General features: G+C 71.7%; 200 protein-coding genes, 1 tRNA gene, 2 pseudogenes and 1 riboswitch (2 of these 204 cut by a window edge). Of the genes and pseudogenes, 125 read left to right on the top strand and 78 right to left on the bottom strand.

The genetic code is table 11. The annotated features are described in order from the left end of the window. A protein-coding gene (locus tag HS041_RS18780) for a TetR family transcriptional regulator (RefSeq protein WP_196441947.1) crosses the window boundary here: on the bottom strand, window positions 1-170 show its 5' end (the start). It extends 478 nt beyond the left edge of the window; the window shows 170 of its 648 coding nt (coding positions 1-170); it begins with the start codon at window positions 168-170; its stop codon lies off the left edge, out of view. Between the two features lie 150 nt (window positions 171-320). On the opposite strand from HS041_RS18780, the gene HS041_RS18775 reads away from it, so the two are divergent. Genes HS041_RS18775 through HS041_RS40080 form a run of 4 tightly spaced genes read left to right on the top strand, consistent with a single transcriptional unit; the run spans window position 321 to window position 5,850 of the window. After that, a complete protein-coding gene (locus tag HS041_RS18775) occupies window positions 321-1,952 on the top strand; it encodes an ABC transporter substrate-binding protein (RefSeq protein ID WP_196441946.1) in 1,632 nt (543 codons plus the stop codon). Beyond that, window positions 1,934-2,884, top strand: coding sequence for an ABC transporter permease (locus tag HS041_RS18770; protein WP_307845360.1), 951 nt, complete (start codon window positions 1,934-1,936; stop codon window positions 2,882-2,884). The genes HS041_RS18775 and HS041_RS18770 overlap by 19 nt, the downstream gene beginning before the upstream one ends. Then, a complete protein-coding gene (locus HS041_RS18765) occupies window positions 2,877-4,844 on the top strand; it encodes a dipeptide/oligopeptide/nickel ABC transporter permease/ATP-binding protein (RefSeq protein ID WP_307845359.1) in 1,968 nt (655 codons plus the stop codon). Before HS041_RS18770 ends, HS041_RS18765 begins: the two co-directional genes overlap by 8 nt. Beyond that, window positions 4,834-5,850 carry an ABC transporter ATP-binding protein gene (locus HS041_RS40080; protein WP_196441945.1) on the top strand — a complete coding sequence of 339 codons (1,017 nt, stop codon included), beginning with the start codon at window positions 4,834-4,836 and terminating at the stop codon, window positions 5,848-5,850. Before HS041_RS18765 ends, HS041_RS40080 begins: the two co-directional genes overlap by 11 nt. A 40-nt stretch (window positions 5,851-5,890) precedes the next feature. Here the strand turns inward: HS041_RS40080 and HS041_RS18755 are convergent, their stop codons facing one another. Continuing rightward, window positions 5,891-6,478 (bottom strand): peptidoglycan recognition protein family protein, encoded by a 588-nt coding sequence (locus HS041_RS18755; protein ID WP_230879124.1) that lies wholly within the window; start codon window positions 6,476-6,478, stop codon window positions 5,891-5,893. 378 nt (window positions 6,479-6,856) lie between these two features. Between HS041_RS18755 and HS041_RS18750 the strand changes: the two genes are divergently transcribed. From HS041_RS18750 to HS041_RS18735, 4 genes are all read left to right on the top strand, one after another. Continuing rightward, on the top strand, window positions 6,857-8,341 hold the full coding sequence (locus HS041_RS18750) for a serine/threonine-protein kinase (protein ID WP_196441943.1): 1,485 nt from the start codon (window positions 6,857-6,859) through the stop codon (window positions 8,339-8,341). A 148-nt stretch (window positions 8,342-8,489) separates the two neighbouring features. Then, window positions 8,490-9,599, top strand: a complete 1,110-nt coding sequence (locus HS041_RS18745; protein ID WP_230879123.1) for a DUF5925 domain-containing protein — start codon at window positions 8,490-8,492, stop codon at window positions 9,597-9,599. A gap of 623 nt (window positions 9,600-10,222) precedes the next feature. Next, window positions 10,223-10,675, top strand: a complete 453-nt coding sequence (locus HS041_RS39780; protein WP_196441941.1) for a PASTA domain-containing protein — start codon at window positions 10,223-10,225, stop codon at window positions 10,673-10,675. Between the two features lie 91 nt (window positions 10,676-10,766). Then, on the top strand, window positions 10,767-12,047 hold the full coding sequence (locus HS041_RS18735) for a M20/M25/M40 family metallo-hydrolase (protein WP_196441940.1): 1,281 nt from the start codon (window positions 10,767-10,769) through the stop codon (window positions 12,045-12,047). A 28-nt stretch (window positions 12,048-12,075) separates the two neighbouring features. On the opposite strand, the gene HS041_RS18730 is transcribed toward HS041_RS18735, so the two are convergent. The 12 genes from HS041_RS18730 to HS041_RS18675 all read right to left on the bottom strand — a co-directional run bounded on the left by HS041_RS18730 (window position 12,076) and on the right by HS041_RS18675 (window position 25,807). Further along, the gene (locus HS041_RS18730; RefSeq protein ID WP_196441939.1) at window positions 12,076-12,531 is read right to left on the bottom strand and encodes an ATP-binding protein; all 456 of its coding nucleotides are present in this window, start codon (window positions 12,529-12,531) and stop codon (window positions 12,076-12,078) included. Between the two features lie 164 nt (window positions 12,532-12,695). After that, window positions 12,696-13,508 (bottom strand): DUF1206 domain-containing protein, encoded by an 813-nt coding sequence (locus tag HS041_RS18725; RefSeq protein ID WP_196441938.1) that lies wholly within the window; start codon window positions 13,506-13,508, stop codon window positions 12,696-12,698. A gap of 84 nt (window positions 13,509-13,592) precedes the next feature. After that, window positions 13,593-14,522: a Ppx/GppA family phosphatase gene (locus HS041_RS18720; protein ID WP_196441937.1), complete on the bottom strand. Its 930-nt coding sequence runs from the start codon at window positions 14,520-14,522 to the stop codon at window positions 13,593-13,595. Window positions 14,523-14,593: 71 nt separating this feature from the next. Then, window positions 14,594-15,829 (bottom strand): cation:proton antiporter, encoded by a 1,236-nt coding sequence (locus HS041_RS18715; protein ID WP_307845358.1) that lies wholly within the window; start codon window positions 15,827-15,829, stop codon window positions 14,594-14,596. A gap of 210 nt (window positions 15,830-16,039) precedes the next feature. Next, window positions 16,040-17,536, bottom strand: coding sequence for an L-arabinose isomerase (araA, locus tag HS041_RS18710; RefSeq protein WP_196441935.1), 1,497 nt, complete (start codon window positions 17,534-17,536; stop codon window positions 16,040-16,042). Further along, window positions 17,533-18,201 carry an L-ribulose-5-phosphate 4-epimerase gene (locus HS041_RS18705; RefSeq protein ID WP_196441934.1) on the bottom strand — a complete coding sequence of 223 codons (669 nt, stop codon included), beginning with the start codon at window positions 18,199-18,201 and terminating at the stop codon, window positions 17,533-17,535. The genes araA and HS041_RS18705 overlap by 4 nt, the downstream gene beginning before the upstream one ends. Beyond that, entirely contained in the window at window positions 18,198-19,895 is a 1,698-nt protein-coding gene (araB, locus tag HS041_RS18700; protein ID WP_307845357.1) for a ribulokinase, read from the bottom strand. Before araB ends, HS041_RS18705 begins: the two co-directional genes overlap by 4 nt. Window positions 19,896-19,971: 76 nt before the next feature. Then, complete coding sequence (yjfF, locus tag HS041_RS18695; RefSeq protein ID WP_230879122.1) at window positions 19,972-21,009, bottom strand: galactofuranose ABC transporter, permease protein YjfF; 1,038 nt, start codon at window positions 21,007-21,009, stop codon at window positions 19,972-19,974. Then, on the bottom strand, window positions 21,006-22,118 hold the full coding sequence (locus HS041_RS18690) for an ABC transporter permease (protein WP_196441933.1): 1,113 nt from the start codon (window positions 22,116-22,118) through the stop codon (window positions 21,006-21,008). Before HS041_RS18690 ends, yjfF begins: the two co-directional genes overlap by 4 nt. After that, window positions 22,115-23,638 (bottom strand): sugar ABC transporter ATP-binding protein, encoded by a 1,524-nt coding sequence (locus HS041_RS18685; protein WP_196441932.1) that lies wholly within the window; start codon window positions 23,636-23,638, stop codon window positions 22,115-22,117. Before HS041_RS18685 ends, HS041_RS18690 begins: the two co-directional genes overlap by 4 nt. Before the next feature lie 75 nt (window positions 23,639-23,713). Further along, window positions 23,714-24,700, bottom strand: coding sequence for an ABC transporter substrate-binding protein (locus HS041_RS18680; protein WP_196441931.1), 987 nt, complete (start codon window positions 24,698-24,700; stop codon window positions 23,714-23,716). 117 nt (window positions 24,701-24,817) lie between these two features. Continuing rightward, window positions 24,818-25,807, bottom strand: a complete 990-nt coding sequence (locus HS041_RS18675; protein WP_196442582.1) for a LacI family DNA-binding transcriptional regulator — start codon at window positions 25,805-25,807, stop codon at window positions 24,818-24,820. 411 nt (window positions 25,808-26,218) lie between these two features. On the opposite strand from HS041_RS18675, the gene chvE reads away from it, so the two are divergent. From chvE to mmsB, 3 genes are all read left to right on the top strand, one after another. Then, complete coding sequence (gene chvE / locus HS041_RS18670; protein ID WP_230879121.1) at window positions 26,219-27,346, top strand: multiple monosaccharide ABC transporter substrate-binding protein; 1,128 nt, start codon at window positions 26,219-26,221, stop codon at window positions 27,344-27,346. An 81-nt stretch (window positions 27,347-27,427) separates the two neighbouring features. Next, window positions 27,428-28,969 (top strand): multiple monosaccharide ABC transporter ATP-binding protein, encoded by a 1,542-nt coding sequence (gene mmsA / locus HS041_RS18665; RefSeq protein ID WP_374058856.1) that lies wholly within the window; start codon window positions 27,428-27,430, stop codon window positions 28,967-28,969. After that, entirely contained in the window at window positions 28,966-30,237 is a 1,272-nt protein-coding gene (gene mmsB / locus HS041_RS18660; protein ID WP_230879120.1) for a multiple monosaccharide ABC transporter permease, read from the top strand. The genes mmsA and mmsB overlap by 4 nt, the downstream gene beginning before the upstream one ends. A gap of 144 nt (window positions 30,238-30,381) precedes the next feature. Here the strand turns inward: mmsB and HS041_RS18655 are convergent, their stop codons facing one another. Beyond that, window positions 30,382-30,798 carry a hypothetical protein gene (locus HS041_RS18655; RefSeq protein ID WP_196441930.1) on the bottom strand — a complete coding sequence of 139 codons (417 nt, stop codon included), beginning with the start codon at window positions 30,796-30,798 and terminating at the stop codon, window positions 30,382-30,384. A gap of 222 nt (window positions 30,799-31,020) precedes the next feature. Here HS041_RS18655 and HS041_RS18650 point away from each other — a divergent pair, with 222 nt between their 5' ends. The 11 genes from HS041_RS18650 (at window position 31,021) to HS041_RS18600 (ending at window position 43,763) form a co-directional block, all read left to right on the top strand. Further along, window positions 31,021-33,447 (top strand): ATP-binding protein, encoded by a 2,427-nt coding sequence (locus tag HS041_RS18650; protein WP_196441929.1) that lies wholly within the window; start codon window positions 31,021-31,023, stop codon window positions 33,445-33,447. Between the two features lie 2 nt (window positions 33,448-33,449). Beyond that, a complete protein-coding gene (locus HS041_RS18645) occupies window positions 33,450-34,439 on the top strand; it encodes an aminoglycoside phosphotransferase family protein (RefSeq protein WP_196441928.1) in 990 nt (329 codons plus the stop codon). Further along, the gene (locus tag HS041_RS18640) at window positions 34,436-35,206 is read left to right on the top strand and encodes a class I SAM-dependent methyltransferase (RefSeq protein ID WP_196441927.1); all 771 of its coding nucleotides are present in this window, start codon (window positions 34,436-34,438) and stop codon (window positions 35,204-35,206) included. Before HS041_RS18645 ends, HS041_RS18640 begins: the two co-directional genes overlap by 4 nt. Window positions 35,207-35,456: 250 nt before the next feature. Further along, window positions 35,457-36,158 carry a hypothetical protein gene (locus HS041_RS18635; RefSeq protein WP_196441926.1) on the top strand — a complete coding sequence of 234 codons (702 nt, stop codon included), beginning with the start codon at window positions 35,457-35,459 and terminating at the stop codon, window positions 36,156-36,158. Beyond that, on the top strand, window positions 36,158-37,249 hold the full coding sequence (locus HS041_RS18630) for a TOMM precursor leader peptide-binding protein (RefSeq protein WP_196441925.1): 1,092 nt from the start codon (window positions 36,158-36,160) through the stop codon (window positions 37,247-37,249). Before HS041_RS18635 ends, HS041_RS18630 begins: the two co-directional genes overlap by 1 nt. After that, entirely contained in the window at window positions 37,233-38,552 is a 1,320-nt protein-coding gene (locus HS041_RS18625; protein ID WP_196441924.1) for a YcaO-like family protein, read from the top strand. Before HS041_RS18630 ends, HS041_RS18625 begins: the two co-directional genes overlap by 17 nt. Window positions 38,553-38,576: 24 nt before the next feature. Continuing rightward, window positions 38,577-39,365, top strand: a complete 789-nt coding sequence (locus tag HS041_RS18620; RefSeq protein WP_196441923.1) for a SagB/ThcOx family dehydrogenase — start codon at window positions 38,577-38,579, stop codon at window positions 39,363-39,365. A 365-nt stretch (window positions 39,366-39,730) separates the two neighbouring features. Then, complete coding sequence (locus tag HS041_RS18615) at window positions 39,731-40,537, top strand: hypothetical protein (protein WP_196441922.1); 807 nt, start codon at window positions 39,731-39,733, stop codon at window positions 40,535-40,537. Further along, window positions 40,534-41,580 carry a FecCD family ABC transporter permease gene (locus HS041_RS18610; protein ID WP_307845356.1) on the top strand — a complete coding sequence of 349 codons (1,047 nt, stop codon included), beginning with the start codon at window positions 40,534-40,536 and terminating at the stop codon, window positions 41,578-41,580. Before HS041_RS18615 ends, HS041_RS18610 begins: the two co-directional genes overlap by 4 nt. Beyond that, on the top strand, window positions 41,577-42,644 hold the full coding sequence (locus HS041_RS18605; protein WP_230879119.1) for a FecCD family ABC transporter permease: 1,068 nt from the start codon (window positions 41,577-41,579) through the stop codon (window positions 42,642-42,644). The genes HS041_RS18610 and HS041_RS18605 overlap by 4 nt, the downstream gene beginning before the upstream one ends. A 75-nt stretch (window positions 42,645-42,719) precedes the next feature. Continuing rightward, window positions 42,720-43,763 (top strand): ABC transporter substrate-binding protein, encoded by a 1,044-nt coding sequence (locus HS041_RS18600; protein ID WP_196441921.1) that lies wholly within the window; start codon window positions 42,720-42,722, stop codon window positions 43,761-43,763. 136 nt (window positions 43,764-43,899) lie between these two features. On the opposite strand, the gene HS041_RS18595 is transcribed toward HS041_RS18600, so the two are convergent. Beyond that, window positions 43,900-44,781, bottom strand: a complete 882-nt coding sequence (locus HS041_RS18595) for an endonuclease/exonuclease/phosphatase family protein (RefSeq protein WP_196441920.1) — start codon at window positions 44,779-44,781, stop codon at window positions 43,900-43,902. Window positions 44,782-44,991: 210 nt separating this feature from the next. On the opposite strand from HS041_RS18595, the gene HS041_RS18590 reads away from it, so the two are divergent. Together HS041_RS18590 and HS041_RS18585 are read left to right on the top strand one after the other, a co-directional pair. Further along, the gene (locus HS041_RS18590) at window positions 44,992-47,295 is read left to right on the top strand and encodes a WD40 repeat domain-containing protein (protein ID WP_196441919.1); all 2,304 of its coding nucleotides are present in this window, start codon (window positions 44,992-44,994) and stop codon (window positions 47,293-47,295) included. Beyond that, a complete protein-coding gene (locus HS041_RS18585) occupies window positions 47,292-47,774 on the top strand; it encodes a hypothetical protein (protein WP_196441918.1) in 483 nt (160 codons plus the stop codon). Before HS041_RS18590 ends, HS041_RS18585 begins: the two co-directional genes overlap by 4 nt. A gap of 158 nt (window positions 47,775-47,932) precedes the next feature. Here the strand turns inward: HS041_RS18585 and HS041_RS18580 are convergent, their stop codons facing one another. Further along, complete coding sequence (locus HS041_RS18580; RefSeq protein WP_196441917.1) at window positions 47,933-49,522, bottom strand: acyl-CoA synthetase; 1,590 nt, start codon at window positions 49,520-49,522, stop codon at window positions 47,933-47,935. Between the two features lie 4 nt (window positions 49,523-49,526). Further along, window positions 49,527-50,354: an SDR family oxidoreductase gene (locus HS041_RS18575; protein ID WP_196441916.1), complete on the bottom strand. Its 828-nt coding sequence runs from the start codon at window positions 50,352-50,354 to the stop codon at window positions 49,527-49,529. Between the two features lie 319 nt (window positions 50,355-50,673). Between HS041_RS18575 and HS041_RS18570 the strand changes: the two genes are divergently transcribed. The 10 genes from HS041_RS18570 to HS041_RS18525 all read left to right on the top strand — a co-directional run bounded on the left by HS041_RS18570 (window position 50,674) and on the right by HS041_RS18525 (window position 68,939). Beyond that, on the top strand, window positions 50,674-51,273 hold the full coding sequence (locus HS041_RS18570; protein WP_196441915.1) for a TetR/AcrR family transcriptional regulator: 600 nt from the start codon (window positions 50,674-50,676) through the stop codon (window positions 51,271-51,273). Between the two features lie 486 nt (window positions 51,274-51,759). After that, entirely contained in the window at window positions 51,760-57,420 is a 5,661-nt protein-coding gene (locus HS041_RS18565) for a non-ribosomal peptide synthetase/MFS transporter (protein WP_196441914.1), read from the top strand. Continuing rightward, window positions 57,417-58,928, top strand: a complete 1,512-nt coding sequence (locus tag HS041_RS18560; RefSeq protein WP_196441913.1) for a class I adenylate-forming enzyme family protein — start codon at window positions 57,417-57,419, stop codon at window positions 58,926-58,928. Before HS041_RS18565 ends, HS041_RS18560 begins: the two co-directional genes overlap by 4 nt. Before the next feature lie 4 nt (window positions 58,929-58,932). Beyond that, window positions 58,933-60,546, top strand: a complete 1,614-nt coding sequence (locus HS041_RS18555) for a condensation domain-containing protein (protein ID WP_196441912.1) — start codon at window positions 58,933-58,935, stop codon at window positions 60,544-60,546. Next, window positions 60,540-60,779, top strand: a complete 240-nt coding sequence (locus HS041_RS18550; RefSeq protein WP_307845355.1) for a phosphopantetheine-binding protein — start codon at window positions 60,540-60,542, stop codon at window positions 60,777-60,779. Before HS041_RS18555 ends, HS041_RS18550 begins: the two co-directional genes overlap by 7 nt. Beyond that, window positions 60,776-62,170, top strand: coding sequence for a condensation domain-containing protein (locus HS041_RS18545; RefSeq protein WP_196441911.1), 1,395 nt, complete (start codon window positions 60,776-60,778; stop codon window positions 62,168-62,170). Before HS041_RS18550 ends, HS041_RS18545 begins: the two co-directional genes overlap by 4 nt. Continuing rightward, window positions 62,167-62,355: an MbtH family protein gene (locus HS041_RS18540; RefSeq protein WP_196441910.1), complete on the top strand. Its 189-nt coding sequence runs from the start codon at window positions 62,167-62,169 to the stop codon at window positions 62,353-62,355. Before HS041_RS18545 ends, HS041_RS18540 begins: the two co-directional genes overlap by 4 nt. Next, entirely contained in the window at window positions 62,352-63,836 is a 1,485-nt protein-coding gene (locus HS041_RS18535) for a condensation domain-containing protein (RefSeq protein WP_196441909.1), read from the top strand. The genes HS041_RS18540 and HS041_RS18535 overlap by 4 nt, the downstream gene beginning before the upstream one ends. Window positions 63,837-63,840: 4 nt before the next feature. Continuing rightward, window positions 63,841-65,757: a non-ribosomal peptide synthetase gene (locus tag HS041_RS18530; RefSeq protein ID WP_196441908.1), complete on the top strand. Its 1,917-nt coding sequence runs from the start codon at window positions 63,841-63,843 to the stop codon at window positions 65,755-65,757. Then, window positions 65,754-68,939 carry a non-ribosomal peptide synthetase gene (locus HS041_RS18525; RefSeq protein WP_196441907.1) on the top strand — a complete coding sequence of 1,062 codons (3,186 nt, stop codon included), beginning with the start codon at window positions 65,754-65,756 and terminating at the stop codon, window positions 68,937-68,939. Before HS041_RS18530 ends, HS041_RS18525 begins: the two co-directional genes overlap by 4 nt. A gap of 94 nt (window positions 68,940-69,033) precedes the next feature. Here the strand turns inward: HS041_RS18525 and HS041_RS18520 are convergent, their stop codons facing one another. Beyond that, window positions 69,034-69,363 (bottom strand): nuclear transport factor 2 family protein, encoded by a 330-nt coding sequence (locus tag HS041_RS18520; RefSeq protein WP_196441906.1) that lies wholly within the window; start codon window positions 69,361-69,363, stop codon window positions 69,034-69,036. A gap of 88 nt (window positions 69,364-69,451) precedes the next feature. Here HS041_RS18520 and HS041_RS18515 point away from each other — a divergent pair, with 88 nt between their 5' ends. After that, window positions 69,452-69,826: a hypothetical protein gene (locus HS041_RS18515; RefSeq protein ID WP_196441905.1), complete on the top strand. Its 375-nt coding sequence runs from the start codon at window positions 69,452-69,454 to the stop codon at window positions 69,824-69,826. Window positions 69,827-70,027: 201 nt separating this feature from the next. Here HS041_RS18515 and HS041_RS18510 read toward each other — a convergent pair whose 3' ends face one another. After that, complete coding sequence (locus tag HS041_RS18510; protein WP_196441904.1) at window positions 70,028-71,074, bottom strand: pectate lyase family protein; 1,047 nt, start codon at window positions 71,072-71,074, stop codon at window positions 70,028-70,030. A 766-nt stretch (window positions 71,075-71,840) separates the two neighbouring features. On the opposite strand from HS041_RS18510, the gene HS041_RS40075 reads away from it, so the two are divergent. After that, complete coding sequence (locus HS041_RS40075) at window positions 71,841-73,463, top strand: pectate lyase family protein (protein WP_196441903.1); 1,623 nt, start codon at window positions 71,841-71,843, stop codon at window positions 73,461-73,463. A 107-nt stretch (window positions 73,464-73,570) separates the two neighbouring features. Here HS041_RS40075 and HS041_RS18500 read toward each other — a convergent pair whose 3' ends face one another. Next, the gene (locus HS041_RS18500) at window positions 73,571-74,461 is read right to left on the bottom strand and encodes an NmrA family NAD(P)-binding protein (protein ID WP_230879118.1); all 891 of its coding nucleotides are present in this window, start codon (window positions 74,459-74,461) and stop codon (window positions 73,571-73,573) included. Beyond that, window positions 74,458-75,687 carry an MFS transporter gene (locus HS041_RS18495; protein WP_230879117.1) on the bottom strand — a complete coding sequence of 410 codons (1,230 nt, stop codon included), beginning with the start codon at window positions 75,685-75,687 and terminating at the stop codon, window positions 74,458-74,460. Before HS041_RS18495 ends, HS041_RS18500 begins: the two co-directional genes overlap by 4 nt. Before the next feature lie 79 nt (window positions 75,688-75,766). On the opposite strand from HS041_RS18495, the gene HS041_RS18490 reads away from it, so the two are divergent. Next, the gene (locus HS041_RS18490; RefSeq protein ID WP_196441901.1) at window positions 75,767-76,675 is read left to right on the top strand and encodes a LysR family transcriptional regulator; all 909 of its coding nucleotides are present in this window, start codon (window positions 75,767-75,769) and stop codon (window positions 76,673-76,675) included. A gap of 49 nt (window positions 76,676-76,724) precedes the next feature. Here the strand turns inward: HS041_RS18490 and HS041_RS18485 are convergent, their stop codons facing one another. The 5 genes from HS041_RS18485 to HS041_RS18465 form a co-directional block, all read right to left on the bottom strand. Further along, window positions 76,725-77,129 (bottom strand): YfbO family protein, encoded by a 405-nt coding sequence (locus HS041_RS18485; RefSeq protein ID WP_196441900.1) that lies wholly within the window; start codon window positions 77,127-77,129, stop codon window positions 76,725-76,727. A 109-nt stretch (window positions 77,130-77,238) separates the two neighbouring features. Next, on the bottom strand, window positions 77,239-78,126 hold the full coding sequence (locus tag HS041_RS18480) for a haloalkane dehalogenase (protein ID WP_196441899.1): 888 nt from the start codon (window positions 78,124-78,126) through the stop codon (window positions 77,239-77,241). A gap of 73 nt (window positions 78,127-78,199) precedes the next feature. Further along, on the bottom strand, window positions 78,200-78,523 hold the full coding sequence (locus HS041_RS18475) for a DMT family transporter (protein WP_196441898.1): 324 nt from the start codon (window positions 78,521-78,523) through the stop codon (window positions 78,200-78,202). 19 nt (window positions 78,524-78,542) lie between these two features. After that, window positions 78,543-78,608, bottom strand: a riboswitch (guanidine-III (ykkC-III) riboswitch). A gap of 57 nt (window positions 78,609-78,665) precedes the next feature. Further along, window positions 78,666-79,805, bottom strand: a complete 1,140-nt coding sequence (locus HS041_RS18470) for an AraC family transcriptional regulator (RefSeq protein WP_196441897.1) — start codon at window positions 79,803-79,805, stop codon at window positions 78,666-78,668. Between the two features lie 303 nt (window positions 79,806-80,108). Continuing rightward, on the bottom strand, window positions 80,109-81,023 hold the full coding sequence (locus HS041_RS18465) for an AraC family transcriptional regulator (RefSeq protein WP_196441896.1): 915 nt from the start codon (window positions 81,021-81,023) through the stop codon (window positions 80,109-80,111). 309 nt (window positions 81,024-81,332) lie between these two features. Between HS041_RS18465 and HS041_RS18460 the strand changes: the two genes are divergently transcribed. The 5 genes and pseudogenes from HS041_RS18460 to HS041_RS38435 form a co-directional block, all read left to right on the top strand. Next, window positions 81,333-82,631 carry an ABC transporter substrate-binding protein gene (locus HS041_RS18460; protein ID WP_196441895.1) on the top strand — a complete coding sequence of 433 codons (1,299 nt, stop codon included), beginning with the start codon at window positions 81,333-81,335 and terminating at the stop codon, window positions 82,629-82,631. Then, a complete protein-coding gene (locus HS041_RS18455) occupies window positions 82,625-83,584 on the top strand; it encodes a carbohydrate ABC transporter permease (RefSeq protein ID WP_196441894.1) in 960 nt (319 codons plus the stop codon). Before HS041_RS18460 ends, HS041_RS18455 begins: the two co-directional genes overlap by 7 nt. Then, window positions 83,581-84,408, top strand: coding sequence for a carbohydrate ABC transporter permease (locus HS041_RS18450; RefSeq protein ID WP_196441893.1), 828 nt, complete (start codon window positions 83,581-83,583; stop codon window positions 84,406-84,408). The genes HS041_RS18455 and HS041_RS18450 overlap by 4 nt, the downstream gene beginning before the upstream one ends. 20 nt (window positions 84,409-84,428) lie before the next feature. Then, window positions 84,429-87,077 (top strand): glycoside hydrolase family 78 protein, encoded by a 2,649-nt coding sequence (locus HS041_RS18445; protein WP_307845354.1) that lies wholly within the window; start codon window positions 84,429-84,431, stop codon window positions 87,075-87,077. Between the two features lie 41 nt (window positions 87,078-87,118). After that, a pseudogene (locus tag HS041_RS38435) lies at window positions 87,119-87,349 on the top strand (MBL fold metallo-hydrolase); the annotation flags it as partial. Here HS041_RS38435 and HS041_RS18440 read toward each other — a convergent pair. From HS041_RS18440 to HS041_RS18430, 3 genes are all read right to left on the bottom strand, one after another. Beyond that, a complete protein-coding gene (locus HS041_RS18440; RefSeq protein ID WP_196441892.1) occupies window positions 87,274-87,708 on the bottom strand; it encodes a hypothetical protein in 435 nt (144 codons plus the stop codon). The pseudogene HS041_RS38435 and the gene HS041_RS18440 overlap by 76 nt on opposite strands. Window positions 87,709-88,034: 326 nt before the next feature. After that, the gene (locus tag HS041_RS18435) at window positions 88,035-89,183 is read right to left on the bottom strand and encodes an OmpA family protein (RefSeq protein ID WP_196441891.1); all 1,149 of its coding nucleotides are present in this window, start codon (window positions 89,181-89,183) and stop codon (window positions 88,035-88,037) included. A 717-nt stretch (window positions 89,184-89,900) separates the two neighbouring features. Then, window positions 89,901-90,557, bottom strand: coding sequence for a TetR/AcrR family transcriptional regulator (locus tag HS041_RS18430; RefSeq protein ID WP_196442573.1), 657 nt, complete (start codon window positions 90,555-90,557; stop codon window positions 89,901-89,903). A gap of 182 nt (window positions 90,558-90,739) precedes the next feature. On the opposite strand from HS041_RS18430, the gene HS041_RS18425 reads away from it, so the two are divergent. The 4 genes from HS041_RS18425 to HS041_RS18410 all read left to right on the top strand — a co-directional run bounded on the left by HS041_RS18425 (window position 90,740) and on the right by HS041_RS18410 (window position 96,183). Further along, complete coding sequence (locus tag HS041_RS18425; protein WP_196441890.1) at window positions 90,740-91,966, top strand: oxygenase MpaB family protein; 1,227 nt, start codon at window positions 90,740-90,742, stop codon at window positions 91,964-91,966. 179 nt (window positions 91,967-92,145) lie between these two features. Continuing rightward, a complete protein-coding gene (locus HS041_RS18420) occupies window positions 92,146-93,393 on the top strand; it encodes an oxygenase MpaB family protein (RefSeq protein ID WP_304609530.1) in 1,248 nt (415 codons plus the stop codon). Then, window positions 93,394-95,691 carry a molybdopterin cofactor-binding domain-containing protein gene (locus HS041_RS18415; RefSeq protein WP_196441889.1) on the top strand — a complete coding sequence of 766 codons (2,298 nt, stop codon included), beginning with the start codon at window positions 93,394-93,396 and terminating at the stop codon, window positions 95,689-95,691. A gap of 15 nt (window positions 95,692-95,706) precedes the next feature. Next, on the top strand, window positions 95,707-96,183 hold the full coding sequence (locus HS041_RS18410) for a (2Fe-2S)-binding protein (protein WP_196441888.1): 477 nt from the start codon (window positions 95,707-95,709) through the stop codon (window positions 96,181-96,183). Window positions 96,184-96,222: 39 nt separating this feature from the next. On the opposite strand, the gene HS041_RS18405 is transcribed toward HS041_RS18410, so the two are convergent. Continuing rightward, entirely contained in the window at window positions 96,223-96,378 is a 156-nt protein-coding gene (locus HS041_RS18405; protein ID WP_196441887.1) for a hypothetical protein, read from the bottom strand. 137 nt (window positions 96,379-96,515) lie between these two features. On the opposite strand from HS041_RS18405, the gene HS041_RS18400 reads away from it, so the two are divergent. Beyond that, entirely contained in the window at window positions 96,516-97,751 is a 1,236-nt protein-coding gene (locus HS041_RS18400; RefSeq protein ID WP_196441886.1) for a sensor histidine kinase, read from the top strand. 31 nt (window positions 97,752-97,782) lie between these two features. Here the strand turns inward: HS041_RS18400 and HS041_RS18395 are convergent, their stop codons facing one another. Together HS041_RS18395 and HS041_RS18390 are read right to left on the bottom strand one after the other, a co-directional pair. Continuing rightward, window positions 97,783-98,283, bottom strand: a complete 501-nt coding sequence (locus tag HS041_RS18395; RefSeq protein WP_196441885.1) for an NUDIX domain-containing protein — start codon at window positions 98,281-98,283, stop codon at window positions 97,783-97,785. A 102-nt stretch (window positions 98,284-98,385) separates the two neighbouring features. Beyond that, window positions 98,386-99,468 carry a hypothetical protein gene (locus tag HS041_RS18390; protein ID WP_196441884.1) on the bottom strand — a complete coding sequence of 361 codons (1,083 nt, stop codon included), beginning with the start codon at window positions 99,466-99,468 and terminating at the stop codon, window positions 98,386-98,388. Window positions 99,469-99,678: 210 nt separating this feature from the next. On the opposite strand from HS041_RS18390, the gene HS041_RS18385 reads away from it, so the two are divergent. From HS041_RS18385 to HS041_RS18375, 3 genes are all read left to right on the top strand, one after another. Then, window positions 99,679-100,464, top strand: coding sequence for a DeoR/GlpR family DNA-binding transcription regulator (locus HS041_RS18385; RefSeq protein ID WP_196441883.1), 786 nt, complete (start codon window positions 99,679-99,681; stop codon window positions 100,462-100,464). Window positions 100,465-100,503: 39 nt separating this feature from the next. Continuing rightward, window positions 100,504-100,893 (top strand): DUF4406 domain-containing protein, encoded by a 390-nt coding sequence (locus HS041_RS18380; protein WP_196441882.1) that lies wholly within the window; start codon window positions 100,504-100,506, stop codon window positions 100,891-100,893. Between the two features lie 128 nt (window positions 100,894-101,021). Next, complete coding sequence (locus HS041_RS18375; protein WP_230879116.1) at window positions 101,022-102,290, top strand: HEAT repeat domain-containing protein; 1,269 nt, start codon at window positions 101,022-101,024, stop codon at window positions 102,288-102,290. Between the two features lie 231 nt (window positions 102,291-102,521). On the opposite strand, the gene HS041_RS18370 is transcribed toward HS041_RS18375, so the two are convergent. Next, window positions 102,522-103,589, bottom strand: coding sequence for a glycoside hydrolase family 19 protein (locus HS041_RS18370; RefSeq protein ID WP_196441880.1), 1,068 nt, complete (start codon window positions 103,587-103,589; stop codon window positions 102,522-102,524). A 280-nt stretch (window positions 103,590-103,869) separates the two neighbouring features. Here HS041_RS18370 and HS041_RS18365 point away from each other — a divergent pair, with 280 nt between their 5' ends. The 7 genes from HS041_RS18365 (at window position 103,870) to HS041_RS18335 (ending at window position 114,332) form a co-directional block, all read left to right on the top strand. Next, window positions 103,870-104,877: a LacI family DNA-binding transcriptional regulator gene (locus HS041_RS18365; RefSeq protein WP_196441879.1), complete on the top strand. Its 1,008-nt coding sequence runs from the start codon at window positions 103,870-103,872 to the stop codon at window positions 104,875-104,877. Continuing rightward, window positions 104,874-106,124 (top strand): sugar ABC transporter substrate-binding protein, encoded by a 1,251-nt coding sequence (locus HS041_RS18360; RefSeq protein ID WP_196441878.1) that lies wholly within the window; start codon window positions 104,874-104,876, stop codon window positions 106,122-106,124. Before HS041_RS18365 ends, HS041_RS18360 begins: the two co-directional genes overlap by 4 nt. Before the next feature lies 1 nt (window position 106,125). Then, on the top strand, window positions 106,126-107,067 hold the full coding sequence (locus HS041_RS18355; protein ID WP_196441877.1) for a carbohydrate ABC transporter permease: 942 nt from the start codon (window positions 106,126-106,128) through the stop codon (window positions 107,065-107,067). After that, entirely contained in the window at window positions 107,064-107,933 is an 870-nt protein-coding gene (locus HS041_RS18350; protein ID WP_196441876.1) for a carbohydrate ABC transporter permease, read from the top strand. Before HS041_RS18355 ends, HS041_RS18350 begins: the two co-directional genes overlap by 4 nt. Continuing rightward, window positions 107,930-109,423, top strand: coding sequence for a glucoamylase family protein (locus HS041_RS18345; RefSeq protein ID WP_196441875.1), 1,494 nt, complete (start codon window positions 107,930-107,932; stop codon window positions 109,421-109,423). Before HS041_RS18350 ends, HS041_RS18345 begins: the two co-directional genes overlap by 4 nt. Continuing rightward, the gene (locus HS041_RS18340) at window positions 109,416-111,242 is read left to right on the top strand and encodes a GH39 family glycosyl hydrolase (RefSeq protein WP_196441874.1); all 1,827 of its coding nucleotides are present in this window, start codon (window positions 109,416-109,418) and stop codon (window positions 111,240-111,242) included. The genes HS041_RS18345 and HS041_RS18340 overlap by 8 nt, the downstream gene beginning before the upstream one ends. A 90-nt stretch (window positions 111,243-111,332) precedes the next feature. Next, on the top strand, window positions 111,333-114,332 hold the full coding sequence (locus HS041_RS18335; protein ID WP_196441873.1) for an ATP-binding protein: 3,000 nt from the start codon (window positions 111,333-111,335) through the stop codon (window positions 114,330-114,332). A gap of 280 nt (window positions 114,333-114,612) precedes the next feature. Here the strand turns inward: HS041_RS18335 and HS041_RS18330 are convergent, their stop codons facing one another. The 3 genes from HS041_RS18330 to HS041_RS18320 all read right to left on the bottom strand — a co-directional run bounded on the left by HS041_RS18330 (window position 114,613) and on the right by HS041_RS18320 (window position 118,260). Next, on the bottom strand, window positions 114,613-115,215 hold the full coding sequence (locus HS041_RS18330) for a hypothetical protein (RefSeq protein WP_196441872.1): 603 nt from the start codon (window positions 115,213-115,215) through the stop codon (window positions 114,613-114,615). A 520-nt stretch (window positions 115,216-115,735) separates the two neighbouring features. Next, window positions 115,736-116,539 carry a phosphatidate cytidylyltransferase gene (locus HS041_RS18325; RefSeq protein WP_196441871.1) on the bottom strand — a complete coding sequence of 268 codons (804 nt, stop codon included), beginning with the start codon at window positions 116,537-116,539 and terminating at the stop codon, window positions 115,736-115,738. Continuing rightward, the gene (locus HS041_RS18320; RefSeq protein WP_196441870.1) at window positions 116,536-118,260 is read right to left on the bottom strand and encodes a histidinol-phosphate aminotransferase family protein; all 1,725 of its coding nucleotides are present in this window, start codon (window positions 118,258-118,260) and stop codon (window positions 116,536-116,538) included. The genes HS041_RS18325 and HS041_RS18320 overlap by 4 nt, the downstream gene beginning before the upstream one ends. Window positions 118,261-118,759: 499 nt before the next feature. On the opposite strand from HS041_RS18320, the gene HS041_RS18315 reads away from it, so the two are divergent. Together HS041_RS18315 and HS041_RS18310 are read left to right on the top strand one after the other, a co-directional pair. Beyond that, complete coding sequence (locus HS041_RS18315; RefSeq protein WP_196441869.1) at window positions 118,760-119,641, top strand: NmrA/HSCARG family protein; 882 nt, start codon at window positions 118,760-118,762, stop codon at window positions 119,639-119,641. A gap of 242 nt (window positions 119,642-119,883) precedes the next feature. Beyond that, window positions 119,884-120,570 (top strand): hypothetical protein, encoded by a 687-nt coding sequence (locus tag HS041_RS18310; protein WP_196441868.1) that lies wholly within the window; start codon window positions 119,884-119,886, stop codon window positions 120,568-120,570. 48 nt (window positions 120,571-120,618) lie between these two features. Here HS041_RS18310 and HS041_RS18305 read toward each other — a convergent pair whose 3' ends face one another. Continuing rightward, entirely contained in the window at window positions 120,619-121,899 is a 1,281-nt protein-coding gene (locus HS041_RS18305) for a serine hydrolase domain-containing protein (RefSeq protein WP_230879115.1), read from the bottom strand. Window positions 121,900-122,094: 195 nt separating this feature from the next. Here HS041_RS18305 and HS041_RS39370 point away from each other — a divergent pair, with 195 nt between their 5' ends. The 3 genes from HS041_RS39370 (at window position 122,095) to HS041_RS18295 (ending at window position 122,987) form a co-directional block, all read left to right on the top strand. Then, window positions 122,095-122,226, top strand: coding sequence for a hypothetical protein (locus HS041_RS39370; RefSeq protein ID WP_255529977.1), 132 nt, complete (start codon window positions 122,095-122,097; stop codon window positions 122,224-122,226). Continuing rightward, window positions 122,223-122,399, top strand: a complete 177-nt coding sequence (locus HS041_RS18300; RefSeq protein WP_196441866.1) for a hypothetical protein — start codon at window positions 122,223-122,225, stop codon at window positions 122,397-122,399. Before HS041_RS39370 ends, HS041_RS18300 begins: the two co-directional genes overlap by 4 nt. Before the next feature lie 219 nt (window positions 122,400-122,618). Further along, window positions 122,619-122,987 carry a TipAS antibiotic-recognition domain-containing protein gene (locus HS041_RS18295; protein ID WP_196441865.1) on the top strand — a complete coding sequence of 123 codons (369 nt, stop codon included), beginning with the start codon at window positions 122,619-122,621 and terminating at the stop codon, window positions 122,985-122,987. 240 nt (window positions 122,988-123,227) lie between these two features. Here the strand turns inward: HS041_RS18295 and HS041_RS18290 are convergent, their stop codons facing one another. The 7 genes from HS041_RS18290 to HS041_RS18260 all read right to left on the bottom strand — a co-directional run bounded on the left by HS041_RS18290 (window position 123,228) and on the right by HS041_RS18260 (window position 132,839). Then, a complete protein-coding gene (locus HS041_RS18290) occupies window positions 123,228-126,605 on the bottom strand; it encodes a hypothetical protein (protein WP_196441864.1) in 3,378 nt (1,125 codons plus the stop codon). Between the two features lie 347 nt (window positions 126,606-126,952). Next, window positions 126,953-127,936 carry a BtrH N-terminal domain-containing protein gene (locus tag HS041_RS18285; protein ID WP_196441863.1) on the bottom strand — a complete coding sequence of 328 codons (984 nt, stop codon included), beginning with the start codon at window positions 127,934-127,936 and terminating at the stop codon, window positions 126,953-126,955. 464 nt (window positions 127,937-128,400) lie between these two features. Continuing rightward, complete coding sequence (locus HS041_RS18280) at window positions 128,401-129,138, bottom strand: VOC family protein (RefSeq protein ID WP_196441862.1); 738 nt, start codon at window positions 129,136-129,138, stop codon at window positions 128,401-128,403. A gap of 175 nt (window positions 129,139-129,313) precedes the next feature. Next, the gene (locus HS041_RS18275) at window positions 129,314-129,925 is read right to left on the bottom strand and encodes a DinB family protein (protein ID WP_196441861.1); all 612 of its coding nucleotides are present in this window, start codon (window positions 129,923-129,925) and stop codon (window positions 129,314-129,316) included. A 317-nt stretch (window positions 129,926-130,242) separates the two neighbouring features. Next, a complete protein-coding gene (locus tag HS041_RS18270) occupies window positions 130,243-130,626 on the bottom strand; it encodes a hypothetical protein (protein WP_196441860.1) in 384 nt (127 codons plus the stop codon). A gap of 285 nt (window positions 130,627-130,911) precedes the next feature. Beyond that, the gene (locus HS041_RS18265) at window positions 130,912-132,306 is read right to left on the bottom strand and encodes a M48 family metallopeptidase (RefSeq protein ID WP_196441859.1); all 1,395 of its coding nucleotides are present in this window, start codon (window positions 132,304-132,306) and stop codon (window positions 130,912-130,914) included. Window positions 132,307-132,762: 456 nt separating this feature from the next. Further along, a tRNA-Pro gene (locus HS041_RS18260) sits at window positions 132,763-132,839 on the bottom strand. Between the two features lie 127 nt (window positions 132,840-132,966). Here HS041_RS18260 and HS041_RS18255 point away from each other — a divergent pair. The 4 genes from HS041_RS18255 to HS041_RS18240 all read left to right on the top strand — a co-directional run bounded on the left by HS041_RS18255 (window position 132,967) and on the right by HS041_RS18240 (window position 135,011). After that, complete coding sequence (locus HS041_RS18255; protein ID WP_196441858.1) at window positions 132,967-133,428, top strand: hypothetical protein; 462 nt, start codon at window positions 132,967-132,969, stop codon at window positions 133,426-133,428. Between the two features lie 69 nt (window positions 133,429-133,497). Beyond that, a complete protein-coding gene (locus HS041_RS18250; RefSeq protein WP_230879114.1) occupies window positions 133,498-134,172 on the top strand; it encodes a hypothetical protein in 675 nt (224 codons plus the stop codon). A gap of 7 nt (window positions 134,173-134,179) precedes the next feature. Continuing rightward, window positions 134,180-134,821: a hypothetical protein gene (locus tag HS041_RS18245; RefSeq protein ID WP_196441857.1), complete on the top strand. Its 642-nt coding sequence runs from the start codon at window positions 134,180-134,182 to the stop codon at window positions 134,819-134,821. A gap of 4 nt (window positions 134,822-134,825) precedes the next feature. Next, the gene (locus tag HS041_RS18240) at window positions 134,826-135,011 is read left to right on the top strand and encodes a hypothetical protein (protein ID WP_196441856.1); all 186 of its coding nucleotides are present in this window, start codon (window positions 134,826-134,828) and stop codon (window positions 135,009-135,011) included. A 123-nt stretch (window positions 135,012-135,134) separates the two neighbouring features. Here HS041_RS18240 and HS041_RS18235 read toward each other — a convergent pair whose 3' ends face one another. The 3 genes from HS041_RS18235 to HS041_RS18225 all read right to left on the bottom strand — a co-directional run bounded on the left by HS041_RS18235 (window position 135,135) and on the right by HS041_RS18225 (window position 137,981). After that, window positions 135,135-136,460, bottom strand: coding sequence for an NAD(P)/FAD-dependent oxidoreductase (locus HS041_RS18235; protein WP_196441855.1), 1,326 nt, complete (start codon window positions 136,458-136,460; stop codon window positions 135,135-135,137). Between the two features lie 169 nt (window positions 136,461-136,629). Then, window positions 136,630-137,085, bottom strand: coding sequence for an ATP-binding protein (locus HS041_RS39365; RefSeq protein ID WP_307845353.1), 456 nt, complete (start codon window positions 137,083-137,085; stop codon window positions 136,630-136,632). 119 nt (window positions 137,086-137,204) lie between these two features. Continuing rightward, window positions 137,205-137,981 carry a SigB/SigF/SigG family RNA polymerase sigma factor gene (locus tag HS041_RS18225; protein ID WP_196441854.1) on the bottom strand — a complete coding sequence of 259 codons (777 nt, stop codon included), beginning with the start codon at window positions 137,979-137,981 and terminating at the stop codon, window positions 137,205-137,207. A 194-nt stretch (window positions 137,982-138,175) separates the two neighbouring features. On the opposite strand from HS041_RS18225, the gene HS041_RS18220 reads away from it, so the two are divergent. Next, a complete protein-coding gene (locus tag HS041_RS18220; protein ID WP_307845352.1) occupies window positions 138,176-138,556 on the top strand; it encodes an STAS domain-containing protein in 381 nt (126 codons plus the stop codon). Between the two features lie 48 nt (window positions 138,557-138,604). On the opposite strand, the gene HS041_RS18215 is transcribed toward HS041_RS18220, so the two are convergent. Continuing rightward, the gene (locus tag HS041_RS18215) at window positions 138,605-139,315 is read right to left on the bottom strand and encodes an ANTAR domain-containing response regulator (RefSeq protein ID WP_230879113.1); all 711 of its coding nucleotides are present in this window, start codon (window positions 139,313-139,315) and stop codon (window positions 138,605-138,607) included. Window positions 139,316-139,447: 132 nt separating this feature from the next. Here HS041_RS18215 and HS041_RS18210 point away from each other — a divergent pair, with 132 nt between their 5' ends. From HS041_RS18210 to HS041_RS18190, 5 genes are all read left to right on the top strand, one after another. Continuing rightward, window positions 139,448-141,307: a SpoIIE family protein phosphatase gene (locus tag HS041_RS18210; RefSeq protein WP_196441851.1), complete on the top strand. Its 1,860-nt coding sequence runs from the start codon at window positions 139,448-139,450 to the stop codon at window positions 141,305-141,307. 133 nt (window positions 141,308-141,440) lie between these two features. Continuing rightward, window positions 141,441-142,391, top strand: coding sequence for a sensor histidine kinase (locus HS041_RS18205; RefSeq protein WP_196441850.1), 951 nt, complete (start codon window positions 141,441-141,443; stop codon window positions 142,389-142,391). 195 nt (window positions 142,392-142,586) lie between these two features. Further along, entirely contained in the window at window positions 142,587-143,663 is a 1,077-nt protein-coding gene (locus HS041_RS18200; protein ID WP_230879112.1) for a glycosyltransferase, read from the top strand. Window positions 143,664-143,790: 127 nt separating this feature from the next. Then, complete coding sequence (locus tag HS041_RS18195) at window positions 143,791-144,408, top strand: FMN-binding negative transcriptional regulator (RefSeq protein WP_196441849.1); 618 nt, start codon at window positions 143,791-143,793, stop codon at window positions 144,406-144,408. 82 nt (window positions 144,409-144,490) lie between these two features. Beyond that, window positions 144,491-145,990, top strand: coding sequence for an AAA family ATPase (locus HS041_RS18190; protein ID WP_196441848.1), 1,500 nt, complete (start codon window positions 144,491-144,493; stop codon window positions 145,988-145,990). Here HS041_RS18190 and HS041_RS18185 read toward each other — a convergent pair. After that, window positions 145,971-146,900 (bottom strand): DMT family transporter, encoded by a 930-nt coding sequence (locus HS041_RS18185; protein WP_196441847.1) that lies wholly within the window; start codon window positions 146,898-146,900, stop codon window positions 145,971-145,973. The two genes, HS041_RS18190 and HS041_RS18185, sit on opposite strands and share 20 nt — an antisense overlap. A 225-nt stretch (window positions 146,901-147,125) precedes the next feature. Between HS041_RS18185 and pdxR the strand changes: the two genes are divergently transcribed. Further along, entirely contained in the window at window positions 147,126-148,586 is a 1,461-nt protein-coding gene (pdxR, locus tag HS041_RS18180) for a MocR-like pyridoxine biosynthesis transcription factor PdxR (protein WP_196441846.1), read from the top strand. 157 nt (window positions 148,587-148,743) lie between these two features. After that, window positions 148,744-149,463 carry a glycoside hydrolase family 16 protein gene (locus HS041_RS18175; RefSeq protein ID WP_196441845.1) on the top strand — a complete coding sequence of 240 codons (720 nt, stop codon included), beginning with the start codon at window positions 148,744-148,746 and terminating at the stop codon, window positions 149,461-149,463. Window positions 149,464-149,584: 121 nt separating this feature from the next. Here HS041_RS18175 and HS041_RS18170 read toward each other — a convergent pair whose 3' ends face one another. Together HS041_RS18170 and rhaI are read right to left on the bottom strand one after the other, a co-directional pair. Beyond that, window positions 149,585-151,630: a bifunctional aldolase/short-chain dehydrogenase gene (locus tag HS041_RS18170; protein WP_196441844.1), complete on the bottom strand. Its 2,046-nt coding sequence runs from the start codon at window positions 151,628-151,630 to the stop codon at window positions 149,585-149,587. A 112-nt stretch (window positions 151,631-151,742) separates the two neighbouring features. Beyond that, a complete protein-coding gene (rhaI, locus tag HS041_RS18165; protein WP_196441843.1) occupies window positions 151,743-152,897 on the bottom strand; it encodes an L-rhamnose isomerase in 1,155 nt (384 codons plus the stop codon). 344 nt (window positions 152,898-153,241) lie between these two features. Here rhaI and HS041_RS18160 point away from each other — a divergent pair, with 344 nt between their 5' ends. Together HS041_RS18160 and HS041_RS18155 are read left to right on the top strand one after the other, a co-directional pair. Continuing rightward, window positions 153,242-154,231: a LacI family DNA-binding transcriptional regulator gene (locus HS041_RS18160; RefSeq protein ID WP_196441842.1), complete on the top strand. Its 990-nt coding sequence runs from the start codon at window positions 153,242-153,244 to the stop codon at window positions 154,229-154,231. 44 nt (window positions 154,232-154,275) lie between these two features. Continuing rightward, window positions 154,276-155,661 carry a rhamnulokinase gene (locus HS041_RS18155; RefSeq protein ID WP_196442569.1) on the top strand — a complete coding sequence of 462 codons (1,386 nt, stop codon included), beginning with the start codon at window positions 154,276-154,278 and terminating at the stop codon, window positions 155,659-155,661. Between the two features lie 62 nt (window positions 155,662-155,723). Here HS041_RS18155 and HS041_RS18150 read toward each other — a convergent pair whose 3' ends face one another. Further along, a complete protein-coding gene (locus tag HS041_RS18150) occupies window positions 155,724-156,839 on the bottom strand; it encodes a PucR family transcriptional regulator (protein ID WP_196441841.1) in 1,116 nt (371 codons plus the stop codon). 77 nt (window positions 156,840-156,916) lie between these two features. On the opposite strand from HS041_RS18150, the gene HS041_RS18145 reads away from it, so the two are divergent. Together HS041_RS18145 and pruA are read left to right on the top strand one after the other, a co-directional pair. Then, window positions 156,917-157,861, top strand: a complete 945-nt coding sequence (locus HS041_RS18145; protein WP_196441840.1) for a proline dehydrogenase family protein — start codon at window positions 156,917-156,919, stop codon at window positions 157,859-157,861. Between the two features lie 2 nt (window positions 157,862-157,863). Further along, complete coding sequence (pruA, locus tag HS041_RS18140; RefSeq protein ID WP_196441839.1) at window positions 157,864-159,489, top strand: L-glutamate gamma-semialdehyde dehydrogenase; 1,626 nt, start codon at window positions 157,864-157,866, stop codon at window positions 159,487-159,489. A 230-nt stretch (window positions 159,490-159,719) separates the two neighbouring features. Here the strand turns inward: pruA and HS041_RS18135 are convergent, their stop codons facing one another. Continuing rightward, the gene (locus HS041_RS18135; protein ID WP_230879111.1) at window positions 159,720-160,142 is read right to left on the bottom strand and encodes a DUF6223 family protein; all 423 of its coding nucleotides are present in this window, start codon (window positions 160,140-160,142) and stop codon (window positions 159,720-159,722) included. A 215-nt stretch (window positions 160,143-160,357) separates the two neighbouring features. Here HS041_RS18135 and HS041_RS18130 point away from each other — a divergent pair, with 215 nt between their 5' ends. Both HS041_RS18130 and HS041_RS18125 read left to right on the top strand, forming a co-directional pair. Further along, a complete protein-coding gene (locus HS041_RS18130; RefSeq protein WP_196441838.1) occupies window positions 160,358-161,485 on the top strand; it encodes a sensor histidine kinase in 1,128 nt (375 codons plus the stop codon). Then, window positions 161,482-162,144, top strand: a complete 663-nt coding sequence (locus HS041_RS18125) for a response regulator (protein WP_196441837.1) — start codon at window positions 161,482-161,484, stop codon at window positions 162,142-162,144. The genes HS041_RS18130 and HS041_RS18125 overlap by 4 nt, the downstream gene beginning before the upstream one ends. A 22-nt stretch (window positions 162,145-162,166) precedes the next feature. Here HS041_RS18125 and HS041_RS18120 read toward each other — a convergent pair whose 3' ends face one another. After that, entirely contained in the window at window positions 162,167-162,499 is a 333-nt protein-coding gene (locus HS041_RS18120; RefSeq protein ID WP_196441836.1) for a putative quinol monooxygenase, read from the bottom strand. A 273-nt stretch (window positions 162,500-162,772) separates the two neighbouring features. Here HS041_RS18120 and HS041_RS18115 point away from each other — a divergent pair, with 273 nt between their 5' ends. Then, window positions 162,773-163,369 carry a DinB family protein gene (locus HS041_RS18115; RefSeq protein ID WP_196441835.1) on the top strand — a complete coding sequence of 199 codons (597 nt, stop codon included), beginning with the start codon at window positions 162,773-162,775 and terminating at the stop codon, window positions 163,367-163,369. A gap of 46 nt (window positions 163,370-163,415) precedes the next feature. Here the strand turns inward: HS041_RS18115 and HS041_RS18110 are convergent, their stop codons facing one another. Next, entirely contained in the window at window positions 163,416-164,411 is a 996-nt protein-coding gene (locus HS041_RS18110) for a serine hydrolase domain-containing protein (protein WP_196441834.1), read from the bottom strand. Between the two features lie 239 nt (window positions 164,412-164,650). On the opposite strand from HS041_RS18110, the gene HS041_RS18105 reads away from it, so the two are divergent. The 7 genes from HS041_RS18105 to HS041_RS18075 all read left to right on the top strand — a co-directional run bounded on the left by HS041_RS18105 (window position 164,651) and on the right by HS041_RS18075 (window position 173,983). Next, the gene (locus tag HS041_RS18105) at window positions 164,651-165,898 is read left to right on the top strand and encodes a hypothetical protein (RefSeq protein WP_196441833.1); all 1,248 of its coding nucleotides are present in this window, start codon (window positions 164,651-164,653) and stop codon (window positions 165,896-165,898) included. Further along, window positions 165,895-168,267, top strand: coding sequence for a serine/threonine-protein kinase (locus tag HS041_RS18100; RefSeq protein WP_196441832.1), 2,373 nt, complete (start codon window positions 165,895-165,897; stop codon window positions 168,265-168,267). The genes HS041_RS18105 and HS041_RS18100 overlap by 4 nt, the downstream gene beginning before the upstream one ends. A gap of 77 nt (window positions 168,268-168,344) precedes the next feature. Continuing rightward, a complete protein-coding gene (locus HS041_RS18095; protein ID WP_196441831.1) occupies window positions 168,345-169,319 on the top strand; it encodes a protein phosphatase 2C domain-containing protein in 975 nt (324 codons plus the stop codon). A 32-nt stretch (window positions 169,320-169,351) separates the two neighbouring features. Next, window positions 169,352-170,671, top strand: a complete 1,320-nt coding sequence (locus tag HS041_RS18090; RefSeq protein ID WP_196441830.1) for a vWA domain-containing protein — start codon at window positions 169,352-169,354, stop codon at window positions 170,669-170,671. A gap of 14 nt (window positions 170,672-170,685) precedes the next feature. Further along, entirely contained in the window at window positions 170,686-171,567 is an 882-nt protein-coding gene (locus tag HS041_RS18085; RefSeq protein ID WP_196441829.1) for an FHA domain-containing protein, read from the top strand. Next, on the top strand, window positions 171,564-173,075 hold the full coding sequence (locus tag HS041_RS18080; RefSeq protein ID WP_230879110.1) for a GlnX family signal transduction membrane protein: 1,512 nt from the start codon (window positions 171,564-171,566) through the stop codon (window positions 173,073-173,075). Before HS041_RS18085 ends, HS041_RS18080 begins: the two co-directional genes overlap by 4 nt. Window positions 173,076-173,086: 11 nt before the next feature. Then, window positions 173,087-173,983 carry a glutamate ABC transporter substrate-binding protein gene (locus HS041_RS18075; RefSeq protein ID WP_196441828.1) on the top strand — a complete coding sequence of 299 codons (897 nt, stop codon included), beginning with the start codon at window positions 173,087-173,089 and terminating at the stop codon, window positions 173,981-173,983. Window positions 173,984-174,045: 62 nt separating this feature from the next. Here HS041_RS18075 and HS041_RS18070 read toward each other — a convergent pair whose 3' ends face one another. From HS041_RS18070 to HS041_RS18060, 3 genes are all read right to left on the bottom strand, one after another. Beyond that, on the bottom strand, window positions 174,046-174,597 hold the full coding sequence (locus HS041_RS18070) for a hypothetical protein (protein ID WP_196441827.1): 552 nt from the start codon (window positions 174,595-174,597) through the stop codon (window positions 174,046-174,048). A 66-nt stretch (window positions 174,598-174,663) separates the two neighbouring features. Further along, a complete protein-coding gene (locus HS041_RS18065; RefSeq protein ID WP_196441826.1) occupies window positions 174,664-175,407 on the bottom strand; it encodes a lysophospholipid acyltransferase family protein in 744 nt (247 codons plus the stop codon). 189 nt (window positions 175,408-175,596) lie between these two features. After that, window positions 175,597-176,334, bottom strand: a complete 738-nt coding sequence (locus tag HS041_RS18060; protein WP_196441825.1) for a GAF and ANTAR domain-containing protein — start codon at window positions 176,332-176,334, stop codon at window positions 175,597-175,599. Between the two features lie 258 nt (window positions 176,335-176,592). On the opposite strand from HS041_RS18060, the gene HS041_RS18055 reads away from it, so the two are divergent. The 6 genes from HS041_RS18055 to HS041_RS18030 all read left to right on the top strand — a co-directional run bounded on the left by HS041_RS18055 (window position 176,593) and on the right by HS041_RS18030 (window position 180,146). Then, window positions 176,593-176,805, top strand: a complete 213-nt coding sequence (locus HS041_RS18055; RefSeq protein WP_196441824.1) for a hypothetical protein — start codon at window positions 176,593-176,595, stop codon at window positions 176,803-176,805. Beyond that, window positions 176,802-177,290 carry an ATP-binding protein gene (locus HS041_RS18050; protein WP_196441823.1) on the top strand — a complete coding sequence of 163 codons (489 nt, stop codon included), beginning with the start codon at window positions 176,802-176,804 and terminating at the stop codon, window positions 177,288-177,290. The genes HS041_RS18055 and HS041_RS18050 overlap by 4 nt, the downstream gene beginning before the upstream one ends. A 314-nt stretch (window positions 177,291-177,604) precedes the next feature. After that, window positions 177,605-178,033, top strand: coding sequence for an STAS domain-containing protein (locus tag HS041_RS18045; RefSeq protein WP_196441822.1), 429 nt, complete (start codon window positions 177,605-177,607; stop codon window positions 178,031-178,033). Beyond that, entirely contained in the window at window positions 178,030-179,022 is a 993-nt protein-coding gene (dhaK, locus tag HS041_RS18040; protein WP_196441821.1) for a dihydroxyacetone kinase subunit DhaK, read from the top strand. Before HS041_RS18045 ends, dhaK begins: the two co-directional genes overlap by 4 nt. A gap of 1 nt (window position 179,023) precedes the next feature. Further along, window positions 179,024-179,683 carry a dihydroxyacetone kinase subunit DhaL gene (dhaL, locus tag HS041_RS18035; RefSeq protein ID WP_196441820.1) on the top strand — a complete coding sequence of 220 codons (660 nt, stop codon included), beginning with the start codon at window positions 179,024-179,026 and terminating at the stop codon, window positions 179,681-179,683. A gap of 85 nt (window positions 179,684-179,768) precedes the next feature. Then, window positions 179,769-180,146, top strand: coding sequence for a PTS-dependent dihydroxyacetone kinase phosphotransferase subunit DhaM (locus HS041_RS18030; protein ID WP_196441819.1), 378 nt, complete (start codon window positions 179,769-179,771; stop codon window positions 180,144-180,146). Window positions 180,147-180,443: 297 nt separating this feature from the next. Here the strand turns inward: HS041_RS18030 and HS041_RS18025 are convergent, their stop codons facing one another. Next, window positions 180,444-181,013 (bottom strand): RICIN domain-containing protein, encoded by a 570-nt coding sequence (locus HS041_RS18025; RefSeq protein ID WP_196441818.1) that lies wholly within the window; start codon window positions 181,011-181,013, stop codon window positions 180,444-180,446. 353 nt (window positions 181,014-181,366) lie between these two features. Here HS041_RS18025 and HS041_RS18020 point away from each other — a divergent pair, with 353 nt between their 5' ends. Next, the gene (locus HS041_RS18020) at window positions 181,367-181,921 is read left to right on the top strand and encodes a YciI family protein (RefSeq protein ID WP_196441817.1); all 555 of its coding nucleotides are present in this window, start codon (window positions 181,367-181,369) and stop codon (window positions 181,919-181,921) included. A 499-nt stretch (window positions 181,922-182,420) separates the two neighbouring features. Here HS041_RS18020 and HS041_RS18015 read toward each other — a convergent pair whose 3' ends face one another. Then, window positions 182,421-182,801 carry a hypothetical protein gene (locus HS041_RS18015; RefSeq protein ID WP_196441816.1) on the bottom strand — a complete coding sequence of 127 codons (381 nt, stop codon included), beginning with the start codon at window positions 182,799-182,801 and terminating at the stop codon, window positions 182,421-182,423. A 76-nt stretch (window positions 182,802-182,877) separates the two neighbouring features. Next, window positions 182,878-183,009: pseudogene (locus HS041_RS18010) on the bottom strand (IS5/IS1182 family transposase); the annotation flags it as partial. 769 nt (window positions 183,010-183,778) lie between these two features. On the opposite strand from HS041_RS18010, the gene HS041_RS18005 reads away from it, so the two are divergent. Continuing rightward, the gene (locus HS041_RS18005; RefSeq protein ID WP_196441815.1) at window positions 183,779-185,320 is read left to right on the top strand and encodes a serine/threonine-protein kinase; all 1,542 of its coding nucleotides are present in this window, start codon (window positions 183,779-183,781) and stop codon (window positions 185,318-185,320) included. Between the two features lie 90 nt (window positions 185,321-185,410). Further along, on the top strand, window positions 185,411-186,073 hold the full coding sequence (locus HS041_RS18000; protein WP_255530020.1) for a tyrosine-type recombinase/integrase: 663 nt from the start codon (window positions 185,411-185,413) through the stop codon (window positions 186,071-186,073). A 146-nt stretch (window positions 186,074-186,219) separates the two neighbouring features. Here HS041_RS18000 and HS041_RS17995 read toward each other — a convergent pair whose 3' ends face one another. After that, entirely contained in the window at window positions 186,220-186,474 is a 255-nt protein-coding gene (locus HS041_RS17995) for a Smr/MutS family protein (RefSeq protein WP_196441813.1), read from the bottom strand. A gap of 393 nt (window positions 186,475-186,867) precedes the next feature. Here HS041_RS17995 and HS041_RS39775 point away from each other — a divergent pair, with 393 nt between their 5' ends. Beyond that, the gene (locus tag HS041_RS39775) at window positions 186,868-190,173 is read left to right on the top strand and encodes a S8 family serine peptidase (protein ID WP_196442566.1); all 3,306 of its coding nucleotides are present in this window, start codon (window positions 186,868-186,870) and stop codon (window positions 190,171-190,173) included. Window positions 190,174-190,298: 125 nt separating this feature from the next. Here HS041_RS39775 and HS041_RS17985 read toward each other — a convergent pair whose 3' ends face one another. Further along, on the bottom strand, window positions 190,299-190,727 hold the full coding sequence (locus HS041_RS17985) for a CBS domain-containing protein (protein WP_196441812.1): 429 nt from the start codon (window positions 190,725-190,727) through the stop codon (window positions 190,299-190,301). An 85-nt stretch (window positions 190,728-190,812) separates the two neighbouring features. Beyond that, the gene (locus HS041_RS17980) at window positions 190,813-192,009 is read right to left on the bottom strand and encodes a PucR family transcriptional regulator (protein ID WP_196441811.1); all 1,197 of its coding nucleotides are present in this window, start codon (window positions 192,007-192,009) and stop codon (window positions 190,813-190,815) included. Window positions 192,010-192,193: 184 nt separating this feature from the next. Here HS041_RS17980 and HS041_RS17975 point away from each other — a divergent pair, with 184 nt between their 5' ends. The 19 genes from HS041_RS17975 (at window position 192,194) to HS041_RS17885 (ending at window position 211,815) form a co-directional block, all read left to right on the top strand. After that, window positions 192,194-193,021, top strand: a complete 828-nt coding sequence (locus tag HS041_RS17975) for an ABC transporter ATP-binding protein (protein WP_196441810.1) — start codon at window positions 192,194-192,196, stop codon at window positions 193,019-193,021. A gap of 64 nt (window positions 193,022-193,085) precedes the next feature. Beyond that, window positions 193,086-193,883 carry an ABC transporter ATP-binding protein gene (locus tag HS041_RS17970; protein WP_196442565.1) on the top strand — a complete coding sequence of 266 codons (798 nt, stop codon included), beginning with the start codon at window positions 193,086-193,088 and terminating at the stop codon, window positions 193,881-193,883. Next, complete coding sequence (locus HS041_RS17965) at window positions 193,880-194,770, top strand: branched-chain amino acid ABC transporter permease (RefSeq protein WP_196441809.1); 891 nt, start codon at window positions 193,880-193,882, stop codon at window positions 194,768-194,770. Before HS041_RS17970 ends, HS041_RS17965 begins: the two co-directional genes overlap by 4 nt. After that, complete coding sequence (locus tag HS041_RS17960; protein WP_307845351.1) at window positions 194,763-195,881, top strand: branched-chain amino acid ABC transporter permease; 1,119 nt, start codon at window positions 194,763-194,765, stop codon at window positions 195,879-195,881. The genes HS041_RS17965 and HS041_RS17960 overlap by 8 nt, the downstream gene beginning before the upstream one ends. A 3-nt stretch (window positions 195,882-195,884) precedes the next feature. Next, window positions 195,885-197,153: an ABC transporter substrate-binding protein gene (locus HS041_RS17955; RefSeq protein WP_196441808.1), complete on the top strand. Its 1,269-nt coding sequence runs from the start codon at window positions 195,885-195,887 to the stop codon at window positions 197,151-197,153. A gap of 142 nt (window positions 197,154-197,295) precedes the next feature. After that, the gene (locus HS041_RS17950; protein WP_196441807.1) at window positions 197,296-198,714 is read left to right on the top strand and encodes an aminopeptidase P family protein; all 1,419 of its coding nucleotides are present in this window, start codon (window positions 197,296-197,298) and stop codon (window positions 198,712-198,714) included. Between the two features lie 193 nt (window positions 198,715-198,907). Further along, window positions 198,908-199,717: an MlaE family ABC transporter permease gene (locus tag HS041_RS17945; protein WP_196441806.1), complete on the top strand. Its 810-nt coding sequence runs from the start codon at window positions 198,908-198,910 to the stop codon at window positions 199,715-199,717. Then, window positions 199,717-200,583: an ABC transporter permease gene (locus tag HS041_RS17940; RefSeq protein ID WP_196441805.1), complete on the top strand. Its 867-nt coding sequence runs from the start codon at window positions 199,717-199,719 to the stop codon at window positions 200,581-200,583. The genes HS041_RS17945 and HS041_RS17940 overlap by 1 nt, the downstream gene beginning before the upstream one ends. 6 nt (window positions 200,584-200,589) lie before the next feature. After that, window positions 200,590-201,606 carry an MCE family protein gene (locus HS041_RS17935; protein ID WP_196441804.1) on the top strand — a complete coding sequence of 339 codons (1,017 nt, stop codon included), beginning with the start codon at window positions 200,590-200,592 and terminating at the stop codon, window positions 201,604-201,606. 4 nt (window positions 201,607-201,610) lie between these two features. Then, the gene (locus HS041_RS17930; RefSeq protein ID WP_196441803.1) at window positions 201,611-202,669 is read left to right on the top strand and encodes an MCE family protein; all 1,059 of its coding nucleotides are present in this window, start codon (window positions 201,611-201,613) and stop codon (window positions 202,667-202,669) included. Further along, window positions 202,669-203,694 (top strand): MlaD family protein, encoded by a 1,026-nt coding sequence (locus HS041_RS17925; protein ID WP_196441802.1) that lies wholly within the window; start codon window positions 202,669-202,671, stop codon window positions 203,692-203,694. The genes HS041_RS17930 and HS041_RS17925 overlap by 1 nt, the downstream gene beginning before the upstream one ends. Continuing rightward, entirely contained in the window at window positions 203,691-204,755 is a 1,065-nt protein-coding gene (locus HS041_RS17920; RefSeq protein ID WP_196441801.1) for an MCE family protein, read from the top strand. The genes HS041_RS17925 and HS041_RS17920 overlap by 4 nt, the downstream gene beginning before the upstream one ends. 176 nt (window positions 204,756-204,931) lie before the next feature. Next, window positions 204,932-205,927, top strand: coding sequence for an MCE family protein (locus tag HS041_RS17915; RefSeq protein ID WP_307845350.1), 996 nt, complete (start codon window positions 204,932-204,934; stop codon window positions 205,925-205,927). Further along, window positions 205,924-207,309: an MCE family protein gene (locus HS041_RS17910; RefSeq protein WP_196441799.1), complete on the top strand. Its 1,386-nt coding sequence runs from the start codon at window positions 205,924-205,926 to the stop codon at window positions 207,307-207,309. Before HS041_RS17915 ends, HS041_RS17910 begins: the two co-directional genes overlap by 4 nt. Continuing rightward, the gene (locus HS041_RS17905) at window positions 207,306-208,208 is read left to right on the top strand and encodes a hypothetical protein (protein ID WP_196441798.1); all 903 of its coding nucleotides are present in this window, start codon (window positions 207,306-207,308) and stop codon (window positions 208,206-208,208) included. Before HS041_RS17910 ends, HS041_RS17905 begins: the two co-directional genes overlap by 4 nt. A gap of 81 nt (window positions 208,209-208,289) precedes the next feature. Then, the gene (locus HS041_RS17900) at window positions 208,290-208,940 is read left to right on the top strand and encodes a 4'-phosphopantetheinyl transferase family protein (protein ID WP_196441797.1); all 651 of its coding nucleotides are present in this window, start codon (window positions 208,290-208,292) and stop codon (window positions 208,938-208,940) included. A gap of 55 nt (window positions 208,941-208,995) precedes the next feature. Next, window positions 208,996-209,460 (top strand): MarR family winged helix-turn-helix transcriptional regulator, encoded by a 465-nt coding sequence (locus tag HS041_RS17895; protein ID WP_196441796.1) that lies wholly within the window; start codon window positions 208,996-208,998, stop codon window positions 209,458-209,460. Window positions 209,461-209,558: 98 nt separating this feature from the next. After that, window positions 209,559-210,233, top strand: a complete 675-nt coding sequence (locus HS041_RS17890; RefSeq protein WP_196441795.1) for an LppX_LprAFG lipoprotein — start codon at window positions 209,559-209,561, stop codon at window positions 210,231-210,233. Between the two features lie 4 nt (window positions 210,234-210,237). Next, on the top strand, window positions 210,238-211,815 hold the full coding sequence (locus HS041_RS17885; RefSeq protein WP_196441794.1) for an MFS transporter: 1,578 nt from the start codon (window positions 210,238-210,240) through the stop codon (window positions 211,813-211,815). Window positions 211,816-211,848: 33 nt separating this feature from the next. Here HS041_RS17885 and HS041_RS17880 read toward each other — a convergent pair whose 3' ends face one another. Continuing rightward, complete coding sequence (locus HS041_RS17880; RefSeq protein WP_196441793.1) at window positions 211,849-212,673, bottom strand: helix-turn-helix domain-containing protein; 825 nt, start codon at window positions 212,671-212,673, stop codon at window positions 211,849-211,851. Window positions 212,674-212,782: 109 nt separating this feature from the next. Between HS041_RS17880 and HS041_RS17875 the strand changes: the two genes are divergently transcribed. Together HS041_RS17875 and HS041_RS17870 are read left to right on the top strand one after the other, a co-directional pair. Further along, on the top strand, window positions 212,783-213,217 hold the full coding sequence (locus tag HS041_RS17875; RefSeq protein WP_196441792.1) for a PPOX class F420-dependent oxidoreductase: 435 nt from the start codon (window positions 212,783-212,785) through the stop codon (window positions 213,215-213,217). Between the two features lie 80 nt (window positions 213,218-213,297). Continuing rightward, the gene (locus HS041_RS17870) at window positions 213,298-214,326 is read left to right on the top strand and encodes an aldo/keto reductase (protein ID WP_196441791.1); all 1,029 of its coding nucleotides are present in this window, start codon (window positions 213,298-213,300) and stop codon (window positions 214,324-214,326) included. A gap of 162 nt (window positions 214,327-214,488) precedes the next feature. Here HS041_RS17870 and der read toward each other — a convergent pair whose 3' ends face one another. From der to pyrG, 11 genes are all read right to left on the bottom strand, one after another. After that, window positions 214,489-215,910 carry a ribosome biogenesis GTPase Der gene (gene der / locus HS041_RS17865; RefSeq protein WP_196441790.1) on the bottom strand — a complete coding sequence of 474 codons (1,422 nt, stop codon included), beginning with the start codon at window positions 215,908-215,910 and terminating at the stop codon, window positions 214,489-214,491. Then, on the bottom strand, window positions 215,907-216,572 hold the full coding sequence (gene cmk / locus HS041_RS17860) for a (d)CMP kinase (RefSeq protein WP_196441789.1): 666 nt from the start codon (window positions 216,570-216,572) through the stop codon (window positions 215,907-215,909). The genes der and cmk overlap by 4 nt, the downstream gene beginning before the upstream one ends. 264 nt (window positions 216,573-216,836) lie before the next feature. Next, window positions 216,837-217,985 carry a prephenate dehydrogenase gene (locus HS041_RS17855; RefSeq protein WP_196441788.1) on the bottom strand — a complete coding sequence of 383 codons (1,149 nt, stop codon included), beginning with the start codon at window positions 217,983-217,985 and terminating at the stop codon, window positions 216,837-216,839. A 94-nt stretch (window positions 217,986-218,079) separates the two neighbouring features. After that, the gene (gene aroH / locus HS041_RS17850; RefSeq protein ID WP_196441787.1) at window positions 218,080-218,439 is read right to left on the bottom strand and encodes a chorismate mutase; all 360 of its coding nucleotides are present in this window, start codon (window positions 218,437-218,439) and stop codon (window positions 218,080-218,082) included. 77 nt (window positions 218,440-218,516) lie between these two features. Continuing rightward, the gene (locus tag HS041_RS40070; RefSeq protein WP_307845349.1) at window positions 218,517-220,007 is read right to left on the bottom strand and encodes a pseudouridine synthase; all 1,491 of its coding nucleotides are present in this window, start codon (window positions 220,005-220,007) and stop codon (window positions 218,517-218,519) included. Next, window positions 220,004-220,606: an SMC-Scp complex subunit ScpB gene (scpB, locus tag HS041_RS17840; protein ID WP_374058854.1), complete on the bottom strand. Its 603-nt coding sequence runs from the start codon at window positions 220,604-220,606 to the stop codon at window positions 220,004-220,006. The genes HS041_RS40070 and scpB overlap by 4 nt, the downstream gene beginning before the upstream one ends. 37 nt (window positions 220,607-220,643) lie before the next feature. Then, the gene (locus tag HS041_RS17835) at window positions 220,644-221,483 is read right to left on the bottom strand and encodes a segregation and condensation protein A (RefSeq protein ID WP_196441786.1); all 840 of its coding nucleotides are present in this window, start codon (window positions 221,481-221,483) and stop codon (window positions 220,644-220,646) included. A gap of 141 nt (window positions 221,484-221,624) precedes the next feature. Further along, window positions 221,625-222,572 (bottom strand): ParA family protein, encoded by a 948-nt coding sequence (locus HS041_RS17830; protein ID WP_196441785.1) that lies wholly within the window; start codon window positions 222,570-222,572, stop codon window positions 221,625-221,627. Window positions 222,573-222,671: 99 nt separating this feature from the next. Continuing rightward, entirely contained in the window at window positions 222,672-223,601 is a 930-nt protein-coding gene (locus HS041_RS17825; RefSeq protein WP_196442562.1) for a tyrosine recombinase, read from the bottom strand. Between the two features lie 12 nt (window positions 223,602-223,613). Continuing rightward, on the bottom strand, window positions 223,614-224,240 hold the full coding sequence (locus HS041_RS17820) for an NUDIX domain-containing protein (protein ID WP_196441784.1): 627 nt from the start codon (window positions 224,238-224,240) through the stop codon (window positions 223,614-223,616). Between the two features lie 5 nt (window positions 224,241-224,245). Beyond that, complete coding sequence (gene pyrG, locus HS041_RS17815) at window positions 224,246-225,916, bottom strand: CTP synthase (protein WP_196441783.1); 1,671 nt, start codon at window positions 225,914-225,916, stop codon at window positions 224,246-224,248. A 158-nt stretch (window positions 225,917-226,074) separates the two neighbouring features. On the opposite strand from pyrG, the gene HS041_RS17810 reads away from it, so the two are divergent. The 6 genes from HS041_RS17810 to HS041_RS40060 all read left to right on the top strand — a co-directional run bounded on the left by HS041_RS17810 (window position 226,075) and on the right by HS041_RS40060 (window position 230,201). Beyond that, window positions 226,075-226,785, top strand: a complete 711-nt coding sequence (locus tag HS041_RS17810; RefSeq protein WP_230879109.1) for an acyltransferase — start codon at window positions 226,075-226,077, stop codon at window positions 226,783-226,785. Window positions 226,786-226,840: 55 nt separating this feature from the next. After that, window positions 226,841-227,983: an NAD(P)H-dependent flavin oxidoreductase gene (locus HS041_RS17805; protein WP_196441782.1), complete on the top strand. Its 1,143-nt coding sequence runs from the start codon at window positions 226,841-226,843 to the stop codon at window positions 227,981-227,983. Between the two features lie 160 nt (window positions 227,984-228,143). Further along, window positions 228,144-228,749, top strand: coding sequence for a DUF4126 domain-containing protein (locus HS041_RS17800; protein ID WP_196441781.1), 606 nt, complete (start codon window positions 228,144-228,146; stop codon window positions 228,747-228,749). Window positions 228,750-228,925: 176 nt separating this feature from the next. After that, window positions 228,926-229,546 (top strand): hypothetical protein, encoded by a 621-nt coding sequence (locus tag HS041_RS17795; RefSeq protein WP_196441780.1) that lies wholly within the window; start codon window positions 228,926-228,928, stop codon window positions 229,544-229,546. Window positions 229,547-229,611: 65 nt separating this feature from the next. Further along, a complete protein-coding gene (locus HS041_RS40065) occupies window positions 229,612-229,821 on the top strand; it encodes a hypothetical protein (RefSeq protein WP_307845347.1) in 210 nt (69 codons plus the stop codon). Further along, complete coding sequence (locus HS041_RS40060) at window positions 229,821-230,201, top strand: Uma2 family endonuclease (protein WP_307845346.1); 381 nt, start codon at window positions 229,821-229,823, stop codon at window positions 230,199-230,201. The genes HS041_RS40065 and HS041_RS40060 overlap by 1 nt, the downstream gene beginning before the upstream one ends. Here the strand turns inward: HS041_RS40060 and HS041_RS17785 are convergent. Beyond that, a protein-coding gene (locus HS041_RS17785) for a hypothetical protein (RefSeq protein ID WP_230879108.1) crosses the window boundary here: on the bottom strand, window positions 230,188-230,686 show its 3' portion. It continues 65 nt past the right edge of the window; the window shows 499 of its 564 coding nt (coding positions 66-564); its start codon lies off the right edge, out of view; it ends in the stop codon at window positions 230,188-230,190. The genes HS041_RS40060 and HS041_RS17785 overlap by 14 nt on opposite strands.

Raw genomic sequence — 230,686 nt, 5'->3', positions numbered from 1 at the left:
TCCTTGAAGTGCACGTAGAAGCTCGACTGGGCGATCCCCGCCGCCTTGGCGACCTTGACGGTGGTCAGCCCGGCCTCGCCCTCCTCGTCGAGGATGGCGAACGCGGCGCGGATCAGCCGGCGCCTGGTCAGGTCCTTGGCCTCGCTGCGGCTCAGCGGCGTGCCGGTCACGGCCACCTCATTCCATATTCGCCGATAACTCTACTCTCACGATCTTCGCCATGACCGGTGCGAACAACTCCGTTCAAGGGGTTGTGCGATTTTTCACCGATAGTACTATCGGTGAAATTGCTCTCGGGGGGCTACCGGGAGGAGAAGCGCGTGAAGCGCTTGAAGATCTTGACAGTCGTGTTCGCCTCGCTGGTGCTGGCCGCGTGCAGCGGACCGCGCCCCACCGGTGAGGCCGCCTCGCCTGGCACCGGTGCGGCCCCGGGAGGGAGCCCCGTCTCCGGCGGGCGGCTCGTCTACGCCCTCAGCGCCGACGCCGCCGGCTTCAACCCCGTGACGGACCAGTTCGCGTCCCAGAGCTACAGCATGACCGGGACGATCATCGAGGCCCTCGTGGGGGTGGACGCCGAGGGCAACTGGAAACCCGTGCTGGCCGAGTCGCTGACGCCCAACGCGGACGCGGACGAGTGGACCGTCAAGGTGCGCCCGGGGGTCGCCTTCTCGACCGGTGAGCCGCTGGACGCGGAGGTCGTCAAGGCCAACCTGGAGGCGCAGAAGGCGTCCCCGCTCAACACGGCGGTGTTCGCACCCGTCACCTCCGTCGAGGTCACCGATCCCATGACGGTGAAGGTGACGTTGCGGGGCCCCTGGGTGGCGTTCCCCTACTACCTCGCCGCGCAGATCGGGATGATCGTCCCCAAGGCGTCGCTCGCCGACCCCAAGGCCGCCAGCCGCAAGCCGGTGGGCACCGGGGCGTTCCTGTTCAAGGAGTACGTGCCCGGCAGCCGCATGGTCGTGACGAAGAACCCGAACTACTGGCGCAAGGGCCTGCCGTACCTCGACGAGATCGAGTTCCGGATCCTGCCCGACAGCCAGACCCGGGCGCAGACCCTGGAGGCCGGCGGCGTCGACGCGATGGGCACCACCCGGGACGAGGACATCGTCAAGTTCGGCGCCCTCAAGGACGCATACACCGTCGGCCGGGCCTCCGGGATGGCGGTGCCGGAGTACATGTTCATGCTCAACACCGCGGTGCCGCCCCTGGACGACCTCCGGGTCCGCCGGGCGCTCGCCCACGCCACCGACCGCAAGACGGTCATCTCCACCCTCCGCTCCGGGCTGACCGAGGAGGCCGACGGCCCCTGGTCGAAGGAGTCCAAGTGGTACGCCCCGGGAGACGGCTACCCGGCCTACGACCTCGCCAAGGCCGCCGCGCTGGTCAAGGAGGTCGAGGCCGAGAAGGGACCGGTCTCCTTCGAGATCATCTCGCCGCCCGACCCCAACACCATGCAGGGCATCGAGCTCGCCCAGGACATGTGGCGCAAGGCCGGCGTGGAGGTGACGATCAAGCAGGTCGACCAGGCCGACCTGATCAACCGGGCGGTGACGGGCGACTACCAGGCGACCGTCTGGACGCAGTTCTCCGCGCCCGACCCCGACGGTGAGTACATCTGGATGCACCAGAACTACGCCCAGCCGGTCGGCGCCGTCTCCCTCAACTTCAGCCGGATCAAGGACGCCGAGCTCAGCAACGCCTTCGACACCGGCCGGAGCAACCCGCAGGAGGACGTCCGCAGGCAGGCCTACGCCACCGTGCAGCAGCGGCTGCGCGAGCTCGTCCCGTTCATCTTCATCGACCACCTCAACACCGGGGCCGTGATCGCCAAGACGAAGGTCCGGGGCATCGGCCAGCACGTCCTGCCCGACGGCGACAAGGGGCTGCCCCTGACCGGGTCGCCGGTGCCGTACCACCCCTTCTCCCAGCTGTGGCTCAGCCAGTCGTGATGATCCTGCGGCTGGTCCGCCTCCTGCTCGTGCTGCTCGTGGTCACCTTCCTCTCCTACCTCCTGCTCAACCTGCTGCCGGGCGACCCGACCACGCAGATCCTGGGCCTGTCGGCGAGCGAGGAGGCCCGCGAGCAGCTCCGCCGGGAGCTGAGCCTGGACGACCCCCTGTTCACCCGCTACCTCGCCTGGCTCGGCGAGCTGGTCGCCGGCGACCTCGGCACCTCCTACACCACGAGCGTGCCCGTCACCGAGGCGCTGGCCGAGCGGCTCCCGGTCACGCTGGAGCTGCTGGTCGCCGCGCAGCTGGTCGCGCTGGGCCTGGCCCTGCCGATCGGCGTGGCGGCGGCCCGCCGGGCGGGCCGGCCGCTGGACCAGGTGCTGACCGCGCTGAGCTTCGGGCTGCTGTCCACCCCGGTCTTCGTGCTCGGCGTGCTGCTGATCCTGGTGTTCGCCGTGAAGTGGCAGGTGCTGCCCGCCACCGGCTGGACCCCGATCTCCCTCGATCTCGGCTGGAACCTGACCTCGGTGCTGCTGCCCGCGGTCACCCTCGGCTGCGCGCAGACGGCCGTCTACGCCCGGCTGCTGCGCACCGACCTGATCGCCACCCTCCAGGAGGACTACATCACGCTGGCCCGCGCACGAGGCCTGTCGCCCCGCCGCATCCTGTGGCGGCACGCGCTGCGGCCCTCCGCCATCTCGCTGGTCACCGCCGTCGGCCTGAACCTCGGGGCGCTGATCGGCGGCGCGGTGATCATCGAGACGCTCTTCGGGCTCCCCGGCGTGGGCCGGCTCATCGTGGACTCCATCTTCGCCCGTGACTATCTGACAGTGCAGGGAGGCGTGGTGCTGATCTCGGTCGGCTACGTGCTCGTGAACTTCGCGGTGGACCTCGTCTATGTCGCGGTCGACCCCAGGATCCGGCGTGCGTAGGCGGCTGGGCTGGGGTTTCTGGCTCGCGCTGGGCTGGATCGCGCTGGTCCTGGCCGGTGCGGCCGCGGCGGACCTGCTCCCGCTGCCCCGCTACGACGAGACACTGGCCGGACCCCCGCAGTCCGGCCCCGGCCCGGACCACCCGTTCGGCACCGACGGGCTCGGCCGGGACGTGCTGAGCAGGGTCGTGTACGGCGCCCGCGTCTCCCTCGGCGTCGGCGTCGGCGCGGTCGTGCTCGGCCTGCTGATCGGCGCGCCCCTCGGCGTCCTGGCCGGGTACCGCAGACGGGCCACGGACGCGGTCATCATGGGGTTCAACGACGTCGCACTCGCCTTCCCCGCACTGGTGTTCGCGCTGGCCGTGGTGGCGTTCGCGGGGGCGAGCCTGGTCAACGTGCTCATCGTGCTGGGCGTGCTCGGCGTCCCGGCGTGGGTCCGGCTGGTGCGCGGCGCGACGATGGTCTTCTCCGAGCGGGAGTTCGTCGCCGCCGCGCGCGTGCTCGGCGCCCGGGACAGGACCGTCCTGTGGCGCGAGATCGTGCCCAACGTCTCGCTGCCGGTCGCCTCCTACGCCTTCATCGGCATGGCGGTGGCCATCGTGGCCGAGGGCAGTCTGGCCTTCCTCGGCCTCTCGGTCCAGGCCCCCACCCCCACCTGGGGCGGGCTGATCAACGAGGGCCGGCCGCTGATGGAGAACGCCCCGCACGTGGTGCTCGTCCCCTCCGTCGTCATGTTCCTGACCGTGCTCGCCTTCAACCTGCTCGGCGACCGGCTGCGGGCCCTCACCGACGTGCGGCAGAGCGGCCTGGAACCGGTGCGGCGCCGCCGGGCCGACCGGCTGCCCGCCCAGCCGCACCACGTCGAGGAGGGGGTCCTCCTGCAGGTCGCCGACCTGCGCACCCACTTCACGACCGTCCGCGGCACCGTCCGGGCCGTCGACGGCGTCTCCTTCACCCTGGAGCGCGGCCGGACCCTGGCCATCGTGGGCGAGTCCGGGTCGGGCAAGTCCATGCTGATCCGCTCCATCCTGGGCCTCGCCCCGGACGCCGGGACGCTGCGCGGAGGGAGCGTCTACCTGGACGGGCAGGATCTGACCGAGCTGGACGGCGAGCAGCTGCGGCGGATCCTCGGCACGCGGCTGGCCGCCGTCTTCCAGGATCCGATGACGGCCCTCAACCCGGTCCGGACGATCGGGGCCCAGGTCATGGAGCCGCTCACGGTCCACCTGGGCATGAAGCGCGGGGCCGCCCGGGCCCGGGCCGCGGAGCTGCTGGCCTCGGTCGGCATCCCCGAGCCCGCGCGGGCGCTGCGCCGCTACCCGCACCAGCTCTCCGGCGGCATGCGGCAGCGGGTGACGATCGCGATGGCGCTGTCGTGCGGCCCGGACGTGTTGTTCGCCGACGAGCCCACCACCGCGCTCGACGTCACCGTCCAGGACCAGGTGCTCCGGCTGATCCGGCGGCAGCGCGAGGAACGCCACATGGCCGTGGTCCTGGTCAGCCACGACCTGTCGGTCGTGGCGGAGTGGGCCGACGAGGTCATCGTGATGTACGCCGGCAAGGTCGTCGAGCGGGGCCCCGCGGCCACGTTGTTCGAGCGGACCCGCATGCCGTACACCGAGGCGCTGCTGCGGGCGGTGCCGAAGCTGACCGATCCCGCCCACCACCCGCTCCGGCTGCTGCCGGGCCGCCCGCCCGACCTGGCGGCGCCGCCGTCCGGATGCGCCTTCCACCCCCGCTGCCCCTACGCGAGGGAGCGGTGCACGCAGGAGGAGCCGCCTCTCTTCCAGGCCGAGGTCCCCGACCACCTCTACGCCTGCTGGTACCCCGTCGGGACCGGGGCGGGAGTCGTCGAGACATCGGGGATATCCGGGACGGCCGAGGCGCTCAAGGCCGCCGAGACGACCGGCGCGGACGAGACGACCGACGCGATCGAAGGAGCCGACAGCCGTGGCCGGTAGCGGAAACGCCCATCTCCGTCCCTCCGGGGAGGTGGTGCTCCGGGTGGAGGACCTCGTCGTGGAGTTCCCCGCCGGAGGCGGCCGGAGCGTGCACGCGGTCTCCGGGGTGAGCTTCGACGTGGCCCGCGGGGAGACCCTCGGCATCGTGGGCGAGTCCGGCTGCGGAAAGTCCACCACGGCGCGGGCGCTGATGCAGCTCCCCCCTCCGCTCGGCGGCTCGGTGCGGCTGGACGGCGTCGAGCTGACCACGCTGCGCGGGGAGGCGCTGCGCAGGACCCGCAGGCGGCTCCAGATGGTCTTCCAGGACCCGATCTCGTCGCTGAACCCCCGGCGGCGGGTCCGCGACATCGTCGCCGAGGGACCGCGCGTCTGGGGCGCGGGCGCGGACCGGGTCGACGAGATGCTCACGGCGGTCGGGCTGGACCCCGCCACCGCCGCCACACGGCGGCCGCACGAGTTCTCCGGCGGGCAGTGCCAGCGTGTCTCCATCGCGCGGGCGCTGGTGCTCGAACCCGAGGTCGTGATCTGCGACGAGCCCGTCTCCGCGCTGGACGTCTCGGTGCAGGCGCAGATCCTCGCGCTGCTGGAGGAGCTCAAGGAGCGTTACCGGCTGACGCTGGTGTTCATCGCCCACGACCTCGCCGTGGTCAAGAACGTCAGCGACCGGATCCTGGTGATGTATCTCGGCAAGGTGTGCGAGCTGGCCCCCGGCGACGCCCTGGTGGAGCGGCCGGCCCATCCCTACACCCGGGCGCTGCTGGCCTCGATCCCGCGCGGCGGGCTCGGCCTGCCACCCGCCGACCGGCTGATCAGCGGGGAGCCGCCCTCGCCGGTGACGCCGCCCAGCGGGTGCCGGTTCCGCACCCGCTGCCCGGCGGCCACGCCGCTGTGCGCGGCCGAGGAGCCGGTGATGCGCCCGATCGGCGCGGACCACTGGGTGGCCTGCCACCATCCGCACGGCGGGGAGGGCAACGGCGCGGGAGGGCTGGACGGCGCCGCCGGCTGAGGGCCGCGGCGACGCCTGCGCAGGCCGGGCGGCGCGGGGGTCAGGTGATCGGCTCCTGCCAGGCCGCGTTCCAGGTGGCGCGGTTGACCGCCCCGGTCACGGCCAGGCCCTTCTCCTGCTGGAACTTCCGGCAGACGTCGCGGGAGCGCTCCCCGTAGAGGCCGTCGACGTCGAGGTCCCACCCGCGCCTGCTCATCTGCTGCTGCCAGGTGCGCACGTCCTCGCCGACCATGACCGGCGGGTACTTGAGCGTGCGGCCGGGGAAGGAGGGGTGCGGGTCGGGCGGGTCGGGCGCGCCGCCGGGGCGCGGGGCGCCGCGCCGTATCCACGCGTAGAGCGGGTCGCCCGGGCAGGAGGTCGAGTAGCCGTCGCGGTGGCCCTTGATCTCGCGGCCCGCGCCGCCGCGGTCGCGGAGGTGTTCGACCGCGTCGAGGACGGCGTGCAGGATGTCGTCGGTCGGCTGGACCAGCCCGGAGGAGCCGACCAGGGCGAGCACGGCGTAGTGGCCGCTGTTGAGCCCGGCGCCGTTGGCAGCGGGTAGGCGCTTGGGACCGCGCCCCTCGAACACCTTCTTATGCGGACATGCGACCATTGAGTAGCCGATGTCCATCCATCCGTTTCCATCCATATGGTGGATTTGGATGGATTTCACTAACGCCACACATCTCGCATGATCATTGATGATTCCCGGATCGACGCGCCCACCCGTGTAGTGAACTTTCACACCCCTGGTCGAATTGATCGGGGTATAAGAGCCGCGCGGCTGGCGGGCTCCCCATTCACTACGGGAAACGAGGTCGATGGCCACGAAATCTCCAGGGGGTCGAGCAATGGTGGCTAACCGGAGCGTAATAGGTGACGCGTGCCGAGAAGGGAGGTTTACCGATTGATCTACCTTGCACCCTCACGCCGCGGCTCCGGAGGACGGACCACTGCTCGCTTTCCGTGGTCGGCGGCCCTAAACCCGCCCTATGCCCATACCGAGCGGTATCGATAACCTTCCCTCATGGTCGCGACTCCTCTGACCCCCGACGACCCGGTACGGCTCGGCGAGTTCCGGCTGGCCGGGCGACTCGGCGAGGGCGGCCAGGGCATCGTCTACCTCGCCCACGCGCCCAGCGGCGAGCCTGTCGCGGTCAAGCTGCTGTTCCGCGCCGACGCCGAGTCCCGCAGGCGGCTGGCGAGAGAGCTGGCGGCGCTGGAGAGCGTCGCCCCGTTCTGCACCGCCCGCGTGCTGACCGCCTCGGTCGACGGGCCGCGGCCGTACGTGGTGAGCGAGTTCGTCAACGGCCCGTCCCTGGAGCAGCGGGTCAAGGAGAGGGGGCCGCTGCGCGGGGGCGAGCTGGAGCGCCTGGTCGTCGGCACCGCCACCGCCCTGGCCGCCATCCACGCCGCCGGGGTGGTGCACCGCGACTTCAAGCCGGCCAACGTGCTGCTCGGCCCGGACGGCCCCCGCGTGGTCGACTTCGGCATCGCCAGGGAGGACGGCGCGGCCACCCACACCTCCGGACTCATCGGCACCCCCGCCTACCTGTCCCCCGAGCAGATCGCGGGTTCCCCGGCCTCCCCCGCCTCCGACGTGTTCGCCTGGGCCGCCACCATGGTCTGCGCGGCGGCCGGGCGCTCGCCGTTCGGGGCCGACACGGTGCCCGCCGTGCTGCACCGGATCCTCAGCCACCACCCGGACCTGTCGGCGCTGCCCGCCCGGTACGGCGCGCTGATCGCCTCCTGCCTCGACAAGGACCCCGCCCGCCGCCCCACCGCCCGGGCCCTGATGATCAACCTGGTCGCCCCCGGCGTGCACACCCCGCACTCCACCGAGGACCTGGTGAGGATCGGCAGTGAGCTGGCCTCCTCCCCTCCGGACGGCCGGGAACAGACCGCGCCCGGCCGTTCGGCCCTCACCACCCGGGCAGGGCGGGGACGCCCCCGCGGGTTCATGATCGGCTCGATCCTGGTGGTGGCGTCCGTGCTCGTCGCCGCGGGGATCGCCGCCTGGCTCGCTTTCGGCCGCCCTGCCGGCGGCCTGGGCGCCACGTCCACCCCGACGGCCGCGACCGGCTCCTCGCCGGCCGGGAGCACCGCTTCCAGCCCGGACGGGACCACCTCCCCGGACCCCGACGGGACGACCGGCTCCCCTCCCGCCGGGAACGGGGTGAAGATTCCCCCGTCCTTCGCGGGCAGCTGGTCCGGTGACGGTGTCAGCTCCACCAACCCCCTGGCCGGCGGCCCGAAGAGGATCGAGGTCGAACTCGAGGCGGGCGGGAGCGACGCGGCCTGGGCCGAACCCGGCAACAACTGCACGGGCCGCATCACCCTGCAGAAGGTCGAGAAGGACACACTCGTCTTCGCGCTGGGCGCCAACACCGGGGGATGCATCGCCGGGACCGTCTGGCTCACCAGGAAGGGCGACCTCCTCACCTACACCTGGAAGGACGTACCCGGCCTCGGGCTCGTCACCGAGACCGGCGACCTGTCCAGGAGCCCGTAGAACCCGCGCCGCCGTCGACCGGTGCGGCGCCGCACCTGCGCGCCCGGCCCTCCGTCCCGATTCCGCGGCCGCAACGCGGCGGCAGAACGCAGACGGCGGGCGGTAAAACCCTTCGACGTCCGCGGCCCCGGCCGGGATCATGGGCGTCATGTCCGTGTTGAAGGAGGTCCGCTTCGCCCCGGAGCAGCGCCCGGCGGAGCTGCCCATGAACATCTACCTCGACGACGCCGACAGCCCCGTCGACGTCATCGACGCCCTCGCGCTGTCCCCGTTCGCCACCGGCGCGCAGCCCTGGGCCCGTACCGAGACCCTGGAGCGGGTCCGTTCCGACGCGCCGCTCATGCCCGCCGCCGGGACGCTCGTCCGGGCCGCCCGCGAGGACGACGGCCGGGACTCGCGGCTGGTCACCGGGGAGGGCTGGACGCTGCGCGTGATCCGGTTCAAGAACCGGGCCGCCACGGTCAGTGTGACCGCGGTCAGCGAGGAGCTCGCCCGCGCGGTGATCGAGGAGGTCACCGAGGACGCGACGGAGCCCGCTCCGGAGAGCGACCACGTCGAGATGGGCTTCTGGTGGCAGACCGGCCACGGCAGCCGCCGCTCCGGCAAGACGATCACCACCTCCCCCTGGGCGGAGGTGAGCGGCAACTACGCCAGGTCGCTGCACGACCCGCTCTCCCGCCTCATGTCGGTCACCCCCGACGACGTACACGGCCGCCTGGTCCTGCTGCACGGCCCGCCGGGCACCGGCAAGACCACGCTTCTGCGCACGCTCGCCCACGAGTGGCGGTCGTGGTGCCAGGTGGACTGCGTGCTCGACCCGGAACGGCTCTTCGGCTCCCCCGGTTACCTGATGGAGGTCGCCGTCGGCTCCGACTCCGGCGAGGACGGCGAGAAGTGGCGGCTTCTGGTGCTGGAGGACTGCGACGAGCTGGTCAGGGGCGGCGCCAAGGAGGCCACCGGGCAGGGCCTGTCACGCCTGCTCAACCTCACCGACGGCCTCCTCGGCCAGGGACGCGACGTCCTGGTGGCCATCACCACCAATGAGGACCTGGCCCGCCTCCACCCGGCCGTGGTCCGTCCCGGCCGCTGCCTGACCCAGATCGAGGTGGGCACGCTGCCGTACGACGAGGCGGCCGCCTGGCTCGGCACCGGCGAGGGCGTCCCCCCGTCGGGCGCCACCCTCGCCGAGCTGTTCGCCCTGCGCGACGGAGTGGCCGCCCGGTCCGCCGCCCCCGACGCCACCGGCCTCTATCTCTGACCGCGCGATCCGCCTCACCCGCCTGGAGCGGGAAAGCACGCACCGGCCGGACGGTGAGCTCTCGAGGGTCGGTTCTTCCGCCTCTGCTGTCAGGAGGTGAGTCGCCGGACGTATCCGTCGACGGACTCCCGGTCGAGCCACGCGCCCGTTATCTGGACCGCTCCGCCGGAGCCGCCCGCGGAAGGACCGGAGCTGCGGGCGGCACCGGTCCGGGTCACGATCAAGGCCGGCCGCCCCGTCTCCGCCGTCCCGTGACGGAACCGATACGGCCGCGCGTGCCGGCCGTTCCCGCCCGGCACGTAAAGTCGCGGTTGGACGCCGTTCAGGTGGAGGACACGCGCAGGGGATGGGGGTCCGGCATGAACCACCCGCGGCCCGGTCACGGCCCGGAAACCGCGCTCCCGCCGCCCGGACCCGCCTCGGCCCGGCCGCAGCCGCCACGGCCCGGGTTCTCCGAGGCTCCGCCGCAGGCACCGCATCCGGCCCTGCGACGGTCCCCTCCCTACCTGCCGGTCCCGCCGGCTCCGCTGCACGCGCCGCTCCCGATGCTCCCACCGCCCGGGTTCCCCTCGGCCCCGCCGCAGGCACCGCCTCCCGGCACCGTCTCCGCACCGAGGAGCCCGGTGGCCGTGATGTCCGCGCTGACCGTGGCGGGCAGCGTGCTGGCAGGGGTCGTCCTGTTCCTGTCCGGCGGCTCTCCCCCTCCCGCAGCCGAGGCCGACTCCACCTCGCCGGTCTACACGCCGGCCCCCGAGAGCACCGCCTCCCCCGGCGGTCCGCCGTCCCCGGGGACCGGCGACCCCCGCACGGGGACCGCTCCCCCCGCTCCCGGGCAGGGCGCCGCACCCACCGCCCTGGAGCTCCTGGTGCCCGACGTGCGCGGCGCGGACGGGGTCACCGCGCAGAACCGGCTGCAGTCGGCCGGGTTCTACGCCGTCTCCCTCGTCCCGGTCGGCGGCGGAAGCGTGGGCGACCCCGCCGGGTGGCGGGTGGTCTCCCAGACGCCCGAACCGAACACGAAGGCCGAGAGCACACGGCGGATCACCGTGGAGCTGATCGAGATCCCCCGGTTCTGAGCGCGGTCGCGGGCATGGCCGGCCGTCATCGGGACAGGGTTCACCGGGCAGGCGCACGACGAGCACCCGTACCCCCAGGAGCGTTCTTTTCATGAGTGAGGTCGCACAGATCTGCTCGGACCTGATCAGGTTCGACACCACCAACCCCGGCTCCGGCGAGCGTCCGGCGGCCGAGTACGTCGCCGGGCTGCTGTCCGGCGCCGGCATCGAGCCGGTCGTCTTCGAGTCGGCCCCGCACCGCACCAGCGTGGTCGCCAGGATCCCCGGCGACTCCCCGGAGGCCCTGCTGATCCACGGCCACCTCGACGTGGTCCCCGCCGAGCCCGCCGACTGGCGGATCCACCCGTTCTCCGGCGAGATCGCCGGCGGCTGCGTCTGGGGCCGGGGGGCCGTGGACATGAAGGGCACGCTGGCGATGACGCTCGCCCTGGTCCTCGACTGGGCTCAGCGCGGCGTCCGGCCCGGCCGGGACCTGGTGCTGGCGTTCCTCGCCGACGAGGAGTCCACCGGCGAGTACGGCGCGCGCTACGCGGTCACCCGTCACCGGGAGCTGTTCGACGGCTGCACCGAGGCGATCAGCGAGTCGGGCGGCTACAGCGTCCAGGCGCGGGACGCGCGGATCTATCCCGTCGCGGTGGGCGAGCGCGGCACCGCCTGGATGCGGCTGACCGCCCGCGGCGTCGCCGGTCACGGCTCCCGCCCGCCGGTGCACAACGCGGTCGCCGAGCTCTGCCACGCGGTCTCCCGGATCGCCTCCCACCGCTGGCCGGTACGGCTGACGCCCGCTGTCGCCGCGCTGATCGACGCGCTGGAGGAGATCCTCGGCGAGCGGATCGACAGGGACCGCCTGGAGGAGGAGGCCGACCGGATCGGCCGGGCCGGCACCCTGTTCAAGGCCCAGATCCGCAACTCGGCCAACCCGACCATGCTGGAGGCCGGCTACAAGGTCAACGTGGTGCCGGGTTCCGCCGTCGCACACGTGGACGGCCGGTTCCTGCCCGGACTGCGCGAGGAGTTCCTGGAGACGATCGACCGGCTCCTCGGCCCCGGGGTGACCCGGGAGTTCGTCAATCTGGAGGACGCCCCCTCCGCGCCGCTGGAGGCCCCCTTCTTCGACCGGCTCTGCGCCGCGCTGAGGAGCGAGGATCCGGCCGCACGGCCGGTGCCGTACGTGATGTCGGGCGGCACCGACGCCAAGTCCTTCGCCGACATCGGCATCGCCGGGTACGGCTTCGCTCCCCTGATGCTCACCCCCGACCTCGACTACTACGGCATGTTCCACGGCGTGGACGAGCGGGTCCCGGTCGAGGGCCTGGAGTTCGGCGTGCGTGTCCTGGACCGCCTGCTCGCCGGGGCGGCCCCGGCCCGGTGATCCGGGCCGGGCCGGTTCTCGCCGGGGGTCACCCGGCGCAGGCGAGGCGGCCCAGCGAGACTCCGGCCAGCTCCGGCACGAGCTCGAACCAGACCGTGTTCATCCCGGCCTCCCTGACCAGTCCCCACCGGTGGGCCAGCGCCTCCAGCAACGGCAGGCCGCGGCCCCCGGTGCCCTCGGCCGAGGCGCGGCACAGGCAGGGCGCCTCCGCCGAGCCCTCGTCCTGCACGCAGACCCGAACACGGGCGGGTGAACAGGAGATCGTGAGGATGAACGCCCCGCCCTCGCCCGACCGTGAGTGGATCACCGCGTTCGTGGCGAGCTCGCTGGTCAGCAGGACGCAGTCGTCGTAGAGCGGATGGCCGCGGCCCAGGGTCGCCGAGACCAGGCGGCGGGCTCGCCCGACCTGGTCGGGCGAGCCCGCCAGGCGGAGGACCCGTTCGGTACTGTCGTACTCCTCGTCGTACTCCGGCACGTCGTTCATCCGACCCTCCCGATGGTGTCCGCGCCTCTGGAAGACGCGGGCCCCGGGAAATGAGATGTCTCGAAAAAGTAGGAATGCGATCGCCTGCCGGACAGGCAGGTCGGGCTTGCCGGGCGGGCCTCCGCCTGCGTGCCCGCACCTGCCGCCACGTGCGGTTTATCCCGTCACACCCGGTGCCAACGGGCCTCGAAGAAACAGTAGACCGCGAACAGCAGCAGGCCGACCGCGACGACCACCAGCAGCCCCGATCCCAGAGGGGTTTCCGCCAGCGAGCGGAGCGTGGAGTCGATGCCCTTGGCCTTGTCCGCGTCGTAGGTGACCGCCGCCTGGACGACGAAGACGCCGGCCGCCGCGGCGATCACGCCGCGGGCGAGGTACCCGGCCATGCCGAGCCGCCTGGCGATCGAGAGCGCCTGCGGGGACATCTCACCGGTCCGCAGGTCCTCCAGGAACTTCTTCTTCCAGCCCTTGTGCACCCAGTACGCGCCCAGGCCGATCAGGCCGAGCCCGATCAGGCCGACGAGGAGCTGCCCGCCGGGCAGCTTCATCAGGGCGGCGGTGATGTCCTGGGAGTGCTGGTCGGTCGAGCCCCCGTGGTCACCGCGGAGCAGCAGGCCGAGCAGCGTGGCCGTGACCAGCCCGTAGACCGCCGTGCGCGCCGCCGACTCGACCCGGTCCTTGGTCCGGCCGCGCCCGATGACCGCCTCGGAGAGCTGCCAGACGGTCAGCGCGGCGAAGCCCACGGCCATCAGCCACAGCAGCACCACGCCGAACGGCTGCTGCTCGACCATCTCGATCGCGCCGGTCTTGTCGGCTTCCTTGCCCCCGCTGCCGAGGCCGAGGCCGATCTGCAGGGACAGGAAGCCGATCAACCCGTACAGGACGCCGCGGCAGGCCATGCCCAGGCGGGCCAGCCGGTCCAGCGTCTGACTGTTCGCCGCCCGGCGGGCGGCGCCTTCCACCTGAGCACTGTTCATAACGTGGCCCCTTACCGGTCAAACACCGGACAAACCTGCCACGACACGAGGGTGATCTCCGGCGGACCGGGCAGAGGGACCTGTTCAGCCCGGCAGCGTGTCCAGATGCCGCAGGATGAGCCCCTCGCGCAGCGCCCAGGGGCAGACCTCCAGCTCGTCGACTCCGAACAGGTCCATGGTGGCGTCGGCGACGATCGCACCGGCGGGCAGCTGCCGCACCCGCCCCTCCGAGACGCCCGGCAGCCCCGCGCGCTCGGCGACGCCCATCTCGGCCAGCCGTCCGGCCCAGCCGGTCAGTGCGGAGTGCCGGAGCGTCCGCCGGACGTTCGGGCCCTCACCCGACGGCGCGGCCCCGGCGATCCGGGCCAGTTGCTTGAACGTCTTCGACGTCGCCACGGCGTGGTCGGCCTGGCCGTATCTGGCGATGTTGCCCACCGAGCGTGCGATCTCCGCCCGCACGTGCCTGCGCAGCGCCCTCACCTCGTCGGGCGGGGGCGGGTCGGCGGTGAACCAGCCCCGGGTCAGCCGTCCGGCGCCCAGCGGGAGCGAGATCGCCACGTCCGGCTGCTCGTCGATGCCGGAGGCGATCTCCAGCGAGCCGCCGCCGATGTCGAGCACCAGCAGCCGCCCCGAGGACCACCCGAACCACCGCCGCACGGCCAGAAAGGTCAGCGTCGCCTCGTCCTGGCCGGAGAGGACCTGGATGTCCACCCGCGTCTCGTCCTTGATCCGCCCGAGCACCTCCTCGCCGTTGACCGCCTCCCGCACCGCCGAGGTGGCGAAGGCCATGAGGTCCTCGACGCCCTTGTCCTCGGCGATCCGCAGGGCCTCCTCGACGCACTCGCGCAGTCGCGCGGCCCCGTCACCGGAGAGCCGGTCGCCGTCCTCCATGTGCTCGGAGAGCCTCAACTCCACCTTGTGCGAGTAGGCCGGCAGCGGCCGCGCCCCCCGGTGGGCGTCCATGACCAGCAGGTGGACCGTGTTGGAACCGATGTCGAGAACGCCCAGTCGCATGGATCGAAGTTACTACTCCGCCGGAGCCGATCTGCCCGGGGCACGGCGGTGCGCCGTCCCCGCGGGCGGCGTCATTCCGGTTCGCCGACGCCCTGCCCCCGCAGGCGGGCCCGGACCCGGTCGACGGCACCGTGCCAGGCGGGCGTCTCACGCTCGTCGTCGAACCAGCGGGCCACCACGATGTCGGTGGACGAATGCAGCAGGATCGACAACACGATCGTGACGGCGACCAGGGTGAACACCTGGTCGGCTGCGGCGATGCCCGCGTTGAGGACGATCAGCCCGTAGACCACCGAGGCGAAACCCTTGGGGCCGAACCACATGACGGCGGTCACCTCCCTGCCGCTGAGCCCGGAGCCGATGAACGACAGCCAGATGGCCAGCGGACGGGCCAGGACCAGAGCGAGGATCGCGAACAGCCAGCCCTGCCAGCCGACGGCGCCCAGCAGGGCCGGAGAGATGAGCGCGCCGAAGACCAGAAGCGCGGCCAGCTTGAGCAGCTCGGCGATGAGCTCGCCGAAGTGCTCGAATGCCTCGCGCTGCCGCTCGCCGAAGGTCGCCACGGTGATCCCGGCGGAGAAGGCCGCCAGGAACAGGTTGCCGTGGGTGACCTTGCCGAGGGCCAAGACCAGCAGGCCGATGGCGACGGCGTTGAGCGGCTCGTAGGCGGCCGAGGCCGAGAACCAGCGGGTGCGCTCCAGCATGACGGCGGCCCACGGCACCGCGACGCCGATGAGCACCCCCAGCCCCAGCTCCAGGGCGAGCCCGCCCAGGTGCAGGTCGCCGGAGCCTGCCGCGACGGCCAGGAAGACCATGACGAACGGGAGCGCCAGGCCGTCGTTGACGCCGGACTCGACGTTCAGCAGCTGACGCAGGCGGGGTGGGACCCGCTCGTTGCCGACCAGCGCGGCGGCGAACACCGGGTCGGTGGGGGCGAGGATCGCCCCGATGAGGAGGGACTCAACCCAGCCCAGCCCCACCACGTAGTGCGCGGCCAGCGCGGTGATGACCAGGGTGAGGGGCAGACCCCAGCCGAGGGCCCGGCCGGGCAGCCGCCAGGCGCTGCGCAGGTCCGCCCAGCCCACCCGCATGCCGTCGGTGAACAGCACGGCGAACAGCGCCAGCTCCGCCAGCATGGCGACCACGGGGTCGTCCGGGGTGAGCGGGAGGACGCCGCTGACCCCCTCACCGAGGACGAAGCCAGCCAGCAGGAACAGTGCCGCGGTCGACAGGATCGTCCGGTGGGCCAGGCTGGACAGCAGCACGGCCAGCAGGAGCAGCGCGGCGAAGGCGAGCAGCAGGGTCACGGGAACTCCGAGCGGGTGGACGGTCACGAAGGAAACCGCCGACCAGCCTTCCCGGCACACCGCTGACCACCCTACAAGCCCGCTCGCCGACGCCATCACACCGGGCGTGCGCGGGCGCCGGGCGGAGAGCCGCCGGGTGAGGGCCCCAGCGCGGGCGCGGCCCGCGGGCCGCGCCCGTTCCTCGTCGAGCCGGACGGCCCCACACGGGTGTCAGAACCCCTGGGCCAGGCGGTAGTAGGCCTGGTTCCAGCGGATCTCCTTGGTGAACTGCCGGGTCGTGGTGTCGGCGTCGATGACGAGCAGTTCGACGCCGAGCATGTCCGCGAAGTCGGCCAGTTCCTCGGTGCCGACGGCGGCCGACAGCACGGTGTGGTGCGGTGCTCCGGCCGTCAGCCACGCCTCGGCGGAGGTGCGCAGGTCGGGGCGGGGCTGCCACACCGCGCGGGCCACCGGCAGGTTCGGCAGCGGCTCGGCCGGGTTCACGACGTCGATCTCGTTGGCGACCAGCCGGAACCGCTCGCCCATGTCGGCCAGGCCGACCACCACGGCCGGGCCGGGCTGGGCGTCGAAGACGAGCCGGACCGGATCCTCGCGGCCGCCGATGCTCAGCGGGTGGATCTCGCACGAGGGGGTGCCGGCCGCGATGGTCGGGCAGACCTCCAGCATGTGGGCGCCGAGGATGAGCTCCTGCCCCGGCACCAGGTGGTAGGTGTAGTCCTCCATGAACGACGTCCCGCCCTCCAGCCCGGCGGACATCACCTTGAGTGTGCGCAGCAGCACCGAGGTCTTCCAGTCGCCCTCGCCGCCGAAGCCGTACCCGTCGGCCATGAGCCGCTGCACGGCCAGGCCGGGAAGCTGGCGCAGACCGCCGAGGTCCTCGAAGTTCGTGGTGAACGCGCCGAAGCCGCCGGCCTCCAGGAAGCCGCGCAGGCCCAGCTCGATGCGGGCCGCGTAGCGCAGCGAGTCGTGCCGCTCGCCGCCCGCGCGCAGCTCGGGCGCCATCTTGTAGGCGTCCTCGTACTCCTGGACGAGCGCGTCCACCTCGGCGTCGGCCGCGGCGTCGACGGCGGCGACCAGGTCGTTGACCCCGTAGGTGTTGACCGAGACCCCGAAGCGCAGCTGCGCCTCGACCTTGTCGCCCTCGGTGACGGCCACGTCGCGCATGTTGTCGCCGAACCGGGCCAGCTTCAGCGAGCCGACCTCGGCGCGCCCGGCGGCGGCGCGGGCCCAGGCGCCGATGCGCGCGACCACCGACGGGTCCTCCACGTGGCCGGCGACGGTCTTGCGGGGCACTCCGATCCGGGACTGGATGTGGCCGAACTCGCGGTCGCCGTGGGCGGCCTGGTTCAGGTTCATGAAGTCCATGTCGATGGAGTCCCACGGCAGCGCCATGTTCGCCTGGGTGTGCAGGTGCAGCAGCGGGGTGCGCAGCGCGTCCAGCCCGGCGATCCACATCTTGGCCGGGGAGAAGGTGTGCATCCACGCGATCACTCCGGCGCACGCGTCCGCGGCGTTCGCCTCCAGGCAGACCCGCCGGATCGCCCCGGCGTCGGTGAGCACCGGCTTCCACACCACGGAGAACGGCAGCGCCCCGTCCAGGACCTCGGCGATCCGCCGGGACTGCTCGGCCACCTGGCGCAGCGTGTCCTCGCCGTACAGCCCTTGGCTGCCGGTCAGGAACCAGATCTCACGCGCTTCGGTGTTCAACGGGGACTCCTCTGTCCGTAAACGTTCTGGTAGCGGTCGTACAGGCTGTCGACGTCGCCGCTGGGGATGGGCAGCGGCTCGCCGAGCTGCCGGGCGATGTGCACGGTGCGGGCGACGTCCTCGCACATCACGGCGGCCTTGACCGCCGCCTTCGCCGTGGCGCCGATCGTGAAGACCCCGTGGTTCTGCATCAGGACCGCCGGAGACCGGTGGCCGGTCAGCGTGGCGACGACGCCCTTGCCGATGTCGTCACCGCCGATCAGCGCGAACGGCCCCACCGGGATCTCGCCGCCGAACTCGTCGGCCATGGCGGTGAGCACGCACGGGATCGCCTCGCCGCGTGCCGCCCAGGCCGAGGCGTAGGTGGAGTGGGTGTGCACGACGCCGCCGACGTGCGGCATGGCCCGGTAGACGTAGGCGTGGGCGGCGGTGTCGCTGGAGGGGGCGAAGTCGCCCTCGACGAGGTTGCCGTCCAGGTCGCACACGACGATCGCCTCGGGGGTCAGGTCGTCGTAGGAGACGCCGCTCGGCTTGATGACGAACAGGTCCTCGCCGGGCACCCGGCCCGAGACGTTGCCGGCGGTCCAGGCGACGAGGTTGTTGCGGACCAGTTCGGCGTGGAGGGCGCAGACGCTCTCCCGCAGCCGCCTCAGTGCGGAGCTCATGCGGTCACCTCGTTCCGCAGGGCGCGCAGGCGGCGCAGGACGTCGTTTCCGGCGGGAGCGCCGGCGGGGCTGTCATGGGGGTGCTCTCCTCGTCCGAAGTGGTCGTGCAGGCGGCGGTACTCGGCGTACAGCCGGTCGTAGACGGCGGCGCGTCCGGCGTCGGGGGTGTAGGCGGCCTCGGTGCGCTTGCCCATGGCCGCCGCGGCGGCGGTGATGTCGGGGTAGGCCCCGGCGGCGACGGCGGCGTGGATCGCCGACCCGAGGGCGGGGCCCTGCTCGGAGCCGATCACCGAGATGGGGCGGCGCAGCACGTCGGCGTAGACCTGCATGAGGAAGCGGTTCTTCAGCAGGCCGCCCGCGGCGACGAACTCCTCGACGGGCACTCCGGCGGCCTCGAACGTCTCCACGATCACGCGGGCGCCGAAGGCGGTCGCCTCGATGAGCGCCCGGTAGGTGTGCTCGGGGCGGGTCGCGAGCGTCTGGCCGACGATGACGGCGGACAGGTCGTGGTCGACCAGGACCGACCGGTTGCCGTTGTGCCAGTCGAGCGCGACCAGCCCGTGCTCGCCGGGCCGCTGCGCGGCGGCCAGCTCCGTCAGGTGCTCGTGCACGCTGCGGCCCAGCCGCTCGGCCTCGCGCTCGTAGGAGCCGGGCACGCAGGTCTCGACGAACCAGCCGAAGATGTCGCCGACGCCGGACTGGCCGGCCTCGTAGCCCCACAGGCCCGGCACGATCCCGTCGCGGACCACCCCGCACATGCCGGGCACCTCGGCGAGGGTCTCCGACGACATGACGTGACAGGTGGAGGTCCCCATGATGGCGACCATCCGGCCGGGCCGCACGGCGTCGGCGGCGGCGGCCGTGACATGGGCGTCGACGTTGCCGACGGCGACCGCGATGCCCTCGGGGAGCTTGGTCCACTCGGCGGCCTCGGCCGTCAGGCGGCCCGCCAGGCCGCCGAGTGGAGCCAGTTCCCGGCCGAGCTTGCCGGTGAAACCGGCGAGGGCGGGATTGAGCCCGGCCAGGAAGTCGTCGGACGGGTAGGCGCCGTCCTGGTGGATGCCCTTGTACCCGGCGGTGCAGGTGTTGCGGGTCTCCACGCCGGTGAGCTGCCAGACGATCCAGTCGGCGGCCTCGATCCAGCGTTCGGTGCGGCCGTACACCTCGGGGTCCTCCTCCAGGACCTGGAGGGCCTTGGCGAACTGCCACTCGGAGGAGATCTTCCCGCCGTAGCGGGGCAGCCAGGCTTCGCCCCGCTCGGCCGCCAGGGCGTTGATGCGGTCGGCGTGCGGCTGCGCGGCGTGGTGCTTCCAGAGCTTGGGCCAGGCGTGCGGCCGGCCGGCGAACTCCGGGAGCTCGCAGAGCGGGGCGCCGTCGGCGGTGGCCGGCAGCACGGTACAGGCGGTGAAGTCGGTGCCGATGCCGACGACCTGCGAGGGGGAGATCCCGGCCTGCGCCACCGCTTGGGGCACGGCGTGGCGCAGCACCTCGCGCCAGTCATCGGGTGACTGCAGCGCCCAGTCCGGCCCCAGCCGCGCGCCGGTGCCGGGCAGCCGGTCCTCGATCACGCGATGGGCGTACTCGTGTACGGCGGTGCCCAGCTCGGCGCCGTCCGAGACCCGCACCACGACGGCGCGGCCGGACAGCGTGCCGAAGTCGACGCCGACCACGTAACGCTCGCTGTTAGCGTTCACAATTTCTCCAGGGTCAAAAGGGGTTCACCGGGTACGGGCCGATGCGGTCACCCGCGGCGGGCCCGGGCCCGCCCGGTCAGGTGCGCCGTGCCGAGATGAGACGTTGCAGCAGGATGAAGACGAACAGCAGCAGGCCGATGAAGATCTTGGTCCACCAGGAGCTGAGCGTCCCCTCGAAGCTGATGACCGTCTGGATCAGGCCGAGGACGAGCACGCCGAGCACGGTGCCCAGCAGGTACCCCGAGCCGCCGGTCAGCAGCGTGCCGCCGATGACGACCGCGGCGATCGCGTCCAGTTCCATGCCGACCGCGTGCAGGCCGTACCCGGAGAGCATGTAGAGCGAGAGCAGCACGCCGCCGAGCGCGGAGCAGAAGCCGCTCACCGTGTAGACCGCGATCTTCGTCCGGGCCACGGGCAGGCCCATCAGCAGCGCCGACTGCTCGCTCCCGCCGGTCGCGTAGACGTTGCGCCCCAGCCGGGTGTAGTGCAGCACGTAGGCCGCGACGGCGACCACCGCCAGGGCGATGACGACGCTCGGCGAGACGAACATGTCGCCGGGCAGGTCGATCCGGGCCTGGGCGAGGGCGGTGTAGGTCTCGTCGGTGATCGGGATCGAGTCGGTGCCGATCGTGTAGCAGAGCCCGCGCGCCAGGAACATCCCGGCCAGGGTGACGATGAACGGCTGGATCTCGAAGTAGTGGATCATGCAGCCCATCACGAACCCGAGCACCGCACCGATGAGCAGCACCAGCGGGATCACCAGCAGGGGCGGCCAGCCCTGGCCGGTCACCAGGCTCGCCGAGATCATCGTGGAGAGCGCGACCACCGAGCCGACCGACAGGTCGATCCCGCCGGTGAGGATCACGAAGGTCATGCCGACGGCGACGACGAGCAGGAAGGCGTTGTCGATGAAGACGTTGAGCACGACCTGTCCGGAGGCGAACCCCTCGTAGCGGATCCCGCCCACGGTGAACATCGCGACGAGCAGGCTCGCCGTCGCCAGGACGGGGATGTACTTGCGCCGGTCGCCCAGCCGCCCGAAGTCCCCACCGGCTGCCTTGCCGGGCTTACCGGGCTTACCGGGCTTGCCGGTCACGAGAATGTCCTGGCTCATGCCGGCACCCTCACCTTCTCGTCGGCGCTCGCAGGTGCCGCTCCCGGGCGGCGCCTGCGGAGGTGGAACGCCTTCTCGCGGAAGGCGGCGGACTGCAGGAGGCACACGACGGTCACCACGAGCGCCTTGAACAGCAGCGTGGTCTCCGGCGGGATGCCGATGGAGTAGATCGTGGTGGTCAGCGTCTGGATGATGAGCGCGCCGATCACGGTGCCGCCGAGCGAGAACCGGCCACCCGCCAGGGAGGTGCCGCCGATCACGACGGCGAGGATGGCGTCGAGCTCGATCCACAGGCCCGCGTTGTTGCCGTCGGCACTGGAGACGTTCGAGCTGATCATCAGTCCGGCGATGCCCGCGCACAGCGCGCAGAACGCGTAGACCGTCACGATCAGCCCGCGCGAGCGCAGGCCCGCCAGCCGGCTCGCCGTGGCGTTGCCGCCGACGGACTCGATCAGCAGCCCGAGGGCGAGCCGCCGGGTGAGGAACGCGGTGACCGCGAGCACGGCCGCCGCGATGAGCACGCCGAACGGCAGGGTGAGCCAGTAGCCGCCGCCGATGAGCTTGTAGGGGTCGCTGTTGACCGTGACGATCTGGCCGTCGGTGATCAGCTGGGCGAGGCCCCGGCCGGCCACCATGAGGATGAGGGTCGCGATGATCGGCTGGATCCCGATGCCCGAGACGAGGAAGCCGTTCCACACCCCCAGAGCCAGGGAGAGGCCGAGCGCCAGGCCGACGGCGGCCAGCACGCCGCCCGCGCTCTGCTGGTCGGCCAGGCCGCTGACCCACAGGCAGGACAGGGCGCCGGAGATCGCCACCACCGAGCCGACCGACAGGTCGATGCCTCCGGTGGCGATGACCAGGGTCATGCCGGTGGCGACGAGGATCAGCGGCGCGCCGAACCGGAAGATGTCGATCAGGCTGCCGTAGAGGTGGCCGTCCTTCATCTCCACGGACAGGAAGCCCGGGGTGAACAGCAGGTTGGCCAGGAGCAGCAGGGCGAGGACGAGCGCCGGCCAGAACAGGCGGTGCCGGAGCGCGGCGGCCGGCCGGCCCGCCCGCGGGTTCCGGGGCGGGGAGGTCACGGGCGCGTCCCCGGTGGGGGCGGTCATGCTCGGCCTCCGCTCGCGATGGTCTCCATCAGGACTCCGGTGGTCAGGTCGTCGTCGTTGGGCAGCTCGGCCACCAGCCGCCGGTCCCGCAGGACGCCGACCTTGTGGCTGAGCCGGAGCACCTCCTCCAGCTCGGCGGAGATGAAGAGCACGGCCATGCCCCCGTCGGCCAGGGAGGCGACCAGCCGCTGGATCTCGGCCTTGGCGCCGACGTCGATGCCTCTGGTGGGCTCGTCGAGGATGAGCAGCCGGGGCTCGAGGATGAGCCAGCGGGCGAGCAGCACCTTCTGCTGGTTGCCGCCGCTGAGGTTCTTCACCAGGTGCTCGGGGTTGGCCGGGCTGATCTTCAGCGCCTCGATGTACCGGGCGACCAGCTCGTCCTGCCTGCGGCGCGGGATCGGCCGGGACCAGCCCCGGGTGGCCTGGAGGGCCAGGACGATGTTCTCCCGGACGGTGAGGTCGGGGATCAGTCCCTCGGCGCGCCGGTTCTCCGAGCAGAAGGCGATCCCGTGTGTCATGGCGACGCGCGGGGTGCGCAGCGTCGCGGGCGCGCCGCCGACCGACAGCTCGCCGGTGGCCGCGTGGTCGGCGCCGAACAGCAGGCGGGCCACCTCGGTGCGGCCCGAGCCCAGCAGTCCGGCCAGGCCGACCACCTCCCCCTCGTGGATGGTGAGGGTGAACGGTTCGACGGAGCCGGGCCGGCCCAGTCCCCGTGCCTCCACGAACGGCCGCGAGCGCTCGACCTCGGCGAGCTCCTTGGGCTTGTCGTCGAGCTCCTCCAGGTCGGCGAGCTCCCTGCCGATCATCTTGCCGACGAGCTCGACCTGGCTCAGCTCGCTGGTGAGGTACTCCCCCACCAGCCGGCCGTTGCGCAGCACCGTCATGCGGTCGGCGATCTCGTAGACCTGGTCGAGGAAGTGGGAGACGAACAGGATCGCGATCCCCTCGTCCTTGAGCCGCCGCATCACCCGGAAGAGCTGCGCGACCTCGCCCGCGTCGAGGCTGGAGGTCGGCTCGTCGAGGATCAGCACCCGGGCGGAGATGTCGACCGCGCGGGCGATCGCGACCATCTGCTGGATCGCCAGCGAGTAGGACGACAGGGGCGCCGACACGTCCAGGTGGATGTCGAGCCTGGCCAGGAGCCCCGCGGCGCGGTGGCGCATCTCCTTCCAGCGGATCCGGCCCAGGCGGCGCGGCTCGCGGCCGATGAAGACGTTCTCCGCGACCGAGAGGTTCGGGCAGAGGTTGACCTCCTGGTAGACGGTGCTGATCCCGGCCTGCTGCGCCTGCAGGGGGCTGCCGAAGGCGACCGGCGTCCGGCCCAGGGTGATCTGGCCGGCGTCGATCTCGTGGACTCCGGTGAGGACCTTGATCAGGGTCGATTTCCCGGCGCCGTTCTCACCCATCAGGGCGTGCACCTCGCCGGGGAGGAGCCGGAAGTCGACGCCGGTCAGGGCCTTGACGCCGGGGAACTCTTTGCAGATCCCGCTCATCTGCAGGATCGGGGCGGGTGCGGCCATGAGGCGTGCCTTTCCTCGGTTTCCGCTGCGGGGAGGGCCGCTCCGGAGTGCGAGCCCGGAGCGACCCCACCGCTGTCAGTACTGGCGGCTGGGCAGGGCCTGCTTGGCCTGCTCCTGGGTGAACGTCGTCTCCTCGGTCTCCACGCGGGTGGGCACCTGCTCGCCGGCGGCGACCTTCTTGGCGAGGTCCATCAGTTGCGGGCCGAGCAGCGGGCTGCACTCGACGATGTAGTTGATCTTTCCGTCGGCCAGCGCCTGCATGCCGTCCTTGACCGCGTCGACCGTAATGATCTTGATGTCCTTGCCCGGCACCTTGCCCGCGCCCTCGATCGCCTCGATGGCGCCCAGGCCCATGTCGTCGTTGTGGGCGTAGAGCACGTCGATGTCCGGGTTGGACTTCAGGAAGGCCTCCATGACCTCCTTGCCCTTGGCGCGGGTGAAGTCGCCGGTCTGCGAGGCGATCACCTTGAACTTGGGGTCGGCCCCGATGACCTCGGCGAATCCGGCCTTGCGGTCGTTGGCGGGGGCCGAGCCGGTGGTGCCCTGCAGCTCGACGATGTTCACGGTCTCGGTGGAGTCCTTGTACTCCTCCACCAGCCACTGCCCGGCCTTCTTGCCCTCCGCCACGAAGTCGGAGCCGAGGAAGGTCTTGTAGAGGCTGGTGTCGGCCGAGTCGACCGCGCGGTCGGTGAGGATCACCGGGATGTTCGCGTTCTTGGCCTCCTTGAGCACGGTGTCCCAGCCCGACTCGACGACCGGCGAGAAGGCGATGACGTCGACCTTCTGCTGGATGAAGGAGCGGATCGCCTTGATCTGGTTCTCCTGCTTCTGCTGGGCGTCGGAGAACTTCAGCTCGATCCCGGCGGCCTTGGCGGAGTCCTGGACGGACTTGGTGTTGGCGGTACGCCAGCCGCTCTCCGCGCCGACCTGGGAGAAGCCCATGGTGAGCGTGTCGCCGCCGCCGCCTCCCGAGCTCGCCGGTCCCGATCCGCCGCTTCCGCAGGCGGCCATCGTCATCACGGTGGCGCCGACCAACAGCAGCGCCGACATCCTCTTCAACACAGTGGGGGGTTCCTCTCTTGTTGTGAGCGCTAACATCGCTGGTGCGACCTCAGCGCCACCCTTTCCTCTGTACGACCGACACCGGGCCCGCGAGGTGCCGGCCCCGGTCTCGTGCGGCTAGCGCCGGACCCGCGAGGTGCTGGCCCTGGCCTTGAACTGCGGCGGGACGACGAGTCGTTCGCGGGACCCGTCCCGGCCCGTCTCCATCTGCCCGAGCAGCAGATCGATGCTGTACCTGCCCACCGCCCCGAAGTCCTGCCTGACCGTGGTGAGCGGCGGCGAGAAGAACTCCGATTCGGGGATGTCGTCGAAGCCGACGACACTGATCCTTCCCGGGACGTCGACGCCCGCCTCGGCGAACGCCCGCAGCAACCCGAGCGCCATCTGGTCGTTGGCCACGAACACCGCGGTGACCCCCGCCATCTCGGCGAGGCGCTGACCGGCGCGGTAGCCGGAGCGCGGGCTCCAGTCACCGGCCACCGGATCGGGGATCGCGCGGCCCGCCGCCGACAGCGCGGCGCGCCAGCCCTCGACCCGCCCTTCGGCTTCCAGCCAGTCCGACGGCCCCCTGACATGCCAGACCGTCTCATGGCCGAGGCCGAGCAGGTGCTCGGTCGCCAGCCGGGCGCCTTCGACCTGATCGACGCTGACCACGGAGACGTCGCCGTCGTGGTCTCCCTCGACGGCCACGACGGGGATGCCGACCGGCAGATCCGCCAGCGCGAGGGCCGCCGAACGCTGCGGCGCCACCACGACGATGCCGTCGACGCCCTGCTCGGCCAGGTAGCCGAGCGCGTCGCGCACGCCCGCCCGGTCGATGGTCCGCAGACTGACGATGCTGACGAAGTAACCCGCCGCCCTCGCCGCCTGCTCTATCCCGTAGACCGTGCTGGCCGGGCCGTACAGCGTGGTGTCGAAGCTGACCACGCCGAGCGTCCGCGAGTGGCGGGTGACGAGGGCGCGGGCGACCAGGTTGCGGCGGTAGCCCAGCTGGTCGATCGCGGCCAGGACCCGGGTGCGGGTCTCGTCGCGGACGTTAGGGTGGTCGTTGAGCACCCGCGACACCGTCTGGTGCGACACGCCGGCCACTCTGGCCACATCGGCCATCACCGGGGAGCGGCGCTCCTGACTGGGGCTCACGGTCACGTCCCTTCTCGTTTGAAAGAGACTGTGAACGTTAACAATGGGTGCCGTCAAGAGCCTTCTTCATTACGGTCAGGTCACACTGAAACGTCCCGTTAACATCCTCTTGACGTGGCGTCTTTGGAGTCCTTAACTAGTGGCCACCCCGGATGTTAACGCTAACTTCCTGATCAAGGCTGTGGGAACGCACGCCGATCGCCGGGCCCGGCGCCTCGCGTCTTCACAGCCGCAGGCCCGCGCTCCGCACGACCGCCTCCGCACCGATCATCTCGGCGAGAATTTGCCACCGCTTTTGTTAGCGCTAACAGCCCCATGACACAGCACCGGGACGGCCACACCGCATCCAGATCCACACCGTGTCACAAAGGAGAGAACATGAGGTTCGCGAAGCTGGTCGCCGTGCCGGTGGGTCTGGCGCTCGCCATGACGATGACCGCCTGCGGCTCGAGCACCAAGACCGTCGACCAGGCCACCGAGAGCCCCGGCGGATCGGCCGGCTCCCTGATCGGCGTCACCATGCCCACCAAGTCGTCCGAGCGCTGGATCCACGACGGCGACAACGTCAAGAGCGCCCTGGAGAAGCTGGGCTACCAGGTCGACCTCCAGTACGCCGAGAACGACATCCCCACGCAGGTCAACCAGATCGAGAACCAGATCACCAAGGGCGCCAAGCTCCTGATCGTCGCCTCGATCGACGGCACCGCGATCACCACCCAGCTGCAGCAGGCGGCCGACAAGAAGATCCCGGTGATCGCCTACGACCGCCTCATCCGCAACACCCCCAACGTCGACTACTACGCCACCTTCGACAACTACAAGGTCGGCGTGCAGCAGGCGACCTCCCTGCTGGTCGGCCTCGGCCTGAAGAAGCAGGACGGCTCCGACGGCACCGCGAAGGGCCCGTTCAACATCGAGATCTTCGCCGGCTCCCCCGACGACAACAACGCCACCTTCTTCTACAACGGCGCGATGGACACGCTGAAGCCGTACATCGACTCCGGCACCCTGGTCGTCAAGAGCGGCGAGACCGACTTCAAGACCGTCGCCATCCTGCGCTGGGACCCGGCCACCGCGCAGAAGCGCATGGAGGACCTGATCACCAAGGCCTACTCCGACGCCAAGGTCCAGGGTGTGCTCTCGCCGTACGACGGGTTGTCCATCGGCATCCTGTCGGCCCTCAAGAGCAGCGGGTACGGCACCGCCGACCAGCCCTACCCGGTCGTCACCGGCCAGGACGCCGAGGCCGCCTCGGTCAAGTCGATCATCGCCGGCGAGCAGTACGCCACGATCTACAAGGACACCCGCGAGCTGGCCGCGGTGACCGTCAAGATGGCCGACGCCGTGCTCAAGGGCGGCACGCCCGAGGTGAACAACACCAAGGACTACGACAACGGCAACAAGGTCGTCCCGTCCTACCTGCTCGAACCCATCATCGTCTACAAGGACAACTACAAGAAGGTCCTCGTCGACTCCGGTTACTACACCGAAGACCAGCTCAAGTAGGACGGACGGCGCGCGGCGGGCGGAGCCTCCGGCCGGTGGCCGGGGCCCGCCCGCCGCGCCGCCCACGGGGAGACGGACGACATGACGGACGACATGACCGACCACATACTTCGGATGCGCGGGATCACCAAGACCTTCCCGGGCGTCAAGGCGCTCCAGGACGTCAACCTGGCGGTGCGCAGGGGCGAGATCCACGCCATCTGCGGGGAGAACGGCGCCGGCAAGTCGACCCTGATGAAGGTCCTGTCCGGCGTGTACCCGCACGGCTCCTACGAGGGCGAGATCTCCTTCGACGGGCAGCCGTGCCGGTTCACCGGGATCAAGGACAGCGAGCGGCACGGCATCGTGATCATCCATCAGGAGCTCGCGCTCAGCCCCTACCTGTCGATCGCCGAGAACATCTTCCTCGGCAACGAGCGGACCCGCCGCGGCCTGATCGACTGGAACCGGACCAACGCCGAGGCCGCCGAGCTCCTGGAGCGGGTCGGGCTGCGCGAGAACCCGGTGACACCCGCGATGGACCTCGGGGTGGGCAAGCAGCAGCTGGTCGAGATCGCCAAAGCCCTGTCCAAGCGGGTCCGGCTGCTCATCCTCGACGAGCCGACCGCGGCGCTCAACGACGAGGACTCGGCGCACCTGCTCGGCCTGCTGCGCGGACTGCGCGACGAGGGCATCACCTCGGTGATCATCTCGCACAAGCTGAACGAGATCGAGGCGATCGCCGACTCGGTCACGATCCTGCGCGACGGGCGGACGATCGAGACCCTCGACATGAAGGCCGGCGAGGTCGACGAGGACAGGATCATCGCCGGCATGGTCGGCCGCGACCTCGAACACCGCTTCCCCCCGCACGAGCCGCGGATCGGCGAGGAGATCCTGCGGATCGAGGACTGGACCGTGCACAGCCCCACCCAGCACGGCCGCGTCGTCGTCTCCGGCGCCTCCCTGACGCTGCGCCGCGGCGAGATCGTCGGACTGGCCGGGCTCATGGGCGCCGGCCGTACCGAGCTGGCGATGAGCGTGTTCGGCCGCAGCTACGGGGTGGGCATCTCCGGGCGCGTCTACAAGAACGGCAGGGAGATCCGGCTCGGCTCGGTGCGCGAGGCGATCGCGCACGGGCTCGCCTACGCCACCGAGGACCGCAAACGGTACGGCCTCAACCTGATCGAGGACATCAAGCGCAACGTCTCGGCCGCCGCGCTGGGCAAGCTGGCCGGGCGGGGCTGGATCGACGACAACGAGGAGTACCGGGTCGCCGAGGGCTTCCGCGCCGACATGAACATCAAAGCCCCGAACGTCATGGCGGTCACCGGGAAGCTCAGCGGCGGCAACCAGCAGAAGGTCGTGCTCTCGAAGTGGATCTTCGCTGACCCCGACGTGCTGATCCTCGACGAGCCCACCCGCGGCATCGACGTGGGCGCCAAGTACGAGATCTACTCCATCGTCAACCGGCTCGCCGACCAGGGCAGAGCCATCCTCGTGATCTCCTCCGAGCTTCCCGAGCTGCTCGGCCTCTGCGACCGCATCTACGCCATGTCGGCCGGACGCGTCACCGGCGAGGTGTCACGGTCCGACGCCACCCCGGAGCGGCTCATGCAGCTCATGACCAAGGAAAAGGAATGATGGCCGAGACGACCAGCGGAAAGGTCACGACCCGGGAGGGCGCGCCGGCCGGCGGCGGCCTCCCGTCGCCCCGCGCCAAGGCGCCGGGCACACGCCTGTCCGTCAACCTGCGGCAGAGCGGCATCTACGTCGCCTTCGCGCTGATCATCGTGCTGTTCTCCGTCCTGACCGGGGGTGAGCTGCTCAGCCCGCAGAACATCTCCAACATCATGGTTCAGAACTCCTACGTCCTGATCCTGTCGATCGGCATGATCCTGATCATCATCGCCGGTCACATCGACCTCTCGGTGGGATCGGTGGTGGCGCTCTGCGGCGCCATCGCGGCGGTGCTGATGGTCGAGATGGACACGCCGTGGCCGCTGGCGCTCCTCGTCACGCTCGTCGCGGGCGCGCTGATCGGAGCCTGGCAGGGCTACTGGATCGCCTACTTCGGCATCCCCGCGTTCATCGTCACCCTGGCCGGGATGCTGGTGTTCCGGGCGCTGACCCTGACCGTCCTCGGCAACCAGGGCATCGGCCCCTTCCCCGACGAGGTGCGCACCCTCTCCAACGGCTTCCTCCCCGGCTACCTGGGCAACATCGGGCTCGGCCCGCTCGGCGGCGCCGACCTGTTCACCCTGCTGCTCGGGCTGGCCGCCGTGGCCGGGACCGTCGGCACGCAGTGGCGGGCCCGCCAGGGACGTATCGGCTACCGGCAGCAGGTCGACGCACTGCCGCTGTTCGCCCTGAAGATGGCCGCCGTCGCCGTGGTGGTGATGACGGTCGTCGTCCAGCTCGCCCGGTTCAAGAACCTGCCCTGGGTCCTGTTGCTCCTGGCACTCCTCGTGCTGGGCTACACGCTCCTGACCAACCGCGCCGTCTTCGGCCGCCACATCTACGCCATCGGCGGCAACGTGCACGCCGCGAGCCTGTCGGGGATCAACGTGAAGTCCGTCACGTTCTGGATCTTCGTCAACATGGGGGTGCTCTCCGCGCTGGCCGGGATCATCTTCGCCGGGCGGCTCAACCAGGCCGGCCCCACCGCGGGCAACGGCTTCGAGCTGGACGCCATCGCGGCCGCGTTCATCGGCGGCGCCGCCGTCCAGGGCGGGGTCGGCAAGGTCGTCGGCGCGATCACCGGCGGCCTCATCATGGCCGTGATCAACAACGGCATGTCCCTCATCGGCGCCCCGAGCGAGCGGGTGATGCTCTTCAAGGGCCTGGTCCTGCTCGCCGCCGTGGCCTTCGACATCTGGGCCAAGCGCCGCGCCGGCGCCTCGGCCGGCTGAGCGCCGGGCCGGCGCCCCTGCCGGCCGGGGCAGCGCGGCGGAGGGTGCGGAGCCCCGGCCCGCCCGGACGGGCGGGGACGCGGAGACCGGTTTCACGGTCGCGGGCCCGGAGCCGGTCCCAGCAGGGACCGGCTCCGGCTGTGGTCAGCCGGGAGCGGGCGTCTTGGTCCGGTGGTCCGTCAGGTGCAGGTCGCCGCCCAGCTTCTGCTGGACGTGTTCCAGCACCGCGCGGCTCGACAGCGCGGTCCACAGGTTCCCGACCAGGTGCGGGTTGTACTCCGGAGCGGCGTCCATCCACTCGTCCTTGCCCTGCTGGGTGACGAAGGTGGTGAGGAAGAACTCCCCCGCCGGCGTCCTGCAGTGTCCCTGCCGCAGCTCGGCCGCCTCGATCTGGATCACCGGCTCGCAGCCGACCTTGGCGGCCAGTTCCTCGACGGTGGGCGGTTTCCCCTGCGGCGCGGCCTGGCCGTGCTCCTCGGCCGGTGAGCCTGCGGCGGACGAGCAGGCCGCGGAGAACACGGCCGCGAGAGCGAGCGCGGCGATGCGCGGATATGTCTTCACATTCAGGGATACGCAGCTCCCGCGGGTCCGGTTCGCCTCCGCACCCGGACCGGCCCGGTGACGGCCCGCAGGCGGGCGGGGGAGAACGCCGGTGACCGCCGCCCCCGGCGTTCGAGGCCGTCTTTTCCGACGGCGGATGTCCGGGGGCACCGTCTAGGATGGTGGATCGCCACGGTGATCCAGGCAAACTCTGATCATTGCTCCCGCCCCCGAGGAGATCAGATGTCGCTGCAGCCGCGATTTCGTCGGGTGGCCGCGCTCGACCGGCGGTTCGTCGACCGCGAGAACGTGCTGGAGAGCTTCGCGCACGAGCTGCGGGACATCTCCGACCGGCGGGGCCCCCGGGTCTTCAGCGTGACCGGTGTGGGCGGGATCGGCAAATCCCGGTTGCTTCGCGAGCTCAGGAACCGGGCGACCGAGCACGGGTGCCGGACGGCTCTGCTGGACCTGCAGGTGCCCGCGATGCGGCAGCAGGAGGACGCGCTCGCCGTCCTGCGGACGGACCTCGGCCGGCAGGGCGTGGTGTTCGACCACTTCGACATCGCGTACGCGGTGCTGTGGCAGCGGCTGCACCCGCACCTGAAGATCGGCCAGTCGGATCTGCCGTTCGCCCAGGAAAGCGAGGTCCTCACCTCGATCCTGGACGAGACGGCCGGCCTGCCGGTGTTCGGGACGGCCGTGGGGCTGCTGAGACTCGCCCAGCGGGCGCGCTCGTCCCGGCGGCACCGCCGCGTGGTCAACGACGACGAGATACTCCAGCGGCTGGACGAGCTGTCGAACACCGACGTGCTCGACGCGGTCACCTACCTGTTCGCCCAGGATCTGCGGGCCGCCGACGACAGGCCGTACGTGGTGTTCGTCGACGCGTACGAGGCGCTGGTCCCCATCCCGGTCAAGAGCGGGCGGGTCTCCGGCGCCGACGCGTGGCTGCGGGATCTGATCGCCCAGCTCGACCGCGGCCTGGTGGTGGTGGCCAGCCGGGAACCCCTCGGCTGGCAGGCCTACGACTCCGAATGGGCGGACGTCATCCGGGAGTGCCCGGTGACCGGGCTGCCGATGACCGCCCGGCTGGAGCTGCTGGAGCAGGCGGGCATCCCCGGCGGGACCGCGATCGCGCGGGCCTCCGAAGGGCTGCCGTTCTACCTGCACCTGGCGCTGGACACCCAGGCCGGGAACGCGCGGACGGTCTCCTCGGAGGAGATCCTGCAGAGGTTCCTGAACCACGTGGCCCCCGCCGAGGTGCGGCTGCTGGAGTTGCTGAGCGTCTCCCGGACCTTCGACTTCGAGATCTTCCGCACGCTGGCGGAGGCGTTCGACATGCCCGGGGACCGGATCACCTGGGAGTCGCTGACCGCCTACTCGTTCGTGTATCCGGCCGGGGAGCACGGCCTGCGGCTCCACCAGCTGATGGTCGCCGCGCTGCGGGAGCGGCTCAGTCCCGAGGCGGCGCGGGAGGTGCACGCGCACCTGCGCGCCGCCTGGGACGCCCGCGCGACCGCCGACGACGGGACGGCGCTGCGGGAGGCGGTCTACCACGGGGTCCGGACGGGGGTGCTCAGCGCGGACGACGTCCTGGACTACGCCGATCGCAGCATCCGCCGCGGCGGCAAGCAGGCGGGCGACGGCATCCTCGCCGATCTGGCGGAACTCGATCTCGGCGAGGAGCTGGCGGAGGCGGCCCGCTGCCTGTACGCCGAGGCGGCGATCACCATGGGCGACGCCGTGCAGGCCGCGGCGCTCGCCGGGCCGGATGCGTTCCCCGCAGTGGAGCGCGCGGCCGGGGCGCGGCTGGCGATGGCCGCGGCGCACGCCAAACGGCTCGCCGGGGACACCACCGAGGCGGGCCGCATCTACTCCCTCGTCTGGGAACGGCACCGGGGACCGGTCCGCCCGACCGCCGGCCTGTGGGTGGCCGAGGTTCCCATGTGGCAGGGGCGGTTCACCACCGCGTTCTCCCTCGCGGAGCAGGTGCTGCGCGACGCTCCCGCCGACGACTGGGTGCTGCGCGGGGACGTGGTGCGGCTCATGCACCTGGGCCACCGGTTCCACCTCGACCTCGCCGACGCCGCCCGGCGGCTGGAGGAGGCCCACGACTGCTACGCACGGGCGGGGTCGATGGTGGGGCTGGCCAACATCGCCACCAACCGGGTCGAGCTGGCGGCGTGGGACGACCCGGCGGCAGCCGTACGGCTCGCGGCCGAAGCGATCAGGCAGCAGGAGGAGCTCGCCGCGCTGCACGAGCTCGGCAAGACCTACACCGCGCTGGCGCTCGCCCAGACACGGCTCGGCGAGGATCCTGCCGCCTCCGACTCGTTCACGCTGGCCTGCGAATACCTGGAGCGGGCGGGGTACCGTTCCGGGCGGGCCAGGGCGGAGCTGTTCTGCGCGCTCTTCCACGCCCGCCGGGGCGCGCCCGGGCAGGCGGCCCGGTCGCTGGTCTGGGCGGTCGAGGAGTTCATCGAGGCCGAGGTGTACCCCACGTTGATCGTGGCCGCCGATCTGGCGCTGAACCGGATCGGCCTGCCCGACGACCAGGTGACGCGGGCGGCCGAGCAGGCGCGCGGCCAGATCGAGCCGCTGGACTCGCTGGCCGCGCTGGAGTCCCGGATGGCTGCACTGATCGACTCGGTCCTGGGGGGAAAGCAATGACCATGGAGCTGTACGAAAGCGCCCGGGCGCACATGGACGCCGCCGCGGGTTACTACAACAAGAACGTCCGCGTCAGCACCCCGGACGGGCCGGTCAACGTGCGGATCCCGATCGACGGCGCGGACGTGATGGACCTGCGGCTCTGGCGCGAGGACGAGGTCCTCCCCGCCATCGCCCCCTACGTCCCCCAGGCGCCGCGGCTGCTGCACACCTCGGCGGACCCGGTCTTCCAGGTGCACCAGTTCATCCACGGCCGGGTTCTCAACGACCTGGCCCCCAGGGGCGTCCCGGTTCCCGCGCACGTCCCCGCCGATGTCGTACGGCTCCTCGCCCAGCTCGTGGAGGTCCCCCGCGAGAAGCTCCCGGCTCTCCCGCCCGCCTGGCCGGCGGGCGAGGACACCCCCGGGTTCGGGCGGAAACTCTCCGACCTGACGATGTGGGTGTACTCCACGCTCGTCGCCGACTACGAGTGGCTGTACACCGCGTTCCGGATCCCGGCCGACCCGGTCTCCGCGGCGGAGTCGGCGTGGCCGACGCTGACCGCGCGCCCGCTGGTGTGCGTGCACGCCGACATCCACCGCAAGAACATGATCATCGATGACGGCCGGACGGTCTTCCTGGACTGGGAGCTCGCCCTGTGGGGGGATCCGGTCTACGAACTGGCCGTGCACTTCCACAAGATGGGCTACCTCCCCGACGAACGCGACCGTGTCCTGCGGCTCTGGGCGCGCACCCTCCCGCCGGAGTACACCCGCGGCTGGGAGCACGACCTGGAGGTCTACCTCACCCACGAGCAGATCAAGTCGGCGGTCGTGGACACCGTCCGCTACGCCCAGCTGTTCGTCGATCCGTCCTCCGCTCCCGAGCCGGAGCCCGATCTCGTCGCCAAGCTCACCGAGAAGCTCAACAACGCCTACCGCCACTGGGGCGTCTCCCCGCACGCAGACGCCGCCGGAGTCGAGGCGATCCTGCGGCGGTGGGCGGGCCGGTGACGGATTTCAGCGGCGGGCTCGCACGCGGCTACCAGGCCGGGCGCCGGCTTCCGGCCGGGACGGTGACCGCGTGGATGCGCGCCGTAGCGGCCTTCGTCGCGGTCTCCGGCGGCCCGGTCCTGGACCTCGGGGCGGGGACGGGCCGCTTCTCCCACGCGCTGGCCCGGCATTTCTCGGTTCCGGTGGTCGCCGTCGAGCCGGCGCCGGAGATGCGCGAACGCGCGGCCTCCGCCGCCGGCTCCGGGGTGTTCGTGGTGGGCGGCCGGGCCGAGGCGATACCGTGCGCGTCCCATGCCTTCCAGGCGATCTGGGCGTCCCAGGTCGTCCACCACATCGGGGACTTCGACCGGTGCGCCGCCGAGGTGAGGCGGACGCTGGCCCCCGGGGGCCGGTTCATCGTCCGCGGCGCCTTCCACGACGCCGAGCGGCCGACCCTGTTCCACACCTACTTCCCCGCACTCGTCGCCTTCGCCGAGGAGCGGGCCCAGGCTCTGACCGCTCTGAGGCGCGCGCTGCGGCAGGCCGGGCTGCGTCGCGAGCACCACGCCACGGTCGTCCAGTCCTCGGCCCCGACGCTGGCGGACTTCGCGGCCCAGGTGGCGCTGCGCGCGCACAGCCCGCTGCGGCGCCTCACCGACGACCAGTTCGCCGAGGGCCTCGAACACCTGATGCGCGACGCCGGCCGCTCCCCTGACGCGGGCCCGATCACCAGCGCCATGGACCTTGTCGTCTTCTCCCTCACTCCGGGTCCGCCGGGTCCCCGGTAGCCGACCGCGGCCCGGTACGGCCGGCGCGGGCATCGCGCGCCGCGCCGATCAGCACGGTGCCCGTGACGCCGGGAAAGAACGCCTCGGTATTGACACCCGATACCCCGGGTCTACTATGGCGTCATCTTCCATTTGTAGCGCACGGGACACAATCGAACACTTAATGTGCAGGGGATGCATCATGGCCGAGGCCCCGTCAGGCTCCATGATTCAATTAGATCCGTCCCACGCGATGACGTATCTTCAGCAGATGCGGGAACGCAGCCCGGATTTCCGCTATCTCCTCAGCCATTTCAGCGATGACGGGTTCGAGTTCGTCTTCTCCCGTGCGAAGGTTTTTCTCTACGCGCCGGCCATGGAGAACGACGACGACGTCATCGCACCGAACCTGCTCGGAATCCTGCCGAGTTTCCGCCCGGTCAGGCGCGACGACCCCTTCCACATCGCGGTGGGCATCGCGGTGCACAACAGCAACGGCGTCGTGGCCACCGAGGTGCGGGTCGAGCACAACCCCTTCTACGTTTCCCAGTGGACGCTGCACGAGCTGAGAGACGGCAAAATCATCTCCAGCGCGATCACCAACGACGAGCTGTCCGAGCAGTCGGCCGACGAGATCGCCAGCCGGTTCGGCAGATTCAAGGTCGATTTGGGTGAAACGCGGTTCAGGAATGCACCGCCCGACTCCAGGCAGATCGAGCAGATGCTCACCGTCGCCTTCGATCAGATCATCAACGACAGTTACGCCAGGCCGATCTACCCGTCCGAGGGCATCGCCTCGCTCATGTCGCAGACACCGCAGATGGTGAAGTTCTCGACCATCCAGCGGCTGCGGTATTCAAACAGCCCCAGGTGGCTCGTCGCGACGAGCAGCACGTGCTGCAACGGCTGCACCACCACTTCCGTGGCCTATCACAGCGACCCGCCCGTCACCGTCGCACCCGCGCACCCCTGATGACGCATCTGGACGCCTACCACCGGCCGGTCCTGGTGGCCGGCGCCGATCCGGCGGACATCCGCAAAGTGCTGGGCGACGCCGACGACGGGCTGCTGAAGGAGCTCGTCTCGCTTCTCGACGGCTCGTACTCGGTTTCCGGCGTGTACGGGGCGCTCCTGGTCTCGGGATTCGACGTCGATCGGATATTCAGGGCTCTCGACGGCATCGACCGCGCGGGCCTGCTACGAGAGTGCGGCACCTCGGAGTCCCGCCGGCTCTCCGGGGAGGAGCTCACCCGCTACGCGAGCCAGATGGAACTGTTCGCAGGGCTGCGGGCCGAGCCGCTGCGAGCGTCGGGATCGGCGTGGCAGGCGACCGGCGCCGATCTCCAGGCACTCCTGAAGGACACGACCGTGGTCATCGTCGGTCTCGGCGCGGTCGGCGCGGATCTGATGCGCCTGCTCGCCCTGACCGGCATCGGCACGATCGTCGGCGCTCCCGCCGGCGGCGCCGATCCCGCGCCCCGGCGGGCCGAGATCGTCGCCGAGCTCCGCCGGCTGAATCCGTTCGTGGATCTCGAGCTGATCGACGACGGGCGTGAGCTGACGGACGAGCTGTTCGGGTTCTCTCCCGAACTGGTCGTCTACTGCCCGGACGAGTTCGAGGAGAGCGCCGCCGAGACGGTCAACTCGCTCTGCCTCCAGCGCGGCACGCCGTACCTGTTCTACCGTCGCAGGGGCGTCGCGGTGGAAGTCGGGCCGCTGGTGATTCCGCGGGAGACGGCGTGTTATCGCTGTTTCACCGTCCGGCGCCGGGCCGCTCTGGACGGGATGGGGCCCATGGCCTCCGCAGCCGGCGCGGACCGGGCGCGGCCGATGATCCCGCTGTCGACCGACTGGGTCGCCTTCGAGGTCGTCAAGTTCGTCACGGGAATCGGAGAACCCGTCACCAGGGCTCGGATGCTCGCGTTCGACTACATGTCCGGCGTCGTCAACGCGCATCCTGTCCTCAAGTTGCCGCGCTGCCCCTCCTGCGGCGTCCACCGGAGCCGCCCTTCGCGCACGCTGTGGGAAGAAAGGACGCGGACGACGGATGAACGCGCGGGTTGAGCCACCGCCCCTCTCCATAGCCGACCCCCTGACCGGCATCGTCACCTGGTCCGCCGATCTGGAGATCGAGCGCTCCGATCCCGACGTCTTCGTGACCGTGGCGCAGAGCGGGAACCTGGTGGGCTACGGTCTGCCCGAGCAGGCGACCGCCAACGGCAGCGGCGCCGGGCTCACTCGCGAAGCGGCCCGCCGCGCGGCCGTCGGAGAGAGCGCGGAACGCTACGCCTGCGCGTTCGTCCACCCCGAAGACCTCACGCTGGCGTCCTACTCCGAGTTGCACGGCGCCGGGACAGCCGCGGTCCCCCCGGAGCGCTGGGCGCTGTTCACCGGCGAACAGTACGAGACCAGCCGCTACACCGGGTTCGCCGACGACACCTCGATCGCCTGGACCGCGGCCGACAACCTCACCAGCGGTGGTCGCACCCTCGTGCCCGCCAGCCTGGTGCACATGCCGTACCCCCGGCAGTTCGCCGACCGGGGCGAACAAATCGTCGCCGAGGCCGTCTCCACCGGTACCGCCTGTGCGCCCATCCGCGCCGAGGCGATCATGGGCGGTCTCTGCGAGGTGATCGAACGTGACGCGTTCATGATCGTGTGGCGGAATCGCCTCTCCCGCCCGCGGATCGTCATCGACGAGGCAAGCGGCCTGCTGGAGACCTTCGGCTCCCGTTTCGACAGGCCGTGGCTGGACTACCGGCTCTGGTACACCACCCTGGACCTCTCCGTTCCCGCGTGTTTCGGCCTTCTCCGCGACAAGCGCCATTCGCCGGCTCGGACCGTCGTCGGTGGAGCATGCCACCCCGATCCCGCGCGCGCCGTCCTCAAAACCCTGCTCGAACTGACTCAGGGGCTGCAGTGGATGGCCCACGCCCGCAACCGCGAGCGCCGATCCTTCCCGTCTTTCGACGACGTCAGGACCTTCGAGGACCGCATGCATCTCTATGCGTTCGGCGGCCTGGATGAGGCATTCGGGTTTCTGGACCGGGACGGAGGGCGAGTCCGCCTCTCGGCCATTCCGTCACTCGCCGCGCCGAACCCCGGGGCGGCCGTGGACCGCTGCTGCGAAGCCGTCGAACAAGCGGCTCTGGAACCGCTGGCGGTGGACCTCACCAGTGCGGACCTCGAAGCCTGCGGCCTTTTCGTCGTCAAGGTGCTCATACCCGAATGCGTGCCCATGGAAGGCGACCACAGACTGCCCTTCCTCGGTGGCGACCGGTGGCGGGACGTCCCGGTCCGGCTGGGACTCAGGCATTCGCCGACGCCTCTGCACGCGATCAACCCGTTCCCTCACCCGTATCCCTGACCGCTACCGGCGGAGGTCACCGTCATGTCGATTCCCGATGGCTTCGACCTCTCTCCGTCGGAGGTCTACCACGAGAACTCCAAACTGCATCCGTCCGACTACATGGCCTACGCGGTCATAAACGCCGTCAACGAGTCGCCCGAGATCGGCAGCGTCGTCACGGCGCCTTTCACTCATTACCCTGGGTATCCGACGATCCCGCTGCCCCGGGACTTCACCCCCAACCAGGAGAGCATCGAATCCGTCATGCTGGGCCGGCGCTCCTGCCGTGAATTCTCCGGCGGCCGGATCGGCCTGGGGACCCTCGCCAGGGTCCTCTATTTCGGTGACGGCATCACCGGGACCCTGACGACGGACGAGGGCGTCACCTGGCGGCTGCGGACCGCGCCCTCCGGTGGAGCCCTGTTCCCCGTCGACATCTACTGTGTCGCGCTGCGCGTGGACGACGTCGCACCGGGCCCGTACTTCTACCACCTATCCCAGCACAGCCTCCAGCGCCTGGGTGAGGGCGATCCGACCGCGGAACTGGCGGCGGCCACCGGCCTCACCGAGGCCGTCGCGGGGGCCGCGGCGTGCATCGTCCTCGTCGCGTTCATGGACCGGGTGAAGTTCAAGTACGGCGAGCGCGGCTACCGCTTCGCCCTTCTGGAGGCGGGCCACATCGCCCAGAACCTCCTGCTCGCCGCGAAGGCCGAGGGCTTGGGCGCCGTCCCGGTGGGCGGATTCAACGACGACGCCCTCAACGCCATGCTCGCAGTGGACGGCTGCCAGGAAATCGCCCTCTACGCCGTTCTCATCGGCGAAGCCGCATGACACGGCTTCCGGAGGCTGCACGGCGCGAGCCCGGCGGCGTGGCGGGGACGCGCAGGCGGGGCCGTCCGCCGATCCGGTCCGGTGGACCGGAGGTCAGGCCGGAACGGCCCGGGGCCCCGTCCGCAGCGCGAATGTCCCGCCGAGCAGCACGCTGACCGCGCCGAACACCCCCACCGCGTACGCCGGGGAACCGGTCCCGGCCTGTACGGCGAGGGGCTCGATCCGGCCGCATTCGAAGATCAGGTATGCCGATGCTAAGGTTAGGCAAACCTAAGAACGGATGGGTCGTGGAAGCGGCGTGCTTTTACCCTCCCCGGGCGTTTGCGGAGCATCCGCTCAGGGAGCCCCTGGAACGGCTGACCGCGATGGTCGAGTGGGCCGATTTCGTCATGTCCACCTCGGTGGACGGGGCCGGACCGGTGGACGGGGCCGGCTGGACGCGGTGCGCCGACGCGACCGGTGATCCCGGGTTCTTCCTGGGATGGCGGACCCGCATGGCCGCCGTTCTCGGCGAGCGGAACGGGCAGGCCCCGGAGACCACGGTGAGCGCCTGCCTGGCCGCCGCCTACGCCGAGGTCGTCGCCTGGGCCGCCGGGGCGCTGTTCCACCTGGTTCGACGGACACCTGACATCGGTGTGACCGACGTGGCCTTCCGGCACGACGGCCAGGATCCGTGGCCGGTGCGGATCGCCTTCCTGTCGCCCGGCTTCACCTGCCTGCCGGACGACCCCTTCGCCGACCACCCGCAGGCCCGGGTGGTGGCCGACGAGGCGGCATTGGCTGCGAGGGTTCGCGAGCAGGTGGCCGTTCACGCCGAGCGCTTCGTCGGCGTCTTCGGGCCGCTGACCAGGTTGGGGCGTCGAGCCCTCACGGGAGCCTTCGCCGACGCTCTCGACAGCGCCCCCTTGGACGTCGCCCGCTGCCGGGGTGATCTGGGAGCCGCCATGAGGGACAGCCGGCTGCTGCTTCCCGGCGGGAAGCCCCCGTTCACGCGCTCGTCCACCGTGCGCACCGTGGAGGACGTCCGCGGCCGGCGGCACGTCAGCCGTATCCGGCAGAGCTGCTGCTACTTCTACAAGCTCAGCCACGTCGCCGACGTCTGCTTCACCTGTCCCCGCCAGACGGACGAGGCACGGGCACGCATCGCCGCCGAGTGGCAGGTGGTGTCGTGACGGCACTCGCGCAGAGGCAGCACGGCCCGTCCTCTCGAGCCGAGCGCCGGTCGCCCGCCGTACGTCGCGCGTGGATCGCGGGCGCGGGCGTGACGCTGGTGATCGTGGTGATCGCGAGTCTGGCGGTCGGCGCGCGAGCGGTGCCGCCGGGCGAGGTGCTGGGGGCCCTGTTCAGCCCGTCGGGTACGGAGAACGAAGAAGTGGTGCGGGAGTTCCGTCTGCCGCGTACGATCCTCGGCCTTCTGGCCGGGGCGGCCCTGGGAGCGGCGGGCGCCATCATGCAGGGGCTGACCCGCAATCCTCTGGCCGACCCGGGCGTCCTCGGCGTCAACGCCGGGGCTTCGTTCGCCGTCGTGGTGGCCATCGTGGGATTCGGCATCGACTCCCCGTCCGGTTACGTATGGTTCGCCTTCGCCGGCGCCGCGGCGTCGGCGACGGCGGTCTACCTGCTGGGTTCCACGGGCCGCGGCGGTGCGACCCCGGTCAGGCTGGCTCTGGCCGGAGTCTCGGCGAGCGTCTTCCTGGGAGCCGTGACCTCCGCGCTGACGCTCACCGACACGCAGGTCCTCGACGAGTACCGGTACTGGGTGGTGGGCGCCCTGGCCGGTCGTGACAGCACCCTGGTCGGACAGGTGACACCGTTCCTGCTGGCCGGACTGGTCCTCGCGATCGCCTGCGGCCGTACGCTGGACTCCCTCGCGCTCGGTGACGACGTCGCCCGTTCCCTCGGGCAGCGGCTCTGGGCGGGCCGGGCGCTGTGCGCGGCGGCGGTCACCGTGCTCACCGGAGCCGCCGTGTCCGCGGCGGGTCCCATCGGATTCGTCGGCCTGGTCGTGCCGCACGCCGCCCGGACACTGGTCGGGCTCGACCACCGCGTGGTCGTGACGTTCAGCGCCCTGCTCGGGGCGATCCTGCTCCTCACCGCCGACATCGCCGGGCGGGTCGTCGCCTCGCCGGGCGAACTCCAGGTCGGCATCGTCACCGCGGCGATCGGTGCCCCGGTGTTCATCGTGTTCGTCCGCCGCAGGAAGGTCCTCGGATGATGAGCCTCCAGCGGCAGACGGTCCGCCTTCCCGGCGCGTGGACCCTCCGGACGCGCCACGGCCTGTCGGTGGCGGTCCGGCCGCGCTCGGCTCTGACCGCGATCGCGTTCGCGGCGGTGTTCCTGGCGAGCGGCCTGGTCGCGTTCGGCATCGGCAACTTCCCCGCGCCGCTCGGCGACGTTCCCGCCGCGCTGTTGGGACGGGGCGACTCCGCCGTCGTGTACATCGTCCAGGAGGTGCGGCTGCCCCGAGTGCTGACCGGCGCCCTCGTCGGGGCGGCTTTCGGAGTGTCCGGCGCGATCACACAGTCGATCGCCAGAAACCCGCTGGCCAGCCCCGACGTACTCGGGGTGACGGCGGGCGCCTCGGCCGCGGCCGTGGCCGTCATCGTGCTCGGCGGTGAGACCGCCTCCATGGCCGGGATCACCGCGGCCGCCCTGGCGGGGGCCCTCGCGACCGCCGCGGTGGTGTACGCACTGGCCTGGCGGCGAGGGCTGGCCGGGTTGCGGCTGATCCTGGTCGGCATCGGCGCGGCGGCGCTGCTGACCAGCTTCATCGAATACCTCCTGCTCCGGGCCGAGATCAACGACGCCCTGCGCGCCTCCGTGTGGCTGACCGGCAGTCTCAGCGGACGCGGCTTCGAGCACGCCGTCCCGGTCGGGGTCGCCCTTCTCGTGCTGGTGCCCGCGGCACTGGCGCTGACCCGGAACCTGACGGTCATCCGGTTCGGTGACGACACCGCAAGGGCGCTCGGGCTGTCGGTGGAGCGCTCCCGGGCGGCGTTGATCGTGGTGGCCGTGGTCCTCGCCGCGGTCGCCACGGCGGGGGCCGGACCGGTCGCCTTCGTGGCCCTGGCGGCACCGCGCATCGCGATCATGGTGACGCGCTCGTCGACGGTCCCCATGGTCAACTCCGCACTCGCCGGTGCGGCGCTCGTGGTCATCGCCGACATCGCCGCACGGGTGGTGCTCGCCCCCACGGAGCTGCCCGTCGGAATCGTGACCGCCGCTCTGGGCGGCCCTTGCCTCATGTGGCTGCTCGTCCGGGCCAACCGGACCGGCTAGCCCGCTGCCGGCAGACCTCCGAAAGCCGGAGCGCATCCGCGCCCGGTGCACTCTCGAAAGAACAGGAACACCATCGTGCGCCCGTCCCTAGCCGCGACCACCGCCCTGCTGTCCGCAGCCCTGCTCGTGGGATGCGGCGGCACCGCTGCGACGCCCTCGTCCAGTACGGCTCCGGCCGCCGCGCAACCCTCCCGGTCCGGCCAGGCGAACCAGGCCGACGTCTCCGCCCTTCCCGACGGCGTGGGGGCGGTCACCGCCAACCCGGACGGCACGCGAACCGTGCAGTCGAGCTGGGGCACCGTCGTCGTCCCGGCGAAGCCGCAGCGCATCGTCTCGGTCCTCGGGGACACCGACGTCGACGCGATGGTGGCCCTGGGCATCCCGCTGGTCGGCGCGGGCACGCAGGGTGGCGGTGCGACCGACGGATTCGCCCCGCACGTGGCCTCGGCGCTGGCGAACACGACCCCGCTGGCCTGGGGCAGCGGTCTGCCGATCGAGGACATCGCCGCGCTCAAGCCTGATCTGATCTTCACCGTGAACAAGGAGACCGCGGACCAGCTCCAGAAGATCGCACCGACCGTGCCGCGCGGTTCCGCGCTCGGCGAGCGGTGGAAGGACGACTTCCGCTACGTCGCCGCCGTTCTCGGCCAGGACCAGAAGGCCCGGGAGCTTCTCGGCGCCTACGAGCGGCGGGCGACCGCGCTGGCGGCCGAACTCGCCCCCGTCGTCAAGGGCAGGACCGTGGCCAGCCCCCAGGTCAGCAGCGACGCCGCGAACGTCCAGGTCGACTACCGCGGCGCCTTCTCCTCGGCGGTCCTCACCGAGCTGGGCCTGCCCCTGCACCCCATGGTGACCGCCGCGACGGAGGAGAACGCCCAGGTGTCCTTCGAACGGCTGACCGACATCAACGCCGACATCCTGTTCTGGCAGGTGCGTCAGGACGACAAGGGCCAGCCTGACCACAAGGCGCTGGAGAAGGTCACGAAGTCCCCGCTGTGGGCGCGGCTGCCCGCCGTCCAGGCCGGGCAGGTGCACCAGGTCGCCAACCGCCCGTGGTACTTCGCCGGGCTGCTCTCGGCCCAGCGGGTCCTCGACGACGTCGAGAAGGCGCTGCTGTGACGGCGGGTCCTTCCTGAGCAGGCGGCGCCGCGTCCTTTCGGGGACCGGCGCCGCATCCCTTCTGTTTCACCGTTGCGTGCGGTGACCGTTGCACGCAGTCACCGTTGCGTGGGTTCGAGCCGCTCCGGCGCGGACCTCACGTCGCAGACGGGATCACGACCCTGGCGGACAACGCCAGATGGTCGGACAGGAACGACCGGCCCCCTCCGGGCAGCGGCACCGGTTCGGCGAAGAGCGTCGCGGCCTCCGTCACCGGATGCCGTCCGAGGTCGCCGCGGACGAGCAGATAGTCGACCCGGCGGGCGGACTGCCCGGGCGGCAGCAGGTCGGCGTGGAAGGTGGGCCGGGCGGCGGACCGGAAAGGATCATGCCAGGCACCGCCGTCCACCACCGAGGAGTAAAGCGGCCCCTCGGCCGCGATGTTGAAGTCACCGCTGACGATCGTCAGGTCCGCGCCGCCGCGGTGCGCCCGTCCGAGGGCGCGGTGGAGCAGCCCCAGCTGCGCCCGCTGGAACGCGTAGTGGCGGTTGCCCTCGGACCAGTCGCCGTCCTTGTTCGCGGTCAGGTGCGCGTTGCCGATCACAGTGCGCCGGCCGGCCAGTTCGACGGTCAGCACGCCCTGCACGAGGCTCTTGAGCGTGAGAAGCCCGAGGAAGGCCGGTGAACCGGTCTCAGGGCGCGCGCCGCGGAACGGCGTGTACGCCACCGACCGCAGCGGCAGCCGGGAGAAGGTGACCAGGCCCCCGGCCGGCTGACCGGCCGTACCCGCCCGCCAGGCGGCGAACGGGAACGAGGGGAGCCTCCTCCGGAGGAACCGGAGCAGACCGGGTGTCCAGACTTCCTGGAAGTTGACCACGCCGGTGTCCGACCGCTCGATGCGTCGGCAGAACTCGGCCGCCCGGTCCGTCGGCGGCGGCAGCGGGGAACGCAGCCCGCAGCAGACGTTCAACGACATCACGCGCACCGTCTCCGGGCCGGGACCGTCGCCCGCCGGGCGGGCCGGGTGCCCTCGTGTCATGTCGCCTCCTCCGATCGGGCCGGTCGCCGGGCTCGCCGGTCCTCACCGGCGCGTGGCGGCCCTTCCGGCTCCGTGTCCGCGGACCGGCCCCCGGACTGCGGGACGAGGTGCGGATCGACTGTCAGACAGGAAGGCTACTCTTCCGGCATGCCGGAGATCGTCGGGAAATCGTCCCTGAGAACAGACATGTCATCACCAGACCTTGCGTTCGTGGTATCCGGGGACCCGGAACACGTCCTGGCGACGCTGGACGGGATGCCGGATTCGCGGGCGAGGTTCATGGCCGCGGTGTACCGGGCCTCGGCGCAGACGCATCGCGACATGGACGCGGCCCGGCGCCGGCAGGTGCTGGCGACGGACGCGGCTCGCTTCGGCGATCGGGACCTGGCCGCCGGGTTCGCGGCCGTGGAGCTCCCCGGCCGCCCCTCCTCCGGGTGGACGGTCGCCTGGGCGAGCGGTTCGCTGCTCGACCACCGGCTGGTGCATGTGCTGACCGGCCATGCCGGCCGGGTGCTGGTGATCGCCGCCGCGGTCGTGGACGGACGGCCGGTCGCCGTCACCGGCGGCTCGGACAAGACGGTCCGGGTATGGGATCTGGCCGGCGCCGGCCAGATCCACGCGCCCCTGCCCGGCGATGTCGATCCGATCACCGCGGTGAGCGCCGAGGCGGTCACCGTCTCCGCCGCGGTCGTGCGCGGGCGGCCCGTCGCCGTCACCGGAAGCGACGACGGGCGCATGCCGGTGGTGGACCTGACCACGGGAGAGCACTTCCGCAAGCCGCTCTCCGGGCACCGCGACGGAGTGATCGCGGTGGCCACGGGCGTGCTGGAGGGGCGTCCGGTCGCCGTGTCCACCGGCGGGGACGAGACCCTGCGCGTCTGGGACCTGTCCACCGGCCGGAAGACCGGTGAAGCCGGCCCGGAGCATCGTGCCGAGACCGCTTCCCTGCAGGCGGTGACCACCGCGGTGGTGGACGGCGCTCTGGTCGTCCTCACCGCAGGCAGGGACGGAGCGGTCCGGATCTGGTCGCTGGACCCTGCCGGCCTGTTCGCCTCCGGAGCGGGCCGGACCCCGCTCGCGCGGGTCAGGCCGCAGCCGCGGCACCGGCTCACCGGCCATGAAGGACCGGTGCTGGCGGTCGCCTCCCTGGTGGTCGACGGGCATCCGCTCGCCGTCACCGCCGGCGCGGACCATACGGTGCGGATCTGGGACCTGGAGGCCCGCCGGCAGCTGGGCCCGCCCCTGACCGGCCACACCGACCGGGTGTGGTCCGTGGCGGCCACGACCGTGGACCGCAGACCGGTCGCCGTCACCGCCGGCGCGGACCACACGGTGCGGATCTGGGACCTGGAGGCCCGCCGGCAGCTGGGCCCGCCCCTGACCGGCCACACCGACCGGGTGTGGTCCGTGGCGACCTCGACCGTGGACCGCAGACCGGTCGCCGTCACCGCCGGTGCGGACCACACGGTGCGGATCTGGGACCTCTCCGGCACCGGCCCCGCCGAATCCGGCCCCGCCGGTCACACCGGCCGGGTGCTGGCGGCCGCCACCGCGGTCGTGGACGGACGGCCGGTCGCCGTCACCGGCGGCGAGGACCGCACGGTGCGGATCTGGGATCTCGCCACGGGCCGTCCGGTTGGTTCGCCTCTCACCGGTTTCCAGGACGAAGTCCCGGTGCTGGCCACGGCCGTGCTGGACGGGCGGCCCGTCGCCGTCACCGTCGACGCCGACTGCGCCGTGAGCACGTGGGACCTCCTGGACGGCCGCCAGATGGGCGCTCCCCTCGCCGGTCACACCGGCCGGGTGCTGGCGGTCGCCACCGCGGTCGTGGACGGGCGGCCGGTCGCCGTCACCGGCGGCTCGGACCGCACGGTGCGGATCTGGGACCTCCTGGACGGCCGCCAGGTGGGCGCTCCCCTCGCCGGTCACACCGGCCGGGTGCTGGCGGTCGCCACCGCGGTCGTGGACGGGCGGCCCGTGGCCGTCACCGCGGGCTGGGACAGGACGGTCCGCGTCTGGGATCTCACCGGCGGAGAGCAGCTCGGCGACCCGCTGACCGGGCACGGCGACTGGGTGACGGCGGTGGCCGCGACGGAGGTGGACGGGCGGCCCGTGGCCGTCAGCGCGAGCCGTGACGCGACGGTCCGCCTCTGGGATCTCACCGGCGGAGAGCAGCTCGGCGACCCCCTCCCCGGAGACCCGGTACGGACCATGACCACCACCGCCGTGGGCGGACGACCCGCCGTCGTGACCGGCCGGGACGAGACGGTACAGATCCGGGAACTGCCGACCGGTCTCCCGATCGGGGCCGAGCTGGCCTTCCCGCTGCCGGTGGGGCCGCTCGTCTCGGCCCCGGGCGGTGCGCTGCTCGTCGGTTTCGGCCGGGAGGTCGCGGTGCTCGCCCCCCGATGCGGGCGGCCGCAGGCCGCCGGCCGGGCCGGCGAGCCCGGCGGCTCCGTCCGGGAGACCGGTGACGAGTACGACGGTTACGACGGGCGGGGAGAGGACGGATGAGCGAGGAACCGACGGAGGCCGTCCTCTGGGAGGCCCGGGGCGAGGGCGTGGGGCTGCTGAAGATGGCGGCCGGCGCGCTCGTCGTGGGCTCGGTGACCACGGTCGCCGCGGCGATGTCGCTGTCCCAGACCTCCGTCGCCGTGGTCGTCTTCGCCCTGGTGACCGCCGCCGTGACCCTCGTGTACGCCGTCGGGGCGGCCGGCGCGATCACCGAGGTCGAGCTGGACGGCCGGCTCATCCGGTTCCGCTCCATGAGCGGGACCCGCACGCGAGCGGTCGTCCAGTTGCACGGCGTGCACCTGCACCACTATGTCGGCGACTCCCCCGAGACCCGCGTCCGGTTCGATTTCGGCGACGCGTCGATCGAGGTCTCCGGACCGCTCAACCGGAAGGCTGAGGAGCGGCTGTCCCGGACGCTCCAGGTCCCGGTGACCTCGGAGACCACCCGGCGGCGGCACTACGAGAGCGGCGGCGCCTGAGCGGGGCCGCGAGCCGTACCACGGCCGGGCCGGGCCGCCGTCCGCCATCTCCGTGATCGCCCGGCCGACCGGATGGCCCTGCCCGGCGAACTCGGCGCTCAGCGTCCTCATGACGCGGGCCGCGTCGCGGCGGTGGACGGAGTGGCCCCGCGCGAGCGCTACCCCTCCCCTCCGGTGGCCACGGAACGGGCCCAGGCGTAGTCGGGTTTGCCGACGGGCGTGCGCTCGATGTGCTCCACGAAGTGGAAGGCACGCGGCGTCTTGTAGCCCGCCAGCCGGGTCCTGCAGTGCGCGACCAGCGCCTCCTCGGCCACCGGCCCGGCGGGCACGACCACGGCGGTGACGCGCCGGCCGAGCCGCGCGTCCGGGACGCCGATGACGATCGCGTCGGCCACGGCGGGGTGGGCGCGCAGCGCGGTCTCGACCTCCTCGGCGAACACCTTCTCTCCCCCGGTGTTGATGACCAGGGAGCCGCGCCCCAGCAGTGTGACCGACCCGTCGTCCTCGACCCGGGCGTGGTCGCCCTGCAGCGCCCAGCGCCGTCCGTCCGGCCCGGTCACGAAGGTCGCCGCCGTCTTGTCTGGATCGCCCCAGTACGCGAGGGGAATGTGACCGGTCCTCGCCACCACGCCCTCCTGCCCGGGGCCGACCGGGGTGAGGCCGCTGCCGAGCACCGCGAACTCCGGGCCCAGCCGGAACCGCCCGTTGCCGAGCGAGGGCCCCATGGCACCGGTCTCCGAGCCGCCCAGGTTGTCGGATACGTATGCGCCCGGCACCGCCGCCAGCAGCCGCTCCTTGACGTCGTCGGACAGCGGCGCGCCACCCGACCCGAACGCGAACACCTCAAGCCCGGCGTACGTCTCGCCTTCCAGCGCCTGGACGACCGGGCGCGCCATGCCGTCACCGACCAGCATGAGGATCTGGGACCGCTCGCGTACCGCGAGGTCGAGGGAGCAGAGGGCGTCGAAGTGCCGCCCCGTCCACAGCACCACCGTGCCGCCGGTGGTGAGGGTGATCCAGGTTATCCACTGGCCGCCGCCGTGCATGAGCGGTGCGTGCACCTGGGCCCGCAGCGGTTCGCGGCCGGCGCACACCGCCAGCTCCTCCGGCGCGGACACCGGCGGACCGCCGTAGTTCCCGCCGCCCATGGCGGCGACGAAGATGTCCTCGCACCGCCACAACACCCCTTTGGGCAGGCCCGTGGTTCCGCCCGTGTAGAGCAGGTACGGGTCGTCCGACGAGCGCGGCCCGAAGTCACGCTCCGGTGACGCCGCCGCCAGCGCGTCCTCGTAGTCGCCGTCGACGGTCAGGACGTGGCGCAGCTTCGGCAGCCGGTCGCGGTCGACACCGGGCAGCAACGAGCGTTCGGCGACGAGCGCGACGCACTCGGCGTTGCCGAGCAGGTGCACCAGCTCGTCGGTGACGTAGCGGTAGTTGACGTTGACCGGGGCGGCGCGCAGTTTGAAGCAGCCGATCATCGTCTCGACCCACTCGGCCCGGTTGCAGGCGAGGATGCCCACGTGGTCACCGGGCCTCACCCCGGCGACGGCCAGGTGGTGGGCGACCCGGTTGGCGCGCGCGTCCAGCTCGGCGTAGGTCAGCCGCCGATCGGGCGGTCCACCGGAGGCGACCAGCGCCGGCCGGTCGGGGCAGGCGTCGGCCACCACCTCGAACAGGTCGGCCAGGTTGAACGAGCGCCCTGTCGCTGGTTTCGCCGCCCCGGTCTCCTGGGCGATCAGGTCTTTCATGGGTTCACTCCTCGGGAGGCGCTCCGCGCAACGCGTCCGCGCCGAACATGGGCTCGAACATCGCGCGGAAGTCGGGACCGCGGCGCAGGTGGTGGCCGCCGTCCACGTTGACGATCTGGCCGGTGATCCACGACGACTCGGGGCCGGCCAGGAACCTCGCGGCCTCGGCGATGTCGTCGGGCTCACCGATCCTGCCCAGCGGCATGCACGCCAGGTAGTCGTCCAGGACGGGACCGGGCTCGGCGACGCCCGCCACCAGTTCGGTGCGCACCAGGCCCGGCCGGATGCCGTTGACGCGCACGCCCACCGAACCCAGCTCGTCGGCGCCCAGCTTCACCAGGTGGTCCACGGCCGCCTTCGACACGCCGTACGCGCCGAACCAGCGGTGGGTGTTGGAGGCCGCGATCGACGAGATCGCCACGAACGCGCCGCCCTGGGGGGCGTTGCGGGCCATGACGCGGGCGGCGTGCTTGAGGGTGAGCATCGTGCCGGTGGCGTTCAGCTCCAGCGTGGCCCGCCAGGCATCGGTGTCCAGGCGCGGCAGGGGGCCGATCGAGGTGGAGCCGCCCGCGCTGTGCACGACGGCGCGCAGCGGTGCGGGCTCGGCGGCGAACCGCACCGCCGCCGCGATCTGCTCCTCGGCGGTGACGTCGGCGACGACGTAGCGCGCGCCGATCGCCTCGGCGGCCTCCTTCAGCCGCGACTCGGTCCGGCCGCAGATGGTGACGACGGCGCCGTCTGCGGCCAGGCGGCGCGCGCACGCCCGTCCGATGCCGCTGCCACCACCGGTGATCAGCGCCGCCGTACCGGTCAGCGGGGTCGTGCCTGTCATGGGCTCTCCCGGTCAGCGGCCGACGGCGGTGACAGCGCCGTCCACAGTCAGGGGCGTGCGGAGTGAGGCGTTCACCATCGGTGCTCCCGTGTCTCGACTCACGTCGAGAGTAACCCTTAAAACAAGCAAGCGGTAGGTTGGATACAGAACGTCCCGACCTGCGCGGAGTGGACGGCGGCCCCCTCGGCCGGGACCCGGCGCCCGACCTCCCCCCTCCCCGCCGGACCGGCGGCGGGAGCTCGATCCATGTTCTGAAACGATTAGTTCATAACTCTATACTGAAATGGTCGTTGCGAAACCGTCAGACGGAGGTGCCGCCATGGCCAGACCCAGGGCCTTCGACCCCGAGCAGGCGGTCGCCGCCGCGCTGGACACCTTCTGGAGCCGCGGCTACGAGGGAACCTCGATCGGAGACCTGGAGGCCGCCACGGGACTGAACCGGTCGAGCCTCTACCAGGCGTTCGGCAGCAAGCGCCGATTGTTCGACGCAGCCGTCGAGCGATATGTCGCCGAGCACGTCGAACCCGCCCTCGCGGCCCTGGAATCACCCGGAGCCGGCCGGCCGGAGCTGCTCGGTTATCTGCAGACGCTGGCCGCCTCCTTCCGCGCGGAGCCGCGTCTGGCGGTGCGCGGCTGCCTCCTGGTGAACACCATGGCGGAGCTGAGCGCTCACGATGCGGCGGCGCAGGCGCTTGTGAGCGCCTACCGGCAACGCGTGACCAGCGCCCTGGAGAACACCCTCAGAGGCATGACCGGCCACGACCGGATCACCGCCGAGCAGGCGCCCGTCCGGGCTCGCGTTCTCTGCGCCACGATCATGGGGGCCCTGGTGACCGCGCACGCCGACCCGGAGTCCGCGGCAGCGGTGTGCGACGCCCTCGCCCGAGACGTGCGGCACGCCGACGCGCCCGGAGGATGACCGTCGCCTGTGATCGTCGAGGTGTCCGCGCCCTCCATCCGCCGCCGCGGGCGGGGAGAGGGGCGTCTCCGCCCGATCCAGTGTGGCGCCGTTCATGGCATGGCAGATCTTCCTGTCATCGGACAGCATAAATAAAAGCGGACGAAACTCGGCAGATAGCACACAAACCGGCGCGGGAGCGCTCCCACAGACTCGGAAAACGCCCCTAAAACTAGGGAGACGGCAGGAGGGTGTCAAGGAATCCGGAAAGCGCTCCATCCCCATCCGTCGCGGCCTTCAGCGTAATCCTGAAGAAACACCAGGCCAGACGAGTAACGAGCGAGCAATCCCAAAGTAACTCCTTGACGCCCTCGATCATGCCTCCCTACCCTGCTCCGCAGTGGGAGCGTTCCCACGGCTTTCCGGCGGCTCCTCGACACAGAGATGTCCGCCATCCCCCACCGCCTCGTCCCCGGCGGGTTCATCCCGATACGAGGGAGAAAAACCATGCTCGATGAGCTGGACTCGCGCGTCGCCACGCTGAGTCCCGCCAAGCGCGCCCTGCTGCTGCAGCGGTTGCGCGGCGGCGCGGGCGCGGCTGCCCCGCCGATCCCGCGCCGTCCCGTCGGCGCACCCGCGCCGCTCACGTTCGGCCAGGAACGGATCTGGTTCCTCGACCAGCTCGACCCCGGTGATGCGGCGTTCAACATGTGCCTGGCGCAGCGGTGGCGGGGCAGGCTGGACCTGGCCGCGCTGCGGAGCGCCGTGGCGGCCGTCGTCGAGCGGCACGAGAGCCTGCGCACCCGTTTCCGGGCCGAGGACGGCACACCGGTGCAGGAGGTCGTTCCGGACGTCGCCGTACCGGTCGAGTTCCTCGACCACGCCGAGGCGGGACCGGGCGCGCCCCCGCCCGAGGAGTGGGCGCGCGCGGCGGTCGCCCGGCGCACCAACACCCCGTTCGACCTGGCCGAGGCCCCGCTGCTGCGGGTGAGCGCGTTACGCCTGGGCGAGGAGGACCACGTGATCTGCGTGGTCTGCCACCACATCGTGGCCGACGGGGTGTCGCTGAACATCTTCGCCGACGAGCTGGCCGCGTGGTACGGCGCGGGCCCGGCGTACGAGCCGCCCCCGCTGCCCGTGCAGTACCCCGACTTCGCCGCCTGGCAGCGGGAGCACCTGACGGAGGAGGCGGCCGCGCGGTCCCTGGCGTACTGGACCGCGCGCCTGGCCGACCCGCCCGTGCTGGAGCTGCCCGCCGACCGGCCCCGCCCTGCCGTGCACTCCTCCCGCGGTGACGTCGTCACGGTCACGCTCGGCGCGGAGCCGGCCGCGGCCCTGGAGGAGCTGGCCGCCCGGCACGGCGCGACGCTGTTCATGACCCTGCTCGCGGCCTACCAGGCGCTGCTCGCACGGCACACGGGGCAGGAGGACGTCTGCGTCGGATCTCCCACCGCGGGCCGGGACCGGGTGGAGCTGGAACCGCTCGTCGGCTTCTTCCTCAACACGCTGGTGCTCCGCGGCGACCTGTCGGGAGATCCGACGTTCCACGAGCTCCTCGACCGCACCCGCATCGCGGTGCTCGACGCCTTCGACCACCAGGACATCCCCTTCGAGCAGGTGATGGGCGAGCTGCGCGTCGAGCGCGACCTCAGCCGCTCCGCGCTGTTCCAGACGATGTTCGTCCTGCACACCCAGAACGACCGGCGGCAGCGGACCGCGATCCCCGAACCCCGCGAGACCCCCCGAGTCCGCGAGACCTCCGAAGCCGCCGAGGCCCCCGCAGCCGCCGCGGGCCGCGGGATCGAGGAGGTCACCGGGTTCGACGCCGGGTACACCGCGGCCAAGTTCGACCTGTCCCTCGACGCCTGGCGGACCCAGGACGCGCTGAACCTTGCGTTCGGGTACGCCACCGACCTGTTCGACCGCGACACCGTCGCCGCCCTCTCCGACCGCTTCACCCGGCTGCTCACCGCCGTCGCCGCCGACCCCGGCCTGAGGCTGTCGGACATCGACCTGCTGTCCGGGGAAGAACGCCGGCGGATCCTGGAGTGGAGCGCCGACACCACGCCGCCCTCCTCGGACACGGTCCCCGAGCTGTTCGCCGCCGCGGTGGCGGCCCGCCCCGGCGCCCCCGCGGTGACCTGCGCCGACCGGGTGATCACCTACGCCGAGCTGGACGCACGCGCCGACACCCTGGCCCGGGCGCTGCGCGCGGCGGGAGTGCGTCCGGAGTCGGTGGTCGCCGTCGCGATGGACCGCTCCCCCGACCTGGTGGCGGCCCTGCTGGCCGTCTGGAAGGCCGGCGGCGCCTACCTGCCGCTCGACCCCGCCTACCCCCCGCCGCGCCAGGCCGCCATGCTCGACGACAGCGGCGCGCAGGTGGTGCTCACCAGCACGGCGCTGCGCACGCGTCTGCCGGGTGAGGGGTACCGGGTGCTCTGCGTGGACGGCGATCTCCCCCGGGGCACGCGGGACCCGCTGCCCGCCCCCGACCCCGGCCGCGCCGCCTACGTGATCTACACTTCCGGCTCCACCGGACGGCCCAAGGGCGTCGTGGTCGAGCACGGGGCGCTGGCGGCCCGCGTGGGCTGGATGCGGGAGGCCTACGGTCTCACCCCGGCCGACCGGGTGCTCCAGTTCGCCACGGTCAGCTTCGACACCCACGCCGAGGAGATCTATCCCTGCCTGGCCGCCGGAGCGACGCTCGTGCTGCTGCCCGGAGGCGGGGAGTTCCTGCCGGACTTCCTGGCCACGCCGTACGCCAGAGACCTGACCGTGCTGGACCTTCCCACCCCCTACTGGCACGAGCTGGTCACCGACCTGGACACCGTGGACTGGCCGCCCGGCCTGCGGCTGACGATCCTCGGCGCCGACCAGGCGCAGGCGGCGGCCGTGACGGCGTGGCACCGGCACTTCGGCGGCCGGGTGCGCCTGATGAACACCTACGGCCCCACCGAGGCCACGATCATCGCCAGCGCCGCCGAGCTGCGTGAGGGGGACCGGCGTCCGCCGATCGGCAGGCCCATCGCGGCCACCTCCCTCTACGTGCTGGACGAGCGGCGGCGGCTCACCCCGGTCGGGATCCCGGGAGAGCTGTACATCGGCGGGGCCGGGCTGGCCCGCGGCTACCTCGGCCGGCCCGATCTGACCGCCGAGCGCTTCGTCCCCGATCCGTACGGCGACGGCCGCCTCTACCGCAGCGGCGACCGGGCCCGCTGGCGGCCCGACGGGGAGCTGGAGTTCCTCGGCCGGGCCGACGACCAGGTCAAGGTGCGCGGGTACCGGATCGAGCCCGGCGAGATCGAGTCCTGCATGCTGGCGCACCCCGCGGTCGCCCAGGCCGTGGTCCTCGCCGAACGGGGCAACCTGTTGGCCTACGTGGTGCCGGCGGCCGACGCTCCGGCGGCGAGCACTCCGGCGACCGACGCTCCGGCGACCGGCACCGGGATAGGGCCGGAGCTGCGCGAGTACGTCGCGCGGGCCCTGCCCGCCCACATGGTGCCCGCCGCCGTGACGGTCGTGGACCGGCTGCCGCTGACACCCAACGGCAAGCTGGACCGGGCCGCGCTGCCCGCCCCCGAATTCGGCGGCGGCAGCGGTTACACCGCCCCCGCGACTCCCACCGAGCAGGCGATCGCCGATATCTGGGCGCAGGTGCTCGGGACCGAGCGGGTCGGCGCCGAGGACGACTTCTTCGAGCTGGGCGGCCACTCCCTGCTCGCCACCCAGGTCATCGCCAGGATGCGGCGCGCGCTCGGCGCGGGCGTCTCCCTGATAGACCTGTTCCGGCACCCCACCGTCCGCGGGCTCGCCGCCCTGGCCGACACCCCCGCCGAGGCCAGGCGGCCCCGGCGGCTGCTGCACGAGCTCACCCCGCCGCTCCCCGCGGACCGGTGCGTGCTCACCTACGTCTGCGTGCCGTACGGCGGCGGCAGCGCGGTGGTCTACCAGCCGCTGGCCGACGCCCTGCCCGAGGGGTACCGGCTGCTGTCGCTGGCCGTGCCGGGGCACGACGTGGGCCTGGCCGAGGACCCGCTGCCCTTCGACGAGCTCGCCGCCCGCTGCGTGGCCGAGATCCTGGAGCGGGTGCCGGGCCCGGTGGTGGTCTACGGCCACAGCAGCGTGGGCTCGGCCCTCGCCGTGGAGGTCGCCCGGCGGCTGGAGGCGGCGGGCCGGGTGCCGGAGGCCGTCTACATCGGGGCGGCCTTCCCGTTCGCGCGGCCCCGCGGCCGGGTGATGAACGCGCTGTCCCGCCTGGCCCGCGCCTCCGCCGTCGCCTCCGACCGGGCCTACGGCAACTGGCTGGCCTCCATGGGCGTGGACCTCAGCGAGCTCACCCCCGAGCAGGCCCTGCACATCGTGCGCACCATGCGCGCCGAGGCCGAGCACGCCGAGCGGTACTTCACCGGCCTGCTCGACGGCGGGACCGCACAGCTGCGGGCCCCGCTGGTCACGATCGCCGGCGAGCGCGACCCGGCCACCGAGTACTACGAGGAGCGCTACCGCGAGTGGCACTTCCTGGCCGCGACCAGTGTTCTGGTGGTACTGGAGGAGGCGGGCCACTTCTTCGTCCGCTACCGCGCCGGGGAACTGGCCGCGATCGTCACCACCGCGCACCTCGCGGCGGGTTCGGCGGCGGGAGCGGCAGCGGAACCGGAGGAAAGGACGGAGACGCCGTCGGCTGCGAGGCCGGCGGCGGAACCGGTGCCGCCGCGCGAGGACGGGGTGACCTGGTGGCTGGAGGGCGTCTCGCGATCGCACGAGGCCGCGCGGTCCGCGGAGGTCCCGGGGCCGGAGCCCAGCATGGGGCGGTTCCTCGCGGTCGCCTCCGGCCAGCTCGTCTCGATCACCGGTTCCGCGCTCACCGAGTTCGCCGTCCCCATCTGGATCTACCTGACCACCGGCTCCGTGGCCAGTTTCGCCCTGTTCGCCGTGCTCGGCCTGGTCCCCGGCCTGCTGGTCGCACCGCTCGCGGGGGCGGTGGTCGACCGGGTCAGCCGCAAGAAGGTCATGCTCTGCGGCGACGTCGCGGCCTTCGGCACCCAGCTCGCCCTCGGCGGCCTGCTGTGGACGGGGAGTCTGCAGACCTGGCACCTCTACCCGCTCCTGGTCTGCCTGTCCATCGCCCTGACCTTCCAGCGCCTGGCCTACGCCTCGGCCATCCCGCAACTGGTGCCCAAGCGGTACCTGGGCCACGCCAACGGGGTCAACCAGATGGTCACCGGCGTCTCCCAGCTGTTCGTGCCGCTGGTCGCCGCCGGCCTGGTGGCGGGCATCGGCCTGGAAGGCATCCTCGTCCTGGACGTGGTGAGCTACCTGTTCGCCATCGGCGTGCTGCTGACCGTGCGCTTCCCCCGGACCATGGCCCACCGGCGCAGGGAGACGGTGACCGCCGAGATCGTCGAGGGCTTCCGCTACTCCTGGGGGCACCGCGGCTTCCGCAGCATGCTGATCTTCTTCGCCGTCCTCAACGTCTTCCTCGCCCCGCTGTTCCTGATGATCTCTCCGCTGGTGTTGTCGTTCGGGACACTCGACGACGTGGGACGGGTCTCGTTCGCCTCGGGGCTGGGCGTGTTCCTCGGCGGCCTGGTGATGAGCGTGTGGGGCGGGCCGCGGCGGCTGCGGGTGCGCGGCATGCTGCTGTTCACTCTCGCCCTGGGCCTGTGCTGCCTGGTCACGGGAATGCGGGAGGACCTGCTCGTCATCGGGGCGGGAGCATTCGGCATGGGCATGGCGCTCACCCTGCTGAACGGGATCTACGCCACCATCGTCCAGGTCAAGGTGCCGCAGCGGTTCCACGGGCGGGTGTTCGCGCTCAACACGATGATCGCGTGGTCCACCATGCCGATCGGGTTCGGCCTGGTCGCGCCGTACGCGTCGGCCGTGCTGGAGCCGCTCATGACGCCGGACGGGCCGCTCGCCCCGACGCTGGGATCGCTCCTGGGCACCGGTCCCGGGCGGGGCATGGGGCTGATGTACCTGATCTGCGCCGTGATGATCGTGGTGATCGCCGGTACGGCGCTGCGCCTGCGCTCGCTGTCCCGCTTCGACCGGGAGGTGGCCGACTCCCTCCCCGACGACGTGCTCGGGTCCGCTGCGCTGGACCGCCGGGACCGGGCGGGCGGCGCGGGCGGGCGCGCACCGCGCCGGGAGAGGGAGCTGCGATGACGGGCACGCCGGCGGTGGTCCGGACCGTGCCGGACCTGCTGCGGTTGCGCGCCGCCCAGGATCCGGGGCGGACCGCGATGGAGGTGGCGGGCGGGGACACGCTCACCTTCGAGGAATGGGAGCGGCGTTCGGACGCGGTCGCCCACGGCCTGCTCGGCCTGGGGGTGCGGCCCGGTGACCGGGTCGGGCTGCTGTTCGGGAGCGGGGACTGGACCGGCTTCGCCGTCGCCTACTGCGCCGCGCAGAAGGCCGGGGCGGTGGCCGTGCCGCTCTCCGACCGCCTCGCCGCGCCGGAGGCCGGATACATGCTCGACCACTGCTCGGCCTCCGTCGTGCTGCACGCCGAGGGGCTGACCCCGCCGGCCGGGCCGTACCCGTCCGTCCCCGCCGCCCAACTGGAGGACGGCGGCGGAGGACCCACCGGTGTCCGGATCCGTTCGAGCGACCTGGCCCAGATCCTCTACACCTCGGGCACCACCGGGCGGCCCAAGGGCGTGAGCGCCGACCACGCCAACCTGGTCCACGGCTGCGAGACCCGCCGGAACCGGCGCCGCTTCCGGCACTCCGAGCACCTGCTGCACGCCTTCCCGATCGGGACCAACGCCGGCCAGACCATGCTGATGAACGCTCTGGACGCGTATCCCACGGTCCTGACCCTCGCCCGGTTCACCCCGGGCAGGTTCACCCGGCTGATCGAGTCGTACCGGGCCGGCACCGTCTTCGTCGTGCCCGCGATGGCGATCGAGCTGCTCAACACGGGACTGCACGAGCGCCACGACCTGTCGAGTGTCGTGCTCCTCGGCTCGTCGGCGGCGGCCCTCCCCCCGGCGCTGTCCGCACGGCTGGCCACCGCCTTCCCCAACGCCACGGTGACGAACTACTACACCTCCACCGAGGCGGCCCCCGCCCAGACGATCATGATCTACGATCCGGCCAGGCCCGCCGCGCTGGGCCGTCCGGCCTCCGGCGGCGCCCTGCGCGTCGCCGACCGCGAGGGCCGCCCGCTGCCGCCCGGCGAGACGGGCGAGATCTGGTTGCGCTCCCCCGCCACCACCCGCAGCTACTACGGCGACGACCGGGCCAGCGCCGAGACGTTCCGGGACGGCTGGGTGCGGATGGGAGACGTCGGGCATCTCGACGCCGACGGTTACCTCTACCTGGACGACCGGGAGAGCGACGTGGTGAAGACCGGCGCCTTCAAGGTTTCGACGCTCCAGGTGGAGGCCGCGCTGTACGAGCACCCGCAGATCAAGGAGGCGGCGGTGGTCGGCGTCGCGCACCGGGTGCTGGGCACCGTGCTCGCCGCCGCGGTCGTGCCGCGCGCCCCGGGCCTGTCCACCGGCGAGCTTCGTGCCTTCCTGATGGATCGGCTGGCCCGGCACGAGCTGCCCGAACGGGTGCTGGTCATGGACGCACTGCCCAGGAACCAGTCCGGCAAAGTCATCAAGGGGCGGCTGCGGGAACTGCTCGACGGCCCCGCGGCCCAGGCACGAACGGAAGGTGCGTAACGCCATGCGCTCATCGGTAACCGGGGACCGGGCCTCCCTCGCCCAGCACGGGATGTGGCTCACCGAGCGGACGGGGGCGGGCGGGAGCGCCGTGCACCACATGCCGCTCGCCGTACACCTGGAAGGACCCCTGGACGAGACCGCGCTGAGGGCGGCCTGCGCCGCCGTCGCCGCCCGCCACCCCGTCCTCACCTCCGCTCTGGCGGAGGACGACGGCGAGCTGCGCCTCGTCCCCGGCGCGGCCGAGCCGCCCTTCGCCGTCGAGCACGCGGCCGAGGGCGATGTGCCCGCCGTCCTCGACGAGGAGGTCGCCCGCCCCTTCGACCTGTCCGCGGGACCGCTCATCCGGTTCACGCTGTTCCGGCTGGAGCCCAAGCGGCACCTCCTGCTGATCGTCGCCCACCACGCCGCCTTCGACGGCATGTCGAAGGACCTCCTCCTGCGCGACCTGGCCGCCGCCTACGGCGGCTCGCCCCTGGCCGAGCTGGAGGTCTCCTACGGCGCCGCGGCGGCCGACGAGCACGACCGCGCGGCGGCGAAGCTGGAGGCCGCGGCGGAGTTCTGGCGACCCCGCTGGAACGACGGGGACGGGCTGCTGCTTCCCGGGCTGCGGCGCGTGTCGCTGCGCGCCGCTCCCGGTGACACGGTGGACCTCGCCCTCGGCTCCGGCCTGGGTTCCGCTCTCGGCCCGGCCGCCGAGCGGATCGGCGTCACCCGCTTCGAGCTGCTGCTGGCCGCGCTGCACGCCCTGCTGCACGGCTACGGCAACACCCCGGCCACCGTGTCCGTGGACGTCTCGACCCGGACCGGGCAGACACGAGAGCACGTGGGAATGTTCGTCAACGAGCTCCCGGTGACCGCCTCGCCGGACGGGACGTTCCCCCCGGACGGGACGTTCCCCCCGGACGGGACGTTCACTGCCTTCGCCAGGTCGGTCCGCGAGGAGCTGCGCGCGGCGTACCGGTTCAGGGAGGTGCCGGTCGCGCGGGCCCTGGGCGGTGTCTCCCCCCGCGCCTCGCTCACCCCGGTCTCGCTGAGCTACCGCAGGCGCGGTGAGGAGCCTCTGTTCCCCGGTCTCGGCTCCCGCGTCGAGTGGACGATGTCCAACCGCGCGGTCAGGGGAACGCTGCACCTGCAGGCCGTGGAGGCCCCGGACGGGATCACCGCCCAGCTGCGGTTCGACCCCGAGTGCCTGGACCGCGCCTCCTGCGAGGCCGTCGCCGGGCACCTGGCGGACCTGCTGCGCGGCATCGCCGCCCGCCCGGACGCGCCGATCGCCGAACTCCCGCTCCCGCTCCGGCAGCAGGCGGCCACGGTGCCGGCCGGCGTCCCCGGGTCCACCGCCGGGTCCGCGCCCACGGCCGGGTACGCCGCCGCGGGTGCGTCCCGCGTGGTGGACGAGGTCATGGAGATCTGGCGCGAGGTCCTCGGCATGGACGACATCGGCCCCGACGACGACCTGTTCGACCTCGGCGGCCACTCGTTGTCCATCACGCAGATCATCGCCAGGGTGCGCGACCGGATGGGCGTGGAGCTCTCCTTCGAGGTGTTCATCGACACCCCGACCGCCGCGGGCGTCGCCGCCGACGTCGACCGGCTGCGGGAGGAGGCGTGCTGAGGCGGCGCCTGGCCGAGCTGGTCTCCCGCGCGAGCGACGGCGACCTCGGCGTCGAGGAGATCATGGCGGCGCCCGGCTCGCTGACCGCCCTGGGCGTCACCTCCCTCACCTACCTGCGGCTGATCGACGCGGTGGAGGAGGAGTTCGGCGTCGAGCTGGACGGCCCGGCCGTTCTCGACACCCTGGACGGGCTGACCGCCCACATCGCCGACCGGCAGGCGGCGCCGCGATGACCGGGCCCCCTTTCGCCTGGCTGCGCTCGGCGACGGTGGAGTTCACCGGGGAACGCGGTGGCGAGGCCCCGCTCACCTGGGGGCAGCGGTCGATCTGGCGCATCACCCGGTGGCTGGAGGACGGCGACCCCTACTTCAACACGCCGTGGGTGCTTCCCGTCCCCGGCAGGCCGGACCTCGATACCGTGCTGCGGGCGCTGGGAACGCTCGTCGAGCGGCACGAGTCCCTCAGGACCACCTGTCAGGAGACCCCGGAGGGGCCCGTCCAGCGGATCGCGTCCGTCGGGCGGCTGACCGTCGAGATATTCGACGCGGTGGACGCCACGCCCCGGCAGGCCGCCGCGGAACTCGCCGGCGAGCTCGCCACCAAGGGCTTCGACTACGCCGCCGAGCTGCCGCTGCGGTGCGCCGTCGTGACGGCGGACGGGCGGCCGAGGGCGCTGGCACTGGCCCTGTCCCACCTGGCCGTCGACGCCTGGGCGCTCGACCTGCTCGCCGCCGAGTGGCGGCGGCTGCTGGCCGGGGAGGATCTGCCGCCACCCGCGTGGCAGCCGATGGACCAGGCCGCCTTCGAACGGTCGGGCAAGGGCGCCGAGCGCGGCGAGCGGGCTCTGCGCCACTGGCGGTCGGTGCTGGAGCGGGCGCCCGGAACGTTGTTCGACCACCCGCCCGGGACGCCGGAGGACCCGCGGTTCGTCAGGGTCGGCATGGAGTCGGCCGCCGTCGCGGCCGCCGCCCGGGTGCTGGCGGAGCGCTGGTCGGTCAGCACCACCAGCGTGCTGCTGACGGCGAGCGCCGTGCTGCTGGCCACGCTGACCGCCCGCGGCACGGCGGTCATGCAGTTCATCGTGGGCAACCGGCACGACCCGCGGCTCCGCGACATGGTGGGCACCGCCGTACAGGACGGGTTGTTCGTGCTCGACCTGCCGGACGGCATGTTCGCCGACGCCGTCCGGGCCGGGCACCGGCAGGCGCTGATCACCTACCGGCATGCGCACTACGAGCCGTACGCGATGATGGCGCTGCGCGAGGAGGCCGGGCCCGTCGACCTGTCGGCCTACTTCAACGACGTGCGCACCGTTCCCGCCTGGCCGAACCTGCCCGCCCAGGCCACGCTGGACCCGGCCGCGCTCACCGGGCGGACGAAGACCTTCTTCGTGGGCGCGTGGGCCGAAGTGGACGCGAAGGTGTTCTTCGCCACCGGGCCCGCCACCCACACCTGCCAGCTCTATCTGCTGACCGACACCGCCTACCTGCCGCGCTCCACCGCCTACGCGCTCCTGCGGGGTGTGGAGACGCTGCTGGTGCGCTGCGTGACCGAGGAGGTGCCGCTCGGCCGGGTCGCCGAGATCTGCGGCCTCACCGACGCCCTACCCGAGGAGATGAGATGACCGACGGTCCCATGCGCGTGGTCGTCAACGACGAGGAGCAGTACTCCGTCTGGTGGCCGGACAGGGAGCTGCCGCCGGGATGGACCGCCACCGGGTTCGAGGGCTCCCGGCAGGAGTGCCTGGACCACATCGCGGCGGTGTGGACGGACATGCGGCCGCTCAGCGTCAGGAACCGGACGCCTTGACCGGACAGACCCCTCCGGCGGGGCGGCTCTCCCCGATCGGAGCAGCCCCCTCACCCGGGCGAGATCCGTCGGCCGATGACCGGCGCCAGGCGCTGCTGCGGCGCCTGGCCGCCCTGCCTCCCGCCCGCCGCGAGTCCCTGCGCCGTGCGATGACCGGAGCGTCCGCCGCCCCCGGCCTGCCGCTCTCATCGGGCCAGGAGCGGCTCTGGTTCCTCAACCGGTTCGACCCGGCGGACAGCAGTCACCACATCCTGTGGTGCCTGCGGCTGCGCGGCCTGATCGACTCCGGCGGGCTGGCCGCCGCCTTCACCGCGGTCGCCGGGCGGCACGAGGTGCTGCGCGCGCGGTACCGCATGGACGGCGACCGGCCGGTCCAGATCGTGCCGCCGCCGGAGCCGGTCGTCCTGGAACTCGCCGACGGCGGCGCCGACCCCGACGCGGCCGTCCTCGCCCTGTTCGACCGGCCCTTCGACCTGGAACGCGATCCCCCCATGCGGGTGGCGCTGATCGGGCTGGGGGAACGGCACGCGCTGCTGTGCATCGTGCTGCACCACGTCGCCGCGGACGGCTGGTCGCTGAACGTCCTCATGCGGGAGCTGGGCGAGTGCTACGCGGCCCACCGGGAGGGCAGGCGGCCCGAGCTGGAGGAACTGCCGACGCGGTACGCCGACTTCGTGGCCTGGGAACGCGCCCAGACCGAGCGGGCGGGACCGGCCAGGCTCGCGTTCTGGACGGAGCGGCTGGCGGGTGTGCCCGTCCTCGACCTGCCGGCCGACCACCCGAGGCCGCCCCGCTGGACGGGTCGCGGCGGGCGGGTGGAGCTGCGCGTGCCGGACGCGGAGACCAGCCGCTTCGAGCAGGTGGCCAGGCAGCAGCGGAGCACCCTTTTCATGGCGCTGCTGGCCGCCTTCCAGGCGACGCTCGGCGCCGTGGCGGGGCAGGACGACTTCTGCGTGGGCGTGCCGGTCGCGGGGCGCGGCCGTACCGAGTTCGCGCCGCTGATCGGCTACTTCTCCAACACCATCGCGCTCCGCGCCGACCTGTCGGGCGACCCCTCCTTCCGCGAGCTGCTCGGCCGGGTCCGCCCGGCGACCCTGCGGGCGCTGCAGCACGCCGAGGAGCCCTTCGAGCGGATCCTCGGCGCGTTGCGGCTCCCGCGCGACCTGAGCAGGCCGCCGCTGTGCCAGGCGATGTTCAACCTGACGCACAACCTGCCCAAGGACGACCTGCTGCGCACGGCGATGGGCGATCTCAGCGTGGAGGTCTACCCGCCGCCGGAGGCCGGCCGGACCAGGGCCGAGATCTCAGTGGACCTGTACCGAGGACCGGAGGGGCTGGGCGGGTCCCTCGAATACAGCAGCGACCTGTTCTCGGCCGGGACCGCGCGGCGCGTGGCCGCCGCCTTCACCGGCCTGGTGACGCGCGCCGGGGTCGACCCGGACCTGCGACTTTCCGGACTGACCGGACTGAAAGGTGAATGACCACATGGGGACGACACTGGACCTGGTCCGGCAGTGGTGCGAGCGCACGCCCGAGGCGGTCGCCGTACGCGCGCCCGACGGCGAGCTGGCCTACGGCGCGCTGTGGCGGCGGGCGGAGGACCTGGCGGCGGTGCTGCGGGAGCGGGGTGTGGGGCCCGAGACCCCCGTCGGGCTCTGCCTGGAGCGCAGCACCGGGATGCTCGTCGCGGTGCTGGCCGTCTGGGCCGCGGGCGGCGCGTACGTCCCGCTCGACCCCGGCTTCCCCGCCGACCGGCTCACTCTGACGCGCGAGGACGCGGGGGTCGGCCTGGTGCTGACCCAGCCCGGGGTGGACCGCGCCCTGCTGGAGGGCGTGCCCGAGGTGATCGAGCTCTCCCCCGGCGGCGTCGCCTCCCTCCCGGCCGGTACGGCCTCCGCCACCGGTGCGGCGGTCTCCCCTGCCGCCTCCCCCGCGGGCGACCTGGCCTACCTGATGTACACCTCGGGATCCACGGGCCGGCCCAAGGGCGTGGCCGTCCCGCACGGCGCGGTGGTCAACCTGCTGGAGTCCTTCGCGGCCCGCCTGGGGCTGACCTCCGGGGACGTCTGGCTCGCGGTGACCACCCTGTCCTTCGACATCTCGGTCCTGGAACTGCTGCTCCCCCTGACCTGCGGCGCGCGCGTGGTCGTCGCGTCCGGGACCGCGGACGGCCGGGCCCTGCGGGAGCGCGCGATCGCCGAGGGGGTCACGGTCATGCAGGCCACCCCGGCGGGCTGGCGGATCCTGGTGGAGTCCGGCGGGGTCCCGGAGGGAATCGGCACCCGCCTGTGCGGCGGCGAGGCGCTCCCCCGCGACCTCGCCGACGCCCTGCTCGGCGGCGTACCCGGCGACGGCGTGCGCCCTGCGGACGCCCCGCACGGGGACGGGGTCCGGCTGTGGAACGTCTACGGTCCGACGGAGACGACCGTGTGGTCCTCGGCGGGCCTCGTCGCGCCGTCGCCCGCGGCCGTCGACCTGGGCGAACCCATAGCCCGCACCCAGCTGCACGTCCTGGGCCCCGACGGCCTGCCGGTGCCTGCCGGGCAGGTGGGCGAGCTGCACGTCGGCGGGGCCGGGGTGGCCCGGGGCTACCACGGCATGCCCGCGCTGACCGCCGCCCGTTTCCTCCCGGACCCCTTCGCCGGCCGGCCCGGGGCCCGCATGTACGCCACCGGCGACCTCGTCCGGATCACGCCCGCCGGCCGCCTGGAGTATCTCGGCCGCGCCGACCAGCAGGTGAAGATCCGGGGGTTCCGGATCGAGCTCGGCGAGATCGAGACCGTCCTGCGCTCCCTGCCCGGCGTACGGCAGGCCGCCGTCAGCGCGTGCGAGGGCCCGGACGGACTGCCCCGTCTGGTGGCCCACATCGTCCCCGAGACGCTCCCCGTACCCGGCGGACTCTGGCGGGAGCTCCGCGGACGGTTGCGCAGGCGCCTGCCCGAGTACATGGTCCCCGCGCACCTGACCGTGCTGAAGTCCCTGCCGCTCACGCCCAACGGCAAGCTCGACCGCGCGGCGCTGCCCCGCCCCGAGTGGTCCAGGGCCGCGACCGCCGCCTACCGGGAGCCGCGGGGCGCCCTGGAGGCCGACTTAGCCGCCATGTGGGCCGAGGTGCTCGGCGTCACCGAGCCGGTCGGCGCCGACGACGACTTCTTCGACCTCGGCGGGCACTCGCTGACCGCCACCCAGATCATCGCCAGGATCCAGGAGCGCTTCGCGGTCGCGGTGCCGATCGCGCTGCTCTTCGAGCACCCCACCGTCGCGGGGCTCGCCCGGGAGATGGACCGCCTCGATCCCGACGACCTGGACCTGGCCGAGGTCGCCGCGCTCCGCGACCAGTTGGACGGCCTCAGCGCCGAGGACCTGGAGGCCCTCTTCGACGAACTGGCGCCGGGCGCATGAGGGCGCCCCTCTCCCCCGCTCAGGAGCGGCTCTGGCTCCTGCACCGCATGGACCCCGACGACGCCTCCTACATCGTTTTCCTCGTACGGCGGCTGCACGGCCCGCTCGACGAGGGCGCGCTGCGCGGGGCGCTCTCCGACCTGGTGGCCCGGCACGAGAGCCTGCGCACCCGCTTCGTGGAGGTGGACGGCGTGCCGTGGGCGGTCGCGGAACCCGCGGGACCCCCCGGCTCGCCGGGGTCCTCGAGCTCTCCGGACGCACTGAGATCCCCGGACGCGCCGGGACCGCCGGGACCGCTGTCTCTCGAACGGCTGGCGGCCGACGGGCCGGAGGAAGCCGAGCGGCTGGTGGCCGAGCGGGTCAACGCGCCCTTCGACCTGGCGGCGGGGGCGCCCGCGCGGGTCACGTTGATCAGGCTCTCCGGCGACGACCACGTGCTCTGCTTCACGCTCCACCACATCGTCGCCGACGGGTCGTCGCTGAACGTGCTCTTCGACGACCTGAGCGCCTGCTACACGGCTCGTGTCCGGGGGCGGGAGCCGCGGCTGCGCCCGCTGCCCGTCCAGCCGAGCGACTACGCGCGCTGGCAGCGCCGCAGGGTCGAGCGGGCGGTGCCGTACTGGCAGGAGAAGCTGGCCGACCCGCCCTCTCCCGAGCTGCCCTTCGACCGCCTCCGTGAGGACGTCCGGCCGGGGCACGGCGCGTTCCGCCACATCCGGGTGGACGCCGCGGTGACGCGCGAGCTGGACCGGCTGGCCAGGGAGCGGCGGACCACGCTGTTCGCGGTCCTGATGGCGGCCTACCAGGTACTGCTGTTCCGGCACACCGGTCAGGAGGACGTCCTGGTCGGCACGGCGGTCGCGGGCCGCGACCGGGTCGAGCTGGAGCCGCTGGTCGGCTACGTCGCCCAGACCGTCGTCCTCCGCGGCGACCTGAGCGGGAACCCGCCGTTCGCCGAGTTGCTCGGCCGTACGCGGAACGAGGCGCTGGAGGCGCTCGGCCGGCCCGGAGTGCCCTTCGAGCGGATCGATCACCCGCTGGGCACGCTGATGCCGACCATGTTCATCCTGCACAACCAGAACGACGGCGCTTTCCCTCCCTTCGGCGACCTGACGGTGTCGGGGTTCGCCGACGGCTACCGGCAGGTCAAGAACGACCTGCTCACCGAGGCCTGGTGGGACGGCGACGAGCTGATCGTGTCGTTCTGCCACGATCCCGGCATGGTCGCACCGGCGACGATCCAGCGCCTGGCCTCCCGTTTCGCCCTTCTCCTGGAGTCGATCGCGGCCGACCCCTCCGTGCCGATCGCGGAGCTGCGGATCTGGACTGACGACGATCACGCGGCGATCCGGGAGCTGGCCGGTGACGGCGCGGCGGCGCCCGGCCCCATGGTGCCCGAGCTGATCGGCGCCGCCGTACGGCTCCACCCCGACGCCGTCGCGGTGGTCTGCGGCGAGCGGTCCGTCACCTACGGCGAGCTCCACGCGGGGGCGGAGCGGCTCGCCGCCGTGCTGCGCCTGCGCGGGGTGCGGCGCGGTGACGTCGTCGGCGTCCGCCTGCCCCGCTCGGTCGAGGCGATCACCGCGCTTCTGGCGGTGTGGCTCGCGGGGGCGGCCTACCTGCCGCTCGACCCGGACGATCCGGACGAGCGGCTCGTCTCCTCCCTGGAGAATCTGGCGCGGACGGGTGACGGGCCCGCCTACCTCATCACCACGGGCGGCGGCCCGGAGTCCGCCGTCGTGATCGGCCCCGCCGAGACGGCCCCGGCCGCGGAGGCCCTTGAGACGGATCCGGCGGAGACCGTGGAGTCGGACCCCGCGGACGCCGCCTACGTCATCTCCACCTCCGGCTCCACGGGAGCGCCCAAGGGCGTTCTGGTGGAGCACCGCGGCGTGGCCGCCCGCGTGCGGTGGATGCGGCGGGAGTACGGCCTCGCCCCCGGCGACCGCGTCGTGCAGTTCGCCTCGCTGAGCTTCGACGCGCACGTCGAGGAGGTGTTCCCGACCCTCGCGGCCGGGGCCGCGCTGGTGCTGCTGCCCGACGGCGCCGCGACCCTGCCCGACCTGCTCGCCTCCCCCGCGGGCTCCGGGGTCACCGTCCTGGACCTGCCCACCGCCTACTGGCACCGCATGGTGGAGGAGATGGAGGCGATCGCCTGGCCGCCGGCCCTCCGCCTGGTGATCCTCGGCGGGGAGCAGGTCGCCTCGGCCGCCGTGGGCCGCTGGCGCGCCCGTTTCGGCGACGGTGTCCGGCTCGTCAACACCTACGGCCCGACCGAGACCACGGTGATCGCCACGGCGGCGGACCTCGGCCCCGGCGCGGCCACCGGCCGGGTGCCGATCGGCGTGCCCGTCGGGGCGGCCTCCGTCCGCGTGCTCGACGCGCGGGGCGAACCCGTGCCGCCGGGCGCCGTGGGAGAGCTGGTCGTCGGCGGGGCCGGGGTGGCGCGTGGTTATCTCGGCCGCCCCGCGCTCACCGCCGCCGCCTTCGTGCCCGACCCGTACGGCCCGCCGGGCGCGCGCCGCTACCGCACCGGGGACCGGGCGCGGTGGCGCGCCGACGGGCGGCTGGAGTTCCTGGGACGGTTCGACGACCAGGTCAAGGTCCGCGGCTTCCGGATCGAGCCCGGCGAGGTCGAGAGCCATCTGCTGGCCCATCCGGCGGTGGGTCAGGCCCACGTCGCCGCGCGCGGCGACGATCTCGTCGCCTACGTCACCGGCACGGCGTCTCCCGACGAGCTACGCGTCCACCTCGGCGGGTCCCTCCCCCGCCACCTCGTGCCGACCCTGTGGGTGCACCTGGACGAGTTGCCGCTCACCACCAGAGGGAAGATCGACCGTGCCGCCCTCCCGGATCCGGGGCGGGTCTCCGCAGCGCGGGCGGCGCACGTGCCGCCCCGCACCGACGCGGAGCGCCTGGTGGCGGCCATCTGGTCCGAGCAGCTCGGCGTCACCGCCGTCGGCGCGCTCGACGACTTCTTCTCCCTGGGCGGCCACTCGCTGCTGGCGACCAGGATCGCGGCCCGGCTGCGTGCCGGGACGGGGCTGGAGGTGCCGATCCGGATGGTGTTCGCTCACCGCACGGTCGCGGCCCTCGCCGCGGCGGTGGAGGACCTCCTGGTCGAGGAGCTGTCCGGCCTCACCGACGAGGAGGCGGTCGCCCTGCTCGGCCGGGTGCCGTGAGCGCGGCGCCCGGCCGCCGCGACCGCGCCGATGGAGACCCGCGGCACGGTCGTGGCGGCCGGCGTCCGCCGGACGGATGGCGGTGGCGCCCGCCTCAGGACATGAAGATCACTCGGTCGATCACGCCGTCCTTGACACGGTAGGAGACCAGCAGGTCGAAGTCGCCGCGGGCGGTGCCGACCGCGTGCTCGTGGTCGACCACCCAGTCGCCCTCGGCGACCCGGCCCAGCAGGTCGGCGTGGCAGGACCTGGCGGTGAACTGCGGCGAATACCGTTCGCGCAGGTAATCGTGGCCCTTGCCCTGGACCTGGTCGCCGCTGAGCACGACGACGTCCTCCGCGTAGCACGCGAGGAAGGCGTCGAGATCATGGGCGTTGTAGGCGTCGAGCTGGCGCTGGGCGAGATCGGAAGGCGTGGCGGTCATGCCGCACAGCATCCCAGGCCGTCACACGGAGCAGGACACCGCCCGGGGCGTGGCGAGACCCCGGACGCCTCCGACAGGCTTCGTGACCATGACCACGGACGTCAGGTACAACCCCGTGGACGGCTGGATGTTCATCGTCCTGGGCGGTGCGGGCGCGATTCTTCAGATCTGGCCGCTGCTCCTCGGGACGTTCACCGCCTTCATCGTCTTCTCGGTGTCCTTCCTGGTCGCCGGCTGGAAAGCACTGGTCGCGGCCGTGAACCGGTGGAGCGGCACGAGCGGGCCGGTGCTGTCACAAGTCGCCGACGCGCGGGATCAGCTCGGTCAGCACCCACAGGGCGAGACCGAGGCCGATGAGGTTGACGCGGGCGGAGCCGATGTTGAAGGCGGCCAGCAGGAAACAGGCGAGAGCGGCTACGAGCAGGATCACGGTGATCATGTGAGGGACCTTCCTGTGCGGTAGCAGGTCGGAATACCCTTGATCAGCACGGTCATGCAGGGGAGGGCGTCCGGTCGGGTTGCCAGGTCGCGCCGGAGACGCCCACCGCTGCCGGAAGCCGCCGGCGCCGCCTCCGGCGGATCCACCCGGCGCGGCATCCGGACACGGATCAGACGGAGCCCGGAGAGGCTCGGGGCTGGAGGCCGTCTCCGGTTCCGGGGCGGATCAGGGCGCGCCCCACTGCGGCCCGACGCCGGCACCGGCCCGCACCGCCGACGGCACGCCCGCCGGGTCGTCGAGCGTGTACGGGTAGTAGATGCGCGGCTCGACGACGCTTCCCGCGGTCTCGGGGGCGCCCGAGTTCGCGTAGATGTTGTTGCGCTGCACGGCCCGGCCGGGGCCGCTGTCGGCGTAGCCGCTCGCCGAGATGAGGGGGCGGGGGACGCCCTGGAAGTAGTTGCCCTCCACCAGCACGCCGGCGTCCTCCGTCGAGGCCACGCCGTACAGCTCGTTGCCCAGGAAGTAGTTGTTGAAGACGTGGACCGGCTCGCCGAACCGGACGCGGGGGTGGCGCTGGCGGCTGTTGTCGAAGAAGTTGTGGTGGATGGTCACCTTGAGGTGGCCCACGTCGGTGCCCGCGGCGCCGTCGGAGTGGCTGATCAGCATGCTCTTGTCGGAGTGGTCGAAGTGGTTCCACGACACGGTGACGTAGTCGGCGCCGCGCACCACGTCGATGGAGCCGTCGACCGCACCGGAGAAGGTGTTGTGGTCGATCCAGATGTGGTGCGACTCACGGCCGACGTTGATGGCGTCGTCCTCGGCGCCGGTGAACCGGAGGTTGCGCACGATCACGTTGTGGGACCGGTAGAAGTCCAGGCCGCCGCCGGTGATGTGGCCGGAGGCGCCGACGCCGATGATGGTCTTGTCGGGTCGCACGCCCTGCTTGCTGGTGATGGTGATCGTGCCCGCCACCCGGATGACGAGCCTCTCCTTGCTGTCGATGTACTCCAGGAACTCCCCGGCGGTGGTGGCGGTGACCGTGCGCCCGCCGGCGCCACCGGTGGTTCCGTTCTGGCCGAGGGCGTTGACGGAGGCGAAGCCGACGGGAGCGTCGGCGGCGGACAGGGCCGCGCCCGCGCCGGCCTGGTGGGGATGCGTACCGGCCCGGGCGATGGCGCCCAGGCCGGTGAGCGCGGCGGTGAGGAGGACGGCGGCGGACAGAGCGGTGGTCAGGTGCCGCAGGCCCGGGCCTCGGCGGGTGCTGGTGGTCATCTGCCTCAGATCTTTCCGACTCCGGGGCCGGCGGCCACGATGACCGGCGGCGGCGGGGTCCGCGGTGTACGGATAGGGGTGCGCGGCCCGGTCACGGTGCCGCGGTTCCCGGCGGGGGCGGTTGCGGGCGACGAGGATGTCGCCGCGCCCGACCGGCCGGCCGAAGCCGCCGCGGGGATCCGCCCGGGCTGGATTTTTGACGCCGTGGAAGTGGCCGTGGTGGCAGGTCGCGTGCAGCCGGCCGATGTCCCGCGGCCGGCGTCCTCGTCCGGGAGGGCGGCGTCAGCCGGTCGCGGTACGGGATCCGGCGCGAGGCGGGGCCCGGCACACCGTGGAGGCGGTCGGGCGGGGGTGGCGGAGGCGCATCGCGGAGTCGGGCGCCCGCAACCGGGCAGAAGCGGCGGGTGAGACACCATCCCTTTCCGTCGAGGGAAATGGAAAGCGCTTTCCTTGACTGAGGCGAACATACTTTAACAACTCACGCCAGTCAACGGTAAGGGTGCGGAACGACCCCTCCGCGGTCCCGCGGGGGAGGGCGCCCTCCTTTCTCGAGAACCTTTCCCCTCCCCTCCGGACCGTCCTCACCTGGGAGGACATCCGCACCCCGGCCGAACGGAAGTGCGGATGCGAACGGGACGCTTGACCCGCTCCGCTTGGAGGCGTACAAGTGCGGAAGACCCGGATAGCGCTTTCCCTGACTTCGTACCAGAGCGTCCGGCCGGGTCCACGCACGGCCGGACGCACCGGCGGAACGGGAGGTTCCACAGTGCGAAGAAGGAGAGGGCGCGGCGCTGTCACGCTGCTCGCCGCGTTCACGGCGGCCGTCACGGCCACGCTGTTCGGGGCGCTGACGCTGACGGCGGTGCCCAGCGCGTTCGCCGCCACGCTGTTCGGCGACGACTTCGAGGACGGCGACGCCACCGGCTGGTCCAGGTCCGGAGGAAGCTGGTCCGTGGTCGCCGACGGCTCGCGGGTGTACCGGCAGTCCGGCACCAGCGCGGACGCCCGAGCCGTGGCCGGCGCCGGCTGGGCGAACCAGGCGGTGCAGGCACGGGTGAAGCCGATCGCGTTCAACGGCGCCGGCCGGCACGTCGCGGTGCTGGCCAGGGCGCAGAGCACCAGCAGTTACTACTTCCTGGGCCTGAGCAACACCGGCTCGGTCGTCCTGGGCAAGCGGCTCGGCGGCGCCCCGGTGACCCTCGACTCGGCACCGGCGACCGTGACCCCGGGCACGTGGCACACCCTCAGGCTGGAGGCGTTCGGCACGACGCTGCGCGGCTTCGTCGGCGGCGTGGAGGTCGTCTCGGCGACGGACGCGTCCATCGCCTCCGGCAGGGCGGGCCTGGCCGGCCACTACGCGAGCGCCTCGTTCGACGACGTGCTGGTGACCGACGTCGCCGGGCCGAGCCAACCGCCCTCCCCCACGGCCACCCCCACGGTCACCGTGCCCCCGGGATCCTGCGCCGCTTCGGGGGCGCCCGGCGGCTTCGCCTCGGTGAACGCCTGGGGTCAGAACGGCACCGTGGGAGGCGCGGGCGGGCCGACCGTCGAGGTCGACACGGCCGGCGAGCTGATCTCCGCGATCGGCCGGAGCGGCCCCCTGAACATCTGCGTGCGCGGGATGATCACGGTTCCGGCGGGGATGCACAACGTCGCCTCGGACAAGACGATCGTGGGCATCGGCTCCGACGCCGGCATCAGCGGCGGCGGGCTCACCATCGGCCTGCCCGCCGACAACGCGGTCACCTCGCCGCCCGCCGACGCCGTGCACAACATCATCATCCGCAACCTGACGTTCCGCGGCGCCAGCGACGACGCGATCAACGTGCAGATGTTCTCGCACCACGTCTGGATCGACCACAACGACCTGTGCTGCGGCTACGACGGGCTGGTCGACATCAAGCGCGGCTCGTCGTACATCACCGTGTCGTGGAACCGCACGCACGACCACACCAAGAACATGCTGCTCGGCCACGACGACGGCAACGCCGCGCAGGACACCGGCCGGCTGAAGGTCACCTACCACCACAACTGGTTCGACCGCACGCCGCAGCGCAACCCGCGCGTGCGGTTCGGCGAGCCGGTGCACGTGTTCAACAACTACTACCTGTACAACACCGACACCGGGGTGGCCTGCCAGGCCAACGCCGGCTGCCTGGTCGAGGGCAACTACTTCGAGCGGGTCGAGGAGCCGGTGACGAACTCCTACGCCGGGCCGACCGGCAGGTGCGTCGCGCGCAACAACGTGTTCGTCGAGGATTCCGGCGCGCCCGACTGCAGCGGCGGCGTGCAGGAGGCGTCCGCCTACTACCGCTACACCCTCGACGACCCGGCCTCCGTGAAGGCGATCGTCACCGCGGGCGCCGGGGTGGGGAAGATCGGCGGCTGACCTCCCCGCCCGGTCCGGGTCCCGGCGGGCGGCGCACTCCGGCGCCCGCCGGGTGGTCTGGCGCGCCGGCCGAACGGCGGGCGGGGCCACCGGGGCGGGCGACGGTTTCAGCCGTCGCCGGCCGGGGCGAACGCCGCGGCGTGGTCGCGGATGAAGTCGGCGATGCCGCGCGGCGGATGGCCCAGAAGGTCGGCGACCGTATCGGTGGTGAAGTCTCCCCAGCCGGAGACGTACGCCTGCGCGTACTCCTCGAGCATGTCGACGATCCATTCCGGGACGCCGTGGCCGAGCAGGGTCTTGCGCTTGGCGTCGTCGCCGACCGGCAGGTACGTGATGGACCTGCCGAGAGCGAGACTCAATTGACCGGCGACATCGTCGAACGTCAGCGGGCGCGGGCCGGTGAGGGTGTACGTCTCGCCGTGGTGGCGATCCGGGTCGTCGAGGAGCACGCGGGCAGCGCACTCGGCGATGTCGCGTACATCGATCATGCCGATCCGCGCCGAGGCCATGTTCAGCGAGAACGCGCCGGTGGCGGAGATGTCGCCCGCCTCGTTCAGGAGGTTCTGCATGAACCAGTGCGGACGCAGAATCGTCCAGCGCATGCCGCATCGTTCGATCTCCCGGTCGGACAACGCGTGCAGCCTGCCGCTGCGGTTCGGCGCGTCGTGTGCCGCGCCGACGACGGACAAGCGCACGATACGCTCCACACCGGCCTGACGTGCGGCCCACACGGCGTTCATGTTGTTCTCCGGAGCGCGCGGGCCGTTCGGGGTGAGCAGCCACACGTCCTGCACGCCCTCGAAGGCGGGCGGCAGCGACCGAGCGTCATCGAGGTCACCGGCGAAGACCTCGGCGCTCCGCCCGCGCGGGCCGTCCGCTGCGGACTCTTCGCGGACGAGAGCACGCAGCTTCACATCGGCCCCTTCCAGCGCGTTGATCAGTGCGGTGGACACGGTTCCGGTGGCTCCGGTGATCAGCACGGTGCGTGACACGTTCATTCTCCCTTGGTGGTAGCGGGGACACGGACCAGGTTGCGGCCGGCAGTGAGGCGCTCCAGGACCCAGAGCGCGACGGCCCCGGCCGAGAAGGTGGCGCCCAAGGCGCACACGCCGGTCCAGCCGCCGTGCACCCAGACCACCGAAGCCAGCGCAGACCCCACCGCGCCGCCGGCGAAAAGGCAGGTCATGAAGGCGGAGTTGATCCGGTTGCGGGCCTCGGGCCGGAGCGCGTAGAGGACGTTCTGACTGCTGTTGAGCACCGCCTGATGCGCCAGATCCAGCACGATCACGCCGACGAGCAGCCAGACCAGCGAGCGCGCGCCCGCCGCGATCGCCGGCCAGGACGCCACCAGCAGGACCGTCCCGGCACCGGTCACGATCTGTACGTACCCGCGGTCGGCCAGCCGCCCCGCCACCGTGGCGGTCAGCGCGCCCACGGCACCGACCAGCCCGAAGAGGCCGATGGCTGCCTCCGACCAGCCGTACGGCGACCGCACCAGCAGGAAGGTCAGCGCCGTCCACAGCACGCCGAACGAGGCGAGGCTCAGCGCGCCGATACCCGCCCGCCACCGCAGCAACGGCTCGTGCCGGAACATCGCCGCCGTCGAGCGCAGCAGACCGGGGTAGGACCGACGTCCGCCGTCTCCGCCGAGCCGGGGCAGGAAGGCGCGCAGCAGTACGGCCGTCAGCGCCATCAGGACCGCGTTCGCCCAGTAGACCGTCCGCCACCCGCCCAGCTCCGACAATGCTCCGGACGCGGTGCGCGCCAGCAGCAGGCCGAGCATCAGCCCGGTCATCACCGTGCCGACCACCCGGCCGCGTTCGGCCGGGGCCGCCAGCGTCGCCGCGAACGGCACCACGACCTGCGCTCCCACCGAGGTCAGCGCGGTCAGGGCCGTAGTGGCCAAGAGCACCGTGCCGTTGGGGGCGGTGGCCGACACCAGCAGGAACACCGCGGTCGCCGCGTAGAGCGACACCGCCAGACGCCGCCGCTCCACCAGGTCGCCGAGCGGCACCAGCAGGATCAGCCCCAGCGCGTACCCGGCCTGGGCGGCCGTCACCACCAGCGCCGCCGACGACGGCCCGACCCCCAGCTCCCGGCCGATCAGGTCGAGCAGCGGTTGCGCGAAGTAGTTGCCCGCGACCGCCAGCCCGGTCGCCACCGACATCAGCAGGAGCAGCCCGCGCGGCAGGCCGCCGTCCGGGTGAGGTCTCATCGCCGTCATGCCCCCAGCCTCGGCGATGGATGATCAATGAGTCCAACACATGTTTGTCATCGCATCAATCGCGTATCACGATTGATCCATGGAGCTTCAGCAAATGCGCTATGTCGTCGCCGTCGCGGAGACGGGCAACTTCACCCGTGCCGCCGAGCAGTGCCTGGTCGTCCAGTCCGCGCTGAGCCACCAGATCGCACGGCTGGAACGTGAGCTGGGTGCCAGGCTGTTCGACCGCACCAGCCGTCGCGTCCGGCTGACCCCCGCCGGCGAGGCCTTCCTCCCCGCGGCCCGTCAGGCTCTCGACGCCGCCGAACGAGCCCGCGCCGAGGTGGCGGCCGCCGCCGGCGAGATCCGAGGCCGGCTCGCCATCGGCGCCATCCCCACCGTCACGGCGGTCGATCTCCCGACCGCGCTGAAGCACTTCCATCTGCGCCATCGGCAGGTGCGGATCAGCCTCCGCTCGGGCGGGAGCGAGGAGCTGATCGAACGGGTACGGCAGGGCACCCTCGACGTCGCGTTCCTGGGACTGCCCGTGGGCGCACGCCCCAAGGGCGTCCGCGGCCGCGAACTGGCGCGCGGCGACCTCCTCGCCGTGATGGCGCCCGACCACCCGCTGGCGGACCAGGAACATCTGGACCTGCACCGGCTGGCGGACGAACCGTTCGTCGACTTCCCCGCGGGCAGCGCCGCGCGGGCTCAGTCGGACGAGGCGTTCGCGGCGGCCGGAGTCCGGCGCGAGGTCGCCTTCGAAGTGACGACCGTGGACTTCATGGCCCGCCTGATCCGGCAGGGCCTGGGGACCGGGATGCTGCCCGCCGCCTTCGTGTCCGAGCTCCCCGACCTGCCCACCGTCCGGCTCCGCGACGCTCCGGCCCGCGCGGAGCATCTCATCTGGAGCCGCTTCCGGCCCTCCCCCGCCGCCGCGGCCTTCCTGTCCGTACTGGGCGTCTCGGCGGCGGAGTCTTCAAGACCGCCGAGCGGCGATGAGCAGTGAGCCCGACGGGTCCTCCCTCTCGGACACGGACGCCTTCTGCGGACGGATGCTAGTCCCACACGACCGACCACACGATCGCGCCGTACGGCACTTCCGGAATGTCGCGGTAGACGTCCACCAGCTCCGGGATGACACCGTCGGCCTCGAACCCCTCGATCCACGCAGTACAGGCGCTCTCGTCCGCCGTCGTGCAGATGGCGACGGCCTCCCCGGCCAGTTTCCCCAGGTCGAGTGTCTCCGGATGCGGCTGCACCCGGACCCAGGCGACATCCTCGCGCTGCTCGATTGCGCGCAGACACCCGACCAGTTCCGCCAAAGGCGGCCGCCCGTAGCCCCACTGGTTGGGTGCGATGCATTCTTCGTCGTCATTGCCGTCGAAGAACTCGTCCAGGGTGAGCAACGGCATCACGCCTTCCTCACCGGTGCGTCTGATCACTTCGGCAGCGGAGATCACAGAGGGATCCTCGCATACCGGAGGGCGGAAACAGGCCCGGGACAGCCAGCCGGTTGATCATCGCACTCCTCCTGGGTGAGCCAGCGCAATGATGATCGCCGTATCCGGCTCAGTGCAAGACGAAGCGCACGATTTCGCGGCCGAGGCGCTCGCCGGCGTCCTCCTGCAGGAAGTGACCGGCCCCCTCCAGCACCGGATGGTCGATCCCCCGCGCGCCCGGCACGAGGCTCTGAAACACTCCGGCCATGGGGCCGGTGATCGGGTCGCGGTCGCTGAAGGCGACGAGGAAGGGCTTGCTCCAGGTGCGCAGGACCTCCCAGGCGTCACGGTTCGGCTGGGCCTCGACGTCGTCCGGTTCGGCGGGCACCAGACCCGGCATGGCCCGGGGGCCCGCCTTGTAGGCGGTGTCGGGAAAGGGCGCGTCGTAGGCGGCCAGGACCCCGGGCGGCAGCGTGCTCGTGCAACCCGACTGGATACCGCGCGGCACGTCGAACTCCGCACCCGCGCCGCGCACGGCCTCACGGAAGCGCAACCAGGTCTCCGGCATCGGGAAGTCGCCGGTCGGCAGGCCGGTGTTGGCGGCCACGATCCGCGCGTAGCGGTCAGGGTCGGCGACGACCAGGCGCAGACCGATGAGACCGCCCCAGTCCTGGCCGACGAGCGTGACGTCCTTCAGACCGAGGGCGTCGACGAACGCGGCCGTCCAGGCGATGTGGCGGGCGTAGGTGTGGTCGGCGATCGCGGCCGGCTTGTCGGAGCGGCCAAAACCGATCATGTCGGGGGCCACGGCGCGGCAGCCGCCGTCCACCAGCACCCGGATGACGTGCCGGTACAGGAACGACCACGACGGCTCGCCGTGCAGGAGCAAGACGACGGGCCCCTCGCCCTCGTCGACATAGGCCATGCGCGGGCCGTCGGGCAGGTCAACATAGCGGGGTGAGTAGGGAAAGTCGGGCAGGTCGGCGAAACGCTCGTCGGGAGTCCGCAGCACATCCATACGTGCATGCGTACCAGAACATTTGTCTACGGACCACCGTGTGCGCGACTCCGTCGTCGGATTCCTCAGGACACTAGTGGCCGCCACCCGCCAGGTTGAGGCCGACGACGCCGACGAGGATGAGAGCGACCGAAGCGATCTTGATGAGGGACGTGTCCTCTCCCAGGAAGACCATGCCCAGCGCGGCGGTGCCGACGGCGCCGATGCCCGTCCACACGGCGTAGGCCGTACCGACGTCCATGCTCTTGAGGGCGAGCGCGAGAAGACCGAAGCTGAGGACGGCGAAGACGACGAAGCCGATGCTCGGCAGCAGTGCGGAGAACCCGCTGCTGAGCTTGAGCGAGTAGGCCATGGCGACCTCGAACAGGCCGGCGGCGATGAGCATGGGCCAGACCACGACGGCTCCCCTCCTTCAAGGGGCGTCGTCTTTGCAGGCCGGGTACGGCGCGTCTCGTCCGGACGGACCCCGGTCGGGCCCGTACCGGCGACAACGCCGGCGGCCACGCGCGTGTTCCCACGGACGGGGAACACCCTTCCCATCAATGCTCTGAGCCGGGGAAACACTCCACTTGCCCGGGCCGGCGGGCGGGGTTCCCGCGGAAACTCGTGGCGCTCACGCCGAAGTGCGCCCTGAAACGGCGGGCGAAGTGGTTCTGGTCCGGCCAGCCGACCAGATGTCCGATGCAGGAAACCGGGTGGTCGGTCTGCACGAGCAGCATCGCCGCCCGTTCGGCCCGGAGGCGCATGAGGTAGGCCATGGGAGGCATGCCGACGCTCGCCTTGAACAGGCGCACCAGGTATCCCTGGGTCAGGAAGGACGCCTCGGCCAGCTCACCGAGTGACCAGCCGTGTCCCAGATCGCTCTCCATCAGCCGGATGACCTCGGCCACCGCGGGGGGAAGCGCCGGTTCTGCCGCTCCGTCCCCGCCGTACGGTCCGGTCCCGGCTCGGGTGAGCACGCCGAGGAACAACAGGAGCCGCCCGATGAGATCGGCGCGGTGGGAGGTCGCGGATTCGGCGGCCAGTTCGCGCAGGGCGTCGAGATGCGCGACGCAGTCGGCCAGCGCCTGCGGGTCGAGAACCGGCTCGCGGCGGTCCGGGATCCCTGCGGGCCGGCCGACCGGTGGAACAGCCGGTTTCACCCGGTAGCGACCATCGTGCCCGTCACCGCCGCCGACGAACAGCCGGACGAGCAGCCGATCCTCCCCGATCCAGGCCAGTTCGCGTAGAAGCAGGCCGGGCCGCAGGCCGCAGCCGTACAGCTCCAGCCGGTCACACCCCTCATAGGCGTGCCGTGTTCCGGCGGGCAGAAGGATGACGCTGCCCGGCAGGACGCGGTGACGTCCGGCGGGCGTATGGTGGGCCGCCTCCCCCGCCGTGACGACGGCGATCTCGGCGTGGGAGTGCGTATGCGGGATCCCGGCCGCGGGTCCGGGCCGGAAGCGGCCGATCCGCAGATCAGGGGTGCCGGTTTCCCGGCAGGCCGTCCGGTCCTCCCTGCCTCCGGTCCGGTGCGGAGCGGCCCGGCGGCGCGCACGCGGGGCCGCCGGTCGTCCGCCGGTCACGGGATCACCGTGCCCGGAGCGGGGGACCGGCGAGGAGTCCGCACAGGCGGGAAGGACCTCTCCGACGAGCGGATCCGCCTCGGCGGCAGGAGCGCCGGCGACGATCACGTTCATATGAGTCTCCTTCCGCGAGCGGGTCAGGGGGCCGGGGCCGCCGGCGCGAACGAGGCGGGGTGGCCGGCAGGCACCGGCCGGGCGGGCCGGGTACGGGAGTTTCCGCAGACGGCCCGCCCGTGCGGCCCTTCTCACTCTGGGGCATCGGAATTGATTTGAGAAATAGATAAGCAGCATGGACGCATCCATCAGGCGGATGGCCGGTCATCCCGTGACTCTGCACCTGCGCGCCGGAGGCGTGCCCTCCGCCCCGGAGGACGCGCACCATCCGCCGGTCACCGCGAGGACCTCGCGGGCGGTGCTTCAGCGGAGCTCGTCGCGCATCGCGACGGACCGATGGGTGAACTTCTTGCGGTAGCCGGAGGGGTTCATGCCGAAGTGGGCCTTGAACCTCCTGGCGAAGTAGTTCGGGTCCCCCCAGCCCACCTGCTCGCCGATCTGGGCGATCGGCTCCTCGCCGAGCAGGAGCAGGGCCGCGGCGGTCTCCACCCGCTGCCTGGCCAGGTAGGCCATCGGCGGTAAGCCCGTCGCGGTCTTGAACAGGCGCACCAGGTATCCCGGCGTCAGATGCAGACGGTCGGCCAGCTCCGTCAGGGTCCAGTCGTGGGCCACCCTGGCCTCCATCAGCCGCATCGCCCGCACGACGGCCGGATGAGCGGGACCGGCCGGCTCTTCGGCGCCCTCCCGCGCCTGGGCGGCGGCGCGCGCGAGGTTGCCGAGGAAGACCGACAGGTGGCCGATGATGTCGCCGCGGTGGCGGGAGATGGGGCGCGCGTGCAGCCGGTCCAGTCCGTCCAGGTGGGTCAGGCACTCGCCCAGAGCCTCCTCGGAGAGCCGGAAGGAGAGCGTGCCCCTGCGGCCCATCGAGTACGGGCCGGTCCAGAGCAGGTGGCCCAGCAGCGCGTCCTCCCTGCTCCAGGCGAGTTCCCGGTGCAGCAGGTCGACGCTGAAGCAGCAGTTGTACAGCTCCAGCCGGTCGCACTCCTCGTATCCGTGCCAGGCGCCGGGCCGCAGCAGGACGGCGTCGCCGCGGCTCAGCGGCTCCCTGCCCGTCGTCGTGTGGTGGACGGCGCTGCCGCCGGTGACGACCGCCACCTCGACGAAGCTGTGCGTGTGCGTGGGGAAGAAGCCGTGGTGGAGGTACCGGCCGGCGTAGGCGAGTGAGCCGTCGGTGAAGTAGAGCAGCCCTTCCGACTCCGCCACCGGATCGTTATGCATGGGCGCACCCTACATGTCCCTCTCCCGCAGGCCGAGGTTAATTTCGTCCTACTAATTGGTGAATAGCGGCCTATCGGCTTTCCCTCTCCGAGGTGCACGATCCAGTGCAAGCACTGAGAAACCTGCCGGAGACATCCGGTGCCGGACTGCCGGCTTCCGCAGCCGATTAAAACGTTCTATCGGCCGGGACCGTACGGGATGCCGTACGGCTCCTCCCGGCCGGGGCGTTCGGGGGTTCGGCGGCTCACGCGCACAGCCTTCACCACCGCGGTCGTCCGGCCGGTTCGATCAGACCCCCTGGGAGATGAAGTGAAACTCAAGGCATCACTGGCGCTGATCTCGGCGTCCCTCCTGCTGGCCGCCTGCGGCGGCGGCTCGGACGCGGAGCCCGCCGCCGACGGCGGTCCGGTCACCCTGTCCTTCCTCGTCGACAACGGCCGGCTGACCCTGGACGGCGCCAAGGCGCTCGCGGACGCCTTCATGAAGACCGACCCCGGCGTCAAGGTCGAGGTGGAGACGCGGCCGGGGGGCACCGAGGGCGACAACATCGTCAAGACCCGGCTCTCGACGGGCGACATGGCGGATGTGTTCTGGTACAACTCCGGGTCGCTGCTCCAGGCGCTCAACCCGGCCCAGACCATGGTCGACCTCACCGGCGACCCGGTGCTGGCGAACGTCCAGAAGGACTTCCTGCCGGTGGTGAGCCACGCCGGCAAGGTGTACGGCGTGCCGGCCGGCGCCGGCATGGGCGGCGGCATCCTGTACAACCGCGAGGTCTACGACAGGCTCGGCCTGAAGGTGCCCACCACCTGGGCGGAGTTCATGGCCAACAACGACAGGATCAAGGCGGACGGGATCACCCCGGTGATCTCCACCTTCAAGGACACCTGGACCTCGCAGCTGTTCGTGCTGGGCGACTTCCACAACGTCCGGGCCCAGGTGCCGGCCTTCGCGCAGGACTACACCGCGGGCAAGGCCAAGTTCGCCGCCACCCCGGCCGCCGCGGCGGGCTTCGAGCACCTGGCCGAGGTGCACGCCAAGGGCCACCTCAACAAGGGTTTCGGCTCGGCCACCGCCGAGGAAGGGCTGAAGATGCTGGTGGAGGGCAAGGGCGCGCACTACCCGATGCTCAGCGCCATGCTGCCGCCCATGCTGAAGGACACCCCGCAGGTCGCCACCGACATCGGCTTCTTCGGCATCCCGGGCACCGACCCGGCCGAGAACGGCGCCACCCTCTGGGAGCCGCCGGGCATCTACATCGCCAAGAGCACCGAGAAGCTGGACGCCGCCAAGAAGTTCCTGGCCTTCGTCGCCTCGCCCGCCGCGGCCGAGGCGGTCGGCAAGGTCGTCCAGCCCGCGGGGCCGTACCGGATCGAGGGCGCCACGCTCCCCGACGACGCGATCCAGGCCGCCAAGGACCTGCAGGCCTACATCGACAAGGGCGCGACCACGCCCGCGCTGGAGTTCCTGTCCCCGGTCAAGGGCCCGGCCCTGGAGCAGATCACCGTCGCCGTCGGCTCGGGCCTGACCCCGCCCGCCGAGGGCGCGGCCCAGTACGACAAGGACGTGGAGAAGCAGGCCAAGCAGCTGGGGCTGGAAGGGTGGTAACCCGGCACCGGCCGGACACCAGGGACGCCGGACCCCGCGACGGCGCGGGGCCCGGCCTCCCGGCGCGGCGCGCACACGCCCGCCGCGCCCGGCGGAAGACCGGCCCCGCCTACCCCTACGCCCTCTACCTCCCGGCCGCCGCCGTCTACATCGTGATCTTCCTGATCCCGACGGCGATGGCCTTCTACTTCGCGCTGACCCGCTGGACGCTGTTCGACAGCGAGTTCGTGGGCCTGGACAACTTCCGCGACTTCCTGGCCGAGCAGAACCTGAGCATCGGCTTCCGCAACACCGTCGTCTACGCGGTGGTCACCAGCGGCCTGAAGGTCGTGCTCGGGCTGGGCCTGGGCGTGCTGCTCACCTCGAAGCTGCGGCTGCGCGGCTTCCTGCGCTCGGTGGTGTTCTTCCCCGTGCTGGTCTCCACGGTCGCGGTCGGCATCACCTTCAGCGTGCTGCTCAAGCCCGGCACCGGCCTGGTCGACCGGGTCCTGGCCCTGGTCGGGATCTCCGGTCCCGACTGGCTCGGCGAGGCCGGCACCGCGCTGCTGTCGGTGGCGCTGGTGGACGTGTGGAAGGGGGTCGGCCTGGCCACCGTCATCTACATCGCCGGCATCCTGTCCATCCCCCAGGACTACTACCAGGCCGTCTCGGCGGACGGCGGCAACGCCTGGCACCGCTTCCGGCACGTCACGCTGCCGCTGTCCTGGCCGGCGACCTACTCGGTGATCATCCTGTCGTTCATCGGGGGCCTGCGCTCGTTCGACCTGATCTGGACGATGACCCGCGGCGGTCCCGGATTCACCAGCGACGTCATCGCCTCGATCATCTACAAGCAGTACCAGTCGGGTTTCTTCGGCCTGTCCACCGCGGGCAACGTGCTGCTGTTCGTCGTCGTCACCGCCATCGTGATCCCGCTCAACTGGTTCCTCGGCAGAAGGCAGGTCGCCCCATGAGAAACCTGCGCAGGGCCGGTGCCGAAGCCGCCGCGTTCGCCGTGGCCGCCGTGGTCTTCCTGCTCCCCTTCTCCTTCATGCTGCTGACGGCCGTCAAGGACGAGAAACAGGCCGCCGATCTGGACTTCTCCTGGCCGGCCAGCTGGCCGATCGTGGACAACCTCGTCGAGGTGATCTCGGCACGGGACTACGTGCTGCTGCGCGCCTACGTCAACAGCACGATCCTCACCGTGGCGTCGGTCACCCTGATCGTGGTGTGCGCCGCCATGGCCGGATACGTCCTGCAGCGCCGGACCGGGAAGATCGGCGCCCTGGCCAACTTCCTGGTGCTGTCCGGGCTGATCATCCCGCCGGCGATCGTGCCGACCATCTGGCTGCTGCAGGCGCTGGGGCTGTTCAAGACGCTGCCCGGGCTCGTCCTGGTCGAGGTCGCCTTCGGCCTGTCCTACGCGGTGCTGCTGTTCCGCGCGTTCATCGCGGCCATTCCCCGCGAGCTGGACGAGGCCGCGATGATCGACGGATGCAGCGGGTTCGCCCTGTTCTTCAAGGTGATCTTCCCGCTGCTCAAGCCGGTGACGATCACCGTCATCCTCACCCAGTCGGTGGCGGTCTTCAACGACTTCGTCAACCCGCTGTACTTCCTGCCCGGCGACGAGAACGCCACCGTGCAGGTCACCCTCTACAACTTCCAGAGTCAGTACAGCACCCAGTGGAACCTGCTGTTCATGGACATCGTGCTGATCACCGTTCCGCCGCTGCTGGCCTTCGTCTTCTTCAACCGCAAGATCGTCGCCGGCATGACCGCCGGTGCCGTCAAGGGCTGAGCACAAGGAGCACCACGCCCGTGACCTTCCTGAACGTCGCCACCCCCTCCTTCGAGCACCACCGCCGTCCCATCGGCATCGGCGAGAGCGCCCCGCGCCTGTCCTGGACCGCCACCACCGATATCCCCGGCTGGCGGCAGCGGGCGTACGAGATCGAGCTCAGCGACGGGACGACGACCGGCCCGGTCGACTCGGAGCAGTCGGTGCTGGTCCCCTGGCCGGGCACGAAGCTGGGCTCGCGCGAGCGGCGCGGAGCCCGGGTGCGCGTGCACGGACACGACGGTTCGACCAGCGGCTGGAGCCCTTGGTCATGGGTGGAGGCGGGACTGCTCGACCCGGCCGAGTGGCGGGCCGCGGCCGCCGTACCGCCGTTGGAACTGCTGGGCGCGCCGGCCGGTCCCGCGCTGCTGCTGCGGCGCGACTTCACCGTGCGCGCTCCGGTGGCCGGAGCCCGCCTGTACGTCACCGCCCACGGCCTGTACGAGCTGGAGATCAACGGGCGGCGCGTCGGCGACCACGTCCTGGCGCCGGGCTGGACCAGCTACTCCCACCGGCTGCGCTACCAGACCTTCGACGTGACCGCGGCTCTCGCCGTCGGCTCGAACGCCGTCGGCGCCTGGCTCGGCGACGGCTGGTTCCGCGGCAAGGTGGGCTTCGAGGGCGGCAGGACCCGGCTGTACGGCGACCGTACCGCGCTCATCGCCCAGCTGGAGATCAGCTACGCCGACGGCACCTCCGACCTGGTGGTCACCGATGGAAGCTGGCGCTGTGCACCGAGTCCCGTCACCGCCGCCGGCCTCTACGAGGGCGAACGGTACGACGCCCGGCTGGAGCACCGAGGCTGGTCCCTGCCCGCCTTCGACGACTCGGCGTGGGAGCCGGTCCACGCCGTGGAGCACGATCCCACCCTGCTCGTGGCGCCCACCGGGCCGCCTGTGCGCCGGATCGAGTACCGGGACGTGCGGGAGGTCATCACCTCCCCCTCCGGGAAGACGATCCTGGACTTCGGCCAGAACCTCGCCGGACGGCTGCACATCCGGGTTCGCGGCGAGGCCGGCCGTACCATCACCCTGCGCCACGCCGAAGTGCTGGAGGACGGCGAGCTGTGCGTGCGGCCGCTGCGCGCCGCCTCCTCCGTCGACAGCTACACCCTGCGCGGCGGCGGCGTGGAGGAGTGGGAACCGCGCTTCACCATCCACGGCTTCCGCTACGCCGAGATCGAGGGTTGGCCGGGTCCGATCGAGCCCGGGGCGGTCCGCGCCGTGGTCTGCCACACCGACATGGAGCGGACCGGCTGGTTCGACACCTCCGACGGTGACCTGAACCGGCTCCACGGCAACGTGGTGTGGAGCATGCGCGGCAACTTCGTCGACATCCCCACCGACTGCCCGCAGCGCGACGAGCGCCTGGGCTGGACCGGCGACATCCAGGTCTTCGCCCCCACCGCGACCTTCCTGTACGGCTGCGCGGGCATGCTGGCCTCCTGGCTGGCCGACCTGGCGGCCGAACAGGCCGAGCTCGGCACGGTCCCGGTCTACGTGCCGTGGATCCAGCTGCTGTTCCCTGCCGAGCCCGTCGCCGCCTGGGGCGACGCCGCCGTCATCGTGCCGTGGACCCTGTACGAACGCTACGGCGACCTGGAAATGCTGCGCAGGCAGTACCCCAGCATGAAGGGCTGGGTCGAGCAGTGTGCCGAACGCGCCGGAGACGAGCACCTGTGGGACGAGGGTTTCCAGCTCGGCGACTGGCTGGACCCCACCGCTCCCCCGGATCGCCCCTTCGAGGCCCGCACCGACCGCTTCCTCGTCTCCACCGCCTACCTGGCGCACTCGGCGCGCCTGCTGTCGGAGACGGCCGCGCTGCTGGGCGAGGACAAGGACCACCGCCGCTACAGCGAGCTCGCCGGCCGCGTGCGCGCCGCCTTCACCTCCGAATACGTCTCTCCCTCGGGCCGCCTGGTCAGTGACTCCCCCACCGCCTACGCGCTCGCCCTGCGCTTCGGGCTCATCGCCGGAGAGGGGCACCGCGCCCGGGCGGGCCGGCGGCTGGTCGAGCTCGTCCGGGAGAACGGTCACCGCATCGGAACCGGCTTCGTCGGCACACCTCTCATCTGCGACGCCCTCGTCGACGCCGGGGCCCCTGACGACGCCTACCACCTGCTCATGCAGCGCGAATGCCCGTCCTGGCTGTACCCGGTGGACATGGGGGCGACGACGGTCTGGGAGCGCTGGGACAGCATGCTGCCCGACGGCACCGTCAACCCCGGGGACATGACCTCCTTCAACCACTACGCTCTCGGCGCGGTCGCCGACTTCCTGCACCGCACGGTCGCCGGCCTGGCCCCCGCCGCCCCGGGATACCGGCGCATCCTGGTGCGCCCGCTGCCCGGCGGCGGCCTGCGCCGCGCCTCCGCCGCGCACCTGACCCCGTACGGCAGGGCGGAGGTGCGCTGGGAACGTGCCGACGGCCGCCTCCAGCTGGAGGTCGTCGTCCCCGCCGGTGCGACGGCCACGGTCGTCCTCCCCTCCGATCCCGCACGCGGGATCGAGGTCGGCTCCGGACGCCACCGCTTCCAGGACGCCTTCCGGGATCCCGCCGACGACCCGGCCGCCCGGCCTCCTGCCTTCTTCGGTCCGCCGGCAGCGGGCCTTCCGGCCCGCGTTCCCTGACATCCGCGGGCGCATGGGCCGGCGGGACCGGACCGGCGGACGGCGACACCCTGTTCGACGGCGGCCCGGGGGCGACCCGGCGGCCCCACTCGTCGTTCGACACCGTCATCGGCTCGATCGAGAAGCGTCTGTTGACGCTTCCTTCCGACACCGCGGTCCGCACTGGGCACGGCGCTGGTGCGCGAAACTCCACGCCTTACTGCAGAGGGAGCCATGATGGCCACCAGGGCGGGATGCAATTGCCCGGAGTTCCTTCGGCGGCTACGCCGTGAACAATCATTGCCATCGGACCGGCCGCAGCGACGAGAACGGCGATAAGCATCAGGACGGCCTTCAGCCAAACATGTCTCGCGAACCACGGCAGGTGGGCGATCAGGCTGATCGGCAAGGAAGCGAGAGCCGAGCCGCCTGCAACGATCGGAAATATGAGGAGGCGGCTCGTCGCCCAGACGAACCCGGCGAACCCTTCTCCGGCGCTCAGGTCACCGAGGCAATGGTGTTGCGTTCGAACCACCAGAACAATATCGACGAACGTCCCGAGCGTCGCGCAGGTCAACGCGACGGCGACCAGCATTCCGCAGCCCATGACCCAGAACGCATCATTCGTTCCCGGAGCGTTTCCCTCAGTCACGACGCAATCAAAACAGAATCCCATGACGGTCGGGCGCAGAGAGTGTGAGAATACGATGCAGAATCGCCGGATCCCACAATGGCGAGCGTTCCGGACGATCACCGAAGGCGCCGGGCCGGCAGCGTCTGGGCCACCGCCAGGCAGGCACGCTCGGAGTCGCTGGGCAGCGGTCGGCTTCGGTGGCCTGCAGTACGAGAATGGCCTGCGTGGCCGCGGCTGAGGGAAGCGGCTGAGCCGGACCACCACCTTCCCGGTCTCCAGGGTCAAGGCTGAAGTGTTCTCCCCTGGTGGGACGAACGTGAGCCGGACGAGGCGACGGCCCGGACTCAGGTGCCGGTGGAGATCACCACACGGCGGTTCTTCGTCTGGCCCTCCTCGGTGCTGTTCGGCTGGACCGGCTTGCTCTCGCCGTACCCGGCGGCCTCAAGCCGTGAGCGGTCCAGCCCGCCCTCGGTGGCCAGCCATTCCAGGACGGCCCGCGCGCGTTTCCGGGACAGGGTCATGTTGTAGGCGCCCTCGCCCCGGGAGTCGGTGTGGCCGTCGACGCGAACAGCCGCGTCCGGGGCGGACTTCCCGGTGATCTGACGGGCGATGCGCTTCAGCTCGGCCGCAGCGGCCGGTTTGACGACGGCGCTGTCGAAGTCGAACAGGACATCCGCGTTGAGGCTGAAGGCGATCGCGCCCTCGCCTTCCAGGACCTCGCTCTCGCCGATCTCGTACATCTTCAGCTCGGCTGCGGGGATCTCCACGGCCTTCACCTCGACGGCCTTCACCTCCACCGCGGGCACCTCCACGCTGGGGACGCATTCGCCCTGATCGTTGCACTTCGAAGGACGGATGACGAAGGGGCGGATGACGAACGGTCTGATCACGAACGGCCTGATCACGAACGGGACGATTCCGCCGTCTTTCGGCTTGGTCTGACACACCTCAGGCGTGGAGACGCCTTCAGCGTGAACCGCCTCGGCGCTGACAGCCTCGGTGCGCACAGGGTCGATTCTGACGCCGCCCGCGTTCACCCCCGGAATCTCCACCGCAGGGATCTCCACGGCCGGGATCGTCACCGGCGGGATACTGGCCGCGCCGAGGCAGCCGCCGGGGGCGGGCTTGATCTCGGTGCACTGGGCGGGAATCCGCTGGGCCGGGATGTCCACCCCGGGAACGGTGACCGCCGGCACCTTCTCACCGCCGATCGTCATCTCGGGGACGTGGACCGGTTCGGCGTGCACGGCCGGGATCTCCAGGGCGGGGATGAGCTGGCCGCGAGGACAGCCGGCCGGTTCGGCGGCGGGCTGCGGCGAGGCGGTTTCGTGCTCTGCGGGGGGTTGAGATGAGGCGGCGACCGGCGGGGCGGACCGCTGGGCCGCGGAGGGCCGGCGCTCCCGGCTGCCGCTCCCGGCTCCGTCCGGCAGTGTGCCGCAGGCCGTCAGCACAGCCACGAGCAGAGTGGAGATGACGGCGAGTGCTGCTCTCATGCAGGCCCTTTCTCCTGATTCTCCTACGCGCCCACGAAACCGGCACAGGGAATGGACCTTCAAAATCCTGTGGAGCGGAGTCGCCGGATGCAGGAGACGGCGATTCACCGAAAAGCGGATCTCATTGCGAGGCAGCGGACCGGTCACGCCATGAGGTCGTGCCGGCCGTGGTGGATACACCGGCGCCCTCGTCCGAGATGGAACAGCGTCACAACGTTCTCATGCGACGAGATCGGATAGCCGACGCCTATTCACGAGCAGGACCGGATCGTTCCGGCCGGTAAAGCCAGTATGAGCCGGACTCATGTGCATTGAACCTTCCCTTTGAGGGCAGCCGGATTCCAGATGTCCATACGAGAGGCCGCTGGGGGAACATTAGTCCGGAGAGGGCTCGCAGCATACATCCGCTGGGTTGAAACTCGGCTCCGCCTGCCGCGGTAGCGCGGCTCCACCTGCCGCGGTAGACGGGGATCCTACGGCCCCCGCGGTTCGGCTCGCCGGGCGTGACGCCCGGCGGCAGACGGTATGACACCCCTCGGATGATGCGTGGCGCCTTCCGAGAAGCCCCCACCGGGAGACCCAAAGCGCTCTCATGCCGTGAGACCGAGCAGCCGAAGGCCGTCGGCGGGTCGGCGGCGGCAGTGGCCGGCGGCGGCAGGGAGTACATCATGTTCGGGAGTGCTTCGCCGCCGCTCCACGATGCCCTCTTGCCTGCGGTCAGTCCGGGGAGCCGGCCGGTTCCAGCATGGGCACGAGGAACCGCCGGGCCACCGCAGCCAGCTGCTCGTCGTCGTCGAGGTCGATGATGTGGCTGGGGATCGCCAGGAAGGAGGCGGAGATCCGGACCATCAGTTCGGCCACGAGGTCGGCGTCCAAGCCGCTCGGCACGTTACCCGCGCGTTGCTCGTGGCGGAGCTGGCCCGCGACGAACTGCCGCACGGTGGCGAGGGTCCGGCCTCCGTCGCTGATCATGGAGGGTACGATCAGATCCGGTTCCGCGGCGATCAGACCGCCGATCAACGGGTTGCGCCGGATGGCGCGCAATGAGCTCACAAAGCCCAGGACCGCCCGGTCGGCGGCGGTGTGGGCTTGTTCGATGTCGACGAGGAACTGGTCGAAATACCGGCGGAACTCTCGGCGTACCACGTGTTCGACCAGCGCGTCCTTCGTGGCGAACCGCCGGTAGACCGTGATCCGCGAAACCCCGGCCCGGCGGGCCACGTCCTCCATGGTGGACCGCCGGATGCCCATGCGGCAGAACTGCTCATACGCCGCGTCGAGGATGCGGGCACGGGTCTCGTCCATGTCGTCAACCCGTTCGACGGCATCAATGTACGCGCGCTCCAGCAACGACTCCGAGTCCGACGGCGCCATGAGCACGGACAGCGCAGATTCCACGATCACCTCCTGTGATTGATTCTGCCTCAATCGCCAGCAGCCGCCGCCACGGTCTTGTGATGCCCGACACACTGTGCTGTATTGGTGGTACACAGATTCACCTTATGTTTCATCGTACCAGCAGTGCTCTCGGCCTCACGAGGAGGAGGGACGGAGGCATGGACAAACTCAGCAGGCGCGACATGCTCAAGGCGGGCGGGACGTTGGGCGCACTCGGTGCGCTGAGCGTCGCGACACCTGCACAGGCGCGCGTCTGGACGTGGTCGCCCAGTGGCTCGGTGGCGGGCACAGGGGCGGGCATCGACCCGCGGTGGGTATGGGACGAGGAGGCCGACCCGCTGGTCGCCTCGCTGATCGACCGGGGCGACGTGCCCAGGGTCAACGCCCTGTTACGGACCTGGACCAAGAACGGCCAGCCGCTGCCGGCCGGACTGCCGGCGGACCTGCGGGACTTCATGGAGCGAGCCCGCCGGCTGCCGTCGTGGGCCGACAGGGGCAAGCTCGCCACCGCGGTCGAGTTCAACGACAAGCGGGGGCTCTACCTCGGCGTGCTGTACGGCTTCGCCAGCGGCATGATGAGCACGGTCATCCCCAAGGAGGCTCGCGCGGTCTACTACTCCAAGGGCGGCGCGGACATGAAGGACCGCATCTCCAAGACCGCCAAGCTCGGATACGACATCGGGTCCAGGAAAGCTTACGACGCCGACGGCGAGATGATCGTGACCTGCGTCAAGACCCGGCTGGTGCACGCGGCCGTGCGCCACCTGCTGCCGAAGTCCCCGCACTGGCAGAAGTCCGCCGACGAGGAGATTCCGATCAGCCAGGCGGACATGATGGTCACCTGGCACAGCCTGCCCACGACCGTCATGAAGAACCTGACCGCATGGAAGGTGCCGATCCCCGCCAACGAGTCCGTGGCCTTCCTGCACTCGTGGCAGCTGGCCGCGCACATGCTCGGCATCAAGGACGAATACATCCCCGCGTCGTGGGACGAGGCCAATTCCCAGGCCAGGCAGGTCCTGGACCCGGTGCTGGCCCCGACGCCCGAGGGCATCAAGCTGGCCGACATCCTCCTCAACCTCGGCGCCGCGCTGGATGCCGGCATCCTCAGCAAGCGCGTACTCGGCGCGTTCACGCGCTTCCTGCTCGGCGACCAGATCGCCGAGTGGCTGGAGATCTCCCGGTATCCGTTCTGGGACGGGATCCTCGACACGCTCTGGGAGCCCTTCATCGCCGTCCGCGAAGGCGTGCTCAAGACGTTCCCCGGGGCGGACAACACCTACTGGCTCTTCGACGAGCTCCTTCGCAAGATAGTCCTGATCTACCTGTCCGAAGCGCGGCAGATCAGCATCGAGATTCCGCTGACCAACAACCCGGACTACTGATCGGGACCACCGGTCAACGACGGTGCGGGCGTGCTCGATATCGATGAGGAACCGGCCGGAACACCGGGTTCCGGCCGGGAGCCGCGAAGCGACCGGCTGTTCCCCTGGACGTTTTCGGGATCGGCTCGCATCCTTAGTGAGATACAAATATACCTGATATGTATCATCATATCATCAGCTTGCAGAACTCTCAGGAGGAGTCCGGCATGGCGGAGCTGAGCAGGCGCAAGATGCTGATCTCAGGCGGAGCCCTGGGGGCTCTCGGAACGCTGGGGATGGCGTTCCCGGCCCGGGCGATGCCCTGGACCTGGGCACCCGGCGGTTCGGTCGCGGGTGCCGGCGCCGGTGCCGATCCGCGGTGGGTGTGGGACGAGGAGGCCGACCCGCTGGTCGCCTCGCTGATCGATCGCGGCGCCGTACCCGAGGTCAACCGCCTGCTGTGGGATTGGAACCGTAACGACCAGCCCTTGCCCGAAGGACTGCCGGCAGACCTGCGGGACTTCATGGAGGAAGCACGTCGGCTGCCGTCGTGGGCGGACCACGGCAAGCTGAACACCGCGGCCGAGTTCAACAAGTCCAGAGGGCTGTACCTCAATCTGCTCAACGGCGTGGGCGGCGGCATGCTGAGCACCGCCATCCCCAAGGAGGCTCGCGCGGTCTACTACTCCAAGGGCGGCGCGGACATGGAGGATCGCGTCGCCAAGACGAGCATCCTGGGATTCGCCGTCGGGTCCCTGAACGCCTATCGGCCCGACGGCTCCTGCGCGGTCGAGGCCGTGAAGACCCGGCTGGTGCACGCGGCGGTACGACACCTGCTGCAGAAATCCCCCCACTGGACCGGCGACATCCCGATCAGCCAGGAAGACATGCTGGTCACCTGGCACACCTTGCCGACCTTCGCGATGCGCAGGATGCTCGAATGGAAGGTCCCGGTCACTGCCGCCGAGTCCGAGGCGTACCTGCACGTGTGGCAGGTGACCGCGCACATGCTCGGCATCAAGGACGAATACATCCCCGCCACCTGGGATGCGGCCGACGCCCAGTCGGACCAGATCCTGCCCCGGAACATGGGGCCGACGCCCGAGGGGGTGAAGCTGACCGACATCCTGCTGGACCAGCTCGCCGAGCAGACCAGCCTCGGGACCAGGGCCAGCCGGTCCCTGTGCAACGCGCTCGCCCGGTACCTGGTCGGCGATCAGGTGGCCGACTGGGACGGCATCGAGCGCGAGCCGGTGTGGGACCGGGTGATCCCCGCCGCCTGGCCGAAGCTGGTGAAGTTCCGCGAGGGCCTCATCCCGCTGCCGCTGGTGCCCGAGACCGCCTGGGTCATCGACGAGGCGGCGCGGAGATACATCATGCTCTACCTCACCAAGGCCAAGGAGACCAAGATCGAGATTCCCACGACCAACCGTCCGGACCCGAGCTGAATGATGACGGGACCGAATGGAGGCGGGCTGGATGAGGCCATCGGACGGCGACGGTTCCTCGGGTACGTGGTGGCGGCTCCCACCCTGGTGGCCGCCGCCGAACTCGGCCTGACGCCGGCGCCCGATGTCCGGCTGCCTTCGCCGGAACTCACGGAGCTGCTCGACCTCAACGACATGATGACCGCGGCGGCGCTGCCGACCTCGGGCCTGATCACGGTCGAGGTCAACCGGGACGGCACGGTGTCGTTCGCGTTGCCGCGGGCCGAGGTGGGGCAGGGCATCACCACCTCGACGGCCATGCTGATCGCCGAGGAAATGACCGTGCCGCTGGAACGGGTGCGTGTCACGCTGGCCGATGCCCGGCCGGAGCTGGTGTTCAACCAGCTCACCGGCGGATCGAACACGACCATCGCGACCTACACCCCTATCCGGGTCGCCGCCGCCATCGCCCGGCTCCGGTTGCTGGCGGCCGCGGCCACCGAGCTCGGCTCGGCGGTCACCGACCTGACGATGAGGGCCGGGGTGATCACCGATCGCTCCGGTGGCGGCATCGACATCGGCGCGCTCGCCGAGAAGGCCGCGAGCATGCGGACCCAGCAGGTGTCGGTGGAGCTCATGCCACGCGAGAACTTCACCGTCATCGGCAGACCGCACAACCGGATCGACGCGCTGGACGCGGTGACCGGGCGCAAGAAGTTCGCGATGGACCTCGACATCCCGGGCGCGAAGCCGACGATGGTGTGCCGCCCGCCGACCGTCAACGGCAAAGTCGGCTCGGTGGCCAACCTCGCCGAGGTCCGCGCCATGCCGGGGGTCACCGATGTCGTGACGATCTCCACCGGGGTGGCGGTGCGCGCCGAGACCTTCGGTCAGTGCATCGACGCCGTACGCGCCCTGCGGGTCTCCTGGAAACCCGGTACCGCGGAAGGAAAGTCCGACGAGAGCGTGCTGCGGGAACTGGAGGCCGCGGAGTTGCCGCTCGGGCCCAGGCCGCCGACTCCGACCGTCGAAGGCAGGTTCACCTTCTACTTCCGCAGCAACAGCGCGCTGGAACCCAACTGCGCGATCGCCGACGTGCGGGCCGACCGCGCCGAGATCTGGTCGGCTTTGAAATCGCCGATCGTCGCCAAGCAGGCCATCGCCGCCAAGGTAGGGCTGCCGCTCGGCAAGGTCACCGTGCACGTCACCGAAGGGGGTGGCTCCTTCGGGCGCAAGCTGTTCTTCGACGCCGCGCTGGAAGCCGCCGAGGTGTCCCAGCGGATCGGCAAACCCGTCAAGCTCATGTGGCACCGCGCCGACGACTCCCGTCAGGGCCGCACCCACCCGATGTCGACCTCGCGGGTACGCGTCGCCTACCTCGGCGACACCGTGCTGAGCTACAAGCAGCGGCACACCAGCGTCTCCACGGACCTCGGCCACGGGCTCGGTGAGATCATCACCGCCATGGCCGCGAGGCTTCCGGTGGGCGACATCGGTTTCTCCCAGACCTTCTTCCATCTCAGCCAGGCGATGTCCTACGACTTCGGCGGCGGCAGCCGGTTGCTCAACGAAACGGGCAAGGGCTTCAACACCGGCAGCATGCGCAACGTCTACTCGCCCGACGTCACCTGCGCCCGGGAGCTCATCATCGACCAGCTCGCCACGAGGATGGGCAAGGACCCCTACCGGTTCCGGCATGACTTCCTCCGCGATGACCGCTCCCGGGCGGTGCTGGCGAAGGTGGCCGAGGTCGGCGGCTGGGGGCGGCCGATGCCGGCCGGCACCGCGCAGGGCATCGCGTTCCACGCCGAGTACAAGGCCGTCAGCGCAGCGCTGGTGGAGATCGACTGCCGATCCGAAACCGTCAACCGTCCCGTCCGCGACGGCGTGACCGGACCACGTGTCACCAGGGCGGTGTTCGCTGTGGACGTCGGCCTTGCCGTGAATCCGCGGGGTCTGGAAGCGCAGATGATGGGCTGCATCATGGATGGCATCGCGCTGGCCCTGACCTCCAGCCTGCACCTGCGCGACGGGTACTTCCTCGAAGCGAGCTGGGACAACTACTTCTACACCCGGCAGTGGAACACCCCGCCCGAACTCCAGATCATCGTCATGCCCAGCACCTCCGAGAAGCCCGGCGGCGCCGGGGAACTGGGCGTCGCCGCGTCGATGGCCGCGGTCGCCTGTGCGTACGGCCGCGCGACCGGAACGATGCCCACCAGCTTCCCGATCAACCACGGCACGCTTTCCTTCACGCCCAAGCCGACCATCCCGCCCATTCCCCCTTCCCCGACCGACGGCCTGAAGCACGCCCGCTGAAACAAGGAGATCCGGTTGCCTGAGCACACTTTCCGAGTCAACGGCGAGCAGGTCACCGTCGACGTCGACGGCGACGTGCGCCTGCTGTGGGTGCTGCGCGACATTCTCGGCGTCACCGGACCGAAGTACGGCTGCGGCATCAATGTCTGCAAAGCGTGTACCAGCCACATCAACGGCAAAGCCGTCAACCCCTGCGCGATCCCCGTCGCAGATCTCCAGCCGACCGACGAGGTCACCACCATCGAAGGACTTCCGGCCACGGTCGGCAAGGACCTGCACCCTATGCAGCAGGCATGGCTCGACCACGACGTCGCCCAGTGCGGATACTGCCAGCCCGGCCAGATCATGGCCGCCGTGGCGCTGGTCCGCCGCGCCGCCGCCGAAGGCCGCGCAATCACCGACGCCGACCTCGACGGTCTCCGCAACATCTGCCGCTGCGGTACCTACTTTCGTATCCGCGAAGCCATCAAAGCCGGCGCCGAGAACATGTGAGGCACATGCGCGCCCGGACCCCCGGGGCACGGCCGTACGTCACGGCGGGTCCTCCTCCTTCGCCCGCCCCGCTCGATGTACCCCATGGTCGATTCCAGGCTCCAGGTTCCAGGTTCCCCCGGCCCCGCCGATCGTGACCGTCACCGCGTCCTCGCCGGCGAGGACGGCGGCGTCGCCGTCAACGGCGATCGACACCTCTTCGGGACCTCGGGGCCGGGCTGTGCGGACAGCCTCCGCCGTGGAGGACTACCCCAGCAGACAACCTCCTATCTAGGATAAAAGCCTCACATAATCATCACTTGGGATAAAACGGGAATGTCTGCAGGGTGAGGATGATGACCCGACTCGGGCCCGTTCTAGGCGAAGGCGTCCGCAGCACCGCCCGCCAGGCAGGGCTGTTGTTCGCGGTGGCCGGTGCTCTGGCCGCCGCCGGGATGGTTCTGCCGTCCCAGAATTCGCTCCTGCTCGGCACGGTCGCGGTCGTGGACCTGATCACCGCAGCCGCGGCGTGGTGGCTGCCTTGGCAGCGATTCGGGTCCCACGGGCCGCTGGTGCTATGCGTACCCGCCCTGGCGTTGCTGGCCACGGCCACCTGGGCGTTCGAGGGGGTGGCCACGAGCATCGCCCCGTTCTTCATGCTGCTGTTCGCCTGGGTCGGCCTGCACTTCTCCCCCCGGGCGGTGCTGGCGCTGGCGGTGCCGGCGGCGGTGAGCTATCTGGGCCCGCTGATCGCGGCCGACCGCGGCCCCGTGGCCATCAGCGGCGGTGTGATATTCATCCCGATCATGGTGACGGTCGGGGTGCTGATCGCCCGCCAGGTCGAGCACCAGCGGCGCGCCCACAGCCAGGTCGAGCGGATGGAACGCTGGCGGGCCGCCCTCAGCGCCACCCTGGCCCACGATGTGCGCTCCCCGCTGACGTCGGCGCAGTTCGCCGTGGAGATCCTCGCCGAAGAAGGCCCCGACCTCCCCTCGCCCCAACGCGACCAGATCGCCTCGATGGCGCTACGGCAGATCGACCGGATCCGCCGTCTGTCCGCGAGCCTGCTGGACGCCGAACGCCTCGACGTCCACGGCGGCCTGCGGCTGGATGTGGAGACCGTCGACCTGCTCCGGGCCGTGCGCGAGGCCGTCGGGTACGTCAGCGACCCGGTCGCCGTCGAGGTGCCCGACGGCCTGCGGGTGCGCGCCGACCCCGAACGGCTGGAGCAGATCCTCATCAATCTGGTCGCCAACGCCGTCAGCCACGGCGCCCTGCCGGTCGCCGTCAGCGCCGAACCCGTCGCCGACGGCATGGTCGCCGTGCACGTGCGCGACCACGGGCCGGGCGTGGCGAAAGACAAGGAGCAGGTGTTGTTCTCCCGGTTCAGCGGCGCCGACGCCAACCCCGAATCGGTCGGACTGGGCTTGTGGATCACCCGGGAGCTGGCCCGCGCCCACGGCGGTGACGTCGGCTACGCTCCGGCCGCTCCGGGCAGCTGCTTCACCATCACCCTGCCCGCCGCCCCACCGCCCACCGAGGCCGGCACGGCAGCGTCCACCCGCCCGTCCGGCCGGGTCGTCCGGTGAGAACCGCCGGCAGGGCGCTGCGGGCGGGCGGTCAGCCCACCGGGTGACCGCCGTCCAGGGAGATCACCGTGCCGTCGGCCGCTGCCCGCAGAGCCGCGGCGATCCGCCGGGCCAGCGCCGCCGGCACCAGCGAGGGCACCCGGTCGGGGTCGGCGAGCATCCAGCCGGCCAGCTCGTCGGCCGGCAGCCGGATCGCGGCGATCTCGCCGGGGGTCAGGACGCCGCCGTCGTAGAGGAGCATCATCCCGTCCGGCCAGCCGGGCCGCGGCGCGATCCAGTCCACCGCCAGCAGGCGTCCGGTCGGCCGGTCCAGGCCGAGTTCCTCGGCCAGTTCCCGGCGGCATGCCGCCGTGGGGGACTCCCCGGCCTCGACGACGCCGCCGGGCACGTCCCACTGCGGTTTGTAGACCGGATCGACCAGCAGCACCGCACCCGCCGCATCGCGGATCAGCGCGCCGGAGGAGACCCATTTGCGTCCCAGCGACGCCGCGTACGGATCGAGCGGCACCGCGGACGAGTCCTGCGTCGTCATGGTCGTGACGGTACCGGGTCACCGCGTCCCCCGCGTAGTCGCCCACGCCTTGCGCCGCTCCGGCGCCGGCCGCGCCCACCGGGCCCGCATCTCCGCCCGGGGTCACGGGACCGACGTCAGCGCGACGGCGACAGAGTCCTCCTCCTCGATGACGAGATACCGCGGCTCGAACCGGGGCGGCACCGCGAAGCACATCGGGCCGGCGGTCGACCGACCGGTGGTGGTGCCGTCGAACGCGCCCGGCAGACCACCGCAGGCAGGGCCGTCCACCAGCTCCGCCCTGCCTTGACCGGCACCGATCAAAAGCGTGCGCACATGGCCGGTGCGGGCCGATCCGGTGACGCTGACCGGCACGACCATCACCCGGAAACCGTCCAGCCATGACGGTGCCCCGGGGGGCGGGCCGGTGGTCACCGGACCGTCCACCCGTAGGGTCAAGCCAGGCCAGGTCGCTTCCTGCCCGATGCGGACGACCCGTCTGGGGAAGTGCCGCGCATCGCCGTAGATGCCCATGGCGTCCACCGGCGTGATCCCGGCAGCCTGCCGTACCGGTTCCGGCAGGAGCGATACGGCGCCCGTGCCGGTGACGGCGACGACGAGGGCTACCGACACCACAGGTGACATGACCCGCCGCAGTCTCCTCCGGTTCCACGAGGCCGCGGCGATGAGTGCTCCGGCGACGGCCACGATGACCATCCTGTCGGCGGAGTGATGCAGGCTCAGATCGCCTTCGGTCGTGCGAACCGTGACGGGCCGACCGGTGACCGACGACAGCGCGACCACGACCGGCTCGCCCATGGCCAGTTTCGCCCGCACCCCCGGCGGGGCGCCGAGATCTATGATCCGGCCGTCGGCGGTGTGCGCCTCGGTGATGTACTCGTCGTCGTAGGGTGTCCCCTCCAGGGACGGGCCGTCGCCGGGAACCTCGTCGTCATAGTCCGCTTCGCCATGGTCGATGCCGGCGGCGATGACCGCCTGCACCTCGGCCACCGGGGCGACGGCCTCGACCGTCCAGACGGCCAGGAACACCGCTGCGCAACCCGCCGCCACCAACAGCGCCGCGCTCGCCCACGTCTTCGGGTTCATGCCGAAGGCCGGGGCGCGTTCGCGGCCGCCGCGGTCTGGTCCCGGTCCGCCCAGGACGCCGATGAGGCCGGTGATGAGCGTCTTGTCAGCGACTCGCATCTTTCGAACGCGTTCGACCATCATTTCCTCAGTCTGTACCGGAACGAGGCCGTTGCGGCATCCGTCGAGTGATCCCGGATCTTCTCCCAGGACCGAACGGCTCCTCCACGACCGGAGCCCTCGTACGGCTCCGGGCCCGCGGTCATGGCCACCCGGCCGTTTTTAACACGTATCTTCCATATCTAACAGTCGCTGTGTGAAGATGGGAGGGTGGCCATCGCTGATCGACTCGACCTCACGCTCCGCCTGGTACGAGGAGCGGGCAAAGTGACCCTCACCGAGCTGGCGAGCCGGCTCGGGGTGTCGGAGATGACCGTCCGCCGCGACCTCGACCGGCTCCAGGAGCGGGGGCTGGTGAGCCGGGTGCGCGGCGGGGCGGTCGCCTTGCGACCTCGACCGGAGGCGGCGGGCTTCGCGGCGCGCGAGGGATGGCAGGTCGCGACCAAGGCCCGGCTGGGCGCGGCCACCGCCGAGCTCGTACAGCCCGGGCAGACCATCCTGCTCGACGCCGGCACCACGATGGCACAGGTGGCGGGGCATCTGGTCACGCGCGCACCGCTCACCGTCGTCGTGCTCGGCCTCCAGGCCGCAACACACCTGGCCGACCAGCCCGACGTTCGACTTCTGGTCCTGGGCGGCGAATCACGCCCGGGCGAGCGCAGCCTCGTCGGCTACCTCGCTCTGCGGGCGCTGGAGTCGCTGAGCTTCGACTGCTTCCTGATGTCGATCGGCGCCGTCCATCACACCGGCGGCTGGAGCGAGTTCGATCCCGACGACGCGGCCGTCAAGCGGGCCGCGCTCGGCCGGTCCGAGCGCACCATCGTGGTCGCCGACAGCACCAAGCTGGGGGCACGCGCCTTCGCCAAGGTCGCGGAGCTGGCGGCAGTCGACACCTTCGTCACCGACGACGCCGCCCTCGACCCGGTCGTCGACCGGACGGCCACCGAGACCCTGACCGCGATCGCCGATGCCGGCGTCGAGGTTTTACGGGCCTGATCAATCCTTCCGGCCTCCGTTTGTCCTTCTGGAGGACACATGCCGACCACCTCGATGATGATCCTCGTCGCGGGCCCCTACCGTTCGGGCACCGGCGACGATCCGGTGAGGCTCGCAGCCAACGTGGCGGCGATGAACGCCGCGGCCATGCGCCTGTACCGCGCCGGTCACCTGCCGGTCACCGGCGAGGCGATGGCACTGCCCCTGATCGAACTCGCCGGTTCCACCCGGGTCGGCGACGCGATCTTCAACGAGATCTTCCACCCCATCGCCGAGCGCCTGTTGTCCCGGTGCGACGCGGTCCTGCGCATCGGCGGCCCGTCCGCCGGGGCGGATGCCATGGTCGAGCAGGCGCGTGCGCAGGGCAAGGCCGTCTTCGCCGACATCGACGACGTGCCGCCCGCTCCAGGCTCTGTTGAGGGCCCGTGATTCCGGGTCGCTGAGCCCTTTTCGTCCTGAGTGGCGGCCGGCTTCCCCCCGGCCCGCCATCAGCTCTGCGAAGGCTCTGTTCCGTCGGCCGTAAAGCGATGTCGGTGACAGCTGGCACACTGCGCACCATGACCGACAGCGACGTTCTGGCAGGACTGGACGAGGTCCCCTGGGCGGACCTCGATCATGCCTACGGTCCCGCAGATGACGTTCCTGGGCTGCTGCGAGCGTTGCGCTCGGAACGGGCCGATGAGCGCGAACGCGCCCTGCCCGAGCTGTACAGCAATATCTTTCACCAGGGCAACAGATACCCGGCGACTGCACCCGCGGTCCCGTTCCTGGCACAGCTGGCCCTCGACCCGGCGACCCCGGAACGGAACGGGATCGTGTACCTGCTCGTCGCGGTGGCGATCGCATACGACGAGAGCCAGCTGCCGGGCGGTGTCGACATCGCGGGATGGCGGGCGGAGCTCGGCCGGATGCGCTCCGCTGATCCGGCCGCGGAGTTACGCAAGTTCGACATGTGGGTCGATGCCGCACGCGACGAAGGCGAATCTCGCGGCAGGAGCGTGCATCGGGCGGTGGACGACTACGGTCGGGTGCTGCGGTCCGCGCAGGCCGAGCTGGACGCCTACGACGCCGTACGGGCCGAGGTTCCCGCGCTGCGCGGGTTGCTGGACGATGACGATCCGCTGGTCCGGGCCGCCACCGCCTATCTCCTGGGCTGGTTCCCCGAGGAGGCGGCCGGTTCCATCACCGCGCTGGAGGCACTGCTCGAACGTGAATCCGTCACCGGCGTCATAGCCGATGCGATCATCTCCGCCGGCCTGCTCTCGGCTACGGAGCTGACTCCACGATTGCGTGACCATCTCAGCGGTTCTGAACCAGTATCGCGCTGGGCCGCCGCGACGGCGCTGGTGCGGCTCGGCGTCGTCGAGCCTGAGGTGATCGGTGTGCTGGCGGCGGCGAGCGTGGACCCGCCGACGACGGACACGAATGCGGAGATCAGCTTCATGAGCGGTGATGTGCGCGGCTATTCGGCCCAGACGCTGGCCGCGCTGAGCGGCCGGTTGCCCGTCGAGATCATCGACGCCGTACTGGAAGGCTTGTCGCGTACCTCGCAGGTCGCGGCGTTCCCGGTGGCCGCCGCCGCGCTGCGGTTGGTGTTCCCGGACGGCGCACCGTGTCCGCTGCCGCCCTTCGCGGAACTGACCGGCCTGCAACGGCGAGCCGTGCGGATCCTGGCCGAGCTCGGGCCGGAGACCTGGCGCTGGCTGAACTTCACTTCCATTCTGGAGGCCTGGAATCTCCCGGACACGCATGTGGAGTGCCGCGCCTACGCGGGGCTCGACACATCGGAACAACCCCCGCCTTCCACTTTTCAGCAGCTGGGCTGACGGGCTGCGGACAGCCCAGTGGGCGCGTCCCGGGAACCCGCTCCGACCGCCGCCCGGTCAGGTGGAGGTCCCGGCCCGTTCGGCTCGGCTGGCGGCGTCGCCGGATCGGCCCCTTCTCGGGTGATCAGGATGTCGGTGATCTGGTCGGGCAGGGCCGCCCCGGTCATCGTCCGGCACCGTGGAAATGCGGAAGGGCACGGCCGGGGCCGCGCCCTTCCGCGTGCATCGGGTTCAGCAGCTGAGGTTGCCGCCCGGGGTGGTGCCCAGGATCTGGACGAACCGCTGGTAGGCGTTGATGCGGCTCTGGACCTGTGCGGGATTGCGGCCGCCGCATTCCAGGGAGCCGTTGATGCTGCGGATCGTCTCACCGAAGCCGTGGCCGTTGACCATGGCGTTGTGGGGCGTCATCGTGCCGGGGCCGGTCTGGGTGTTCCAGTACCACAGGGCGGTTTTCCAGGCCACCGCCGAGTCGTTCTGGACCAGCCACGGGTTGCGGAGCAGGTCGATGCCGAGCGCGTCGCCCGCCGCCTTGTAGTTGAAGTTCCAGCTCAGCTGGATCGGGCCGCGGCCGTAGTAGGCGGCTTGACCGGCGGGGCAGCCGTAGGGCCGGCCGGCATCGCAGTAGTGGGGGTAGTTGGCGGTGTTCTGCTCCACGATGTGCACCAGGCCACCGGTCTCGTGGCTCACGTTGGCCAGGAACGCGGCGGCTTCCTGCTTCCTGACCGTGTCGCTGCCCGTCGCGGCGAAGGCGGGATAGGCGCTCAGCGCCGCGGTGAGGCCGCTGTAGGTGTAGAAGGGATTCCGGTTGGGGAACATCTGCTCGAACTGGGCTTGGCTCACGACGAAGCCGGAGGCCGGCGGGTTCGTGGGCGGCGTGGTGCCGCAGGTGTACGGCTCCCAGTACCACGTGCTGATCACGGGGTCGTAGCCCGGGTTGTCGTGCTCGGCGCGGTAGAGACTGCCGTCGGCGTACGTGACGATGCTGCCCGCGGCGTACCAGATTCCGGCCACCCAGCTCGGGTAGGAGCAGCCGCCGGAGGGGGGCGGCGTGCCCGTGCCGCCGCAGGCGCCCTTGTCGGCCCAGACGTCGGCGCCGCCCGGCGCCTCACCCTGGGTCCACCACTTCGCCGACCAGTTGTGGCCGTTGCGGGAGACCGTCGCGCCGCCGGTGTAGGTCGCCGACGCGCTCCACGGGCTCGCGCAGCTTTCGGCGGTCGCCGAGGCGGCCGGCATGGCGACCGCGAGCGCGCCCGCGAGCGCCAGGGAGGCGATGGACGCCAGAATGCGGAGTCGTAACACTTGATCACTCCTTCGTACGGCAGGCCCGTACAGCGTGGGGGGTGCTCCGGTCCGCGTCCGCGCTGTAGCGGTGCGGGAGGTTCGCGGACCGGAGGTTTTCTCTTAGGAAAGTTTCCTAAAGATATTTCGATGCTAACTTTGACCTCCTTGCCCCACAAGCCTTGACCGCGCGTGTGCATGCACGGCCGGAGGGAGACAGAACGGGGCCTTCTCGACGACCCCGGCAGGAAGATCGGAATCGGTCTTGTTGTAAGCGCTTACATGTGCCAGTGTGCCGACCATGGAATCGCCACCGTCACCCCACAGGGATCCGGACGGCGGGGAAGCCCGCCGGAGAACCGCGACGATCTACGAGGTCGCGGAGCGGGCCGGTGTGTCGATCGCGACCGTCTCCCGGGTCCTGCGGGGCACCATCCCCGTCGCCCCCGGCACGGCCGAGCGGGTGCGCGAGGCCGTCGCCGAGCTCCGATACCGGCCCAGCCACCTGGGCAGGGGGCTCGCCGAGCGCCAGCACGCCGCCAACGGCATCGTCTTCCCCGACCTGTCCGGCCCCTACTACGCCGAGGTCGTCCTCGGCTACGAGTCCGTGGCCGCCGAACTCGGCCGTTCGGTGCTCATCCTGTCCAGCCACGGCCGCCCCACGGCCAGGGACATGGTCCTGGACCTGGCGGCGCGGGTGGACGGACTGGTGGTCTGCACTCGAACCGTGGACGACGAGACGGTCCGCGAGGTCGCGGCGACCGGCACGCCGGTCGTGCTGATCGCTCGTCCGCCGGTCGCCGACGTCGACACGATCACCACCGAGAACCGGGACTCCGCGGCACGGCTCGCTGATCACCTGCTCGGCCACGGATACCGGCGCTTCGTCTTCCTCGGCGACGCCGACCGTTCGTCGGACTTCGCCGAGCGGTTCGAAGGGGTCCGGCAAGTCATCCCCGCCATCATCCCGATCACCTGCGGCTTCGACGAGGACGGCGGGTTCCGGGCCGCGGAGGCCGTGCGGCTGCAGAAGCCGGACGCGGTGATCTGCGGCAACGACGAAGTCGCGCTCGGCCTGACCCGCGCCACGAGGGGGAGTGTGCCCGTCACCGGCTGGGACGACGTGATGGCGGCCCGATACGCCGGCCTCACCACCGTCCGGCAGCCCATGCGGGAGCTGGGAGCCCGCGCGGCACGGCTCCTCGACGAACGCATCACCGGAGCGAGAGGGGAACCGCACCACGACATCCTTCCCACCCAGCTCGTCGTCCGTTCGAGCTGCGGGCCCCACCCCAAGGAGGAGACATGAAACGCCTGGTCACCGTCGCGGTGACGATCGCCGCGCTCACCGCACTGAACGGATGCGGCCGGAACGCCGGCGGCGGCCCCCCGGACCGGCCCGCCGAGACCGGTGCGGGACCGGCGCGGGGAACGGTCACCGTCTGGGCGATGGGCACCGAGGGCGAGAAGCTGTCGGTCCTGGCCGAGGGCTTCGAGGCGGCCAACCCCGGCGTGAAGGTCGACGTCACCGCGATCCCCTGGGACGGAGCCCACGACAAGATCGCGTCCGCGATCGCGGGGCGCGCCACCCCGGACATGAGCATGGTCGGCACGACCTGGATGGGTGAGTTCGCCACGACCGGCGCGCTCGATCCGACACCGGCCGGTTTCGACAAGGACGCCTACTTCCCCGGAGCCTGGGACACCACCACCGTGAACGGCACGTCCTACGGTGTCCCGTGGTACGTCGAGACCCGGCTCATCTACTACCGCACCGACCTGGCCGAGAAGGCCGGAGTGAAGCCACCCGCGAACTGGGCGGAGCTCACGTCCTTCGTGACGGCGCTGCGCGACAGGGGCGGCGCCGCGTACGGCATCAGCCTGCCGCCCGGTGGGACCGGCGCCTGGCAGACGTTCCTGCCGTTCGCCTGGCAGCGGGGCGCCTCGATCACCGGCGCGGACGGCGCGTTCACCCTCGACACCCCGGAGATGGCCCGGGCCCTGGACTACTACCTGTCGTACTTCAGGAAGAGGCTCTCCCCCGCCGCCCTGCAGCCCGGCGAGCTGGAGCAGGGCTTCATCGACGGGAAGATCGCCTCGTTCGTCTCCGGCCCGTGGCACATCGGGGTGCTGAAGGATCAGGCCAAGGGCAAGCTGGACGGCAGGTTCGGCGTGGCGCTGATGCCCAGGGAGCGGACCGGCGCGTCGTTCGTCGGCGGTGCCGACCTCGTGGTGTTCAAGGACGCCAGGAACCGCCACGGCGCCTGGAAGTTCGTGGAGTACCTGTCCAGGCCGGAGGTCCAGGCCACGTGGTACCGGACCGTGAACGACCTGCCCGCGGTCAAGGACGGCTGGAGCGGCATCACCGACCCGATGCTGAGGCTCTTCGGCGAGCAGTTGGGCGACGCCCAGGCGCCGCCCGCCGTCCCGACCTGGGAGCAGGTGGCCGCGGTGATCGACGGCGAGCTGGAGAAGGCCGTCAAGGCCGGCATGCCGTCCGACGCGGCGCTCAAGGCGATGCAGCAGAAGGCGGCGGCCATCGGGACCGGACCCTGACATGGTCGTCCGCACCGCCCGCGATCCCGCGCCGGCCCCCGCCGTACCGCGCAGGGCGGGCATGAGCGACCGGACGCGGCGGGGCCTGGCCGCCTGGGGCTTCGCCCTGCCGTTCCTGGTGCTGTTCGTGACCTTCATGGCCGGACCGGTGCTGGCCTCGCTCCTGATGAGCCTCACCGACCTGCGCAGCGCCGACCTGCGCGACCCGCTCGCCGTGAACCCCGTCGGGCTGGACAACTACACGCGGCTGCTGCGGGACGAGGTGTTCCTTCAGGCAGCGGTGAACACGCTCTACTTCGTGGTGATCGGCGTACCGCTGACGATCGTGTGCGCACTGGCCGTGGCCGTGTTGCTCAACAAGGGCGTGACACGGCTGCGCACCTTCTTCCGCGTCGGGTTCTACCTGCCGGTGGTGACCAGCATCGTCGCGGTCGCGGTGGTCTGGCGTTTCCTGCTCCAGCCCGACACGGGCCCGGTCAACCAGCTGCTGCGGCTCGCCGGAATCGACGGTCCGCACTGGCTCGCCGACCCGGTGTGGGCCATGCCCGCCCTGATCCTGATGGCGGCCTGGCGCAACATGGGCTACCTGATGGTCGTCTTCCTCGCCGGGCTCCAGTCGATCCCGCGGGAGCTGTACGAGGCCGCCGAGGTCGACGGCGCGGGACCGTGGGCGCGCTTCCGCGAGGTCACGCTGCCGATGCTCCGGCCCACCCTGCTGTTCGGCACCGTGATAACCGGAATCGGCTACCTGCAGTTCTTCGAGGAGCCGCTCGTGATGACCCGGGGCGGGCCGCTCAACAGGACGCTCTCGGTCTCCTACTACATCTACAACCAGTTCGGCTTCGGCAACTACAGCTACGCGGCCGCCATGGGCTACGTGCTGTTCGTCGCGATCGTCGTGCTGACCGTCGTCCAGTTCCGGCTGCTGAGGCCCAGGACATGACGGCGGCCGTCTCCGGGGCCCGCGGGAAGCGGCGCGCGCAGAGCCGGTCGGCCGGCGGCCGGGCATGGGTGGTCCACGCGGCGCTCGCGATCGCACTGGTCGCGGCGGCGAGTCCGTTCGCCTGGATGCTGTCCGGCTCGGTCAAGACCGACGCCGAGATCCGCCGGGTGCCGCCGACGTGGCTGCCGGACCAGGCGACGCTGGACAACTACCGGGAGTTGTTCGAGCGTCTGGACTTCACCCGCTACTTCGTCAACTCGCTGATCGTCACCGGCGCGGTCACCCTGGGCAACCTGGTGTTCTGCTCGATGCTCGGCTACGCGCTGGCGAAGATCGACTTTCCGGGGAGGCGTGCGCTGTTCGCGCTGGTCCTGGGCACGCTCATGGTCCCGGGAGCCGTCACCTTCGTCCCGTTGTTCGTGCTGGTCAGCAACCTGGGCCTGGTGGACAGCTACCTGGGCATGATCCTGCCCTTCCTCGCCGGGCCGTTCGGCGTGTTCCTGATGCGGCAGTACATCTCGGGGCTGCCCGACGAGGTCATCGACGCGGCCCGGATCGACGGCGCCGGACAAATCCGAATCTTCCTGCGGATCGTCGCGCCGCTGGCGAGGCCCGCGCTCGCGACCCTCGGCATCCTCACCTTCCTCGGCACCTGGAACAGCTTCCTGTGGCCGCTGGTCGTGGCGCAGAGCGAGGAGAAGTACACCCTTCCGGTGGCCCTCGCCCTGTACTCGATCGGACAGAACCAGACCAGGTTCGGCCTGCTGCTGGCCGGAGCCGTGGTCGTGGTCGTGCCGGTCCTCGTGGTGTTCGTCGCCCTCCAGCGCTTCTTCGTCCAAGGCATCGCAACGACGGGACTGAAATGAAACGGATCATCGCCATCGTCTGTGCCGCCCTGCTCTGCACGGCCTTCACCGCCCCGGTGCGGGAGGACCCGCTGATGAGATACGCCAGGGACACCTGGCGCTCTCTCACCGCCTCCGTCGACCCCGGCACGCACCTGATCGCCGACAACATCGACGGCACGCTGACCACGCCGAGCCGCTACACCTCCCCCACCAACATCGGCGCCTACATGTGGAGCGCCGTCGTGGCCCGTGACCTGGGGATCATCAAGCCCCGGGAGGCCCACGGGCGGATCGCGAAGACGCTGGCCGCGCTGGCCTCGCTGGAGCGGCACGGGCCGTCGGGGATGTTCTACAACTGGTACGACCCCGCCAGCGGAGCGGTCCTGCGCACCTGGCCCGATGACGGCAGCACCGTCCACCCGTTCCTGTCGAGTGTGGACAACGGCTGGCTCGCGGCCGCGCTGATGGTGGTGCGCAACGCCGTACCCGCGCTGAGGGGGCAGGCCGAGGCGCTGCTGAGGCCCATGGACTTCGGGTTCTACTACAACCCCGTCTCGCGCGGGCCGGATGTCAAGGCGGGGGCGCTGCGCGGGGGGTTCTGGGACGTGAAGCCGTCCGGCTGCTCGGTGCAGGGCAATTACCGGGGGCGCGGCCAGGACGTCTTCTACACCTGCCACCACTACGACACGCTGAACAGCGAGCCGCGGATCGCCAGTTACATCGGCATCGCCCTCGGCCAGATCCCCGCCGAGCACTACTTCGCCCTGTGGCGCACACTGCCCGACACCTGCGACTGGGGCTGGGCCGAGCAGAAGCCCGTGGGGTCGTGGACCAGTCACATGGGCGTTCCGGTGTTCGAGGGCGCCTACCGGTACAAGGGCCTCCAGCTCGTCCCCACCTGGGGCGGGGACATGTTCGAGGAGCTGATGCCGGACCTGTTCGTGCCCGAGTCCACGTGGGGCCCGCGCAGCTGGGGGATCAACCACCCGCGCCACGTCCGGGCGCAGATCATCCACGGCCTCCAGGAGGCGAAGTACGGCTACTGGGGCTTCTCCCCGGCCAGCAACCCGGCCGGCGGCTACCGCGAGTACGGCGTGGACGCGATCGGCCAGCAGTCCGACGGCTACACCTCCGACCAGGAGCGCACCACGGTCGACCACGGCTTCGGTGACTGCCGGCCGGCCCAGGCCGAGCCCGCCTCCTACGGTGACGGTGTCGTCACCCCGCACGCGGTGTTCCTGGCGCTGCCGTACGCCAGGCGCGAGGCGGTGGACAACCTCGCCCGCATCGCGCGGGACTTCGACGCCTACGGACCGGGCGGCTTCTACGACGCCGTCGCCGTGCGGTCGGGAACGGTCGCGCGACGCCACCTCGCACTGGACCAAGGAATGATCATGGCCGCGCTCGGCAACCTGCTGGGCCGCGACGCCCTACGCCGTTACTTCACCCGAGGCCAGGTCGAACGGGCCGTCAAACCGCTGCTGCGTATCGAGGAGTTCAATGTCTAGCGCGACGTCCGACGCCAGAAGCGACTGGGAAGAGCGGATCGGCCGCCGGTCCGGGGAAGCGCCGGCCGGGGCGCCCCGGCTGCCCGCCCCGGCGGGGCTGGCGGCCCGGCCGGGGCAGGGCCAGGTGACCCTGACCTGGGAACCCGTCGAGGGCGCCGCCGGTTATCTGGTCCATCGGGCCCCGGGGCCCGGCACGCCGTACGAGCCGGTCGATCACCTCGGCCGGGACGTCCTGGCCGTACCGCACCCGCCGTACGCCGACACGACCGGTGTCCCGGGCCAGGAGGCCTGGTACGCGGTGGCGGCGGTCGCCGGCGTGGAGGCGGTCGGCGAGTTGTCGGCGCCCGTACCGGCCACTCCTCACGCCGGGACGCACGGCGAGGTGCGGATCGCGGTGCGGACCCGCGACGTCGTGCGGGAGCTGCCCCGCCCCTGGCGGCCGATGATCGGCTCGGAGCACCTCAGCCACATGCTCTGCCCGGACCTGTCCGGCGGCCGCCCCATCGGCCGGGAGCTCACCGAGGCCCTCCGGATCGCCCGTGACGAACTCGGGGTGGAGACGGTCCGCGCCCACGGGATCCTCTGCGACGACCTCGGCGTCTACCGCGAAGGCAGGCCGTACGACTTCAGCGGCGTCGACCGCGTCTACGACCGGTTGCTCGAGATCGGCCTGCGGCCGGTCGTGGAACTGTCGTTCATGCCCCGCGACCTGGCCTGCGACCCCGCGAAGACCGTCTTCGCCTATGACGCGATCGTCTCGCCGCCCAAGGACTGGGAGCGCTGGGGCGACCTGATCCGCTCCTTCACCGCCCATCTCGTCGACCGGTACGGCGCCGCCGAGGTGCGGGACCGGTGGTCGTTCGAGGTGTGGAACGAGGCCAATCTGGAGGTGTTCTGGAGCGGCACCCCGGCCGAGTACATCCGCCTGTACGACGTGTCCGCGCGAGCGGTCAAGGAGGTCGATCCCGCCCTGCGCGTCGGCGGCCCCTCGTCCGCCGCGGCGGGCTGGGTGGACGAACTGCTCGCCTCCGCACGAGAGCCCGTCGACTTCGTCTCCACCCACACCTACGGCAGCCCGCCGCTCGACCTGCGCCCGGTCCTGGACCGGTACGGCAAGGCGGGGACGCCCATCTGGTGGACCGAATGGGGCGTGACCCCCGTGCACTTCAACGAGGTCAGCGACGCCGCGTTCGCGGCGGTCTTCCTGGCCAGGGGCATGAAGTCGGCGGCCGGGCGGATCGACGCGCTGTCCTACTGGGTGGCGTCGGACCACTTCGAGGAGCTCGGCCGCCCTTCCGAACTGCTGCACGGCGGCTTCGGACTGCTCACCGTCGGCAACCTGCGCAAGCCGCGCTTCCACGTGCTCGCCCTGCTCGAACGGCTCGGCCGCCACGAGGTGGCCGTGGACTGCGACGGTGACGGAGCGGGCGCCATGGTGGAGGCATGGGCCGCCGGGGACGACGACGGCAGGGTCACCCTCGCGGTCTGGAACGGCACGCTGGACCAGTCCAAGGCCGCGGGCGACCCGCTGCTGGACAGGCACGTGACCGTGCGGCTGACCGGCTTGGACGCCGGACGCTACGAGCTGCGGCACCTGCGCGTGGACCAGGAGCACTCCAACATCGCCTCGGTGTGGGGCCGGATCCGCGACGGCGGGGCATGGCCGACGCCGGACCAGTGGGAGACGCTCCGCGAGGCGGACCAGCTCGACCACCTGCACGCCCCCTACACGGTCGAACCCGTCGCCGGGGAGGTGGAGACCGCCTTCCACCTCCCCATGCCCGGCATGTCCTTCCTGGAGCTCCTCCCCCGCGGCTGATCCGCTTCTCCCCGTCCACGACCGCCTCGCCCGCGGCCCGGGCAGGCCCCGGAGCGTGCCGGGGCGGTCATCCAAGGAGGTGCCTCCCCTGTGACAGCAGTTCGTGAGGATCGTGCCCTCGGAAGACGGCTCTCCCCCGGCCGCGCCCCATCACCGCCCGGTCGTGCCGGCCCCCGGTCCGGGCGCATCCTGTCCCTCCCCGCCGTCTCCCTGCCGCACCCGGCACCGTTCGCCGGGCGCGGCAGGGAGATGGCCCGCCTGGACGCGGCCGTCACCGCCGGCCGGCGGGGGACCCCCGTCCTGCTGGAGATCGTCGGCGACCCGGGGGTCGGGAAGACCCGCCTGCTGAGCGAGCTCGCCCTGACGGCCGGCGACACGATGAACGTGCTGTCCGGCAGGGTGTCGGGATTCGAACGCGAACAGGCCTTCGGGGTGTTCGCCGAGCCGGTTCGCGAGATCCTCAGGGCCCGCCCGTCGCTCGTGCGCGGCCTGGACGACCGCACGCGCGCACTGCTCGAAGCAGTCGGATCCGGTCTCGCCCTGCGCGGCCGGAAGAGCCCGTACGCGCTGCCCGATGCCGAGCGGTTCGAGTTCTTCGAGACGGTGACGCGGATGGTCGAGCACGCGGCGCGGCCCGAGGGCGTGCTGCTGTGTCTCGATGATCTGCACTGGGCGGATGACGGGACGATCGCGCTGCTGCACCATCTGATACGCCATCCGCCCGCCGTTCCCCTGATCGTCGCCTGTTCGTACCGGCCGCGGCAGGCGTCCGCGCGGCTGACGGCGTGCCTGCGGGACACGGCGAACGCCATCCGGGCCGACCGCATCGAGCTCTCCCCGCTGGACCGCAACGCGGTCGACCAGATCCTCGGCCCGGACGTCGCGATCGACAGGCGGGCCCGGCTGTACCGGACCAGTGGCGGCAACCCCCGGTACCTGGAGGCTCTGTCACGCGTTCGGCGGCTCTCGCCGGACAGCCCGGACGCCGTCGGGACATTCCTCGACGGCATGCCGGACTCCGTACGCTCACCGCTCCTCGGTGAACTGGTCCCGCTGGAACCCGATCACCGTGAGGTGCTGCGGGTGGCGGCGGCACTCGGCGACCCGATCGACCCGGTCCTGCTCGCGGAGGTCACGGGAAAGGACGCGTCCGCCACGATGGCGGCTCTGGACGCCCTGGCCGGCAGGGATCTGATCAGACCGGCGAGCCGGGACGGGATCCGGCCGTCCCTCTGCTTCCGCCATCCGCTCCTGCGTCAGCTGGTCTACGAGGAGACCGCGATGGGCGCACGGCTCGCCGTGCACCGCCGGGCCGACCTGGCGCTGCGGCGCCGAGGCGCCGGCCCGGTGGAGCGCGCTCCGCACGTCGCCCGCTCCGCGCAGCGGGGGGACACGGCGGCGCTCCGCCTCCTGGCCGAAGCCGCCGGGCAGATCATGCGCACCGCGCCGGCGACCGCCGCGGCATGGCTGCGTGCCGCCCTGCCGCTGGGCGGCGATCGGAGTACACGGCTCGACGTGCTGGAGGCGCTCTCCCGCGCGCTCGTCATGACGGGCCGGCTGGAGGAGTGCAGGCGGCTTCTCCCCGAGATCCTCAGCCTGCTCGACGCGGATCGGCCGGACCGCCGACTGGAGATCATCACCGTCCACGCCGCGGCCGCGAGACTCCTCGGCGACTACCGCGGAGCCTGCGCGATCCTGGGGCCCGAGCTCTCCGCCCTGAAGAACGCGCGCGCCTCGGCGGGCAGCCGGGCGCTGCTGGAGCTGGCCGTGGCGAAGATGATGCAGCGCCGGTATGACGAGTGCCGGGAACTCGTAGGGGAAGCCGCCGAACGCGCTCCAGCCGGCTCAGCGGGCGACCTGCTCGCCGCCGCGGCGGCCTGCCTGGCGCTGGGGGCGGCCTACCGGGGCGACCGCCACTCGTTCGCCGAGCACGTGCGGCACGCCGCCACCGCCTACGACACCATGGACGACCCGGACCTGATGCCGCACCTGGACCCGCTCTCCCAACTGGCCTGGGCGGAGGCGCTGGCGGAGCGCCACCAGGACGCGCTGCGCCACTTCACCCGCGGGCTCGCCCTCGCCCGGCTGACCGGACAGCACGTCGTCATGCCGTATCTGCTGCTCGGCCTCGCCTACGTCCACATCACCACGGGGCGGGTGGACGAGGCGCTGCGGGCGGCCGTCGACGCCGAAGAGGCCGCCTCCCTGCTCAGCAGATCCGACATGCTCGGCTTCGCCCTGGCCCTGCGGGGGTGGGCGACCGCGATGCGTGACGGTCCCGAAGCGGCCGCTCCCCTCGCTGAACGGGGACTGCGCCACGTCAACGCGCGCGGCCTGCTGTGGGAGGTCGCCTCCGGCGTCCTCGCCCACATCCGGCTCGCGCAACGGCGGCCGGATGACTGCCTCGGCCTGCTGCGGTCCGTCGACGCGCACATCCGCCACCCGAGCCCGGTGTCCTCCCTCAGACCGATGTGGCACTGCCTGGCCGCCCTGGCCGCGGAGGCGGCGGATCGGCCCGGGGAGGCCAGGCTGTGGGCGGAGCGGGCCGGAAGGGAGGCGGCCGCGCACGGGCTGGACGGCGCGATCGCGTTCGCCGCCCTCGCCCGAGCCCAGACATGCGCGCCGCAGGACCGCGGCCGGATCGAGCGGTTGGGCGAGGCGGCCGAGAAACTGTCGGCCAGCGGGCTCGCCCTCGTGGAGTGCTCGACGCGGTTGCTGCTGGCCCGCAACCTCATCACCCTCCGCCGCCTCGGTGAAGCCGCGGTGGAGGTGGAGCGGGTCAAGACCCTGGCCAACGCCTGCGGCGCCCGGTTCCTGTACACCAAGGCGGTGAACGCCCAGCGCCGTATCGGCGCCTCACAGCCGCGTCGGCCGACGGCGACGGACTCCACGCTCACCCGGAGGGAGAGCGAGATCGCCCAGCTGGTCAGCCTCGGCATGTCGAACCAGGCCATCGCCACGATGCTCCACCTGTCGGTCAAAACCGTGGAAGCCCACCTCACCAAGATCTACCGGAAGCTGCGCACCCGCTCCCGGCCGGCACTGGCGGCCATGTTCACCGCCCGGCACGGCGAACATCCCGACCGCTGAGCCGGTCGCCCCCGGAAGCGGCGGACGTGATCGGGGTCCCCGCGGCGGAGGACCGCGCGCCGGTGCGTCGGCGCGCGGTCCTCTCATCCTGAACGGTGCCGTCGACGACGCTTTTTCACACGTTGTCGACAGGTGCCGGTGCAATCGCCCCCGTCCGGCCGATCGCCCCTCCTCACCCTGACGGCCGGCGTCCCGAAGAGCTCGACGCGACTGAGCCGCCGGCCGGTCGCGTCACCGGAGGCACTGCGGGAGACGTGAACCTTCGGTGCCGCCGCCGGTGTCAGGCACGCGTGAGGTACCACGAGCCCACGCCGTCGCACCCGTGACGGTCGAAGCTGGTGGTGCGGTAGCCGGGCGGGATGGGCGAACCGCCGCAGGTCCAAAGGCCGTCCTTGGCGAGTCGCTGGTACCAGGAGCCGACTCCGCTGCAGCCGTTGCGGTCATGGCGGGTGGTGACGTATCCGGACACGACCGGGGAGCCACCGCAGGTCCAGATACCGTCCTTGACGAGTCGCTGGTACCAGGTGCCGACTCCACGGCAGCCGTTGCGGTCATGGTTGGTGAGGACGTACCCGGGCACGACCGGGGAGCCGCCACAGGTCCAGATACCGTCGCGGACGGGTTGGTTGTACCAGGAGCCGAGCCCTCCGCAGCCGTAGGGGTCGTGGTCGGTGATGACGTGCCCGGACTGGACGGGCGCTCCGGAGCACACCCAGCTGCCCGCCGCGGCCTTCGAGTCCGCCGCGGCGGGGGCCGCGCCGGTCAGGGCGGCGACCGCCAGCGCGACCGCCCCTGCCGCCGCCGCGGTGCTGATGCGGACGGCCGTCATCGCCGCACCACTCCGCGTCCGGCGGCTCAGAACGGAGCCTCGTAGCTTGTTCATGCGCAAAGAAAACCTCTTTCCACAAACGAGGCACGACTTCGAGCCGCGCCTTTCCCGGCCACGCGGTCGCGTGGCCGAAGTCCGGACGGAGTTCCACCGAGCTGAGCCCGTACGCCGATCGCTCCTGAGCGGCGTCCGGCACGGCGCCGGCGTCACCCGGCGTACCACTGCCGTCGGCATTTCGGCCGGGTGCTTGCCGCTCCGCTCCATGCGGCGTTCCTCCGCACGGATCGGGATTTCCGTCTTTCTGGTCACCGGCGACCGTCTGAACGTTTCCACTGTCGCAATTCCCGGCGGCCCTTAGCATCGGGGCCATCCCTAGCCCTGATCTTCGGGTGGCCGACCGAGAGGTTCGGCTACGGCCTGTTTGCGTGACATGACCAGCAGGACCACCCGGCTGCCGCACCGGGCGGGCGTGGTCGCGCACTTGCGGTTCACAGCCGGTCAGCACGGACGGAACGATGTTCGGCAGGATGCCGGCGGCGCTGCCGGGCAGGAGACGGGCCGTTCGGCTGTCCCGTCAGCTGAGCAGCATGGCCAGCGCGAGAGCGAGCAGGAGGGAGTCGAGCCGGTCCAGCAGCCCGCCGGCACCCGCCAGCCATGAGGCCGAGTCCTTGACCTCGGCGCCCCGCTTGACCATCGACTCCAGCAGGTCCCCCAAGGGGGCGCCGAACGCCACGGCGACCACCAGGGCAGGGGTGAACGCGCCCAGCAGGGCCAGCATGCCCAGTCCCGCCGCGGCCCCGGCCAGGGCGCCGCTCCAGCGTTTGGCCGGTGACAGCGGGGAAAGGGCGGGCCCGCCCAGCAGCCGACCACCGAACGAGGCGGCGATGTCGGCGACCGACACCGCAGCGAACACCGCCAGGGCGGCAGGACCGAGCAGGACCACCCCGGTCAACGGCGCGAACCAGACGACGCCGAGCACGCCCAGGCTCAACCGGTTCAGCCCACCGGCCATGTCCCCGGTGAGCAGCGGGACCAGGGCGACGGCCAAGGCGGCGACGGCGAGCATGCGAGGCAGGTGCAGGGGAGCCAGCCAGGCGGTCACCGGCGCCCCGGCCACGGCGACGGCGAGCACCGCACGGTCCGGCCGGGGCAGCCGGGTCAGCCGGCCGTACTCGGCGACGCACACCACGCCCACCGTCGCGGCCAGGACCGCGGCCCCGCCGGGTCCGGCGTACAGGGCGGCGACGACCACCGGCACGGCCGCCGCCCAGGCGCACCACCGCAGCACGTACTCCCGCCGCCGCGACAGCGCGACGGCGACGCCGCCGGCTGCGAGCGCGGCGGCGATGTAGGGGATCAGGTCACCGACGCCGGTCACACCGCGTTCCGCGGGTCGTGCAGTGCCGCGGCGACGGTCGCGGCGGTCGGGGAGTTGGCTGCGGCGTCGCGCACCGCGATCCGCACCGTCCGCCCCTCGAAGGCCGGTGACATCGGCGACAGGTCGCGCAGGAACACCCCCTGGTCGCGGCAGCGGCGGACCAGGCGGGCGGCGCCGGGACCACGACGGGGCAGGGTGAGCAGGACGAAGTTGGCCACCGACTCCTGGACGTGCGCGTCCTGGTCGATCGCGGCGAGCGCGGCGGCCAGTTCGCCGCGCAGCGCTGCAGTCTGCGCCCAGCGGCCAGCGTAGTAGCCGGGGTCACGCAGGGCGTGGACCGCGGCGATCTGCGCGGGCAGGCTCACCGCCCAGGGCGGACTCCAGCGGCGCAGCTCCGCCGCGATCCTCGGGGGCCCGGTGAGGTAGGCGGCACGCAGGCCCGACAGGGCGTACATCTTCGACATCGAGGTGCACACGACGGTGTTGCCGGCGGTCGCGGCGTACGGCTCCAGCGACTGTCCCGGCCCGGCGTAGCCGACGTAGGCCTCGTCGACCCAGAAACGGGTCCCGCCCGGGGCCGCCGCCAGCACCTGCCGCAGGTCGCCTGCGTCGAGGTGCACCCCGGTGGGGTTGTTGGGGTTGACGAGGACCACGAGGTCGTAGCGCTCGCGCAGGGCGTCGCCGAGGCGGTCCGGGTCGATCCGCCAGCCTTCGGCGCGCCGTAGCGTGAACCGGTCGGCGCGGCAGCCGATCACCCGCTCGACGACGTGGGCGTACTCGCCGTAGGAGGGGTCGACCAGCAGCACCCGGGAGGAGGCGTCCAGCCAGCCGCGGAACGCGCAGAAGATCAGGTCGGATGAGCCGGCCCCGGCGGCGACGGTCTCGGCGGGAAGGCCGCGGCGGGTGCAGATCTCCTCGATGAGCCCTTCGGCCTGCGCGGGCGGGGACGTGCGCGTGATCCAATCCTGGTGGGCGGCCAGGGCCGCGGCGGCGCCGGGGGCGGGCGGGAACCAGGCGTCGAGCACGTCGGCGGGCACGACGTCACCGTGCGCATGGAGGGTGTCGAAGCGGCGGCCCAGCGCCCCGATCGAGGTGCCGCCGTGCTCGCAGCCGCCCGTGGCGGGCAGGAAGGGCATCTCCAGCCTCCAGCGCAGCCCCGGCTCCAGATCCCGCAGCACCGGACCGTACCTGCGCAGCGTCCGCTCGGCGAGATCGGCCACCTCACCGGTCAGCAGTTCGAAGGTGACGGCCCCCGAGCGCACCGGCGTGCCCGTGGACGTCAGTCCCAGTCGCAGGTACGTCGGGAGGAGCTCGGTCCGGCCCAGGGCCACGAGGATGCGGCCCCCGTGCGCCATCACCCAGCGCAGCGCCGCGTACATCAGGAGTTTCCCCGTCATCATGCCCCGCCGGTCCGGGTCCACGGTCAGGATGCGGATCTCGAACGCGTCGTCGCCCAGAGCGGGGTGCTCGGCGCGCCGGAGGTACTTGTCGATCGAGTAGCGTCCGACCCAGGGGGGTGTCACGCTGACGAACCCGGCCGGTCGCCCCCGGTGAGCCGCCACGATGTAGACGTTGTCCTCGTCGAGCTCGTCGCTCAGCCTCCCGGCGTCGTTGGTGGGGTGCTGGCCGAGTTCGCGGGCGTACACCTCGTGACGGAGCCGGGAGATCCACTCGCGGTCGGCGTCCGATCCCAGCCGCACTTCCAACTCATCGACACCCACGAGCACGGTCTCCTTTGCGGTTCGACGGCCCTTCGGCCCGCCTCCGGACCGGACGCCGGGGGCGGGTGGTCGTCGGGCGCGGGTGGCTCCATGACGGTCGACGCCGATACCCGCCTTCTGACCATCGCTAAGGTGTAGCCGGTCGCGCAGCAGCCAAAACGTGTCATGTCGGGGCGGGGGTTTCGGGTGGGGTCGTCCAGGTCCCGTTGCCGGTGAACCTGCTTCTCCGCGAGAGGCCTCACGCGGCCGGTGCCGCCGGCGTTTCGCGTCTCAGCCGGATGCCCTGCCCGGTGTGCCGCCGCGTCCGCGATCGTGCGAGGTGGGGTGACCAGCCTGACGAGTGGTGGTCGCGGCAGCGTCCAGGCCGTCCGACGCTTGACCCCAACTGTGGTTGAGGTCCCAGAATCGCTGACGGCGGGTGGCGCGGCCGGACGGGCCGGACGGAACCTGCCCGCATGCCCTGGATCGAGTCCCCTCCCACACCGTGGAGATGTTTGTCATGACCAAAGTTGTCGTCATCGGAGCCACCGGCAAGCAGGGCGGCGCGGTCGCCGACCTGCTTCTGCAACGCGGTCACGAGGTGGTGGCGTACGTGCGCTCAGGGGAGTCGCCGGCCGCGAAGGCGCTGTCGGCCCGGGGAGCGCGGCTCGCCACCGGCGACCTCGCCGATTCCGACGCACTCCAGCGGGCCTGCACAGGCGCAGACGCGGTTTTTGGCCTGTCGGTGCCGTTCGGTGAGGGCGGCAAGGATGAGGAGGTCGCGCAAGGACGCCTGCTCGTCGACACCGTCGCTCGCCTCGACGTCCACCTGGTGTACTCCTCTGTGCGGGGCGGTGACCGGCCGGTGGCGACCAACATCGACCACGCCGACAGCAAGCAGCTCATCGAGGCGTATTTGCGTGAGCGCCCGGTCCGCGCGACGGTGCTCGGCCCGGTGTATTTCATGGAGAACGTGCTCAACCTCGGCTTCAGCCGGCTCGGCGACGGTATCCTCGCCAACCCGCTGACTCCAGGCAAGCCGCTCGACCAGGTGAGCGTCCTGGACATCGCCGGCATGGCCGTACACGCCGTTGAGAACCCTGACGAGCTCGTCGGCGAGCGGATCGACATCGCGTCCGATCGCGTGACCGGGCAGGAGGCTGCCCGGATTCTGAGCGAGGTGCTCGGCAGGGAGATCCCCTACCAGCAGCTGCCGCTGGACATGGTGCGGCAGTGGGCCGGCGAGGAGGTGGCCACGATGTTCGAGAACTTCGAGAACAACACCGACTTCCTTGACATCGAGACTCTGCACGCCAGATATCCCGCCGTGCGCTGGCACAGCTACGCCGAGTGGGCCAAGACGGTGGACTGGGACAGAATCCTCGCGGGCCGGAACAGCTAGATCAGCCCGCGCCGGGGACGGGCGGAGCGCGGTCCCGGACGGCCGGGCCGGGAAGGACGGATCCGCCGGCCGACGAGGCGGAGTCCGTCGACTCAGCCCGAACACCGACACGAGCACCGACACGAGCACCGACGACACGCGAGCGTCGACTTCCGCGGCTCGTGCCCGATGGGCGGTGAGAGCGGATCGAACCGCTGCCGCCGGAGGTCCGGCGACGGCATGCAGCCGGTACGCTCATGATCGTGGGTGGGCGAGAGCCGGATCTCGGTGAGGGGCGCGGCGGGTTCGACCGTCTGGTCGACCGGGCGGCGAACGCCGGGGAGATCGCTCATGTCGTCCGGGAGGGGCACCGCGTCGCCGCCGTCGTCCCCCTCAGCCTCCTCCAGGAACGCGTGACGACCGTGACGCTGTACCAGACCGGCGGCGGCGACCTGGTCATCGCGCGAGGCGGCAGCGCCTGGACGGTGAGGCCGCCCGCCGGCACCCCCCACGGGACCTTCGCCGCCGACGCGCAGGCCTGGCTCGACGACGCGTGGAGGCCCGGCGAGCGCGGCGGCCAGGTCAGGGCCCGCATCGACGAAAGCTGCATCCGGGCCGTGGAATGGACCGGCGAGGAGATACGCCTGCGCTACCCCAAATGCAGTCTCAACGAGACCGCGAACGCATATGTCGGCCCGCTCTCCTACACCTTGAGCGTGGTGAAGGGCAGCGCCGGAGAGGATGCCGTCGGACGGCCCATCGAAGAGATGGGGATCACCTACGCGGACATCGATGACGCCACCCACGACTGGCTGAATGAGAACGTCGACGACTGGAGGCCCTCCGACCCCTGGGACCCCTTTGAAAAGTTCCCCTGGGTGCTGGTCACTCCGGCGGATCAGGATCCGCGCGCGGACAACGTCATCTGCTCGCGGACGCTGACGATCTGACGCGCGTTCTGAGACCGCGTCCGCTCCCGGAGGACGTTGCAGCGTGTCCTACGTGGCGGGTGAGTCGTTGAATTCACCACCGACAGCAGGCAGTGGGACGGGGATCGTCCCGGCGGGCTCGCGGGAGGTCGCACGGACGACCCGGCCTCCGCCCGCCGGCGACGGCTTCGACGCGCCACCCGGCGATCCGTACGGCTCGCCGCAGAAGTAGCGGTTGAGCGCGTCGACGGCGGCCAGCAGCATGCGCGCGACCGCCGGATCGTTGCGCTGCACGTTGACCGACAGCGTCATCCGGCGTTCGCCCGCGGCGTCGGCGAAACTGAAGGTCTGGTAGCCGGGGATCGAGCCGGTCGCGCCCCACATCTCGCCGCAGGTGAGTCCCACCGACTCCAGTCCGAGCCCGTACCGGGGGAAGACCGGGGCCTGGGGCGTGGTGACGCCGGTGCGCATCTGCGCCAGCGATGTCCGGCTGACGAGCCGGCCGCCGAAGAGCGCTTGGTAGAAGCGGTTCAGGTCGCGGGCGTCGGACACCACTCCGTACGCCGCCCAGGCGAAGGACGGGTTCAGCCGGGTGATGGGACGCAGCGAGCCCGGAAGGCCCGGGTCGGCGCCTGTGGGCAGGTGGTAGCCGGTGGCATGCGGGCCGCGGATGCCGTCCCAGGTCTCGGGCAGGTAGGAACGCGTCATACCGGCCGGACCGAAGATCCTCCGGTCGAGCTCGGTGCTGAGCCCGTGACCCGTCACCTCCTCCACCAGCAGCCCGAGCAGGATGTAGCCGGTGTTGGAGTAGGCGAAGCGGCCGCGTTCGGGCCGGGGCAGCCGCTCCGCCTCATCGATGAGCCGCTGCGGTGTGTAGCTCCGCTTGCCGTACTGCTCGGGGTCGGCGAACTCGGCGGCGCGGTCGTAGGTGGCCAGGCCGCCGGTGTGGTTCAGCAGCTCCCGCACGGTGATCTGGTCGCCGTCGTCGATCCGGCCGGGTAGCCGCTTGCCGATCGGCTCGTCCAGACTCAGCCTTCCTTCCTGGATCAGCTGCAGCACGGTTGCGGCGACCATGCTCTTGGTCACGCTGGCGACGCGGAACCGCGCCTGGCGCGGCACCGGCTCTCGGGTGTCGAGGTCGGCGGTCCCGCTGGTGCCGATCCAGGTTCCGCGGTCGTCGTCGATCCGGGCCAGGACACCGGGGGCACCGGCGGCCACGATCGCGTCGAGCGCCTGCCGCACTCCGGCGGGCTCTTCGTACCGCTCCTGCGCGCCGGCCGGGGCGGGCGACAGCAGGCCCGCGGCGACGAGCACGGCGGCCGCCATGCGTTTACCGCTCATCGGCGACATACGTCGTTCCTTTGATGGAGATCGTGGAAACGATCTCCATCCTGACGGCGCCGGAGGCCGTCCTCCTCCCCCCTCGTGACGATCCCTGTCTGCGACCGCGGTCGCACCTCGGTGCTACTCCAGGCCGACCGAGCCGGGGTGCAGAGCGACGCGGGGGTCGGTCCAGTTGCCGGTGTAGCCGATGCGGCTGTCGGCGTGCAGGTACTCAATCGCACCGTCGCGGCCGATCTGGGCGCAGGGGGCCAGGCCGGGCCCGTACAGGTGGGTGTGGACGCCGAGCAGCGCGAGAAGGAATTCCAGGCGGCTCAGCTCCCCGCCGCTTCGTGACCGGTCGCGTCCTCGACACCTCCAGCCTGGTCGGCTTCGCCACCTGCCGAACCCGCTACGTGGAGGCGGTCGTGTGGATGCACGACCGGTACGTCGGATCGCCGGTCATCCCCGCGCCCGCCCTGGCCGCGGCCCGTGCTCAGATCCGGGTCTCAGCCGTGCCGGTCCTCTGACCACGCCGGGTTGCCGTCCGGGTCCGCGAGCACCACCCCGGAGGCGTCCGAGGACCGTCCGATGTCCGCCCGGCCCGCATATGTAAATCGTTTGTCAGGCCGGTTGCGGCATGCCATAGTTCGCTACGGCCCGGCGGCCGACCATCGTCGGCGATCCGGCAACCACTCCAGGAACGTTTTCGCCGGAAAGGCGCGAATAAATTGACGGATATCAAGGACATGGACGAGCAGTATGCGGCTCTCTGCCGGAGATCCCTGGCCGAGGAGCAGGCTCGGAGCCTGTCGGCCACTGATGGCTGGGCCCATGTCGACAAGGACCGGGTCCACAAGGACTGGCATGATCTCTACAGTGAGATGGCGAGCCACCTCGCGGGGGCGCGACCGGAGGATGACCACATCCAGCTGTTCATCGAACGGCACTTCGAGATAGCCTGCCGTTTCTACGTCCCGACCAGGAATGCCTACATCGGCATGGCGATCCTCTATTCGGAGGACTCCGCCATGAAGGAATTCCATAATTCCTACCATCCTGAGATGGTCGATTTCCTGGGCAACGCCATGTACGCGTACGCTCAGAAGAGGCTCTGAGTCCCTCAGGCCCCGATGAATCCGGGGGACCAGGCTGGCGACAGCGTCGCCGGCCTGCACAAACGTTTCACCGCGGAGCTCGGGTCGCCGGACACCGGGCCGAGCGCGAAAGGAATCTCCCCCGACCGGCCACTGCCGGGCCCCTCCCCCGGTCGATTACCTCAGGGTGCTGCACAACCATCCCTGTGTTGCGTTTGCGACTTTCCCCCAGGAGACCGGTAAAGCCGTATCCGGGAGCGTTCAGGCGGGACGCCGGAGGTAGGTTACGCCGAACTCGCTGTCGCCGCGCGCACCGGCGGGGGTGTGGCAGTAGACGTCGACCCACAGCTGCGGCGGTGCGCCGTAGTCGTTGATCAGCCCCAGGTGGCAGTAGCTCCCGTCGGTGGCCGTCGAGGTGACCTGCACGTTGCCGTACGGCCGGCCGACCTGCTCCCACTTGACGCGGTACCACCCGAGCCCGAGTCGCTCGATCGAGGGGGTGTCGCCGGTGACGCTGTATGAGCGGACAGGATCGATGGCCGGGCCCGGAGTCATCCTGGTGTAGGCGGCCACGCCGCCGCCATCGCTGTAGGACAGCAGCCAGGATGCGTCGACGGGCCGGCCGGTGGCGATCGAGTAGCAGGAGACGCTGATCTCCACGGCGTCTCCGGCCGCCGCGCCGGGCCGCGCGGCGCAGCGCGCCCTCGTCGGGCCGTACGGGGTCAACATGACATGCCCGGTAGCCCGGGCGAACGGCGCCCCGGGGATGACGGCGCGATAGCGTCCGGTTCCGTCGCGGAGCACGTGGTTCACTCCCCTGCCGGAGTTGTACGTCCCGGAGTCGTACGTTCCGGGATCGGTGCGCGGGCCGGTGTAGCGGACGGTCGCGTACGGGTGGGCGGTGACCGACGGAGCGGTGAAGGTGATGGTGAACCACCAGTCGGCTGGGGCGCCCGTCTCGTCGTGGCACTGGACCTTGACCAGTTCGTCCGGCCACGAGGGTGTGTAGCCGGTCACGGCGCACGTCCGACCGCGGTAGTTCGTCCGGAAAGGTGTCACGTGGGCGATCCCTTGGTCGGAGGCGACTCCGGGCAGGCGTACCTCGTACGCTCCGGGGCCGGTGTGCGTCACGGTGGCGCCGGAGCCTCCGGTGCTCCACTGGTTGCCCGGCGCCACGGCGGTCGGGACCCCGATGGGCGCCTCGGTCACGGTGGCCTTGTTGACGTAGGCGAAAGCCCAGCGCGGGGCGGGCAGGGGCGCCGGGGCGGGGTCGACGGCCATCCTGTCGGCCTCCTCAGGGACAGGGGTGATCGGACCGTCGTCACCGAAGTTCGCCAGGGTCTGGAAGGCGTAGAACAGATGGGACCAGTCCTCGAATCCCGGCAGATCGGTGATCTTGTCGTCGCTGTTGACGTCGGCGGAGATGTTCGCGTTGCCGGGCGGTGGGCAGGTTGCGCCCTCGGGAGTCCCGTTGCTGTTCCAGTCCATCGGACCGAAGCCCAAGGCCGGTCCGAGACCGACGCATTCGTCCAGCTGCGCCTCGTTGAGATCCACCGCTATGCGGCTGTAGTCGCAGTTCCCGGGAAGGGGGAACGCCGCCCCGGGCGGTGTGGCGGGCACCCGGCATTGCTGGAACCGGTAGTTCATGACGCTGAGGTAATTGGGCTTGTTGTTGAGGTCGCGGTCGCCGCCGTGGTCGAGCCCCAGGCCATGCCCCAGTTCGTGCATGAACGTGCCGGCCTGCTGGTTGCGGTCCCCTACGGAGAAGCCGCCGTCCTCGTCGACGCCGAGGTCGTAGATTCCGCACATCCGGCCGTCTCTGCTGGTGTCGGTGCCCGGCGCGCAGTCGCCGTCGTTGTCGACGCCGTCCACCGGGTCCTCATCCACCCGGGCGTCGCCGTCCTCGTCGAGGCCGTTGGCGGGGGTGGCCTCACCCCAGCAGGAGACGTCGCCGGTGCCGTCGTTGTCGAGGTCGCGCCGCCCACCCAGAGTGATCATGAAATCGTTGGACTTGATGCCCTCGGCCCAGCCGCTCGTGCAGTCGTTCACGGGCACCCGGTTGTTGGTCTGATGGGCGAACATGGCGTACCGGAAGACCTTCGCACGGCGGGCGGTGTCGAAGGCCTTGAGGGTGAAGAAAGAGGTGGCCCCGACACCCCTCCAGTCGACGATCGTGTTGCCGGCCTCGGGGATCGGGCTGCCGCCGCCGCCCATCGGGCCGAGGTTCCCGCTCACCCTGCCGGGGCCCGAACCGCCGACGTCGATGAGCGCCGGGCCGTACAGCGTGCCGGTGTCGAGGTGGAGCTGAACACCGCTGGTGCCGTCCGCGTTGGGGACCGGGGAGTCGGCGAACGCCTTGACGACGTCGGTCATGGCCTCGCGCGACGGGCAATGGGAGTGGTCTTGCGGATCGCCCAGGTCGGCGTCGCCGTCGAGATCGCTCACCATGCAGTCGATCTCCACGAACACGTCTTTGCGGCGCGGATCGGCCCCCAGCGACGGCAGCGGGACATCGACCCGGGCGTCTGAGCCGGCGTCGAAGCCGTGCAACTCCCAGTCGTCGGGCAGCGCGTCGCCGTCGCCGTCCGTGTCCGAGGTCGGCCTGCTGTGGACGGTGTTCCAGCGCTGGTCGTGCTGGGTGTGGAAGCGGTGCAGGACACGGCCCCCCGCCGAGGGCAGGTCGTAGTACACGAAGCCCGTGTCGAGGTCGGTGATCTTGAGTCCGGAGAGGTTCCAGTTGTCCGCGGCGAACGGGTCGTAGTGCTCGAACTCGAAACCGTCGAGGATCTTCGCGTGCGGCACGCAGGGCGATAGACGGGCATCCCAGGTGAAGGCGGCCCTTCTCGCGTCGTGCGTGCCGCCCGAGTGGAAGACGCTCTCGTTGGGCACGCCGTCACCGTCGGCGTCTGCGAATATGACCTTCTGCCCGCCCACACTGATCGTCTCGGTCGAGCCGTTCCCCAGCCCGTCCTCGATCGAGTCGTCCTGCGGCCCGCCGTCCTTACCGGTGACGATGGTGAACCTCAGACGGCACACGTCCGCGCGACCGGAGTCGAGAACCGGGTCGGGGAAGCTGTCCTTGGTGTTCCACTTCTGGGCCTCGTCTTTGCGGAACCGGTGCAGCACCTGCCCGTTGCGCGCGGGCAGGTGGTAATAGACGAAGCCCGTGTCCCGGTCGGTGATCTTGAGTCCGGAGAGGTTCCAGTTGTCGGCCGATAGGCCGTCGCCCGGGCTGGTGTGCTCGAACTCGAAGCCGTCGGCCAGGCGTCCGGCGGGCACGCACGGCGTCAGATGCGCATCCCAGGTGAAGGTGGCCCTTCTCGTGTCGTGCGTACCGCCCGAGTGGAAGTCGTTCTCGTCCGGGCTGCCGTCGCCGTTGGAATCCTCGAAGATGACCTTCTGCCCGCCCAGGCTGATCGTCTCGATCGAGTCGTTTCGCAACCCGTCTTCGATCGAGTCCTCCGGCCCGCTGACGTTGCCGGTCTGAACGGTGAACGTCAGTCGGCAGACCTGGGCCGGATCGGCGGACGCGGGCGTGCCCGGGATGCTCTGTCCCGCCGCCGCCGCGGCCACAATCACCGCCACGACCGTCAGCCGCAACCGCCACGGCATGCGATTCGATCGCAGGGTCCGGCTCATGACGCCTCCTGAAGCAACAGGTCTTGGCAGGGCATGCGCACCCGGCTCCGAGGCTCACCCCGGCCGTGGATCACGCGTGTCCATGGCGAACAAAGGGTCCGCAGGAGAAAGGAGCATCCTGCACGGCGGCGGTTTCGCAGCCGGCGGGGACGGCGAACACGAGCGGACGATGCGCGATGGTCAGCGCCAACCGCTTGGCGCACGGAATCGCCCGCAACCGACCGTCACCGGGGCGGTGATCCTCCTGCACCTGGACTCCACACCTCGGACATCCCGCTGCATGATCCACGCCCCTTACGGTGACGTCCACAGCGGCGTCTGACAACCCCGCCGGCTTCCCCTGTGAACTACAGCTGGCGCAACACCTGCATGGCGTCCTTCTCGAGGCGCGAGAGGTCGTGGAGGATGACGCCGGCCTGCTCGAGGTATCCCGCGTCGGCGCTCTCTCCAGCCTTCGCGATCAAGGTGGACACGTCCGTCCACAGGACGGCGGCCTCGGCGTACAACCGGTGACCGAGGCGGAGGTTGCCGTCGTCGATCAGCCGGGTGCACTCGTCGAGGAAATCACGGTAGAGGGCACGGAACAGGGCACCGCCGGTGCCGCCCTTCTCCATGAGGAGGGCGGCCTGCGGAAGGTCCCGCTGCGGCTCGCCGGCGCGCAGCAGCCATCGGGGCACCTGCTTGCCGGCTTTCTCGATGCCGCGGTGGCCCAGGTTCGCGATGGGAGCGGCGAGGAAGGCGTCGGCGCAGTCTCTGATGGCGGGGACGATCCGGTCCTGCCAGGAGAGCGGGTGAGCCGGCAGGGTGATGGTGAAGGATCGGTTCCTGGCGGTCATCGGGCCGCGTTCGGCCCGCGCCGCGGCGAGGCTGGTCCGGCTGGTGCGCACCGCTCCTCCCTGCTGGTCGGTGTCCACCAGGTAGGCGTCGTGCTCGTCGTAGCCGTACATGGCGACGATATGACCGCCGAAGTGCACCTCGGAGCGGAAATAGTCCAGGTGGTAGCAGTCGAGTTGGAGGCCGACCGGCCGACCGGCGTCGATGGCGGCGGCCACGTCCTCCCACGCCTTGCGCGGTGAGGCGGTCTCCTTGGCCGTCAACGTCAGCCCCAGCCTGGCAGCCAGGTTCCTGGTGAGCTCGAACGGCTTGACGCGGCCTCCGAGAAAGGGGAACCCCATGCCCTTGCTGTCCCAATAAACGAAGGACAGGCCCGAGCCCAGCCCGAACAGCATGGGCTCGGACAGATCGAGTCCCGCATGCCGCAACAGCACCCCCAGCGCCGTCGTCTCGCAGTGGTGCATGCCGCGGGCCTCGACGTCCTTCACGATGGTCATGCGTCGCTCTCCTCATGCTGACGTGGCGAACGGTCACACCGTCCCCGTCCCGGACACCTTCAAGATCAACCATTGGGAACCGCCGGGAGTAGCATGAGGCCTCCCACAGTGGGAGAGTCCAGCCGCGCAACAGGGCAGCGGCGGCTTCGGGAGCCGGTTGCCGGTCCGGCCGTCGACGGCGAGACACTGCATGGCAGCCGCACCGCCGACACCACAGTGCACCTGCTGGCCGTTCTCCGCCACGACACCCATACCGTCCTGGCCCAGCGGCAGATCGAACCCGAAAGCAACGAGATCCCCGCGCTCACGCCCCTGCCGTCCGGCCTGGACCCGTTCGGCGTGGTGATCACCGCTGACGCCCTGCGCACCCGGCAGGAGCATGCCCGTGAGATCATCGCCGCAGGCGGCCGCTACCCGTTTGTCGCAACTCACCATCCGATCGCGGCCGGAGCCGTCGCACGAAGTCAGCGGGGGGTGAGGAGGCAGAACTCGTTGCCTTCAGGGTCGGCCAGGACCGTCCAGTGGATGTCGGACTGGTCGATGCCGGGGTCGGTGGCTCCCAGGGTGCGCAGTCGGGCTTCCTCGGCCGCCATGTCGTCACCGGGGTAGGGGCGGATGTCGAGGTGGACGCGGTTCCACACGGTCTTGGTGTCAGGGGTGCGGACGAACTCCAGGTACGGGCCGACGCTCTTGGCGGAGCGCATGACCGCATGGTCGTCGGTGACCTCGTGCAGGGTCCAGTCCATCGCCTCGCCCCAGAACCGGGCCATGACCCGCGGGTCGATGCAGTCGACCACCACCGCGGCGATCGGGCCGGTGTCCCGGTAGATCTCCCGAGGCTCCAGCACGCAGAACTCGTTGCCCTCCGGGTCGGCCAGGACCGTCCATGGGACGTCGCCCTGGCCCACGTCGGCGGGTGTCGCACCGAGCTTCTCCAGGCGCGCGACCAGGTCCGCCTGATGGGCGGCCGAGGTGGTAGCCAGGTCGATGTGCACCCGGTTCTTCACCGTCTTGGGTTCCGGGCGGGCGATGAGGTCGATGCAGACGGCAGCGGGGTCGGGATAGGCGAAGCCGACGGGTTCGAGATTGGTGCAGCCGGGTCCCTCGCTGTCGACGCCCCAGCCGAGCGCCTCCGCCCAGAACCGACCGAGCGCGGCGTCGTCATGGGCCTTCATATTGATCTGCACCAGTCTCGTTGCCATGGCAGAGATCCTAAATGCCGATTTCCGAGGTCGGCTGCACGGATGTCCGACCTCCTGTGCACGTGGAGGTCTGCCTCATTCGCTGCCGGGGTCGGCGCGCGGTGACGGTGACCTGCTCGCTGCGTGATCACGCCCCTGGCGGTTACACCTGGTTCACCGGGACGCGGGAGCACGATCAATCGATCGGCGTTTGCTGTCGGCCGACGCTCGGGGAGGCGGGCTCCCACGGCTGGAACCACGGGTCGGGCCACGCCTCGGCCGCGGCGAGCAGCGGGTAGAGGGTTGCGCCGTCAATGCTCTCTCGGATCACGTCAGCGTGGCCTCCGTGCCGCGCCGTCTCCTCGATCAAGTGCAGCAGGACCCAACGGACCGACCATTCCTTGACCTCTGCGGGAAACCACGGAAGACCCCGCGGCACCGGAACGGCCTGCCCGAGGTCCGGAATACCGGCGATCACCGCGTCAGTCCGCTCGGCCGCCTCGGCATACGCGGCCAGGGCCTCGGCCAGGCTCTCGTCCGGGGCGAGCTGGAATTCGTCCGCGTCCGACTCGTCTGCCTTTCGCTGCGGTCCACGCTGCCGCTGAAGGATGAGGTCGACCCAGAAACCCTCGCATCGTGCGGCGTGCTTGATCAGCCCACCGATGCTCAGCTCGCTGGCAGAGGCCGCCATGCGGGCCTGCTCATCGGTCAGACCGTAGGCGGTGACACGCAGCGCGCGCCGCTGGTGGGCAAGATAGGCGATCAGCGCCGTGCGCTCATCGGCCGCGGGCGGGGCGTATCCCGGCATGGCTGGACCCTCTCGGAGTGCAAGTCTTGCAGCAAATTTCAGATGGACCCTACGCCACTTCCCGACCGACGTACACGGGGCCGATCAGCCCGATCCACGGCCTCCAGCGCCGGCTCCGCTGGTCACAGTGGCGGCGTCGACTCCGGCCGGCGGCTGGGCCGTCGTCCCCGGGTGATCGAACGACCCCTGGCCTGGCTGGCCGGCTACCGCCGCCATGAACGACGGGCCGACCGTTTCGCGTCCTTCGCTCGATCACCGGAAGCGGGCCGGAACCCGGTGTCTCCGCGCGCGGCAGCGGGGCCGGAGACCGGCGCGGCTCAGGAAGCGGTCTGTGCGGTGCGTTGGGCGAGGGCCTCGACCAGCAGGTGGCGCAGTTCGGGACCGTCGACGACGGCAGAGTCGGGCGCCTTGCCGTACTGCAGCCGCGTCAGCACCCACAGCTCCTTGCGGCTCACCTCGTCGGCGAACTGCTCACCCAGTTCCGAGGGGATGTCATCGGGTTCCTCGGCACGGTAGGCCACGAAGACGTCGGGAAGGCGCATCCCCCGTCCCGTGGGGGAGAAGAGCTCAGGGAGTTCCTCGGCGGGACGGCGTCCGGAGAGGTGTCTCAGGGAGAGGGCGAAACCCAGGAAGTCGCAGATGACCCGATTGGGATCGTCACTGACGTTGTAGAACGGACTCTCGAGGCGAACAGTGCGCATATCGCGCGAAGCATACCCGACGTCCTTTTCTGTGACCGGCCGCTACATCGGCCACCCGGCGGAGCGCGCGGGTCGGACGTGACTCTGCGGAAGTGGGAGCCCGCCTCTACCCGGTGTGCCCGGACGTCCAGGTCGAGCACCGCGTAGCGGGCGTACTCCTCCGGAGTCTCCGGGCAGAGCAGCATTTCCGCCACCACCGCCACGCTGCTGTCGCGGGGTCCACCGCGATGCCCGCACGGTGGGGCGCTCAGGTGGTGTTCAAGGTCTCAGCGCCGAACGAACCGGTCATCCGGACTGGTTTCCCGCTGGCAGTTGCCCACCTACGGCGACGCGCTCGGCCAGTGCCACCACATCCACCGTCTCCGCCTCTTCACCGTCCCCACGTGTCAGCACACGCTGCCGGAGTGGATGGCCGCGCCGATAACCACGGGCCCGCAGCTCGTGGTGGAGCACAGGCACCAGCGCGCAGACCGCCGGACCCGGGTGAAGGCACGACCGGCCGTGGTGGTCCCAGATCTCGTCCACCCGTCCGGCCACGACGAGGTCGAGCACGTCGCGCGGCGTGGCCTCCGATATGCCGGCACGTGCCGCCACCGCGGCGCAGAGCTCGGTGAGCTGCTGCTCCAGCACACCGTCCCACACCTCCTCGGGTACGTCGCCGAACGAGATGGCGCGCGCCGCGGTGTGGCCGCCGGGCAGCTGCTCGCGCAGGTAGGAGCGGGCGAAGGCCGATTCCACGTCAGCGGGCAGCCCTGTCAGGAGCGCCGGTCCCGGATCCGGGAACACGTTGTCGCACTCGCCACCCAGCGCGGCGATCCGGTCGGTCAGATCGCCGGGACGCGCGTCCCGGCCGATGTGCTGCGCAAAGCGCTGCAGCAGTTCGTCCTGCCGTACCTTCCAGCGCCATCCCCGGTACAGGTCCGGCGGGTATCCCTTCACGCCCGTCAAGGGCCAGGCGTAGCGGAAGGTGAACCAGATGAAGGACTGTGCGATCAGCGTCCCCCTGTACAGGGCAGAGACGGTCGCCTGCAGCCCCGCGACCCGCACACCGGCGGCATCGGCCACATGGATCATCGATTCCACCGGGCGCCGCACCTCGGCCGGTGGGGTACGGCATTCTCTCACGTCGCGCTGCCACAGCGTGTAGAGCGCCCGCATCGGCCACGAGCGGAGCTGCCGGAGCAGGGCGAGCTCGTGGGCGACGGCGGCCTTGAGCTCATCGCGGCTCATCTCCGTCAGGTACGGCAGGCCCAGGTGCAGCTCGTCCCGCCGCGGAAGCGCCCGGACGGCCACCGAGTCGTGGTATGCCCAGGCGTAGACGCGCCCCGGTCGGCGCACACCCAGAGCGTCGGCGACTTCGGCGACCAGGTCGTGAAGATCGGCGTGTTCATCTCGTGGCAGACGGTACAGGCTCCGGCCGGACCCAGCGGAACGCAGCAGGACGGCGCTGACGACGGCGGCCAGCGCGACGGACACGAGCAGGAAGCCGCCGAGCTCGATGCGCAGGGCCTGCCCGAACAGGACCACGGCCGTCACGGTGACCGCCACCGCGGTCACCCCCGCCGCCAGCGGCATGCCCAGACGACGAAGCCACCCGGGGAGCAGCAGACGCGGCCCGGCCGAGACGACCACGCGCAGCGCCCGGATCCTCGATATGCCTCCCGGGAAGTCTCTGCTCATGCCTCGGTTCTCCCTGGCCGGAAGGCTCCGGCTCTCACTGCTGGTTCAGTGCCCGGCGGTGAGTCGTGCGGGCCTCGCCGAACCTACCGCCCCCAGCACCTTCTATCCATACAAAGACATTTGCTCCGATTTCGGATCGCGACTTCACGAATCGATGCTTCCGAAGACATTCCGCAGTACCGAGCGTCAGGGCCAAGCGGTCACTCGGGCCACGGAGAAATCCGGGGCGCTTTCCATCGGCAGGACATGACGGGACATCGCGCGGCTCGTCGGCCACAGCGGGACGGCGGTCACGGAGGCGGTCTACCGCAAGCAGATCCGCACGGTGCTTTCGGCGGCGCGGAGGTCACGGACCGGATCTTCTCGTGAGCGGAGCGATAGTCACTCAGTTGGTCACCCGAAATACAGAAAGGGTGTCTCCCTCGCGGGTGACACCCTTGCCGACCAGCCAAAGCGTGGTCGGGACGACAGGATTTGAACCTGCGACCCCTTGACCCCCAGTCAAGTGCGCTACCAAGCTGCGCTACGTCCCGGTTTGTCCGTTGGCCCTTGCGGGCCGCCCCTCTCGGGCGGACGTCATAACCTTAGCGCAGATCCGGCGGGCATGTGCACGCCGAGGCGTCCGCCGGGAGATCGTGATCATATGAAAGCGAGGGGCATGTGGGGCGCAAGGCGCTGATCGACCAGGAGGAGCTGCGGCGGCTGGCAGGCCAGGGGCTGTCGAACGCGGAGCTGGCCGCCAGGTTCGGGGTGAGCGAGTCGGGGATCCTGCAGGCCAAACGCGCCGCGGGGCTGTCCAAGCCGATGCTCGACCACTCCCGGGCGATCCCGTGGAAGCTCGACCGCGCGCACAGCCAGTCCGGCCCGGCCACGAACCTGCGCAACCTGTCGTCCGTCGCCCAGGGGCGGGCGATTCCCGTGGAGAAGCTCAACACCGCGCTGCGCTGGGCCGACCGGCTGGTCGCTGCGGGGCTGGACATCGCCTACGACCCCGGGCACGGGTTCCGCGAGGTTCCCGCGGCCGAGGGCGGATCGCTGGTCGAGGCGGTTCTCGCGGCGGCGCGGGGGGCCGTCACCGGCCGGGAGGGGCCCGCGGACAACGACCAGGTAATACCGGAGTAAGCGGGCGGTTTCGGAACGCCTCTACGGGGCAGCGGGCGGTGACAACCGCTGACACGACCGGAGGCGCACATGTCCGCCGAGACTCTGATCTGGGTGGTCGTCATCGTGGTGGCGGTGGCGGCGATCATCGCAGTCGGCTACGTCGTACTGCAACAGCGACGCCGGCACCGGCTCCGCGAACGATTCGGCCCCGAGTACGAACGCACCCTTCAGGAACGCGAGAGCCGGCGCGAGGCCGAGCAGGAGCTCCTCGCCCGCGAGGAGCGTTTCAGCTCCCTTGACATCCGCCCGCTCGACGCCGGGACGCGCGAGTCGTACGCGAAGAAATGGACCGAGGTCCAGGAACGCTTCGTGGACGCCCCCGGGTTCGCGGTGACGGAGGCCGATCATCTGGTGACCTCGGTGATGGCCGAGCGGGGTTACCCGACCGACGACTTCGAGCAGCGGATCGCCGACCTGTCGGTGGCGCACGGCCGCACGCTCGACCACTACCGGCGTGCCCACGAGATCAGCGGCCGGGCCGCGCGCAAGCAGGCCTCCACCGAGGAGCTCCGGCAGGCCATGGTGCACTACCGCGCCCTGTTCCAGGAGCTGCTGGAGGCCGAGGAGTCCCGCGCGGTGAACGGTGACCACGCCCCGCGGCACGCCGGTCAGCGCCGCCAGGAGGCCCGTCCCGTACGGGACGGGGACGAACTGACCGGCGAAAGCGAGCGGAACACCCCCCGCGACCCCCGAGGACGGTGACCCGATCATGAATGACCGACCCGACCGGCTGGTGCACGGCCGCCCGACCCGTCCGGACGACGGCGTCCCGGGCGAGGACACGCAGCCGCACATCCCGCCGCAGCGCGGCGACACGGTGCCCCCCAGGCCGGAGGAGCCGCACAGCGGGCCCGGTGACGTGCCGGACCGTGACACGCCTCCGACCGGTGCGGACCGCGCCGGGACCGGCCGTCCCGTCCCGGAGGACGCCGGCCCCGGCGACCGGCCGCAGTCCCCGGACCCGGTCCACGCGGATCAGGACCCCTCCGCCCTGGAGCACGCGGACCTCGACGACCGGCCGGAGCCCTCGGGCGCGGACCCGGCGCCCCGGCGGACTCCGCGTGCCTCGCTGTTCGACCGGGACCCCGAGGATGTACGGCGGCGCTGGCAGGAGGTCCAGGTGGGGTTCGTGGACGATCCCCGTGACGCGGTGGAGCGCGCCCACTCCCTCCTCGACGAGCTGGTGACCTCGATCCGGACGGCGCTGGAGACCCGGGCCACCGATCTCCAGGCGCTCTGGAAGGAGGACGGCGACAACGACACCGAGCGGCTCCGTACGGCCCTGCGCGACTACCGGTCGACGTTGGAGGAGCTGCTGGGCCTGCCCATCACGTCAACCGGGAAGAGGTGATCCCATGCTCGCCATCGCCGCCGCCATCGTGTTCGGCCTCGGCCTGCTGCTCGACCTTCTGGACGCCAGCCTCGGGGCGGGCGTCTCGGCCACGACCTTCCTGCTGCTCGGCCTGCTGCTGCTCGCCCTGCACCAGGCGGGGATCGGCACGGCCGGGTGGCGCGGGGGGAACTGGCGCCGCAGGAGGTGACCGTTCCCCGGAGGAGAACCTCCTCGGGATCTCAGGGGGCGCCGCCCGGGCGGCGCCCCCTGTCCGTGCTTTCCGGGCGGTCGGGCGTCCGCGGCGGAGTTTCGCGGTTCTGAGGCGTCCGGTTCACCCGGCGTCGGGGCGGGCCGGGTCCGGGCGTGCCGCGAACTCGAACTCCTGGCGGGGGTTGGCGAGCGCGCCGAGCGAGGTGATGTCGCGGCGGAAGAGCAGCGCGAGGGTCCAGTCGACCAGCACGCGGACCTTCCGGTTGAAGGTCGGCACCCGCGACAGGTGGTAGGTCCGGTGCATGAACCAGGCCAGCGGCCCGCGCAGTTTGCGGCCGTAGATCTGCGCGACGCCCCGGTGCAGGCCGAGGCTGGCGACCGAACCGGCGTAGGCGTGCCGGTACGGCTTCCGCTCGGTGCCCCTGAGCGTGGCCAGCACGTTGGCGGCCAGCGTGCGGGCCTGCCGTACGGCGTGCTGGGCGTTGGGCGTGCACATCTCGCCGGGCCGGGTCAGGTCGGGTACGGCGGCGCAGTCCCCGGCCGTGAACACGGTGGAGGAGCCCTCGGCGAGGAGTTCGGCGGTGGCCTTGACCCGGCCCTTGTCGTCCAGAGGGAGGCCGCTGGCCCGCACCAGGGGGTGCGGTTTGACCCCGGCGGTCCACACCAAGGTCGAGGAGTCGAGCTCGGTGCCGTCGTCGAGGACGATCCGGCCGTCCTCGGCCGACTTGAGGCGGGTGCCGAGGCGGACCTCGATCCCCCGGGCGCGCAGCTGCTCCAGCGTCCAGCGGCCCATCTCGGGGCCCACCTCCGGCAGGATCCGGTCGGTGGCCTCGACCAGGAGCCAGCGCATGTCGCCGGGGTCGATGGAGGGGAAGTAGCGGCAGGCGTCGCGGGCCATGTCCTCCAGTTCGGCCAGGGCCTCGACTCCGGCGTAGCCGCCGCCGACGAAGACGAAGGTGAGGGCCTTGGCGCGGACCGTCCCGTCGGTGGTGGAGGCGGCGAGGTCGAGCTGGGCGAGGACGTGGTTGCGCAGGTGGATGGCCTCCTCGACGGTTTTGAAGCCGATGCCGCACTCGGCCAGGCCGGGGATGGGCAGAGTCCGCGAGACGGAGCCGGGGGCGAGGACGAGGAGGTCGTAGCCGAGGATGCGCGGGGGGCCGTCGTGGGGACGCATCTCGACGGTGCGGCCCTGGGGGTCGACGCCGATCACCCAGCCGTTGAGGATCTCGCACCTGTTCAGGACCTTGCGCAGGGGGACGACGACGTGGCGGGGCTCGACGTTGCCCGCCGCCGCCTCGGGGAGGAACGGCTGGTAGGTCATGTACGAGTCGGCGTCCACGACGGTGACGTGGGCTTCGCCGCGGCGGAGGCCGCGCTGGAGTCGCAGGGCGGTGTACATGCCGACGTAGCCGCCGCCGACGATCAGGATGCGGGGAGGATTGGTCATGGAGGCGCCTCTACCCGGAAAAACCGCCTCGGATCGCTCTGTTTCCGGCGGCGGGGTTCCGGTCGCCCGGCACGCCGGAGCCCGGCGCTCCGGGGGCCCGAGAGCGCTGGAAGCCGGTCGCGGCGGATGCCGTACCCCGGGACGCCGGACCGCGAAGGACCCCGGAGCGTCAGACCGCGAAGGACATGGTGACGACCGTCCCGTCGAGGCCGGTCTTGAAGTCGATGGCGGAGCTGACCATCCGCGCCACCCACAGCCCCATGCCGCTGGTGGCGTAGGCCGCGGGGGGCGTCTGCCCGGGAGCCGCCGGGAGGGCCCAGCGCCCCTCGTCGCGTACTTCCACGACGAGGGAGTCGCTGGTGGTCCACATGCGCAGCAGCGCCTTGGCGGTGGCGTGCCCGTGGGTGACGGCGTTGGTCGCCACCTCGTTGACCGCGACGAGGAAGTCGGCCAGGCGCTCCTGGGCCATCCCGCCCCGGAGGGCGTGGACGGCCGCGAAGTCACGCACGTCGGGCAGGTCGGGCAGGCAGAAGGTGAGTTCGGCCAGGAATCCGCGAACGGGGGAGGTCGGCGGCGCGTCGTCGCCCGCCGTGGAGCGAATCGAACGAGTATCGTCCTCGTTCACTCGTGATCCGCCTCCCCTGTACCGCGGCAGCGCCGCCCTGAGTGCCTGGGGTTCACCGAAACGCACTCTATTCCACCTCAGACCCCGCCGATTCCGGTGCCCCGTAACGGAGGGCATATTCAGCATTCCGCGACGAGTTCTTCGCGGAGCTGGTCGAGCACCTTGCGAAGGATCCGGGAGACGTGCATCTGGGAGATGCCGAACTCGGCCGCGATCTCGGCCTGGGTCATGTTGCCGAAGAAACGCAGCAGCAGGATGTTCTTCTCCCGCGACGGCAGCTTGTCGATCAGCGGCTTGACCGCCTCGCGGTCCACCAGCACGGACAGCGTGTCGTCCTCGTCGGGGATGACGTCGCCCAGCGCGGCCGCGTCCTCCTCGGTGCCGAGCGGCGCGTCGAGCGAGAGCGCGCTGTAGGCGGCCGAGGCGTCGAGGGTGAGCAGGACGTCCTCCTCGGAGATGTTCATCTTCACCGCGAGCTCCGCGACCGTGGGGGCGCGGCCGAGCTCCTGGCTGAGGTCGGCGACCAGCCGGTTCAGCTCGGCCCTGCGCTCCTGGTAGACGCGCGGCACCCGGATGGCCCAGGTGCGGTCGCGGAAGTGGCGCTTGACCTCGCCGGTCATGGTGACGACGGCATAGCCGCGGAAGGCGTGGCCGAGGGTCGGGTCGTACCCGTTGATGGCCTTCATCAGTCCGACGTACGCGGCCTGGAGGAGGTCCTCCAGGGGTTCGCCCCGGTAGCGGTAACGGCGGGCGATCTCCATGGCCAGGGGCCGGTGCATCTCGACGATGCGCTCACGCAGGCGCTCTGCGCGGTATTCGGAGACCTCAGGCAGGACCATCTCTGCGAGGAGTTCCTCGGCGGTCATGTCGTTGAGTTCGATTGCCTGAACAGACATTGCTGCTCCCTGCTATGACTGTCGAGCGGCGCCGACGCCAGCGGAGCAGTTTCCGGGCAGACGGCATCGCCTCGACCACTTTTCGAGGCGAGGCCCTCTGCTGGACCTCGGATCGAGTATTCCCCCGATTGCGGGAGTATTACTCCCCGCCAGGTAACAGTAAGGTTGCTATGCGAACGGCGAGGAGGATTTGGGTGACGGTGTCGGAGAACGGCGATGGCTCGGCTGCCCTGACCTTGGAGTCGGCGGCGGTCGGCGGGGTCAACGTGATCCGGGTGACGGGTCTGCTCGACGCCACCACCAGGGATCAGTTCGCCGACTACCTGGCGGCGGAGGCCGCCGAGCACGGCGCCGACATGGTCCTCGACCTGAGCGGGGTGACCTTCATGGACTCCCGGGCGCTCGGGCTCATCGTCCACCAGTGGCAGGTCAGCACCGCGGAAGGCGGCAGGTTCGCCCTCATCGGGGTGGAGTACGCCAAGACCAGGGTGATGTGGATCACGGGGCTGGCGCAGCGGCTGCCGCTCTACGACACGATCGACGACGCCCTGGCCGCGTTCGGCCGGTCCGCCTGACCTCGGCCGGTCCGTCCGGCGCCGCTCTCCCCCGGGTGGCGCGGCGGGTCAGTCCCGCTTGGCGCCCCGGTTGCGCTGGTGCTCGTCGACCAGGAGCCTGGCCAGGTCCGCCACCTTCACCTGGTGGTGCTGGGAGACCCGGCGCAGCTCGTCGAAGGCGGCCTCGGCCGAGCATCCGCTGGACTTCATGATGATGCCCTTGGCCTGGTCGATGACGGCCCGGCCGGCCAGCGCCTCCTGCATCTGGGCGGCGTCGGTGCGCACCTCGTCGTAGTCCCACATGTTCGCCAGGGCCACGGTCACCTGCTCGGCCAGCATGCCGGCCAGCGAGGGCACGCCCCGGGGGGCGAAGACGTCGGGGCGGACGCCGTACAGGCCGAGGACCAGGACCGCGCGCTCGACGTTGATCGGCACCGTCAGGACCGAGCGGACCCCGCACCGGACCGCCATGGCCGAGTAGTCCGGCCAGCGGAAGTCCCGCAGCACGTCCGGGACGATCACGTGGCCGCCGGTGACCCGGGCCTCGGCCGAGGGGCCCTCGCCCAGCTCGCTCTCGCTGTCGACGAGGATGACGAGCTCGCTGTGGGAGGCCGAGACCACCAGCCGCTCCTGCTGCCAGAGCTCGGCGGTGCCGCCCGCGCAGCCGGGCACGCCGCCGGCGAGGGTGGCCGTCAGCCCGCGGAGTACGCTCTCGCTCGACGTCTCTTCACTGACCCTGCCGAGGGCGGCAAGGTCACGGGCGAGAACGGGCGTCACCATATCCATGTCGTGCGACCCCTTCCCCGTATGGATAACTTAATCACTATCTGACCGCACATCGATAAGCTTCACCGGGTGGCGTAGCGTCTACGACGGGACGAGCCTCCTCCCGGCCGGCGACTAGGACGAGCATTGACCGAAGCCCTTGGCCTTCCGGCCCTGGAACAGGCGCTGAGCGCGCTGGCCGCCAGGGTCTCCTCGCTGCGCGAGACCCGCTCCGCCTACCCAGCCGATCCGCGGTCCACACTCGATGCGGCTCTCGCGGAGCTGGACACCGCCCGCGAGCTGCTGGACTCCGCCCTGCACGAGCTGCGCAGGGCGCCCAGGCGGTCGGGGGGGCGGGAGAGCGGCTCGCAGCGGGAGCTGAAGCTGCTGCGCCAGGTGTTCAAGACGTTCCCGGTCCCGGTGGCGGTGCTGGACGGCTCGGGAGTGGTCCGGCGGATCAGCGCGGAGACCTCCCGGATGCTGGGCAGCCCGGCGGGCTACCTGATCGGCCGCTCGTTCGCGCTGTTCGTCGACGTCTCCCGGCGGGCGGCGTTCCGCTCCCACCTCACCGCCGTGCGCCAGGGCGGCCGGACGGTGACCTTCCAGACCCGGCTGGCCCACCAGGGCCGGGCGCACACCGTGCAGCTCGCCCTGACCCGGCTGACCATGCCGGGCGAGCCGCACGAGATGACCGCGGTCCTGGTCCTTCCGGTGGAGGCGCAGGTCACCGAGACGCCCGTGGGGCCGGTCGACCGCTCGGACGCCGCCCTGGTGCTCGCCGCGGCGCGCCGCCAGGAACTGCTGTCCCGCATGACCCGCCTGCTGCTGGACGAGGACAGCCTGCGCCAGCCGGTGACCGTCACCCGGGCCGCCAGGTTGCTGGCCTCCGAGCTCGCCGACTGGGTGATCGCCGACGTGGTCCGCGACGGCTCGCCCCGGCGTGCCTGCGTGCTCGGTCCCGCCGACAGGCCGGTGGGCGAGCTGGTCCGGCTGGTCGAGAGCCTCAACCCGCTGGCCGCACCGCTCGTCGCCCACGTGCTGTCGGGCGGCTCCGGCGTGGTCCACGAGATGCTGGAGGAGGAGACGCTGCTCGGCGGCGTCCCCGACGGGCCGCCGCTGCTGCGGGTGATGGGCGCCGCCTCCGTGCTGTGCGTGCCGATCCAGGGAGAGGACGGCCCCGCGGGCTCCCTGACCCTGTTGCGGTCACGCGACCGCGAGCCGTTCACCCTGGCCGATCTGGGCCTCATGGAGGAGATCGGCGTCCACCTCGGGCTGGCGTTGCGGGCCCGGCGCAGCTTCCAGGACCGCTCCCAGGCCGCCGAAGCGCTGCGCACCAGCGTGGTGCCCCGTGCGCTGCCCGACATCCCCGGGTTCGAGGCCGCGGCCATCTACCATGCGGGCTCCAGCCCGGTCGGCGCCGAGTTCTACGACGTCTTCCCGGTCGCGGGCGGGTGGGGTTTCGCGCTCGGCGGGGCGGCGGGCAAGGGCGAGGAGGCCGCCTCGGTCAGCGCCATGGTGCGCAACGGGCTGCGCGTGCTCAGCGTCTGGGAGAGCGACCCCGGCGAGGCCCTGGGCAAGCTCAACCATGCCCTGACCGCCCAGCGCACCGGCATGTTCGTGATGGCGGTGGCCGGGTTCGTCAAGGGGCGCCGGATCAGGCTGGCCAGCGCGGGCCACCATCCCGCCGCGCTGCTGCAGCCCGACGGCACGGTGCGTTTCACCGCCGGAGGCGGCGTGCCGCTGGGCATCTCGCCCGACAGCGAGACGTTCGGCGAGGAGATCACGATGGCCTCCGGCCAGACCCTGCTCTTCTACTCCGACGGGCTGGTCACCTCGCGCAACGACCGGGGCGAGGCCTACGGCGAGGGCCGGCTGGCCGACGTCCTGGCGCGGTGCGTCTCGCAGGCGCCGGCCGCCGTGGTCAAGACCGTCGAGGAGGACCGCCACGCGTTCTCCGGAGGAAGAGTGTGGGACGAGATCGTGATACTTGCCCTACGCGTTGTGTAAGGATCGTATAACTTAGCGTTTCACCGCCCGGTGTGCGCCAGGGTCGAGCGACGCGGAGACGAGGTAGTGCAGGCGAGACGACGAGATCACCGGCCGGGTCCCGGCGCCCCGGCCCGCGCCTGACAGGAACGCGATGACTTCCATCCACCAAGCGGCGGTCTACGACTCCGACGAGCGGTTCCTGGCGATGGCTCTGCCGTTCATCTCCGACGGGCTGGCCAAGGGTGATCCGGTGCTGGTCGTGACCACCTCGGCCAACCTCGATCTGCTCAGCGACGCCCTGGGCCGCGACGGCCGGCGGGTGGACTACGCGGAGACCGCCTTCCTGGGGCGCCGGCCGGTGCAGCGCACCACCGCCTTCCACCGCTACTGGCGGCGGCGCGGGCCCGAGGCGCCGTACGGCGGGCACGTCCGGGTGATCGCCGAGCCGATGTGGATCGGCCGTTCCCCCCGGGACATGCTGTCCTGGCAGCGCATGGAGTCGGTTTTGAACCTCCTGATGGAGGGCACCAACCTCTGGATGATCTGCCCGTACGACGCGCGGGTCCTGGAACCGCGCCTGATGACGGCCGCACGGCGCACGCACCCCGTGCTGCTGGAGGACGGCGCCACGGTGCCCTGTCCCGAGTACACCGCCCCGGTGGACTTCGTCCGCGAGTGCGACGCCGTACCGCTGCCGCAGCCTCCGGCGGAGGCGGTCTCCCTTCGCGCGGAGAGCCTGCAGGCGCTGCGTTCCTTCGTCTCCGACCAGGCGTCCTTCCTCGGGCTGACCCGCGATCGGGCGACCCTGCTCGCGGTGGCCGTCAACGAGGTGGCCACGCATCTGGACCCGCCGGTCACCGCCCATCTGTGGGAGAGGTTCGGCGCGATCACCTGTCAGATCCACCGTCCCGCGGGGGGCCTGACCGATCCGCTCGCCGGTTTCGTCCCGCCGAGCCCCAGCTCCGGCCCGGGTGACGGGCTCTGGATCGCCCGGCAGCTCTGCGACCGGCTGGACATCCACCACGACCAGGGCGGATGCGCGGTCCAACTGCACGTGCCGAGCGCCCGTGCGGAAGAATTGCGACAGAGTCGGAAATACTGAGGTTTGCACGCGGCGACGATCCGGGTATGGTCTCAGGCATACAGATGAGTGCCTAAGACGCAGGCACCCCTGGAAGTCCAGGCTTTCCATGCCTATCTCCCCCAGAGGTGTGCCGTGAATATTGCATTTGTCTCTTCTGACGCCCTGTCTGCCACTCAGGACCAGTCCGGCCTCTCCGCGCAGCGGAACCAGATCATGGCCGTCGCCCGCGAACTGGGCAGGGAGCACAAGGTCACGATCTACACGCGCAGGGGCTCCGACTCCGGCAAGGCGCGCGTGCGGGTGGCCCACGGCGTCACCTTGGAGCATCTGCCCGCGGGACCCGCCCAGGACCTGCCCGAGGACGGGGTGCTGCCCTACCTCCCGGACCTGGGCGGTGAGCTGATGCGCCGCTGGGGTCAGGACCGGCCGGACGTCATCCACGCCCACTCCTGGACCGGAGGCCTGGCCGCCATCGCCGGCGCGAGCGGCCTGCACGTACCGGTCACCCAGACCTTCACCCGGCAGAGCGAGAGCACCGACGACGCCAGGAAGATCCGGCTGCAGCGCGCACTCGGCCGCCGGGCCAGCGCGGTGATCGCCGGATGCGGCGACGAGGAGTCGGAGCTGATCCGGCTGGGCGTGCCGCGCCGCAACATCGCCGTGGTCCCCTGCGGCGTCGACGTCGAGCGCTTCCGGCGCCAGGGACCGTCCGCACCGCGCGGCACCCGGCCGCGGCTGCTGCACGTGGGGCCGCTGTCCGACGCCAGGGGCGTGCGGACGGCGATCCGGGCGCTGGGCGGCATCCCCGAGGCGGAACTGCTCATCGCCGGCGGGCCCGCCGCGGCGGACCTGGACAACGACCCCGACGCCTACCGTGCCCGGCTGCTGGCCAAGGAGCTCGATGTCGACGACCGCGTCACCTTCCTCGGGCAGGTTCCGCACGCCTCGATGCCCAAGCTGATGCGCAGCGCCGACGTGGTGGTCTCGCTGCCCCGTGAGGCCGCGGGGGGCGTCGTCGCACTGGAGGCCATGGCCTGCGGCGTGCCGGTCATCGCCTCTGCGGTGGGCGCGCACCTGGACTCCATCGTGGACGGGGTCACCGGCCTGCTGGTCGCGCCGGACCGTCCCGCGCAGACCGCCCGGCTCACCCGCGAGCTGCTCGCCGACCCCACCCGGCGCACGGCGCTGGGCTTCGCGGCCGCCGACCGCGTCCGCTCCCGCTACTCCTGGGAGCGGATCAGCCAGGAGCTCGTCCGCGTGTACGAGGACGCCCTCGCCGCCCAGCACTGACCCCGCCGCTCCGGACCGTCCGCCTCGGCTCACACTCCGGCCCCCGTACGGCCTCCTCCGGGCCCGTGCGGGGGCCGCTCCACGCCCGCGTTGATCGGCGCTTCTGGATGGATATACCTTTTACCGCATGTTGATTCATCCCTGGGACGCCGCGACCGAGGACGAGGCACTGGCCTTCGTCCGGGCCAACGAGTTCGGCCACCTGGTCGCCGCCGGACGGGATCGCGAGGTCCCGGTCGTCGTCCCGACCCAGTTCCTGCTCACCGGCGACCGCATGGTCCTGCTCCACCTCGCCCGGCCCAATCCGATCTGGGCCGCGATCGAGGAGAACCCGGCCGTGCTGCTGTCCGTCGCGGGCGACTGGGCCTACGTCCCGGGCGCGTGGAAGATCCTGCCCGGCGAGGACGACCCGCGCCGGGGCATACCGACCACCTACTACGCGGCGGTCCAGCTCCTCTGCCACGCCGAGGTCGTCACCGACGCCGAGGGCAAGGCGGAGATCCTCCGCGCGCAGATCGGCCGGCTGGAGCCGGAGGGCGCCCTGGTCGACCCCGCCGAGCACGAACGGCGCTTCGCCGGGATCCGGGGCCTGCGGCTGACGGTCCGGAAGGTCGACGGCAAGTTCAAGTACGGCGGCAACGCCGACGCCGAGCACCGGCGGCATGTCGCCGGGCGGCTCGCCGAACGCGGCGGACCGGGCGACGCCGCCGCCCTCGCGCATCTCATGCGGAGATCGGAGGGATGACCCCCACGCGAGGATTGGGGGGAAAATCCCGTGCGCCCGCCGTACCCCTCTGCCAGGGTCAGGGTACGGGAGGCGATGAATCATGGATCTCGGTGACGCCAAGGAGTTGTCCAGAGCGCTCGGCGCCCTCATGCAGGAGGCCCACACGGTCCTGGCCGAGGCGAAGGGGACACCCGAGCTGGTGGCCAGGGTCACCGGCCATCTCGGCTGCGACCTCAAAAACGTGGTCTCGATCACCGAGTCCTTCGCGGCCTGGGAGCACGCCAACCTCCAGCGCGGCGTGGACGCCTATCTGGCCCGCCACAGCCCGCAGGCCGAGTGGTTCGGGATCTCCGGGCAGGGCCGCGAGCACAACGACTACGTGAACATGCTGGCTGGCTCGGCGCGCGGCTTCGAGTGGTTCGAGATCGGCGCGGTCGACTACGCCACGGCGGCGGTCGGCCCCGACGAGACCATGGAGGTCATCGCGCTCGGGCTGGTCCTGACCCGCTCCCCCGGCGGGTCTCCCGTGGTGGTCGGCCTGCGCGGCCCCCAGGAGCACGGGGCGCCGCAGGCGGAGGTCACCGTGCTGGCCGCCGAGCGGCGCGACGCCGTCGCCGTCCGCGACGAGATCGGGCGGCTGATGCGCGAGCACGACGTCTACCGGGGGCAGGTGCTGTCGTTCGCGTGGAGCGAGCACCGGGGCAACGACCTGGTGAGCTTCCTGCCCCGGCCGGCCGTCTCCGCCGACCAGGTGGTGCTGCCCGAGGGCGTGCTCGACACGGTGGAGCGGCACATCGTCGGCATCGGCGAGCTGGCCGCACGGCTGCGCGAGCACGGCCAGCACCTCAAGCGCGGCCTGCTGCTGCACGGCCCGCCCGGAACCGGCAAGACCCACACGGTCCGTTACCTGATGGGCCGGCTGGCCGGCTCCACTGTGATCGTGATGACCGGGTCGGCGATCAGGTTCGTCAGCGAGGCCGCCGGGCTGGCGCGGCGGCTCCAGCCCGCCCTGGTCATCCTGGAGGACGTGGACCTGGTCGCCATGGACCGCTCGTTCCATCCCGAGGGCAACCCCCTGCTGTTCGCGCTGCTCGACGCCATGGACGGGGTGGGCGCCGACTCGGATGTGACGTTCGTGCTGACCACCAACCGGGCGGGGGTCCTGGAGCGGGCGCTGGCCGACCGGCCGGGCCGGGTGGACCTGGCGGTGGAGATCCCCAAGCCGGACGCGGCCGGCCGGGCCGCACTGCTCCGCCTCTACGCCCGCGACCTGCGCCTGGAGGCCGATCTCGGCCCGGTCGTCGCGAAGACCGAGGGCGCGACCGCCTCGTTCTTCAAGGAACTGCTGCGCCGCGCGGTGCTGATCGCCCTGCGCGGCAACGCCGCCGGAACCGGGAACGCCGTCTCCACGCTCACGGACGCGCACCTGGGCACCGCGCTGGAGGAGATGCTCGGCGAGCGCGAGACGCTGACCCGGGCCCTCCTCGGGTCGGGAGAGCACGACGCGGACGAGGACCCGCCCGTGACGGTCTCCGGCGAGGCGTATCCCGGCGACCACGGCGGCGAGGGCTTCACCATGTTCATCGGCCGCGACCGCTGATCTCGCGGACCCCGCCGCCCGCGGTGGCGGCCCGTCCCCGGCCGCCGCGGCTGCCGCGGCCCCGGGACGCGGTCGCCAGCACCGAGCCGCCGAGGATCAGCGCGAACGAGACGAGGACCGGCACGGTGAGCGGCTCCGCGAGCACGGCCACGCCCGCGGTGACGGCGACGGCCGGGTTGACGTAGGTGAACACCAGCGCCCGGGAGGCGCCGGCCTCCCGGATGAGGGCGAAGAACACGACGAACGCCAGCGCCGTGCAGACGACGGCGAGGCCGGCGAGCGCGGCGAGCACCCGGCCGGCGGGCAGCGCGTCCGGCCAGGTCATGATCGCCGGAGGTGTGTAGACCAGTGCCGCCAGCCCCAGGCAGGCGACGGTCATGGGCAGGGCCGGGACGTCCCGCAGCCGTCGCGCCGCGATCATCGGGGCGACGGCGTAGCAGGCCGCGGCCAGCAGCACCTCGGTGATCGCCCAGGGGTCCCCGCCGCGCAGCTCCGGCGCCGCCAGGACGGCCACCCCGGCCAGCCCCACGGCCAGGCCGGCCCACCGGGTGGCGCCGAGCCGTTCGGTGTCGCCGGCCAGCCGTCCGGCCACCGCCGCCATGACGGGCGAGGCCGCGATGAGCAGGCCGGTCATCGAGCTGGTGAGGTGGCGCTCGGCGTCCGACAGCAACCACCACGGCACGATGATCTCTATCGCCGCGAAGGCGGCCAGCGGCCGCCAGTGGCGGAGGAGGCCCCGCAACCGGCCCCCGCCCAGCGCCAGCGGAAGCAGTACGGCGGCGCCCACCGCGGTCCTCGCGAACACCAGCACCGGAACGGAGACACCGTCCACCGCCACTTTGATCAGCAGGTACGGGATACCCCAGATGACGCTCATCAGGGCGAACAGGACCCAGCCGCGCCCGCTCACAGGATCACGCCCCGGGCCGGGCCGGCGGCCCGCCCTCCGGCCCGGCCCCGCCTCCCGGCACCGGCGCCGCGTGACCCACGCCCCCGGACGGACCGTGTGTCGGCCACCGTCTCCACTTCCCGACCTCGTTTCCTCGCAATCGCGTCGATGAGGATCCTAGAAATGTGATTGGCCATATGTAAGAACCAATATCGACCATAATGATTGGGCCAATGAGGGAGGCGGATGGAGTTCCACATCGGGCTCGCCGGACGCGGCGACCTGGCCGCGCGGATCTACCGGCAACTGCGCGAGGCCGTCCTCGACGGCCGCCTGCAGCCCGGGGAGCGTCTGCCGCCCACGCGCGAGCTGGCCGGGCGGCTGGGCGTCGCGCGCAACACGGTGACGGTGGCCTACGACCGCCTCACGGCCGAGGGTTTCCTCACCGGCAAGGTCGGTGCGGGCACGTTCGTGTGCGCGCAGCCGCTCGCCCGCGCGCGGCCGCGGAACGCCCCGGCGGGCGGCGACGTGCGGCCCCGGCCGGTGTGGCGGTCCATACCGGCCCCGGACGGCCCCGGGCACGCCGCGCCCGGGAGCAGCACGGCCGGTGACGGCAGGCCGCTGTACGACTTCCGGGTCGGCACCCCCGATCCGGCGCTGTTCCCGCTGGAGACGTGGCGGCGGCTCGTCGCCCGCGAGCTCAGCCGCTCGACCGTCGGGCTCCCGGAGTACGCCCAGCCCGCCGGGCACGCCGGCCTCCGGGAGGCGATCGCGCGGTACGTGGGCGTTTCCCGCTCGGTGCACGCCGGCGCCGGCGACGTCCTGGTCACCCAGGGCGCGCAGCAGGCGCTCGACCTCGTCGGCCGCGTGCTGATCGAGCCGGGCGACCGCGTGGCGGTCGAGGAACCGGGATACCCGCCCGCCCGGCTGCTGTTCCGGTCACTGGGCGCTCGCGTGACCGGCGTCCCGGTCGACGCGGAGGGGCTGGACGTGGCGGCCCTGCCGGATGACACCCGGCTGGTCTACGTCACGCCCTCCCACCAGTTCCCGCTGGGCACGCCGATGTCCCTTCCGCGCCGCGCCGCGCTGCTCGCCTGGGCGCAGCGGCACGACGCCGTGGTGATCGAGGACGACTACGACAGCGAGTACCGCTTCGGGGGCCGCCCGCTCGAATCGCTGCAGAGCCTCGACCGGTGCGGTCGCGTCGTCTACGTCGGGTCCTTCTCCAAGACGCTGCTGCCCATGCTGCGGCTCGGTTTCCTGGTCGCCCCGGCTTCGCTGCGGCCCGCGCTGCTCAGCGCCAAACGACTCGCCGACTGGCACGGTGACCTGATCGCCCAGGGGGCCCTGGCGCGCTTCATCGACGAAGGGCTGCTGTCGCGCCACATCCGCAAGACGACCCGGGAGTACGCGGCACGCCACGCGAAGATCACGACGGTGCTCCGGGAGCGCTTCGCGGACCGGTTGCGGCCGGTGCCCTCGGCCGCGGGCCTGCACCTGTGCGCGAGGCTCGCGCCGGACGCCGCGATCGATCTGGAGCAGGTCGTCGCGCGCGCCCGCGGCGCGGGGGTCGGCGTGGAGAGCCTGGCGGGCTACTGCGGCGAGGAGCCTGCGCAGGCGGGTCTCGTGCTCGGCTACGGCGCGGTGCGGCCGGAGCGGATCGACGAGGGGCTGCGGCTGCTGGCGGAGTGCTTCGGCGCCGGCTGACCGTTCGCGGCTTGCGCCCTTCCTCCGGGAAGGGGCGGGCCCGGCGGGCCTCCGGAGCGCGGTCACGATGTCCGGCTGCGAGACAACCGCGAAATCACAATAAGTCCGTTATCGGCGGTAGATCACTGCTTTGATGGGGCGCATGTCGATTCGCAGGATGTCCCTTGGCATTGCCGCAACGGCCCTGTCCCTCTCCCTCCTCCCCGTGCAGGAAGCGCTCGCCGATCCCGGCTGGGGCGAGCCGGTCCTGGAGGAGCACTTCGACGGCACCCGGGTCGACGGCCGCACGTGGGCCGTCTACCACTCCCCCGGTGCGCAGACCAATCCCCGGACCCGCAGGGCCGCCAGCGTCAGCGGCGGCACCCTCCGGCTCAAGGGCGGGATGTACGGCGGCACCGACCTCTCCGGCGGCATCGCCAGCCACCTGTCGCAGCAGTACGGACGCTGGGAGGTGCGCATGAGGGCCGAACGCGGCGCCGGGTACACCCCGCTGGCCCTGCTGTGGCCGGACGTCCAGGGCAAGCCCGACTACGCCGAGGTCGACTTCGCCGAGATCATCGATCCGAGCCGCCGGTCGGGCGGGATCTTCGTGCACCGGGGCGAGCGGCGGCAGGCCCAGCGCACCGTCAGGACCGACTTCACCCGCTGGCACACGGTCGCGGTCGACTGGCTGCCGGGGCGGCTGACCTTCTGGCTGGACGGTGAGAAGGTGTGGGACTACCGGGGAGCCAACGTGCCCCGCGGGCACTCCATGCACCTGGCCCTGCAGAACGACGTGACGTGCAACGAGTGGTCGCCGTGCCGCAACGCCTCCACCCCGTCCACGGTGAGCATGTACGTCGACTGGGTGAAGATCTACCGGTTGAAGGGCTACTAGCGTCCTTGTGACGGCGGGAGACGGCCCAGGCGGCGCCGGAGACCGGCGGTGGTGGCCTTCCCGGTCCCCGTCCCGCCCGGCCCCCGGTACGGCGCCGTACCGGGGGCCGGGCGGGACGGCCTCAGCGCAGGAAGGCGGCGGCGACGCCTGCGTCCACCGGAATGTGCAGGCCCGTGGTGAGCGACAGGTCCCCGCCGGTGAGCGCGAAGATCGCGGCGGCGATGTGCTCGGGCAGCACCTCGCGCTTGAGCAGGGTGCGCTGGGCGTAGAACTCTCCGAGCCTGTCCTCTTCCACCCCGTAGACGGCGGCCCGGTTGGCACCCCAGCCGGAGGCGAAGATGCCCGAGCCGCGCACCACCCCGTCGGGGTTGACGCCGTTGACGCGGATGCCGTGCTCGCCCAGCTCGGCCGCCAGCAGCCGCACCTGGTGGGCCTGGTCGGCCTTGGCCGCGCCGTAGGCGACGTTGTTCGGCCCGGCGAAGACCGCGTTCTTGGAGGAGACGTAGACGATGTCCCCGCCCATCCCCTGGGTGATCATGACGCGGGCGCTCTCCCGGGAGACCAGGAAAGAACCGCGGGCCATCACGTCGTGCTGCAGATCCCAGTCGTCCAGGCTGGTCTCCAGCAGCGAGCGCGACAACGACAGCCCGGCGTTGTTGACCACGAGGTCGACGCCGCCGAAGGCCAGCACGGCCTGCCGCAGGGCCGAGACGACCTCCTCCTCGGAGGTGACGTCGGCCCGTACGGCGATCGCCGCGTCCCGTGCCCGCGGCGCCCCGGCCCCGATCTCGGCGGCGACCTTCTCGGCGGCCGGGTCGCGGTCGGCCACCACCACGCAGGCGCCCTCGGCCGCCAGTCGGCGGGCGGTGGCCGCGCCGATGCCGGAGCCGCCGCCGGTGACCAGCGCGACGCGGGCGGCCAGCGGCCTGGGCGCGGGCATGCGGCGGAGCTTGGCCTCCTCCAGTTCCCAGTACTCGATGCGGAACTTCTCCGCCTCCGGGATCGGCGCGTACGACGACAGCGCCTCCGCCCCGCGCATCACGTTGACCGCGTTGACGTAGAACTCTCCCGCCACCCGGGCGGTCTGCTTGTCCTTGCCGAAGGAGAACATGCCCACCCCGGGAACCAGCACGATCGCCGGGTCGGCGCCGCGCATGGGCGGCGAGTCCGGATCGGCGTGCCGGGCGTAGTAGGCCGCGTACTCCTCGCGGTAGGCGGCGTGCAGCTCGCGCAGCCGCGCGGCGGCCCGCTCCACCGGCGCGTCGGCGGGCAGGTCGAGCACGAGCGGGGCGACCTTGGTGCGCAGGAAGTGGTCGGGGCAGGAGGTGCCCAGCGCGGCCAGGCGCGGATGCTCGGCGCGGGCCAGGAAGTCCAGCACCTCGGGCGTGTCGGTGTAGTGGCCGACCACCGGGTGGTCGGTGGAGGCCAGGCCGCGTACCAGGGGGAAGAGGGCGGCGGCGCGCTCGTGGCGGGCCTGCTCCTCCAGCGGCTCGTAGCCGGGCAGCACGGCGCCGAACGGCTCGGGGCGGCCGTGCTCGGCGATGTGCGCCTCGGCCGTACGGATGATCTCCAGGGAGCGCGCCCGGCACTCGTCCGACGTGGCGCCCCAGGCGGTGATGCCGTGCCCGCCGAGGATCACCCCGATCGCCTGGGGGTTGGCGGCGGCGACGGCCGCGATGTCGAGGCCGAGCTGGAATCCCGGCCGGCGCCAGGGCACCCACAGCACCCGGTCCCCGAAGATCCGCCGGGTGAGCTCGGGCCCGTCGGCGGCCGTGGCGATCGCGATGCCCGCGTCCGGGTGCAGGTGGTCCACGTGCGCGGCCTCGACCAGGCCGTGCATGGCGGTGTCGATGCTGGGGGCGGCACCGCCCCGGCCGTGCAGGCAGTAGTCGAAGGCGGCGACCATCTCGTCCTCGCGCTCCACCCCCGGGTAGACCTCGGCCAGGGCGCGCAGCCGGTCCAGCCGGAGTACGGCCAGGCCCGCCGCGGTGAGCGTGCCCAGGTCACCGCCCGAGCCCTTCACCCACATCAGCTCGACGTCGCCGCCGGTCGCCGGGTCCGTCTCCGTCCCCTTGGCGGAGGCGTTCCCGCCGGCGTAGTTGGTGTTGCGCGGGTCGGCACCCAGCGCGTGCGAGCGCCGCAGCAGTTGCTCAACCGGCGATGTCATTACATATCCCCTAATAGATTCACAGTGGTTTGACGTGCTCTCTGCAGTCCCGATCCCGGGACCCGGTGGTTGCGTGCCCCCGGGATGCGCACCCGGGGCGGGCGGGTACCCGTCACGCCCCCCAGCCCGCCTGCGCCCCGCCGACACGCTCGGCCGCGATCGTCTCGAAATAGCCCGACCGGGCGTAGGCCGCCATCGGGTCGGGGTCCAGACCCGTCTCCTCGCGCAGCGAGGCCAGCAGCGGCCGCACGTCGGTGTTGTAGGCGTCCATCAGCACCGCGTTGGCGCCCAGCACGTCCCCGGAGGACTGCGCCACCGCCAGCGCCGCGCGGTCGACCAGCAGCGCCTTGGCGGTGGCCTCCTGCACGTTCATCACCGAGCGGATCTGGCCGGGGATCTTCGGCTCGATGTTGTGGCACTGGTCGAGCATGAACGCCACGCCCGACCGCGGGTCCAGCCCGCCGCCGCGCACCACCTCGCACATGATCCGGAACAGCTGGAACGGGTCGGCCGCGCCCACCATCAGGTCGTCGTCGGCGTAGAAGCGGGAGTTGAAGTCGAAGCCGCCGAGCTTGCCCTCGCGCAGCAGGAACGCCACGATGAACTCGATGTTGGTCCCCGGCGCGTGGTGCCCGGTGTCCACCACGACCTGCGCTCTGTCGCCGAGCCTGAGGCAGTGGGCGTAGGCGGTGCCCCAGTCGGGCACGTCGGTGGCGTAGAAGGCCGGCTCGAACAGCTTGTACTCCAGCAGGAGGCGCTGCCCCTCGCCGAGCCGGCCGTAGACCTCCGACAGGGCCTCGGCCAGCCGGTCCTGGCGGGCGCGGATGTCGTCCTGGCCGGGGTAGTTCAGGCCGTCGGAGAACCAGAGCTTGAGCGTGCCGGAGCCGGTGGCGTCCATGATGTCGACGCATTCGAGCAGGTGGTCGGTGGCCTTGCGGCGTACCCGGGCGTCCGGGTGGGTGACGCTGCCCAGCTTGTAGTCGTCGTCCTGGAAGACGTTGGAGTTGATCGCGCCGATTCCCACGCCCAGCTCCCGGGCGTGCCGGGCGAGGCCGGCGTAGTCGTCCACCCGGTCCCACGGGATGTGCAGCGCCACCGTCGGCGCGATACCGGTGTAGCGGTGCACCTGGGCGGCGTCGGCGAGCTTCTCGTACGGATCGCGCGGCACGCCCGGCTGGGCGAACACCTTGAAGCGGGTGCCGGAGTTGCCGTACGCCCACGACGGCGTCTCGATGCGCTGCGCCCGCAGCTGGACTGTTATGTCCATTTCTGTCCCCGATTCGGTCAAGGTGGAAAACCTCTGCCAGCGGCCGCATGCCCTCGTCCGGGCGTCCGTCGAGACCGGTGATGAACGGCGCCGAACGACGTGCTCACCTGACGCGGGGCCAGGACGGGGACAGGGGGTGCTGGCATGAGCTCCCTCCAGAAGCTTCTAAAACGTTTCAATCGAGACCTGGACAGTAGGTCAGGGGATATGGCACGTCAATAGCGAATTTCCCGGACGCGACAGAGGCATGATCTTCCGGTCGGCCTGCATCCGAGGCCATCTTGCCGAACGATGGTTGTTACGTTTTAATCTGGGGGTCCATGGTCAGACGACAGTGAGGCCCGATGAGCGCTGCAGGCATCAGGCAGGTCGCCGAGCACGCCGGGGTGTCCCCCGGCACGGTGTCGAACGTGCTGAACCGGCCGGAGAAGGTCTCGCCCTCGACCCGGGCCCGCGTCGAGGCCTCGATCCGGGAGCTGGGGTTCGTCAGGCACGGCTCGGCCTCGACGCTGCGCGCCGGGCACAGCACGACCATCGGGCTGTCGGTCATCGACATCGGCAACCCGTTCTTCACCGACGTCACGGCCGGCGTCGAGGACGTGGCCAGCGACCGCGGCTACGCGGTGATCCTCAGCAACTCCGCCGGCTCCCGGAGCAAGGAGGAGCGCAACCTTCTCGTCCTCGCCGAGCAGCGGGTCCGCGGTGTGCTGATCACCCCCTCCGACGACAGCCCCGAGCCGCTCGACCGGTTGCGCGAGCGCGGGATCCACGTCGTGCTCGTCGACCATCCCGCCCACCGGCCCGACCAGTGCTCCGTCGCCGTCAACGACGTCGTCGGCGGCCAGACCGCCGTCGCCCACCTGCTGTCCGGGGGCGCCCGCGACATCGCCTACGTGACGGGACCGCTGACCATGCGGCAGTGCCTGGACCGCAGGGCCGGCGCCGGGCGGGCGCTGCGCGGCCGGCCGCTGCGCGTCGTCGAGATGCCCGCGATGACGCCGCGGGCCGGCCAGCAGGCCGCGGAGAAGCTCCTGTCCGAGGGAGACCTTCCCGACGCCGTCTTCTGCGCCAACGACCTGCTCGCGCTCGGCATGCTGCGCGGCCTGATGCACGCGGGGGTCCGGGTGCCGGACGACGTCGCGCTGATCGGCTACGACGACATCGACTTCGCCGCGGCCTCGGCCGTCTCGCTCACCTCGATCCGGCAGCCCACCTACCAGCTCGGCAGGACGGCCGCCGAGCTCCTGCTCGACGAGTGCGACAACCCCGGCACCCACGCCCACCAGCAGATCATGTTCCAGCCCGAACTCGTCGTCAGGGAGTCCACCCGGTGAACCGCTTCGCCGCCGTCGACCTCGGAGCCTCCAGCGGCCGCGTCATGGTCGGCGAGCTGTCCCCGGACGGCCTGGGCCTGTCCGAGGCGCACCGCTTTCCCAACCGGCCGGTCCGGGTGGCCGGCACGCTGCACTGGGACATCCTCGGTCTCCACCGCGAGGCCCTGTACGGCCTGCGCCGGGCGGGACGGGTGCACTCGATCGGGATCGACTCCTGGGCGGTCGACTACGGGCTCGTGGACTCCGCCGGAGCCCTGCTGGGCAACCCGGTGCACTACCGCGACGGCCGCACCGCCGGGGCGGCCGGACGCGTGGCCGCCCACATCTCCGACGCCGAGCTGTACGACGTGTGCGGCCTGCAGTTCCTGCCCTTCAACACCGTCTACCAACTCGCGGCCGATCGGCTGGAGCACGCCGAGCGCATGCTGCTCATCCCCGACCTGCTCGCCTACTGGCTCACCGGCGAGATCGGCGCGGAGCTCACCAACGCCTCCACCACGGGCCTGCTGGACGTGCGCACCCGTGACTGGGCCTGGCCGCTGATCGAGCGCCTCGGCCTTCCCGCCCGGCTGTTCCCCCCGCTGCGCGCGCCGGGCGAGGCGGTGGGGCGGCTGCGCCCCGACGTCGCCGACGAGATCGGCCACGCGGCCGGCGTCGTGGCGGTCGCCTCGCACGACACCGCCTCCGCGGTCGCGGCGGTGCCGGCCACCGGGCGGAACTTCGCCTACGTCTCCTGCGGCACCTGGTCGCTGGCCGGGGTCGAGCTGGAGGCTCCGGTGCTCACCGAGGAGAGCCGGGCGGCGGGCTTCACCAACGAGGCGGGCGTCGACGGGACCGTCAGGTACCTGCGCAACGTCATGGGACTGTGGCTGCTGCAGGAGTCGCTGCGCGCCTGGGGCGAGCCCGAGCTCGGCCCGCTGCTGGCCGCGGCCGGATCCGCCCGCCCGTTCGCCGCGGTCGTCGACCCCGGCACCCCCGCCTTCCTGCCGCCCGGCGACATGCCCGCCAGGATCGCCGAGGAGTGCCGCCGTACCGGGCAGGAGCCTCCGGCCGACCCCCCCGCGTTCGTCCGGTGCATCCTGGAGAGCCTGGCCCTGGGACACCGCTCGGCCATCCGGCAGGCGGTCGCCCTGTCCGGACGGGAGATCGAGGTGATCCACCTGGTGGGCGGCGGCAGCAGGAACGCCCTGCTGTGCCGGCTCACCGCCGACGCCTGCGGCCTGCCGGTCGTCGCCGGTCCCGTCGAGGCCACGGCCCTGGGCAACGTCCTGGTCCAGGCCCGCGCGGCCGGGCAGGTCTCCGGCCTCGCCGAGATGCGCGCCCTGGCGCGCACGCAGCCGCTGACGCGCTACGAGCCCGCCGGTGACGGCGCCCGCTGGGCCGAGGCCGAGGCGTTTCTGGCCCGCGCGCGGGCGCTGCGGGCGGGATGACGGCGCGGGGGCCGCGGCCGCACCGAACCGAACCGCGGTGACGGCGGGGAGCAGAGGGCGCGCTACAGCAGCCGGGCGGCCTTGAGCGCGAGGTGGACCACCAGGCGGTCCTCGCCGTCGGCCAGGTCGCGGCCGGTGAGCCGCGCGGCCTTGCCCAGCCGGTAGTAGAGCGTCTGGCGGTGCACTCCCAGCGCGGCGGCGGTCTCCTGGACGTGTCCGGCGCGGTCGAGGTAGCCCTCCACGGTCCTGGCCAGCTCCGGGTCGGCGGCCAGCCCCCCGCTCTCCGCCGCCAGCTCGCGCAGGGACTCCGGGGCCAGCCGTACGAGCGTCCGGTAGACGCCCAGGTCGGACCAGGCGGCGACCGGGGCGAGCTCGGGGACCCGCTCGGCGACCCGCAGCGCGTGGACCGCCTCCCGCCAGCTCCGCCAGGTCTGCCCGGGCTCGGCCCTGGCGTCGCCGACCCCGGCCGCCGTGCCGTACATGGCCTGGATCCGCCCGGCCAGCTCCCACGCGTGGGCCGCCGGGGCGAGCACCGCGACCGGCGGCCCGCCCCGCTCCGGGAGGCTTCCGTCGGGGAACGCGGGGTCGGGGAGCGCGGGGTCGGCGAGCACGTCGCGCGGGAGGGTCCACAGCGCGGCGACCCGGTCGGCCGAGGGACGTACGGCGATCGCCGTCAGGGGGCCGCGCAGGCCGAGCCGGGACAGCGCCCGGGAGCGCTCCTCGGCGTCGGAGGAGAACAACTCCCGCAGGTGGGCGCCCAGGTCCTGGCGGCGGCGGGCCTCCTGGGCGAGGACCGTGGCCGCTGTCGCGACCGGTTCGGCGACGGAGTCGAGCCGCTCATCGCTCAGGGTTCCGTCGTCCAGCAGCCACAGGTAGCCGTAGGTCACGCCCTGGTGCCGCAGCGGGACGCAGACGCGGGCGAGCACGCCCAGCTCGGCGTCGGCGGGGATGCGGACCCGGCCGCGCGCCGTGGCGATGCCGTACCCCTCGAAGTAGGCCCGGACCTCGTCGGAGGCCCGGCGGCGGAGGATGGACTCCTGGCGCACGGTGTCGATGTCACCGCTCTGCGCGGCGTAGGCCAGGAGCCGGAACGAGCGGTCCTCCAGGGTGGCGGAGGCGCCCAGCCTGGCGGCGATTTCGTCGACGGTCTCCTGGAGCACCCCGCCATTGTTGTACATCTGTATGAAGCCTGCTCGCCGCGATCGTGGCAGATGCACATGAGGCCGTCCTGAGCTGGAGTTTTAGGCTGGAAGACATGTTCGGTCAACTTCTCCTCGCCGGGTCGCGGGTGCCGCTCGTGCGGCGCGCGGTCTCCGGCGTTCCGCTGACGCGCAAGGTCGTCGACCGCTTCGTCGCGGGCGAGACCACCCGGGACGCCGTCGAGGCCGTCCGCCGCCTGACCGGTGCAGGCCTCACCGTCACCATCGACCATCTGGGAGAGGAGACCCGCGACGCCGAGGCCGCCACCCAGACGGCCTCGGCCTACACCGAGCTGCTCGGCGCCCTGCGCGAGCTGGAGCTCGGCGACCGCGCCGGATTCGCCGGTCCCATCGAAGTCTCCGTGAAGCTCTCGGCGGTCGGCCAGGCGCTGGGCGCCGACGGCGACAAGATCGCTCTGGAGAACGCCCGCACGATCTGCGAGGCCGCCCACTCCGCCGGCGCCGGCGTCACCCTCGACATGGAGGACCACACCACGGTCGACTCCACCCTCGGCATCCTGCGCGCGCTGCGCGCCGACTTCCCCGGTACCGGCGTCGCCGTCCAGGCCTACCTGTTCCGGAGCGAGGCCGACTGCCGCGACCTGTCGCACGAGGGTTCCCGGGTCCGCCTGGTCAAGGGCGCCTACGCCGAACCCGCCTCGGTCGCGCACCAGAAGAAGACCGAGGTCGACAAGGCCTACGTCCGATGCCTGCGGATCCTCATGGCGGGGAAGGGCTACCCCATGGTGGCCACGCACGACGACCGGCTGATCTCGATCACCGAGACCCTCGCCGACCGCTTCTCGCGCGCCCGGGGCGACTACGAGTACCAGATGCTGTACGGCATCCGCACCGACAAGCAGCAGGCCCTGGCCGGGGCCGGGCACACGATGCGCGTCTACCTCCCCTACGGCGACGACTGGTACGGCTACTTCATGCGCCGCCTCGCCGAACGCCCCGCCAACGTCGCCTTCTTTCTCCGTGCCCTTGGAGGCAAGTAGTCATGGATGCCATCTCCAACGTCCCCGCTCCCGCCAACGAGCCGGTGCTCGGCTACGCTCCGGGCAGCGCCGAGCGGACCGTGCTCGAGAACCGCGTCAAGGAGCTGGCCGGGGCCCAGCTCGACCTGACCATGACCATCGGCGGCGAGCAGCGGATGGCCGGCGGCGCCCCCATCGACGTGGTGCAGCCGCACAACCACGCCTCCGTGCTCGGCCGCACGGCCGACGCCACCGCCGGTGACGTGCGGGCCGCGGTGGACGCCGCGCTGGCGGCGGCCCCCGCCTGGCGGGCGCTGTCCTTCGACGAGCGGGCGGCGATCTTCCTTCGCGCCGCCGAGCTGCTGGCCGGGCCGTGGCGGCAGACGCTCAACGGCGCCACGATCCTCGGCCAGTCCAAGTCGGCGCAGCAGGCCGAGATCGACGCGGCCTGCGAGCTGATCGACTTCCTGCGCTTCAACGTGGCCTACGCTCGGCAGCTCCTCACCGAGCAGCCGGTCTCGTCGCCGGGCGTGTGGAACCGGATGGAGTACCGCCCGCTGGAGGGCTTCGTCCTGGCGATCACGCCGTTCAACTTCACCGCCATCGCGGGCAACCTGCCGGCCTCGGCTGCGCTGATGGGCAACGTCGTCGTCTGGAAGCCCTCCCCCACCCAGCAGTTCGCCGCGCACTTCACCATGCGCCTGCTGGAGGAGGCGGGGCTCCCGCCGGGCGTCATCAACATGGTGACCGGCCACGGCTCCGCGGTCTCCGAGGCCGCGCTGAGCCACCCGGAGCTGGCCGGCGTCCACTTCACCGGTTCCACCGCGACCTTCCAGCACCTGTGGGCGACCGTGGGCGCGAACATCGCCTCCTACCGGTCCTACCCGCGCCTGGTCGGCGAGACCGGCGGCAAGGACTTCGTGCTGGCCCACCCCTCGGCCGACCCCGCGGTGCTGACCACCGCGCTGGTCAGGGGCGCGTTCGAGTACCAGGGCCAGAAGTGCTCGGCCGCCTCCCGCGCCTACGTGCCGCGCTCGATCTGGCGGGCGGTCCGCGACGACCTGGTGGCCACCGCCGAGTCGCTGACGGTCGGCGACGTGGCCGCCGACCTGTCGACGTTCATGGGCGCGGTCATCGACGAGCGGGCGTTCGCCAAGCACCGGACGGCGATCGACCGGGCCCGCTCGCTCGACTCGATCGAGGTGCTGACCGGCTCCTACGACGACTCCACCGGCTACTTCGTCAAGCCGACGGTCCTGGAGTGCGCCGACCCGACCGACGAGATCTTCGTCAAGGAGTACTTCGGCCCGATCCTCGGCGTGCACGTCTACGACGACGGCGACTTCGACGCGGTGCTGGACCAGATGGAGAGCGCCTCGCCGTACGCGCTGACCGGCTCGGTCATCGCCCGGGACCGCTACGCCATCGCCTCGGCGTCGGAGAAGCTGCGCTTCGCGGCGGGCAACTTCTACGTCAACGACAAGCCCACCGGCGCGGTCGTCGGCCAGCAGCCCTTCGGCGGGGCCCGCTCCTCGGGCACCAACGACAAGGCCGGCTCGATCTTCAACCTGATCCGCTGGGTGAACGCCCGCACGATCAAGGAGACGTTCGTCCCGCCGACCGACCACCGCTATCCGCACATGGGCTGACCGCCCGCAGGCGGGTGGCGTCGCCCGAGGTGAAGAACCTCGCCGCCGGGAACACCGGCGCCGAACGGCAACGGAAAGACGGTTGATGCGCGGGTCCCGGATCCGGGACCCGGGCATCACCCGCCGTCTCCGCTTCCCGTCACAGCCGCGGCGCGGCCCGCAGGGTCCGCGCCGCCGCGTACCGGCCCGACGCGGGGTCGTCCCCCATCGGATCCTCCCGGTCGGCGCGGTCAGCCGGTACGGCGGGAGCGGGCCAAAGCCAGCCCGCCGAGGACCACGGCGACCAGCCCGACCACCAGGGCCACGAAGCCCCCGACTATTCCGTAGCCGGTGCCGGGGCCACCCTCGGCGGCGGCCACGACCAGCCCGCCGCCGAGCGCGCCGGCCAGCCCGGCCGCCAGGGCCGCGACGGCCCCCCTTCTCCCGGTGCCGTTGCCGGCGCGACCGGCGGAGCGGGCCAGAGCCAGCCCGCCGGCGACCACGCCGGCCAGCCCCAGCAGCGCGGCCGCCAAGGACCACAGACGCCCGGCGGTCAAGGTGTAGGCACTGGTGACGGCCGGCTCGGCCAAGACATGGGCGGCCGCCGGTGCGGCGAGCCCGGAGATCCCGGGCAGGGCGGCTCCGGCGGCGGCGAGCACGGATCGGACTGGCATGAGGCGCTCCTTCTCCTGCGACTGGACGTGACCTGATCATGTCCGCCCGCCCCACCGCCGGTCGTCCGGCGGACGCAGGCAATCCACGCTGCCGCCGATGGCACACCCGGTTGCTGCGGATGCCGCAGGAGCCGCGGAAGTACCGCGTGTGCGGTAGCCCGCCGATCATCCGCGCGCAGGAGCCGCCCGCGCGGACATCCGGCTAAGGTGCGCGCATGAGCACAGGACGGTCCGGTGTCCGGGCCGGTGTCAGGGACTGGGCGATCGCCGTCTGCGTGGCGGCGACGCTGCTGGTCACCGCGCTGTCCGAGCAGAACTCCGCCACCGGCCTCGACCTGTTCGGCTACGCGCTGCTGGCGGCCGGCGGCCTGGCGCTGGCCGCGCGCCGCCGGGCTCCGGTTCCCGTCCTGGCCGTCACCGGGCTGTGCGCGGTGGGATACCAGACGGCCGGTTTCGACGTGCCTGCCGTCGCATACCTGTTCGCGGTGTACGCCGCCGTGCGGGCGGGACACCGCACCGCCACGGTGGCGGCGAGCGTGACCGTGCTGGCCGCTCTCCCCCTCGCGGCCCTGGCCTCGGGTCTGCACGACACGGGCGAGGCGTTCGCACAGGCCCGGGGCGCCCTCGAGCTGGCCTGGCTGATCGCGGCCGGTGCTGCGGGTGAGGCGCTGCGGCAGGCCGAGCGGCGGGCCGAGGAAGCCGAGCGCACCCGGGAGGAGACCGCGCGGCGTCGTGCCGACGAGGAGCGGCTGCACATCGCGCGGGAGCTGCACGATTCGCTCACCCACCAGATCTCGATCATCAAGGTGCAGGCCGAAGTCGCCGTCCACGTGGCCCGCAGGCGCGGCGAACAGGTGCCGGAGGCCCTGCTGGCGATTCAGGAGGCCGGACGTGAGGCCACCCGGGAGCTGCGCGCGACCCTGCAGGCGCTGCGCGACGACGACATGACGCCGCCTCGTGGGCTCGACCACGTCCCGGAACTGGTGGAACGGGCCCGTGCCATCGGCCTGGACGCGACGCTGACGATCGAGGGGCGACGGCACGACGTGCCGGCCGCGGTGAGCCGGACCGTCTACCGGATCGTTCAGGAGTCCCTGACCAACATCGCCCGTCACGCCGCCGCCGCCACCGCGTCGGTCCGGATCGACTACCGTCCCGACGCCCTCGCGATACACATCGATGACGACGGCGAGGCCACGCCGGACACCGCCCCGGTGCCCGGCGTCGGGCTGCTCGGGATGCGCGAGCGGGTCACCGCCCTCGGTGGTCGCCTGCGCGCGGAGCCGCGCAGCGGGGGAGGCTTCACCGTCCAGGCCGAGCTCCCTGTGGAGCGGACGTCGTGATCCGTGTCCTGCTGGTCGACGACCAGCCGCTCCTGCGCAGCGGATTCCGCGCGCTCCTCGATCTCGAAGACGACATCGAGGTGGTGGGCGAGGCCGGCGACGGGATGGAGGGCCTGGCTCTGGTCAAGGAGCATCTGCCCGACATCGCCCTCATCGACATCCAGATGCCGGTCGTCGACGGCATCGAGACGACCCGGCGCATCGCCGCGGACCCGGCCCTGGCCGGAGTGCACGTCGTCATCCTGACCAACTACGGCCTCGACGAATACGTCTTCCACGCGCTGCGCGCCGGCGCGGCCGGATTCCTCGTCAAGGACATCGTGCCCGAAGACTTCCTGCACGCCGTACGCGTCGCCGCGCGCGGCGACGCGCTGCTCGCCCCGTCGATCACCCGCAAGCTCATCAACAGGTACGTCACCCAGCCGCTCACGACCGGCATCGGCACGGGGCTGGAAGAACTGACCAACCGCGAACGCGAGGCCGTCGTCCTGGTCGCGCAGGGCCTGTCCAACGACCAGATCGCGGACCGCATGGTGATCAGCCCGCTGACCGCGAAAACCCACGTCAACCGGGCCATGACCAAGCTCCGCGCCCGCGACCGCGCTCAGCTCGTCGTCCTCGCCTACGAATCCGGCCTGGTGACCCCGGGCGGTTCCTGACGCCTCCTCCCCGTCACGGCGCTCAGTCGCGTCCGGGCACGGCCATCTCGCCGAGGGGGGACCAGTCGTCCTGCGGGACCGTCGCGTTCACGATCCGGGGCGTCTCCGCCAGGTGCGGCGGGAGCGTCCGCTGCGCCTGCCTGAAATGTTCCGACCGGACGTGGGCCGCCCCCGCGTCACCGTCACGGAACGCCTCGACCAGGACGTACTCGTCCGGATCCTCGACACTGCGGGACCAGTCGAACCACAGGCAGCCCGGCTCGGCGCGGGTCGCCCGGGTGAACTCCCCTGTGATCTCGGGCCAGCGGTCGGCGGACTCCGGCAGCACGCGAAACTTCGCGGTAATGAAGATCATTGGCATTCCTTCGGCGGATGGGCGGCCCCGGCGAGGCGCTGCGCCATCGCGCGGACGTGATCGGACAGTTCAGGTGGTTCGAGTATCTCGAAGCCGACGCCGACGAGTGCCAGGTGGACGGCGATGGCGTCGGGAGGGTCGCTGCTCGTCGTCGCCGAGCAGCAGGTTCAGCAGGCGGGCCGCGGTGTCTTCCGCCGGTGCGTGGACCACGGATCCGTGAGTCTCACAGAATGAGGACCCAAGCCGTCCTCGATCGCGCCTACGGTCGTATGCATGAGCATCGACTGGAATCCACTGCTCGCCGACCAGCTGGACTGGCACTGGCAGCACCACCTGCGCCCGGGGCTCGACGGACTCACCGACGACGAGTACCTCTGGGAGCCGGTGGACGGCTGCTGGAGCGTGCGCCCGCGCGGCACCGCGAGCGCCCCGATCGCCGCGGGGAGCGGTGACTTCGTCATCGAGTTCGCCCTCCCCGAACCGGATCCGGCGCCGGTGACCACGATCGCCTGGCGGCTCGGGCACATCATCGTCGGCGTACTGGGCCTGCGCACCGCCTCGCACTTCGGCGGGCCCCCCGTGGACTACGAGGGGTTCGCCTACTCCGGCACGGCCGCCGGGGCACTGCGCCAGCTCGACGAGACGTACGCGGCGTGGCGTGACGGCGTGCGCGCTCTCGGCGCGGAGGGCCTCGCCCGGCCCTGCGGCCCGGCCGAGGGCCCGTACGCCGAGGAGCCCCTGGCCGCCCTCGTGCTGCACATCAACCGCGAGGTGCTCCACCACGGCGCCGAGGTCCTGCTCCTGCGCGACCTGTACCGCAACCGCCATGCCCTGCGGCCGTCACCGGCCTCCGGCCCGCTCTCCCGGTGAGGTTCCCCGCGGCGGCCGGAGGATCGGGATCAGGGCCGCGGCGAGGTCAGGGGACCAGCGCGGGCAGGACGACCTCCTCCAGGACCGCCCGGGGCGCGACGTCCTGGACGGGCCCGTCGTAGTCGCCGGCGGTGACGGCCACGACGAGGTCGAGGTCGGGCAGGAGGAAGAGCCGCTGCCCGCCGTTGCCCGTCGCGCTGGCCCGCCCGTCGGGGCCGACGTACCACAGGTAGCCGTAGAACCTGTTCCACGTGCTCGGCACGCGCGGCCGGAGCATGGCGTCGACCCAGTCCGCGGGGATCACCTCGCGCTCCAGTACGGCCCGGCCGATCCTGGCCATGCCTCGCGGGGTCAGCCGGAGCCCGGCGGCGGGCGAGGCGATCCCGTCGTCCCCCGCCATCCATTCGAAGGAGTCGATGCCGAGCGGCTCGAAGAGCGCGCTGCGCGCGAACTCCTCCAGCGGTCGCCCGGCGCCTCGGGCGATGAGGGCGCCGATCAGCGCCGTGGCGCCCCCGTTGTAGTGCCACCGGGTGCCCGGCTCCTCGACGATCGGGCGTTCCAGCACGAACCGGTAGCGGTCCTCGGCCATCTCCATGGCGATCTCGCTGTTCTCCGGGCCGGTGTACGGGGCGCTCTCGTCCCATTCCAGGCCGAGCGTCATGGTCAGCGCGTGCTCGACGGTCAGCCGCGCCCGCCGGGGGTCGGCGGCCAGGTCGGAGTATTCGGGGAAACGGGGCAGGATCGGCTCACCGGGCTCGGGCACCAGGCCGTCGGCGAGCGCGATGCCGTACAGCAGGCCGGTGACGCTCTTGGTGACCGAGCGGAGGTCGTGCAGCGTCTCCGGCCCGAAGTCGACCGTGCCGTGCGGAACGCCCCAGGAGAAGTCCGGGCCGCTGCCGTAGTACTCCGCAACCAGCTCGCCGCGGCGGGCCACCACGACGCCGTGCAGGCCCGGTGCCCGCCCCTCCCGGACGAGGGCGTCGAGCCGGTCGGCCAGATCCGGGGCGAACCCCGCCTTCTCGGGGGCGGTCTGCTGCCACATACTGCTTCCTCCAGGTCCGGTGGGCGTCTCGGCAACAGAGCCTTCCATCCCTTTTAATGAACATCCACCACAATCTCGGCACGCCACCCGCATTGACGGACTTCCCCGGAAACTTTCCGCCCCAGCCCGTCGTCAAAGGGTAAAGAGCAAATAAAGAGCCACATCTCCACGGGGGTCGGAGCACACGCGGGGAGGCACGGGAAGCGTTGACGGGGAGCCCGGGGGCGGCGGGGCCGCCGATGAGCGCCGAGGGGGTCGAGCACGCCCTCCGGGTCCGCCGGGAGGAGCGGGACCGCATCTCCGGTGACGTCCTAGACCTGGAGGCGCACACCGTCTTCCGGCTGCTGAGAAGCTCTCCGCTGCGCGGGGAGAGCGCGCGCAGGTGGGAGGAGATCAGGGGGCGCGTGGCCCTGCTCTGGGCCCTGCTGGACGCCTACCGCTCCGTGCTCGCCCGGGCCGGGGAGGTCTGGGATCGCCGGCGCCGGCCGGGGCCCGCCGAGCTCGCCGAGCTGACCGGGCTGCTCACCGAGGCCGCCGTACGGCTGGTGCCCGAGGCCGGGCCGGTGGAGCGGCGGTCGCTGCTCGGGACCGGCGAGCAGCGCTTCACCCTCGACGAGGCGGTGGCCGCGATGGATCTGGCCTTCCGCGACATCACCGGCGTGATCACGGATGTCGACGCGGTCTGGAGCACGGTGCTGCCCCGGCTCGACGACGCCGCCGCCGCGGCGGGCGCGGCTCGGGGGCTGCTGCGCGAGCTCGGCGAGGGTGGGGACGGGAGCGGGGGCGACAGCGGTCTGGAGGCGTGCGAGCGGGAGATCGAGCGGATCCGCGAGGAGCTGCGCCACGACCCTCTCGGCGACGGCGGCCGGGACGTGGACCGGGTCGCCGAAGCCGCCGACCGCCTGCACGAGAGACTGCGGCGGGCCGCGGCGCTGCGTCGGGCGTACGGCGAGCGGCGGACGGCGGCCGAGCGGCGGCTGGGCCGGGTGGCGGCGGCCGAGGAGGAGTCCCGGCTGGTCCGCGACCTCGTCCTGGTGAAGATCGCCTCTCCGGCGCTGCCCGTCCTCGGGGACAGCGCTCCGCTCCTGCGCGAGCGCCTGGCCGCACTGGACGGCCTGGGCGCGGCCGGAGACGCGGGAGCGGCGGGCGGCGGGAACGGCGAGGCCGCGCCGGGCGGCGGAGGCGGCCGATGGCTGGAGCGCGCGGAGCTCCTCGCCGAGGTGGAGCGCGGTGCCGAGGAGGCGCTGCGGCGGGCGGAGCAGGCCACCGCGGCGCTGCGCGAGCTCATGGCGCGCCGCGACGAGCTCCGCGGGCGGCTGGAGGCCTTCCGCGCGAAGGCCGTACGGCTGGGCCGGGCCGAGGACGCCGAGACCGCCCGGCTGTACCGGCACGCGCACGATCTGCTCTGGACGGCCCCGTGCGACCTGCGCAGGGCGACGGTGGCCGTCACCGGATACCAACGCGCCACCGAGGGAGCCACCGGATGACCCACTGCGCACAGCCGAACTGCACGGGAACCGTCGAGGACGGCTACTGCGACCTGTGCGGTCACGCCGCGCAACCGCCGCGGCCCCCGCACGTCTCCGCCCCCGTCTCCGCTCCTTCCTCGGCGCCCCGTTCCGCGTCCGGACCGGCTCTGCCGTCCATGCCGCAGTCCGCCTCACCGCCTGGGCCGGCCTCCGGGCCGGCGTCCGTGCCCCACTCCGTACTCGTCACGACTCCGTCCGGCGGCCGGGGGCCCGGCACCACGCCGAGCCGGGGAACCCGGGGCACCGGAGGCTCCCGGCCCGGGCTGCTCGGCTCGGGACTGGCCGAGGTGCCGCCCGTGGTCTACCGGGACCCGGTGACGGTGGTGCTGAAGGACCCCCAGGTCCCCGAGGAGAAGCGATTCTGCAGCAGGTCCGACTGCGGCCGCCCGGTGGGCCGCAGCCGGGACGGCCGGCCCGGGCGCGCAGAGGGGTTCTGCCCGCACGACGGCACCCGGTTCTCCTTCACCCCCAAGCTGCGCGAGGGCGACCTGGTCGCCGGGCAGTACGAGGTGAAGGGCTGCCTGGCGCACGGCGGGCTCGGCTGGATCTACCTTGCCGCCGACCGCAACCTCGACGGCCGCTGGGTGGTCCTCAAGGGGTTGCTCAACACCGCCGACGCCGAGGCGCTGGCCATCGCGGAGGCCGAGCGCCGCTTCCTGACCGGCGTGGACCACGCCAACATCGTCAAGATCTTCAACTTCGTCCGGCACCGGGAGCCCGGCGCAGAGGCCGGGCGGATGGCCGGTTACCTCGTCATGGAGTACATCGGCGGCGAGTCCCTGCACGACCAGCTCCGCAGCCGGCTGCGGGAGACCGGGGGCGCGGAGGCGCTGCCGCTGCGCCAGGCGATCCCGTACGCGCTGGAGATCCTGCGCGCCTTCGCGTACCTGCACGAGCGGGGCATGCTCTACTGCGACCTCAAGCCCGCCAACGTGATCCAGGTCGGGCGGGAGCTCAAGCTCATCGACCTGGGAGCGGTCCGGATGGCCAGCGACCAGGACAGCGCCATCTACGGCACGGTCGGGTACCAGGCGCCGGAGATCGCCTCCCACGGTCCCTCGGTCTCCTCCGACCTCTACACCGTGGGACGGACGCTGGCGGTGCTGAGCTTCCCGTTCAGCCCGGTGCGCGGCGGTGTCGAGGCCCCGCTGCCCGACCTCGCCGACCTGCCGCCGCAGGCCAGGTACGAGTCCTTCCACCGCTTCCTGCGCCGGGCGACCGACCCCTCCCCCGCCGCCCGGTTCGCCGGCGCGGAGGAGATGGCCGACCAGCTCCTGGGAGTGCTCCGGGAGGTGCGTGCCGCGGAGGACGGCGTCCCCTACCCCGCGCCGTCGGCCCTGTTCGGCCCCGAGCGGATCGCCGCCGGAACCGTCCTGGCCGAGCGCGGCAGCGGGCGGATCCTCGAACCGCTCGGCCGCGCCGCCGCCGCGGCCGCCCTGCCGGTGCCGCTGGCCGACCCCGCCGATCCGGCCACCGCGTTCCTGTCCGGTCTCACCGCCCGCACCCCCGGCGAACTGGTCGCCATGCTCGGATCCGCGCCGCACACGCCGGAGACCCTGCTCGCGCTCACCCGGATGAGCGCCGAGCAGGGCGCCGAGGACACGGGTGCGCTGCTGGCCAGGGCCGCCGGGGAGCTGCCGGGTGACTGGCGGGTCCTGTGGTGCCGGGGCGTCCACGAGTTCGTCTCGGGCGACCTGACGGAGGCCGCCCGGATCTTCGACCGCTGCTACGACCTGATGCCCGGCGAGTGCGCACCCCGCCTGGCGCTCGCGTTCTGCCTGGAGTGCTCCGCGGACCCGGCGGCCGCCGCGTGGCGGTACGGAACGGTGTGGCGCACCGACCGCTCCTACGTGAGCGCCGCGTTCGGCCTGGCCAGAGCCCTGCTCGCGACCGACGACCCGGACGGCGCGGTCACGGTCCTCGACCAGGTGCCGCCGAGCTCCAGCCATTTCGTGGCGGCGCAGCTGGCCACCGTGGCGGTGGCCGTACGGGAGCGGCCCCCACCCTCTCTGAGCGCCGCCGCGCTGGCCGAGACGGGTGAGCGCCTGGCCGACCTCGACGACCTCGATCCCCGGCGGCGGACGGAGATGGCGGCCGAGATCCTGGAGGGAGCGCTCGGCTGGCTGGGCTCCGGGGCGAGTCCCGGCACCGGTTCCGGCCGGGAAGCCGGGAACGGGCTGCTCCTCGGGACGCCGTTCACCGAGCGCTCGATCCGCCGGGAGCTGGAGCGCCTCTACCGGAGGCTCGCCCGCTCGGCGGCCACCCCCGCCGAGCGGCACGCGCTCATCGACCGGGCCAACGCCACCCGTCCCAGGACGCTGCTGTGACGGCGGCGCCCGCGGCGGGCCCGGGCGGGACGGGCGGCGCCGCGGATCCGGGCGCGTGCCCGCGGTGCGGTTCGAGCGTGCATCCCGGGGAGCTGTTCTGCGAGTGCTGCGGGCAGCCGCTCCGGTCGGCCGGGTGCGAGCGCTGCGGGCCCGCGCCCGTGGATCCGGAGGGATACTGCGAGCGCTGCGGGCTGAAACAGCCCTCGGAGACCGACCACGCCGAGACCGAGGCGGGCGGTGCGGCGGGGGTGAGCGACCGCGGCCTGCGGCACAGCCGCAACGAGGACGCCATGGCTCTGGTCGCGGCGGACGGCCTGGTGATCGGCGTGGTCTGCGACGGCGTTTCCTCCTCGCCCCGGCCGGAGAGCGCCTCCACCGCCGCCGCGGAGACCGGCTCCGCCGTGCTCCTGGCGGAGCTCCGCGCGGGGGCCGGTCCGGCGGCCGCCACCCGTGCGGCCGCCGTGCGGGCCGCCGCCGTCGTGGCCGCGCTGGGCTCCTCGATGGACGACGCACCCGCCTGCACCTATGTCTCCGCCGTCGTGGGACCGGAGACCGTGACGGTCGGCTGGACCGGCGACAGCCGTGCCTACTGGCTCCGTGCCGAACCCCCGCCCATGCCGTCCGACGACTCCACCACGCCGACCGCCCCCGTCGCCCCTTCCGCCCCCGCACCGGGCACCGGTCCCACCGCGTCCACCGGCCCCATGCCCCCGCCCGGCTCCTCCTGCGCCGGCCCCGTGCCGCTGCACGACTCCGCCCTCCTCACCGAGGACGACGTCGCCGCGCCCAGCGTGCTGTCCGCCTGGCTCGGGGCCGACGCGGGCGAGATCGCCCCGCACGTCAGGGTCTTCGCCCCCGAGGAGCCGGGAGCGGTCCTGGTCTGCAGCGACGGCCTGTGGGGCTATCTGGAGGACGCCGGCGACCTGGCCCCCTTCACCGCCCGGGACAGCCCGCTGGACGCGGCCCGCGCCCTGGTACGGCACGCGCTCGCGGCGGGGGGCCGCGACAACATCACCGTCCTGGTGATCCCGTTCTGTCCACCGCCATCGTAGATCGGCGCCCACCTGACCCCCGGGAGAGACGTGTGAGCGACCAGCCCCTGTTCACGCTGGACATCGACCAGAACAAGTACCTGCCTACAGGCGGCGGAGAGGTCCACGCCGTCCTCACCGTCGAGGCCGCCGGCCCGGCGGAGACGGCGGCCGAAGCCGTCGAGGCCGCCGAAGTGATCATCGTCGACGCCTCCGGGTCGATGGGAGGCTACAAGATCACCGAAGCTCGCCAGGCGGCTCAGGCCGCGGTGGAGGCGCTGCGCGACGGCGTGTACTTCGCCATCGTCGCCGGGACCCATGAGGCGACCAAGATCTACCCTCCGCGCGCCGGTCTGGTCAGAGCGGGCGCGCAGACCAGGAAACAGGCCGCCGAGGCCCTGCGCAGGCTCCGCGCCGACGGGGGCACCACGATCGGCAAGTGGCTGCGGCTCGCCGCCGAGCTGCTGGACGGTCATCCCCGGGCGGTCCGGCACGCCATCCTGCTCACCGACGGGCAGAACAACGAGAGCGCCCAGGTGTTCGACGCCGCCCTGACCCACTGCGCGGGCCGGTTCGTCTGCGACAGCCGGGGGGTCGGGACCGACTGGGTTCCCGCCGAGCTGCGGAAGGTCTCCGACGCGCTGCTGGGCACCTCCGGGTTCATCCGGGACGCCAAGGACCTGACCGCCGACTTCCGGGCGATGGTCGAGGGCACGATGGGCAAGGCGGTGGCGGACGTCGCGCTGCGGGTCTGGACCCCCCAGCACGGCAGGGTGAAGTACCTCAAGCAGGTGTCGCCGACCCTGACGGACCTGACCGGCCTGCGCGTCCCGGTCGACCCGCTGACCGGCGACTACCCGACCGGGGCGTGGGGCGCCGAGACACGGGTCTACCACCTCTGCGCCGAGATCCCCGCCGGCGCGATCGGCCAGGAGGTCCGGGCGGCCTGGGTGCGGCTGGTGCGCGCCGACAGCGGGGAGGTCGTCGCGCGGGGCAACGTCCTGGCCCAGTGGACCGACGACCTCGCGCTGTCCACCCGCGTCAGCCCCGGTGTGGCCCACTACACCGGGCAGGCGGAGCTGTTCGACCTCATCCAGGAGGGTCTGGGCGCGCGAGCCGCGGGCGATCTGGACACCGCGACCGCGCGCCTCGGCCAGGCCAGGCGGCTGGCCGAGGAGTCCGGCAACGACGACACCGCCAGGCTGCTGGCCAAGGTCGTGGAGATAGACCCGGGAACCGGCACCGCCCGGCTCCGCCGCGCCGTCGACAAGGCCGACGAGATCGCGCTCGACACCGGCTCGGTCCGCACGGCGCGCATGCGGAGGGACCCCGGCGAGCCCGACCCCTCCGGCGGCCTGGGCACTGCGGGCTGAGAGAGGGGAACGCCATGGTCACCTGTCCCGAGGGGCACGCCCCGAGCGAGAGCGGTCTCGCCGACGGATACTGCGACGTCTGCGGCAACCGCCTGACCGGCACGGCCGGAGCCGCTTCCGCGGGGGTGGCCCCGGCGAGCGCCGCGGGAGGCTCCGCGTCGTCGTCCCCGCCGCCGTCCGCGCCGTTCGCGTCACCGGCCGGTTCCGGGCCGCCGGAGGAGTGCGCCGCCTGCCGCGCGCCGGTCACCGGGCGGTTCTGCGAGGACTGCGGCCACGACCAGACGGCCGCTCCCGGTCAGGCCGGGGCGTCCGCCACGGCCTGGCACGCCTCCGGGAGCGGGCCGGGCTCCGGACCGGCGGGCGGAAACGGTCCCGCGGGCGTGCCGGCGCCCGGACAGCCGGGCGGCACCGGGCCGGAGGGAGGCCGGCCGGAGAGCGGCGCGGTGTCCGGACGGCCGGGCGGGAACGGCGCCGGGAGCGGGCCGGCCGCCGCGTGGGAGGCGACGGTCCAGGCCGACCGGGCCCACTACGACCGGATGATCGCGCAGGGCGGCCCGGACTCCGAGCGGGTGCTGTTCCCCCCGTACTGTCCCCGGCGCGACATCCCGCTGGCGGGCACGGAGGTCCGGATCGGACGGCCCAGCCGGTCCAGGAACCTGGTGCCGGAGATCGACCTGAGCGGCCCGCCCGAAGATCCCGGCGTCTCCCACCTGCACGCGGTCCTGCTCTCCGGCCCCGGTGACGGGTGGACGCTGATCGATCCGGGTTCCGCCAACGGCACCGCGGTCAACGGCAGGCAGATCGGGATCAACGAGCCGGTGCCGGTGGGCGACGGCGACCGCATCCACCTCGGCGCGTGGACCCTCATCACACTGCGGCGCAGGAGAGAGACATGACACCTGTCCACCAGACCGCCGCGGCCCCGGGCTCCGTCTCCGCGCCGGGGGCGGCCCCGGTCCCGTCCGCGACCCCACCGGTTCCCGGGGCGGATCACGGCGCTCCCCCGGCCGTCCCCCCCTCCGCCGCCCCCCGCGGGGCCGGGCCGTCCCGCCTGCGAAGCGTGCCCGGCCGGGTCCTGGTCATCACGGGCGCCGCCGCCCTCGCCCTCGTCCTGCTCTTCGGCGCCCTGTCGTCGTCCTTCCGGACCGTCAGGAACGGCCTGGACGTCATCGGCCACGACGCCGGTCCGCAGGTGGTGGCCACGGCCGACCTCTACTTCGCGCTCAGCGACATGGACACCCAGGTCGCCGACGTCCTGCTGATCGGCGACGAGCACGGGCTCGGCAAGGGGCGCAAGCGCGCGCTGGAGGTGTACGAGCGGCGCAGGAGCGACGCCGGGCGGGCGGTGCTGCAGGCCTCGGCGCTGGCCGGCGGCGACCCGGCCGAGCGGCGGACCGTCCAGGCCGTGCTGGACGGCCTGGGCCGCTACGAGCGGCTGGCCGCCCGCGCCATGCTCCTGGACGAGCAGGCCGGGCACGCCGCGGGTCCGCCGCCCCGGCCGGTCCTGGAGCTCTACCGGCAGGCGACCGACCTGATGCGGCTGGAACTGCTGCCCATGGCCTACAACCTCACCCTGGAGAGCGGGACCGTCGTGCGCCGCGCCCACGAGGAGCAGAGCTCGGCCCTGCGGACGGGGCAGGTGCTCGTGGCCGGGACGGGGATCCTCGCCGTCGGCGGCCTGGCCTGGCTCCAGGTGTTCCTCGCCCGCCGGTTCCGCCGGGTGTTCAACCCGGCCCTGCTGGTGGCGACGGCGATCGCCGGGACGTACACGCTGACCGGTTTCACGGTCCTCGGGAACGAGGCGGACGTCCTGCATACCGCCAAGCGGGACGGGTTCGACTCCGTCCTCGCCCTCGCCCGCGCCCGCGCCGTCGGCAACAGCATGCACGGCGACCAGAGCCGCTACCTGCTCGACCCCGAGCGTGCCGACACCTACGAGCAGACCTACCTCGACAAGTCCCAGTCGGTGCTCTACACGCCGAGCGGCAACCTCGCCGCGTACTACAAGGCGGTGGACGCGGGGGTGGACGCCTACCCGGCCAAGAACGCCTTCCTCGGTCTCGTCGGCCAGGAGGCGGATCTCGCCCGCCTCCCCGGCAGCGAGGCGGCGATCATCGAGGTGCTCCGGCGATACCAGGAGTTCCAGCAGGGCGACTACCTGATGCGCAAGGCGGGCCCGCGCGAGGCCGTCGAGGAACTGGTGGGACGGCTGGAGACGAGGTTCGGGGCCTACGACGCCGCTCTGGTGAAGCTCGCCGGGCTGCACAAGACCGCGTTCGACCGGGCGGTGCGCAGTGGCGAGGAACAGGTGGAGGAGCTGTGGTTCCTGCTGCCGGTGGCCATGATCTCCACCGCCGTGCTGATCGTCGCCGGGGTCTGGCCCCGGCTCTCGGAATACCGATGACGGGAGGGATCATGCGACCTCTGGGCCCGCGGGCGGGGACCGCGCCCACCACGAGACCCGCCGTGCTCCGCACCGGGGCCGGAGTCCCCGGCGCCAGGCGCGCCGGGGCGGTGCTCGCGGCGTTGGCGCTCCTGGTGACCGGGGCGTGCGGGAGCCAGCGCCCCTTCACCTCGATCCTGGACCAGGAGACGCTGGTGATCGGCGTCAAGCCCGACCAGCCCGGTCTGGGGCTGAAGGTCGGCGAGGGCCGCTACGAGGGTTTCGACGTGGACATCGCCACCGAGGTGGCCCGGCGGATCGGGGCGCCCAAGGTCGAGTTCGTCACCGTGCTGTCCTCCAACCGCCAGGACTTCATCCAGTCCGGGAAGGTGGGCATGGTCGTCGCGACCTACTCGATCACTCCGGTGAGCAGGTCCCACGTGACCTTCGCCGGACCGTACTATGTCGCGCACCAGGACACCCTCGTCCGGGCGGAGGACCGGATGGAGATCGACAACGTGCGGGACCTGAAGGGCCGGCGCCTCTGCCAGGCCGCCGGATCGAACTCCTGGCGCCGGGTCAAGGAGGAGCGGCAGATCGCCGTCGAGCTCGTCCCCGCCGCGACCTACGGCGAGTGCGTGGCCAAACTGCGCGACGGCGCGGTCGACGCCGTCTCCACCGACGACCTGATCCTGGCCGGGTTCTCCGCCCGCGCCGGGTCCGCGCTCAGGATCATCAACGCACCGTTCACCGACGAGCGGCTCGGGATCGGCCTGCGCAAGGGCGACCTCGACGGTTGCGAGGCCGTCAACCGGGCGCTCACCGCCATGTACCAGGACGGCACCGCCGAGAAGCTGCTGAAGAAGTGGTTCGGCGCCTCGAGCCTGGCGCTCACCTTCACCGTCCCCCAGTTCGAGGGCTGCGCCTGACGGCCCGGCTGTGAGCCCCGCCTCCGGGGCGGCCCCGCACGGGCGCCGTGCGGGGCGGGTCGTCAGGAGTACGCGGCGACCATGCCGACGAGCGTCCCCGCCGCGCCGATCACAGTGATCGCGACTCCGGCGGCAACCGCGGCCCGGCGGCCGCGCCGTGCACCGAGGAAGTACATGATCACGTAGGGCAGGAAGCCCAGCAGGCCGACGCCGAGGAAGGGCAGGGTGAGCGCGGCGACCACGCCGGTCGTCCCGGCCTTCACCGCGCGGTCCCCCTCGGGGGTGAGCTGGGCCCGGGTGACGTCACCCGCCTCGGAGTCCGGGGAGGCCGCCACCGGGATCGCCGCGCCGCCCCCGTCGGGGGCGAAGCTGCCCTTGCAGTCGTAGCGGCCCTTGCCCAGCGCCTCGCACGAGACGACCGTGAGGGTGCCGGGCGTGCCGGTACGGCCCGCCGCCAGCTCGATGTCGCCCACCGCGAACACGACCGGGAGCAGGCCGACCGAGAGCCAGCACAGCACCAGGAACACCCGGACGAAGGGCCCCGGCAGGTTGCCGGGCTGCGGCTTCACTCCGGGCTGGATGGCGTCCACAATGTCCGTAAATGAGTCACTCATGGACATATGGTGCACCATGTCGCTTGCAGTTCACCTGCCGACGGCTTGCGGCCGCGCGACGCCCGCCTACGGCTTGCGCCGGGCCTCGGCCTCGGCGGCGTCCAGCTCAGCGGCCTCCTCCGGGGTGGGGGCGGTGCCGCCCAGGTGACGGGGCTGCCACCAGACGCCCTGCGGGATCTCCGGATAGGTCCGCTGCGCCCGGTCCAGCAGCTGCGCCATCCGCCCGCGCAGGTCGGCGGTGACGGCGTCGTAGTCGTCGCCGCGCTTGGGGTTCATCGCCTCGCCGACCAGGATGGTGATCGGCACGTGGCGCTGGAGCAGCTTCCGCGGACGGCCCTTGGTCCACAGGCGCTGGGTGCCCCAGAGCGAGATCGGGATCATCGGCACGCCCGCGGCGACGGCCATCCGGACGGCGCCGTTCTTGATGTCCTTGACGGTGAAGGAGCGGCTGATCGTGGCCTCGGCGAAGACGCCCACGACCTCTCCGCCCTTGAGCGACTTCAGCGCCGCGCCGAACGCCGAGGCCCCCGCCGACCGGTCGACCGGGATGTGGTGCATGCCGCGCATCAGCGGGCCGGAGATCCGGTGGTCGAAGACCTCCTTCTTGGCCATGAAGCGCACCAGCCGCCCGGCGGGACGGGCGGCGAGCCCGGCGAAGATGAAGTCGAGGTAGCTGATGTGGTTGCTGACCAGCACCGCTCCGCCGGTCCTGGGGATGTTCTCGGAGCCCTCGACGCGGATCTTCATGTCCAGCGCGCGGAACATGGTTAACGCCGCCCCGATGACCGGGGGGTACACGATCTCAGCCATGGCTGAACCGTACCCCAGCGCACCGGCCCGCCCTGACCGGCGGCGGGCCGGTGCCCGGGTGGGCGCACCCCGCCCGCTCCGGCTCGGGACCGGCCTCTTCCCCCTGTCCGCGGAGGACGCCGCCCCGCGGGGAGTGACCACGGTTGCGGACCCCCTCTCCCCGCATGCCTGCGGCCGTCAGCCGGGCGGTCAGGGCCCGATCGGGGCCCCGCCGGGCAGCGGGATGGAGAGCTTTCCCCCGATGAGCGCCTGACTCGCCGTGGTCAGCTTGAGGTTGTGCGCGCGGGCGTAGCCGCGCAGTATGACGAAGGCCTGCTCCGGGGCCAGATTCAGCCGTCCGGCCAGCAGGCCCTTGGCCTGTTCGATCAGGATGCGGCTGTTGAGGGCGAGCTGGAGCTGTCCGGTGACCGACTCCTGGTGCCGGACGGCGCGCTGGTGCAGGATGCCGATGGCCGCCATGTCGGCCAGAGCCTGGCCGGACTTGGCCGTCTGCGCGTCCGGCATGCCCGGGGCGACGCGGAACAGGCTCATCGCGCCGACCGCCTCCACGCGCAGGCGCATCGGCAGCGTGTGCACCGCGGCGAACCCGGCCGCCGCCGCGACGGGGGCGAAGCGGGGCCAGCGGCGTGCCGCGCTCGCCGGATCGGGGCAGCTCACCGGCCTGCGGCCGCGATAGGAGTCCAGGCAGGGCCCCTCCCCGTGACGGACCTGGGCCAGCCCGAGAAGCCGGGCCTCCTCGCCGGAGGCGGCCACCGTGCTCAACAGGCCGTCGGGGCCGGCCAGCAGGACCGTGCAGGCGGCGACGCCGGGAAGGCCGGCGCCGTGGCGGGCGAGGGCGTCCAGGTAGCCGACGATGTCGAAGTCGTCCGACAGCGTGTCGGCCAACTCCACGAGAGTGCGCGTCAAGCGCCGGCCGGAGGAGCTCATTCCGTCTCCTCAGGTAGGGGGGCAGAGATGCCCTCTGCCTACCTTATCTGCCTACCCTATCGAAACGACATGTAGCGGCTTACGACAGAAATCATGATTAATTTTGCGCCACCGGCGACGACGGACATCAGCGTCAAGCACATAGAACACTTTTTGATGGTATTTTAGACATAAGCGATGATTCGCATCGAACCAGAGCATCACAAACACTGCGATCTACGAGCCGTCCAGACCTCGCGGCATTGAGGCGATACGGTCATGGACGGAATCTCCGGCACGAGCCGGAATACCGGCACCTCCCAGCGGCACCTCGGCGGCACCTCCACGACCGGCGCCGGCCTTCGGACGATGCCGGCGAGGAGTGGCGCTTCCATGGCCGGCGAGCCGCTGATCCAGCAGCCGGACCGCGCACCCGAGCAGAAGGCCGCACCCTCCGCCGGGCGGCTCGTGGCCGGCGACCTCACGACATGACATCGGACCGGATACCCCGCAGGGGCGGGCATCCGGCGGCGACGCCCTCCGGGTTCCGGGACGAGCGTGACGGCACGGCCACTCATCCGTCCGCGACCTGGGAGTTCAGCCGGAGCCACGCCGGTGCCGTACGCCGGGCCGTCGCGGAGTACGCCTCGCACCGGGGACTGGAGGGCATGCGACGCTCCGATTTCGTGCTGGCCGTGTACGAGGGCATGACCAACGCGATCAGATACGGCGGCGGTCGCGGCCGGGTCCGCCTGTGGACCTGCGACGGGCTCCTGAACTGCGAGGTCGCCGACCACGGGCCCGGCATACCGGTTACGGCCCTCACCGGGGACGACCTGCCGCCGGACGGCGAACCCGGCCGGCGGGGCCTCTGGCTGATCCGCAACCTCAGCGAGTCCTGCCGCTTCACGACCGGGCCGGAGGGAACGACGATCCGGATCACGTTCCGGCTGACCGGGCAACCTCCTGCCATGTGAGGGCCCCGGCGAGACACCCGGACCGCAGGACGCCCCCGCCCTCCACGTGACGGCCTCCGGCGGAGTTCTCCCCGAGGCATTCCGCCGAACCGGTGGCTAATTGCCCCTCACCTCCCTATACTCCGTTTCGGAGCTAGCTGATTACGCATTGCGATAATTCGCTCTATTTGGTGTATTGCGGACACCACTATTTCCCCGCCGTCCAGACCCTGCGGCAGTCAAACGGCGTGCACGGAGTCAGGCCGCCACCCGGACGCGTTCCCGGCGGCTTCTCTTCGCACGCGTCGCCAGCCGTGACATCCGAGGACAGGGTGATGGACACATTTCGCGTGACGACCCGGCACGGGAACGGCCGCGTACTGATCACGGTCGCCGGAGAGCTCGACATCGCCACCCGGCCCGAACTGTGCGCCTGCGCGGACCGCGCCCTCCGCACCCGGCCCGGCGCCCTGGTCGTCGACCTCGGCGGGATCACCTTCGTCGACGCCTGCGGGCTGGGCACACTCATCGCCCTCGGCAACCGCGCGGCGACCCGGGGCACCCCGCTGCTGCTTTCCGCGGTCTCCCCCGCCGTCCGCTCGCTTCTCCTGCTGACCGGCCTGGACGAGTGCTTCACCATGTCACCGGGGACCGGCACCGTACTCGGCCGTCTCGCCCGCGCCGGGGAACCCGGGCCGCGAGCCGGGAGTTTCGCCCGATCGGGCTTGCCTCCGGTCTCCGATGGGCACAGGTTGGAGCTGTGAAGAAGCTCATCAACGGCGCCGGGTCGGTCGTCACCGACGCGCTGCGCGGGATCGCCGCCGCGCATCCCGGGCTCAGGGTGGACCCGGAGAACCGGATCGTACTGCGCGCCTCCGGGCCGCGCCCCGGCAAGGTGGCCCTGGTCTCCGGCGGGGGCTCCGGGCACGAGCCGCTGCACGGCGGCTTCGTGGGGTACGGCATGCTCGATGCGGCCTGCCCGGGCGAGGTCTTCACCTCCCCCGTCCCCGACCAGGTGATCGAGGCCAGCACGGCCGCCCACGGCGGGGCCGGAGTGCTGCACGTGGTGAAGAACTACACCGGTGACGTCCTCAACTTCCGGATGGCCGCCGAGCTCTGCGCCGAAGAGGGCCTGGAGGTGGCGAGCGTGCTCGTGGACGACGACGTGGCGGTGCTCGACTCCCTCCACACCGCCGGCCGCCGGGGCACCGGGGCCACGGTCTTCGTGGAGAAGATCGCCGGAGCCCTCGCCGAGACCGGCGCGCCGCTGGCCGAGGTGGCGCGGGTCGCGCGGGAGGTCAACGCCCGCAGCCGGTCCTTCGGGGTCGCGCTGAGCGCCTGCACCGCTCCGGCCGCCGGCAAGCCCACCTTCGAGCTGAGCGAGGCCGAGGTCGAACTCGGCATCGGCATCCACGGCGAGCCCGGCCGCTCCCGCTCGGCCATGCGCGGGGCCCGCGAACTGGCGGGCGCCGCGGTGGAGGCGATCGACGAGGACCAGCCGGTCTCCGGCGACGTCCTGGTCATGCTGAACGGCATGGGCGGCACGCCGCTGATCGAACTCTACGTGGCCTTCGCCGAGGTCGCCGGCCACCTGGCGGACAGGGGCGCGCGGGTCGTGCGCAGTCTCGTCGGCAACTATGTCACCAGCCTCGACATGCAGGGGTTCTCGGTCACGGTCTGCCATCTGACCGACGAGCTCACCCGCCTGTGGGACGCCCCCGTGGAGACCCCGGCCCTGCGCTGGGGGCGCTGAGGTGGACGCGGACTTCTTCGTCGCGTGGATCGAGGAGGCGGCCCGGTCCGTCAGGGACCGGAAGGACGAGCTGACCCGGCTCGACGCCGCGATCGGCGACGCCGACCACGGAAGCAACCTCGACCGGGGCTTCACCGAGGCGGTGAAAGCGCTGGGCGACAGACGCCCCGGTACCCCCGGGGCGGTACTGGCCCTGGTGGGGAACACGCTCATCCGCAAGGTCGGCGGCGCCTCCGGGCCGCTGTACGGCACGGCTTTCCGCGAGGCGGGCAAGGCGCTGGGCGAGGCGCCGGAGGTGTCGGCCGGCGATCTCGCCGGAGCGCTGGCGGCCGGGGTGGACGCGGTCAGGAGGCTGGGGTCGGCGGCCGAGGGCGACAAGACCATGGTGGACGCACTCGCCCCGGCGGCCGAGGCGCTGGCGGAGGCCGTACGAGCAGCGCCGGAGTCGCCGGGGGCGGCCGTGGCGGAAGGGCGGGGACCGGCCGGGGCGCTGGAGGCGGCGGCCGCGGCGGCACTGAAGGGCGCGCAGGCCACGATCCCGATGCAGGCGCGCAAGGGCCGGGCCAGTTACCTCGGCCCACGCAGCGTCGGCCACCAGGACCCCGGTGCCGCCTCGGCCGCGCTCATCGTCCGGGCGCTCTGCACGGTGGCGGCCCGATGACGCCCTCTCCCGCGCCGCCGGCGCGACGTGACGCAGGCCCCGCTCCGTCGCGTCCCGGCCCGGACACGACGGCGAGGACACCGCGGTGGTAGGCATCGTGCTGATCTCCCACAGCGGTCCGCTGGCCGCCGAGGTGGCGGCGCTGGCGGCGGGGATCTGCGGAGTGGGCGCCGACGTCCCGCTGGCGGCGGCCGGAGGCACCGAGGACGGCGGTCTCGGCACCAGCGCCGAGTTGATCGCGGCGGCGGTCGGGAGCGCGGACCGGGGCGACGGGGTGCTCCTCATCCCCGATCTGGGCGGCTCGGTGCTGGCCGCCCGCCTCTTCGAGGGGCCGGGAGTGGTGGTCGCCGACGTGCCGTTCGTGGAGGGCGCGGTCGCCGCCGCCGTCACCGCGAGCGCGGGCGGCTCGCTGGAGGCCGTGCTCGCCGCGGCGGAGGAGTCCCGGAACTTCCGCAAGCTCTGACACGGCCGCTCCGGGAGGGCGCGGGGATCTGGGGCCCGCTCGCCGGCCCGTGACCCCCGCGTCGTCCTTCGGAACCGCCATGCCGGTCAAGGACGGAAAGGGTTCACAGACCGGCGGTGCCGTCACCTCGACCGCGAGCACCCGCCAAACCCGCTACCAGAACCGGTACGCCTCCACCGCCTGACCGACCGGCTCACCGCGAAAGAGCCGTCCCATTGTCGAAGACGATGGATCCCGTCCGGCGACTCGCCGGACGGGATCCCGCACCCCGGAATGGTCCCGTTTCCGCAGACGGCTTCAGCTCACGGCCTTCAGCTTGAACTTCTGGCTGGGCAGGCTGTTGAGGGCCTGTGATTCCAGCAGGGCGCCGCTCTGCGGAGAGCTGGCCCTGATCCCCATGTACAGCCCGTTGTCCACGTTCTCGTACCGGTGGACGACGACGCCGTTGAGCAGGGTCTGGCGGTCCCGCCAGAACTGGCGAGGCTCGGCCGTTGACGCCGACGGGACGCACGTGACCTGGCGCACGACGTTACCGGCCACGCCGCCGCCCTTCAGGCACAGGCCGGTGTGCACGTTGACGAGCTGCAGGACGGCGCCGCCGGGGGCGAAGCGCAGTTCCCACTTCTGCCGCTGCAGGCTGAGGTCCGGTTCCTGGGTCACTTTGATGCCGGTGGCTCCCGGCACCGATGGGAGTCCCGCGGTGAGGGCCATTCTCAGCCCGTCGGCCTGCGGCACGTGCTGCGGGAAGATCTCGACCAGCGGAGGAGCCGCGGTCGTCGCCTGCGCGGACGGGCTCGGCCCGCCGAACAGCGCCGCCGAGGCACCGGCCAGGGCCGCGAAACCGAGGGCCTTCTTCCTCATTGACATTTCGGATCGCCTTTCTGTTCTCTGAATGGATTCGGTCAACCCGGAGAGAACACTGCACGGAATCGGCGCCACCGTTCCGCGGAGAATTACACTCAGGCGCACAACCCACCAAAATGCACATATGTTTGGACAGTGAGCCCTTTCCATCCTCGTTCGCCGGGCGTCCCGGGAGCGGTCGGCGTGGGGCGGCTCGGATGGATCGAGGCCGCCCGGCGACCTGACTCTCCCCCGCCCGTTCACCCGCCATGAGCCGTGGCTTCAGAAGGAAAGAGGCTCACCGTCCGACCCGGGGCGCTGAGGCCGGAGCCGGTCAGGAGGGGTTCCGCCGCCATGATCGCCTAGGCTGAACGACCGTGGAGTATTTCGTGTACGGCCGCGACCGTCCCGGCGCCTTCGAGCTCAAGATGAGCCTGAACGACGACCACTGGTCCTTCATGGACGGGTACGGGGATCTGCTGATCGCCCGCGGCCCCACGCTGACCGGCGACGACGGCGAGGCCGAGTCGACGGGCAGCCTGCACATCGTCAGCCTCCCGGATGCGGAAGCCGCCCGCACGTTCGCCTACGAAGAGCCGTACTACCGGGCCGGCGTCTTCGGGTCGGTGCTGCTGTGCCGCTTTCGCAACGTCCTGGGCCGCACCATGTGGGACTTCACCGAGGCCGTCGACGGCTACGGCCGGTTTCTGGTGATCACCACGGGCGACTCCGGCCCCGCACCGGTCACGTCGAAACACATGATCGTGTACGGCGAGCTGCTCGCCCTCGACTGCGAGGCGCGGCTCGGCCGGGCGGCCGTGGTGGAGGCGCCGGATCGAGAGGCCGCCGCGAGGCTGCTGCCGGCCGGCGACAACGGCCGCACGGAGGTCCACCCCTGGCGCTTCGGCGGCAGACCCGCCCGGCGTCGCTAGAGCCTTTTCCTCTGGTGATCGCTGTACGGCGACCTCCGGCGCGGTCGGGCTCTTCCCGGGCTCGACCGGGTTGAGACATCCCGGCGCCGGATGCCCGCGCCGGCCTGTGATGACCTGACCGCGGTCGCCGTCGCACCCACCGGCCTGCTTGTGGCGGAAGAGATGTCCGGTTGAAGCAACCTGCGGACACTCGTCCGCCACCACGTTGAGCTTGCTGCCGAACCGTCAGCTTTAGCCGTCGATTGTCATCCTTGGCCTGCCCCGGACGGCCCACAGACGGCCCAGCGGCCTGCCCGGCTTGTCCCAGGTTGTCGGGCGGCGAGATGATCAGCTCCCTGCTGAGCTCTTTCCAACCCGGCGGCGCCGGTCAGCGTAGGTATAGAAGGCCGGATTGAGGCGGGATGATCAGGCCTCTGCATCAGCCACTTGCGGTCTTCGGCAATGCGCGGGCGATCACCTCAGAGCCGGGGCCCCGCCGGAGGCGAGGGCTGCGTCCGGCTCATGTGTCTTGCCACCAGCCCAGGCGCCATTCGGCATAGCTGTGGGGATCGTCTCGCGCGGCCTGGTTGAGAACGGTGAAGACCACGTCGTCATCAAGCCGCATGATCAGCTCCCCGGACGCGTTCACCTGGATTTCCTCGACGGTCAGGCTGCTGAGGGCGGAGAGCTGCGCTAGCGGATGACGATGCTCTGTGATCAGCCTTGAGAGTTCGGGGTTGGACCCTGCTTCGATCTGGAAGTCACAGTCCATGTAGAGGCGGGTTTGCCGGGATGGTGTTGTCCGGTTGTCGCAGAAGGTGATGAAGTACTCCACCTGACCTTGGCCGATCTCGGTGACGAAGGTGCCGGGCAGGTCTTCGAGCTGGACTTGCGTATGCATGCTTTCAGAATGCGCGATGCGGTGAGCAGGGCGGTTGAGGCCGGTGATCGAAGCGCCTTGCGGTGGCGGGCCGGTGGTCGGCGAAGACCGGGACACCGGCGCCGGTCAGAGCATCGATCAGGCCGGTCCGCCGGGCCGCGGTCAGATCATGCACCGCCCCGGGCAGCGCGGGAGAGGCCCACACCAGGCGGCCGGCCGGATCGGCGATGCGCACGAGGCCTACGGGTGGATACAGCCCCGGCAGGACGCGTGGCAGACGACGGGGCAGACCGGCGACCAGACGACCCGGGCCCGCCTCTCCCTGCTGCACACGGCGGCCGTGCAGAGGTACTGGGCGCACTACTACGCCGAGCCGTGCCATCCCGTCACCGACGCCGCGAGCGTGCGCTTCTACGAGCCGTCCTGGCACCGGCCTCACCCGGACCTGACGGCGGAGGAGCCACTGCATCATCAGGCGGCTGGCGGCCTTCACCGCCCCTGAGTGTCGGCCCTGCGCTTCACCGGACCGGCAGGGGAATCGAAACAGGTGCCCCCCTAGGAGGAGCCCTTCCTCCTAGTGAACGTTGGCTTTGCCGGCCGCTCTCCGGATGCTCGGCGTACCGAACGGTGATATCGGTGTGCGCCTTCTCCTGCATCGTGCGGGCGGCCCGTGACTCTGGTGTGCCCACCCCCGACTGACGGCATTCTCACCGGCTTGCTACGGCATCAGGTTGACATGGGCTACACCATCAGGTTGACGCATGATCAACCCGTGGTCCGACGGAATCACCCATCGGGTGAATTAGTGTTATGCGAGATGAAGCCCGGAGGGCCGGTCGGATCCGAACGAAGGCATCGTCCCACTGCTCGCCTGATGCCGTCGGCGGGATTTGTTGGCGGGATTCCACGGTGGGACGCAGGATTGACTCATCTACGATTCGCCATTTCGGCGGGAAACTTCTCAGGAAGTATCAAGCTAGATCATGATGATTCAAAGTATGATCGATAGAAGCGATCTCCCTCCCCGGCGGGTCGGCTCCTACACCCTGGTGCGCAGGCTGGGCGAAGGCGGGATGGGCATCGTCTACCTGGCCCACGACGACCAGGGCGGCCTGGTCGCGCTGAAGGTGATGCGGCCCGAGCTGGCCGGGCGCGAGGACTTCAGACGCCGGTTCGAACAGGAGGCCGCGGCGGCGCGCAGGGTGGCCAGGTTCTGCACCGCGCCCGTGCTCGACGCGGGCATCGACGGCGACCAAGCCTACATCGTCACCGAGTATGTCGAGGGACCCGACCTGTCGTCCGTCGTCGACGCTCAGGGTCCCTTGACCGGCGCCAACCTGGAGGCACTCGCCGTCGGGGTGGCGACCGCGCTGACCGCGATCCACGAGGCCGGCGTCGTGCACCGCGACCTGAAACCGTCGAACATCCTGCTCGGACCGACCGGCCCGCGTGTGATCGACTTCGGGATCGCCCGGGTGGCCGACCCCGACGCCACACGGTCCGCAGCGGTGGTCGGCACACCTGCCTACATGTCGCCCGAGCAGGTGAACGGCGGGTCCGTCACCGCGGCGAGCGATGTGTTCTCCTGGGCCGGTGTAGTGATCTACGCCGCCACCGGACGGCCGCCCTTCGGCACGGGGGGCATGCCTGAGGTTCTCTACCGGGTGGTCAACCACGTGCCGGGACTCGACGGGGTCGACGAGCGGATCCGGCCGCTGGTGGAACGGGCTCTGGACAAGGACCCTGAACGCCGCCCCGCCGCACAGGAACTGCTCGACTGGCTTCTCGGCCGTGGCCAGGCCACGGCGGTGGAGGCGGTCCGCGCCGTCAGCGACGCCTGGACGCCGCTCCTGACCTCGGTCCACGTCGGCGGCGCCTCACGGTGGCACCGGCTGTGGGTGCCGCTGGCCGCCGCCGTACTCTCCGCGGCAGCCACCGCGGGCGTCTTTCTCGCGATCACGCGGCCGTGGACGGCCTCGGAGCAGATCCCGGGCGGGAGCTCGGCCGCCGCGGCCGAATCCGTGACCGCCACGGTGACCGCCACGGTGACCGCCACGGTGACGGCTCCGGCGGCGCGGTCCGCGGTGTCGGCGTCACCGCCGAAACCGGCCGTGAAGGCGACGCCCGGGACGGAAGCCGCAGCAGGTGACGTCCGCGTGATCAATCCCTGGGATCAGAGCGTCCCGCTGCACGTGCAGATCGACTCCCTCGTCCGGCAGGGCGACCGGGTGAAACTGCAGTGGACCATCCGCAACGACGGCTCCGGGGACCAGTACGTGATCGTCTCCAAACTCATGGGCAACGCCGACAGAGCCGAGAAAGTGAACCTCATCCCGTCAGGGGTGGAGTTCCCCTCCTTTCCCTTGTGGGAGAAAGGAAAGTGCGTCTGCTCTGGTTGGAACACAGACACGTCCATCCAGGCCGGTGAATCCGTACGCCTGCACGCGGTCTTCCGCACCGTGCCCAAGGACGCCAGAACGGTCGACGTCGACCTGCTGAACCTCGGCCTCTACCGAAACATGCTCATCACCCGGAAGTGAGAACCGGGGCCTTCCAGTCCCGATGCCACTGGCCACGATGAATGAGTCCAGCCATGGACGGCCGAGCGCGTCTTCGCTGTCCGCGCTGGACTGCCTGAGCGTTACCAGGCCATGGTCGGCCTTGGTGGCGGATGCGGGCTCCGGCAGGGAGAGACCTTCGGCCTTTCACTCGATGAGGTGGACTTCGAGACCGGCTGGCTACGGGTGGCCTATCAGGTGAAGGTCCTCAACGGTCGCTTGGTCTTCGCCCCTCCGAAGCGAGAAAAGGAGCGCGACGTACCTCTTCCTGAGCACGTATCCGCCGCGCTCAAGGCGCACATGGAGCGGTTCCCTCCGGCTAAGGTCATGCTTCCCTGGCGCGTGCCTGATGGTCCTCCGCTCACGAAACCGCTGCTTTTCACCCGCGAGCGCGAGGGAGCGGTCAGACGGAACGACTTCAACATGTACGCCTGGAAGCCCGCTCTCGTGAGCGCCGGCGTCATCTCGAAGCCGGAGAGCGGCGAGCGGCATCAGGCCGCGCGAGAGCACGGCATGCACGCGCTGCGTCACTTCTACGCCTCGGTCCTGCTGGACGCCGGAGAGAACATCAAGGCCCTCAGCCAGTACCTCGGGCACAGCGACCCGGGGTTCACTCTCCGGGTCTACACCCACCTCATGCCGAACAGCGAGAGGCGGACCCGACAGGCCGTGGACAAGGTCTATGAGGCCACCAGATCACGCTCTGACGGCCCACAGACGGCCCAGGACCGGTGAGGGGTCCGGGTCTGACAGTCCCACCGCCGTTGGGCTCGGACCTTCCAGCTTGAATAAACCCCTGATGATCTGGGCTTACAGCACCGGAAGGCAGCGACCCAGCTCGTTCTCGGCGCTCTGACGCGCCACCCGTTCGGCCCGGCGCGCTACTTGTGGCGGAAGTAGACGAACAGGCGGCCGTGGTTCTTGGCGTCCTTGTCGATGCGGTGGTAGAGGGCCTTGATCTCTTTCTGGTCCAGGAAGCGCAGGACCTTCTTCTTGAGCTGGCCGGAGCCCTTCCCGGGGATGATCTCGACCTCGGAGGCCCGCTTCCTGATCGCCTCGTCGATGATCTCGCGCAGCGCCTTGTCGATCTCGCCGCCGCGGTTGTAGATGGGGTGCAGGTCCAGCTTGAGCTTCATGGTGTCCCCTCCACCAGGCGGTTCACAGAGCCGATCATGTCAGAGTCCGCACGGGATCGGCACCCCCAGATTACGGGCTCACGAAGCGAGCAGCGGCCACGGCGGCGTCCCCGACCCGGTCGACGGATCGCAGAGCGCCAATTGACCAATTTCCCCGATAATTGTGTCAATTTCTTGATCTAGGCGGGCAACTGACCTCCAGTTAGAGTCCCTGTCATGATCGGCCGCCCTACCGGGCAGCCGGTCACTTCGTCACCCAACGGGGAGGGCCGAGGGCCTTCCGGCCTGCCCGGATCAGGGCAGGCGGGTGACCCTTGCGCCTTCCTGGGCGGATCCCCACAGGGAGGTCTCGTGTCAAGGAAGTCCCGTTTATCCGGTGCGAAACGCGTGGTGATGTTGGCCGCGGGCGCCGGGCTCGTCGTTGCGATGGCGCCGCCGGCGAGCGCCACCCCCGCTCCCCCGTCCCCCTCGCCGTCCGCCAAATGGACGGCGACCCCGCTCACCGGGGGGGAGCCGGTCCAGGGCGCGAAATCCCTCACCGGCAAGCTGGCCCGCAGTGACGAGGCGCTGCTGCGGTCCACCTCCGGCGAGGCGGTCGACGTCATGGTCAAGCTCGACTACGACTCCCTCGCCGCCTATCAGGGCGGGATCGAGGGGCTGCCCGCCACGAGCCCGGCGAAGACCGGCAAGGCCCTCGACGCCAGGAGCGCCGACGCCAGGAGGTACGGCGAGCACATCTCGAAGATCGAGAACACCTTCCTCGCCGAGCTGGCCAAGCGCGTGCCGGCCGCCCGGGCCGGGCAGAAACTGCGCACGGTCTACGGCGGCATGGCGCTGCGCGTCCCCGCCGACAAGGCCGCCGAGCTGCTGAAGCTGCCCGGCGTGGCCGCCGTCCAGGAGGACCGGCGCGAGCAACCGCTCACCGACTCCAGCCCCGCCTTCATCGGGGCTCCCGCGATCTACAGCAAGCTCGGCGGCAGCGCCTCCTCGGGCAAGGGCGTCGTCGTGGGCATCCTGGACTCCGGCGCCTGGCCCGAGCACCCTCAATTCGCCGACCCCGGCACCCTGCCCGCCGCGCCGCCCACCCGGGACGGCTCTCCCCGCATCTGCGACTTCGGCGACAACCCGCTGACCCCGGCCGCCGACCCCTTCACCTGCAACCGCAAGCTGATCGGCGGCGGCCCGTTCCTGGAGACCTACAACGCCGTCATCGGCGGCGAGGTCTACCCCGACAGCGCCCGTGACTCCAACGGTCACGGCACGCACACCGCGACCACCTCGGCGGGCGGCCCGGTGGCCGACGCCAACCCGCTGGGCATCAGCCGGGGCCCGATCCACGGCATCGCGCCGGCCGCGCACGTCTCGATCTACAAGGTCTGCGGCCTGCAGGGCTGCTTCAACTCCGACTCCGTCCAGGCGGTCGGCCGGGCCATCCTCGACGGTGTCCAGGTGATCAACTACTCGATCTCCGGCGGCACCTCGCCCTACAGCGACCCGGTCGAGCTGGCCTTCCTGGACGCCTACGCGGCGGGGGTGCTGGTGTCGGCCTCCGCGGGCAACGCCGGTCCCGGCGCGGGCACCGTCAATCACGTCAGCCCGTGGGTGACCACCGTGGCCGCCTCCACGCAGACCAGGACGTTCCAGTCCACGATCACGCTGGCCGGCTCCGGCGGCGCCGCGGCCACGCTCAAGGGCGCCTCCATCACCGCGGGTGTCGCCTCCGCCCTCCCGGTGGTGCTCGCCTCGGCCCCGCCGTACTCCAACGCGCTGTGCACGACCCCGGCGCCCGCGGGCCTGTTCACCGGGAAGATCGTCGCCTGCGAGCGCGGGCCCGGCCGGGTGCTCAAGAGTTTCAACGTACGGCAGGGCGGCGCGGCCGGGATGATCCTCTACAACACCACGCCGCTGGATGTGATGACCGACAACCACTGGCTCCCCACCGTCCACATCGACAAGCCGGAGACCGACGCCCTGCTGGCCTTCCTGTCCGCCAACCCTGGCGCGACGGCCTCGTTCACCCAGGGTGCGAAGGCCTCCTGGCAGGGTGACGCGATCACCACCTTCTCCTCCCGCGGGCCGGGCGGGGACTTCCTCAAGCCGGACGTCACCGCGCCGGGCCTGCACATCCTGGCCGGCCAGACACCGACGCTGGAGGATGCCGCCGGCGGGCCGCAGGGCAACCTGTACCAGGCGATCGCGGGCACCTCGATGTCCGCGCCGCACGTCGCGGGCGCCGCGGCGCTGGTGTTCGCGCTGCATCCCGGCTGGACGCCGGGCCAGGTGAAGTCCGCGCTGGAGACGACGGCCAAGACGTCGGTCACCAAGCAGGACCGCGTCACCCCCGCCGACCCGTTCGACACCGGCGGCGGCCGGATCGACCTGACCAAGGCGGGCGACCCCGGCCTGACCCTGGACGAGACCGCGGCGAACTTCGCCGCCTCCGCCGCCGACCCGATGAACCGCATCGACCTGAACCTGCCGTCGGTGAACGCCCCCACCATGCCGGGGCTCATCACGGCCAAGCGGACGGTCACCAACGTCACGGACAAGACCCTCTCCTACACCGCCTCCGGCACGACCGTGAACGGCGCGAAGATCGCCGTGCTGCCCCCGGTGTTCAGCGTCAAGCCGGGCAAGAGCGTCAAGCTCACCGTGGCGATCACCGCCCCCGAGCTGCCCGACGGGCAGTACTTCGGCCAGGTGAACCTCAAGCAGGTCGGCGGCAACCGGCACCTGCACCTGCCGGTGGCGTTCTTCCGCAAGGAAGGCGCGGTCCCGGTCGAGCAGACCTGCGAACCGGCCGTCATCGCCCGCGACACCGGCGAGTCGACCTGCACGGTCACCGTGGCCAACACCACCCTGCAGGACGCCGAGGTGACGGCGGTCAGCACGCTCGACGCGCGGCTCCGGCTGAACAGCGTGACCGGGGCCACGAAGGTCGGCTCCCAGATCGCCACCGCGAAGACGACCCTGGCGGCCAGGGAGCCGGACCGGCCGGTCATCGCGCCGGGCACCGGGCCCTCACCGTACCTGCCGCTCGACGCGATCGGCGTCACCCCGACGCCGATCGGCGACGAGCAGGCGCTGAACTTCACCGTCCCCGAGTTCAAGTACGCCGGTAAGTCGTACACCAGGATCGGCATCGTCTCCAACGGCTACACGGTCGCCGGCGGGACGGAGGGCTCGGCCGACATCGCGTACGCGCCGCAGAACCTGCCCGACCCGGCGCGGCCGAACGGCGTGCTCGCCCCCTACTGGACCGACCTGGACGGCACCGGCGCGCCGGGCCTGTTCGTCGCGACGCTGACCGACGGCGTCAGCGACTGGCTGGTGGTCGAGTGGCGGGTCAACGCCTACGGAACGACCGACCTGAAGGTCTTCCAGCAGTGGATCGGGCTGAACGGGACCGAGGACGTCACCTACGCCTACGACGCGGCCAACCTGCCGGGTGAGCCCCCGGCCGGGTACGGCCTCACGGTCGGCGCCGAGAACGACGAGGGTACGGCCGGCAGCCAGATCGACGGCCCGCCCACCGGGGACCTGCGAGTGAGCAGCACTCCCGGCGCCCCCGGCGGCACCCTGACCTACACCATGAAGATCAAGGGAGTCACTCCCGGAGTCGGGACGGTGACGACGGGCACGTCGACGCCGCAGGTCAAGGGCATCACCATCGAGGTCGACCGGATCACCGTGCAGTAGGGCGGCGGGGCCGGGACCGCCCCGGCCCCGGCGCACCGCCGGACGCGCGGGACCCCGCACCCGTCATGGGCGCCGGGTCCCGCGCGGACCGCCGGTCATCGCGCCACCGGCCGGGACGCGCGCTGTCAGCGGTGCAGGTAGTCCACGAGGGAGGCCTTCTCGGTCTCCAGGATGTCGATGGAGCTCTTGACGACGTCGCCGATGCTGACGATCCCCGCCAGGCGGCCGTCCGCCACCACCGGGACGTGCCGGATCCGGTGGGTGGTCATGGCCTGGCGCAGGTCGTCGACGTTGGCCTCCGGCGGGCAGGTGCGGACCTCGGCCGTCATGATGGAGGAGACCGGGGCGCCCAGCACCTCCGCGCCGCGGTCGTGGAGGTGCCGCACCACGTCGCGCTCGGAGACGATCCCCGCGATCGACGAGCCGTCCTCGGACACCACCACGGCGCCGATGTTGTTCTCGGACAGCACGGTCAGCAGTTCGGTGACGGTCGCATCGGGGCGGACGGTCGCGACACGCGTTCCCTTGCCCTGCAGAATCGTCCCGATACGCATTGACATCACCTCGGTTCAGCCAGGCTCAGGTGTATTCCTACATTGCCCCGCCCTGGCCTCTTCTAAGCACCTGCGGCGGCAAACCTCAGTTGACAGGCAGCAGCCGTACCGCGTCAAGGGCCAGGGAAAGCTCCACGATGTCCAGCGGGCGGGCCAGGGAGCGCCCGGTGAGCTGCTCGATCCTTCGCATGCGGTTGAAGACGGTGTTGCGGTGGCAGTAGAGCTGCCCGGCGGCGCGCATCGCCGATCCCTCGCAGCGCAACCACGCCTCCAGGGTGCCCAGCAGCACCTCGCGGTCGGCCGCGTCCAAGGCCAGGACCGGCCGGAGCACGGCGGCGCTCAGGTGTCCGGCGAGCTCGGGCTGGCTCACCACCAGCGCGGCGGGGAGCCGGTCCTCCAGCCGGGCGATCTCGGGCCCCTCCCCCGCGCAGGTCCGCAGCGCCAGCTCGGCGAGCCTGCGGGCACGACCCAGCTCGGCCAGGCCCTCGACCACCGGACTGATCCCGGCGGAGCCGGTGACGTGCGGGCGCAGGGCGTGGGCCAGGCCGTCCATCTCCTCCTCGTGGAGCAGGACCACCGCCACCTCGTAGTCGGGGCGCATCCGCCACAGCAGCCGCATCGTCCCCAGGCTCGCCGGGCGGGCGCCGGCGGCGTGACCGTCGCGGCCGGGCAACCGGGTGATGACGACCGCGTAGCGGCCGAGCTCCGGCAGGTCCAGGGCGGCGGCGGCGCTGCGGACCAGGGTGGCGTCGGCCCGGTCCTCCAGCAGCGCGTCGAGCAGGGCCTGGACCCGCTCGGCGGTGCGGCCGAACATCTCGGCCTCCCTCCTGCGGTAGGCCTCCGCCGCGGCGACCGCCTGCCGGTCCACGGCGCTCCAGACCTTGGTGGCGCTGCGGATGAGCAGCGGCAGGCTGTCCGGCTCCTCCTCGGCGACCACTCCGACCAGCCCGTCCCACATCACCTGGGCGGAGATCCGGTAGCTGCGCAGCAGGGAGTCCATGGGCAGCCCCTGCTCGGCGCGGCGAAGCGCGGTCTTCTCGGCCTGCTGCAGGTCCCGCCGCTCCGCCAGGGGGACCAGGATCGCGCCGATGCCCTCCCGCATGGCCTCGTACACGCTCTGCCAGTGGTCGTCGGTGGGCACCATCCGGCGATAGGCCTCGTCGGTGTCGCGGGTCCTGGCCACCAGTTCGTCGGTGAGCTCGGGAAGGCGCCGCAGCAGCCGGCTCGCGGCCAGGCGCATGATCCTGCGCACCTCGTCGTCGGTGGTGGTCCGGATCCCCATCGGCCAATGGTGTCAGGTGCACCTGGAGCGGAACAAGGTTCTGTTCTCTTTCGTGACCCTCGGCTGTGCTGACGCACAACCGGCACCGGCCCGTTGTGGGCACCAGTCCCGACTTCTCCCAGCCCTCTGGACTGACGGTGAACCACCTGGGTTGGGTGCGTTCATCGGTTGTCAGGAGGCACACATGAACGTCCACGACCCCGGACCGCCCGGAGGCCCCGGGCTGACGGTCAGGGATCTGGCGGTGAACTACGGGCCCGTGACGGCTTTGCGCGGGGTCTCCCTGGACGTTCCGCGCGGCGCCGTCGTCACGGTGCTCGGCGGCAACGGCGCGGGCAAGTCCACGCTGCTGCGCGCCATATCCGGCACGCTCCGGTTCCACCGGGGCGGGATCACCGCCGGGACCGTCACCTTCGGCGGGGAGAGGCTCTCGGGCGCCGGCACCTCGGCGGTGGTCGCGCACGGAGTCGTCCAGGTGCCCGAGGGGCGCAAGGTCTTCGCGCGGATGACGGTGGAGGAGAATCTGCGGGCCGGCGCGCTCGGCGCGCCGGGGCGCGGGGCCGCCGCCGAGGCCAGGGAACGCGTGCTCACGCTCTTCCCGGTGCTCGCCGAGCGAGCCCGGCAGCGGGCGGGGCTGCTCTCCGGCGGCGAGCAGCAGATGCTCGCCATCGGAAGGGCGCTGATGGCCCGGCCCAGGATGCTCCTGCTCGACGAGCCCACCCTGGGCCTGGCACCCATGATGGCGACCAGGATCGCCGAGACCGTCCGGGAGATCAACGCCCAGGGCACGACGGTGCTGCTGGTGGAGCAGAACGCCGCACTGGCCCTCTCCCTCGCCTCCCACGCCTACGTGCTGGAGGTCGGGGAGGTGGTGCTGTCCGGCCCGGCCGCCGAGCTCGCCGAGAGCGACGAGGTCCGGCGGCGCTACCTGGGAATCGGCGACGACCGCGACGAGGCCCTGACGGCCGGCGCGCCCGCGGCGCGCCCGACGCTGACCAGGTGGTCGGCGTGAGGCCCTGTACAGGCACGACGCTCTCCGGAGGCCACGCGTGAGCGAGACATACCAACCGGACGGTATGGAGCCTTCCGTCCCCCGCCTCGAGGTCCGCGACGTCACCGTGCGCTTCGCCGGGCTCACCGCGCTGGACGCGATCGGCTTCACCGTCGAACCGGGCAGCGTGCACGCGGTCATCGGCCCCAACGGCGCGGGCAAGTCGACCTGCTTCAACGTGCTGTCGGGCGTCTACCGCGCCACCTCCGGCAGCGTGCGGTTCGGCGGCGCCGAGCTGACCACCCTGCCGCCGCACCGAATCGCGGCCCTCGGCATGGCGCGTACCTTCCAGAACATCGCGCTCTCACCGCACCTGTCGGTGCGCGACAACATGATGCTCGGGCGCCACCGGCTGACCCGAGCCGGGTTCCTCTCCGCCGGGCTCCGGCTGCCGTCGGCCCGCAGGGAGGCCGCCCGGCACGGCGAACGGGTGGCGGAGATCGCCGCCTTCGTCGGCCTCACCGGCCACCTGGCGATGCCGGTCGGGCTGCTGCCGTACGGCGTTCAGAAGCGGGTCGAGCTGGCGCGGGCCCTGTGCATGGAGCCCAAGCTGCTGATGCTCGACGAGCCGGTGGCCGGCATGAACGGCGGCGAGCGGCGCGAGATGGCCGAACTGATCATCGCCGTCCGGGAGAGCCTCGGCATCTCGATCCTGCTGGTCGAGCACGACATGGGGATGGTCATGCGGCTCGCCGACGCGGTGACGGTCCTGGACTTCGGCAGGCGCATCGCGGACGGCCCCCCCGAGCAGGTGCAGAACGACCCCGAGGTCATCCGGGCGTACCTGGGTGCGACGAGCGAGACCGAGGAGGCCGCATCGTGACCACTTTTCTCGAGCTCCTGGTGAACGGGATCTCCATCGGGGCGGTGTACGCACTGATCGCCCTCGGATTCGTCATCATCTTCAAGGCCACCGAGGTGGTCAACTTCGCACACGCCTCGCTGCTGCTGGTCGGCGGCTTCATCGTCGCCAAGACGCACGCCGCGGTCGGCTTCTGGCCCGCCCTGCTGCTCGGCCTGGCCGGGGCGGCGGCTCTGGGCGCCCTGATCGAGTTCGCGGTCATCCGCCGGGCGAACGTCGTCTCCCACAGCGTCCTGGCGATCGTGACGATCGGCGTCGACATCGTGCTGACCACGGAGCTGACCCGGCAGATCGGCACCGAGGTGCTCGCCCTCGGCGACCCGTGGGGCAGCGAGGTGCTGCAGCTGGGAGCGGTCAACATCCCGATGGCCCGGATCGCCGCCCTGCTCACCGCGAGCGTCGTGATCACCGCGTTCCTGCTCGCGTTCAAGTACACCAACTGGGGCGTGGCGATGCGCGCCACCGCGGAGGACGCCGAGACCGCCGCCCTGATGGGCGTGCGGCGCGGCCGGGTCTCCATGGGGGCCTGGGCGGTCGCCGGAGCGCTCGCCGCCCTCGCCGCGCTGTTCATGTGCATCTTCCCGACGCCCGGCCTGGACCGCACCGTGACGGCCACCGCCATGAAGGCCTTCCCCGCCGCGATCCTCGGCGGCCTGGACTCCACCACCGGAGCCCTGGCCGGCGGGCTCATCATCGGGGTCACCGAGTCGCTGGTGGGCGGCTACCAGAGCGAGCTGGTCTTCCTGGGCCGCGGGCTCGGCGACGTCGCGCCGTTCCTCGTAATGATCATCGTCCTGCTCATCCGCCCCGCGGGGCTGTTCGGGACAAGGGAGCTGGCCCGTGTCTAGGAGCACCCTTCTGTGGTCGGTCGCGCTCGCCGCGGCGGCCGTCGTCATACCGTTCTACCTGGACGCCTCCTGGCTGCAGGACGGCCTGTTCGCCATGGCCGCGGCGATCGGCGCGATCGGTCTCAACCTGCTGACCGGCGCCACCGGCCAGCTCTCCATGGGCCACGCGTTCTTCCTGGCGGTCGGCGCCTTCGGCTACGTCTACTTCGCCTCCGCCCCCTCCGAGGGCGCGCACGCCCTCGGAGGGCTGGGGCTGCCCACGCCCCTGGCGGCCGTTCTCGCGGTGCTCCTCGCGGGCGTGGCGGGCGGCCTGTTCAGCCCCATCGCCGCCCGGCTGAAGGGCGCCTACCTCGGCATCGCCACCCTGGCGCTGATCTTCATCGGTCAGTTCGTGATGTCCAACGCCACCCCGGTGACCGGCGGCCACAACGGCCGGCCGGTGCCGCCCATGGAGCTGTTCGGGTTCGTCTTCGCCGACACCCCGGAGGCTCCCGTGGTGATCGCGGGGGTGCCGTTCGGCGCCCTGGAGCGGCTGTGGTTCCTCGGCGCCGTGCTCCTGCTCGGTGCGGGGCTGTTCGCCCGCGGGGTGCTGCGGGGCCGTCCGGGACGGGCCATGAACACCATCCGCGACCACGAGATCGCGGCCGGGGTGATGGGCGTGCCGGTGGCCCGCTACCGCGCCGGCGTGTTCGTTCTCTCGTCCATGTACGGCGGGCTGGCCGGAGTGCTGGTCGCGCTGGTCTTCCAGCAGACCGTGCCCGACTACTTCGGCCTCCTGCTCGCCCTCGCCTACCTCGCGATGATCATCATCGGCGGGCTCGGCTCGGTGGCGGGGGCGGTGATCGGCGCGGTCTTCGTCTCGATGCTGCCCCGACTGCTCACCCGCTACAGCGACGCCCTGCCCCTGATCGTCCAACCCGGGCAGGAGGGGGTCGGGGCCGCGGAGGCCGCCCAGATCCTGTACGGCCTGGCCGTCGTCGTGGTCGTCCTCTTCCTGCCCGGCGGGCTCCTCGGCCTCGTCGCCCAGCTACGTCTCCGTATCAACCGCCGGGTCGCATCCGCGCCCACGGTGAAGCACTCCCTCACCCCCACACCCGAGACAAGGAACTGACCCATGGCAATCTCACGAACCTCCAGGCGGGTCGCGGCACTCGCCGTCCTGGCCCTGGCCGTCACCGCGTGCGCCAGCGAGAAGGCCACCGGAGGCGGGGGTGACGCCGCCGCCTCCGGCGACGGGGTGAAGACCGGCCCCGGCGTGACCGCCGACAAGATCACGATCGGTATGATCACCGACCTGACCGGCCCCTACGCCTCGTTCGGCAAGAGCCTGACCAACGCCCAGCAGCTCTACTTCGAGCAGGTCAACCAGGCCGGCGGCGTGTGCGGCCGGCAGATCGAGTCCATCGTCCGCGACCACGGCTACGACGTGCAGAAGGCCGTCGCCGCCTACACCGAGATCGGCCCCAAGTCGGTCGCCCTCGCCCACGTCGTCGGCTCCCCCATGGTCAACGCGGTCAAGCAGCGCATCGAGGCCGACCAGATGCTCACCATCCCGCAGGCGTGGGCCACGCACCTGCTCGGCAGCAAGCCGATCCAGGTCACCGGGACCACCTACGACATCGACATGATCAACGCTGTCGACTATCTGTCCAAGGAGAAGGGCATCAAGTCCGGGGACAAGATCGGGCACCTGTACTTCGAGGGCGACTACGGCGAGACCGCGCTCAACGGCTCCAAGTTCGCCGCCGAGAAGCTCGGCCTCGAGCTCGTGGAGCAGAAGATCAAGGCGACCGACCAGGACATGACCGCCCAGGTCGCCGCGTTCAAGAAGGCCGGGGTCAAGGCCATCCTCGTCTCCGTCGGCCCCCGGCAGACCGCCTCCCTCGTCGGCGTCGCCCTGGCCGGCGGCATGAAGGTGCCGTTCATGGGCAGCAACTCGGCCTACTCCCCGCAGCTGCTGCCCACCCCGGCCGGCCCGGCGCTGCTGGCGAGCTTCGAGTACGTGACGGCGGGCGCTCCGATGAGCTCGGAGCTGCCCTCCATCAAGAAGCTGGGCGACGACTACAAGGCGAAGTACCCGGACGCCGCCGTCGACAGCGGCGTCTCCGCCGGCTACACGGCCGCCGGCATCGTCGTCGACGCGCTCAAGAAGGCCTGCGAGAGCAAGGACCTCACCCGCGCCGGCGTGGTCACCGCGCACCGCAGCCAGAGCACCTGGGGCGAGCAGTACGGCGGGACCATGGACTTCACCGCGTTCGACAAGCCCGCCTCCCTGAGGTCCTACGTCGTCAAGCCGGACAAGGACGCCCTGGGCGGCGCGTCCATCGTCAAGGAGCCGTTCTCCTCCGACCTGGTCAAGGAGTACCAGGTTCCGGCGGGCTGATCACCGGTCCCCTCTCACGGCCCGCACCGCCTACAGTGGGTGCGGGCCGTACGGGGTCCCGGCAATCGCGGCGAGGCCGTGCCGCGTGTCCGGACCGGAGTAATGTGTGAAATACCACAGACCTTCGCTCCCCGGGGACACGATGACCGAGAAGCTGAACACCGGCAGCCACGACCTGCCGGTCTCCGACGCCCTGGCCGCCTTCATGGAGACCGGGTGGGCCGACACCCACCGCGGCGACCTGGCCGCCCTTCCCCTCGCGGCCTACACGGCCAAACGCCGCGCGGCGCTCGCCGCCCGGTTCCCCGGCGAGCGGCTGGTGATCCCGTCCGGCGTCCTCAAGGTCCGCAGCAACGACAGCGACTACCGCTTCCGGGCGCACAGCGCCTTCACCTACCTCACCGGCGACCAGGAGCCCGACGACGTCCTGGTCGTCGAGCCGTCCGGCGCGGCCACGCTGTTCCTGCGCCCGCGCTCGCCCCGCTCGGCGGCGGGGGCGGCCGGGCAGGAGTTCTACCGCGACCGCCGCTACGGCGAGTTCTGGGTGGGCCGCCGCCCCGACCTGGCCGAGGCCGAGACGCTCTACCAGATCGACTGCGCGCCGATCGGCCGGCTGGAGGAGGCGCTGGGCGGGCCCGCGCGGGTGCTGCGCGGGGTGGACTCCTCGGTGGACCGCCGCGTCGCCCCGCACGACGGCGACGCCGAGCTGGAGGCGTTCCTGTCGGAGATGCGACTGGTCAAGGACGAGTGGGAGGTCGCCGAGCTGCAGTTCTCCGTGGACGCCACCGCCCGCGGGTTCGAGGACGTGGTGCGGGCCCTGCCGCAGGCCCTGGCCCACCCGCGCGGCGAGCGCTATCTGGAGGGGGTCTTCGGCCTGCGCGCCCGGCTGGAGGGCAACGCCACCGGCTACGACAGCATCGTGGCCTCCGGCGCCCACGCGTGCGTGCTGCACTGGATCCGCAACGACGGCCGGCTCGACGAGAACGAGCTGCTTCTGCTCGACGCGGGCGTGGAGACCGACAACCTCTACACCGCCGACATCACCCGCACCCTCCCGCTCTCGGGCCGCTTCAACCCGGTCCAGCGCCAGGTCTACGAGCTGGTCCTGGACGCCCAGGACGCGGCGATCGCCGCCCTGCGGCCCGGGGCGCGCTTCCGCGACTTCCACCAGGCCGCCATGCGGGTCATCGCCGAGGGGCTGCACGACTGGGGCGTGCTCAAGATCAGCGCGGACGAGGCGATGCAGCCCGGCAGCGGCCTGTACCGCCGCTACACCCTGTGCAGCAGCGGCCACATGCTCGGCATGGACGTGCACGACTGCGCCAAGGCCCGCTCGGAGGTCTACCTCGACGGGGTGCTTGAGGAGGGCCAGGTGCTCACCGTCGAGCCCGGCCTCTACCTGCAGCCGGACGACCTGACCCTCCCGCCGGAGCTGCGCGGCATCGGCGTGCGGATCGAGGACGACCTGGTGGTCACCGCCGACGGCGCCCGCCTGATGTCGGCCGGGCTGCCCCGCCGCCCCGACGAGATCGAGAGCTGGATGGCCGCCCTGCGGGGGTGACCCCGGCGCCCGTACCGATCGTCACGCCGGCCGGAAGGTGTGAGGCCCTGACAAGTTGCGACCTGGGCCTCATACCTTTTCCTCAAATTCCAGAGGAAGCATCGACTTACTGGACTACCCGTCAGTAGGGTGACTGATCCATGGTCGGAGACGCGGATTCCGAGGTGGTCATGGCGCAGCGGACGGCGGGTTGATGGCGTACGGCGGGCGGGACGCGGTCAGCGGCTACGTCGTCCGCAGAACGACCGCCATGCTCGGGCGGGTCGGCGACATGTCGGTGATCGCCCTGGAAGGCTTCCGCCGTACCTGGGACGTCAAGACCTGGTTCTGGGAGTTCGTCCAGCAGTGCTGGTTCCTGGCCCGCGTCACCAGCGTGCCGGTGCTGCTCGTCTCGCTCCCCCTGGGCGCCACCGTCGCACTGCAGGTGGGCGAGCTGGCCTGGCAGCTCGGCGCCTCCTCGGCCACCGGCGGCGCGGTCGTCGTCGGCCTGGTCCGCGAGGTCGCCCCGATGGCCTCGGCCCTGCTCATCGCCGGCGCCGGCGGCTCGGCCATGACCTCCGACATCGGCGCCCGCAACATCCGCGACGAGCTGGCCGCCATGGAGGTCATGGCGGTCAACCCGATCCACCGCCTGGTGACCCCCAGGCTCTGGGCGGCGAGCACGGTGGCGGTGCTGCTGGTCCCGTTGGTCATCGTGGCGGGGGCCGCGGGCGGCTACTTCTTCAACGTCATCATCCAGGGCGTCACGCCCGGTGCCTACTTCGACGGCGCGGTCTCCCTGCTGGTCACCAGCGACCTGCTGGTGACCCTGCTGAAAGCGTGGATCTTCGGCTTCATCGCGGCGATCATGTCCTGCTACTTCGGCATGACCTGCCAGACCAGCCCGGTCGGCGTGGGCCGCGCAGTGAACCAGTCCACGGTCGTCACCTTCATCCTGGTGTTCGCCGTCAACTACGTGATCACGATGATCTACTTCCTCGCCTATCCGCCGAGGGCCCTGTGATGGCGGCGGTCCCGGGGGCCCGCACCGCCGGCCACCGTGCCTACGGCGTGCTCCGCGACGGGACCGAGCGGCTGGCCTCGCTCTCGGACTGGCCGCTCTTCCTGTGGAAGGTCGTCTTCTACTCCGTCCGGGACATCATCCTGCGGGCCAAGTTCACCAAGGTCGTGCTCCGCCAGGTCAGCGACGTCGTGGTGGGCGTCGGCGCGACCGTCATCGGCGGCGGCATGGTCTTCGTCGCCTTCACGATGGCCTTCGCGGTCGGCGCCACCGTCGGGCTCCAGGGCTACCAGGGCCTGCAGGCGATCGGCGCCGAGTCGTTCATCGGCCTGGTGGGCAGCTTCGCCAACGTCCGCGAGATCACCCCGATCATCGCGGCGGTCGCGCTGGCCGCCCAGGTCGGCTCGTCCTTCACCGCCGAGCTCGGCGCCATGCGGATCTCGGAGGAGATCGACGCCCTCGAGGTGATGGGCATCAACGCCTTCACCTACCTGATCTGCACCCGGGTGGTGGCCGCGCTGATCGCGCTGATCCCGGTCTACATGATCGCGCTGTTCGCCAGCTTCTTCGCCACCCGGCTGATGTGCACCGCCCTGTTCGGCATGGCGCCGGGCGTCTACGACTACTACTTCTACCTCGGCCTGCCGGTGATCGACATCGTCTACAGCGTGATCAAGGTGGTCGTCTTCGCGTTCACCGTGATCAGCATCCACTGCCACTACGGGTTCAACGCCACCGGCGGCCCGGTCGGCGTGGGCACCGCTGCGGGACGGGCGATCCGCCAGTCGATCGTCACCGTGGTCATCCTCAACCTGCTGCTGTCCTACCTCTTCTGGGGCGAGGGCAGCGGCGTGAAGCTGACGGGGTGAGCGGCGATGGCCCGCGGTGAGACCCCGCTGCCGATCCGGCTGGTGATCTCGGTGGTCATGATCCTCGTCGTCGCCGCGGCGCTCGTGGTCGTCGTGCAGAGCACGGCCAACCGGAGCGGGACGCGGCTGACGGCCGCCTTCACCCACGCCGGCCAGGGGCTGGACCCCAACTCACCCGTCAAGATCCGCGGCATCACGGTGGGCGGAGTCAGCTCGGTGACCCTGGACGGCAGGGGCCGGGCCGTGGTCACCATGCACATCGACCCCGGCGCCCGGGTGCCCGAGACCGTCACCGCGGCGATCGAGCCGACCTCGGTCTTCGGCCCGAAGTTCGTCAACCTGATCCTCGGCGAGGGCGAGGCCGGCGGTCCCTACCTGGGCGACGGGGCGGTCATCGCCAGGACCCGGGCGCCCGTGGACCTGTCGGACTCGCTGGCCGACGCCTACGAGGGGCTCGGCGCGGTGGACCCGAAGGACATCACCACCATCGTGCACACCCTCGGCCGCGGCCTGGAGGGCAAGGGCCCGCAGATCCGCGGGATCGTCGACGGCGCGGGGAAGATCGTCGAGGTCGCGCACCGGCGGCGCTCGGAGTTCCGGCGCTTCATCGGTGACGCCGCGGCGCTGAGCGGCAGCCTCGCCGACAAGGGTGACGAGGTCGTGGGCATCTCCGCCGACGTCAACGTGCTCACCCCCGGTCTGCTGGAGCGGGCCGACAAGATACGCGCGCTGCTGCGGGAGTTCGACGAGCTCTCCAGCCTGAGCGCGTACGGCCTGCGCAAGCACCGCCGCAACCTCAGGGCGGCGGTGAACGCCGGGGAGCGGGCCGCCGCCCTGCTCTACGCGCAGCTCGGCCTGGCGGGCGACGGCGTGCGAGGGCTGAACCACATCCTCTCCGCCCTGAACGACCTGACCGGCGGCCAGGGCCCGGGCGGCGCCAACCAGATCAAGATGGAAGCCTTCGTCGCGACCGACATCTGCGAGCTCTTCGTCGGCGCCTGCGGCCCTGCGAACGGCGGGTGAGGGGATGGCCCGGTCGAGAGAGCAGATCCAGCGCCGCTGGACGCTGGGCAAGTTCGCCGTGTTCCTCGCCGTGACGGTGACGCTGATCGTCCTGATCGGCGCGCAGATCGCCCGGGTGGGCGTGGGCGACACCTACAGTCTCGTCGGGACCTTCGACGACGTCGCCGGGCTCCACGTGGGCGACCAGGTGAAGATCGCCGGTGCGCCGGTCGGGCAGGTCGACGCGATCGAGGTCGTCAACGGCAGGGCCGAGGTCACCATGAACGTGCAGACCTCGGTGCGGGTGCCCTCCGACAGCTCGGCCGCGGTGCGCTGGCGCAACACGATCGGGCAACGGGTGATCTACCTGGAGCCCGGGACCGCCAAGGACATGCTGGGCGACGGCGCGCGGGTGCGGCGGACCAGCTCGGTGGTGGACATCGGCGAGCTGGTCAGCGACCTGGGCCCGCTCACCCGCAGCCTCGACCCCGAGCAGATCAACCAGTTGCTCACCGCGGCCGGACAGGCGCTGGACGGCAACCAGAAGAACATCCCGAAGCTGGTGGACAACCTCGACGCCCTGACCACCACCGTCGCCGAACGCAAGAAGATCATCCAAGGGCTGCTGGAGGACTACGCCACGGTGACCGGGGTGGTCGCCCGCAGGGACGAGCAGATCTCCCGGCTGGTGGACAACCTGGTCACGCTCACCGGCGCGTTCGCCCGCAACCGCAAGCTGATCGACGAGGCGCTGGTGGAGCTGTCCACCACGGTCCGGGTCAACGACCGGGTGCTCGGCGAGAACTCCCGCGAGTTCGGCCGGGTGGTGGACCACATGACCCGGCTCACCGGCGGCATCCGGCGCAACATCAGCAGCATCGAGAGGGTGCTGGCCACGCTCACCCCGCCGCTGCAGCGCTCGTTCCAGGTGACCGGCCGGGGCCACTTCGTCACCACGGCGGTGCCCTGCCTCGCGCTCGGCCCGCTGCCCTGTCCCTATTCGATGAGCAGTCCCCCACCGCTGCGCGGCGGTCTCAAGCTCACCAGCACGGGGAACCTGCGGCGAGTGCTGGTGGGGCCCTGATGGCGATCAAGTCGTTCCGCGACCGCAACAAGATCGTCGTCGGCGTGGTCTCGCTGGCGGTCCTCGGCACCGTGCTGGTCGTCACCTTCCTCGTCGGCAACCTGGGGCTGCTGGAGGGCGGTTACACGATGTCGGCGATCCTGCCGGACTCCGCCGGGCTGCGCTCGGGCAACGACGTCCGGGTGGCGGGCGTGCCCGTCGGCAAGGTCACCGAGGTACGGGCCGATTACGGCAAGGGCCACGTGGTGGTGACCTGGAAAGTGGACGACGGCATCCGGCTCGGCCCGCAGACCCGCGCCGAGATCACCCTCTCCAACCTGCTGGGCGGACGCTACGTCAAGCTCACCGGGCCGGTCACCCGCCCCTACATGGACGAGCTGCCCGAGGAGCAACGGCTGATCCCGATGGAGCGGACCAGCACCCCGACGCTGATCACCGACGCGCTCAAGGACGCCACCCGGCTGCTGGACAGACTCGACACCGACTCGGTCGACAAGCTCCTGCAGGAGCTGTCGGAGCTGGAGCCCGCCCCGCAGGGCCGGGTCAGCAAGCTGCTGGACAACATCGGAGAGCTGTCGGAGATCATCAGCGAGAGCGAGCCCGAGCTGCAGAGACTTCTGGACAACGGAAACAAGATCATGAAAGTGCTGGAGTCCAAGGACGAGCAGCTCGGCCGCCTGATCGACTCGATCGAGATCATGCTCGACGAGCTGCGGCTCCGCCGCGACGAGCTGAAGTCCTTCCTCGGCGAGGGCAGCGACCTGGTCAACAGCATCACCGCGCTGGTCACCGAGCACGAGAAGAACCTGATCGCGGTGATGAACGACGTGACCGCGATCAGCAACCGCCTCGACTCCACCAGCGGCAAGAATCTCAACTCGGTCCTCACCTGGGTCGGGCCGACCTTCTCCGGGCTGGCCACCACCGGTGGGCGCAACCCGTGGGTGGACGCCATCGCCGTCGGGCTCGGCCCGATCAACCCCGAGGTGCTCGGTGCCATCCGCAAGGACAGGAGCGACCGGTGACCCGCTCGGCGCGCCGTGGGCGGCGCGGGCCGCTCCCGGCCTTTCTCACCGCGGTCCTGCTCGTCACGGCCCTGCTGTCGGCGGGGGGCTGCTCGCTGCTGCCCGGCGGGGCGCAGCCGTACCGGCTGACCGCCTACTTCAGCGCGGCGCCCTCCCTGTACGAGCAGGCCAAGGTGAAGGTGATGGGCCTGGACGCGGGGACCGTGGAGAGGCTCACCGTCGAGGGGAACAGGGTCCGCGCGGATCTGCTGGTGGACGGGGGGATCCCGCTGCCCGCGGACGTCCAGGCGATCGTCGCCCCGCAGAACACGCTGGGCGAGCGCAACGTGGTGCTCCATCCGCCGTGGAAACCCGGCATGCCGCGGATCGCGCCGGGTGCGGTGATCCCGCTGGAGCGCACCGACCTGCCGGTGGAGATCGACGACGCGCTGGAGGCGTTCACCAAGCTCACCGACGCCCTCGACACCGACAAGATGGGCGACGTCGCCGGGAACCTGGCCGACAGCGTCCGGGGCCGGGGCGAGCAGATCAACCGCGCCCTGGACGACGCGGCCGCGCTGACCCGCACCCTCGCAGGGCAGGATGAGCAGTTGATCGAGCTGGCCGACGGCCTGAACGAGCTCGCCGCCAGCCTCAACAGGCGGGAGGGCCAGGTGAAGACGACCATCGACGCCTTCGCCGAGGCCAGTGCCACCCTGGCCGACGAGCGCGAGCGCATGCGGCGTTTCGTCACCGGCCTGGCCGAGTTCGTGCAGCGGGGCGACGCGCTGGTCGAGGCCTACCAGGTGAAGCTGCCCCGCGGCGTGACCAACCTCGCCGAGCTGGTGATCACACTGAAGGTCAACAGCGAGTCGGCGGCCAGGGCGATCGCCGGGACCCGCAAGTTCGTCGACAACATGGTCATGGCCTGGGACAGGGAGCACCACGTGCTCAAGTTCCGCCTCGTCCTCAACGCGATGACCCGGGCCTGGCTGACACCGCTCTTCGAGGCGCTCGGCCTGGGCAAGGTGCCCTGCCTCCCGGGCGAACTCAGCAACTGCCCCTGGCAGCGAGGGAGGTGAGCGGAGTGCGCGAAGCAGCCGGCGCAGCGCAGCAAGCCGCCCGCGCAGCGAACGGAGCACACCGAACGAGCCATGAGCAGGCGAGGGAGGTGAGCGGAGTGCGCGAAGCAGCCGGCGCAGCGCAGCAAGCCGCCCGCGCAGCGAACGGAGCACACCGGACGAGCCGCCGGGGAAGGGTGACGGCGGGGCTGGCGGCGCTCTCGCTGACCGCGGCGTGCAGCCTGCAGACCATCGGCGCGCCGTCGGGCGGGCTCACCCTCAACGCGACCTTCGACGACGTGCAGAGCCTGGTGGTCGGGCACAGCGTGCAGATCTCCGACGTGCGGGTGGGCAGCGTCACCGGCATCCGTCTGGAGGGCTACCGGGCGAGGGTCACCATGTCCGTCGAGGACGGGCACCGGGTGCCGGAGGGCACCACCGCGACCGTCGCCAAGACCTCGATCCTGGGCGAGAACTACGTCGAGCTGGACCTGCCCGACGGCAGGGACATGACCACCGGGCCGTTCCTGACGGACGGTTCGACGATCACGAAGACCTCGGTGCAGCCGGACATCGAGCAGGTCACCCAGCGGGCCGGACCGCTCATCGACGCGCTCGGCGCCCAGGACGTGAACGCCGTCCTGGACGCCGCGGCGACCGGGATCGGCGGCAGGGGCGAGGACCTCAACCGGCTGCTGCGGCAGACCACCGAGGTCACCACCGCCTACGCCGAGTCCCGCCGGGACCTCGCCCGGACCATCGACGGCCTGGCGAAGCTCGGCGACGACCTGGCCGAGGGCAGCGCGGAGCTGGACAGACTGCCCGGCAGCGTCGACGACGCCACCGCCCGGCTCAACCACGGCCGCAAGCACGTCAAGAAGACGCTCAGGGAGCTGACCGCCCTGGCCAAGGAGGTCAACGCCACCGTCTATCCCAGGCACGCGGCCCGCCTGCGCGCCCTGCTGCTCCGGCTCGACGGGGTCTCCACCTCGATGGTGCGCGGCAAGGAGGACCTGAAGCTCCTGATCAGCCGGGTGCAGCGGTTCATCGACCAGCCGCCGATCGTGGTCAACGGCCAGCTCCTGGCCTACGTCTGGCTCAAGGGCCTGCTGCTGCCCAAGCCGAAGAAGGCCAAGCCCAAGCAGCCGAACTCGGTGGACGACTTCCGCCTGCTGCTGGAGCCGCCGCGATGAGGAGCCGCATCTGGATCAATCTCGGCTTCTTCGCGGTCCTCGGTGTCGTGATGACCGTGTGGGCCTTCACCAGCATCATCAAGCTCGACATCATCGAGCGGCCGTACCGCATCAACGCGGAGTTCGTCTCCTCCCCCGGCCTGGTGCGCGGCTTCGACGTGGCCTATCTCGGCGTGCGGATCGGCCGGATCGACGACGTGGCGCTGGCGCCGGGCAAGATCGTGGTGGCGCTGAGCATCGACCGCGAGGTGCGGATCCCGCGCGGCGTCACCGCCGAGGTCCGCCGCAAGTCCGCGATCGGCGAGCCGTACGTGGAGATCTCCCCGCCGAAGGCCGGGGCCGCGGGAGGCGGCACCATGCCTCCCGGCGCCACCATCCCGCTGGCCAGCACGTCGGTCCCGCTCGACTACAGGAAGCTGTTCGACGGGGTCGGCAAGCTGCTGAACGCGGTGCCGCCCGAGGACGCCCAGACCATCGTGCGCGAGCTGGCGGCCGCCCTGGACGGCCGTACCACGTCGATCCGGGAGATCGTGGACAACGCGCACGACCTCACCACCACGCTGGCCGACAACACCGACCTGCTGGACGAGCTGTCGGTGAATCTGACCCGGCTGACCGGCACGCTCGCGGGCAAACGCGAGGAGCTCTCGCAGGGCGTGACCGACCTGGCGGGCGTGACCCGGTCGATCCGTGACTCCCGCAAGCAGCTGTACGCCATGCTCGACCACGGACCCGGCTTCTTCCGCCAGGTCGACCGCCTGCTCAACAGCGCACGCCCGGGCCTGTCCTGCACGCTGACCGCCGCCGGGATGCGGCAGGGCGTCGTCTTCACCCCGCAGACCCGGGCGCACATCAACCACGTGCTGCGCACGGTCCCCACCGCCCAGGCGCTCCTGGCCGACGTGACCGAGCGGCACTCCGGCGGCCTGTACGGCAGGGTCACCTTCATCTTCAGCGTCCCGGGCGGCCCGCGGGTGGCGCAGGAGTACCGGGGCCCGCTGGCCCCGCCGGCGACGCCCGCGCTCCGCGCCTGCCCGAAGGGCGCCCCCGTCCCGCCCGTGAACCGGGCCGACGACGACCCGGACACCGGCCCCCACCCCGACGACGCGGCCGGGCCGGTGGACGGGACGACCGACGCGCCGGACGGCGAGGCGACCGCGTCCCCGCCGGAGAGCGAGGGTCCGCTGGAGGCCGAGGACACCGAAGACCGGGGCGGGCGCACCACGGCCGAGGGCACCGGTGCGGATGCCGGCTCCGCCCCGCAGGACTACACCCCCTTCGTCGTCGCGACCTTCCTCGCCGTCGTCGTCTCCGGCGGCGTGCTCGGCTGGATCGCCGTCGGCCGGGCCACCCGCCGCCGTGAACAGGAGAGCGATAAATGAGTCCCACCCCCCAGCGGACCGGGGAACTCCCGCAGGACGCCGCCGAGGACCGCGCCGCGTCGCCCGAGGCCGCGCCGGAGTCCGGGCCCTCCACCCGCACCGCCGAGGAGACCGGGGGCACCGGAGCGGCCCCTCCTCCCGCCTCCGGGGGTCCCGAGGCCGCCTCCGGCGAGGACGGCGCCGGGCCTGCCGTCGAGGACGGCGACGCCCCCGCCATGAAGCGGGCCGGGAGTGAGGACACGGCCGCCGCGGCCGTGGCGGAGGAGGAGAAGGAGGGCGGCTCCGGCTCCGGAGAGGCGGCGGGAGCCCGCCGGGGATCGGCGGCGTGGCGGGGACGGCTCATCGGCGCGGTCGTGGCGATGGCGGTGGCCGGGGCGGCGGTGTTCGGAGCGATCCAGTGGCTGGCTGCCGAGCGGCTGGCCGACCGGCTCTCGGCGGAGAAGGCCGAGCGGCTGGCGGTGTCCACCAGGGCGGGAGAGTTCGCCGTGGCGCTGCAGACGTATGACCACGCCAACCTGCAGGCCTACCGCGACCGCGTCTTCAGCCTGTCGGGGGAGGACTTCGAGCAGACCTACAACGAGGCGTTCAGTCCGCTGGAGAGCCTGATCACCGCGATGAAGGCCTCTTCGACGGCCTCGATCCGGGGCGTCTACGTCTCCGAGGTCGCCGAGGGCAGGGCCAAGGCCGTCACGGTGGTCGACTCCCAGGTCAAGAGCACCGCAGGCACCCGGCGCATGCTGGGCGCCTACATGGAGCTGGGCCTGATCAAGACCGGCGGCGAGTGGCGGGTGAACGACGCGACCGTGATGGGCGCCGCCGACGAGTTGCTCACGGACCCGGACGGCAAGGCCATCGGCGAGCCCGAACCCTCCCCCAGTCCCACCAAGAAGGACAAGTGACACAGAGAACACGAGCCACCAGAAAGGCCCTGTGACGGGGCGGAATCATTCACACCTCGCGAAGCGCCTAGTCTGAAGCCCGTGCACGACTCCCTGGTACTGGCCGGCCCCACCGACGAGATCTACCCCGCCGACGGGCCGGCCCTGCTCACCGAGATCGAGCGTGATCGGGCGGCCCGGTTCGTACGGGAGTCCGACCGCCGCGACTTCATCGCCGCCCACGTCCTGGTACGGCGGTGCGCGGCCAGGATCACCGGCGTGCCCGAGGACCGGCTGACCCTGCTCCAGGTCTGCGAGCTGCACGGTCCGGGGCACGGCAGGCCGTACCTCGCCGAGATCCCCCGGCTCGGCGTCAGCCTCAGCCACAGCCGCGGGTACGTGTGCGCGGCGGCGGGCCCCGGCCGGATCGGTGTGGACGCCGAGCACGTCCCGCCGGGCCCGCTCGACGAGTCCCTGGCCGAGCAGTCCCTGGCCGCTGCGGAGCTGCCCCTGGTCGACGGCAACGAGGCGCTGATCCGGCTCTGGGTCCGCAAGGAGGCCCTCGTCAAGCGCGGCGAGCTGAACCTGGACGGCCTGCGCACGACGGACCTGTCCGCTCTCCCCCTGGACCACTCCCGGCGGCCGCGCGCCCTGGAGTGGGAGGGCAGGCACCTGCTGGAGTGGCGGACCGGCCCGGACGGCCCGGACATCATGGCCTGCGCGATCTCCGACCATCCCATCACCTTCGGCTGAGGGCGATGCCCGCCTGAGGCGGAGAGGCCGCCGTCGTCTGAGGTAGGTTCGTTCCATGGACACCGCGGAGCCCCGCTGGCTCACCTCTATCGAACAGCGGGCCTGGCGCACCCACCTGGCCGCCCACAAGCTCCTCGAGCACCGCCTCGACCGCGAGCTGCAGGCTTTCGGGCTCTCCGTCAACGACTACGAGATCCTGGTCCATCTCTCGGAGAGCCCGGAGCAGCGCATGCGGATGAGCGACCTGGCGGACGCCACGATCCAGTCCCGCAGCCGGCTCTCGCACCAGATCTCCCGGATGGAGGCGGCCGACCTGGTCTCCAGGGAGACCTGCCCGGACGACCGCCGCGGCACCTTCGCCGTGCTCACCGCGCACGGCTGGGAGACCATACAGAAGGTCGCGCCGCACCATGTGGCCAGCGTGCGGGAGCACTTCATCGACCTGCTCACCGACGACCAGCTCCGCGAGCTGGAGAGGGCCTACGCCCCCGTGGTGGAGCACCTCAAGAGTCTCCGCTGACCACAGCGTCCCGGTTCGTCCGCGCCGGGGGACGGTGAAGCGAAACCGATACCGGCCGATCCTCCCGCAGTTGACCGGGCGATCGCTACGATCCGGCCATGTCTGCTCGACGGATCTTCATCGCCGCGGTGGTCGCCGCGCTCTCCCTGGTCACCGCGTGCAGCGGCGATTCCGGCGGAAAGGCCGCGCTGCCCAGCGGTCCCGACCTGGTCAAGAAGTCCGCGGAGGCGATGCGGGCCGTCAAGTCCACCGCTTTCACCATGCAGACCGAAGGCACCCCGCCGGTGCAGGTCAAGCAGGCCGCCGGCCGCCTCAGCGCCACCGGCGACGCCGACGGGACCCTCCAGGTCGACATGGCCGGCAGCCTGCTGGAGATCGAGTTCTTCCTGGTGGGCGACACCGTGTACTTCAAGGGCGTGACCGGCGGCTTCCAGAAGATGTCGCGCGGCCAGCTCGCCGCGATCTACGACCCGTCGGCCATCCTCAATCCCGAGAAGGGGGTCGTCCAGCTCCTGTCCAACGCCCTGGACCCGAAGACCCAGGGCGAGGAGAAGGTGGACGGCGCCGACGCCTACCGGGTCTCCGCCACGCTCTCCCAGCAGATCCTCGCCACGATGGTTCCGGGGCTCGCGCAGAGCGTGAACGGCACGCTCTGGATCGACAAGGCCACCAGCCGCCTGCTCAAGGCCGACCTGCCGCTGGCCGGCGGCAAGGTGATCGTCGCTTTCGACGACTACGACGTGCCGGTCCAGGTCACCGCCCCGGCGGAGTGAGCCCGTGGCCTCCTCTCCCTCCGCCTCCTCCCCCGGTGCCCTCCCCGACCGGGGGCGGGCCGCCCGGCGGCGCGTCGCCCTCGGCGTCGGCGGCACCGCGGTGCTGCTCGCCGCGCTGGACGCCTACGTCGTCGTCACCGTCCTCATCGACATCGCCGAGGACGTCGACGTCCCGCAGAACCACCTGGAGCGGGCCACTCCGATCGTCACCGGCTTCCTGCTGGGTTACATCGCGGCCATGCCCCTGCTCGGCCAGCTCTCCGACCGGTACGGCAGGCGCCCGCTCATCCACCTGTGCCTGGCGGGCTTCGCGATCGGCTCGGTCGTCACCGCGCTCGGCGAGACGGTCCCCTGGCTGGTCGCGGGCCGTACGGTCCAGGGCATCGCCGGCGGCGCGCTGCTGCCCATCACCATGGCGCTGGTCGGCGACCTGTGGGACGAGCGCGGCCGCCCGGTGGCGCTCGGCGCGGTGGGCGCCGCCCAGGAGCTCGGCAGCGTGCTGGGCCCGCTCTACGGCGCGGGCCTGGCCGCCCTGGTCCCGGTCACCCTGCACCTCGGCGACGTCCAGCTCGGCGGCTGGCGGGCGATCTTCTGGCTGAACGTCCCGCTGGTGGCCGTGGCGGCGGTGGCCGTGCATCGCTCGGTGCCGCCGCCCGAACGCGGGACCGCTCCCGCCGCCCGCGTGGACGTGGTCGGCGGGCTGCTGCTGGCCCTCTCGCTGGGCCTGCTCGTGGCCGGGCTCTACAACCCCGACCCGAGCCGGTCCGTCCTGCCTCCGTGGGGCCTGCCGGCGATCGCCGCCGGGGTCGTGGCCGGGGCCGCGTTCGTCGTGTGGGAGACCCGCGCGCGGACCCGCCTGGTCGACATGGCCGGGGTGCTGCGCGGCCCGTTCTTCGCCACCCTCGGGGTCAGCTTCCTGACCGGCGCTGCGCTGCTGGTCACGCTCGTGGACGTGCAGTTATCGGCGCAGACGCTGCTCAAGCTGGAGGCGCTGGACGGCGCGCTGGTGCTGTCCCGCTTCCTCGTCGCGCTCTCCGTGGCGGCCCTGCTCGGCGGGGTGCTGGCCCACCGGTACGGCGAGCGCGCGGTGGCGGCCGGCGGCCTGGTGGCGGCCGCGGCCGGCTACGTCCGCATCGGCCAGTGGCCGCTGGACCTGGCCGCCGCCGGGTACCGCATGGACGCCGACCTGATCGTGGCGGGTCTCGGGCTCGGCCTGGTCATCGCGCCGGTCTCCTCGGCCGTGCTGCGGGCCGTCCCGGCCGCCCAGCACGGCGTGGCCTCGGCGGCGGTGGTGGTGGCCCGGATGATGGGCATGCTGCTGGGCGTCGCGGCCCTGTCGGCCTGGGGGTTCCACCGGTTCCAGTCGCTCACCGCCGACCTGGACACGCCGCTGCCGTTCGGGGTGGAGCCCGATGTCTACGCCCGGCGGCTGGCGGAGTACGAGGCGAAGGTCCGGGCCGCCCTGCACACCGAGTACAGCGAGATCTTCCTGCTCACCGCGGTCCTCTGCGCCGCCGGCGCGCTGGTCGCGCTGGCCCTGCCGGGCAGGGCGGGCGGCGAGCCGGCCCCGGCGTCCGCCTGAATCCGGTCTCCCGCCGTCCCACGGAGACCGGATTCAGGGAGTCGAGTTCAGCAGGCCGAGCGCCGCGGAGGCGGCCTCGTCGGCCGGGAGATAGACGATCAGACGGTGCTCGTCGGTGTCGGGCACCTCGAGGCTCTCGTACGCCAGCGACAGCTCGCCCGCCAGAGGATGCGACCACCGTTCGACGCCCGTGCGCCCGGGGAGCGCTCCCGCGGCCGTGAAGCGGTCGCCGAACGAGGCGCCGACGGCGGCGGTCAGCTCCTCGGCGAGGACCGCGGCGTGGAGATCGCCGAGGGACGCCGCGGCCCGGAGATCGGCGGCCCGCTCGTCGGCGACGCGGTCCCAGTCGGGGAAGGCGGCCCGTGCCCGGGCATCGGTGAAGACGAACCGGGCGAGGTTGGGAGGGCCGGCCTCCAGCAGGCCGAGGGGGCCCGCGAGCCGGTCGTAGCCCGCCGTGCGAGCGAGCACCTCGCTCAACCGGTTGACCACCAGCGCCGGAGCCGGTTCGAGCCGGTCGAGCAGCGCCCGTACCGTGGGGCGCACGGTGCGGGTCGGCGACGCGACGTTCTGGCAGGCGCCGCCGGTCGTCGCCTTGACGAGGCGGTGCAGGTGGACCCGCTCGCCGGCGGAGAGGCTCAGGGCGTCGGCGAGCGCGGCGAGGACCTCGGCAGAGGGCCGGCGGTCGCGTCCCTGCTCCAGCCGCGTGAGGTACTCCACACTGACTCCGGCGAGCGTGGCCAGCTCGGCCCGGCGCAGTCCGGGTGTACGCCGGCGCGAGCCGCCGGGGAGTCCCACGGCGGCGGGTGCGACGGCCTCCCTCCGGGAGCGCAGGAACACGCCCAGTTCGTTGCCTGCCATGGCGGGGAGTCTATTGGGCGCGCGCCGCCCCGCTGCGATCGTGGCCCTGCCGGGGCCAGTCTCACCGCGGTCTCCCCGGGCGGGGGCGCGCCCGGCAGGCTCGGGTGCCATGAGTGCATTCACCGACGGCGAAGTCGCCTACCTGACCGGCCAGCCACTGGGACGCCTCGCCACGGTCGGCCGGGACGGCAGGCCCGCGGTCAGGCCTGTGGGGGTCGTCTACGACCCCGAGGCCGAGGCGATCGTGATCGGCGGTGTCGCCGGTTCCGGCATGGCGGGGAGCAAGAAGTTCCGCGATGCGCGCCACCACCCCGACGTGGCCTTCGTCATCGACGACATCGCGGCCGTGGACCCGTGGACACCCCGCGGGATCGAGATCCGCGGGCGCGCGGAGACCTACGACGAGGGCGGGAAGCAGGTGGGCGAGCGTCTCGGCGCGCCGTTCCCGTTCGATCCCGCGTGGATCCTGATCCGCCCGCGGCGGATCCTGTCGTGGGGCATCGACAACGACTCCTTCGCGATGGCGGCACGTGACGTGCCCTGAAGCGGCACGACCCCCGAAACGACGCCGCCCGCCCGGTTCCGGCGGGCCCGAAAGACACCAGACCCGGGAAAGGACCTTCTTTGCGTTACCGACTGCTGGGCCGGACCGGCCTGCGGGTGTCCGAGCTGTTCTTCGGCGCGATGGCCTTCTACGAGCGCGGCGGCCCCGGCGCGCTGCGGGAGCACCGCGCCATGCTCGACGCCTACGCCGAGGCGGGGGGCAACGTCGTCGACACGGCCTCGGCGTACGGCGAGAGCGAGTCCGTCCTCGGTGAGCTCCTCACCGGCCGCCGCGACCGGTTCGTCGTCTCCACCAAGTACACGATCTCCCGTGACCGCCGGGACCCGAACGCCGCCGGCAACCACCGCAAGAACCTCACCCTGTCGCTGGAGGCGAGCCTGCGGCGGCTGCGGACCGACTACATCGACCTGTACTGGGTGCACGTCTGGGACCGCCACACCCCGGTGGAGGAGACGATGCGGGCGCTGGACGACGCCGTGCGCGCCGGCAAGATCCTGTATGCGGGAATCTCCGACGCCCCTGCCTGGCTGGTCAGCCGGGCCAACACCCTGGCGGAGTGGCGGGGCTGGACCCCGTTCGCGGGCCTGCAGGTGCCGTACAACCTGCTCAAGCGCGACATCGAGCGGGAACTGCTGCCGATGGCCGAGGCGTTCGGGATGAGCGTCGCCGCCTGGGGACCGCTCGCCGGCGGCGTACTGTCCGGGAAGTTCACCGGCCCGGACGCACCGGGTGCAGCACCGGCCGCGCGCACCCGGATCGACCCCTCCTCCCTCACCCCCCGCGACCACGCGGTCGCGCGCGCCGTGCGGCGCGTCGCGGACGAGCTGGGCGCCACGCCGGCCCAGGTGGCGATCGCCTGGACCCGTTCCCGCTCCGCCGCCGTGCATCCGATCATCGGGGCGCGCGACGTCGGGCAGCTCGCCGACAACCTGGGCGCGGTCGACGTCGCCCTTCCCGAGGAGGCGATCCGGCTGCTGGAGTCGGCGGCCGAGTTCGAGCTGGGGTTCCCCGGCGACTTCATCGCCCAGTGCGAGGCCGACCCGTGGGTGTTCGGCGAGGCGGCCGCGGAGCCGCGGCCCTCGGCGTGACTTTCCACCTGGCCGACGAGAACGTCACGGCCCCCCACGACACGCGCCACGCGCCGGCCTGCCACCCGGGGTGACACGCGACACCGCCCCGCGAACGGGCGCGAGCCGTACAGGAGCGTCCTGTACGGCTCGCACACCGGGCCCACCGGGCCCGGGACCCGGCTACTTCTTCTTCGCCTGCCTCTTCTCGCGGATCTTCATCGTGACCTCGATGGGAGACCCGGCGAAGCCGAACTCCTCGCGGATCCGGCGCTCGATGAAGCGGCGGTAGGTCTCCTCCAGGAAGCCCGAGGTGAACAGCACGAACTTCGGCGGCTCCGTCGACGCCTGGGTGGCGAAGAGGATCTTGGGCTGCTTGCCGCCGCGGACCGGCGGCGGGGTGGCCGCGACCAGGTCGGTGAGGAAGGCGTTGAGACGGGCCGTCGGCACGCGGGTGGACCAGGAGTCCAGCGCCTTCTCGATGGCCGGGACGAGCCGGTCGACGTGCCAGCCGGTCTTCGCGGAGATGTTGACCCGCAGCGCCCACGGCACGCGGACGAGCTGGCGGTCGATCTCCTTCTCCAGGTAGTAGCGGCGGTCCTCGTCGAGCAGGTCCCACTTGTTGAACGCCACCACCATGGCCCGGCCGGACTCGATCACCAGCGAGATGATCCGCAGGTCCTGCTCGGTCAGCACCTCGCTGGCGTCGATGAGCACGATCGCGATCTCCGAGCGCTCCAGCGCGCCCCGGGTCCGCATGCTGGCGTAGAAGTCGGCGCCCTTGAGCTCGCGGTCGCGGCGGCGGATGCCGGCGGTGTCCACGAAGCGCCAGGTCTTCCCGCCGAGTTCGATCAGCTCGTCGACCGGGTCGCGCGTGGTGCCGGCCATCGGGTCGACGAGCACGCGCTCCTGGCCCGCGAGCTGGTTCAGCAGCGAGGACTTGCCCACGTTGGGCTTGCCGAGCAGCGCGACCCTGCGCGGGCCCCGCTCGGCGCCGAAGCGCTGCGGAGGCGTCTCGGGCAGCTTGTCCAGCACCACGTCGAGCAGGTCGCCGCTGGAGCGGCCGTGCAGCGCGGAGACCGGCTGCGGCTCGCCCAGGCCGAGCGACCACAGCGCGGCGGCCTCCAGCTCCATCTGCTGGTTGTCGACCTTGTTGGCGGCCAGGATGACCGGCTTGCCGGAGCTGCGCAGCACGTGGCCGACGATCTCGTCGGAGTCGGTCACGCCCACCGCGGCGTCCACCACGAACAGGATGACGTCGGCCAGCTCGGCCGCGATCTGCGCCTGCTCGGCGATCCGCAGGGCCATGCCGGTCGCGTCGGGGTCCCACCCGCCGGTGTCGACCACCGTGAACCGGCGCCCGCGCCAGGTGGCCTCGTAGGTCACCCGGTCCCGGGTGACGCCGGGAACGTCCTCCACGACCGCCTCCCGGCGGCCGATGATCCTGTTGACCAGGGTGGACTTGCCCACGTTGGGGCGGCCCACCACGGCCACGACGGGCAGCGGACCGGAGTCCGGCGCCTCGTCCTGCGAGCTGTCTTCGGTCCCCAGATCGGCGAGCTCAGCGTCGATCCAGCCGCGGTCGTCGTCGTATTCCCCAGTCACACTTTTTCCTTAATGACACGCAGAACCTCGGCGATGACCTCGTCGAGGTTCAGCGGTGTGGTGTCCAGCTCGACGGCGTCGGGCGCCATCGCCAGCGGGTCGGTCTTCCTGGTCGAGTCGAGGGTGTCGCGGCGGGCCATGGCGGCCTTCTGCGCCTCCACGGTGGTGCCGGCGAGCTCGGCCGTACGGCGGGCCGCCCGGGCGTCCGCGCTCGCGGTCAGGTAGACCTTGACCGGGGCGCCGGGGGCGACCACGGTGCCGATGTCCCGGCCCTCGACGACGATGCCGCCCGTACCGATGATCTCGCGCTGCTCGGCGACGAGCCGGCGCCGCACCTCGGGCACCGCGCTCACCGCCGAGACGGCGGCGGTGACCTCGGCCGTGCGGATGGGCCCGGCGGCGTCGGTGCCGTCCACGGCCACCGAGGGCGCGTCGGGGTCGGTGCCCATCGTGAGCACCGGCTCCAGCGCCCTGGCCGCGATGGCCTCCGGGTCGGCGAGGTCCACGCCCTGCCGGAGCATCCACCAGGTGATCGCCCGGTACATCGCCCCGGTGTCGAGGTACCGAAGCCCCAGCGCCCGCGCGACCCCGCGGGACGCGCTCGACTTGCCGGACCCCGAGGGCCCGTCCATGGCGACGACCAGCCCGGTCACCGTGTTCATCTCTGGTTCGCTCCACTCGTGGACGCCCGCGCGCGCCCGGCCTCCGCCGTCGGCGCCCGCAGAGCGGCTTACCGCCCGCTTGAGTTGTCCGTACGAGGCTACCGGGAGTGGAGAGGGAACCACGCATCGGCGAAGGCCCGCCGGACCCGGCGCCGTGCCGCCCCCGTCCCGCTCGACCCTTGACCGGTTCGAGGACGCCCGCGCTGAGCCGGTCCCGATGGGCGGCCAACAGCCGTGACCGCCGACCGGCAGGGGCCGGACCGGTCAGGGCAGATGCCAGCCGTGGGCGCGCAGCGCCTCCGACAGCGGGGCCGCCGCCTCGGGCTGCACGAACAGGTCGGCGGCACCCAGCGGCAGGCCCGGGGCGTGCTCCAGGCGGACGTCCTCGATGTTGACGCCGGTCTCCTCGGCCACCTGGAACAGCCGGGCCAGCTCGCCCGGCCGGTCGCCGATGATCACTTGGACGACCGCGTAGGTGCGCGCCGGGCCGCCGTGCTTGCCGGGGATCCGGCCGGTCCCGGCGACGCCCCGGTGGAGCAGGTCGGTGACCGTGCTCATCGCCGTGCCCGCCGCCGCGGCCTCCTCCGAGGGCGGGACCGGCGCGGCGGAGGCGCGCAGCGCGGCGGCCGCGGCGGCCAGGTCGGCCGCGACCGCCTCCAGGACGTCGGCCACCGGGAGCGCGTTGCCCGACAGGATGCCGGTCCACAGGCCCGGGTCCCCTGCCGCGACGCGTGTGACGTCGCGGACCCCCGGCCCGGCCAGGCCGAGCGCGGCGGCCGGGGCGTCGGCGAGCCGGGCGGCCACCGCGGAGGCGGCCACGTGGGGGGCGTGCGAGACGAGCGCGACGGCCTTGTCGTGCTGGACGGCGTCGACCTCGACGGCCTCGCCGCCGCAGAGCTTGACCAGTCCGCGCAGAAGCTCCAGCGCGTCGGGAGAGGTCTCCTCCGTCGGGCACAGGGCCCAGGGCCGTCCGAGGAACAGGTCGGCCCTGGCCGCGGCGGGCCCGGAGCGTTCCCTGCCCGCGAGCGGGTGCCCGGCGACATAGGTGGTCAGGTCGCAGCCGAGCTCCCCGGCCAGCCGGAGCGGGAGCGCCTTGACACTGGCCACGTCGGTGTAGAACCTGGCGGCCCCGGCCCGCTGGAGCTGCGCCAGCTGCTCGGCGACCACGTGCGGGGGGACGGCGATGATCGCCAGGTCCACGGGGCGGCCGGGGTGCCACGCGACGCCCGGAGCCAGGTCCGCGGGACGCCCCGGGTGCCATTCGATGCCCGCGCCCAGCTCCCTGGCCAGCCGTACGGCCGCCGCGTCGCGGTCGGTCAGGTAGACCGTGACGCCCTGCTCGCGCAGGCACAGGGCGATCGAGGTGCCGATCAGGCCCGTGCCGACGACGAGAACGCTCTCCAGGGCACTCATACGAGCTCCTCGGACGTGGAGACCCGCAAGGGGGTCACCGGGGTCGCCGGGGGCAGCGGGGGGCGCGGTGGGCACGAGGGGGTCCACGAGAAAGTCACTGTGCGATGTCCACGCGGAGGGCCACCGCGCCGCGCAGGTAGACGTGCTGGATGTCCTGGCGGGACTTGTCGGTCTCCACGTGGGCCATCAGCCGGACGACGTGGGGCAGCGCGCCCGGCACGTCGATCTCGGAGGCGCAGATGAGCGGCACCTCGTGGAATCCGAGCTTGCGGGCGGCCAGCGCGGGGAACTCCGCCGTCAGGTCGGGGGTCGCCGTGAAGATCACGCTGATCACGTCGTCGGTGGTGAGCCCGTTGCGTTCCATCACCTCGCTGACCAGCTCGGTGACACCGGACAGGATGGCGTCCCTGTCGTTGCCCTCGACCTGGATCGCCCCACGGATCGCCCGCACCATCGTCGTTCCTCCGTACCACTCGCGCCGGATCACCAGGAGGTGATCCGGCGCGTCCCGAACGTGTGTATTCCGGAAGATTACAGCCCGACGGCGGCGTACAGCTCGCCGACCTCCTTGACGGTCAGCGCGCGGACGGTGCCCGGCTTGAGACGGCCCAGCTTGACCGGGCCGAACTCGATGCGCGCCAGGTCGATGACCGGGTGGCCGACCTCCTCCAGCATGCGCCGGACGATGTGCTTGCGGCCCTCGTGCAGGACGATCTCGACCAGGGCCTGCTGTCCGTGCTCCTGGACCAGCGTGAAGGAGTCGGCCTTGGCGATGCCGTCCTCCAGCTCGACGCCCTTCCTCAGGCGGCGGGCCAGGTCGGGCTTGATCCGGCCCGGGACCTTCGCCCAGTACTTCTTCTGCACGCCGTAGCTGGGGTGGGTCAGGCGGTTGGCCAGCTCGCCGTCGTTGGTGAGCAGGATCAGGCCCTCGGTCTCGGTGTCGAGACGGCCCACGTGGAACAGGCGCTCGGTGCGGTCGGCCACGTAGTCGGCGAGGGAGGGGCGCCCCTCGGGGTCGGACATGGTGCTGACCACGCCGATCGGCTTGTTGATGGCGAAGTAGACCAGGTCCGGCATGGTCGGCAGCCGCTTGCCGTCGACGTGGATGATCTGCCGGGTCGGGTCGACCCGGGCGCCGAAGCGGCGGACCACCTGGCCGTCGACCGTCACGCGGCCGTCGCCGATCATCTCCTCGCAGGCGCGGCGGCTGGCCACGCCCGCCTGGGCGAGGACCTTCTGCAGCCGGACGCCGCCGGGGACCTCGGTGGTGTCGCGCTCGTCGGTGTAGTCGCGGTCGTAGAAGTCCGAATCGCGCACGGGCTGGCGAGCGGTCTTGAACCGGTCGTTCTCGATCGCGCCGGGCCGGCGCTCGGCCTTGGCCGCGGGGGCGCGCTTCGGCGTGGCGCGGTTCGGCGTGGTGCGCTTCGGCGCGGCAGGGCCCTGGCCGTACTGGCCGGCGCGCTTGCCGCCGATCGTCTGCACCTCGTCCCGGCGTTCGTTCTTGCCGTAACGGGCCCGGGAACCGCCGCGGTCGTCTCCCCGGGGGGCGCCGCCGCGCGGGCCCTCGGAGCGGAAACCGCCCCGGTCGCCACGGTCGTCACGACGCTCCGGACGGAACCCGCCGCGGTCATCACGACCCTGGGAACGGAAGTCCCTGTCGTCACGGGCGGGAGAGCGGAAACCACGGTCGTCACGGGAGCCGAACCCGCCGCGGTCGTCCCCCCGGGGGGCGCCGCCGCGCGGGCCCTCGGAGCGGAAACCGCCCCGCTCACCGCGGTCGTCACGACGCTCCGGACGGAACCCGCCGCGGTCGTCACGGGCAGGAGAGCGGAAGCCGCGGTCGTCCCCCCGGGGGGCGCCGCCGCGCGGGGAGTCGGAGCGGAAGCCGCGGCTGTCGGAGCGGAAGCCGCCCGAGGACGAACCGCCCCGGGATCCGCCTCCGCGGGGGTTGCCGCCACGCGGGGCGCCGCCGCGGCCTCGACCGCGTCCATCACCGGACGGGGTGCTACGCCTGTTGTTCACTTCTGCTGCTCCTCTAGGGTTTCCACGTCGTCGGGCAGGAAGGGGGCCAGTTCGGGGAGCTCGTCGAGATCCCGCAGGCCCATCCGCTCGAGAAAATATGAACTGGTCCGGTAGAGCACGGCCTGGCTCTCCGGTTCGGTACCGGCCTCTTCGACCAGTCCTCTGGTCACCAGCGTCCGCATGACACCGTCGCTGTTGACGCCTCGGATGGCCGCCACCCTCGCCCGGCTCACGGGCTGCCGGTAGGCGACCACGGCCAGGGTCTCCAGGGCGGCCTGGGTGAGCCGCGTCTGCTGGCCGTCGCGGACGAACCGCTCCACGAGGGAGGCGCACTCGGCCCGCGTGTAGAACCGCCAGCCGCCCGCCACCTCTCTCAGATCGAAACCACGGCCCGCCGCGGTGTATTCCGCCGCCAGCTCGCGCAGGGTCGCGGCGACCTCGCGCGTGGGCCGCTCCAGCACCTGGGCGAGCGTCACCTCGGCGACCGGCTCGTCGACCACGAGCAGGATCGCCTCCAGCCCGGCGCGCAGGTCCGGCCCGCTCCCTCCGGCCTCCCCGACCGTGAACCCGGTCTCCGGCCCGGCCGTGGGTCCGGTCACCGGGGGCTCAGTCACCGGGGGCTCAGTCACCGGGGGCTCAGTCACCGGCTCGGCCATCGGCGGGCTCCTTCCTCACTCGGTCGTCGTAGTCGTCGGCCACCACGACGTCTCCGTCGTCGCTGCCCGTCCAGGTCACGTGCAGGTCCCCGAGGGGCTCCACCTGGTCGAAGGAGACCGCCGACTCCCGGAAGAGCTCCAGGACGGCCAGGAACCGTGCGACGACTTCGAAGGTGCCGGCGCAGTCGGAGGTGAGCGCCCGGAAGGTCGCCCGGCGCAGCCGCCGCAACCGTTCGACAAGGATAACCGCCTGTTCGCGGACGTTGGCGAGTGGTTGGTAGATGTGGGCGACCGAGACCGACGGCGGGGTCTTGGGCGCGAAGGCCCGCTGCGCGATCCGGGCGAGGCGCTCGGGGCCGATGCCGAGGATCAGCTCGGGCAGGAGGTTGGCGAACCTGGCCTCCATCGGCACGGTCCGGGGGAAGCGCAGCGCCTCCTCCGCCATCCTTCCGGCGAAGACCTTGGCGACCTCCTTGTAGGCCCGGTACTGCAGGAGCCGGGCGAAGAGCAGGTCGCGGGCCTCCAGCAGGGCGAGGTCCTCCTCGTCGTCCACCTCTCCGGAGGGCAGCAGCCGGGCCGCCTTGAGGTCGAGCAGGGTCGCCGCGACGAGCAGGAAGTGGCTCGTCTGGTCCAGGTCCCACTCCGGCCCCCTGGCCCGGATGTAGGCGATGAACTCGTCGGTGACCTGGCTGAGCGAGACCTCGGTGATGTCCAGCTTGTGCTTGGAGATCAGACCGAGCAGCAGGTCGAAGGGGCCCTCGAAGACCTCCAGGTGCACCCTGAAGGTGCCGTCGTCGGTCGCCTGCGGCTGCTCGGTCATCCCGCCATTGTGGCGCACCCGTGAGCGGCCGGGGGCATGCCTGAGCAGCCCGGGACGCCCGGGGAGGCGCCACGCGGCCGTACACCGTCCTGAGGTGTGCCGCCCGGAGGGCGCCTCACCCGCCCCGCCCCGGGGCCGGGCTCACCTGCCCTGCGCGTCCCACCGGGCGAGGACCTCGCGGGCCAGCTCGCGGTAGGCGCTGGCGCCGAGGGAGGAGGAGTCGAAGCTGGTGATGGGCTCACCGGCCACGGTGGCGTCGGGGAAGCGGACCGTTCGGTTGATCACGGTGTGGTAGACCTTCTCGTCGAAGGCCTCGACCACCCGGGCCAGCACCTCGCGGCCGTGCAGGGTGCGCGCGTCGTACATCGTGGCGAGCAGGCCCTCGATCACCAGCTCGTCGTTGATGCGCTCCTGGACCTTGATGATGGTGTCCATCAGCAGCGCGACACCGCGCAGCGCGAAGAACTCGCACTCCAGCGGGACCATGACGCCGTGCGCGCAGGCGAGCGCGTTGATCGTGAGCAGGCCCAGGGAGGGCTGGCAGTCGATCAGGCAGACGTCGTATTCGGGCAGCAGGGGCTTGATCACCCGGCCGAGCACCTGCTCGCGGGCGACCTCCGTGACGAGCTGGACCTCGGCCGCGGACAGGTCGATGTTGCTGGGCAGCAGGTCCATGTTCTCGACGCCGGTCTCCAGCAGCACGTCCTCCGCGGTGACCTGGCGGTCCATGAGGAGGTTGTAGACCGTCAGGTCGAGCTGGAGCGGGTTGATCCCGAGCCCCACCGAGAGGGCTCCCTGCGGGTCGAAGTCGACCAGCAGCACCTTCAGCCCCGCCTCGGCCAGCGCCGCGCCCAGGTTGATGGTGGTGGTCGTCTTCCCCACACCGCCCTTCTGGTTGACCATGGCGACGACGCGGGCCGGTCCGTGGACCGTCCGCGGGCGCGGGTCGGGGAACACCGGGCGGGGCCGCCCGGTCGGGCCGAGAATTCCCCCGCTGCGAGGGGCCCCGGCGGTCTTGGTGTCCCCCCAGGGATTCTCGGGGTTTCCGGGGGCCGTACCCCGGATAGAACCGTCGGTGGTCACAGTCACCAGTCGAACCTCCCTGACGGTCTCGAACCGGACCGTCCGGACGGACACTATGACGACAACACGTATGCGGCAAGACGGCACGCCCGGCCGCAACGGCAGTCAGCGCCGCCCACGCGGGTGCGCCGCGGCGTATATCTCCCGGAGCCCGTCGGCCGTCGCCGGGGTGTGCACCTGGGTGGTGGTCACCGCCGAGGCACGGCCGAGTAGCTCCTGGACCACCCTAACGTCCGCGCCGCCGTCCAGGAGGTGCGTTGCGAACGAATGCCGCAACATGTGCGGCGACACCCCGGCCAGCCCCGCGCGCTCGGCGGCGGCCTGGAGGACCTCCCAGGCGCCCTGGCGGGTGAGCCTGCCGCCGCGGGCGTTGAGGAACAGTCCGGAGGTGCCCCGGCCGTGGGCGGCGATGCCCGGGCGGGCCCGGGTGAGATAGGCCTCCAGCGCCTCCCCGGCGAAGCGCCCGAGCGGCACCGGGCGGGTCCGCCCGTCCTTGCCGCCCAGTCTGACCTGCGGGGCCGCCGGGTCGAGGTCGACGTCGTCCACGGCGAGGCCGACCGCCTCGGAGATGCGCGCGCCGGTGCCGTACAGCAGTTCCAGCAGGGCCCGGTTGCGCAGCGTGAGCGGGGCCCCGTCGGGGCCGGAGGCCGCGATCAGCCGCTCGACCTCCTCCACCCCGATCGCCTTGGGCTGGCGGCGGAGCTGGCGCGGCAGACGGATCCGGTAGGCCGGGTCGTGGCCGGAGACGCCCTCGCGCAGCGCGAAACGGTGCAGGCCGCGGACGGCGGACACGGCCCGCGCCGCCGAGCTGGCGACGAGGGCCCGATGCTCGTCGTCGCCCTCGCGCAGCGCGGCCAGGAAGGCCGTGACGTCGTCCTCGGCGACCCCGCCGAAGGTGACGTGCCCCCGGTTCTTCAGGTGCTCCACGTACCGCACGAGGTCACGGCGATAGGAGGCCAGGGTGTTGGCGGCCAGCCCTCGCTCCCCCGCCAGGTGGGCGAGGTAGCTGGAGAGCACGGCCTCCGTCTCGCTCAGGGTGTCCTCCCGTCATGCCTCCGGCGCGTCGGCGGGCCGCAGCGAGGCGAAGCCGTCCGCCGAGGCGGCGTATGCGGCGAGGATACCGGCCACGGCCTGGGAATTGTGGATCATTCCTCCCAGGGCGCGCCGGACCGCGTCCGCCAGGGGGATCCAGACCACCGGCATGTCGGCTTCCTCGTGCCTGCGCACGTAGTCGAGCTCCTCGGCGGGGATGGGGCTGACGTCCCTGGCGAGGAAGATCCGGGTGCGCTCGTTCGTCATCCCCGGCGAGGTGAAGGCGTCGACGAGGGTGTGCCAGGTCGTGGCCCGGTAGCCCGCCTCCTCGGCCAGCTCGCGGGCGGCGTTGACGTGCAACGGCTCGTCCTCGACGTCCCGCAGCCCGGCGGGCAGCTCCCAGAGCAGGCGGCGGGCCGGATGGCGGTACTGCCGGATCAGCAGCACCCGCTCCCGCCCGTCCAGCGCGACCACGGCCACCGAGCCGGGGTGGGTCACGTAGTCGCGGTCGACGACGTCGCCGTCCGGCATGACGACCGCGTCGGTGATCCCGGAGATGACGCGGGCGCCGAAGTGCCGGGTGGTGGAGACGACCTTCCACTCCTCGGGGGCGTCCTCGACGTCCCGGAAGCCCTCGGTCACGTCGCTCACTTTCCCCGCCCGGCCCTGGCGACGGTGCCGCGCCCGTCGGCGTAGGTGAGGGCGGCGCCGATGAGGCCCTTGAACATCGGGTGCGAGCGGGTCGGCCGGGAACGGAACTCGGGGTGCGCCTGGGTGCCGATGAAGAACGGGTGCACGTCGACGGGCAGCTCGGCGTACTCCACCAGGCGGCCGTCGGGCGACAGGCCCGAGAAGACCATGCCGGCCTTCTCCAGCTGCTCGCGGTAGGTGTTGTTGACCTCGTAACGGTGGCGGTGGCGTTCGTCCGCCTTGGCCTTGCCGTAGAGCTGGCGCGCCAGGGAGCCCTCGGCGAGCTTGGCGGTGTACAGGCCCAGGCGCATGGTGCCGCCCATGTCACGCTCGCCGGAGACCACGTCCTCCTGGTCGGCCATGGTGGAGATGACCGGGTGGGCGGTCTCGGGGTCGAACTCGGTGCTGCCGGCGTCCTCGATGCCGGCGAGGTTGCGGGCGGCCTCGATGACCATGCACTGCATGCCGAGGCAGAGGCCGAGCAGCGGGATGCGGTTCTCGCGGGCGTGGCGGACCGCGCCGAGCTTGCCCTCGATGCCGCGCACGCCGAATCCGCCGGGGATGAGCACGCCGTCGACGCCGTCCAGCTCGCGCCCGGCGCCCTCGGGGGTCTCGCAGTCGTCGCTCTTGACCCAGCGGATGTTGACCCGCGCGTCGTTGGCGAAGCCGCCCGCGCGCAGCGCCTCGGTGACCGACAGGTAGGCGTCGGGCAGGTCGATGTATTTGCCGACCAGCGCGATGGTGACCTCCTTGGCCGGGTGGTGCACCCGGCGCAGGAGCTGCTCCCACTCCTTCCAGACCACGTCGCGGAAGGGCAGGCCCAGGCGGCGCACGACGTAGGCGTCCAGCCCCTCGGAGTGCAGCACCTTGGGGATGTCGTAGATGCTCGCCGCGTCGACCGCGGAGACCACCGCGTCCTCGTCCACGTCGCACATGAGGCTGATCTTGCGCTTGATCGCGTTGGTGACCGGGCGGTCGGAGCGCAGGACGATCGCGTCGGGCTGGATGCCGATGTTGCGCAGCGCGGCGACCGAGTGCTGGGTCGGCTTGGTCTTCAGCTCCCCGCTCGGCCCGATGTACGGCAGCAGCGAGACGTGCAGGAAGAACACGTTGTCGCGGCCGACCTCGTGGCGGACCTGGCGGACGGCTTCCAGGAAGGGCAGCGACTCGATGTCGCCGACGGTGCCGCCGACCTCGGTGATGACCACGTCGACGTCGGGACCGGCCATGGACCGGATGCGGTCCTTGATCTCGTTGGTGATGTGCGGGATGACCTGGACGGTGTCGCCCAGGTATTCGCCGCGGCGCTCCTTGGCGATGACGTTGGAGTAGACCTGGCCGGTGGTCACGTTGGCCGAGCCGTGCAGCTCGGTGTCGAGGAAGCGCTCGTAGTGGCCGACGTCGAGGTCGGTCTCGGCCCCGTCGTCGGTGACGAAGACCTCGCCGTGCTGGAACGGGTTCATCGTCCCGGGGTCGACGTTGAGGTAGGGGTCGAGTTTCTGCATCGTGACCCGGAGGCCACGCAGCTTGAGAAGGCGTCCCAGGCTGGAGGCCGTCAGTCCCTTTCCGAGACTGGAGGCGACGCCGCCGGTGACGAACAGATGCTTGGTGTGTGCGGCGCTGCGCAAGAAGTCTCCCGTGGTCGTGACAGATCAGTCGGCGCACCCTGATGGGCGGCCTACAGGTCCACGGGCTCTCAGATTATCAAACCGCGCCCGCGAGGTGCCCGTACACCCCCTGCCCCCACGTTCCGCTCTTAGCTGACCAAGGAGTAACTTGGGCCTTTATGTCGCTTCGTGACCTGGTACGGCGGGCCGCCGGCACCCTCATCCACCGCTGCTGGAGCGCGATCCGCGCGGCCGGTGCGGTCAGCCCGGCCAGCCCGGCCGGTTACCGGTTCCGCCGCCTGGGCGACGGCACCTGCCTCTCCTTCCCCGTCGGCGCGATCTTCGGCGAGGCCTGGATCGAGATCGGCGATCACACCCTCGTCGGCGAGCGCGTCTCCATCTCCGCGGGCATGGGGCCGGGGGTGGACCTGGGCCCGGACTCGATCGTGCGGATCGGCGGGAGCTGTTCGATCGGCCGGGGCAGCCACATCGTCGGTCACCAGTCGATCGACATCGGCGACCACGTGTTCACCGGGCCGTACGTCTACATCACCGACCAGAACCACGTCTACGACGACCCCGAGGTCCCGATCGGCCGTCAGTGGCCGCGCAACAAGGCGGTCTCGATCGGCTCGGGCTCGTGGCTGGGCACCGGCGCGATCATCCTTCCGGGCACCCGGATCGGCCGCCAGTGCGTGGTCGCGGGCGGCGCGGTGGTCCGCGGCGAGTTCCCCGACCACAGCGTGATCGCGGGCGTCCCCGCCAAGGTCGTGCGCCGCTACACCCCCGGCGACGGCTGGCAGCCGCCCCACCTCAACGGCGCCCGCCTCCCCGCCCCGGGGAGGACCGTGGCGGAGGGGGCCGTCCGCCCCGCGCTGGACGCCGTCTGATCCCGGGCCGCCCCGCCTCTGGACCGAACAAGGTTCTGGGAACTACGGTCGCGGCATGCGGACCGCGATCTGTGAGATGTTCGGCGTCGAGTTCCCGCTCTTCGCCTTCAGCCACTGCCGCGACGTGGTCGCCGCGGTGACCAACGCGGGCGGCTTCGGGGTGCTCGGCGCCGTCGCCTACTCCCCCGGGCAGCTCGACACCGAGCTGAGCTGGATCGACGAGCGCGTCGGCGGCCGGCCGTACGGCGTGGACGTGCTCGTCCCCGGCGGGATCGACGCCTCCGTCGCCGATCGGGGCACCCGCCTGGCCGACTTCATCCCCGAACGCCACCGCGACTTCGTGGCGCACCTGTTCGCCAAGTACGGCGTGGGCACGATGGAGCCGCTCTCCGACTCGTTGTCCGCCTACGCCGACGAGGTGGGCAGGAGGATGACGGCCGAGGGCGCGGGCGGGCTGGTCGACGTGGCGCTGCGGCACCCGATCGGCCTGATCGCCAGCGCGCTCGGCCCGCCGCCGCCCGAGATGACGGCTCGGGCGAGGAGGGCGGGAGTGCCGGTGGCCGCGCTGGTGGGGACCGTCGAACACGCCCGGCGCCAGGTCGCCGCCGGAGTCGACGTCATCGTGGCGCAGGGGTCGGAGGCGGGCGGGCACACCGGCGAGATCTCCACCATGGTTCTGGTCCCCCAGGTGGTGGACGCCGTGGACGTCCCGGTGCTGGCGGCGGGCGGGATCGCCGACGGCCGCCAGATGGCGGCCGCCCTCGCGCTGGGCGCCGAGGGAGTGTGGTGCGGCTCGGTCTGGCTGACCACGGAGGAGGCCGAGACGCCGCCGTCGGTCAAGCGCAAGATGCTTGCCGCCACCTCCTCGGATACCGTGCGGTCGCGCTCGCGGACCGGCAAGCCCGCCCGGCAGCTGGCCTCCGCCTGGACCCGGGAGTGGGACGAGGCCCCGCAGAGCCCGGGTCCGCTGCCGATGCCGTTGCAGATGCTGCTCGCCGAGGGGGCGATGGCCAGGATCGTGCGGGCGGCCGAGAGCGGCAACCCGGGCGCGCGGGAGCTCGCCGGCTATTTCGTGGGCCAGGTCGTCGGGCAGCTCGACCGGGTGAGACCCGCCCGGCGGGTCGTCCACGACATGGTCGAGGAGTTCTCCGCCGCCGTCGGGCGGGCCCGGGCCGTCCTGGGCCGACCCCCGGAGTGAGGGGCGGGCCCGGGCACGCCCCTCGTCCCGCTCCGGGGAGCACCGCTCGCAATGCGGGGAAGTCGCGAGGGTTCCGGCGGATTTCGGATCTCACCGGGACCGGCGGGATCCATCCCCGGCCGGCAATCGTTGGAAGGGCGAGGACAACCACGGAGGTGCGATGCTCGCCGCCCTGACCGGCCTGGGCCTTTCCACCGCGGCCGGGCTCAACGCCTACATCCCGCTGCTGGTGGTGGGCCTGCTGGCCAACTTCACCGACCAGGTACGGCTGCCGCAGGATTTCGCCTGGCTGGCGAACGGCTGGGTGCTGTCGATCATCGGCGTCCTGCTCCTGGCCGAGGTCGTGCTGGACAAGGTCCCCGTGGTCGACAGCGTCAACGACATGATCCAGACGGTGGTCCGCCCGGCCTCCGGCGGCGTGGTGTTCAGCGCGACGGAGGCCGCGGCCCGCCTCGACGGCTCGACGTGGATGAGCGAGCGCCCCTGGGTGAGCTGGGTGCTCGGCATCGGGGTCGCGCTGGCCGTGCACGTGATGAAGACGACCGCCAGGCCCGTGGTCAACGCCTCGACCGCCGGGGTGGGCGCACCGGTGGTGAGCACGGTGGAGGACGCCGGCTCGCTCGGCATCAGCCTGGTCGCGGTCTTCCTTCCGGTCCTGGTCCTCGCGGTGGTGGCGGCCCTGGCCCTGCTCGCCTGGTGGGTGCTGCGGAGGGTACGGCGCCGCCGCCGCCGCGTGCCGGGCCGCGGCCGAGCGCGTCCCGGCTGACCGCGGCACCCCGACGCCCCTCGGCGCCCGGCACCTCGACCGGTTCGCGAGCAGGGGGCGCCGACCGGGCGGGAAGGGACGCGCGCCATGCGGCGGTCCGTCCGCGGTCTCCGGAAACCGCGTGCAGGCGGATAGGCGGATATGCTCGAAAGACCTCGAACGACCCCCACCGGGAGGTGGCTCCGATCGGCACTTTCCTCACCATCGCCCTGGTGATCCTGCTGTTCCTCCTCATCCTGGGAGGGGCCGGCATCTACCTTCTGGTCAAGGTGGGCAAGAAGGCCACCAAGAAGGCCCGGAAGGTGACGACCCGGGTGGTCTCCCACGTGGCCGCGATGGACCCCGGCGACGCCGGCGAGGCCGAGCGCATGCGGCTGGACCTGCGCCGCGAGGTCTCCATCACCCGCCAGGCCGTCGACGACGCCCTGCAGGGCGGCTGGGGCCTGGGCGAGCTGCCGCAGCTGGTGGCCGAGATCGGTTCACACGCCGACCAGCTCGACGCCCAGCTGAGCCGCTACGCCCAGCAGAGCCGCGTCTCGGCCTACGTCGACCACGCCACGCTCTCCCGCCTGCGCGAGCACCACGCCAAGCTGACCGCGGCCTGCGCGCGGATCCGCGCCGACCTGATCAACGACCAGATGGCGCACTCGGCGAGCGGCATCGACGAGATCCAGAGCCGCACCGACCTGGAGATCGAGGCCCGCCGCCAGGCTCCGGTCGCCGACCCCCTGGACCAGATCGACGAGCTCTACAACCGCACGATGATCGACCGCGCACGCCCGGAAGAGCCCCGCTGACGACTACCTTCTGTGGCATGATGAACACGTAATGTCGACCTCAGCTGCCATGGAGGAGGTCAAGGATGACCACGGCGTTGCCCGAGTGGTTCTATCCGGGCCCGCCCGGCGGGTGGATGGCCGACATGCTCGATCGTCTCCCCGCCGACGCGCCCCGGCACGTCGAGCTGATCGATGGGTCGCTCATCATGATGCCGCCGCAGACGGCATTTCACATGCTCATCATCAATCTGTTAATCGACAGAGAACACGGGTCAAGCCTTCCCCCGATCTGATGGTCGTACGAGAGATGACAGTGACTCTCGGATTACGCCAGCGTCCCGAGCCTGACGTCATGGTCGTCGAAAAGTCCGCGATGACAAGCCTCCACGTGACTTCCTTCAAACCGGAGGACGTGCATCTCGTCGTCGAAGTGGTCTCACCGGAATCCGTCGAAAGAGACCGGACCACCAAGCCCATCAAGTACTCGGACGCGGGAATCAAACATCTCTGGCGAGTGGAGCAGGAAGACGACCGGGCCGTCGTCTACACCTTCGAGCTGGAGCCGGCGGTGAAGGCCTACGTTCCCACCGGCGTGCACCGCGGACGGCTCCGCACGGACATCGGCTTCGACGTGGACATCGATCTCGATCTGAGCACGTTCATCCAGGGCTGAGATCGCCGTAGGCCTCCGCCAGTTCCTCATAGGTCGCCCCGGCGTTGATCCTCGCGCGCATCGCCTGGGCCTGCGTCGTGGTCGGCAGGAAGCCCTCCAGCAGGGCGGGCAGGCCCGCGCGCCAGCCCAGCACCGCATGGGGCGACTGCCGGTGGGCGGCGCGCACCACGGAGACGCCGACCCGGACCGCGTGCTCGTTGCCCGGGGGCACGCCCGGACGGTCGGTCTCGATCGCCGAGTAGCGGAAGCCGTCGGCCAGGTCGCACGGCGGGCAGCCTCGAGGACCCCGGCCCAGCCGCGAACCGCACCCGGCGCACGTCAACCGGTCCAGGGCGGCGTCCACGACCCGCCAGTCATGCCGGTCCGGCTCCTCGGCGACCATCCCGGCGATCGCCGTCTCCTCCTCCGGAGACGGCTCCGCCCTACCGAACTCGCGCCGCAGGAACGCGCGCCAGCCCTCCTCGACGAGACCGTCGAGGAGGGCC

The organism is Planomonospora sp. ID67723 (assembly GCF_015711605.1).
Classification (GTDB): domain Bacteria; phylum Actinomycetota; class Actinomycetes; order Streptosporangiales; family Streptosporangiaceae; genus Planomonospora_A.
The sequence above is the reverse complement of the archived record's forward strand: the minus strand, read 5'-3'. Positions and strand labels throughout refer to the sequence as shown.

Coding starts and splice junctions, on each gene's coding strand:
- HS041_RS18755 (WP_230879124.1), bottom strand. CDS start 6,478: ATGGATGGAAACGGATGGATGGACATCGGCTACTCAATGGTCGCATGT.
- HS041_RS18750 (WP_196441943.1), top strand. CDS start 6,857: ATGGTCGCGACTCCTCTGACCCCCGACGACCCGGTACGGCTCGGCGAG.
- HS041_RS18745 (WP_230879123.1), top strand. CDS start 8,490: ATGTCCGTGTTGAAGGAGGTCCGCTTCGCCCCGGAGCAGCGCCCGGCG.
- HS041_RS18735 (WP_196441940.1), top strand. CDS start 10,767: ATGAGTGAGGTCGCACAGATCTGCTCGGACCTGATCAGGTTCGACACC.
- HS041_RS18730 (WP_196441939.1), bottom strand. CDS start 12,531: ATGAACGACGTGCCGGAGTACGACGAGGAGTACGACAGTACCGAACGG.
- HS041_RS18725 (WP_196441938.1), bottom strand. CDS start 13,508: ATGAACAGTGCTCAGGTGGAAGGCGCCGCCCGCCGGGCGGCGAACAGT.
- HS041_RS18720 (WP_196441937.1), bottom strand. CDS start 14,522: ATGCGACTGGGCGTTCTCGACATCGGTTCCAACACGGTCCACCTGCTG.
- HS041_RS18705 (WP_196441934.1), bottom strand. CDS start 18,201: ATGAGCTCCGCACTGAGGCGGCTGCGGGAGAGCGTCTGCGCCCTCCAC.
- yjfF (WP_230879122.1), bottom strand. CDS start 21,009: ATGAGCCAGGACATTCTCGTGACCGGCAAGCCCGGTAAGCCCGGTAAG.
- HS041_RS18690 (WP_196441933.1), bottom strand. CDS start 22,118: ATGACCGCCCCCACCGGGGACGCGCCCGTGACCTCCCCGCCCCGGAAC.
- HS041_RS18685 (WP_196441932.1), bottom strand. CDS start 23,638: ATGGCCGCACCCGCCCCGATCCTGCAGATGAGCGGGATCTGCAAAGAG.
- HS041_RS18675 (WP_196442582.1), bottom strand. CDS start 25,807: ATGGCCGATGTGGCCAGAGTGGCCGGCGTGTCGCACCAGACGGTGTCG.
- chvE (WP_230879121.1), top strand. CDS start 26,219: ATGAGGTTCGCGAAGCTGGTCGCCGTGCCGGTGGGTCTGGCGCTCGCC.
- mmsA (WP_374058856.1), top strand. CDS start 27,428: ATGACGGACGACATGACCGACCACATACTTCGGATGCGCGGGATCACC.
- mmsB (WP_230879120.1), top strand. CDS start 28,966: ATGATGGCCGAGACGACCAGCGGAAAGGTCACGACCCGGGAGGGCGCG.
- HS041_RS18650 (WP_196441929.1), top strand. CDS start 31,021: ATGTCGCTGCAGCCGCGATTTCGTCGGGTGGCCGCGCTCGACCGGCGG.
- HS041_RS18645 (WP_196441928.1), top strand. CDS start 33,450: ATGGAGCTGTACGAAAGCGCCCGGGCGCACATGGACGCCGCCGCGGGT.
- HS041_RS18635 (WP_196441926.1), top strand. CDS start 35,457: ATGCGGGAACGCAGCCCGGATTTCCGCTATCTCCTCAGCCATTTCAGC.
- HS041_RS18630 (WP_196441925.1), top strand. CDS start 36,158: ATGACGCATCTGGACGCCTACCACCGGCCGGTCCTGGTGGCCGGCGCC.
- HS041_RS18625 (WP_196441924.1), top strand. CDS start 37,233: ATGAACGCGCGGGTTGAGCCACCGCCCCTCTCCATAGCCGACCCCCTG.
- HS041_RS18620 (WP_196441923.1), top strand. CDS start 38,577: ATGTCGATTCCCGATGGCTTCGACCTCTCTCCGTCGGAGGTCTACCAC.
- HS041_RS18615 (WP_196441922.1), top strand. CDS start 39,731: ATGGTCGAGTGGGCCGATTTCGTCATGTCCACCTCGGTGGACGGGGCC.
- HS041_RS18605 (WP_230879119.1), top strand. CDS start 41,577: ATGATGAGCCTCCAGCGGCAGACGGTCCGCCTTCCCGGCGCGTGGACC.
- HS041_RS18595 (WP_196441920.1), bottom strand. CDS start 44,781: ATGACACGAGGGCACCCGGCCCGCCCGGCGGGCGACGGTCCCGGCCCG.
- HS041_RS18585 (WP_196441918.1), top strand. CDS start 47,292: ATGAGCGAGGAACCGACGGAGGCCGTCCTCTGGGAGGCCCGGGGCGAG.
- HS041_RS18580 (WP_196441917.1), bottom strand. CDS start 49,522: ATGAAAGACCTGATCGCCCAGGAGACCGGGGCGGCGAAACCAGCGACA.
- HS041_RS18575 (WP_196441916.1), bottom strand. CDS start 50,354: ATGACAGGCACGACCCCGCTGACCGGTACGGCGGCGCTGATCACCGGT.
- HS041_RS18570 (WP_196441915.1), top strand. CDS start 50,674: ATGGCCAGACCCAGGGCCTTCGACCCCGAGCAGGCGGTCGCCGCCGCG.
- HS041_RS18565 (WP_196441914.1), top strand. CDS start 51,760: ATGCTCGATGAGCTGGACTCGCGCGTCGCCACGCTGAGTCCCGCCAAG.
- HS041_RS18560 (WP_196441913.1), top strand. CDS start 57,417: ATGACGGGCACGCCGGCGGTGGTCCGGACCGTGCCGGACCTGCTGCGG.
- HS041_RS18555 (WP_196441912.1), top strand. CDS start 58,933: ATGCGCTCATCGGTAACCGGGGACCGGGCCTCCCTCGCCCAGCACGGG.
- HS041_RS18545 (WP_196441911.1), top strand. CDS start 60,776: ATGACCGGGCCCCCTTTCGCCTGGCTGCGCTCGGCGACGGTGGAGTTC.
- HS041_RS18540 (WP_196441910.1), top strand. CDS start 62,167: ATGACCGACGGTCCCATGCGCGTGGTCGTCAACGACGAGGAGCAGTAC.
- HS041_RS18530 (WP_196441908.1), top strand. CDS start 63,841: ATGGGGACGACACTGGACCTGGTCCGGCAGTGGTGCGAGCGCACGCCC.
- HS041_RS18525 (WP_196441907.1), top strand. CDS start 65,754: ATGAGGGCGCCCCTCTCCCCCGCTCAGGAGCGGCTCTGGCTCCTGCAC.
- HS041_RS18520 (WP_196441906.1), bottom strand. CDS start 69,363: ATGACCGCCACGCCTTCCGATCTCGCCCAGCGCCAGCTCGACGCCTAC.
- HS041_RS18515 (WP_196441905.1), top strand. CDS start 69,452: ATGACCACGGACGTCAGGTACAACCCCGTGGACGGCTGGATGTTCATC.
- HS041_RS18510 (WP_196441904.1), bottom strand. CDS start 71,074: ATGACCACCAGCACCCGCCGAGGCCCGGGCCTGCGGCACCTGACCACC.
- HS041_RS18500 (WP_230879118.1), bottom strand. CDS start 74,461: ATGAACGTGTCACGCACCGTGCTGATCACCGGAGCCACCGGAACCGTG.
- HS041_RS18495 (WP_230879117.1), bottom strand. CDS start 75,687: ATGACGGCGATGAGACCTCACCCGGACGGCGGCCTGCCGCGCGGGCTG.
- HS041_RS18490 (WP_196441901.1), top strand. CDS start 75,767: ATGGAGCTTCAGCAAATGCGCTATGTCGTCGCCGTCGCGGAGACGGGC.
- HS041_RS18480 (WP_196441899.1), bottom strand. CDS start 78,126: ATGGATGTGCTGCGGACTCCCGACGAGCGTTTCGCCGACCTGCCCGAC.
- HS041_RS18470 (WP_196441897.1), bottom strand. CDS start 79,805: ATGAACGTGATCGTCGCCGGCGCTCCTGCCGCCGAGGCGGATCCGCTC.
- HS041_RS18465 (WP_196441896.1), bottom strand. CDS start 81,023: ATGCATAACGATCCGGTGGCGGAGTCGGAAGGGCTGCTCTACTTCACC.
- HS041_RS18450 (WP_196441893.1), top strand. CDS start 83,581: ATGAGAAACCTGCGCAGGGCCGGTGCCGAAGCCGCCGCGTTCGCCGTG.
- HS041_RS18435 (WP_196441891.1), bottom strand. CDS start 89,183: ATGAGAGCAGCACTCGCCGTCATCTCCACTCTGCTCGTGGCTGTGCTG.
- HS041_RS18430 (WP_196442573.1), bottom strand. CDS start 90,557: ATGGCGCCGTCGGACTCGGAGTCGTTGCTGGAGCGCGCGTACATTGAT.
- HS041_RS18425 (WP_196441890.1), top strand. CDS start 90,740: ATGGACAAACTCAGCAGGCGCGACATGCTCAAGGCGGGCGGGACGTTG.
- HS041_RS18415 (WP_196441889.1), top strand. CDS start 93,394: ATGATGACGGGACCGAATGGAGGCGGGCTGGATGAGGCCATCGGACGG.
- HS041_RS18400 (WP_196441886.1), top strand. CDS start 96,516: ATGATGACCCGACTCGGGCCCGTTCTAGGCGAAGGCGTCCGCAGCACC.
- HS041_RS18395 (WP_196441885.1), bottom strand. CDS start 98,283: ATGACGACGCAGGACTCGTCCGCGGTGCCGCTCGATCCGTACGCGGCG.
- HS041_RS18390 (WP_196441884.1), bottom strand. CDS start 99,468: ATGCGAGTCGCTGACAAGACGCTCATCACCGGCCTCATCGGCGTCCTG.
- HS041_RS18380 (WP_196441882.1), top strand. CDS start 100,504: ATGCCGACCACCTCGATGATGATCCTCGTCGCGGGCCCCTACCGTTCG.
- HS041_RS18375 (WP_230879116.1), top strand. CDS start 101,022: ATGACCGACAGCGACGTTCTGGCAGGACTGGACGAGGTCCCCTGGGCG.
- HS041_RS18365 (WP_196441879.1), top strand. CDS start 103,870: ATGGAATCGCCACCGTCACCCCACAGGGATCCGGACGGCGGGGAAGCC.
- HS041_RS18360 (WP_196441878.1), top strand. CDS start 104,874: ATGAAACGCCTGGTCACCGTCGCGGTGACGATCGCCGCGCTCACCGCA.
- HS041_RS18355 (WP_196441877.1), top strand. CDS start 106,126: ATGGTCGTCCGCACCGCCCGCGATCCCGCGCCGGCCCCCGCCGTACCG.
- HS041_RS18350 (WP_196441876.1), top strand. CDS start 107,064: ATGACGGCGGCCGTCTCCGGGGCCCGCGGGAAGCGGCGCGCGCAGAGC.
- HS041_RS18345 (WP_196441875.1), top strand. CDS start 107,930: ATGAAACGGATCATCGCCATCGTCTGTGCCGCCCTGCTCTGCACGGCC.
- HS041_RS18340 (WP_196441874.1), top strand. CDS start 109,416: ATGTCTAGCGCGACGTCCGACGCCAGAAGCGACTGGGAAGAGCGGATC.
- HS041_RS18330 (WP_196441872.1), bottom strand. CDS start 115,215: ATGAACAAGCTACGAGGCTCCGTTCTGAGCCGCCGGACGCGGAGTGGT.
- HS041_RS18315 (WP_196441869.1), top strand. CDS start 118,760: ATGACCAAAGTTGTCGTCATCGGAGCCACCGGCAAGCAGGGCGGCGCG.
- HS041_RS18305 (WP_230879115.1), bottom strand. CDS start 121,899: ATGTCGCCGATGAGCGGTAAACGCATGGCGGCCGCCGTGCTCGTCGCC.
- HS041_RS18295 (WP_196441865.1), top strand. CDS start 122,619: ATGGACGAGCAGTATGCGGCTCTCTGCCGGAGATCCCTGGCCGAGGAG.
- HS041_RS18290 (WP_196441864.1), bottom strand. CDS start 126,605: ATGAGCCGGACCCTGCGATCGAATCGCATGCCGTGGCGGTTGCGGCTG.
- HS041_RS18285 (WP_196441863.1), bottom strand. CDS start 127,936: ATGACCATCGTGAAGGACGTCGAGGCCCGCGGCATGCACCACTGCGAG.
- HS041_RS18280 (WP_196441862.1), bottom strand. CDS start 129,138: ATGGCAACGAGACTGGTGCAGATCAATATGAAGGCCCATGACGACGCC.
- HS041_RS18275 (WP_196441861.1), bottom strand. CDS start 129,925: ATGCCGGGATACGCCCCGCCCGCGGCCGATGAGCGCACGGCGCTGATC.
- HS041_RS18270 (WP_196441860.1), bottom strand. CDS start 130,626: ATGCGCACTGTTCGCCTCGAGAGTCCGTTCTACAACGTCAGTGACGAT.
- HS041_RS18265 (WP_196441859.1), bottom strand. CDS start 132,306: ATGAGCAGAGACTTCCCGGGAGGCATATCGAGGATCCGGGCGCTGCGC.
- HS041_RS18250 (WP_230879114.1), top strand. CDS start 133,498: ATGTCCGCCGAGACTCTGATCTGGGTGGTCGTCATCGTGGTGGCGGTG.
- HS041_RS18245 (WP_196441857.1), top strand. CDS start 134,180: ATGAATGACCGACCCGACCGGCTGGTGCACGGCCGCCCGACCCGTCCG.
- HS041_RS18240 (WP_196441856.1), top strand. CDS start 134,826: ATGCTCGCCATCGCCGCCGCCATCGTGTTCGGCCTCGGCCTGCTGCTC.
- HS041_RS18235 (WP_196441855.1), bottom strand. CDS start 136,460: ATGACCAATCCTCCCCGCATCCTGATCGTCGGCGGCGGCTACGTCGGC.
- HS041_RS18225 (WP_196441854.1), bottom strand. CDS start 137,981: ATGTCTGTTCAGGCAATCGAACTCAACGACATGACCGCCGAGGAACTC.
- HS041_RS18215 (WP_230879113.1), bottom strand. CDS start 139,315: ATGGTGACGCCCGTTCTCGCCCGTGACCTTGCCGCCCTCGGCAGGGTC.
- HS041_RS18205 (WP_196441850.1), top strand. CDS start 141,441: ATGACTTCCATCCACCAAGCGGCGGTCTACGACTCCGACGAGCGGTTC.
- HS041_RS18200 (WP_230879112.1), top strand. CDS start 142,587: ATGGCCGTCGCCCGCGAACTGGGCAGGGAGCACAAGGTCACGATCTAC.
- HS041_RS18195 (WP_196441849.1), top strand. CDS start 143,791: ATGTTGATTCATCCCTGGGACGCCGCGACCGAGGACGAGGCACTGGCC.
- HS041_RS18190 (WP_196441848.1), top strand. CDS start 144,491: ATGGATCTCGGTGACGCCAAGGAGTTGTCCAGAGCGCTCGGCGCCCTC.
- pdxR (WP_196441846.1), top strand. CDS start 147,126: ATGGAGTTCCACATCGGGCTCGCCGGACGCGGCGACCTGGCCGCGCGG.
- HS041_RS18175 (WP_196441845.1), top strand. CDS start 148,744: ATGTCCCTTGGCATTGCCGCAACGGCCCTGTCCCTCTCCCTCCTCCCC.
- HS041_RS18170 (WP_196441844.1), bottom strand. CDS start 151,630: ATGACATCGCCGGTTGAGCAACTGCTGCGGCGCTCGCACGCGCTGGGT.
- rhaI (WP_196441843.1), bottom strand. CDS start 152,897: ATGGACATAACAGTCCAGCTGCGGGCGCAGCGCATCGAGACGCCGTCG.
- HS041_RS18160 (WP_196441842.1), top strand. CDS start 153,242: ATGAGCGCTGCAGGCATCAGGCAGGTCGCCGAGCACGCCGGGGTGTCC.
- HS041_RS18155 (WP_196442569.1), top strand. CDS start 154,276: ATGGTCGGCGAGCTGTCCCCGGACGGCCTGGGCCTGTCCGAGGCGCAC.
- HS041_RS18150 (WP_196441841.1), bottom strand. CDS start 156,839: ATGTACAACAATGGCGGGGTGCTCCAGGAGACCGTCGACGAAATCGCC.
- HS041_RS18145 (WP_196441840.1), top strand. CDS start 156,917: ATGTTCGGTCAACTTCTCCTCGCCGGGTCGCGGGTGCCGCTCGTGCGG.
- pruA (WP_196441839.1), top strand. CDS start 157,864: ATGGATGCCATCTCCAACGTCCCCGCTCCCGCCAACGAGCCGGTGCTC.
- HS041_RS18135 (WP_230879111.1), bottom strand. CDS start 160,142: ATGCCAGTCCGATCCGTGCTCGCCGCCGCCGGAGCCGCCCTGCCCGGG.
- HS041_RS18130 (WP_196441838.1), top strand. CDS start 160,358: ATGAGCACAGGACGGTCCGGTGTCCGGGCCGGTGTCAGGGACTGGGCG.
- HS041_RS18120 (WP_196441836.1), bottom strand. CDS start 162,499: ATGATCTTCATTACCGCGAAGTTTCGCGTGCTGCCGGAGTCCGCCGAC.
- HS041_RS18115 (WP_196441835.1), top strand. CDS start 162,773: ATGAGCATCGACTGGAATCCACTGCTCGCCGACCAGCTGGACTGGCAC.
- HS041_RS18110 (WP_196441834.1), bottom strand. CDS start 164,411: ATGTGGCAGCAGACCGCCCCCGAGAAGGCGGGGTTCGCCCCGGATCTG.
- HS041_RS18105 (WP_196441833.1), top strand. CDS start 164,651: ATGAGCGCCGAGGGGGTCGAGCACGCCCTCCGGGTCCGCCGGGAGGAG.
- HS041_RS18100 (WP_196441832.1), top strand. CDS start 165,895: ATGACCCACTGCGCACAGCCGAACTGCACGGGAACCGTCGAGGACGGC.
- HS041_RS18085 (WP_196441829.1), top strand. CDS start 170,686: ATGGTCACCTGTCCCGAGGGGCACGCCCCGAGCGAGAGCGGTCTCGCC.
- HS041_RS18080 (WP_230879110.1), top strand. CDS start 171,564: ATGACACCTGTCCACCAGACCGCCGCGGCCCCGGGCTCCGTCTCCGCG.
- HS041_RS18075 (WP_196441828.1), top strand. CDS start 173,087: ATGCGACCTCTGGGCCCGCGGGCGGGGACCGCGCCCACCACGAGACCC.
- HS041_RS18070 (WP_196441827.1), bottom strand. CDS start 174,597: ATGAGTGACTCATTTACGGACATTGTGGACGCCATCCAGCCCGGAGTG.
- HS041_RS18065 (WP_196441826.1), bottom strand. CDS start 175,407: ATGGCTGAGATCGTGTACCCCCCGGTCATCGGGGCGGCGTTAACCATG.
- HS041_RS18060 (WP_196441825.1), bottom strand. CDS start 176,334: ATGAGCTCCTCCGGCCGGCGCTTGACGCGCACTCTCGTGGAGTTGGCC.
- HS041_RS18055 (WP_196441824.1), top strand. CDS start 176,593: ATGGACGGAATCTCCGGCACGAGCCGGAATACCGGCACCTCCCAGCGG.
- HS041_RS18050 (WP_196441823.1), top strand. CDS start 176,802: ATGACATCGGACCGGATACCCCGCAGGGGCGGGCATCCGGCGGCGACG.
- HS041_RS18045 (WP_196441822.1), top strand. CDS start 177,605: ATGGACACATTTCGCGTGACGACCCGGCACGGGAACGGCCGCGTACTG.
- HS041_RS18025 (WP_196441818.1), bottom strand. CDS start 181,013: ATGTCAATGAGGAAGAAGGCCCTCGGTTTCGCGGCCCTGGCCGGTGCC.
- HS041_RS18015 (WP_196441816.1), bottom strand. CDS start 182,801: ATGCATACGCAAGTCCAGCTCGAAGACCTGCCCGGCACCTTCGTCACC.
- HS041_RS18005 (WP_196441815.1), top strand. CDS start 183,779: ATGATCGATAGAAGCGATCTCCCTCCCCGGCGGGTCGGCTCCTACACC.
- HS041_RS17995 (WP_196441813.1), bottom strand. CDS start 186,474: ATGAAGCTCAAGCTGGACCTGCACCCCATCTACAACCGCGGCGGCGAG.
- HS041_RS39775 (WP_196442566.1), top strand. CDS start 186,868: ATGTTGGCCGCGGGCGCCGGGCTCGTCGTTGCGATGGCGCCGCCGGCG.
- HS041_RS17985 (WP_196441812.1), bottom strand. CDS start 190,727: ATGCGTATCGGGACGATTCTGCAGGGCAAGGGAACGCGTGTCGCGACC.
- HS041_RS17980 (WP_196441811.1), bottom strand. CDS start 192,009: ATGGGGATCCGGACCACCACCGACGACGAGGTGCGCAGGATCATGCGC.
- HS041_RS17975 (WP_196441810.1), top strand. CDS start 192,194: ATGAACGTCCACGACCCCGGACCGCCCGGAGGCCCCGGGCTGACGGTC.
- HS041_RS17970 (WP_196442565.1), top strand. CDS start 193,086: ATGGAGCCTTCCGTCCCCCGCCTCGAGGTCCGCGACGTCACCGTGCGC.
- HS041_RS17955 (WP_196441808.1), top strand. CDS start 195,885: ATGGCAATCTCACGAACCTCCAGGCGGGTCGCGGCACTCGCCGTCCTG.
- HS041_RS17950 (WP_196441807.1), top strand. CDS start 197,296: ATGACCGAGAAGCTGAACACCGGCAGCCACGACCTGCCGGTCTCCGAC.
- HS041_RS17945 (WP_196441806.1), top strand. CDS start 198,908: ATGGCGTACGGCGGGCGGGACGCGGTCAGCGGCTACGTCGTCCGCAGA.
- HS041_RS17940 (WP_196441805.1), top strand. CDS start 199,717: ATGGCGGCGGTCCCGGGGGCCCGCACCGCCGGCCACCGTGCCTACGGC.
- HS041_RS17935 (WP_196441804.1), top strand. CDS start 200,590: ATGGCCCGCGGTGAGACCCCGCTGCCGATCCGGCTGGTGATCTCGGTG.
- HS041_RS17930 (WP_196441803.1), top strand. CDS start 201,611: ATGGCCCGGTCGAGAGAGCAGATCCAGCGCCGCTGGACGCTGGGCAAG.
- HS041_RS17925 (WP_196441802.1), top strand. CDS start 202,669: ATGGCGATCAAGTCGTTCCGCGACCGCAACAAGATCGTCGTCGGCGTG.
- HS041_RS17910 (WP_196441799.1), top strand. CDS start 205,924: ATGAGGAGCCGCATCTGGATCAATCTCGGCTTCTTCGCGGTCCTCGGT.
- HS041_RS17905 (WP_196441798.1), top strand. CDS start 207,306: ATGAGTCCCACCCCCCAGCGGACCGGGGAACTCCCGCAGGACGCCGCC.
- HS041_RS17895 (WP_196441796.1), top strand. CDS start 208,996: ATGGACACCGCGGAGCCCCGCTGGCTCACCTCTATCGAACAGCGGGCC.
- HS041_RS17890 (WP_196441795.1), top strand. CDS start 209,559: ATGTCTGCTCGACGGATCTTCATCGCCGCGGTGGTCGCCGCGCTCTCC.
- HS041_RS17880 (WP_196441793.1), bottom strand. CDS start 212,673: ATGGCAGGCAACGAACTGGGCGTGTTCCTGCGCTCCCGGAGGGAGGCC.
- HS041_RS17875 (WP_196441792.1), top strand. CDS start 212,783: ATGAGTGCATTCACCGACGGCGAAGTCGCCTACCTGACCGGCCAGCCA.
- cmk (WP_196441789.1), bottom strand. CDS start 216,572: ATGAACACGGTGACCGGGCTGGTCGTCGCCATGGACGGGCCCTCGGGG.
- HS041_RS17855 (WP_196441788.1), bottom strand. CDS start 217,985: ATGAGTGCCCTGGAGAGCGTTCTCGTCGTCGGCACGGGCCTGATCGGC.
- aroH (WP_196441787.1), bottom strand. CDS start 218,439: ATGGTGCGGGCGATCCGTGGGGCGATCCAGGTCGAGGGCAACGACAGG.
- HS041_RS17835 (WP_196441786.1), bottom strand. CDS start 221,483: ATGACCGAGCAGCCGCAGGCGACCGACGACGGCACCTTCAGGGTGCAC.
- HS041_RS17810 (WP_230879109.1), top strand. CDS start 226,075: ATGTCGCTTCGTGACCTGGTACGGCGGGCCGCCGGCACCCTCATCCAC.
- HS041_RS17805 (WP_196441782.1), top strand. CDS start 226,841: ATGCGGACCGCGATCTGTGAGATGTTCGGCGTCGAGTTCCCGCTCTTC.
- HS041_RS17800 (WP_196441781.1), top strand. CDS start 228,144: ATGCTCGCCGCCCTGACCGGCCTGGGCCTTTCCACCGCGGCCGGGCTC.
- HS041_RS40065 (WP_307845347.1), top strand. CDS start 229,612: ATGACCACGGCGTTGCCCGAGTGGTTCTATCCGGGCCCGCCCGGCGGG.
- HS041_RS40060 (WP_307845346.1), top strand. CDS start 229,821: ATGGTCGTACGAGAGATGACAGTGACTCTCGGATTACGCCAGCGTCCC.